Origin of the sequence: Xanthomonas campestris pv. badrii (genome assembly GCF_012848175.1) — a bacterium.
Classification (GTDB): domain Bacteria; phylum Pseudomonadota; class Gammaproteobacteria; order Xanthomonadales; family Xanthomonadaceae; genus Xanthomonas; species Xanthomonas campestris_C.
Genome location: NZ_CP051651.1, coordinates 4,347,501 through 4,578,186 on the forward strand (window position 1 = coordinate 4,347,501; position 230,686 = coordinate 4,578,186).

The following is a 230,686-nucleotide window of genomic DNA, read 5'->3' on the forward strand; positions in this document are numbered from 1 at the left end:
CCAGTGCGCGGTGACGCCGCTGGGGCTGGGCAAGGGTTCGAGATGGAACTGACGATACACCGGCGAGCCGTCATGGGTGCGCAGCGGCAAGGTGACGTAGGCGGCGCGCCCCAGCCGCAGCGCCTCGTCGAGCAGTTCGACCTTGGCCTTGGCGGCATCGTCGGCCAGCAGGGCGAGGATGTCGCAACCGATCAACTCGGCCACTTCTGTCTGGCTCAGATCGGCGAACGCCGGGTTGACGAACATCAGCCGGTGCGCAGCGGCGTTGGCGCCACGCTCGATGATGGCCACGCCGTCGCGTAGCCGCGACAGCGAGGCTTCGAGCAGGGTGAAGTCCTGCTGGAAGCGCTTGCGTTCCATCAGTTCGATCAGCACCCGCAGGCTGCGCGCCGATTCCAGATGCAGCGGCGACCAGCGCCGTGCGCGGCCGCGTACGGTCTGCTGCCACAGATCGAAACTCTTGCGTGGCGACAGCCGCGAGTTGGGGATGTCCTGCAGCTTGGCCAGCTGCGGGTTGCCGGCCCATTTGACCTGCTGCACCTGCTCGCGGCGCGTCCACAACAGGGCGCTGCGCGATTGCGGCATCAGCGGCACGAAGATGAAACCGGCTGCCAGCGGGGCGAGGTCGGCCAGCTCCGGGAACACCTCGCCGATGGCGTCCACATGCAGGGCGCCGACCGCATCCTCGCGCAGGGCGTCGTGGTGTTCGGATTCGATGTGGTCGCGGATGCGACGCAACGCCTCTGCATCCGGCACGCTGCCATGACGGCTGATGTCGTTGCCATGGAAGATCGCCACGCCATCGGCGTCGACCACGTCCATCAGGTCAGGGGCCATGTCGGCGAGCATGTCCACGGTCAGGTGCTCGGCGTCGTTGAAGTCGGTGATCAGTTTTTCGCGGATGGTGAGCAGCACCGACTCCAGCCGCGCCCGCCCCACCGCCTGCAGCGCGCCGATGCGCCCGGCCAGCGCGCGGGTCACCGCATCGGTGGCATCGCGCATGGCGTGGCTGGTGAAGTGCGGGCTGTAGTGGTGGCAGGAAATCAGCCCCCACAGCGCGTCGTTGACGACGATCGACGACACCAACGTGGCGCTGACGCCCATGTTGGCCAGGTATTCCAGATGCACCGGCGAGACGCTGCGCAGGCTGACATCGCTCAGGTCCACCGGGGTGCCCAGGCGCGGATGCAGGGTGGGCTGGATCGGCGAGGGCCGATACCGCACATCGGCGATCTGGCGTACGCGGTTGCGCAGGTACAGCGCGCGTGCCTGCGCGGGGATGTCGCTGGCCGGGTAATGCAGGCCCAGGTAGGCCTCCAGCTCGGGCTGGCGGGCTTCGGCGATGACATCGCCGTTCCACTCTTCGTCGAAGCGGTACACCATGACCCGGTCGAAGCCGATCATGCTGCGCAGGCCCTTGGCCGCGCGCACGGCGGCCTCGTCGATGCCCACATCGCGCTCGATGCTGCGCAACAGCGGCAAGGCTTCGCGCAGGGTGACATCCATCAGGCGCGCGTCGCGCGGCTCGATCTCGACCAGCCATTGCTCCGGATACAGATGCCAGGCGGCCACCCAGGGGTGATCGGGCGGGGTGGCACGCGCGGGAAAGCGCGCCTCGGCATGCAGCAGATGCTGGGCCTGCTCGTCCACCGCGAAGGGCTGCGTCTCGGGGATCTCCAGCACCTGGGTGTAGGGCATGCCCAGCAGCGACTCCTGCGGCACGCCGAGCAGATCGGCGGCGGTGCTGCTGGCCTGCACGATGCGGCCATCGTCCGGTTCGATCACCAGCAGCACACCATAGGGCTGGATCAGGCCGGGGATGTGGATCGGCTCGCGCGCGCACACATCCATGTCCAGGGGTTCGGTGGTCTGGGTCACGCGTGCGGCTCCGCTGCAAGACAGCTGTGGAAGTGGGCGAACATGGCCTGCGCGCCATCGATGGCGGCAGCGCGTGCGCGGGGAGTGTCCAGGCAGTGATCGAGCACGGCCTGGAAACGGCGCCAGCCGGCGGGGTCTTCGTCGGCCAGCTCGAAATACTGCAACGCGTCGGCCAATGCAGGTTGCTGGCGGCGCAGGCCACGGGCAATCACCCGCCCGCCCAGCTGCGCGCCTTCGATCACATACAACATGCCCCAGCGCGCGGCGGCGTCGGTGCCGGCCGGTGGGGCAAGCGGTGCATCCGGCAGTTGATCGAGCGTGCGCAGATCCGCGCGCAAGGCGGGAACCCGGCGACGGTAGTGCCAGCCGTTGCCGACCAGGGTGCCCAGCCAGTCGCCGAAGCGCTCTTCGAAACCGGCCAGCAAGGCATGGTGCCGGCGCAGGATCAGCGCATAGCCGGTGCGATCGACCTGCCCGTGCCCAAGCGCCTGCATCAGCGGGACCGCTTCGACCAGGCGATGCGTGTCCTGGGTGGCATGGCGCAGCGCGCGCGCGGCCGAGGTGGGAACGGCCAGGGTGTCGGAACGCATAGGAAGTCGAGGCGGCGCCGGGGCACGGAAGACACCAGCCTAGCAGTGCCGGCACGAATCAGAAAAAGCGGACGCGAGCGTCAGATGAATGCGTTGGCATCAGCCGCCGGTGGCAGTAGCCAGGCCACGGCTGCGCCCTGCCCTCGCCCACGCCATCAGCCAGCCGGCGGCGAGCAGCACGCCCGCCAGCAGCCACGGCGCGCCGGGCAGATGCAGCGGTGCGCCACGACCGATGAACCAGGCGAACACGTTGGCGAACAGCAGCGGACCGGCAATGCCGGCCAGGCTGACCAGGCTGGTCAGCGCGCCCTGCACGCGGCCCTGCGCATCGGCACCGACATCGCGGGTGATCAAGGCCTGCGCCGCCGGGCTGGCGATGGCCCAGAGCGCGCTGATCGGCACCCCGACCAGGAACATGCGGCCGCTGTCGGCAAGGCCGTAGATGACAAACCCGACCACCCCGCAGCCCAGCCCCAGCAGCAGGGCGCGGCGCTCGCCCAGCCAGCGCACCAGCCGGCCGACCAGCACGGCATTGACGATGATGCTGCAGACCCCCACCCCGGCCAGCACCCAGCTCACTTCGCGCGGGCCCCAGTGGTATTGGTAGCCGGCGAACAGCACGAAGATGCTGGGGTAGACGTAGTGCGCCAGGTTGGCCAGGAACACCACCGCGGCCAGGCCGAATACCTGCGGGTAGCGGCGCAGCAGCCTGAGCGCGCCGAGCGGGTTGGCGTGCGACCACTCCAGGCGCGTCGTGCGGCGTTGGGCAGGCAACGATTCGGGCAGCACGAACCAGCCGTACAGCACGTTCAACAGGGCCAATCCTGCGGCAAACCAGAACGGCCAGCGCAGGCCGATGCTGCCCAGCCAGCCACCGATCAGCGGGCCGGCGACAAAACCGATACCGAAGGCAGCACCCAGCATGCCGAACGCCCCGGCGCGCTTGTCGGCCGGGGTGACGTCGGCGATGTAGGCGTTGGCGGTGGAAAAGCTGGCCGAGCACATGCCGGAAATCACCCGCGCCAGCAGCAGCATCGGCAAGCTGTGGGCGATGGCCATCAGGATGAAGTCCAGCCCCAAGCCCAGGCACGACAGCAGGATCACCGGGCGGCGGCCGTAGCGGTCCGACAGCGCGCCCTGCAGCGGCGAGCAGACGAACTGGATGGCGGCGAACAGGAAGCCGAACCAGCCGATCCAGCCGGCGGCCTGCACGTAATCGCCGCCGGTGAAGTGGCGTATCAGGTCCGGCAGCACCGGAATGATCACGCCGAACGAGAGCACGTCGATCAGCACGGTGATGAAGATGAAGATCAGTGCGGCGCGGCGCTGGCCCGGGGCGGGAGCGGAATCGGGTGGGAGGGACATCGCGCGGCCCGGGGTGGTGAGGCCGGCAGTGTAGCGGCAGAGGGAGGGCAGAAACCGACGGTGCATCGATTGAGCTGCGTGGCCCCGCGCAGCCTGGCGTCTGATGCGCAGTGCCTGGGTTGACCGCCGGCCCTCATCCGCCCTTCGGGCACCTTCTCCCGCGGGCGGGAGAAGGGAGCGGCCGGTCGATCACGGCCGGCCGGCGTTGGCCGCCGCAGGCATTGGCACCTTCTCCCGCGGGCGGGCGAAGGGAGCGGCCTGTCGATCACGGCCGGCCGGTGTTGGCCGCTGCAGGCACTGGCACCTTCTCCCGCGGGCGGGAGAAGGCAGTGGCCTAGTGCCGGTGATCGGTTACTCGACGCTGATGGTCTGGCTCAGGGTATGGCTGGCGCCGGGGGCCAGTTCGATCACGTCCGGGCCGGCGTTGGCGGCTTCCAGGCAGACGTAGTCGCGCCAGCCCTCGCCCACGTCGGCCATCTTCGTGCCGGCCTCTTCGCCCGGATTCCAGGCCACCAGCGAGCGGCTGCCCTCGGTGGCGATGACGATGCGACGGCCGAGGACCGGGTCGGTGAGCGTGTAGCGGCCGGCGGCGTCGACGTAGATGCGGTCGCTGCGGCCGGGATCGCGCGGGTCGCGCAGGCTCCAGTCGCCTTGCTGGCGATGGGCGGTGGCGTAGTTCTCGTACTTGTCCAGGTAGTCCAGGCCGTCCAGGCCCTGCACGCTGACCTTCAGGGCATCGCCAACCCGGAAATAGTTGTGCAGTGCCTGGGTGAAGCGCACCGGGGCGGTGCTGGTGTTCTCGGTGATCAGGCGCTGCTCCAGGGTGCGACCGATCCGCAGCGTCATGCGCAGGCGCAACGCCAGGTCGTCGAAGGCCGGCGGGGTCAGGGTGAGCACCACGGTGCCATCGGCTTGGCGGTAGCTCTCGGTGAGCTGCCACGGCACGGTGCGCACGAAGCCGTGCGCGGGCACCTCGCCGGTCTGGTCCTGGCGGCCGAAGTACGGCCAGCACACCGGCGCGCCGCCGCGGATCGGGGTGGGCGGCTGCTTGGCGAGCGGCGACAGCCACAGTACGTCCTGCCCGCCCTTGGGCACGAACGAGAGCAACTGCCCGCCGAACAGGCTGATGGCAGCGGTGGAGAACGGGGTGTCGATCAGCAGCGAGGGGAAGCCATGGAAGTCGCCTGTGGTCAGGCCGGTGGTGTCGGACATGGGGGATGCCTTGTGGACGATGGGAGATTGGGCGAATGCGGGATAGGCGGCCGGCAGTTTGAAGGCGGTGCCGCGCACGGCGGCCATGCCGGTGAGCGGCGGCGCGGCGCGCAGGGCGGTGAGGATGCGCTGGCCCGGGCGGCCGTCGGCCGGCTGCAGGCCCAGGCGGGTCTGCTCGACCTGGATGGCGCGACGGGTGGCACTGCCGACCATGCCATCGGCCTCGCCGATCTGGTGACCACGGGCGAGCAGCAACTGTTGCAGGTCGCGCCGTTCCGGGCGGCCCAGGCCGGGATCGTCGGTGGGCCAGGCGGCCACCAGGCCGGGACCGCCACGCAGGCGGTCGGCCAGCAGCGCGATCGACAGCGCATAGCTTTCGGCGGCGTTGTAGGCGTAGATCGCGTCGTAGTTGCGGAATACCAGGAACGCCGGGCCGGTGGCGCCGGCTGGCAGCAGCAGCGCGGCCGGGGTGTCTGCAGGCAGACCGACCGGCGCCAGGGCGTTGTTGCCATCGGTGCCGAGCAGACCGGCGGCTTGCCAGGCCTGCAACGGCTGGCGGCGGGTACGGCCGGCCTTGCTGGCATCAAAGCCCGGCGGCAGGCGTACTTCCATGCCCCACGGGCGGGCGCGCTCCCAGCCGGCCTTGACCAGGTAGTTGGCGGTGGAGGCCAGCGCATCGGCAATGCTGGCCACCAGGTCGCGGTGGCCATCGCCATCCCCATCGACCGCGATCCGCGCATAGGTCGAGGGCATGAACTGGGTCTGCCCAAACGCACCGGCCCAGGAGCCGGTCAAGCCCTCCGGCGCCAGGTCGCCCTGCTGCAGCAGGCCGAGCAAGGCGAGAAATTCGCCACGAAAGAATGGCTGGCGGCGGCCTGCGCACGACAGCGTAGCCAGCGACACCAGCAGCGGGCGCTTGCCGGTGACCCGGCCATAGTCGCTCTCCACGCCCCAGACCGCGACGATGGTGGCCGGGTCCACGCCGGTCTGCTCGGACAACCGGGTCAACAGCTCGCGGTGGGTGACCAGCATGGCCTGGCCGTCGGCCACGCGCTGGCTGTCGACCAGGCTGGCGAGGTAGTCCCAGATGGGGGTGGTGAACTCCGGTTGCGCGTCCAGCAGCGGCAGCACGCTGGGATCGGGCGCCAGGCCGGCGGTGAAACGCTGGAAACTGGCGGCATCCACGCCCTTGGCGGCGGCCTGGGTCTGCAGGCCAGCCAGACAGCGGTCGAACGCCGGATCGGCGCAGGCAGCCAGCGACACCAGTCCAAGCAGGACTGGCAAGGCGCGCCGGAACGGCGTCATGGCGCGGTGGCCGGCATTGTGGGCGGCGGTCATGCGATGGAGCGCTCCTGCGGCAGATCGAGCCGCCGAGGATAGCCAACCTGGCTGGGTACGGGGTGCAGGTGGGCGATGCCTTGCCCAGGCCCGGCGGGTGCATTGGGCCTGGCCGCCGATGCGTGCGTGGCTGGCAGTGGCGTGGTTGGCAATACCGTGGTGGTGATGCGCAGGCTCAGCGGCGCGCGTGCTGCCCACTTGCACGCGTACTGCATGCGCGACGCCGGCTCAACTGCCGTCGCCGGTGATGCCGGTCAGCAACGACAGCGCGGGGGTGGACGGGCTGCCCTCGGCAGCGCGGCGGGAGCGCGCGCGTGGCGGGGCATCGTGGCGCGGCCCGAAGCGGACCATGGCGGTTGCCAGCACGGCCGGCAGCACGACCGCGAACACCACCACGGCCACGAGCGCCCATTGCCAGAAATTGAAGGTTGCCATGATCGCTATCCCACCCCGCGGCGAGCTCCGCCGGCGCGGCAAGCTTCCCGGATCGGCTGCGAACGCCGTGTCGACAAATGCCGCCGCGAGCTGCCGTTGGTCGGATGGATGGCAGGATGCGGCGCGAGGGATGTCTGGTCCTTGCCAGCCGCAGCGGCGGCGCTGACAGCGAAGCGTGTGGGTGCGTTTTGGGCCGGTGGGCCGAGGGTGTGCGGCGTTTGGAAGATCGGGCTGCTTCTGCCTCATCCGCGCGCTGGGCGGGTTTTTCCGCGGGGAGACCGGCACGCGCATGGAGCTGTGCGATTGTCGATCCGCGCTGCCGCTCAATGGCGGGAGCGGCAAGCTAGCGGGCGTCTAGGTAGTACCAGTGGCCGTGTTCGCGCACGAAGCGGCTGTGTTCGGTCATGCGCACCGCGCTGCCGCCGCCGATGCGGTAGCGGGCCAGGAACGCCACCTCGGCGGTGTCGGTACCGGTCTCGATGGCGCGTTGCACGGTCAGGCCGAGCCAGGTGGTGCGGCCGCCCTCGTCCAGCGACAGCTCGGGTGGGCGCGTGGACGGATGCCAGCTGGCGAGCAGGTACGCCACATCGCGGCGGACATAGGCGCTGTAGCGCGCACGCATCAGGGTTTCGGCATCGGGGGCGACAGCGCCGGCGTGGTACTGGCCGCAGCACTGGGCGTACTCGGCGGGACGACCGCAGGGGCAGGGGTCGGCGGGTGTGGAGGTCGGCATGCGGGGATTGTGCGGGATGGGAGTGGGGAGTGGGGAGTGCTGCGCGGCGGCTATGCTGTCGCCCCCGTCATGCGGAGCGTCGCCTTGCTGGAGCTGATTCCCACCGAGCTGCCCTGGCTGCTGTGCATTGCGTTCGTGGCCGGGTTGGTGGATGCGGCAGTGGGCGGCGGCGGATTGATCCAGCTGCCGGGCCTGTTCGCAACACTGCCGCAGCAGGTGCCATCGTTGATCCTGGGGACCAACAAGTTCAGCGCGATGTTCGGCACGGCGGCGTCGGCATGGCGCTACGCGCGCACGGTGCGCTTCCCGTGGCGGCCGGTGCTGTATGCCACCTCGGCGGCCTTCACGTTTTCGTGTCTGGGGGCGACCGCGGTCAGCCTGATGCCCAGGCAGGCGGTGCGGCCGGTGATCCTGGTGCTGTTGGTGGCGATGCTGGTCTACACGTTGGCCAAGAAGGATTTCGGTGCGCTGCATCGGCCGCGCAGCATCGGCCGCCGCGAGCTGCTCACTGCATTGGCGATGGGCGCGGCGATCGGGTTCTACGACGGCTTCTTCGGCCCGGGCACCGGCAGCTTTCTGATCTTCCTGTTCATCCGTTTCTTCGGGCTGGATTTCCTGCGCGCCTCGGCCGCGGCCAAGGTGGTGAACCTGGCCACCAACCTGGCGGCGCTGGCGTTCTTCCTGCCCAGCGGACAGGTGATGCTGGCGGTGGGCATCCCGATGGCGGCGGCGAACGTGGCCGGTGCGGTGGCCGGCACGCGGATGGCGCTACGCGGCGGCACGCCGCTGATCCGCCAGTTGTTCCTGGTGCTGGTGGTGGTGCTGATCGGCAAGATGGGGTGGGATTTGCTGCAGTGAGCGGCCGATGCTGCCGCACAGGCCGCCTGTGCATCGGGAGCTGGGACATCTGCCGTGCGGTCGCGGGCGACATCCATGGCCTGACCATTGCTGGCCACATGGTCAGCCGCGCGCACGCTGCCTGGATCCAGGCAACATCAGCCCCGGTATCGAGTGCGCACCGCCACCACTCCTTGCGCATGTGCGCTGCCGGTACCGCGCAGCGGTTAGCGCGCTGTCGCCCCAGCCAGCGCAGCCTGCACGCGCGGCCAGGCGTAGCTCCAGTCGATGCGTTCCTGCTCCAGCCGGGGTGCGGCGCCGAAGCGGCCATCGCGCAGGCTGCTGTAGAACACCTGCTCGTCGGCCGTCAGTGCTCCCAGGCGTTGCGCACGGTGCTGCCGCGGTTCGTGACCCCACAGCGCGCGCGGGGTGGCGCGCAGGGTGGCTTCGTCCATCAACACGGCCGTGGTCTGCGGGGCATGCGTGCGCAGCCGGTGCAGGATCGCCAGGCCATGGGTGTCGATGTCGCCCCAATAGAACAACGGCATGGCGCGCAGCCAGCCAACGCTGCGCACGTAATCGACCGCATAACCGCGCGCCATCAGCACCGCAGTCCCTGGCAGGGGTTCGCAGGCCAGGCCGGTATCGAGATTTTCGACGATCAGCACGCGCGCGATCGGCAAGCGCAGCGCGGCCAGTTGGTCGATCGGCACGGTCAGATCGCTCACGCCGCCCACCTGGGCGCTTAACGCCGGGTCGAGCAGGCGCAGGCGTACGCGGTCGGGCGCCTTGCGCAAGCCGGACAGGCTGTCGAAGCTGCGCGGCTCAGCCAATCCACGCAGTCCGGCCAGCCAGTCGGCGATGATGCCGCGATGGGCGTGCACCCATTTGCTGTCGATGCCGGCGATGGGCAGCTGACGCAGGAACAGGCCACTGTCGCGGTGATGGTGCAGCCAGTCGACCACATCGGCCATCCGCTCGATCTCGGCCGGTGCGCCATCGGCCAGCAGATCGAACTGGCGACGCAAGCGCGCGGCCAGGCCGATGGCCTCCGGCCAACGCCGCAACAAGCTGGCGCAACGCGCGCTGGCACGCTGCCAACGGTCGTGTTCCTGTAGCGCGGCCGCTGCCTCGGCGGGGGTATCGCATATCCAGGCCTGCGGCAGCTGTTGCGCGCCCAGCTGCGACCAGGCCACCTGCCGCGTTTCCACGCGCCCGGGCAAGCCGGCGCGCTGCCAGGCCCGTAACCATGCGCCGAAGGCATCGAACCGTGCACTGGCCTGGGCCTGGGTGGGTGGATGCAGTGCGATCGGCCGCGGTGCGGCAGCGCCGATCAACCAGTCGCCACGGTGGCGCTGCCATTGCCCCCGCAGCGCCTGCAGCGCGGCGGGCGGGAGCAGCATGCAGTGGGCACGGGCCATCGGCTCAGTCCTGCCCGGTCACCGCATCGGTGTCGGCTGCGCTGCGACGGGTGCGCTCGGGCAGCTTGAGCCGGCGCGATTGCTCGTCGTATTCGATCAGCAGCACGCCTGAATCGTGACGACCGCTGATCTCCACGAAACAGGCGCCGCCAATGAACGGCTCCAGCGTCATCACCGATTTCAACGGCGTGGCCACCACCATCTGGAAACCGAAATTCTCGAAGATGTTCATCGCCAACGCGGTGAATTCGTTATCGGCCTTGTCGAAGGCTTCGTCCAGCACCACGGCCGCGTAGCGCGGCAGTTCGCCGTCTTCGCCGCCGAGCTGGTAGCGCAGCGCCGCCGCCAGGCAGGTGGTGGCCAGTTTCTGGCGCTGACCGCCGGACTTGCCGGCGCCGCTGCGATAGATCTCCACCTGTTGCCGCGTGGCCGCGTCCAGTTCGACGCCGACGAATTCCACATGCAGGCGCACGTCCAGCACCAGCTCGCGCCAACGCTTGTCTTCGCCTTCCTGCGAGCCGAGTTTGCCCACCAGCTCGCGCAGCACGGAAAATTGCTGTTCGGCCACCTCGCGCTGTTCGGTCTGGTGGTGGCCGAGCACATCGCGCAGGCGTTGATGGAAGTCGATCACCTCCGGCAGGCGGCGGTCGCTCAATTCGATGGTCAGCAAGGTGCCGTGATTGAACGGCACCTGCTCCAGGCTGGCATTGACCTCGTCCAGGCGCTGGGCGATGGACTTGCGCGCCTCGGCGGTATGCCGTTGCAAGGCCAGCAGGTTGTTCTTGCTCTGGCTTTGCAGCAGATCGAAAAAGCGCGCCTCGTGCTGCGGCAGGCCATCGCGTTCCAGGCGCTGCAGGCGGGCGAGAAAATCCTCGGCGCTGCCGACGCTGACGGTGAAGTCGCCGCTGTCTTCGGGCCATTGCTGGCAGTAGCGGCGGAAGCAGCCGAGCAGCAGTTGCTCAAGGCGCATAAGGTCGTCCTTGCTGAGCGCAAGCTGCGCATCCAGGCCGCGTTCGAGATGACGGAAGCGCTCCTGCAGGGTGTCCAGGCTCAGCTCGCCCAAGCTGAGCAGGCGTTCGGCCAGGCCCTGCTGCTGCAGCGGGGTGACCACGCGGCTGTGTGCGTCGGCGCATTCGAGCTGCTGCTTTTCCAGCCGGCTGCGCTCGGCGCCCAGGGTGATGCGCTCCTTGCGTACGTCCTCATAGGTGCGCGTGGCCTGGGCGATGTCGGCGCGGGTGCGATCGATCGCCTCGCCCAGCGCGCGCAGGTTGGCATCGCCTTCGCGCAGTTGCTGCAGGGTGTCGGCGATCTGGCTCAACCGCTGCAGCGAGGCGGCGACATCGATTTCTTCCCAGCTCAGATTCACCAGCGTGTTGTGGGCCAGGCGGCGCGTCCCGTCGCGCTCGCGCTGCGCACGCAGGTCCGCCACCTCGGCGTCGCAGGCGGCGATGCGTTGCGCCAGCTCCTGACCTTCGCGTTCGAACAACGCCAGCTTGTCGCGGTTGTCGAAACCCAGCAGCCAGCGACGACGGTCGCCGACGGCATGACGGTCGTCCTTTTCGTAGCGCTCGCCCGGATGCTTGACCTGACCTTCGCGGGTGATGGCACGCTCGGCATGGCGCAAGGCCTTGGCGCTGTCCACGCAGTCGTAATCGAAGCGCTTGCCCAGCTCGCGGCGCAGCCAGCCGGCAAAGGCATGCTCGCGCAGTTGCAGCTTGTGCAGCAGCGAGGCGTCCCCGGGTTCGCGCCCGCTCAACGCCGGCTCGTTGCCACGCACGCGGTAATACACCAGCCGCGTGCCCAGATGGGTGCGGTTGACCCAGTCGGCGACCTCGGCGTAATGCCGCTCGTCCACCAACAACGATTGCGCAAACCCGTGCAGCACGCGTTCGATGGCGCCGCGCCAGGCCGATGCGTCCTCGCGCACCTGGATCAGTTCGCCAACGAACGGCAGCGCCGCCTCCGGTACGCCGGTGTCGGCGCTCAGGCGCGCGCGCAGGCTCTGCATCGGCGCGGGGATATTGGAAGGAGTGCGGGTCAGCGCCTCGATCTCGGCGCGCACCTCGGCAAAGCGCTTGCTGTCCTCGTGCTTGGCGGCCATGCGTGCGCTGATCGCCTCGTCCCGGTCGGCGGCCAGACGCTGGCCGTCTTCCAACGCCGCGCGGGCCTGCGCGGTCTGTTCGGCAAAGCCGTGCGCGCTGCCGGCCAGTGCCTGCTCCAGTGCGCGGCAGGCCTGCTCGGCCTGCGCACGCTTGGCGGCGCGGCGGTCACGCTCGGCCTGCAGCTGGGCCTGTTCGCGCTCCAGTGCATCGATGCGTTCGCCACCCTGGGCGCGGCGCTGTGCTTCCAGGTCGTCCAGATGGCGGGTGTGGTTGTCCAGGGCCGCGCGGCGCTGGCCTTCTTCGCCGGCCAGTCCACGGTCCTGCACGTCCAGTTCCTGCAGGCGTGCATCCAGCAGCGCAAGCCGGCGCTGTTCGCGATAGGCATCGATGCCGAGTTTGAGTTCTTCCAGTTCGCTGCGCTGGCGGCGCAGTTGCAGCAGCTCGGCGTGGTGCGCGCGCGCCGGCAGCAGGGTCTCCACCTGCCGCCGCGCGGTCACCACCGCATGGTGGGCGCCGTCGAGTTCGGCGAAGTCGCCGACCAGGCGTTCGGCCGCATCGAAGGTCTTGGGTTCTTCCAGCATGAAGCCGCGCAGGAAGGCATTGAGATCGCCCAGGTTCTTGGCCGACTGGGTCTTGTGCAGCAGCCGCAGCGCCATCTCGTTGCCGATGCCCAGCTGGTGGCGGAAGCGTTCGGCGTAGCCGGCGAAACTGTCGAAGTGGTGCACGTCCTGCAGGCGCTGCTTGAGCTTGCGCAGATCCAGGTCGAAGCCGGCCAGATCGCGGGCCACGTCGAAGGCGCGCTCGGCCACCATGTAGTGCTTGCGGACATCGCCGGTGGCCGCGCTGCTGCCGGCAATCCAGAACAGCCGCACCAGGCTGACCACGCGGTCTTCGCCGTTGCGGTATTCCAGCACCAGTGCGGTCCAGGTGGCGCCCTTGCGCAGGTATTGCGTGGCGATCTCGCCGGAGGCGCTGTCCTGCTGGTCGGCCCAGGCGCCGCGCACGTACGACACCAGGTTGCGATCGCGGCCACTGCGCTCGGCCTCGCGCGCGGCGGCGTTGAAGTCGACGATGCTGGGCGGGGTGAGCAGTGCCGACATCGCGTCCAGCAAGGTGGATTTGCCCGAGCCGGAGCGGCCGACGAACAGAAAGCCGCGTTCGGCGATCGGCACTTCGGTCAGGCCGGAAAACGTGCCCCAGTTGTAGACCTGCAACCGCCGCATGCGAAATTGCTGCAGGCGCGGGTCGGGCAGGTCGTTGCCGAACAGGCTGGAAGAGGCGGCGGAAGTCATCGGTTACGGTCCAGAATGTGCAGAAAAAAGCGCAGGCGGGTGCTGGCGCGACACGGCACCGGCAGCGCTAGGCGCGCGCGGTCGGTGCGTCGGTGTCGGTGTTGGCGGGGCCTTCGCGCAGTTGGCGATAGACCTGCCCCAGCGCTGCGACATCCTCAGCCGAGAACAACAGCTTGAGCGCGGGCGACACTTCATAGCGCGCGTCGTCGCCGCGCAGCCGGGTGAGCACGTGGTTGTCCTTCATTTTCTGCACCGCCGTGGCCACCCGGCGCAGGAAGCCGGCGCGGTCGGTGGACAGATTCTTTTCGTACACGGCCAATGCATCGCTCAGCTCCGCCTCTTCCACCACCGCCCGTACGCCGCGCGCGTCGGCATCGGCCAGTTGCTGGCGCAGATGCAGCAGCAGCACCGAGTCGATGAAGGTCAGCGGCGAGGAACGCAGCAGCACCGGCGTCTCCAGCTCGCCGGTGTCGGCCTGGCGAGTGAAGGCGATGCCGGCGTCGCGATCGAGCACCAGCTCCAGGAACAGCTCGGCCAGGGCGCTGCGGATTGCCGTCTCGCCACGCAGTAGCGCAGGCCACAGGCGGCCATGCCGCTGCGCATCCACGCTGGGCCCACTGAGCAACTGGCACAACACGCGCCGCGCGTCGACCGGCAGCTGCCCGGTGTCGCCGACAAACAGGCCGTTGCCCGGCGTCGGGCTGCTGTCGAGCTGCGCGGTCGTTTCGGTGTCGGACTCGGTCTCGGTCTCGGTTTGGTCCGGATCATGTGCGTGGTCGTGGTCGTGCTCAGGCCAGTTCATGGCGTTTCTCCCGGGTGAACCAGATCAACGGAATGCGTGCGCGACGCCATTGGCCATCGCTGCCGCGCCAGCGCGCCAGTTCGAACTGCTCGGCATCGACCACGCCGTGGCGCGTGCCAAGCGACAGATAGCCGATGACGCTGCCCAGCCCCTGGGCGGCGTGGCGCTGGTCCAGCGCTTGGGCGATGGAGACCTGCGGCTGGGTCTGGAGCAGCTCGAACAGGTCGCGGCGCAGGCTGCGGAAGTCGATCTCCGACTGCGCGACCAGATCGCCCACGCTGTCCAGCGAAATGGCCGCCGCCTCGTTACGCTGGATGTTGCCGTCGACCTGCTGCAGGCGCGGGTCGTGCAGGCGCCACTGCGCCAGCGAGCGCAGCCGGCTGGTCGTGAGCATCAGATCGCGGCCGATCAAGCGCTGCGCCGGCACGTGGTCGCGCAGGCTGAGCGCGTCGGCCTGCGCCTGCTTGAGCAGGCGGTTGAGCCGGCGCTGCTCCAGATAACCGCGGCTCTGCACGAAGCCACGCAGGCTGCGTGCGAAATGCTGCATCACATCGTGGACCTGCCCGCCGCGCTCGAGCATGGTGCCGGTGAGCCCGCGCAGAAAGCTGCGTTCGCGCCGGTCCAGCTTGCGCGCGAAGGCACGCCCCAGCACGGTCTCCAATGCCGCATCCAGCTGCGCGCTCTGTTCGGCGTCGTTGAGCAGCGCCCAGAACGCCTGGAAGCTGCGTCCGGCGTCACTGTCGCCGATCACGTCCACCCCTTCGAACAGCCGGGTCAGCACATCGCCGCGCTCGCCCTCGTCGTCGATGATGCGTTCGCGAAACTGCCGATTGAGCTGCTCGAAGTCGTCGCGCACGCGGCGGAAGTCCTCGGTCAGTTCATCGGCCAGCGCAATCACCTGGCGGGTGCGTTCCAGCGCGCGCTTGCCATCCAGCGAGGCGACCTTGCCGGCAGCCACCCGCGCGATCTCCGCATCGATGCGGTCGCGCTCGTCGCGCAGCGCCGACAGGCGTGCATCCGGGTTGGTCTCGGTCAAGGCGGCCAACTGCGCCAGCTGCTGCATCACCAACGCCAGCCGGCTCTCGGTTGCCGCGCCACGGCTGTGCTCCAGCCCATCGACGAAGCGGATCGCCTGCGCGGCCTGGGTGGACAGCTCGAACTGCTCCTGCTGCGCGCCCTCGGGCAGATGCCGCTCCAGCCAGCCCTGCGCCAGCCAGTGCGCCACATAGGCCTGGGCGGTGCGCGGCAGATCGCGTGCAAGCTGCTCGGCATTGAGTTCGTCGAGCATGCGCTGCAGGCGTTCGTGCAGGACCGCTGCCGGGAGCAGACGCTCACCGTCCAGCAACAGCGACTGCAGCAAGCCGATCACTTCCGGCGCGTGATCGGCAGCCAGCAGTTTCCACAACGGGCTCTCACGCAAGGTGCGATAGCGGGCGATCCGGGCGAGATGTTTCATGCCGGAGGCTGGTAACCGAGATCCAGCGCCATGTCTCGAACTCCATTGATGAAGGCATGAAAGTTTGGCGAACAATTACCCTCTTCGCGCAACCTTTCTGCCATGAGTCGTGCTCCACTGCGCTTTTGAAACTCCGGAATGAGTCTCTCCAGTTCTGCAGATGGCTTGTTCCAAGTATCCGGCTCGGCAAATCGCTTTCGCAGTGCCGGAGTATCGAGCTTATCGGCGGGGAACGCTTTTGCCAGCGCGCTCAGGTCAGCGATGTACCAGCTCTCCAGCTCTTGGCACACCAACCTTACCAATGTGTCTGATCGTCCCAGGTCTGCACATACCTGGACCAGGCGGGCTTTCAGCACCAGACAATCTGCGTTGTCGTTGTCACGAACCACGACAAATCGATCTCCAGGCACACGCCAGGCTCTCAGCTTTGTGCGCAAGCTACGTTCCAGATCGCTTTTGCCATCGTGGGGCACGCATTGAAAATCACGTCCCTCCTGCCATCCCGGGAACAGACGCGGCAACAATCCGTCCAGCAGGATTTTCATCGAGGGCTCTTCGAGCAGGAAGATCAGGCGCCCCTGCATCAGGCCACATCCCGGTTCAGACCCTCGAACAGACCTTGCTTCCACAGATACCCAGGCAAGTCGCCCGCGTCATAGAGTGCGCGAAGATTGTCCGAGTCGCTGGCACGCGTGATCGTGGCAAACCCCTTCTCCTTGCGCAGACAATAGATTTCATCCAACGTCAGTGCATTCAGGAAATCCGGTGAATGGGTGGAAATAAAGACCTGCCCGCCACGCCTGGCATAATCGCGGAATTCCTCCGCCAGCTCTGGCAACAATTCGGGATAGAGCTGATTCTCCGGCTCCTCGACTGCAAGCAATGGATACGGCTTGGGGTCGTTAAGAAGAACCAGATAGGCAAACATCTTGATCGTGCCATCGGACACGTACCTGGCGATGAACGGATCTTTGAAACTTCCATCCTGAAACCGCAGGATCAATCGCCCGTCCAGGGTCTGTTGCGGTTGCACCACGGAAACGCCAGGCACGCGACGATTCATCGCATGCAATACACGATCAAAACGCTCGCGATGGTTTTCGTAGAGAAAATTGGCAACCAGGGCCAGATTGTCGCCGCGCGTGGACAAATGCTCAGCAAAGCCTTCTTCCTGACTGGGTCTGGCTTCTGACACGTGGAAATCAGAGATGTGCCAGTTTTCGATCATCAGGCGAAAGGCGCTTGCCGCCTTGAAGCGCTCGAACTGGCCCAGGCCTTTGATTGCAAGAATATCCGGGGCATCGAGCTCCTGCTCCTCGCGCGTGAGCTCTTCGTCCTTCTTAAAAAAAAATTCTTCTTCGTTGGTAATTGCGTAGCCTTTGCCGTGCGCAAAATCCAGAAGGGAGTACGGCGCGCCATAATTGCCGCGCTTGCAGCGCAGCACTTCGCGCTCGATCCCCACACGCGTGCCGGTGCCCGGTGCGATCTTCAGCACATAGGTCACGAGTCGTTCTTTTCCGGTGATCTCCAGACGGAATTGCATGGTGAATTCGATCGGCTCGTGCGCAAACCCTCTGCTTGCAACCTCCTTGTAACCACCGCGTTTTGCGATCGCCTTGCCCACATTCATGGACAACGCATCCTTGAGGAAGGAGAACACATCGAACAGCGTGGACTTTCCGGTTCCGTTCGCTCCAACCAGTACACAGAGCCTGGGCACATGGGCCAGCTTGGCGTTACGGAACAGCCTGAAGTTCTTGATGTCGATCGATTCAATCTGCATGGGGTTCCCTGGGACGGTCGCCCGCCAGCGCGTAGGGGATCAATTTACCAGCCAGCGGGACCGATATGCCTCAACGCTTGCCGCCCACTTCGATGAACTGCAGGAATTCGGCGCGGGTGCGCGCGTCTTCGCGGAAGCTGCCCAGCATCTTGGAGGTCACCATGCTGACGCCGCGCTTGTGGATGCCGCGGGTGGTCATGCACTCGTGCGCGCCTTCCACCACCACGCCCACACCGCGCGGCTGCAGCACGTCCTGGATGCACTGGGCGATCTGGGCGGTCATCTTTTCCTGCACCTGGAAGCGGCGCGCGTAGCTTTCCACCACCCGGGCCAGCTTGCTGATGCCCACCACCTTGCCGCGCGGCAGGTAGCCCACGTGCACCTTGCCGATGATCGGCGCCATGTGGTGTTCGCAATGGCTTTCGTAGGAGATGTCGCGCAGCACGATCAACTCGTCGTAGCCGGCCACTTCCTCGAAGGTGCGCTCCAGGTATTCGCGCGGTTCCTCGCGGTAGCCGCTGAACCAGTCGCCATAGGCTTCGGCCACCCGGCGCGGGGTGTCCAGCAGGCCTTCGCGGCTGGGGTCTTCGCCGGCCCAGCGCAGCAGGGTGCGCACGGCGTCTTCGGCCTGGGCCTGGGTGACGGTGGAATCGGGCTGGTCGGACTGGCTCATGCGCAGGTGCACCCAAAGGGGGCGAGCATGGTACCCGAGGACGGGCCGGCGGCCCCAGTGGCGGTTGCGGCCGCTGCCATGGGTTCAGTGACTATTGATTCATTGTTGAATTGATAGCATCCTAACGATTATGACGAACACACTTCTTTCTTCCCGCGCCCAGCTCAGCTCCGGCCTGCTGGTGGCTGCCCGGCAATGGCAGCGGCTGGCCGACCAGGCCTTCGAGAGCTTCGGCCTGTCCAGCGCCTGCACCGGGCCCTTGCTGATGGTTGGCCGCTCCGGCGGCGGCATCCGCCAGGTGGCGCTGGCCCAGCAGCTGGGCATGGAAGGCCCGTCGCTGGTGCGGCTGCTGGACAAGCTGGCCGCGCAGGGCCTGGTCCGGCGCGAGGCCGACAGCAGTGACCGCCGCGCCAACCAGTTATGGCTCACCGACGAGGGCCGGGCGCTGGTGGTGCAGATCGAGGCCCGGCTGGATGCGCTGCGGACCGAGGTCTTCGGCACGCTCAGCGAGGCGCAGGTGCAGGTGGTGCTGACGCTGTGGGAGCAGATCGCGCAGGCGTATGCGCGGCTGGGCCAGCCCGAGCCGAGCGGCTGACGAAGCGGCGGGCGCGGCTGTCCGGCAGGCATGGACGGCACGGCGCACCCGCCGCATCTGACGCCTGCGCGCCGGCCCGGCGGCGACGCAGCAGGTCTGTGGCTCGGCATGCGCGGTGCGCGTGCCGGGCCACGCACCCAGGTGCTGCCGGGTAGTGGTGGTGTCTTTTGATATGCAGGAAATCCCGATGTACGGCGAGTTCAGTCTCTACGGTGTGTTCGTTCCCACCCTGCTGGCGTTGATGACGCTGGCCTATCTGCTCAACAGCGCGCTCGCTGCGCTGCTGACCCGCGCCGGCGCGTATCGCCACATCTGGCACCCGGCGCTGTTCAACCTGGCGCTGTACATCGCGCTGTTGGGTGGTTTGTTTTCTCTCATGCGTTGGATGCAATCGTGAAAAAGTGGATCAAGACCGCGGGGCCGGCGCTGCTGACCCTGGCAATGGTGGTGGTGGCCGCATTGGTGTTGCAGCACCTGTGGCGCTATTACATGGAAGCGCCGTGGACGCGCGATGCGCACGTGGGCGCCGATGTGGTGCAGGTGGCGCCGGACGTATCCGGGCTGGTGGAGGAAGTGGCGGTGGCCGACAACCAGGCGGTGCGGCGCGGGCAGTTGCTGTTCGTGGTGGACCGCGCACGCTATGCGATCGCGCTGGAACAGGCACGCGCCGCGCTGGCCGAGCGCCAGGCCACGCTGAGCCAGCTGCGCCGCGAGAGTGCGCGTGACCGCAGCCTGCAGGACCTGGTGGCCGCCGAAGATGCCGAGGTGCGCCGCTCGAATGTACAAAAGGCGCAGGCCGCCGTGGCCACCGCGCAGTCGGCGGTGGATCTGGCCCAGCTCAATCTTGACCGCACGCAGGTGCGCAGCCCGGCCGATGGCCATGTCAGCGACCGCACCGTGCGCGTGGGCGACTACGTCAGCACCGGGCGCCCGGTGGTGGCGGTGCTGGATACCGGCTCGTTCCGTGTCGATGGCTATTTCGAAGAAACCCGCCTGCACGGCGTGCATGCCGGCCAGCGCGTGGACGTGCACCTGATGGGCGAGCCGGTGACCTTGCACGGCCATGTGCAAAGTATCGCTGCCGGTATCGAAGACCGGTACCGCAGCGGCAATGCGGGCGCCTTGCCCAACGTCACGCCCGCGTTCGACTGGGTGCGGCTGGCGCAGCGCATCCCGGTGCGCATTGCGCTCGATGAGGTGCCCACGCACGTGCAGCTGATCGCCGGGCGCACCGCCACGGTGGCGATTCTGCCCGATGCGGCGTCTACCGGGCCGACGATGGCAGCGCCTGCCCCGGCGCAGGCCAAGGCGGCGCCATGAACGCCCTGCGCCTGCTCGGCCTGAGCGCCGTCATCGCCAGCGTGGCCGCATGCAGCACGGTGGGCCCCGACTATGCACTGCCACCTGATGCCGCCTACAACCGCCCGGCGGCCAGTGCGCCGTTCCTGGATACCGGCAATGCCCAGGTGCAGCCCGGCGCTGCGCTGCCGGCACGCTGGTGGGCGCTCTACCAGGACCCGATGCTCGATGGCCTGATCGAACACGCCCTGCGCGACAACGTCGAGCTGAAGGTGGCCGCCGCCAACCTGCGCCGCGCCGCGGCGGTGTACGAACAGGCCCTGGATGCCGGCGGATTCGATTACGAGGTGGAGGCAGGCGTCAGCCGCGCGCAGGTCTCGGCCGAAGCGTTCCTGCAGGAAGAAAAGCTGCCGGTGTTCAACCTGGCCGACGGCAAGCTCGGCGTGTCGTATCAGTTCGATCTGTTCGGCAAGCTGCAACGCGGCGCCGAGGCTGCGCAGGCCGACACCCAGGTGGCGCAGGCCGCCATCGATCTGGCGCGGGTGACGGTGGCGGCGCAGGTCGCCGGCAGCTACGTGGAGATCTGCCACGCCAACCACGCGCTGCACGTGGCCGAGCATTCGCTGCAGCTGCAGCGGCGCAGCCGCGACATTACCCAGCGCCTGATCGCCGCCGGCCGCGGCACACCGCCCGACCTGGCGCGCGCCACCGCACAGGTGGCGATGCTGGAGGCTGCGCTGCCGCCGCTGCGCGCGCGCCGCCAGGCCGCCGGTTACCAATTGGCGGCGCTGCTCGGCAAGACGCCCGGCGAGCTGCCGGCCGGCGTGGAGGGCTGCGACCACCCGCCCGCGTTGCAGCAGCCGATTCCCGTTGGCGACGGACGCGCATTGCTGGCGCGCCGGCCGGATGTGCGCCAGGCCGAACGCCGGCTGGCCGCGGCCACCGCGCGCATCGGCGTGGCCACCGCCGAGCTGTACCCGGACATCCGCCTTGGCGGTGCGATCGGCGCCACCGGGTTGCTGGCCGACGTCGGCGAGCCGGCCACGCACGCGTGGTCGTTCGGCCCGCTGATCTCCTGGACGCTGCCCTCGGCCGGTGCGCATGCCCGCGTGCGCGCCACCGAAGCCGGTGCCGACGCGGCGCTGGCGCAGTTCGACCACACCGTGCTGCAGGCCTTGCGCGAGGTGCAGACCGCATTGTCGCGCTATGCGCAGGATCTGGAGCGGCTGCACCTGCTCGAACAGGCGCAGCAGCAGGCCGATCTGGCGTCGGAGCAGAACCGCCGCCTGTACCAGGGTGGCCGCACGCCGTATCTGTCCAGCCTGGATGCCGAACGCACCCTGGCCACCGCCGACATGACCCTGGCCAATGCGCAGGCGCAGGTATCGCAGGATCAGCTGCAGGTGTTCCTGGCCCTGGGGGGCGGCTGGCAAAGCACTCCCGCCACGGCGGCGCGATGAACGCCCTGCTGCGCGATCGCCAGGCCTGGCTGTTTTCGGTCAAGACCTTCGCCGCCTCGATCGCGGCGCTGTACGTGGCGCTGGCCGGCAATCTGTCGCGGCCGTACTGGGCCATGGCCACGGTCTACATCGTCTCGCAACCACTGCTCGGCCCCACCCGCGCCAAGGGCGTGTACCGCGTGCTCGGCACGGTGCTGGCCGGCGCCGCCACCTTGGTGATGCTGCCGAACCTGGTGGAAACGCCGCTGCTGCTGAGCGCGGCGATGGCGCTATGGCTGTCGGTCTGCCTGTTCCTGGCACTGCTCGACCGCGGCCCGCGCGGCTATGCCTTCCTGCTGGCCGGCTACACCGCCGGCTTCATCGGCTTTCCGGCGGTGACCTCGCCCGAAGGCATCTTCGACACCGTGGTGGCCCGCAGCGAAGAGATCCTCCTGGGCACGGTGATGGCGGTGTTGTTCGCTGCGCTGGTGTTCCCGGCCTCGGTGCGGCCGATGCTCCATGCACGCATCGGCAACTGGATGCAGGATGCCGCGCAATGGTGCCGGCAGGTGCTGCAACGCGGCCCCGCACACGCCCCGCGCAATCGGCTGGCAGCCGACCTGGTGCAGTTCGATGCCTTGATCGCCTTCGTCCGTCACGACGACCCGCGCCATGCCGGTGCGGTGCCGGCCATGGAGCAGCTGCGCGCGCGCATGTTGCTGTTGTTGCCGGTGCTGTCGTCGATCACCGACCAGCTGCAGGCCTTGCAGCGCGATGGGGCTGCGCCGCCGCCCGCACTCAAGGCGCTGCTGGACGATGTTGCCGGCTGGGTGGATCAGCGCGAAGACGCGGGCAGCGATGCCGATGTCGACGCGCTGCGCGCCCGCATCGCCGCGCTGCGCCCGTTGGTCGATCAGGACATCGAACATCTGCTGCTGGCGAGCTTGCTGCTGCGTCTGGACGAAGTGCTCGACCTCTGGCAGGACTGCCGCGCGCTGGAGCAGGCCTTACTTCAGCGCACTGGGTCGCAGCCGCCACAGGCGTCGGTAAGACCGCCTGCAGCGGTCGAAGCTGCGCAGGACCATGCCGATGCGCGCTGGCGCAGGCAACCGTCGCTGGTGCGGCGCCTTGGCATGTCGCGGCCGCAGGCCGCAGATGCAGGCTTACCTGCCAGCGCGCGGCACATCGACTTCGGCATGGCCGCGTTCTCGGCGCTGAGCGCGGGCTTTGCGCTGCTGGCCTACTGCGTGCTGTGGATCGGTATCGGGTGGGAAGGCGGCGGCAATGGCGCGATGATGGCGGCGGTGACGGCGGCCTTTTTCGCGGCCCAGGACGACCCGGCGCCCAGCATGCTGTCGTTCCTCACCTGGGCCGTGGTCGCCAGCGTGGTCGCCGGCATCTACCTGTTCGGCATCTTCCCGGCCATCCACGATTTCCCGATGCTGGTGCTGGTCCTGGCGGCGGTGTTCCTGCCCCTGGGCGCGCTGCTGCATCGCCCCGGCACCATGCTGATCGCGCTGCCGCTGGTGGTGAACCTCACCGCGTTGCTGAGCCTGCAGAACACCTACAACGCCAACATCCAGAGTTTCGTCAACGCAGCGGTGGCGATGGTCCTGGGCATTGGATTTGCCGTGGTGCTGACGCGACTGTTTCGCTCGGTGAGTGCCGAATGGAGCGCGCGCCGGCTGGTGCGCCAGGGCTGGCGCACGCTGGCCGACGCCGCCGACGGCCGCGGCACGCAGGACCGGCAGCAGTTTGCCGCGCGCATGCTGGACCTGCTCGGCTTGCTCGCACCGCGGCTGGCACTGGCACCGGAAGGCAGCGAGCTGGCCTCGGTGGACATGCTCAACGAAGTGCGTGTGGGCTTGAACATCCTGCAACTGCGCAGCGCGCGGCATGGGTTGCCGCAGCCGAGCATGGATGCAGTAGACGCGATTCTGGCGGAGGTTGCGGCGCATTATCGGCAGCAGGCGGCGCACAAGCAGCCGTTGCCGGGGCCCAACTCTTTGCGTGATCGTCTGGATATATCGCTGACGCGTGTGGACAAGGTGCCAGCGGGCACGTATCGCGATGAAGCGCTATTGGGGTTGATCGGGCTGCGTCACAGCCTGTTTGCAGAGACAATACAGCGACGCGAAGACATCAAGCACGAGCCGTCTGCTTCAGCCCCTCTCCCCTCGGGAGAGGGGTTGGGGTGAGGGTACGGGGCAAAGCCTCCTGCGTATTCAATGTCACCAGGCTTCGCTCGTACCCTCATCCGCCCCTACGGGGCACCTTCTCCCGGCGGGAGAAGGGCGATGCCTCAGCGCTTGCGCTGATGCATCGCCGCTTCGTCGTCCAGCCAGTTGCTGCCCTTGTTGGTCAGGAAGAACATGTAGACCACCAGCGACACCGCGATCACCGCCGTGGCGTAGATCACGAATTCGCTCACATGGTTGGTCTTCAACGAAGCCTGGTACAGCAGCGGCGCGGTACCGCCGAACGCGGAGTTGGCCAATGCGTAGCCCAGGCCCACGCCCAGCGCACGCACATGGGTGGGAAACAGTTCTGCCTTCACCACCGCGTTGATCGAGGTGTAGCCGGTCAGGATCACAAAGCCCACGGTGAGGATCGCAAAGGCGGTCAGCCAGTCGGTCTGCTTGGGCAGTTCGGTGATCAGGAACCAGGTGTACAGCACGCCGCCGATGCCGAAGAACACCAGCAAGGTCTTGCGCCCGACGATATCCGACAACCAGCCACCCACCGGCTGCATCAACATCAGCACCGTCAACGCCACCAGATTGATGATGGTGCCTGCCATCACGTCGCCACCGGCGAACGCGGTCTGGATCATCTTCGGGCCGGTCACCGAGTAGGTGTAGAACGCGATGGTGCCGCCGGCGGTAATCAAGAAGCACAGCAGCAGCGGACGCCACTGATTGACGAACAGCTCGCGCATCGAGCCCGAGGCCCTGGCCTTGCCGGTGCGCGAATCGGCGATGGATTCGGAGCTCAGCGATTCGTCCATGGTCCGGCGCAGCCAGAACACCACCAGCGCGCCGATCCCACCCAGGCCAAACGCCACGCGCCAGCCCCATGCCGACACCTGCGAGGCGTCGAAGAAATGCAGCATCACCAGCAAGGCGGCCTGCGCCAGCACATGGCCGCCCACCAGGGTGACGTAGTGGAACGAGGACAGGAACCCGCGCCGTCCGGGGATCGCCGCTTCGGACATATAGGTTGCGCTGGTGCCGTACTCGCCACCGGTGGCAAAGCCCTGCAGCAAGCGCGCCAGCAACAGGATGATGGGCGCCGCGATACCGATCGTGGCCACGGTGGGCGTGATGGCAATGACGAACGAACACAGCGCCATCATCGATACCGAGATGGTCAGCGCCAGGCGCCGGCCATAGCGGTCGGCGAAGCGGCCGAAGTACCACGCGCCGATCGGGCGCATCAGGAAGGTCATCGCGAAGATCGCCCACACGAACATGGTGGCGTTCTTGTCTTCCTTGGAAAAGAACTGCGACTCGAAGTACGTGGCGAACACTGAGTAAACATAGACGTCGTACCACTCGACCAGATTACCGGCCGACCCCTTGAGCGTATTGGACACCGAGCGGCGAAGGCTGCCGGGCGCTGCCCCGGAACCGGCGGCAATCGGAGACGATGGGGGTGCGCTCATGCGGGCAGAACCTCTTCGGCGGGACAGCCCCGGAGTATAGGTGCGCGCTTGTGTGACGCATGTAAGCATTTCGGCGCATAGGCAGGCGCCGTGCAAGCCGCTAGTCCATGTGCAGCGTGCGGTTGGAAGCGGCCAAGGTGCGGCCTGCATCGCCGTCATTCCGCCGCGATCTCCAACAGCCCGCGCGCAACGCTTCAGCTCGCTTTTGGCGTCGGCGCAGCCAGCGATGTGATGTACATCCCGGAGCGATCGAAGCAGCACGCACGGCGCTTGCCGGACGCCGGCATGTCGCAGGCGATGGTGGCGCAAAGCGACAAGCAACGCCTCACGCTGTCCGACGACGGGCCACGCCATGGCACGCCAGTGGTGCTCGGCGTGCATAGCCTGCAGATGCATGGCGCCGGGTTCGGCTTTTCCAGGCTGACAAGACAACGGCGTCTGGCTGACGCCGCATTTGCCGCCCAGCTATCTGCACGTGCTGGAGCAATGGCGTCAGCCACATCGATTGCGCCTGGCATGCCGACGCCAGCCGGCAGGTGACATGCAACCGCGCAGCTCCAACGCTCGCTTCCCCTTCACGACCCCCATGCCGCCAGCCTTGCCAGAATGCCCGCCGTTTGTGCACGCAATGGCGGGATATCGGAGTGGGATGCATGATCTGGATCATCGTGGCCGCCGTGGTCGTCACCTTGCTGGTGGGGCTGCTGCTGCTCAACTTCGCCACGCCGGAGAAGAAGCTCCAGCACATCCCCAAGCACCTGTACGACGTGGCCGACCCGCAGTTCAAGCGCGAGATGTCGGTACTGCTGGGCCCGGCCATCCTGCCGGGCAACCGCATCGACGTACTCAACAATGGCCACGAGATCTTCCCGGCCATGCTGGCCGCGATCCGCAGCGCGCAGCGCACCATCACCTTCGAAACCTACATCTACTGGTCAGGCGAGATCGGCCGCGAGTTCAGTGACGCGTTGTCCGAGCGCGCACGCGCCGGCGTGGCGGTGCGGGTCACCATCGACTGGGGCGGCAGCCTGAAGATGGACCATGCGCTGGTGGACACCATGACCGAGGCCGGCGTGGAGGTGCACCGCTACCGCCCGCTGGCCTGGTACAACCTGCACCGCGTCAACAACCGCACGCACCGCAAGTTGCTGGTGATCGATGGCCGGATCGGCTTCACCGGCGGCGTGGGCGTGGCCGACCAGTGGATGGGCGATGCGCAGGACCCGGAGCATTGGCGCGACACCCATTACCGCATCGAAGGCCCGGTGGTGGCGCAGGTGCAGACCGCCTTCAACGACAACTGGATCAAGACCACCGGCCGCGTGGTCAACGGCGCGCAGTACTACCCGGCGCTGGAAGCGGCCGGCGACAGCGATGCGCAGTTGTTCGTGGCCTCGCCGGCCGGCGGCAGCGAGAGCATGCACCTGATGTACCTGGTCGCCATCGCCGCCGCCTGCAACACCATCGACCTGGCGGCGGCGTATTTCGTGCCCGATGCTTTGATCACCCGCTCGCTGCTGGAGGCGCGCAGCCGCGGGGTCTCCATCCGCGTGCTGCTGCCGGGCAAGCATATCGATGCGGTGTCGGTGCGGTTGGCCTCCAAGGCCAGCTGGGAGCCGCTGCTGCAGGCCGGCATCGAGATCCACGAATACCAACCCACCATGCTGCATACCAAGCTGTTGATCATCGACGGCCTGCTGGTGTCGGTGGGTTCGACCAACTTCGACATCCGCTCGTTCCGCCTCAACGACGAGGCCAGCTTGAACATCTACGACACCACGCTTGCTGCACGCATGACCGAGGTGTTCGAACGCGATCTGCAGCGCGCCGAGCAGTACACGCTGGAACGCTGGCGCGCACGGCCGCTGCGGCAGAAGCTGGGCGAGAAACTGGTGTTCCCGTTCCGTTCGCAGGTGTGAGCGCGCAAGGCCGGTGACGGCGGCTAGCGTGCCGCCCCCGCCCTGCCTGCCTGCAGGCGCAGCTGGCGCAGACGCCACCACAGCCCGCCCACGTGCACCAACGCATACAGCACCAGCGCGGCCGCAATCCCCAGGGTCAGCGGGCTGGCCTGCGATCCGGCAGCGGCCGCCCCCTGGCTGAACGCGCCCGAGGCCCAACGCCAGGCCAGCCGGCCCAGCAGCACCAGCATCAGCGCCGCACCGATCCAGGGGTTGGGCGTGTACCAGCCGCGGCCATCCACCCATTCGGCATGCGTGTAGCGCAGCGACAGCGCGCCCAGCCCGATGCCGGCCACCGCTCCCAGCGCGATCCCCAGCCGCACCTGCGGCAAGCCGTAGACCGCATACGCCAGCGCCGCCGCCGCGATGACCAGCACCACACTGCGCAACGCCGTGCTCGCCGGCTTCCACTGCTGGCGGCCGAAGCTGCGCCGGATGCGCCGGTAATAGAAGTAGCCAATGGCGGCCATCGAAAGATACGGCGTCAGCGGTGCGATGGCGGCGGGCATGGCGGTTCCTTTGCGGTTGGTTGAAGCGACCAACGCAGGATGAAACCAGCCACCGGCGCAAACAAGGTGCCAAGTGTCACTTTCTGCGGGCGGCAGCGTGGTGCGCGGTCGCGCCTGCACCCACCCATGCGGCCCCGGCGGTGCGCCACCGGGACCGCTGCATCGGATGTGCTCACCGCCCTGCCGGTGAACGCCGCGAACGCCCGCCAGCGATTGCCGCACGCGAACCGGAGCCGCGCGGGTAGACTTGCGCGCAGTGCTTCCCCCACCGCCGTGCCATGTCCGCCATCAAGCATCACGCCCGTACGCTGATCGACACGCTGCCCGACACCGCGGGGTGGCAGGACGTGCTGCATGCGGTGACCGAGGCCGGCTTCCAGGCGGCCGTGCTCGACGGCATCGCTGCCGCGGACCAGGGCGCCTTCGTCGCGCCGGCGCAGCTCACCGCACTGTTCGCCGGATGGGGCGTTGATGTTGCGGCGTGAGTGGACCGTCCCGGCCGCCAAGCAGCTTGCCCACGCCCAGGATCATTACCACGCCCTCAACCCGGGTGCGGCGGCGGCGATGGCGCGGCAGGTGCTGGAAGCCACCCGCACGCTGGCCGAACAACCCGGCCGTGGCCGCGCCGGCCGGGTGCCGGGCACCCGCGAATGGGTGGTCAAACAGACCCCGTACGTGCTGGTCTACCGTGTACGCCACGACACGCTGCAACTGCTGCATGTCCAGCTGGACCCCAGCGACTGGCTGCCGCGCACCGACCCACTGATCGAACGCCTCGAGCCATGGATCGCCGCGCTGGTCAGCGCGTTGCTGCATGTGCTGATGCTGCTGATCCTGCTGTCGGCCTCCACGCCCACGGTGACGCCGCCGCAGGGCTCGGCCAGCGGTGGCCGCACCAAGGTGGACTTCGTCGGCGACACCTACCAACCCCAGCAACCCACCCCGTCGCCAACGCCCACCCTGCCCTCGCCCACGCCAACGCCGGTACAGCCGCCACCGGCCGCATCGCCGGTGCAATCCACGCTGGTGCAGAACGCCAGGAACCCGGTGCCGCCGCAAGGCAGCACGCGCCGTGGCGCATCGACCGAACAGCGCCAGCCCCGGCCCGTGCAGCGCCCCACTCCGCCGCAACCACCGGCCGAACCGTCATCGCCGCCGCAGCGCCGCCCGGAAACCTGGACCGGCCGTCCACCGGGCATGCTCGACGAACCGGCCGACGCCGCCGAAGACGGCACCGCGTACACGCCCACCATCAGCCAGGGCCGCCGCAACGACCGCAACAACGCCCAGCCCAGCATGGATATCGGCGGCTACCAGGTGTATTACGACGTGCGCAGCGAAACCCAGCTGCGGGTGTGGAAGGAACAGGGCATGCAGGAGATCGCCATCATCCTGCCCGGCACCCAGCAACGCATGGTCTGCCCGCTGGAGGTCGCGCTCAAACGCGGCTCCAGCAAATGCCGCCTGCTGCCGCCGGACTCGCCCGAACTGAAGAACATCGGCGACGCCCGCGAGGTCATCAACATGATGGAGGTCTACCGCCAGGGCGAACCGGTCTGGCGCGGGCCGGGGCCGTATCGCTGAGGGCGCGGACGCAACTGCGTTCGCTCACGGTGCGGCATCGTTGGCGAGCGCCGGTGGGCCATGCATGCATGGGTCGGCAGCCAGCCTGAGTGCATCACTGGATCGGCACCCGTGCGCTCTGGCCAACTCTGAGCGGAGCAGGCCGTAGCGCGCAGTCGTCAGGTGGATGAACAGCGCGGTCAGAATCGGCAAGTACGAAGGAGCCGGGCATGGGCATCGACGGCGCCCGCCCGGCACTGCGCAGCAGGTGGATGAGCAGCACGTGACCTGGCAGTGCGGTCGCGCAGAAAAGGCCTCACCCCACCCGCCGCAATGCATCTTCCATCGGACCAAACACGATCTGCCGCAGCAGGCGCGCCTCACCGGGATCCACCGCATGCGTGGCGCCTTGCTCGTAGCTCTGCAATACGGCATGCGACTCTCGCCTGATCGCGGTCGCCAGTTCGTCCAGGTGCCGCAACGTCAGTTTTGCTGGTACGCCGATGGAGTTGCCGAACGCGGCGACATCATCGCGGCCAATGTCTGCAAAGCGGCGGATAGTGCCCATCGGGAAAACCAATTCGTCCAAGCCCCAGTCGGGGGCCTTGTAGACGCTGGTGCTGAGCAGGTCGTAATGCGGAGCGAGCTCCCATCCATTGGCGCCGCGCAGAAAGCTCAGATTCTTGAGGTGGGCGTCGCTGTTGCCTATAAAGAAGTTGAACACCTGCCAGCGCAGCAGCGCAATGCGGGTGGCCGCAGGCATGCGACTGATACGCTCCAGTGCCCGCAGGCTGTCGCTTGTGGCCTGCTGATATTTGTAGAGCCGGTCCAGCGACAGTAGCTGGCAGCCATCCAAGGCATAGCCACGCCTTGCCTGCAGCCCATCGCCTCGCCGGTCGAAGCGGCGAACGATGTAAACCGGCTCCGGCACGCGACGCACGACCACCTGCGGCACCGGCAATCGGCATGCAGCGGCCAGCTGCATGCAGAACCATTCGTTGATCGCGCTGTGGGGGTAGTCGTCCACCGCTTCGTGATCGGGCTTGAGGATGTGGGTGGAGGCGGCCCTGCCTACCGGCTCCCACAGCTGCCCCGCATCCAGCACCACCGCCAGCTTGTGCTGGGCGCCTGCCAACGACATGCGCTTGGGTGCGCCATGGATCAGCGGCTGCCGGGGCAAGGCGCGAATGCGCGCAGAGAGATCGGCATCGGTCAGCGGCTGCAGCGCCGGCGGCGGCAGTTGCTGGCCTGGCCGCAGCAAGGTCAACGCGCCGGCCGACTCCGGGCCGAACCGCTGCAACAGGCCGAAGGCATCGGCCGCGTCGATGCCGGCATCGCTGGCGATCAGCCGGCGTCCGCCCTCTTCGGGCAGCAGGTTGTCGAAGAACCACTGCACCGGGCGTTGGCTACCGCCATCGACAATCTCTTCCGCGCTGCGCGGTAGTGCAGGCGACAGATCGAAGCCTTCGCTGCGCCATACCGGGTCGTAGACGAGCGCCCAGAGATTACCTTGCTCCCGCAGCTCTCCAACACGGCGATCTTCCAGCCACAGCTCCAGGCTGCGCGGCGCCCCGGCAATGCTCATGCGGAAAGTTTGGTGACCGGTGCCGATAGCTCCACCGGCAAATCCAGTTGCACCTGTATCCCCAATTGGCGCAACAGTTCGAACACGCGGCCCAGTTGCACGGTGTCCTTGCCGCGCTCCACATTGCCCAGCACGACGTGGCTGGTACCGGCCAACGCAGCCAGGTCGTCCTGTCGCAGGCCTTGTGCCTTTCGCACCGCGCGGACGTATGCGCCTATGTCGGATGCCTGTTCGATTGTGATGCGCATGAAGAGTACCACCCATTGAAAATCTAAATTGGACTTTAGATTATCGCCATGTGCGCACGAGAGGCAATCGATTCTAATGTCTGCTTTAGATTCCTCCTTGGAAGCGCGTGTAGCAGATAAAAAAGAACGCCTGCGTTAGTTCTTTAAGTGTGGTTGGCGCGATCACACCGCTGCACAACGGGCCATGCATCCGACTGCCTCCAGGACTATGACCCACCGACTGCCGTTTTGGCAGCAAGACGGCCAAAGATCGGCCACGTCGACCGGATCTCGCACGTGACGCACTTGCCTGGCCGGAAACTCGCTACAGTTTGCAAAGATGGTCTTCTCCGCCGTCCCACCTACACCTCCAAGGATCCGCATGTCCCTGCATCGTCTTGCACCTCGTCTTGGCCTGGCCATTGGCCTGCTGTGCGCCTGCGCTGCGCACGCTGCCGAGCCGATAGCTGCCCATCGCCTGCTGCGCGTGACGCTGGGCGGGGCGACCGACCAGCCCACCTCCGGGCGGTTGCTGGTGTTCGCCACCCTGGCCAAGGATGCCCAGGCCGAGGCCAAGCAGGGCAGTAAGGACGGCAAGGTGGAAGCGGTGGATACCAACCCGTTCCGCCCCAGCGCCACCGCGGTGGCGGCGCAGGAGGTGACCGGGCTGGTGCCGGGCGGCAGCGTGCAGATCGACCTGGACAATATCGCCTTCCCCAGCGGGTTTTCCGCGCTGCCGGCCGGCGACTATCTGTTGCAGGCGGTGCTGGATCCGAACCACAGCTACGGCTACATGGGCCGCGATGGCGGCGACCTGCTGAGCGCCGTCACCCCGGTCACCCTGGGCGGCAAGACCGCAGCGCTGCCGACGCTGACGCTGAGCACCCAGCTGCCGGCCTCGGACGACCCGTGGCAGGTCTCGCCGCGCGCGCCGCAAGCCGTGCGCGATGCCGTGCCCGAGGCCAAGTTGCACAGCGCCGATGCCTCGATGGTGAGCCCGGCATTGAGCGCGTTCTGGGGCCGGCCGGTCTGGCTGCGCGCCCGCGTGCTGACGCCGCCCGGCTACGACGCCAAGGCCGCCACGCGCTATCCCACCGTCTACGTCACCCACGGCTTCGGCGGCAACTACAACCGCTTTGCCGGCAGCATCGCCAGCGCCTGGAGCGCGATGGCGGCCAAGCAGATGCCGCCGATGATCTGGGTCTTCCTGGACCAGTCCACGCCCACCGGCACCCATGAATTCGCCGATTCGGTCAACAACGGCCCCTGGGGCACGGCGCTGACCCAGGAGCTGATTCCCGCGCTGGAAAAGCAGTACAGGATGGATGGCAAGGCCAGCGGCCGCTTCCTCAACGGGCACTCCTCCGGCGGCTGGGCCACGCTGTGGCTGCAGACCCGCTACCCCAAGCTGTTCGGCGGCACCTGGTCCACATCGCCCGATTCCAGCAACTTCCATGACTTCACCGGGCCGGATCTGTACGCACCCAACGCCAACATGTACCGGCGCGCGGACGGCAGCCAGGTGCCGTTGATCCGCGACCATGGCAAGGTGGTGGCCGATCTGGAAACCTTCGCCAAGCTCGAACGCGTGCTGGGCCCGTACGGCGGCCAGTTCACCTCGTTCGACTGGGTATTCTCCCCGCGCGGGCCCGACGGCCGCCCGCTGCCGATGTTCGACCGCGACAGCGGCAAGGTGGACCCGGACGTGGTGGCCTACTGGCGCACGCACTACGACATTTCTGCCCGGGTCGCCGCGCAGTGGCCCACGCTCAAGCCCGACCTGGACGGCAAGATCCACCTGATCGTCGGCACCGCCGACACGTTCTACCTGGATGGCGCGGCGCGCAAATTCCAGGCGGTGCTGGACGGGCTGGGCGCCAGGAGCGACTTCCGCTACCTGGAAGGCCGCACCCACTTCGACCTGTACGCCGAAGGCGAGGACAACAACGCCTTGATGAAGAAGATCGCCTGGGAGATGTACGCAGTGGCGCGCCCGAAGCGGTGAGTGCGCCGCCGCGCGCACGTCGCCCTGACATCGACTGTTTCAGGCCTTGCTCGCCCTGCACCGGGTACAGGTGGTGCAGGGGATCGATGCCGATAGTGGTGGTGTAGCGGGCCGTGCCGGGCAGACGATGGTCCTGCCGGGCCCCCGCTTGCTCACGCCGAGCGCATCGGCAGTTCCCATTCCATCTGTTGCCTGAGCACCAGCAGCAGCACCTTGAGGCGGCCGGCGCGCACCATGGCGGCCGGCGTCTGGCCATCCAGCGCGCTTATCGGTTCGCGGAACCAGCGGATCAGGCTCTCGTTGTTGCCGCCGTGCAGTGCCCAGGCGTGGCACACGATTTCACCCAGCGCCTCGATCCCGTCACTGCCCAGCAGCTTGAGATGCTCCGGGGTGAACTTGAACATCGACAGCACCAGTTCCGCATCGGCGGCCTTGCCGTGTTCCACGCGCATCTGCTCGCTGTGCACGGTGCTGTAGCTGGACGGCTGCGCACGCAAGGCTTCGGCCCGGCGCATGCCGGTGAGCAGTGAGGCGATGAGGTCGGCGCGTTCCATGGGTGATCCGGCAGTGTCTTGCGCGCACGCTAGCGGTGGCGCTGCCGGCGCTCAATCGGGAGTCTCCCGACAGCCGATAGGCAGGTCAGCGGGCGTTGTCGTCGGATGACGGTGCCGATCCCCGCTTCAGACCGCGCCCGATCGCCTCGACGGGATTTAACGAAGCGCTTGCTAGCATCCGGGCGCGTCATCGGCAGCAGCCCTGCCCGGCCGGGCTGTCGTCATTGGAGTGCCATCTCATGAGGAGTTGTCAGATGCCCTGGAAATCCGCGCTTGCCTTGCTTGCCCTGTCCACCGCCGCACTGCCGGCGCTGGCCCAGTCCGACCGCCAGGTGGCCGAGGACATGATCACCCGCTCAGCCAATGTCTGCCCTGGCCACAGCACCGAGCGCACTTCGCCCACCGTCAAGGCCGTGCCCGTGGGCGCGTTGCGCGTGATGCTGGAACGTGGCCTGGTGATGTGCCCGGACCGCCGCCTGGACGCCGCTGCGCTGGCCGTGTTCTACGGTCGCCTTGGCGTGTTCGCCTGGAACCCTGAAGTGCCTGCCGCCAAGACCGTGATCGTCCAGCAGATCGGCGCGATGACCCGCAAGGACGACTACCCGGTCGAAACGCTGGTATGGGACGCCAAGGGCACTGCGCTCAAGCAGCAGACCGTGCCGATGTTCGAACCGCGCCCCGGCGCGGCGGTGTTGTACAAAGTGCGTTGAGTACAGGGGCGAGCGCGGTGAGGCATTCCCGCGCTCGTCCCATCGCCTGGCCGCTCATCGCCAAGGCAACGCCATCACATCTCGGCGCGCGCTACGCAGCGGTGGTTGCCGCGGCGCAGATGCCCGCCGCCAACTGTACGTCCAGTGCAGCCGTCAAAGCCCCAGGTCGGACAGGCTTGGGTGCGCATCGGGCCTGCGCCCGAGCGGCCAATGGAACTTGCGCTCGGATTCCTGGATGGGCAGGTCGTTGATCGAGGAGTGACGTGCGCGCATCAAGCCATCGGCATCGTATTCCCAGTTCTCGTTGCCGTAGGAGCGGAACCAGTTGCCGGAATCGTCGCGCCATTCGTAGGCATAGCGCACTGCGATGCGGTTTTCGGTGAAGGCCCACAGCTCCTTGATGAGCCGGTACTCCAGTTCCCTGGCCCACTTGCGTTCAAGAAACGCCTGCGCCTGGTCGCGGCCGGTGACGAACTCGGCGCGGTTGCGCCAGCGTGTGTCCACGCTATAGGCCTGCGCCACCTTGGCCGCATCGCGGCTGTTCCAGCCGTCTTCGGCCCAGCGCACTTTCAGCAAGGCGGTGTCGTGGGTGAATGGCGGCAGCGGTGGGCGGGACGATGCAGACGATGACATGGCAACACTCCTCAAGGAAGGTAAAAACACGCAGGGGCGCTACCCGAGCAACCGACGGGCAGCGTGTTGGGCGGTGGTTGCAGCGTCCGTCCCGCCAAAGACCAAAGCGACGGCGATGGCACCGTCGATCAACACCAATAATTGCTGCGCCAGCGCATCCGGGTCTGGTCGGCCGGTGGCCACCACCAGGCTGTGCAGATACGCGTAAAGGCGCTGCTTGTGCGCGCGTGCCGCCCTGCGGATCACATGAGTCGGATCGCCGGTCTCACCGGCCGCATTGAGAAACGCGCAGCCATGGAAGCGGCTGTCGGCAAACCACTCCTGCAGCGCGTCGAAGCACGACAGCAGGCGCGCCACCGGATCCTCGCTCTGCGAGGTGGCCGCCTCGAACCACGCCATCCAGCGCTCGTCGCGGCGCAGCAAGGCCGCTTCCACCAACGCGTCCTTGGTTGGATATAGGCGATAGAGCGTCTTGCGCGCCACCCCGGACGCCTTGACGATCGCCTCCATGCCGGTGGCATGGATACCGCCGGCATAGATCAGGCGCTCGGTAGCGTCGAGCAAGGCTGCATTGGGCTGGGCGTCGGGGAGCAAGGACATGGGGCGGCCAGAGAATGATCGTTCTCGGAAAGGTAGAACGATCATTCTCCGATGTCAACTGCGCGCGTGTCTCTGAAGCGACGATCGGCCGGCCGCCGTTCGCCTGCCTGGAGCCTGTCGATTGATTGGACGCAGGAAGCGTGGATCAGAGATAGTGGTCGCCTGCTGACAGGCACGCCCGCCTACGGCAGCGGGGGTGCATCGCCACCCTCCGATCGGATTTCTTGTTGTCCACCCAACCTTGCTCTAGCCGCTCAACCGTTGTTCGTGGATCTCATCGACAATGCGGCGCAGTGCCCGTGCGGCGGTAAAGATCTCCTCGCCCATGACTGGCACGCTGCCTGCGTCCAGCGCCGCGCGCCCGCACACCGCCACCATGTCGCTTTGCGCGGTAATCGTGCGCAGCAGTGTGTGGAAGCGGTCGATCTGCTCGATGGTGACGCCGAAGGCGAGTTGCTCTGGCCGCATCAGCGAGCTGCTCATCAACGATGTGCGTGGTCGCTTAGCGGTCTTCCGGGGTTTCGATATCGTCATGGCAGTGGCGCTCGACGTCTGCAGACGGGATGTCCGTGGGCTCACGCTAGCGCAGTATCTGAGATATCTGAAACTCAGATAATGCAAGCCAACATCGTCGGCTTGCGCGTGTGACTGCCGCCGTCTCACGCTGACTGCATTGGCCCAACCGTCGCGGTGAACTGTCTCGGTTCACCACTCATCGGATCCTCGAACCCCAGCGTGTGCGCAAACAGCTGCAACGGGCGATCAAGATCATCCGGCTGCTGCGCTTGCAGCTCCGGATAGAAGCGGTCGTGCAGGATCGGGGCGCCCAATGCGGCCATATGCACGCGCAGCTGATGCTTGCGGCCGGTGACTGGCTCCAGCCGATACGTCCAGGTGTCCGCACCGCGCGCCACGACCTCGATCCAGGTTTCGCTGTTGGCCTCGCCCACGCCCTCGCACATGCGGAAGAACGGCTCGCCCGGCTGCAGCCGGCTGCGATGCACATGGGGAAACGTCAGCCCTGGCAGCGGCGGTGCCACCGCCAGATAGTGCTTGCGAATACGCCGCTTGCGAAACAGCGCCTGGTAGACCCCGCGCGTGGCCGGGTTGGCCGAAAACAGCACCAGCCCGGCGGTGTCGCGGTCGATGCGGTGCAGCGGCACCAGCGACGGATTATCCAAGCGCAGTGCCAGCCGGGTCAGCAAGGTCTCGCGCACGTAGGCGCCTGCGGGAACCACCGGAAGGAAGTGCGGCTTGCAGGCCACGATCACCTGCGCATCGGCATGCACCACCGTTTCCGTTGCCGCAATGACCGGCTCATCGACGACTTCGCGGAAGTAAAACAATTCCGCGCCCAGTCGGTAGGGCGCATCGACATCGATTACCTGGTGCTGTGCATCCAGCACACGGCCACGCGCAAAGCGGGCGCGCCACGTGGCGACGTCCACGCCCGGGAAACTCGCGCACAGCGCCTGCAGCACGGTGCCCCAGGGACCGGCCGGAAGTTGGAAGCGGCTGGCAGGAATGCCATCGCGGAGTGGGCGGGCAGCAGACATGGCGAGGGCGAATACGCACTCAGACAGATGAGCAGGGATCGTACCTTGCCGATGCCCCTCGGTAACGCGCCACCTGCCCCACGCTGTTACAGGCTGGGGTGACGCGCGCAGCACAGCTGCGCTTTGCACAGCATTGTCATTGGCCGATGGCAGCGACAGTGCACCGCAACGCGCCCGCTTGGCGTCTTTAGGCAGACCGGCCACGCGTCGCGACGTCGCGCACGCTCGCAGTCATCCGCACGTGCGTGATGCCACGGGCTACGGCATTGACGGCAGCGCGCCAAGCCTCACGCGCGCCGTTCTCACAGCTTCATATTCACGCCAATAAACACCTGCCGCCCGGCCGATGGCGAGAACATGGGCTGCGCCTGTGCCTGGAAGAAACTGTCGTACCAGGCGTAGTCGTACAGGCGCCCGGTGACGTTGCGCAGCTGCAGGTCCACGCTCCACGCCGGGGTGACCTGATAGCGCGCGGTGAGGTCGAGCGTGGCCATGCTGCCGAACTTGCCGGCCACATTGCGCTCTTCCAGGTAGTAGTCGCTTTGCGCACGGCCCTGCAGGCCCAGCTTGAGCGCATCGCTCGCCTGGTAGTCCAGGCCGATGTTGCTGATGCGGCGCGGCGTTGCCATCACTTCGTTGCCCTGGATGGAGACGCTGGCATCGCGTGCATCGCGCGCGATCTTGGCCTCCTGGTAGGCATGCGATGCCCACACCGTCCATGCCTCGCCCAGCTGGGCGTTGATCTGCGCGTCCACGCCACGGCGTCGGGTCTTGCCCAGCACCACGTTGGTGCCGGTGGCGGGCATGTTGGAGATCTCGTTGGCCGCGTCCTGCTGCCAGATCGCCAGGCGTGCCTGGCTGCGCGGCAGCGGGCTGAACTTCATGCCCAGCTCCATGCCGGTGTTGGTGGACGGCCCGATGGCGGCCTGGCCCGGGGTCAGGTAGGCCGGCGGAGTGGAACCGGTGAGCACCTGGAAGGTGCGGCCCCAGTTCGCATAGACATTGGTGCGCTCGGTGAAGGCATACACCACGCTGAGCTTGGGCTGCTCGATGGTGCCGTAGCGCTGCAGCGGTGCGCGCACACCGCCCGGCAGCGTGGTGTCGCCATCGAAGCGGTCCACGCGGTAGGCCGGCACGATCTTCAACGCCGCGATCGGCTGGTAGATGGCCTGCACGTAGGCGCCCCAGTTGTCGAACGTGTACCGATCGTCGTTCTGGACACGCGCTGGCGGCGCGTTGAAGTTGGTCGGCTCGCTGTAACTGAAGCGCAGGCGCTGGTAGCGGTTGTCCTGATGCTCGTAGTTCAGGCCGGCTTCCAGCGTCAGCTGCTCGTCGGCGCGCCAGGTCAGCGTGTTGAGCATGCCGATCTGCGATTCGTCCCAGATGCGGCGCTGGCGTGGCGCATTGCCCACCGGCAGATCGCTGAAGGTCACCCGGCGGTCGTCTTCGTAGCTGTTGTAGTACAGCTTGGTGCCGAAGAACACCGCATCGCTGAGCTTCAGGTCCAGGTGCAGACCCAGCTGGCGCATGTCGCGGTCGCCGCCGTCGTTCGCGTTGTGGGGCTGGGTGACGCGGCGGGCGGTACGCAACTGCTCGGCGGTCAGGAAGCCCGGTTCGTCGGCGGCGTTGTGGTACGCGCGCGCGGTCAGGCCGATGCGCATGCCCTCGTCCAGATTGCCGAAATACCACTTGCCACCCAGCGAGTATTTGCTGGACGTGTCGTGCTGGCGGTAGCCGTCCGATGCCTGCCACCCCACGAAATAGTTCTGCGCGAAGCCCTCGTGCTCGCGCCCCACCGCCAGCTGCGCATCGCGGGTGTTGAAGCTGCCATAGGACAGGCGTGCGTCGGTGTAGTTGCTGCCCTGCCGCGTGCCGAAATTGACGTTGCCGCCGATGTTGTGCAGCCCGTAGCGGGGATCGTTGGTGCCGCGGACCACTTCGATGTAGCTGATGTCCAGCGGGAACAGCATGTCGATGAAGCGCTGGTTGCCGCTGTTGACGTTGCTGGGGATGCCGTCGATCAAGGTCTTGATGGCGTTGATGTAGCCCTCGCCGTTGAACGCGCGGAAGCTGACCTTGCCCGATTCATTGCCCTGCCGCGTCTCGGTGAGCTGGATGCCGGGCATCTGGCCCAGCAGCTCCCAGCTTTGCGACACGTTCTTGTCCTCGATCTCGTCGGCACCCAGCACGTCCACCGAGGTGAGCACCTGATGGGATGCCAGCTGGCCATCGGCGTGGTGGTGCACATCCACCTTGCCGAGCGTCAGCGCCGAATCGGACGACTGGGCACGCAGCTCCGGCGGAAACAGCATGGTGACGAACGAGGCAGCCAACACTTGGGTCAAGGACAAGGACGAACGGGTCACAGGCAGCCGCAATTTGTGGAGGTGAATGGAATATTATAACATTCGTGATTCACAGCCCAGCCTGCTGCCGCTTCGCGTCGTGCTGTCGGCTAACCGATGAGGCGACTGAAAGGAGAAGGGATGAGGGCTGCACCCACGCACACGCCGGCCGCGGTGCCGCTGCCCTCGGCTGCGGTCAGGCCGGGCGCCGGCCGCCTGCAAAGCATCGACGCGCTGCGCGGCTTCGTGATGGTGCTGATGCTGCTGGACCACCTGCGCGAAACCTGGTTCCTGCATGTGCCGGTGGCCGACCCCATCGATGCGACGACCGCGCTGCCGGGCCTGTATTATGCCCGCCTCGCCGCCAGCCTGTGCGCGCCGGTGTTCGTCGCGCTCACCGGTATTTCCGCCTATCTGTTCGGCACCAAGCACACCCTTGCTCATACCCGCCTGTTCCTGATCAAGCGCGGCCTGGTACTGATGGCGCTGGAAGTGCTGTTTCTCTCGGAGCTGTACTGGGGCGTGGCCAGCCCGACCTTCTGGCTGCAGGTGATCTGGTGCATCGGCGTGTGCATGATCGTGCTGGCCCTGTTGCTCGGCCTGCCGCGCAAGCTGCTGCTGGCCGGTGGCCTGGTCATCGTGTGCGGGCACAACCTGCTCGATGCCATCGATCTGCAACCGGGCCACCCGTTGTTCGCGCCGTGGGCGATGCTGCACCAGCGCGACGTGATTGCCCTGCCCTTCGGCTTGGCTGCCAAGACCACGTATCCGGTGCTGCCGTGGATCGGCGTGATCGTGCTGGGCTACGCCATCGGCCCGTGGTTCGGGCCGCGCGTGGAGGCCACCGCTCGCAGGCAGCGATTGCTCGGCTTGGGCGCTGCCATGCTGCTGGGCTTTGTCGTGCTGCGGCTATGCAATGGCTACGGCGATACCCCGTGGTTCGTGGTCGACAACCACCCGGCGCGCACGCTGATGAGCTTTCTGGCCCTGACCAAATATCCTCCATCGCTGCTGTTCCTGCTGCTCACCCTGGGCGTGGGCGCCTTGCTGCTGGCCGGCTTCGAACGCCTGGGCGAAGGGCGCATCGCCACCGCATTGGCGGTGTTCGGTGGCGCACCGATGTTCTTCTATCTGTTCCACCTGACCGTGCTGCGGCTGCTGTATCACGCCGCCGCTGCGATCTGGGGGCCAACGCAGGGCACGGTGTTCGGCGTGGACCATTACGGCTGGGTGCTGGCGTGGTACGTGGCGCTGATCGTTCCGCTCTACCTTCCCACCGCATGGTTCTCCCGGCTCAAGGCCGCCCGGCGCGATATCGCGTGGTTGAAGTATTTTTGAGACGCGGTGAGTGACTTTCCGGCGCTACGTGCCGCGCCGCATTAGGCGATGCTGTGACCGAGAGATGGAACTCGATGCGTCGCTCTACGCTCCGCGCAGCCACTGCCTGCCTTGCTGCATTGCTGGCGCCGCTGTGCGCCGCTGCCCAAATACCCTCACCGCAATTCACCGCGTGCGCGGACCCCGCGCCGCAAACACCCTTGGCCGGCAGCGAATGCCTGGTCACCCAGGTGCCGCTGCGCCATGCAGCCGCCGATGCCGGCACCATCGAGCTGTTCGTGCGCCGCGCGCCGGTGCCGGATCACACCAAGCGACGCGGAGAGGTCTGGCTGATCGCCGGCGGACCGGGCGAAGCCGGGGCCTCGCTGTCTCCGCTGATCAGGACCTACCAGCGCGCGTTTCCCGGCTACGACCTGATCATTCCCGACCACCGTGGCACCGGGCGTTCTACCCGTTTGTGTCCGGAGCAGGAAGCGCCGCAAAGCGCAGACGGCGTGGGGCTGGCTGGCGCCGAATGGGGCCCGTGCATTGGCGGGTCGTACGCGAACCTGCAGCGCACCCAGGCGTTTTCCATCACCGAAGCGGCGCAGGATCTAGCGGTGCTGATCCGTCAGCAACGGCGCCAGGGCGAGGTGCTGCTGTACGGCGTGTCGTATGGCACGCAGCTGGCGCTGCGCGCCCTGTAGGTGGCACCCATGCCGTTGGACGGGCTGGTGCTGGATGGACTGGTGCCGCCGGAAACCGCCGCGCAGTGGGACCTGAGCCACCGCACCACCGTGGCCGATACCGTGGGACGCGCGCTGCTGGACAAGGCACACCTGAGCACCTATCGCAGCGTGCTCGCCCGCATCGATACCGCCGCATGGCGCGACCAGGTTCCGGGCAAGGACCTCAAGCGCTTTCTCGGCACGCTGCTCAACTTCCCTGCGTTGCGCGACAGGATTCCCGCCATCATCGACGGCCTTGCCCGCGACGACGCCACCTTGCTCGCCGCATCCGCCGCCGACCTGCAGACCGCGGTGGCCGCACTGGGCCAGAGCGGCGACAACCGACCGGCACTGCCGCTGGTGATGCTGATCGCCGCATCCGAGAACAACGCACGGCCCGCCCTCACCCACGACATGGTCGCAGCCGAAGCCAGGGACGCCTTGTTCGTCAGCCCCATCCCCGGCCTGTTCGTAGATGCGACCCCAACACCCCGTATGCCGGCGCGCAGGCACATGCCGCATTGCTGCAAGCGGCAGGCCCGGTGACCTTCAGCACCGTCGAGCGTGGCGCGCATCTGCTGGCGTTTGCGGCGCCACAGTGCTTTGCGAGTGCGGTCTCTGCTTTTGTGGGTCAGCATACGGTTGCTGCGCATTGTCGTGAGCCTGATAGAGAATGAGGGGCAGATGGAGTGCAGAAATGACCGAACTCGCTGTCGGAGCCCCCAAACGACACTCGGGCGAGAAAGCTTCGGCTTTTCAGCACTGCTTTTTGCCGATGGCGTACCTAGAAATGTTTGCACCGTAACCGAATTGGAAACTGCTGTTTGCAGTAAAGTCGCCGTGTTCTACGCCCGACTCGCCGATAGCGCAGACCAAGGGAGCGCTCAATGACAGCTCAAAGAAAATTCAAAAGGAAAGAGATCCTTCGTTGCATGTCGCTCTTCGCAGTCGCGTGGAGTGCAGGATGCTCCAATGCTTCGCCACCGACTAGCGTTAGGGTCGACAGCTTCGCAAACAAGTGGGCGTATGCCACAGGCTGCGGATCTGGACATTTTCTGAGCATAGATCTCAAGCAGCAAGAGGCCCATGTCACGGGAGAGTGGAGCGAGGGTACCAACGCTCGTGGCGGTGGCGGAAAATTGGAAGGGGAAGTACGTAGCGGCAAACTCTACGTTCGCTACTGCAGCGATGATGGCGAGGCAGGCTATGCAGCATGTCCCAACTTCTCTGGTGAGGAGGACTACTTCGTTCTCGATAAAGGATCCTTGGTTCGCTACCAAAAATTCGGCGATGCGTATAAGCGAGATGTCGTCTTGCACAGGGATGTCGAGGGTAAGCAGATTCAATCCGAAACCTGCGCAGACACGGGGAGTGATTCATGAGCAGGCTGACAGACCAGGAGTTGCGCGCCACCCTGTACTTCGCTGTCGGTGTGACATCCGAAAGCGGATATGCCGCTTATCGGTTGGAAGTCGCTGGCGACAACCTCAGGACACCGTTGCTAGAGCCAGCGGACAACAGTGGCTACACGATCGGGACGATCCAAACTGACTTGGGTCAACACTATCAACCGAATGTGCCTAACGGAGAGAACGTCCCAAGGGACCTTGTGAATGCCTACCAACAATGGGCGCATGGACAGCAGCAAGATCTTGTTCTCAGTCAACAGCAGGTTGATGAAGCGATCGCTGATCTTGGCCGTAACGGCCGTGCTATCCGCGCCGATGCCGGTCGGCCTCTTGATGCGGAAGTGAAATCCAGGCTAGACGCCTTCCTTTCTTCCAATGAAGGCATCAGCTGGGTACACCAACGTGATGTGGCACAAATTGACAAGTTGATGGATCGCGCTATTGCGCCCCTGCAGCGAAGTGAGCTTTACCAGAATGCCTCTTTGGACGACCAGGTAAAGCTGGCAACAATGGTTGGAAAAGCCTACAACCAGAACGAAACGCGCACCGCATCGATGATCCGCAATATCGAGACAAATCAGTACCATTCACTCGCCGATGTGAGCGCCGCCATTGATGGTCTGAATCCAAAAGCAACTGGGCGTGGCGACTACCTTGAATCGGGGCGAGACAAGGCGTTGGAGGGTGCCGCCGTTGTGAATTCTTTGCGGAATGCAGATTTGCATAGCCCACTTGCAACAGCATGGACCAACGTAGTCGCCAACCCGCTTGTGGACCCGACGACACTCAACTCGCCCCGGGCAGGCCAAACCTTGTCGCACGAATATGCTGTAGTAAAGAACCTGTTTCTACATTACGACCGTGCAGAAGAATTCGTGGGCGCGCTAGATCGTGGTGCTACCTATCAAAATGCCTCGATAGACCGGACAGATCCAACGCGATTCAATGGTGCCGGCTTTTATGCGACTGGTAACGACCTGGTGAGCTGGGACAAGACTGGACAAGGTCACGCATTCTTGAATAGTGCATGGAGCGGTGTTGAGCGGCAGCACCTCACGCGAGTGCGTAACGATGACGGAACCACAGATCTGAACATCAGCGAGAATGGTCAGACACGTAGGTTGCTGCATGTTGATCCACATGCGAATCCGTTGCGCGGAGCAGAAGCACCAATGGTGCCGACGCCACATGATCAGCAGCCCGTTGAGCACAGGCATGGTTCACTACATCCACTAGAGGACCCGCTTCATCGCCAAGCCGAAGATGCTGTTCGCCGCCTCGAGCGGGCTCTCGGCCGGGAGTACGACGACAGCAGCGCCCGGCTGGCAGCAAGTAGTGCGTATTTGGCTAAAGAAAATGGGCTGGCGCGCATTGATCACGTCGTGCTAAGCGAGAACTCCACGTCCGTGCGGCAAGGTGAAAATGTATTCGTCGTGGAAGGGGCATTGAATGATCCTGCACACAAGAGAGCACACATGAAGACCAATGACGCTATCGCACAGCCAGTCGAGCAGTCTCTGGCGCAATTGCAGTCTTTGGGTGAGACACAGCGACAGCAACAGTCCCAGCAAGAGCAGCAAAGCCAACAATCGATCAATCCGCCACCTCGGATGGTATGAGAGAGCACAACGTACTGCTGACCCTGATGTTTTCAGATGGCATTGCTGCGCCCACGCAGTCCCTCTAATACCCATAACAAGCGGCCTCAACCGTTTTGGATAAATGAGGTCTCTTGCGTTCGAGCGGGTCACGCGGATGTTTGGCGAGACCTTGCTCGCAACTGCGCTGATGCACTGCTGACAAAACCTGTCACAGCGGCTATGGTCAGTGCTGGAACGGGGGTTCTGGCATGGGACGCAGAAAGAAACAGAGTGGATTCGAAGCGTTGGCCGCATTGCCGTGGCCGGTTGGCTTCGTCATGGGAATCGCTGCGTATCTGGTGGTGCGCTACGGCATCGGCTGGTGGCTTTCTCACCAGGGTGGAATGCTGTCGCAAGGCTTGGCCCAGCAATCAAGTGGAATGTTCGCGACATTGGCGTGGATGCTACTCGGCGTCTGCTGGCTTGCTGCGCTGTTCTCCTATCTGGGCACACGCAACCGGCGGCGCTTTTTGGAAACACGCACAAGCCTGGAGAGCCTGGTCGCCGGCGGCTGGCGCCAGTTCGAACAACTGGTGGGCGAAGCGTTTCGCCGCCAGGGCTACAGCGTAGAGGAAACCGGCCTGGGCGGCCCGGACGGCGGCATCGACCTGATCCTGCGCAAAGATGGCCGCCGCACGCTGGTGCAATGCAAACAATGGAAACGCCAGCAAGTTGGCGTCAGCGTCGTGCGCGAAATGTACGGCCTGCTTGCCCACCACCAGGCCCACTCGGTCAAGATCGCCTGTATCGGAACCTACACGAAAGATGCAGAGCGCTTCGCCGAAGGCAAGCCGATTGAGCTGATTGGCGGCGAGCAGTTGTTGGACATGATCAGAGCGGTGCAGCAGCACGCCGCAGCGCAATCACGGACGCCATCTGCACGCATCGAGCCCTTCTTTGCTTCACCCGATACCACTGCGTCCGTTGCCGTTGCCGTCCCAAGCTGCCCGCGTTGCGACAGCGCGCTTGTGCAGAGAAGGAACCGGCGCACTGGCGAGAACTTCCTGGGCTGCAGTCAGTTTCCGAGATGCAGAGGGACCGCATGAGTGGACCTAATCGCTTACTCAAGTCGCATTTAAATTATTATCTAAAATAATCTAATCTGAAATACCTCACTAAATGGAGTTTGTGTGGCTCGCAATAAAATCATATTTCATTACGACGGCCCGATTGCTACCGACCACAAGGTTACTCTCCGAACCTTGGGGAATACTTTAAATCACCTACAGTCCGCGATTGATCGTGCAACAATTGAGCTCAGGCATGGTCAAGTTAGAAAGCATGCACGTCTGAGGAATGATGACTACCCTTTCGCAGACTTCATTGTGGGTGAGCCTCAGGATGGCGGGTACATCCTAAATCTAATAAATTCAGGTCCGTTGAGAATTGTTGATCGGATCACGGCTGCAATGGATCGAGCTTTTAGAGAGGCCTCTAGCGAGTCGTTAAACTTCACTGAAAGTTTGGCAAGCCAAGCAGAGCGTCGCGAGATTGCGGTGCATGCAGGTGCCCAGCGGCCGATTGCTCTTTCGAATTCTGAAGTTGTCAACCAGAATCCAGAGACAAGGCAACTTCGCTACGTTGACCGGGCGATAAATCGAGAAATTGATCAGATTTTAGCCCAGCTTAGAATCGATAGATACGAAGGTTCAACACTAGAGTTCATTCTAGCTGGGACAAATACGTCACCTCCATATCTTTTTGACCGCGAGAAGGCGCAGCGTTTCCATCATGTGGTAGCGGAAAGAACGTTGGGCGATCCGTTGTTTATGGAAGTGCGACTTCGCGCGCTTGATAGCGGTTCAAAATCACGCTATCCAGTGGGCAAGGCAATTCACGTTGAGAGTGGCCTAACTTTCGGCCTCCATTTTAGATCTTCAGATAGTTTTAATTCGGTGGTTGGATATATGAGATCAGGTGATCCCCCAATCGTTTCAATTATCGCTTGCCCAATTATAGAATATGGGACCTTCGATTCTCAGGCCGGGGATATGTTTTTTATAGGCCTGGCAGAATGAGCGCGCTGGATAATCTCTCAAGTAAGTATCTCGACGAGGCTTCTTCGTTGATCCCAATGTCGTCAACTGGAGCCTTTTTGTTTGGAATTGCCTTTTTTGGCGCCACGGAGATTGACGGATCGCGATGGATTTGTCTTCTTTCAATGAAATACGAAAAAATCTGGTTCTTGCGCGACTTAATGTTTGCTCAGGATATCTGGCGAATTGCCATTATCATTTGTCTCTCTCTGATCGGTGCGGCGCTCTCACGAGCACTTTCTATTCGTGCCCTATCGAGGGGCATGCGCACCAATTCTTTGGAGATAATCAGGGTATTCAATAAGGCAAGAGATGTTAGTGAAAAGAACGGTAGCGAAGCTAGCTTCCAGGTGGAAGCTGCCAAATCGTGGCGTGCAAGACGTATGCGTGGAGTATCAAGCATCTTCAAGATGTCCTCTTTTCTTTTTTCTGTCGGGCTTGTGTCCATTGCGTCTCTCGATATTGTTGATGTTGGAATTGGAATTGCTATTCTGGTCGCGGCCTCTTTTCTCTCAGTATTATTCTCGATCAGATACCTGAATGCCTGTCTGCCAGAAAGAATTTTTCTGGACTCTGCAGTTGGGCTGCTTGGACCGAAACTTGTCGAAGAACTAAGTCAGTCTACTGAGTCCGATAAGTGACATATAAACGTCGGGGCAACTGAGTCAGTTTGACTACTTAGTCGTCCCTGAAAATCCCTACCATCCCAGTCACAGTAAGGCGTTACCGGCCGCGCAGGCGTGCCGGAACTACCAGTTTTCGCTACGCTGTGGGCTGATTTCTTGCAATTTCCGTCCATGCGTACACGCCGCCCTGCTGCCGAAGACACCCCCGCCGAGGAGTTGTTTCGTTCGCGCCTGGAGAACCAGATCGATCTGCGCCATCCGCTGGCGCAGTTGAGTCAACGGATGCCGTGGGCCGCGTTGGAGCAGGCGCTTTGCTCGCACTTGCCGGCCACGCCCGCCGGAGGTGGGCGTCCGGCCTTGCCGGTGCGCTTGATGACCGGTTTGCTGTACCTCAAGCACGCCTATGACCTGTCCGACGAAGCGGTGTGCGAGCGCTGGCTGGAGAATCCGTACTGGCAGTTCTTCACCGGTGAGGTGGTGTTCCAGACGCGTCTGCCATGCGATGCCAGTTCGCTGACGCGCTGGCGTCAGCGCCTGGGCGAAGCTGGGATGGAAGAGGTCCTGGCGCACACGATCAATGCGGCGCACGCGATGAGGGCGGTGGATGCACGCGAGCTGTCGCGGGTGATCGTGGATACCACGGTGCAGGAAAAGGCAATCGCCTATCCGACCGATAGCCGTCTGCTGGAGGTGGCACGCAAGAAGCTGGTGCTGCTGGCCAAGCGCCACGGTATTGCGCTGCGGCAAACCTACGCACGGCAAGGCCCTGCCTTGAGCCGCAAGGCGGGCCGCTATGCCCATGCGCGCCAGTTCAAGCGCATGCGAGCTGCGCTGCGGCGCCAACGCACAGTGTTGGGGCGCGTGGTGCGCGATATGCAGCGCAAGCTGGACGCAGTGGAGGACAGCGTGCGCGAGCGCATCGCTGTGTGGCTGGACCGTGCGCAACGCCTGTACACGCAACACCCCAAGGACAAGCACAAGCTGTATGCGTTGCATGCTCCGGAGGTGGAATGCATCGGCAAGGGCAAAGCGCGTCAACCGTACGAGTTTGGCGTGAAGGTCGGCATTGCGGTGACGGCCTGCAAGGGATTGGTCGTGGGTGCGCGCAGTTTCCCCGGCAATCCGTACGACGGCGATACCTTGGCCGAGCAACTGGAGCAGACACGCGGATTGCTGCAAGACGTGGCTGTCGCCCCGACGGTAGCGATCGTGGACCTGGGCTATCGCGGGCGCGAGGTCGATGGGGTACAGGTGCTGCACCGTGGGAAAGCCAAGACGCTGACGCGCCGGCAGTGGCACTGGATCAAGCGACGGCAAGCCGTGGAGCCGGTGATCGGCCATCTGAAAGACGACTGCCGGCTGCGCCGCTGCAGATTAAAGGGCACCCAAGGCGATGCACTGCATGTCCTGGGCTGCGCCGCCGGCTACAACCTGCGCTGGTTGATGCGCTGGATCGCGCTTTTGCGTGCCTGGATCCGTGCCATGTCGCAGTTATCCCTGGGCGCCATGGATCGGTCACAGCTCGCAATTGGCGTCTGAAAAGGATTTTTCAGAGACGACTACTTACTGGTCTTTTCAGCGCTTACGTTCGAAGGCTTTATCAAGTACACCTTGACCTCCCATACATCCCCCACCCGCCATCCTCGCCCCAGCCTCAACTGGAGAACGCACGATGATGAAGTGGATGGGCGCCGCGCTGGCCGCGGCATTGTTGGTAAGCGGTTGCGCCAAGGTGGAGGGCGAGAAGTTTGTTGGCCACTGGGTCAATGTGCAGACGCAGGACGAGACGATGGACATCGAGCGCAATGGCGAGACCTTCATGGTCCGCAGCACTACGCCGAAGTTCTTCAGCCGCAAGCCCAAGACCGAGAGTTACCCAGCGGTGTACAAGGACGGGGCGCTGCAGGTCACCAATGACGGGGAGACGGCTAACTTCGTCATCGACGAGAGCAACGGCCGCCTCAACACTGGCGGCGAGCAGTACCAGCGCGTACCGGCCAAGTAACGCTGCTGCCGTCACCGGATGCCACCAACGCCCGCGTGCGGACCCTGACGGTCCCGCGCGGGCGTTTTGGTCGTTGGCAGCGTGGTTTTGCCGGCCGCTTCGATGGGCTGCCGGCCCCTGCCCCGCCTTGCGAAGGCACGCCCTGCCGCTCCGTCCGCCGCTGGCCTGAATCTGCTGCCATCCAGCGCGCACAAGCCTTACAGTGCGCAAGCACGCCGGGTCATGGCGCTGCCAGCCCAATCAATCCAGCAACTACGAGGGTGTCATGAGCTAAGGGGATGGACCAGAAGAAGAACCAGAAGAAAGAGCCGACCAGGACGCTGAAAGAAAAGCGCGCGGCCAAGCAGGAGAAGAAGGGCAAGTAAGCCGCCTGGCCTTCCAGACGGCGAAAGAGGTCAGGTGAATCGCCTGACCTCGCGGTTTTTGGACGTTTTATTGATGTTCTACTACTGGCTGAGCGCTGGCGTCCTAAGTCGGCCTGTCGGGGTCTCCCCATCATCGCCGGCATGACCTGCGGTAGCACGCTCAACGCTGCTGTAGACCGATCAACGAGCCGGCCAACGCAGCTGTGCTAATGCGGGTTTGTGCGGACTTTGGAGTTTCTTATGAGCCGTTTGACCATCGACCTAAGCGATCAGCAGCATCAGAGCCTCAAGGCGCTGGCGGCCCTGCAGGGCAAGACCATCAAGCAATACGCACTCGAACGTCTCTTTGCGGGCGACGTAAATGCCGATCAAGCGTGGCAGGAGTTGAAAAACCTGCTTGGGGCACGTGTCGCCGAAGGCCTTGCCGGCAAGGTTTCTACCAAGACCATCAACACCATCCTGGATGAAGAATTGGCCGAGGGCCGTCGCGGTTGATGCACGGCTACGTCCTCACCGACGCAGCCGAAGCCGATATGCGCGGGATCATCCGCTATACCTCGGCACGCTGGGGCCAGGCGCAGGTTCGCCGGTACATCGCTGACCTGGAACAGGGCATCGCCCGTCTTGCAGCAGGGAATGCACTTTCAAGGATCTGAGCGCGCTGCACCCGCGTCGCGGATGTCGCATTGCATGCACCATTACATCTTCTGCCTGCCGCATGAGCACGCTACGTCGCTGATCGTGGCGATCCTGCATGAGCGCATGGATCTGATGGTGCGTTTGGTCGGCAGGCTATAGCCCACGATCCGCGTAGCGATGGGGCGGCTCCCAAACTCACGCCGCCAGGCGCTTGATCCGTGACGGAAGATCACCCAGCGCGCGATGGGCTTGTTCCAGTTCGTAATCGGCTTGCAGGCCCAGCCAGAAGCGCTCGCTGGTTCCCAGGGCTGCAGCCAGGCGCACGGCGGTGTCGGCAGTGATGCCGCGCTTGCCCAGTACGATTTCATTGATGCGGCGCGGCGGCACGCCAGTGGCCCGCGCCAGTGCGTTCTGGCTGATGCCCAGTGGCTCGAGAAACTCTTCGAGCAGGATTTCGCCGGGGTGGATGTTGGGTAGGACTGTCATGGACAGATGCCTTGTGCTCAGTGGTAATCGACAATCTCGACCTCGGCGACATCGCCCTCCATCCATCGGAAGCAGATGCGCCACTGATCGTTGATCCGGATGCTGTACTGCCCGCGCCGCTCGCCCTTCAACGCTTCCAGCCGGTTGGCGGGTGGAATGCGCAGATCGTCGAGATGCGCGGCAGCGTTGAGCATGCGCAACTTGCGGCGCGCGACCGACTGGATGTGGGCCGGCAACCGGCGGGAGCGCTCACCCAGCCAGATCTTTTCGGCTTCCTTGTCGATAAAGCTCCTGATCATGCAGCAACCATAACGCGACCCGTCATATGACGCAAGCCGTTATGGCTGGGTGGTCGGTCGGCTTCCGTCGGCAGCAGTCATCCGAAAATTTCGGATGACTGGCTCTTGCTGTAACTCAACTTTCGTTCAATACCCTTGATCAGAACAACGACCCCTGCACGGGCATGACAGTGGGTGGTTCTGTTGCTGGCTTGGCGGGTGCCACCTGCTGCTGCGCACCCAACCGCCACGCCAGCCCCGAGATCCGCGCGGCGTGCCTTGTGAGTGCGGCGCGGATGACCGCTTCGCTGCCAGCCAGGTGCAGGGCGCGGCGGGCGCGGGTGATGCCGGTGTAGAGCAGTTCGCGGCTGAGCACGCGGGCGTCGCGGGTGGGCAGCTGCAGCCACACGGTGTCGAATTCGCTGCCCTGGGCCTTGTGCACGGTCATGGCGAAGGCGCTTTCGTGGGCCGGCAAGGTGGCGGGGTGGAAGCCGCGCACCTGGCCGTCGCCGCCGCCTTCGAACCAGGCGATCAACGGGCCTTGTGCACGGCGGTCGGCGCCGGTGGCGTCGCGGTGCGGGCTGCCGCCAGGTTGGCCTGTCCGGGACGAGGGCGCTTGGTTGCCGCGCTGGGTCGCGGCGCCTGTGGCGCTGCGCTCAGCCGCTTCGCTGTGCCCGGAGAAGGGACTGGCTTCGCTTCGCAAGCAGATGCCGACGTCGCCGTTGAACAGGCCGTGGCGGTAGCTGTTTTCGGTGATCAGCAGCAGACGGCCCTGAAACCAGGGCGAGCCGGTGCCGAGGCGGCGGGTGCCGGCGCCGGTGTCAGCCAGCAGTTGTTCGATCCGTGCGTTGAGGCCGCGCGCGCCCTGCGGGCCGGCACGCACGGCGGTGAGCAGGCGCAGGCGCCCGGCGGCACGCAGGGCGGTAGCCGGGTCGGTGGCGTCGGCCAGCGCGCGCCAGTGGGCGAGCAGTGCGTCGCGGCCGTCGCTGAGCGGGTCGTCGCCGTCTTCGTGGAAGTGCACGCCGGCCAGCTCGCCGCTGCGCAGCAGCGCGAGCGTGGTGTCGGCGTCGCCGGCGCGGATGGCGTCGGCCAGCGGGGCGAGTGCGAACTCATCTGCCTGGCGGTAACCGCGCAGCAGGTGCACGCGGTGGCCGGTGAGCCCGCCGGTGTGGGCAGGCGCGGGCGTGGCGGCAGGCGGGCTGCCGAGCAGCGGTTGCAGGGCGCGGGCGTCATCGGGCTGCAGCGCATCGCCGGGGCCGGCCGCCTGCAGGATGGCGGCGAGCACGTCGCCGGCTTCCACCGAGGGCAGCTGGTCGGCGTCGCCGAGCAGGATGAGCTGGGTGCCGTTGGCGACGGCTTCGACCAGCTTGCACATCAGCGGCAGGTCGACCATGGAGGCTTCGTCGACCACGATCAGGTCGAACGGCAGCGGGTTGTCGGCGGTGTGGCGGAACTGCGGGGCGTCGGGGATGACGCCGAGCAGGCGATGCAGGGTGCTGGCGCCGGTGGGGAGGGCGGTGGTCCAGGAGGGGTCGGTGGGGGCGCTGCCCTCACCCGCCCTGCGGGCACCCTCTCCCGCAGGCGGGAGAGGGAAAGCGTCTGCGGGCGGTGCGGGAGGCGACAGAGGGGACGCGTCTGCGTGCGGTCCGGAAGGCGGCAGAGGGAAAGCTTCTGGGTGCAGTCCGGTAGGCGGGAGAGGGGACGTGTCCGGTGTCGGTGCGGTGGAGGGCGGCGGCAGGCCTTGCTCCATGGCGCGGGCCACGGCCAGGCGCAGGCTCTCGGCCATGCGCTCGGCGGCGCGGCCGGTGGGTGCGGCCAGGGCGATGCGGGGCGGCGCTGTGCCGGCGGCCTGGGCCTGGGCGATGCGCAGCAGCAGCATACGGGCGATGGTGGTGGTCTTGCCGGTACCGGGGCCGCCGGTGACCAGCAGCAGCGCGCGACGCAGGGCCAGCGCGGCGGCCTGGGCCTGGCGGTCGATGGATGGCTCGGGCAGGCCCGTGCCCTCACCCGCCCTTCGGGCACCCTCTCCCGGGGGGAGAGGGGATGAGGCGGCGGCGTTCGGGAACAGCTGCGCGAACAGCGGTGCCAGCGCGGCGGCGTCGAACGCGGGCATGGGTTGGGCGGCGATGCGGCGCAGGCCCAGGGCCAGGCGGCGTTCGTACTCGCGGTAACGGCGCAGGTAGAGCAGGCCGTGTTCGAGCACCAGCGGGCAGTCCGCGGCGGCAGGCTGGTCGGGCGCGGGTTGGTCGACCCAGCGCGAGGCGGCGAGTGCGCGCTGCCAGTCGGCGGGGTCCGGCAGCGTGGGCGGGGGGCCCTCGCGCGCGTCCAGCAGCATCGCGGCGCGGGCCGGGTCCAGACCGGCGTGGCCGCTGGTGACGGCCAGCGAGGCGAGCGCGGCGCCGGCCAGGACCAGCGGGTCGGTGTCCGGGGCCAGGCGCTGCAGGCTTTGTGCGAAGGCCAGATCCAGCGTGCGCAGGGTGCCGGCCTGGTTGAGGGCGGGGAGCAGGGGTGGGTGGCTCATGGGGTGGGGGTTCCCGGGGCGGACGTACCCTCACCCCAACCCCTCTCCCGGCGGGAGAGGGGCTTTTTGGCGTCGCTCTCCTGGGAGGAGGGAGACTTTGGGGCGTCGCTGTAATCGGGATCTAGAGGCTTGCCGGCGAACAGGGCATCCAGCGCCTGGACCAGCGCCGGGTCGAAGCGCCAGGCATGGATGCCGGGCGCGGACGCCTCGCCGCGTGTGGCGTCGGCCCCGGCGACCGGTACGTGCATGGGGTCGGGCACGGCTTCGTCCGTGTACTGGCGTGACGCATCCAGGCCGCGGCAGAACAGGTAGCGCACGCCGCCGAAGTCGCGGGCGTAGTCGTAGGCCTCGCCCAGGCGGAAGCGCAGCCAGCGGTGCAGCGCCACGGTGTAGATCAGTGCCTGCAGGGTGTACTCGCTATGCGCCATGGCGCGGGCCAGGGCGTCGGGGTCGTAGCTGGGCAGGCGGTTGGATTTGTAGTCCAGCACGTACCAGCGGCCGTCGACGGTGTAGGTGAGATCGATCAGGCCGGTCATCAGGCCTTCCAGGCGCTGGCGTGCGCCGAAGGCCTGGCGGTCGCCGACCACCTCGAAGCGGTGCAGCAGCGCCAGCAGCGCGTCCACGCGGGTGGGCTGCATGGCGAAGTGGAATTCCATTTCGTTGCGGCGCTGCGGCTCGGGCACGGCGGCCAGGGCGGTGCCTTCGGGCAGGGTCACGGTGAGGGTGTTGCCGATCAGCGCAGTGAGCATGCGCAGACCGTCATCGAGCTCGTCCTGCGCGTAGCCGCCGCGTTGCAGGGCGTCGATGATCGGGGTGGCCTGGCCGTCGGGCGCGGGGGCGCCGGGGCGCCAGTGCTGCCAGGCGGCGAAGTCGCAACGCTCGAACACGTCGTGCATCACCACGCCGAAGCGGTTGCCGGCAAAGCGCGGATCGAACGGCTCGGCCTCGGTCACCGCTGCCGCGGCGTCGCTGGCGGCCGGTTCGTCGCTACCGCCGCTGCCCACCACGGTGGCGCTGGCCATCGGGTCGGCGGCGGCGCCGGCATCGGCGTTGGCCAGCTGGGTGAAGCTGTAGACCCACCATTCCGGGGCGATCTGCCGCTGCGGGATGCGCGCAGGCGGCACCTGCGCCTCGGGCGGTGCGGGCAGGCGTGGCAGCGCGGCCGGCGGGGTGGCGGTGTCGACCACCACCACGCCCTCGCCGGCCGCACCCTGCAGCGCATCGAGCGCACGCAGCATGCCGGCCAGCGGCGTGCGTTCGTGCTGGTGGAAGCTGCCGCTGGCGATCCACAGTGCATGCTCGGCGCGGGTCAGGCCGACATACAGCAGGCGCGCGTCTTCGGCGCGTTGTTCCTGCTTCCAGGCCGCTTCGGCCGCGCTCCAGGTGGGGTCTTCCTTGTCGCGGCTCCACTTGGACACGTTCCAGTGCAGCTGGCGGCCGGTGTCCGGCGCATGCACCACGCAATGGCGGCCGGCGCCCTTGTCGCCGCGGCCGATGCCGATGTACGGCAGGAACACCAGCGGATATTCCAGGCCCTTGCTCTTGTGCAGGGTGACGATCTGCACGCGGCGTGCGTCCGATTCCAGCCGCAACTGCTGGGCTTCGTCGTTGTCGTCGGCATTGGCGATGCGGCGCGCCAGCCAGTCGACCAGGCCGTGCGGGCCGAGCGCGCGCGCGTCGGCCTCCTGCAGCAGTTCGGCCAGTTGCAGGTAGTTGGTGAGGCGACGTTCGCCATCGACCAAGGCCAGCAGGCGCTGCCCGTGCGCGGCGCCGAGTTCGCCGATCAGCGCCAGCGGGCCGCCGCGTTGCCAGCGTTCGCGCCAGTCCAGCGCCTGCTGCTGCCAGCGGCGATGCCGCTCGCCGTCGTGTTCCAGGGTGGCGATGGCGATGGCGTCCTGCCCGATCAGCACCGTGGCCAGTGCGGCGCGCAGGCGGCTGTCGTCGCCCGGGTCGAGCAAGGCCTGCAGCAGCGCCAGCAGTTCCAGCGCTTCGTCGGTGGCGAACAGGCTCTGCTTGCCGGCGGCCACGGCGGGAATACCCACCGCGCCCAGCGCCTGCTGGATGCGGGTGGCCTCGCCATGGCTGCGCACCAGCACCGCGATGTCGCCGGCCTGCACCGGACGTGCGTTGATGGTGGCGGTGCCATCGCGGCCAGCGGCCAGCCAGCCGCCGATTGCCGCCACGCAGGCGGCGGTGGCCAGCTCGCGGGCGCGGCCGGCGCTCCAGGGCTTGGGCTTGCCTGCGTGCTTGGTTTTTGCCGCTGTCGCGGCAGCGGGCGGCGGCGGCTCGGGCGCGCGCCACAGCGTCAGCGCCGGGGCGGTGGCACCGCCGCGTTGCAGGTCGGTGTCCAGGCGCTTGGTGCCCGGCTGCACCGGATGGAAGGCGATGCCGTCGGTGAGGAAGGCGTCGGTGTAGCCGGCCTGCGCGTACAGCGCGTCGATCGCCGCCAGTACGCCGGGGCGCGAGCGGAAATTGTGGCTCAACGGTGGGGCCAGTTCGGCGCTGACGGCCGCAGCCAGATAGGTGCGCACATCGCCGCCGCGGAAACCGTAGATGGCCTGCTTGGGGTCACCGATCAGGAACAGCGCCGGCTCCAGGCCGGCAGCGCGTGCGAGTGGGCCCTCGCCGAACACGTTGGAAAAGATCGACCACTGGCGGTCGTCGGTGTCCTGGAATTCGTCCACCAGCGCGATGGCGTACTGCGCGCGCAGGCGCCTGACCAGGGCCTCGGCCTGCGGGCCTTCCAGCGCGTGCGCCACGCCATCGACCAGATCGTCATAGGTCTGAACGCGGCGCTGGCGCTTGAGCAGCGCCAGCCGTGCGATGGCGTCCTCGCGCAGGGCGTGCAGCAGGCGGATGCGGCGGCGTGTCCGCCATTGTTCGACACGGGCCAGCGCGGCGAGATAACCATCGATGGCATGGCTCAGCGGCGAGGCCGGGGTGCGATCGATGAACTTCTTGTTGGTGCCCGATACCAGTTCGGCCGCGGTCAACTTGACCAGCTTGGGATGCGGTGTGCTGTCCTGCGACGGTGCCGCGGCGAAGGCGTCGAACCAGTGCCACAGCGCGGTGAGCCAGTCGGGTTTGTAGCTGACCTTGCTCAGCACGCCGCCGTCGATGGCAGCCATGAGGGTTTCGAAAAACGCCGTGCCATGGGCCTGGAAGGCAGCCGCCAGGGCGTGGCTGGCGGCATGCACGGCCTGCAGCAAGGCGGCGGCATCGTCGGTGTCGGCGCAGACCGCCGGCAGCAGCGTGGTGTGGCGCAGCAAGGCGCGCAGATCCGTGGCCAGCTCCGGCGGGCCACCGGACCACAGGGCGATCAGGTCTTCGGCCATCGCCGCATCGGCGGCGCGCTGGCGCCACAGGTCGGCGGCCACTTCGCCCAGCAGTTCGCGGTCGTTGGCGAGCAGTTGCGGGGCGGCGAAGGCCTGGCCGCTTTCCAGTGCGTGTTCGCGCAGCACGCGCGCACAGAAACCGTGGATGGTGAACACTGCGGCCAGATCGATTTCTTCGACCGCCTGCTGCAGGCGCCGGCGCAGGGCGGCCGGGGTTTCACCGCTGGACGCCAGGTGCGCGGCGAGGATGGCGCGGGTGAGCAGGACGTCGGGGGCGTCCTGTGCGTGCGGCGCTGGGTGCTGTTGGGCTTGCGACTGGGACTGCGACTGTGACGGCTCGCCGGCGAGGGCGGTCGCGGTCACGGCCGCTGCTTCGGAATGCGGTGCCGCATCGCGCAGCTGCGTTGGAGCCGGCTCGTTTGCGGCCGACGCCGGGCCTGCAGAAGACGGGGCTGCGTCGGTCGCCAGCGTTGCAGCCGGTTCGGTCGCGGCCACGGCCACGACAGGCGATGGCGCATCGGGGACCAGCGTGGCGGCCAGCACCAGACGCTCGCGGATGCGCCGGCGCAGTTCCTGGGTGGCGGCCTCGGTGAAGGTCACCGCCAGGATCTGGCCGATGCGCAGGCCGCGCTCGACCACCAGGCGGGTGAACAACGTGGCCAGGGTGAAGGTCTTGCCGGTGCCGGCGCTGGCTTCGATCAGGCGCACGCCGTCCAGCGGCAGCTGCAGATACGGGTCGGTCACGGTGGGCGCGCTCATTCGCCCTCGTCCTGTGCGCCATGCCAGTGCCGCCAGCTGTCGATCACGCGCTGCGGATCCAGCGTCGCGTCGGTGTTGGCGCGTTCCAGCAGGTCGTAGAGCCGATGGCTGGTGGTGGCGAAGGCGCTGAACCGCTGCGCATCGGCGAACGGGTCGCGGCCCCGGTGGACCAGGCGCAGCTCCGGGCTGTGCGATTCGCTCCAACCGAAGCTGGCCTGCCACTGCCCCGCCGCGTCCTTGATGGCCTTGTCCAGGTCGTCGCTGCGCGCGGCCTGGTGGTATTTCCAGCTGCTATAGGGTGCAAACGGCAGCGGTGCCTGCAGGCCTTGTCGATACAGCTGCAGCAATTCGCCCAGCGCGGCCTTCGCCTGTGCCGGCGCCAGCGGCTGCGCATCGATGGGATGCGGGCCCAGGCCATCGTCGTGTTCGAAGAAGCGCACATACGGCACCTGTTCGCCGGCGGCGCGCAGCAACAACCATTCCAGCCCGTGGCCAATCGCATTGCGCCCGGTGAGCGCGCCGACCTGCACGCGCCCCACGCCGTGCGCATACCAGCCGGGTACGCGGCCATGCAGCGCGACATCGCCGATCTGCACCTGCAGCCGCTGCGACTGCGCCTCGGCCTCGCCACGCCACTGCCGGAAGGCCTGCGCATACGGGCGCAATTGCGCCAGCCGCTCGTCGAGCTGGCGCCGCCCCAGCGGGCCGGACGGCAGCAACGCGCGCGCGCGCAGACGTTCGTACAGCCCGTCCACGTCATCGGCCACTGCGGCCTCGAACACCTGTTGCTGCAAGCCGTAGTGATCCAGCCCGCGCGTGGGGGCGAGCAGCGGTTCCAGATCGCTGTCTTCGCTGGCCGGATCGGGCAGGCGCATGCCTAAGCGATGGCGCAGGAACTGCCCGGCCGGGTCGCCGAACAGCCGGCGCAACTCGTCGATGGACACGCTGCCCGGCAATCCACCGGCGTCGGCCGGCAGCGCGCCAGCCACCCACGGCGCCAGCGGCTGGCGCTGGCCGGTGAGGCTGTCCACTGCCGGGCGCCATTGCCGGCGATAGCTGAAACGGCGCGGGTCCTTGCCCGCTTCGCTCTGCGCACCGAAGGCGGCCGCGGCGAACGGCTGCAGCGGGTGCTGCACCACCAGGGTACCGGCGGTATCGGCGGCGGCGTGGTAGTGCGCCGCGGTGGTCAGCAATTCGCTGACCAGCACCGAGGGCTCGCGCGGACTGCCATCGCGCGCATCGGCGCCGAGATAACTCAGGTAGAACACGTCCTGTGCGGAGGCGAACAATTGCAGGAACAGGAAGCGGTCGTCCCCGCGGGTGGAGCGGTCGCCGTGGCGGCGGCGCTCGGTGCCCAGTTCGGCGGTGAGGCGGTTGAGCCCGGCGGCCGGGTCGCGGCGCGGAAAATCGCCATCGTTCATGCCCAGCAGGCAGATCACCCGGAATGGCAGCAGGCGCATCGGCACCATGCGCCCGAAGCTGATGCCGCCGGTGAGCAGCGGGGCGCGCGTGTCCGATTCGCCCAGCACCGCGGCAAAGTGCGCGCGCACCACCTCGGCCGGCACGCTGCCGGGGTACTGCGCGCGCTGCGCATCGCGGGCGAACTGGTCGATGAGGCTGCGCAGCCGGTCCAGCGCGCGCTGCGCACGCGGGGCCGAGGGCGCGGTGGGAATCAGCGCATCCAGCAGCTCCAGCAGGCGCTCGCGCCAGGTGGCCGGCGGCAGCGCATCGGCCAGTGCCGCCTGGTGCCGCTCCAGCACGCGCAGCAGGTGCAGCAGCGTGTCCAGCGCAGCCAGTGCGCTGCCTTCCAGCTGCGGCCACGGCGCCACGCCGTCGATAGCGTCGTCGGCGCCGCTGGCATGACCGAGCAGCAGCCGATCCAGCGCGAAGCGCCAGGTGTAGGCATCGTCGCCCGGTGCCTGGTGCTGGCGCCGATGCGCCGCATCCAGGCCCCAGCGTGCGCCGGCGGCATGCAGCCAGCCGCGCAGGCGTTCCAGCCCGGCCTCGTCCAGCCCGGCGGCTTCGGCGATCGGCGCGCTGGCGATCAGGTCCAGGATTTCGTGCAGGCCGAAGCGTGCGATCGGCAATTTCAGCAGGGTGAGAAACACCTCGGCCAGCGGTTCGCTCGCCAGCGGGCTGGCGTCGGCCAGGGCATAAGGCAATGCGTCGTCGCTGCCATGGCTGCCGAACACGGCGTCCAGATACGGCACGTACGGGTCGATGTCCGGCGACAGCACCGCGATCTCGCGCGGCTGCAGCGGCGGTTCGAAGCGCGCATCGTCCAGCAATGCGCGTAGCTGGTCGTGCAGCACCTGCAGCTCGCGCAAGCGCGTGTGGCAGGCGTGCACCTGCAGACTGGGATCGTGCCGATTCACCGCCGGCAATGCGGCCGGCACCGCCGGGGCGCGGCGATGGAACAGGTCGCTCTGCATGCGCCGCAACAGGCTGTCGCCCAGGCCGCCGTCGGCGAGCAGGCGGCGGCCGGACTCCAGCGGATCGGCATAGGCGGCGATTTCGGCCAGCGGGTGCACCACTTCGTAATCGCCGATCAAGGCCATGAAATCGCGGCCGGCCGCGCCCCAGGCCTGCAGCAGCGGGTTCTCCTGCACCTGGTCGGCGAACAACGCCGCCGCCCCGCCCTCGCGGCGGCGTTGCCACAGGGTTTGCAGATCGCCCCAATACCCCTGCGTGGGCGTGGGCAGATAGAAATGCAGCGTGCCCACGCGCGCCTGCGTGGCCAGCACGCGCAACACGTCGGGCGAGATATTGAGGATGGCGAAGGCAAACAGCCGCGCCGGCAAGCCCTGCGGCAGCGGGCCATCACTGCGGGCATGGCGATCCAGGTACTGGCCGATGCGGCGTGCGCGGTACTGCCGGCCGGTGGCGATGCTGCGCCACAGCCGCGCCTGCGGGTCGTCCGGCTCGGCGCCGCCTTCCCAGCGCAGCAACCAGTCGCGGCGCCAGGCCTGGTATTTCTCGAACACGCTGCCCAACTCGCCGGCCAGCGCCCAGGGCTTGAGCGCATCGCCATCGGACAGATAGCCGGCCAGCGGCGCCAGTGCCGCATCGCTGCCCAGATCGGCCTGCAGCGCGGCGTACAGCCGCCACTGCGTGGTGACCATGTCCAGATCGTCGTCGGCCGGGCCGAGGTTGCGCTCCAGCGCGCGCGCCACGAATTCGCCGGGGGTGAGGAATTCCAGATTCGCCGCCACCCCATGCTCGGCTGCCAACGTGGACTGCAGCCAGCGCCGCATCGCCACCTGCGGGATCAGCACCACCTCCGGCTGCAACACCGGCTGCCCGGGCACCGGCCGGCGTAGCTCCTGCGCCAGCAGGGCAGCCAGGGTATCCAGCGCATTGGATGGATAAAGACGGAAATCGGGCGCGGACGTGGCGTGCATGCGTGCGTGCATTGTGCCGGATGCCGCAGGCGCGCGCGCTCGTCGGTGCAGCGCCGGGCATCAGCAGCGCTGCGCGGGGAACGCGCCACGGTCCGCGCCAGCGGCCTGAACGGCGCGGCCAGGGTGTTGGGGACGAAAGCATGCGCAGCTGCCCAAACGCACTGGGCCGAACATCACGTCCGGCCCAGTGCGCTGATCGACTGCATGAGGTGCAGCGCGATCAGTATTTCTTTTCCAGATTGATCATCCAGGTCTGGTCGTTACCGCTGTCGCCGTCGGTGATGCCGCGGTATTCCAGCCGCGTGGACAGGCCCTGCTCGGTCAACAACGCCGCGCCGATACCCACCATCAGGCGATTGCGATCGAACGCGGCCTGCCCGGTGCGGTAGAACGGACCGCCGCTGAGATCGGCATAGCTCAAGGTGGCATCGCCGCGCCCCTGGAAGTCGCGCTGATACTCCACGCGCAACTGCGGGGTCAGCCGGCCCCAGGCCACTTCGCGGCGCCATTCCAGGCGCAGGCCCAGGTTGCCGGTACTGGTGGCCACATCCATGTCGGCATAGCGCAGCGCGAACGGCGCCACGCCCTGTTCGGCATAGCCATCCAGCGTGGCACGTGCCACATCCACGCGCGCATACGGGGTGATCTGCAGATCGCCGCGTTGCAGGTCCGCGCCGGTGGACAGCGAGGCGATCCACTGCTTGCCGTCGCGGTTGCCCTCGGCCAGCGAGCTGTCGTCGGTGACGAAGCGGCGCAGGTCGTAGGACAACAGTTGGTAGCCCACCAGGGTGTCGAAGAAGAACGCCTTGCCCGGATGGAAGCTGGCATACAGCGCCATGGTGTAGGCGGTGCCCCTGATGCGGCTGCCGCGCGTGCCCACATCGCTGTCGTCGCGGCCCCAACCCAGGCCCGCGCCGATCGCCAGCGACGATGCCAGCCGGTAATCGGCACCCACGCTCAAGCCATCGGTCTGGAAATCCACGCCGTTGCTGTTGGCCTGCCGGTTGAGGCTGCCCGAGCGGATCGCACCGCCGATCCACAGACCCAGATCCCCCTGGCCCTGCGCACCGGTGCTGCTGCCTGCCACTGCCGCCGGCGCATCGCGGAAGTCGTTGTCGGCGTCCTGCGTGTCCGGGCTGCAGGGCTGGGCACTGATGCCCCGGTCGGCCTCACGGCAATGCGAGGTGGGCTGGAAGCTCACCGCATTGCTGACACCGCCGCCACCGCGGTGGGTCGCTTCCAGACGGCGCTGGAAGTTGTCGATCTGCGCCCGTGCAAACCGCCGGGTGGACTCGGACTGCGCATCGATCAGACCACGCACTTCCGCATCCTGGCTCGGGTCGCGGCGCGGTGCGATGTTGAACACCACCGTGGCCGGGACCGAGGTGGCAAACGCGTTGGACAGGGTGAACTGCACCGTGGCCTGGCCGACGAAGGCCGGGTTGGGGGTAAAGGTCAGCACGAAGCTGGGCGGCTCGGCCAGGGCGGTCGCCGCCGTCGTCGGTCCGGACGCACCCGCCGCCGAGGCGATGGCCGCACCGCCGACACGGGTGATGCTGGCCGTACCCGCCGAGGCCGGCAGCACCGCGACCACCGCAGCGGCCACGAACGGACCACCGGTCGCGTTGCGGGTGATATCCACCTGCTGGGCTTCGCCAGGCACCGCCTCTGCGGTGACCGACACCGCCACCGGCCGCGCGTTGACCGTGACGGTCAGCGTGGTCGCTGCCGAGGTACCGCCTGCACCGGTGGCGGTATAGCTGAGCACGTCGGTGCCGATGAAGCCGGGGTTCGGCGTGTAGATCAGTTCCAGGCCGTTGACCACCGCAGTGCCATTGGTCGGCGCGGTGGCAATCGCGATCGCCGTGATGTTGCCGGTGTCGTTGGCGGTCACCGCCGCGGTGACTGCGGTGCCGTCCATGGTCACGGCAGTGTCTGCCACGGCCACCGGCACGGCGCTGCCCACGGTGAACGTGTAGGCCTGCGAGGCGCTGGCGGCACTGGCGTCGGTCACGGTGATGGTGAATGTGCTGTTGCCTTCGGCGCTCGGCGTGCCCGACAGCGTCCCGTTCGGGGCCAGGGTCAATCCGGCCGGCAGGGTGCCACTGCTCACGGTGAAGGCGTAGGGCGCCACGCCGCCGCTGACGGTCAGCGTCTGCGCATAGGCAGTGCCGTTGACGGCCGGCGGCAGCGTGCCCTGTGCGATCACCAGCGTGGCCGTATTGACGGTGAGCACATAGCTGCGCGATGCCTGTGCGGCCGGGCTGGGCGTACTGTCCGAAACCGTCAGGGTGAAGTTGAACGTGCCTGCCACGGTCGGCGTACCGCTCAATCCACCGGTGGCCGGATCCAGCGTAATGCCTGCAGGCAAGGCGCCCGCGCTCAGCGCATAGCTGTACGGCGCAGTGCCGCCGGTGGCTGGCGTGATGGCGGCCGTGTAGGCCTGCCCCGCGGTGCCGGCCGGCAGGGTGGATGCCGGCAGGGCCAGGGTCGGGCCCGCCACCGTCAGCGCATAGGCCTGGGTGCCGGTGAAGCTGTTGGCATCGGTCGCTTCCACGGTGAAATTGAACGTGCCTTCCACCGTGGCCGTGCCCGACAGCGTGCCGTTGCCGGCCAGCGTCAGGCCGGCCGGCAGCGCGCCGGCGCTGATCGCGTAGGTGTACGGCGCGGTGCCGCCGCTGGCGCTCAGTGCCTGGCTATACGCCGTGCCGCGCGTGGCGCCAGGCACGCTGGTCGGTGCGACCACGACCTGCGGAGCCGCAATGCTCAGTGCGTAGCTGCGCGATGCCTGCGCGGCCGGGCTGGGCGTGCTGTCGGACACGGTCAGCGTGAAGTTGAAGCTGCCCGCCACGGTCGGGGTACCGCTCAGTCCGCCGGTGGCCGTGTCCAGCACAATGCCGGCCGGTAGCGTGCCTGCACTCAGCGCATAGCTGTAGGGCGCAGTGCCGCCGGTCGCCGGTGTGATGGCGGCCGTGTAGGCCTGCCCGGCGGTGCCGGCCGGCAAGGTGGATGCCGGCAGGACCAGGGTCGGGCCCGCCACCGTCAGCGCATAGGCCTGGGTGCCGGTGAAGCTGTTGGCATCGGTCGCTTCCACGGTGAAATTGAACGTGCCTTCCACCGTGGCCGTGCCCGACAGCGTGCCGTTGCTGGCCAAGGTCATCCCGGCCGGCAGCGCGCCGGCGCTGATCGCGTAGGTGTAAGGCGCGGTGCCGCCACTGGCGCTCAGTGCCTGGCTATACGCCGTGCCGCGCGTGGCGCCCGGCAAGGTCGTCGGCGCCACCGTGATCTGCGGGGCGGCGATGCTCAGGGTGTACCCCCGCGTGGCCTGCGAGGGAGTGCCGCTGGTGCTGTCGGTGGCCGTCACGCTGAAGTTGAAGGTGCCAACGCTGGTGGTGGTGCCGCTCAGCGCACCCGTGCTCGCGGCGAACGTGATCCCTGCAGGCAGGGCACCGGCGGTCACCGCGTAGGTGTACGGGGCAATGCCGCCGGTAGCCGGATTGATCGCGCTCGCATAGGCCTGGCCCGCGGTACCGGCCGGCAGGGCGGTCGCAGGCAGGGTCACGGTCGGCCCGGCAACCGTCAAGGTGTAGGCACGGCTACCGGAGGTCGGCGTGCCACTGTCGGTGGCAGTCACGGTGAAGTTGAAGGCGCCACTGGCCGTTGGCGTGCCCGACAGCACGCCTGTGCTGCTCAGGGTCAGTCCCGCCGGCAACGCGCCGGCGGTGATCGCGAAGCTGTATGGCGCGGTGCCGCCGCTGGCGCTCAGGTTCTGGCTGTAGGCCGTACCCGCCGTCGCCGCCGGCAACGAGGCCGGCGCCACCGTCACCACGGCATCGTCGTTGTTGATGGTGCCGGTGCCGGTGGCGCGGGCAATGGTGGCATTGCTGGCGCCCGACAGACCGACGCTGAAGGTCTCGTTGGGTTCGACCGCGGTATCGCCGTTGACGGTAACCGCCACGCCCTGCGCGGTGGTGCCTGGCGCAAACGTCAGCGTGCCGGAGCGCGCGACATAGTCGCTGCCGGCAGTGGCAGTCCCGTCGGAGGTCGCGTAATTGACCGTCACGGTCTGGCCGCTGGCCTGGCTCAGACTCACCGTGAAGGTGGCCGTGGTGGTGCCGCTGTTGCCTTCGTTGACGCTGACGTCGTCGATCGACAGCGACGGCAACGCATCGTCGTTGACGATGGTGCCCTGCCCTTGCGCATCGGTGATGGTCGCGCCGCTGACGTTGCTGACGTTGACGAAGAACGTTTCGTTGGGTTCGTTGAGCGTGTCGCCATTGATCAGCACGGTGAAGGTCGCGCTGCTGCTGCCGGCAGGAATGGTCTGCCCGGTCAGGCTGGAGGCCACGTAGTCCACGCCCGCGGTGGCGGTGCCGTCGGCGGTGGCGATATCGAAGCTGACGCCACCGGTCGGCGCTGGCTGGCTCAGCGAAACGGTGAAGGTCGCGTTGGTGGTGCCGGCGTTGCCCTCGTTCACCGAGACGTCGTTGATGCTCAACCCAGGCTGGTCGTCGTTGAGGATGGTGCCGGTGGCGCTGGACGGCGAGCCGACGGTATAGCCGGTGCCAGCGACGAGGACGATCAACACCGTCTCGTCGGACTCGACCGTGCTGTCGGCAGTGGGATTGATCGTGATCGTGCCGGTGGTCTGCCCGGCCGCAATCACCAGCGGGGAGCTGACGGCCGCGTAGTCGGTGCCCGAGGTCGCGGTGCCGCCCACGTTGAAGCCGACCGAGACAGCCGACACGGGCGCCTGGCTCAGGGTAACGGTGTAGACCAGGTTGGCGGCGCCATCTTCGCTGACGCTGGCCGGCGACACGCCGATGCTGGCGACCGGGAAGTCGTCGTTGACGATGGTGGCGGTGGCGCTGGACGGGCTGCCCGGTGAGTAGCCGGTGCCGGCAGCGACGGTAAAGGTCACCGTCTCGTCCGCCTCCACCGTCGCATCGGCGATCGGGGTGACACTGAAACTGGCAGAGGTGGCATTGGCCGGCACCACGACGCTGCTCACCGCACCGGAGTAGTCGGTGCCGCTGGTGGCGGACCCGCTGCGGGTCAGGTTCACCGTCGTGGGCGAGCTGTTGGTCTGGCTCAGCGTCACCGTATAGACGAACGGGGTGCCGCTGTTCTCGTTGGCGCTGGCGGGAGAGACCGCAATGCTGGCTTGACGCGTGGGGTTGATGGTGATGTTGAAGACGACCTGATTGCCGTCCTCATCGCCAAGGGTGAACGTGTCTGAAGTCGCACCATCCCCGTTGTTGGTGTAGGTCACCTGCTCGGTGCTGTCGGGATTCTGGCCAGGCAGGCTATAGCTGCCATGCGACGGAGAGACGTTACCGGTCTGCATGCCGAAGTTGGATGGCCCGTCGCAGTCGCCGACCTCGAAGGTCCACGAGCCGCCCGAGTTGATGGTCGCGCTCTTGGGAGACGGACAGTAGACGGCGAGCGCGACCTGAGAGGTCGCCAACAACACCAGCGCCGTCAGCCACTGCAAGGCCAGGCGCATGCCGCGTGCCGCGGTGCAATTCATAGACATTCGATGATCCCCTGGAAACACGCCACCCCGCTGGCGCTGGCAACAGTCCTGGTGCCTCAGATCAGCGCGTCATTCATGCCTTTGAAGGCATATCCGCGCCGCGGCGCCATTGAAACAGGAACTGACTGCCAGTTAAAGAACAAAAAATTAATACTTCATCCCAGTTTTGATGCATCGCGGCTTGCTGTGTGCCGGGCCGGCCGGTATGTGTAGGGCTACTCCTGGCATGAGGTCGGGGGTTATCTACTCGGGAGAGCTGGATGAGCGAGTTCTTCATCGGTCAAATCATGCTGACCGGCTTCACCTACGCGCCGAAGTATTTTGCGCAGTGCAACGGGCAGCTGCTGCCGATCAATCAGAACCAGGCCCTGTTCAGCCTGCTGAGCACCCGCTACGGCGGCGATGGCAAGACCACCTTCGGCCTGCCCGACATGCGCGGCCGCACGCCCATCGGCTACGGGCCGTCGGTGGATCCGGCATGGCAGCCGCCCGCCGCGCCGATCGGCCAGAGCGCCGGCGCGGAGAACGTGACGCTGGTGGGCGACAACCTGCCCCCGCACCTGCACCTCCTCGATTGCAGCAGCGGTAACGGCGACAACCGCGCTCCGACCGGGCGCCTGTTTGCCAACAATGTCGTCAGCCCGGGGCCGGGCACGCCGCACGCACTGTATGCCGCACCCGGCACGATGGTGCCGCTGGCACAGTCCACGATCGCCAGCAGCGGCGGCAATCAGGCGCACCCGAACCTGCAGCCGTACACCACGCTGAATTTCTGCATCGCGCTGTCCGGCATCTTCCCCTCGCGCAACTAGGCGTCTCCGCATTCGGGCGCAGGGCGCGGTGTCGGCGCGCGGCGCTTCATCGACAAGGAAGCATTCCATGAGCACTCCCTTCATCGGCGAGATCCGCATGTTCGGCTTCGGCCGTACGCCTCAGGGCTGGCAGGCATGCGACGGCACCCTGCTGCAGATCTCCGAATACGAGCCGTTGTACCTGCTACTCGGCACCACCTACGGCGGCAATGGCACCAGTACTTTTGGCGTGCCGGACCTGCGCGGCCGCCTGCCGATCCACCAGGGCCAGGGGCCCGGATTGAACAACTATGTCCTCGGCCAGCGCGCCGGTACCGAGACGGTCACATTGGTCGAGCTGCAGATGCCGGCGCATACGCATACCGCCCAGGCCACCCCCGCAGCAGCCACCGCGCCAGCGCCTGCCGGGCTGGTGCCGGGAGCAGTCGATGGCGGTCTGTTCTATGTCGCTAATCTGGCCGGCGCCACCCAGGTGACGATGTCCGGGCAGAGCACCTCGTACGCTGGCGGCAGCCAGCCGCACAACAACCTCATGCCGACGCTGACGGTGCAGTACTGCATTGCCACCACCGGCATCTTTCCGCAGCAGGCCTGATCCCTTGCACCGCGCCGACCCGGCTGCGGTATGCATCCCCACCATCGGAGGAACCCGCGCATGACCGAACCCTATATCGGCGAAATCCAGCTGTTCGGCTTCGACTACAACCCCTATGGCTGGGCATTTTGCAACGGCGCCGTGCTGCCGATCGCGCAGAACACCACGCTGTATTCGCTACTGAGTGTGGCCTACGGCGGCAACGGCACCAGCACCTTCCAGTTGCCGAACTTCTGCGCGCGCGCCGGTTGTGAGCAGGGCCAGGGGCCCGGCCTGAGCCCGCATTCGCTGGGCAGCAACTTCGGCTCCGCCGCGGTGAGCCTGCAGCAATCGCAGATCCCGATGCATCAGCACGGAGTGAACGCGTTTTCGCAAGCCGACCAGACCAAGCGGACCGGCACACCCGCCAGCGGCGTGGCCCTGTCGTCGCTGAACATCAACAACGAGCGGCCGTTCCTGGCGGTCGCGCCCGACAAGCAGTTCTCCCCGACCATGCTGCTGCCCACCGGCAATGGCCTGGCGCACGAGAACCGGCAACCCTACCTGGCGGTGAATTTCTGCATCGCGCTGCAGGGCGACTTCCCGGCCTTCAATTAAGCGATGCCATTGCCTGGACGCGGGACGCAGGCCAGCGCGCCAGCGCGTCTGTGCGCAAACGCTCCGGCTGCAGCGGAGCTTGAGCTGCGGCCGGAGCAGCCCGACGACAGCGCGTGGCTGGAAGATCTCTATGCCAGCACCCGCAGCGAGGAGCTGGCCCCCATCCCGTGGCCGGAGACGACCAAGCGCGCATTCCTGCAGCAGCAGTTCGCATTGCAGCGCGCGCATTACCGGCAGCATTTTGCCGGTGCCGATTTTTTGATCGCCCAGGTGCGGGACGAGCGCATCGGCCGCCTGTACCTGCACCGCACCGCCACGCAGCACACGCTGGTGGATATCAGCCTGTTGCCCGGGTGGCGTGGCCGAGGCGTGGGCTCGCAGCTGATCGCCCACGCGCAGGCGATGGCGCGCGAGGCAGGATGCGCGTTGTCACTGCACGTGCTGCACGCCAATCCCGCCGCCCAGCGTCTGTATGGGCGCCTGGGATTCGTTGCAGGCGACAGCACCCAGACGCATCTGCAGATGCATTGGCATCCCAGCGATCGCCCGCCTGCGTGAGAGAGCCAGGTTCGACCTGCCTGATCCGTAGCAGCCCGCAGAGCGTCTTGAACAGTGGGTGGGTGTGGACGGCGCGCCAAGCACCGCAACGTGGAGTGGTCCGAGCACCGACCGCATCCGCCTGACGGCTGCGTGGTCGCTGTGTCGGCCGTTCCAGGGCGCGCTCAGTTGAAGACGGCCTGATACAGGAACCCGTCGCGCTCGCGTGCCACCGGCACCAGAAAGATGCCGATCTCGCCCAGCCGCGCGTGGCGCATCTGATAGGTCTGCTGCGGAAACAGGAATGCCGAGCCATTGCGGAACAACAGCGAGAACGGCGCACGTTGCGAACTACGCGCGCTCTGCAAGGGCCGCGCTTCCACCAGGACGAACGGAACCTCGCCATCATTCAATGCAGCGGCGAAGGTCTCGTTGACGCTGCCGGCGAAATGTTCAAGCGTCAACAACTCCATGGAGGCTCCCAGGCGACGAGGTAGCGTAGATCCTGGCGTCTTGTCGCTTGTCCCACAAGATGTCGGAACCGGCAACGCGACACACTCGACAGATCGCCGCGAGCAGCGCTCAGGCCGCACAGGACGATCGCGGGCGCGTCGGGGTAGATATGCATCATCGCGGCGGGGCGTCGATCGCCTTCCTATTGATCCCTACGACGGCGTACGTTGTGCGCGCGGATCAGAGCCGATGCGCTGCGGGACACGCTGTTACGCAGATCGCGCCATCTGCGCCCACATCGCAAGCCCGGCGAATGCGACAATACTGCACGCGGCGGTTCGGTTAAGTTCAGCCGCGTGACGGTTACTCTATCGCGTTGGAATTCTGTTAAAGGCTGCAATGACGGCGTCCGCTCCCCCTGTCGTGCAATTGTCCGGTGTCCGTATCGATCGTGGCGGGCGCACGATCCTGCGCGATGTGTCGCTGGACGTGCCACGCGGCAGCATCACGGCCGTGCTCGGTCCCTCCGGCAGCGGCAAGTCCACGATGCTGGCCGCACTCACCGGCGAACTGCGCCCGGTGGCCGGGACTGTGACCTTGTTCGGCAATGCGATTCCCACCGGTAGCCGCGCGCTGCTGGAGATGCGCCGCAATGTCGGCGTGCTGCTGCAGGGCAATGGCTTGCTGACCGACCTGAGCGTGGCCGACAACGTCGCGCTGCCGCTGCGCACCCACACGCGCCTGCCGGCGCCGGTGCTGCAACGCCTGGTGCAGATGAAGTTGCACGCGGTGGGCCTGCTGGCCGCTGCCGATGCCTGGCCGCGCGAATTGTCCGGCGGCATGGCGCGGCGTGTGGCGCTGGCGCGCGCGCTGGCGCTGGATCCGCCCTTGATGATCTACGACGAACCGCTGACCGGGCTGGACCCGATCGCCTCGGGCGTGATCATGAGCCTGATCCAGCGCCTCAACGACAGCCTGGGCCTGACCAGCATCATCGTCAGCCACCACGTGCACGAGACGCTGCCGATCAGCGACCAGGCCGTGGTCATCGCCAATGGCGGCATCGTGTTCGCCGGCACCCCCCAACACCTGCAGGACAGCACCGATCCGCTGGTGCAGCAGTTCCTGCACGGCCAGCCGGACGGCCCGATCGCCTTCGATGCCGCACCACGCCGCGACCGGAGCGCTGCCTGATGGCCTTCGCCGATTCCATTCGCGCCTTCGGCCGCGCCGGGCTGTTTTCGTTGACCGTGCTGCGCGGCTCGCTGCCCACGCGCGATTTCATTGCCGAGCTGGTGCGCGAGATCTACAAGGTCGGCGCGCGTTCGCTGCCGATCATTGCGGTGGGCGGCGCCTTCGTCGGCCTGGTGCTGACCTTGCAGGGCTACCGCACGCTCACCACTTACGGTGCCTCGGATGCGCTGTCCACGCTGCTGGGGCTGTCGCTGTACCGCGAGCTGGCGCCGGTGCTGACTGCGCTGTTGTTCATCGGCCGGGCCGGCAGTTCGATCGCGGCCGAACTTGGCCTGATGCGTGCCACCGACCAGATCAAGGCGCTGGAGTTGATGGCCATCGACCCGGTGGCCAAGGCAGTGGCACCGCGCTTCTGGGCGGCGGTGCTGACGGTGCCGTTGCTGACCGGGGTGTTCTGCTCGCTGGCCATCACCGGCGGCTATTTCGAAGCGGTGCACGTGCTGGGTATCGACAACGGCACGTTCTGGTCGGGGCTGAGCAACAGCGTCGATTTCTGGGACGACTTCGGCGTGGCGATGCTCAAGTCGGCGATCTTCGGCGGCACCGCCGCGCTGGTGGCCGCCTATGTGGGCTTCCATGCCGAGCCGACCATCGAAGGCACCTCGATCGCCACCACCCGCGCGGTGGTGAACGCCTCGCTGCTGGTGCTGATGTTCAACTTCGTCCTTTCTGCAATGTTGTTTAGGTGAGATAGCCCATGGCCATGCGTGGACCACGACTCGAATTCGCCGTCGGCGCCTTTTTGCTGCTGACCCTGGCCTCGCTGCTGGTGCTGGCGGTGGCCTCGACCAACCAGCGCTGGGGCTTTGGCTCCAGCCAGTACACCCTGATCGCGCGCTTCAGCCAGATCGGCCAGCTGCGTGCGCAGGCACCGGTGAAGATCGGCGGCGTCACCATCGGCAAGGTCTCGGATATCAGCCTGGATCCGGTCAAGTTCGATTCGGTGGTCACGCTGTCGCTGGACACCAAGTACAAGGACCTGCCCGCCGACACCTCGGCCGGCATCTTCACCAGCGGCTTGCTGGGCGAGAGTTATATCGGGTTGCAGCCGGGTGGCGATCCGGAAACGCTCAAGCCGGGCGAAGAGATCGGTTTCACCCAGCCGGCGGTGGATCTGCTGCAGCTGGTCGGCAAGTACATGTTCAGTGGCGGCGGTGATAAATCCGCTGCAGACGGTCAGGCCGCACCGCCTGCCCAGCCCGCTTCTCCCTCTACGGAACCGCACCAATGAAGACCACCCTGCTCTCCGCCGTCCTGGCCTCGACCCTGCTGGTGTGCGCACCGGCCACCGTGCTGGCACAGCCGGCTGCCGCCAGCGCACCTGCGCAAGGCGCGGCCACCAAGACCGTCATCGACAGCAGCACCCGCATCCTGAGCACGCTGGAACAGCGCCGCGCCGAATTCCGCAGCAACCCGGCGGCACTGCGTCAGTACATCGACGGCGAATTGAACAAGGCCTTCGACCGCGACTACGCCGCACGCCTGGTGCTGGGCGTGCATGGCCGCGGCGCCTCCGATGCCGATATCAAGCTGTTTGCCGATGCCATGGCCGACAACCTGATGCAGCGCTACGGCACCGCCCTGCTCAACTTCGAAGGCAAGCCGACCTTCCGCGGCAAGTCCGAAAGCGCGCTGCCGGGCAACCGCGGCGTCAAGGTCTCCACCGACCTGCTGCGTGCCGGCAGCGACCCGACCCCGGTCGACTACCTGATGCGCAATGTCGGCGGCCAGTGGAAGATCTTCGACGTGATGATCGAAGGCATCTCCTACGTGCAGACCTTCAAGACCCAGTTCGATGGCCCGCTGCGCGAAAAGGGCATCGCCAAGGTCGCCGCGGACCTGCGCAGCGGCAGCATGCAGGTCGGCGCGGCACCGACCAATGGCAAGTAACAGCCAGGTACAGCGCAACGGCGACACGCTGGTGGTGACCGGCGTGCTCGACCGTGCGGCGGTCACTGCGGCCTGGCCGCAGGCGATCGCGCACCTGGATGGCGTGCGCACGCTGGACCTGTCGGGTGTACAACGTCTGGACAGCGCCGGTATTGCGATGCTGGCCGAACTGGCTGCACGCCTGCGCGGCACCGGTCCTGCGGCGGTGGTGGGCGGGGCGTCCGGCCTGGACGACCTGCGTGCCGCCTATCGCCTCTCCCCCACTCTCGATTTCCAGGCCTGAGCGCCACGCCATGAACCAGTTCCGCCCCCTCCCCCTGCTGGCCTGCCTGTTGCTCGGTGCCTGCGCCAGCCAGGCGCCGAAGTCCACGCCACCCCCGACAGCCAGCGACACCGCACCGAGCGCGCAGGCGCCGGTCCGCGACGATTCCGGTGTGACCGCGCAACCGGCCGCGGCCGGGTTCGCTGCTGCCGACGCGTTACCGGCCACAGCCGCAACCGCGGCACCGGCCGATCAGACGAGCGCCAGCGCCGATGCCGGTGCGGCGCCCGCTGGCGCCCCCACCGCCGCCGAGGACGACTTCGACGCGCTGTACGGCCCAACCCTCCCGCAGGCAGGCGCCAATGGCACGCCGGCGCAACCGGGTGCGGCACCGGCCTACGACCCCTGGGAGCGCTACAACCGCGGCATGCACCGCTTCAACCTGGCGGTGGACCGCGGCGTGGCACGTCCGTTGGCGACCGCCTACACCAAGGTGGTGCCGCGTCCGGCGCGCCTGGGCGTGACCAACTTCTTCGACAACCTCGGCACGCCGCTGACCATGGTCAACCAGCTGCTGCAGGGCCACCCGGTGTTTGCGGTGCAGTCGCTGGGCCGGTTCGTGATGAACTCCACGCTGGGCATTGCCGGGCTGTTCGACCCGGCCAGTGCAGCGGGCATCCCGCGCCGCAGCGAAGACTTCGGCCAGACCCTGGGCGCATGGGGCTGGCGGAATTCGCGCTATTTCGAGTTGCCGCTGTTCGGGCCGCGCACCGTGCGCGATACCTTCGGCCTGGCGGGCGATATTCCGCTGTCGTGGGTGCGTCAGGTGGACGACGGCGGTGCGCGCTTCGCACTGCAGGGCCTGCAACTGGTGGACACGCGTGCGCAGCTGATGTCGCTGGATTCGCTGCGCGACCAGGCGCCGGACGAGTACGCCCTGACCCGCGATGCCTGGATGCAGCGCCGCAATTACCAGATCGTGCGCGACCTGAGCAGCCACCGCGAACAGAACAACGAGCTGCCGGATTATCTGCGCGAAGACAAGGACAGCACGGTGCCGGTGGATGCGATGCCGATGCCGAACTGGGGGCGTTGACCTGCGCCTGCAGTGCGAACCGAACAACCCGGGAGCGATCCCGGGTTTTTTGTGCGTTGTCGTTGTAAGGCTTAGGTGATTCTTTTGCGTGGCTTGCCAAGCTCCACCATTGCATCTCGCGCGCGGCCGCGCTTGATGGGCATGCCTGGTGCAGGCAATTGCTCTCTTCGATCGAAAGACCAGCGACGCATCATTGCGGTGGTCAACCCGCTTTGCCGGGGCTTTGGATCTTGAGCGATAGCCACGAAAACAGCAGACAAAACGCAGAACCCGCCACCAGCACAACCGCAAGCATCGGCCATCCTGCGGTCCATTCAAGACGGTAAAAGCACGTTGCCGGCTCGCCATTGATTCGCGCGCCATCAGGACATGGCGTGGCCAGGCGGCTGTGATACCACAGCGCCAGACCCGTTCCGCACGCAAGCACGCTGGTCAAGACCAGCATCAGAACACCGGCTCGAATCAGCAGTTTGCGTGGCATTGAAAGACGACTGCCTGCTTCATGCAGCCGCGGCCAACGCCGCATCCACCGCCGCACGCAGGCGGGCATCGTCTGCCGGCACGTCCGGAGCGAAGCGGTCGATGACGGTGCCGTCGCGGCCGACCAGGAATTTTTCGAAGTTCCACAGCACGCCAGGGGCGGGGTTGGGGGTGATGCCGTAGCCGGCGAGCTTGTCGCGCATCGGGCCGTCGCCGGTGGCCTGCGGGCGGGCGCTGGTCAGTGCCTGGTACAGCGGATGGGTGTCGGCGCCGGTGACGGCGATCTTGGAAAACATCGGGAAGGTGACGTCGTAGGTGAGCTGGCAGAACTGGGCGATCTCCGCCTCGCTGCCGGGCTCCTGGCCGTTGAAGTCGTTGGCCGGAAACGCCAGCACTTCCAGGCCCGCGGCGCGTTTGTCGCGGTACAACGCCTCCAGGCCTTCGTATTGCGGCGTCAAGCCGCACTTGGAGGCCACGTTGACCACCAGCAGCACCTTGCCGCGGTAGTCGACCAGGGTGGCGTGTTCACCGTCGATGCGGGTCACGGGAATGTCGTATAGCGCCTGGCTCATCGGTGTGTCCTGCTCGGGAAAGCGCGCAGCATAAACCGCCAGCCACGGGCATGAGCTGCACTATGCCGCAGTAGATACTTGTATATGCAAGTTTCTGGACTACATTGTCGGCATGGCGACGCCCAGCAAACCGACCGGCTGTACCAACTTTTGCCTTCGCAGCGTGTCGCGGGTGGTGTCGCGGCATTACGACGCAGTGCTGGGCAGCAGCGGGCTGAAGACCACGCAGTATTCGCTGCTCTCGCACCTGGTCGGCCTCAGCCCGATCCGCCCAAGCGACCTGTCGCGCAGGATGGGTCTGGATGCCTCCACGCTCACGCGCAATCTCCGGCCGCTGATGCTTGCCGGCCTGGTCGCACAGGGCGACGGCGCCGACGCACGGAGCCGGCTGATCACGCTCACCGCCGCCGGCCGGCGCAGGCATGCCCAGGCCGAGACGCTGTGGCAGCAGGCGCAGTCCAGCCTTGAGACGGTGCTGGGGTCGGCGCAGGTGCTCGCCCTGCATGCATTGCTCGACGACACCTTGCTCAAGCTGCAACACGCCGGGCTGGACGATGGGCTCGACGACACTGCCGGCTCCAGCCCATGACATCGCTCGATGACCGCACCCGCCTGCTGCTGGAGGCGCCGATCGCGCCCACCCTGCTGCGGCTAGCCATTCCCAATGTGCTGGTGATGGTTGCGCAGGCCGCTGCCGGGCTGATCGAAACCTATTTTGTCGGCAAGCTCGGGACCGATGCGCTGGCCGGTATGGCGTTGGTGTTTCCGGTCCTGATGCTGATGCAGATGATGTCTTCCGGTGCGATCGGTGGCGGTATCGCTTCATCGATCGCGCGTGCGCTGGGCAGCGGACGCCGCGACGATGCCAATGCCGTGGTGCTGCACGCGCTGGTGATCGCGTTGATCTTCGGGGCGCTGTTTACGCTGGGCATGTGGCTGGGCGGCCGCTGGCTGTATCGGCAGATGGGCGGTTCGGGGGCCGCGCTGGAGGCGGCGCTGGTCTACTCGCACTGGATCTTCGCAGGCGCCGTTCTTGTGTGGCTGCTCAATTCGCTGGCCGCGGTGTTGCGCGGCTCCGGCAACATGGCCGTTCCGGCCAGGGTCACCGTATACGGCGTCATGGGCCTGATTCCGCTGTCGCCGCTGCTGATCTTCGGCTGGGGCCCGATCCCGGCGATGGGGATCGCCGGCGGCGCACTGGCGCTGTTGCTTTATTACAGCGTGGGCACCCTGGTGCTCGTCGCGTACCTGCGCTCGCCGCAAAGCCTGTTGCGGCTGTCGTTCACCGCGGCACGGCTGCGCACCGCGTTTTTCCGCGACATCCTGCGCATCGGCCTGATGTCGGCCATCGGCGTGATCTGCACCAATCTGGCGGTGGGCGTGGCCACCTCGCTGGCCGGGCACTTCGGGTCGGGCGCCATCGCCGGCTACGGCACCGCGGCACGGCTGGAATACGTGTTGATCCCGCTGGTGTTCGGGCTGGGCGCGCCGGTGCTGACGATGGTGGGCACCTGCATCGGTGCCGGCCGCCGCGAGCGCGCACTGCAGGCAACCTGGATCGGCGCGGCCATGGCATTCGTGCTGACCGAAGCCATCGGCGTTGCGGCGGCCCTGTTTCCGCACCAGTGGTTGTCGCTCTACGGCAGCGATCCGACGATGCTGCAGACCGGTACCCTCTACCTGCACTGCGTCGCTCCGTTCTACGGCTTCCTGGGCATGGGTCTGGCGATGTACTTCGCCTCACAGGGCGCAGGGCGGTTGCTGTGGCCGATTGCCGCCACCGTCGTGCGGCTGGCGATCGCTGCGATCATCGGCATCGCCGCGATCCGGATGGGAGGAACGTTGCAGCAGGTGTTCCTCGCCCAGGGCGCGGCGTTGTTCGTGTATGGCGTGGGGATTGCGCTGGCCATCGCCGGTGGGTCGATGTTCGGCCGCGTCGGCTGGCCGCGCCGCTCCGCGGTTATCGACGTTTAGCGCATGTTTGCCTGGCCTTGAGCACAACGCGGCCTGTGCCGCGCCCAGATGACGCGTGCACTGCGCAGGCGCGATTCACTAGGTCGCGCGTGCACGCGACACCGACGCGCAACAGGCAGCTTTGCTCACGCCGTACATCGCCTGCAGGCAACGGCGCACGCACCGGCGGTGCGTCCACAGTCAACGGCGCGATCGAGCAGGCGCTGTTTCAACCATGCAGGGCGAAGCCGGTGTGTGCGCCGCCGCCCTGTCGTGGTCCTGACGCTGTGTGGATGTCTTCGAGCCGACCGAAGCTCCCCACGGTACGGCGAGCGTGGCACTGGCGTGCGTGGCCGCCGCTGACCGCAAAGGGAGCGGTCTATGTCAGCTGCCCGAGCCTGTGAGCGGTGGGTCAATCGATGCAGAGCGCCGCCTGGCCCTTGCCGCCGACCACTTCCTGGCGGCAGCCGAAGCGATCGCTGTCGCGCTGGCAGGTGCCGGTGGTGGCGGTGCCGGTCGGCACGACGCTGGTGGCCAGGCAATCGCCATCGCAATCGGCATTGTCGCTGCAGGTCTTGCCGGCATCGGCGTACGGCACGATGCAACGCGGAATCTGCATGCGGCCCACCGGGCGTAGCTGGCCGCCTTTGGCAACGCAGGCGGCAGCGTCTGCAGATGCAGATGCAGATGCAGATGCAGATGCAGATGCAGATTGTGCGGGTGCGGGCGTCATGTCCTCCGCCTGCGACGGTTGCGTGGTGGGCGTATTGCTGCAAGCGGCCAGCAGCAGTGCGGACACTGCCGCGTGCATCCATCGGCTCCACATGTGGACCTTCTCTTTGAACAGGAGTGCGCCAAGCATCGCGGCCGGTGCGTCAGCGTGGCGTGCTCGGATTGGGTGGGCCGTCTTCCGGCATGCAGGAGCGTGCCTGGATGCGATGCCGGGTGATCGGGAAGGCCTCGTCGCGCCCCGGGGCGCTGCTACGGGACATCGGTGGATGCAGAAGCTTGCCGATCACACGCCCTGCGGCTGGCCATCGCCGCGGCGATCACCTGCAGCGCTGCGGCAGCGCAATGCCCTGCGCCGCGCAGGAGCGCACCCGGGCGCGACGAGGCATTACCGGCAGGGCTCCGTCGCGCCCGGGTGCGTTCCGACGCAATGCTGCCGAGACCAGCTGCGTCCAGGGCGCGTTTGCAGGCGCGAGTCGGGTGTGTTGGCGACATCGATGCAGGCACGATCCACGCAGGCGCGCTGCGTGCGGCCCTCATTCCTGCTCGTCGCCGGCCTCGTCATCGCTGCTGCCGGTGTCGTCGTTGCCGGCGATATCGAGCAGCCCTTGCGATTGTTCGCCGGCCAAGGTCTCCACGCCGCGCAGGCGGCGCTCGATGGTACGGGTCTTGCGACTGGCCTCGCCCAGGCTCTTGCCCACGGTGCCGATCTGCCGCTCGGCCTTCTCCAAAATGCCGGCGAACTTGCCGAATTCGCTCTTCACCGCGCCCAGCACCTGCCAGACCTCGCTGGAACGCTTCTCGATCGCCAAGGTGCGAAACCCCATCTGCAGGCTGTTGAGCAGGGCGGTGACCGTGGTCGGGCCGGCCAGCACCACGCGGTACTCGCGCTGAAGCAGATCGACCAGACCGGCGCGGCGGATCACCTCGGCGTACAGGCCCTCGGTGGGCAGGAACATCACCGCGAAATCGGTGGTCTGCGGTGGGCAGACATACTTGTCGCTGATGGATTTGGCCTGCACGCGGATGGCGCGTTCCAGCTGCGCGGTCGACTGCTTGATCGCGTCCAGGTCGCCCTTCTCCTGCGCGTCGATCAGGCGTTCGTAATCCTCGCGCGGGAACTTGGCATCGACCGGCAACCACACCACGGTGTCCTCGCCGCGCCCAGGCAGGCGGATCGCGAAATCCACCGCTTCGGCGCTGTCGGGCTTGAGCCGCACGCCGCGCGCGTACTGCTCCATCGTCAGCGTCTGCTCGAGGATGTTCTCCAGCTGCACTTCGCCCCAGCCGCCACGGTCCTTGACGTTGGTCAGCACGCGCTTGAGATCGCCCACGCCGGTGGCCAGCTGCTGCATTTCGCCCAGGCCGCGCTGTACCTGCTCCAGCCGCTCGGACACCAGCTTGAAGGAGGCATCCAGGCGCGTGTTCAGCGTGGTCTGCAATTTTTCGTCGACGGTGGCGCGCATCAGCTCCAGCTTGCTGGCGTTGTCGTTTTGCAGGTTGGCCAGCTGCTGTTCCAGCGTGGCGCGCATTTCGCCGATGCGCAGTTCGTTGCGCTGGGTGAGTTCGCTCAGGCGCTGGCCCAGCGCTTCGGTAAAGCGCTGCTGCGACTGGCCGGCTTCATCGCGGCCCTTGCGCGCATCCTCGGCCAGCGCTTGGCGCAGGGCGGCCATGTGGGTGTCGGTGCGTGCGATCAGTTCGGTCAGCTGCTGGCCGAACACGTGGATGCGGGTTTCCTGCTGCTGGCCGAAGCCATCGAGCTGGGTGCGCAGTTCGGTCAGCCGCGCGGTCAGCAGTTCGCCGGTGCGTTGCTGGGCCTGGCTGCTTTCTTCGCGCGCCTTGCGGGCATCTTCGCCCAGTGCTTCACGCAACTGGTCCAGGCGTTGATCGGTGCGGGTGGACAGTTCGGTGAGATGGCGCGCGAAGGTCTCCAGGCGGCCGTCCTGCTGCCGGGACAGGCCTTCGAGTTGCTCGCGCAATTCGCCGCGGCCGTCGCGCTGTTCGGCGCGCAGCGCCTGCTCCAGCCCGCTGGTGGAAGGACGCCGCAGCAGCAGGGCCAGCTGCAGCACCAGGACTGCGCAGAGCAGCCCGAGAAGGATCAGGGATTCGGATGACATGCGCCCAGTGTAGCGGTGCCGGTCGCAACCGCTGCGTCAGTGCGGTGCGAAGTGGATGGCGATCCTCGACGCGCAGCTGCAGCGCGGCGGTCCGTACGTCCTCGGTGCAGGCTTCACGTTGGCCGATATCGTGCTGGGTTTGTCGACGCAACGCTGGATGGCCAGCCCGATCGCGCATGCGGCATTGCCTGCGGTGGCGGCGTATTACGCGCGCTTGAAGACGCGCGCCGGGTTCCAGCGCCATGGCTGCACGGCGCCGTAATGCGGCACGTCGCAAGCCCGCGAAGCGAACCAGGCAACCCGGCGCGCGCATGCAGCACGCTCGCACCGCATTGACCTGGGCGTGACCTGCGCATGGGTAGGGTGAGCGTCTGCTTTTTGTGAGGTTTGCCAATGATCACTGCCACAAACCGAACCCGCCTGCTGGCGCTGGGCCTGTTTGTTTTTCTGGGCACCTTTGCGGTGATCGTCTGGTCTGTGATGTGGCCCTACGGCACGGTCTATTTCTTTCCGGTGCACTTTTTGATCGGTGCGGCGTTGCCCTTCCTGGTCTATGCGATCGGCGGAACCCGGCTGTGGTTCTGGATCGGCATGGGCTTCACCGCACTGGTGCTGCTGTGGTTCAACCTGTGGGGTCATGAGGTCAATGGCGCGGCGCCGCAGTTGCTCGACTGGAGCCACTTCGCTGCCGGTGTGGTCGGGATCGCCGGTGCCTGGGCGGTGCAGGTGATCTATCGCAATGCGCGCCCACCGCATCGTCCGTCGATTGGCTGAGCGGAATCGGGATTGGTGACTTGGGAGCCGCATCGGCCGTGGATGGCCGGTGGGCCTGGCGAAGCGGTTGCGCGACACGAGGCGCGCGGAGGACTGCCAGGGACATGTCTTGCCTACCCTGCCGCAGTCGCCGCAGCTGCCGCATGACCTTGGGCCGATAGCTTTGCTGCGCTGCGTTGGGCGACACTCGCCCCTCTTTTGATTCCCGCGAGGTCCGCATGTCGTCTTGGCTACGGCGCAAATCCATCGACCAGGTCACCGTGCACGAGGCCGGGCGGCAGCTGGTCCGCAGCCTGAGCTGGCCGCATCTGATCGCACTGGGCATCGGCGCCATCGTCGGCACCGGCATCTACACCTTGATCGGCGTCGGCGCCGACAAGGCCGGCCCGGCGGTGCTGCTGTCGTTCGTGGCCGCCGGCATCGTCTGTGCCTGCGCGGCGCTGGCGTATGCGGAGATGGCCACGATGATGCCGGCCGCCGGCAGCGCCTACACCTACAGCTACACCGCACTGGGCGAGAGCATCGCCTGGGTGGTGGGCTGGAGCCTGGTGCTGGAATATTCGCTGGTGGTCAGCACGGTGGCGGTGGGCTGGTCCGGCTACTTCGTCGGCTTCCTGCAATGGCTGGGGGTGGAACTGCCCCAGACGCTGATTGCCGGGCCACATGCCGGCGGCATCGTGAACCTGCCGGCGGTGGTGATCACCTTCCTGGTCGCCGGCATGCTGATGGCCGGCACCAAGGAAAGCGCCACGCTCAACGCAGTGCTGGTGGTGTTGAAGATCATCGCGCTGGGCGTGTTCGTGGCGATCGCCTTGCCGGCCTTCAACAGCGCGAATCTGCAGCCGTTCATGCCGTACGGTTTCTCCAAGGCGATGGGCCCGGATGGCGTGGAGCGCGGGGTGATGGCGGCGGCGGCGATCATCTTCTTTGCGTTCTACGGCTTCGATGCGATTTCCACTGCGGCCGAGGAGACCAGGAACCCGGGGCGCGATCTGTCGATCGGCATCGTCGGTTCGATGATCGGCTGCACGCTGATCTACGTGCTGGTGGCGCTGGCCGCGGTCGGCGCGATGAGCTTCACCGTGTTCGGCAAGAGCCCGGAACCGCTGGCGCTGATCCTGCGTGAGCTGGGCCAGGGCAAAGCGGCGCTGGTGATCGGCGCGGTGGCGATCATTGCGCTGCCAACCGTGTTGCTGGCGTTCCTGTACGGGCAGAGCCGGATCTTCTTCGTGATGTCGCGCGACGGGCTGTTGCCGCGCGGCTTGTCCAAGGTCAACGCGCGCACCGGCACACCGGTGGCGATCACGCTGTTCACCGCGGTGCTGGTGGCTGCATTGGCGGGCATTGCGCGGCTGGACGAGATCGCCGCGCTGGCCAATGCCGGCACATTGGCGGCGTTTACCGCGGTGGCCGCCTGCCTGTTGGTGTTGCGCGTGCGCGAGCCTGGCCGCGCGCGGGCGTTCCGCACGCCGCTGGCCTGGGTGGTGGGCCCAGTGGCGATCGGCGGCTGCCTGTATCTGTTCTGGAGCCTGCCGAGCAAGACGCAGGGGTGGTTCCTGCTGTGGAACGCGCTGGGCGTGGTGGTGTACCTGGCGTATGGGCGGCGCAATAGCCGGTTGAACCAGGCCGGGTGAGGCGTTGTTTGAGAGGACGCTTTCAGCTGGGTTGCGCGACGCCGACCAATCCCTTCTCCCCCTGCATGGGGGGAGAAGGTGGCCCGAAGGGCCGGATGAGGGTGCGGGCGGAGCCTCGTGTCATCCAATTCGTCAGTGGCTTCGCCCCGTACCCTCACCCCAACCCCTCTCCCGGAGGGAGAGGGGCCTTCAAGCGGCGCGTCGCTGGTCAGTGCTTGCGGCGTCGCGGCTTGCGGTGACCGGGGGCTGCAGCTGGTTGTTACTGCGCCGCTGCTGGCGTGGCACAAAACGAGGTCGGCAACGCATCTGCTTGCGTACCCCACCCTTGGGTCGGGGCGCGGCTGGTCAGCGCGAACGACAGTGTGCCGCCCTGCTGCAACTGCGCCCAGTCCAGGAACACCTGCGGCTGCGGTTTGCCGTTCAAGCGCACGCCTTCCACGTACTGCAGCGCGCGCCCGTCGGCACCGGGGGCGTCGATGCGCAGGCGCTTGCCATTGCCCAGGTCCAGCGTGGCGCGTTTGAAGCGCGGGGTGTGCAGCAGGAATTGGCCGCTGCCCGGCACCGCCGGATACAGGCCCAGGGCGCTGAACAGGTACCAGGCCGACATGGTGCCGAGGTCGTCGTTACCGGTGACGCCATTGGGCGCGTTGGTGAACAGCTGCTGCGCGGCGCGCACCACGGTGGCGGTCTTCCACGGCTGGCCGATCAGCGTGTACATCCACGGCGCGTGCAGGTCCGGTTCGTTGTTGGGGTTGTAGCGGTACTGGTTGTAGTAGCTGTACGGGCCGACCACCCAGTGCGTGCGTGCGCCATTGCGCGGGTCCTTGAGCAGGTCGTCGTAGGCGAAGAAAGTATCCAGGCGTCTGCCTGCCTGTTCGCTGCCGTGCATGGCCTGCAGCATGCCGGGGATGTCCTGTTGCACCAGCCACTGGTATTGCCAGGCGGTGCCTTCATGGAAGCCGTGCTGCGAGCGTGGGCTGTACTGGTCGTTGGACGGCGCGTACCAGCTGCCATCTTCCAGACGCGGACGCGGGAAGCCGGCAAATCCGGTCTCCGCGTCGCGCACGGTGGCGTCCCAGACGCGGTGCCAGTTGCCGCCGCGCGCGCGCAGCTGGGTGCTGTCGTCGGCATGGCCCAGGGCGTGGGCCATCTGTGCCAGCGCGCAATCGGCCAGCGCATATTCCAGCGTGGCCGAGCCGCCGTGGTGCGGGTCCACGTCCATGCCCTTGGACGGAAACGCGCGGTCGTATTGCACGAAGCCATTGGCGAGATAACTCGCATTGCCCGAGCGCCCGGAATGCCGCGAGTTGATCGGCGGTTGACCGAAGGCGTTCTGGCGTAGCGCGGCGTAGGCCTCGGCCTCGTTGCCCTGCAGTGCGCCGAAGCGCCACAGGTCGACCAGGAAGGGCGTCACCGGATCGCCGGTCATGATGTTGGTGTCGTAGTTGGCATAGCCCCAGCGCGGCAACCAACCGCCCTGCTGGTGGATGGCCAGCAGCGAGCGGCCGATGTCGCGCGCGCGCTGCGGGCGCAGCAAGGCCAGCAACTGGTTCTGCGAGCGATAGGTGTCCCACAGCGAAAAATACTCGTAATAGGTCCAGCCATCGGCGCGGTGGATGGCATCGTCGTAGCCGCGGTAGCGGCCATCGGCATCGCTGCCGGTGAGCGGTTGCAGCAGCGCGTGGTAGAGCGCGGTGTAGGCCACGCGGCGGTCATCGCTGCTGGCCCCATCCAGCTGCAGGCTGGCCAGCTCGCTGCGCCAGGCCTGCTGCGCGCGCTGGCGCATCTGCGCAAGGCTCAGCAACTTGCCGCCCTGCATGCCATCGGCGCGCAGATTGGCGCGGGCGCCTTCGGCATCCACATGCGAGATCGCGCTGACCACGGTCACCGCGCGCGCGTCCTTGCCGGTGCCCAACGGGAAACTGAGCCAGGCGCCATTGGGCTTGAGTTCGCCGCCCATGCCGTGACGCGCGCCGGGCACGCCGCCGTCCTCGCCCCAGACCCCAAACGCGGTGAACGGGCGGTCGAATTCCAGCCGGAACCAGGTGGTGTATTCGTGGCCGCCACAGAAACTCTGCGTGACCAGCTTGCCTTCCACCACGCGGTCGCCGACCAGCTGCACCTGGCTGCCGATCACCACGTGGCGGTCGTTGGCCTGGGCCACGTTGACCAGCACATGGCCGGTGTCGGCGCCCGGCGCGAAGGTATAGCGCTCGGCGGCGGCGCGGGTGAGCGCGCTGGCTTCGGCATCGATGCCGCCGTAATCGGTGAGCCGCACCTTGTAGTAGCCGGCCTGCCCCACTTCGCCCTCATGCGTGTAACGCGCGGCATAGCGCTTCTGGTCGAAGGCCTTGGCATCGCCGGTATCGAAGTCGCCGCCGGGGCCGATGCGGCCGGTCACCGGCAGGATCGACACCTGCCCGCCCTGCTCCCAGCAGCCGGCGCCGGACAGGAACGAATGCCCGAAGCCGCGGATGCTGGGGTCGTCGTAGCGCCAGCCGGCATAGTGCGCGCCGATCGGGCTGACCTGGATCAGGCCGAACGGTGCCGACGCACCGGGGAAGGTATTGCCGTCGTCCTTGCTGCCGATGAAGGTGTTGACCTGCGCCGGGTCCTGCGCAGCCAACGGGCCAGCGAGCGTCACGCCCAGCAGGCACAGGCCGGCAGCGGCGCGGCGCCACAGCGGCGTTGATGCAAGATGCGACCAGGCGCGACGAGCGGCAACAACAGGGAGCATGCAGGACACCTCGGGGAAGAGCGGCCGCGGCCGCAGGTGAGATCGCGCATACCGGTCGCACCAAGACGTGGCGACCGACGCAGGACGAGCGTGCGCGAAACCGACGCACGCCACAACCCTGGATGTCGTCAGCCGCAGCAATGACCTTGTCTGGACGCAGTGCTCCACGCCGCACTTACCCCGTACAGGACGCACGCCGATGGCAACGCAGCGTGCGATCGCCAATGTCCTGATTGCCCTCCAGTTGCGCCAATCAACCCAACGGTTGCCCAGGCGGCGCTGCATGATGTGCTCGAGGGCATCGGCCATGCTGCGTGCTTTTCTTCGACCGACTCCTGCCGGCGCCTCAGTCGCGCGTGGATGCAGCGGTTTGCTGATCCGACCGTTCGAACAGATCTGCGTAGTGCGCGCTGAAGCTTTCTCGATCGGTGAGGAAGGCTTCCAGGTCCGGCACATTTCCACGCGCGAATGGGGGCAGCTCGACCCCATGCGCGTTTGCCAACGCACGGATGGCCAATTCGGTCTTTGCGGCGCTTCCTCGCATGTCGGGCATCGCATGAGCCATCCACCAATGCAGGTTGCCAAGCGCCGGCATCAGCTCGGCGGGAGCGTGGGCTCGCGCAACCAGGTCGCCAAACAGGTTTTCGACATGGTTCATGATCGGCTGCACCAGTTCGAAAGAGGTGTGATGGATGGAGAATGGGAAAGCGATGGCAAAGGGTTCCGGGTGTCCTGTCCGCCCGTGTTCGGCGAGCGGATGCTGAAAGTCGTCCGGATTCACTGCCAGCCGTAGCTGGGTGAGCGGAACCTTCTCCCCATTCAATTCGCCCACCATTTCGAAGACGTCATGCGCCATGAACCCGTCGGGCATGGTCTGCCCAGCGTCCGCAGCAAGACCATTGGCTTGCCGAACCAACGGAAGCTGGCGCACTCGTGGCCCCAGATACGCATAGTGCTTTGTGAGGGGTGTGCTGACGTTCGTCTGCCGTGGGTAACCCGCCGCAAATGGCTGAGCATTGCCTTGTTTTGGCTTGCCAGGACCGCCTGTCTGCGCCGTTTGCTGGGTGGCCCAGCTATGACGCGCTGCGCCGACGAAATCCCACAGTTGCCGGAAGCTCTGGATCTGCCCGCTTGCGATGCGTGCGCCGCCTTCCCGGGCGGTGGAATGAAAGCGGCGACCATACTGTTGATTCTCTGGTGTCGACTCCTGGTTGAAGCGCGGGTCTGGCCAGCGTGCCACGCCTGTCAACGCAATCTGTGTGGGCGAGAGTTTGCTCTGCGCGACAGGTCCTGGCAGTGCGTGACGGATGGGTGGCGATACGGCGGTGAACATGTGGTCCAGCCCCTGCAGGCCAGGCGCCAGCGCCGCCGATGCCGCCGCCTTCAGCAACGGTTTGGATCCGTGCGTGGTGACCGATTGAGCTCCCGGCTCATGGAAGAGACTGCTCTCGATGTCCAGCCTGCGTGCGCCTTGCTCTTCGGCGTAACGCAGACGCACCTGCACATCCGAACTGATCCGTTGATCTTGGGTCAGCGCCTGCGAGGGACGCTGGCGCTGCAGGTCCACTGTCACTGTTTCGCCCGGTCTGGACAGTGCCATCTCGATACCTGCCAGGGCCGCATGTGCCGGCTGCATCGTCGGTGCCTGATGACTGGCAGCCTGGGAACCGTTCGTGGCTTCTTTCGCGCCGGAACACAGCATGCGGGGAAGCGCTTTTTTCACCTTTCGCTTGAGGCCGCCCAGGGGACCGGCTGCGCCGGCGCTCGTCGGCGCAGCCGGCGCATCTGCGCGTGCCGGTGACTGCGGTGTATCGCCCGGGGCAATGCCGCTATGCGATGGCGCTTGATTGATCTTCATGAGATCCGCTAGACGGTCGCTGTCCTGGTGAACGTAGCGCACGACCACTGGCATTGAGCCGATCGCTGGAAAAGTGGTGGCTCATCAAGCGAAGCGTTCGGCGTGTGCTCACCAGAATCGCAGCCGTTCCGGCGCTGTCCCCCGCAGCCGAAGCGCCGGGATGCGCTTGCACGCAACTGCACAGCTCACGGCGCAACGGCGCTTGCGGCTGAGACGAGGGTGTCCATTCCGATTCGAGGTGTCGGGCCGCCTTATGGCCACATGCGCCGGGCGATGGTCGGCTCAGAAATCGAACTCGTCCTTGCCGCGATCTCGCGCCCGATCGGGCTGAACAGGCGGCGGTTGTAGAGCTCGTCGTTCAGTTCGTATGGGTGCTTGTGGTTTGTCGAACGCGTCCCATGCAAAGCCCACCGTCCCACGCTCGAATCGGCTCGGATCGGATCGGCAGGCGCTAGCGCTGGTCGTTGACGCCTGTGCCGCGCCGCGCGCGCCGGGTTGCGTAGAGCGAATGGTCGGCCCGGTCGACCACCGCGCTCAGTGCCTCGCCCGGCTGGCGCAAGGCCGTGCCCAGGGTGAACAGGATCGGCGCCTCGTCGCTGGCCGCGAGGTAGCTGCGCACCAGCGCTTCCAGCTGCGCCTCGCTGGCCGCGTGCAGCAGCACCAGGAATTCATCGCCGCCCAGCCGCACCAGGTGGTCCTGGCGACGCAGCGGGTGATTGAGGAACCAGGCCATCTGTACCAGCACCTCATCGCCGCGCTGGTGGCCATAGGTGTCGTTGACCAGTTTGAACTTGTCCAGATCCACCACCACGCAGCCCCAGCGCACGCTGGCGTCGCGTTTGTCCAGGTCGTCCAGGAAGCGACGGTTGAAGCAATTGGTCAGCGGGTCGGTGAACGACCATTCCAGCAGCTGTTTTTCCTGCTGATACTGGTTGGTGATGTCCTGGGCGTGCGCCAGCACCATGGCGGCATCGGCCTCCACGTCGAGCACGTTGTGGTATTTCCAGTGGCGCAGGCTGCCATCGCGGGCCACCAGCTCGATCACCCCCGAATCCTGGCCATCGAGCACCATGCGCGAGAGATAGCCGCGCACGCTGTCATGCCGCTCCGGGCGGATCAGCTCCAACAGCGAGCAGCCCTCCATCTCCTCCACGCTGCGGCCCAGCGAACGTGCCGCCGCCGGGTTCACGCTGACCAGCCGGCCATCCATGTCGTGGGTGCAGATCAGGCCCAGGCTGTACTGGAACATCTTGCGGAACTTGCGTTCGCTGGCGGCCAGCGCATCCACCGCACGGTGGCGGTCGGTGACGTCCTGGATCGCACCGATCAGGCGCATGCGGCCGTCCACATGTTCCACCGCGCCGGTACTGTGCACCCACAGGTGGCGGCCGGTGCTGCTGATCAGCGGCAGCTCCAGGTCCCAGGGAATGCCCTGATTGACGCAGGTGTCCACCGCCTCGGTGATCACCGCGCGCGCTTCCAGTGGATAGAAGGCAATGGCTTCGGCGAGGGTGGGCCGGTAGCCCGGCGGCAGGTCGTGCATCCGGCAGGTCTCGTCCGACCAGGTCAGCGTGCCGGTGCCCACATCCACCTCCCAGCCGCCCACGCCGGCCACCCGCCCGGTGCGCTCCAGGAAGGCCTCGCTCTCGCGCAGCCGTTGCTGGAGCCGGGCATTGGTCTCGGCGCGCTCTAGCATCATCCGGCGCTGTTCCAGCCCTTGGGCGGCCACCCTGGCCAGTTGCTGCAGGGCCTGCAGCTGGGCCGGTTGCAGCTGGCGTGGGCGCTGGTCGATCACGCACACCGTGCCCATGCGCAGGCCGTCCGGCAGCACGATCGGTGCGCCGGCGTAGTAACGGATGCCGGGCGCGTCGGTGACCAGCGCGTTGTCATGGAAACGCGGGTCGGCCGGTGCGTCGGGTACTTCCATCACCGCATCGCCCTGGATGGCATGGGCGCAGAAGGCCAGTTCGCGCGGGGTTTCGGACACGCCCGGCAAGCCGATATTGGCCTTCCACCATTGCCGATGTTCGTCCACCAGGGACACCAGCGCGATGGGCGTGCCGGCGATGGCCTGCGCGGCGGCGGCCAGCGCGTCGAAAAACGGTTCGGACTCGGTATCGAGCACCTGCAACAACGCCAGGCGGGCCAGGCGCTCGGCTTCGCCAGGCGGGATGGACGGTACGGCGTCGCGCGGATTCAAATGAAGGATCGCTCGGCGAAAGTCATCGGCGCAGTCTAGCCGAGCCGGCCGGAGACGCCGCCGGTGCATTGCGTGCGCCAGCGCGCAGCTTGCACGGCCCGGCGGCCACATGCCGCCACGCGCGATAGGCGGCAGCGCTCACGCCGGCGCGCCGGGTACGCGCGGCGCATCGCACCTTTGCAGCGCCAGGGACAGCCGCACTCGGGACCGCCGGCACACGCGGGCCTGGCCTGTGTGGCTCACCTAGCGCACGTTGGCCGGCGCCGCCAGCGCGCGGCCCACCTGCAGCGCGGACGCCACGTTGCGCGCGGCGATGCGTACATTGCCGGCCGCCTCGGCCAACGCCTGCTCCTGCGTGCAGGCGCGGTGCACCACCGCGAACATCGCATCGATGCCCTGGCCATGCAGCAGCCCGGCGCCAGTGCCCAGGCAGCCGGCGATGGCGATCACCGGTGTGGCATGCCGCTGCGCCAGCTGCGCCACGCCCACCGGGGCCTTGCCGTGCAGGCTCTGGCTGTCCAGCCGGCCTTCGCCGGTGATCACCAGATCGGCCTGGGCGATGAGCGCCTCCAGGCCCAGCGCCTGCGCCACGATCTCCATCCCGGGCCGCAGCTGCGCGCCCAGGAAGGCCACCAGCCCCGCGCCCAGCCCACCGGCCGCGCCGCCGCCGGGCAGGTCATGCAGGCGCAGGCCGAGGTCGCGCTCGAGCAGGTCGGCGTAGTGCTGCAGGTTGGCATCGAGCTGGCGCACCATCTCCGCGGTGGCGCCCTTCTGCGGCCCGAACACCGCCGAGGCGCCGGTGGGGCCGATCAGCGGGTTGTCCACGTCGCAGGCCACGTCGATGTGGCAGTCCTGCAGGCGCGGGTCCAGGCCGTCGGTCTCGATCCGCGCCAGTGCCGCCAGCGCCGCGCCGCCTGCGGCAAGCGGCACGCCATGCGCATCCAGCAAGCGCGCGCCCAGCGCCTGCGCCATGCCGGCGCCGCCGTCGTTGGTGGCGCTGCCGCCGATGCCGATGATGAAACGCCGCGCACCGGCATCCAGCGCGGCCACGATCAGCTCGCCTACGCCGGCGCTGCTGGTGCGCAGCGGGTCGCGCGCGGCCGCCGGCACCAGGGCCAGGCCGCTGGCGGCGGCCATCTCGATCACCGCGGTGCGGCCATCGCCGGTCAAACCGTAGAACGCCGGTACCGGCGTGCCCAGCGGGCCGCTGACGGTACGCTCCACCACCCGCCCGCCGGTGGCCGTCACCAGCGCGTCGACGGTGCCTTCGCCGCCATCGGCAACCGGTACCTTGTGGTACTGCCAGTCGGGGAAGATTTCGCGAAAGCCCGCCTCGATCTGCGTGGCCACCTCCAGCGCAGACAGGCTTTCCTTGTAGGAATCGGGGGCGATGACGATCTTCATGGGCACACCGATGTCCCGCTGCCCCGAGCAGGGCTTGGGTGTAACGTACGGCGCCGTCCTTTCGGCAACTGGTCGGTGTTGCGCAAGATCCGCCTGATGCGGGACGCACTGACGTTCACGCGCCTGTTCGCCTTTGCGATGTCATGAGACCTCGTTCGCCTACGTATATGCGTGCAGTCGTACGAGCAATATTAGCTGAAGCACGCCGGCAGGATGACGCCTCCAGCAAGTAAAGAGCTTGGACATGCAATCGATGTAGCATGACGATCATTACCTATCGCCCAGCTCGATAAGCCATATCACCTGGATCCAACCAGAAAGGAATTGAGATGTCATCGACGTTTGAATGGGTAGATTTGCCAGCAGGTCGGGCACGCTTTTCGGGCGGCATACGCGGCCATGACGAGCTTGGCCATGAGACTTTTGCGATCGAAATTGATGGCAATGAGTATTTTGGAGAGTTAGAGAATGATTGGCTTCCAGACCAGACCCACTATGACGTAGCGGTTGTCTCTTTTGGATTTTCGGTAGAGCTTCAGGTTGGGATGCCAATTACCGCCTGGTCAGTTCGTCCATTTACCGACGACGAACTAGAGTCTATAAAGATTATTATCATCCAGTTAATAGATGCTGGAACCAAATTTACGAAAAAGCCGATCATCATTAGTGAAAGCGGAGGAGCGATATTCACAGGTAAGATAATTTTTAAAGAGAACTGGGCACTAACCAAGCGCGATGATCAGCCTGGTGATCAAGGATGAGCGACTACGCCGCCTCAATCTCTATGGTAGAGAAAGCAGAATCTCTGGACCAAATATCGCAAATCGCGAGGTCGTTTTCTGCAAAATCTAGTAGTCAGGGTGGAATTCTATATAGCCGTCGAGTTGGGGATGTGTCGTCTGAAGTCATGGCAGTTGAACTCTCCGGTAAGACGGGACTTCCCATCATCAACGACACCCCGCGCGCCAAGTTTCTTATGGAAGCTCGGACCGTTATCGAGGAGAAGGCGACCGATATTTTCAGGGCACAAGGATTGCCGGCGAAGATGGCTAGGGAGTCCGCCGCGTCGTTCCTGTTCGGCGACCCGCAGGCTCCAAGCCAGAATCCCACATCCTTGTCGAAATGCCTCTGGGGCGAAGCCTCCAACGAATTCGCAAGCTCGCTACGCGGCGATATCAAAGTGGTGGCTTCTGCTGCCAACCTCGAACGCGTCTTCGGCCAGGTCGAAGTACCTGCTGTGCTGAACAACCCAAACGTCACTTCGCTGGGTGGACAACCGATTCCGAAGTTGCAGGCGCTGTATGCACAGGGTGGCGCGGGCGCTGTGCTGCCGGAAGTGCAGACACACTTCATCCAGGCTGCACCAAAAGGCATCTTTGTGACGCCCGAGAGCATCGGTACAGAGATCAAGAATGTTACGTTCTCTCGGGAATTCGCAGAAAGCCTTGAGTTGAAGCAAACACCCTTCAAACCCTCCGCAGAACTCACTGCCTCGGGCATGGTCCGCGCGCCAACGGGGCTCGATGTGCCAGCCGCAACTATCGGGGAAACGGCGCTCAGCGCTGAGGCAGCGGCATCACGCAGGCTCGCGTCAGGCACGGTCCGTGGGCTGGGTGTCGCGGGCGCGGCGGCGGCGGTCTACGACCTGGGCGCGACGGCAAGAAATACCGCGCGGTTGGATGCGCAGGGCAACAGCACCGCTGCCGATGCAGAGGTCACGCGCTACGCCACGCGCACTGTGGGCGCTGTGGGCGGAGCTGTGCTCGGCACAAGCATGGGCGCGGCCCTGGGCGTGGAGTCTGGACCGGGCGTGTTGGTCACCGGGGCGATTGGCGGCGTTGTGGGTGCCGTGGGCGGCGACAAGCTCGCCGATGCCATCAACGACCACCGGATTTCGCATCAGCAAGACGCGCAAGGCAATACATGGCGCCTCGAAAATCATCCGTCCGGGACGCGGTGGGCGCGAGACGTCGGCACCGGCGAAGTCGATCCAGCTGCCATCGCCTTCGGCGAGGCTGGTGTGCCGCTGCAAAAGACGCGAACAGACGTTGCGACGCCCGACGTGTCGGACCTGTTGACGTTCAAGGCATCAGGTACGTCCATCGAATTGGCGTTGGGCTCGCCGCCACAAAACAAGGACCCCTATACCCAGCCCGCCAACGCGCACGACACCCGAAGCCTGCGCGACGCGCCCTGGATACACAACCCGGACACTCAGCAGTGGACGCGCCAGGTGACCGATGGGCTAGTCGATCGCAGCATGCGCACGCACACCGAAACGGCGAGTCCCCAACGTGCGGCGCAACTCGATGAGGCTTCGCAGCACGTCCTCAAGCAGAACGCGCTGCAGACACCTGCAGCGATGGCTGCGCACTACAAAAACACCTACGAGCAGCATGGCTGGGCGCGTCACGGCTACATGCCTGCCGCAGTCCATGACGCGCTGAAGCACCCCGGCCGCATCGTTGGCTCAGACGGCGACCTCTACGAACGTGGCAACGATGGTCAATGGACGCATGACGGCATGCTCTGGGACAGCCACGCCAAGGGAAATTTGAAGCAGGAGCTCGATGGAACCTATGCGGCCCAGACCTTGGGGACACAGCGAACGGCTGCACAGCCTGGGCCCCCGGCTGCTGCCGTACCGATCACGACGCTGGACACCATCCATGTCACTGCGCCCCGGATGCAAGGCCAAGACAGCACGGATGCCTCTTCGAAAAAAGCACAGGACGGCATAGAGACACGCGGCGATAGTGCAGGCCGGCCGCAAGCGGTGGGCCCGCATGATCCGCAACATCCCGATCACGCCATGTTGAAGCAGATCCGCGAAGGTGTGGCCAAGATCGATGAGAGCCTGGGCAAACCCTACGATGCCATGAGCGAGCGCGTCAGCCGCTGCCTGCTGGCGGCGTGCAAGGACAATCGTGAGGCAGATCCGCACGCAACAGGTGACACATTGAGCAGCGGTGCGCTGAACCGCGTGGATCATGTCGTGCTGGGCGATAACGGTAAACTATTTGCGGTGGAAGGGCGGCTGGACGACCCTGCGCACAGGAGGGTGCACATAGACACCGCTCGAGCGATCCATACGCCGCTCGAACAGTCCGACCAACAGCTCCTGGCCGCCAATCAGGCCATTGCCCAGGAAAGAGCGCAGGCGCAGCAGCAGGCATTGGCACGCGGACTAGATGATCTGCATCAGGGCGGGCCGGCAAGATAGCGTGAGCACTTCGCTGCTACGTCGTGATGCGTCGCCATGCCTGCGGTGCACAACAGCAGTCAATCCATGACTGCTGCCTCAAAGATTGCCTGCGGGTCGTTCCCAGACGACGCGTCGATAGCAACCGGATGCGGGCGGTGACACTGCTCCCGGTTGATCGAAAGTAACCAGCCTCGATCGCATGCAGATCGCACTGCGGATGCGATGGACGCCACACCGCCATCCACGCTGTCGGAGCCGACGACGCAGCATGGCGCTGGCTGGCATTATCGATTCCCACTTCCAGCCTCAGCGCTTGGCCCCATCGCCCAAGCCGGACGTGCGATTGCGCGCGGCATAGTCCTGCGCCTGGCCCATCACCCGCAACAGGTTGCCGCCCCAGATGCCGGCGATCTGCTGTTCGCTGTAGCCCTTGCGCAACAGCCATGCGGTGATACGCGGCAGGTCGGAGACGTCTTCCAGGCCCACCACGCCGCCACCGCCGTCCCAATCCATGCCGATGCCCACGTGCTCGGGTCCGACCACGGCCAAGATGTGCTCAAGATGCGCGAAGAAGTCTTCTTCGGTGGCGCGCTTGATCGGGTAGCGCGCATCCAGGTCCTTCAGCGCGGCACTGAGCTTGGTGCCGTCGGCGATCTTGACGTGCTCCCAGCCGCCGTACTGGTCGGTGAGCGCCTTCTCGGCCGCCTTGCGCTCGGGGCTGGCGCCGCTGTCCACCAGATAGTCGCCGTAGGAATTGACCTGGATCACCCCGCCATGCGCGGCCAGTACCTTCAGGCGTGCATCGTCGATGTTGCGCGGGTGGTTGTAGACCGCACGCGCGCCGCTGTGCGAGAGCACGATCGGCACCGGCGACAGCGCAATCAACTGGTCGAACACCGCATCGGAGGCATGCGATTGATCGATCACGATGCCCAACGCCTGCGCCTGTTGCACCAGCCGTTTGCCGGCCGGGCTCAGGCCGTTCCATTCGGCGCCCTTGGGGTCGGTGGCCGAATCGGCGAACTCGTTGTTGAGAAAGTGCACGGTGCTCATCAAGCGCAGCCCCTGCGCGTAATAGAAACGCAGCAAGCTGGGATCGGCCACCAGCGGGCTGGCGTTTTCCATGCTGATGTACACCACGCGCTTGCCGGCGGCCTTGATGCGCGCGGCATCGGCCGGCGTGGTGGCCAACGCAAAACGCTGCGGTTGCGCGGCCACCAATGTGTGGATCTTCAGCAGACGCTGCAGGCCGGCATCGCGATCGTCCAGGTGCGCGGCTGCACTGCGATTGCCCTGCCCGGTGTAGACCGCCCAGAACCCGCCATCCAGCGCGCCTTCCACCATCCGCGGGTAATCCACCTGCGCCAAGCGGTTGCCGGCATGCGCCTGCAAGACGTCGAAGTCGGCGCGCTCCAGATTGGCCGGCGTGTCCAGATGCGAATCCAGCGTGACCAGGCGTTTCTGCAGGGCAGTCGCGCGCGCCAGTTCGGCCTTGGAAAACTCAAGCGCATGGGCAGGCGGCGCAGCGGCCAGCAACAACGCGACAGACAGGCAAAGCGAGCGCAGGTGCATGCGATCTCTCAGGCAGTGGGGGTGAGCCGATCATAGCGGCTTGCCGCACGTGCGCTGCGGCGGTATCGAGCTACGCGTCGCAATGCGGGCAACGACAGCGCCCCCGTCGGTCGTCGTTGCGCAACGGTTGGATACATCCGTGAGCCCAGCGCGCATGGACCGCCACGCGCGTTGCAGCATCAGTCGTCCAGCTCGGCCAGCCGCGCGCGCAGGCTGTCCACGTCGATGTGGTCGCGCAGATACGGCCACTGGCGGGCAATCACCGACAGCAGCACGATCCAGGCGCCCAGCACGCCCAGGCATGTCGAGCCCAGCGCCAGGACCAACGGGTGCAGCGGCGAGTGCTGGCCGGTCTTGAACAGGTACATGAAGGCGCCGGCGAACAGTAGCCAGACGCAGAACACGGGCCAATTGCTGGCTAGCAGGCTGGGATTGGGACGCTCGATCTGGCGCAGCAGCCCGGTCAACACTTTGCGCTCGTCCTGGTGGTTCATCGCCAGACCTCCGCTTGCCTATGGGGACGATCGTTGAGGCCTGCGCCCGCCGCTTGCGCTCTGACACGCAGGCGCTGGCGGTCCCTTGCCTGAGGCGCGCTGGACCCAGGCAAGCACCGCATCGGCGTCAGTCGACCACCCGGCAGAACACCGCCTTCAAATAGCGCGATTCCTGCACGTGCGCCATGAACGGGTGGTCCGGGCCAGCACCGGCCACTTTCAGGATCTGGATGGTGCGGCCGGAGAAATACGAGGCGCGCCGCAGCATGTCCAGGAACTCCTGCTCGGCCACCAGACCGGTGCACGAGAAAGTGGCAAACAGGCCGCCGGGCTTGACCACGCCCAGCGCCAATTTATTCATGTCCAGGTACTTCTTGAGCGCGGGGATCACCTGGTCGCGGTCGCGGGTCATCTTGGCCGGGTCCAGGATCACCACATCGAACTGCTCGCCGCGATTGGCCGCATCGCGCAGCCACGGAAAGATGTCGGCCTGCACGAACTTGGGCCGCACGTTGTTGAGCTTGGCGTTGCCCTTGGCAATGGCAATCACGTCTTCGTCGATATCCACGCCCAGCACCTCGGCCGCCCCGCGCGCGGCCGCGTACACCGCAAACCCGCCGGTGTTGCAGCACAGGTCCAGCACGGTCTTGCCGTGGACCTGCTCGCTCAGCCACTGGCGGTTGTCGCGCTGGTCGGCGAAGAAGCCGGTCTTGTGCGCGCCGGCCGGGTCGGCGCGGAACCTGATGCCGTGCTCGGTGATCACCGCAGCTTCCGTGGTGGTGTTGCCGTGGAAGTCGAAGCTTTCCTGCTTTTGCACGTGTTCGTCGGCAAAGCTGTGGAAGCGGCAGCCCGGGAACTGCTCGCGTAGCGCGGCGTAGATCCATTCGCGGTGGCGGAACATGCCGGCGGCGAAGAACTCCACCACCACCAGGTCGCCGTAGCGGTCCACCACCAGGCCGGACAGGCCATCGCCTTCGCTATGCACCACGCGCCAGGCATCGGACACGCCATCGAGCTTGAGCCAGTCGCGGCGCAGGCTCACCGCCGCGGCGATCTTGCGCGAGAACCAGCCCGCATCCACCGGCACCGCCTGGTCGGTCTCCAGGATGCGCACGGCGATGCGCGAATGGCCGTTGTAGAAGCCCCGCCCGATCCACTCCCCGTCCACGCCGACCACATCGACGATGGTGCCGGGTTTGGGCTTGGCGGCAGGCTTTTCCACCAGCTTCTGGAAGATCCACGGGTGGCTGGAGCGCCACGCATTCTTGAGTCGGACGACGGGGACAGGAGTATTCATCCACCTATTGTATCCGCCTGGATTGACGTGCCTGCGCCGGGCACGCAGAATCGGGCGCAGAAAGGGAGTAGCTCCCAACGTTGTCGCCGTCATGACGAGCCCTGGCAGCAGGCGCTCCGGTGCAACGGCAACCGGCCCGGCCGGTTGCGAGCGAGACCTTCGCCGCGCAGGCGAAGGTCCGTCACCCGGAATCCACGATTCCCGTGTCACAAGGCCTCAGCCCAAGCGGCTGTCCAGGTCGTTTCACTTTTCGGGATTCTCTATGCAAACCATCGGCAATGTCTGGTTATGGGGCGGTTTCGGGGTCGTGGTGATCGCCGCGCTGCTGATCGATCTGGTGCTGATGCGCCACGGCGGCGCCCACAAGGTCACCTTCAAGGAAGCCGCCTGGTGGAGCATCGGCTGGGTACTGCTGGCGCTGGCCTTCAACGCCGGACTGTGGTGGTACCTGCAGGGCAGCGTGGGCAATGTGCAGGCCGACCAGATCGGGCTGCAGTTCCTCACCGGCTACCTGGTCGAAAAATCGCTGGCGGTCGACAACATCTTCGTGTTCCTGATGGTGATGACCTACTTCGGCGTGCCCGAGGAACAGCGCCAGCGCGTGCTGATCATCGGCGTGCTGGGCGCGATCGTGCTGCGCGCGATCATGATCTTCGCCGGCTCGATGCTGCTGGCCAAGTTCCATTGGCTGCTGTACGTGTTCGGCGCGTTCCTGCTGCTGACCGGCATCAAGATGTGGTTCTCCGCCGGCAAGGAGCCGGACCTGGAGGCCAACCCGGTGCTGCGCTGGATGCGCGGGCACCTGCGCCTGAGCCCGCAGTACCACGGCAACCTGCTCAGCGTGATCAAGGACGGCAAACGCTGGTTCACGCCGCTGTTCGTGGTGCTGATCCTGATCGCGGTGATCGACGTGATCTTTGCGGTGGACAGCATCCCGGCGATCTTCGCGATCACCACCGACCCGTTCATCGTGCTCACCTCCAACGTGTTCGCGGTGCTGGGCCTGCGCGCGATGTTCTTCCTGCTGGCCGGCATGGCCGACCGCTTCCACCTGCTGCCGTACGGCCTGGCGGTGATCCTGGTGTTCATCGGCATCAAGATGATGATCATCGATCTGTACAAGATCCCGGTGCTGGTGTCGCTGGGCGTGGTGGTGGCGATCCTGGTGGCCACCATCGTGCTGAGCCTGCTGCGCCCGCCCAAGCCGGCCGGGCACTGAGGGACCGGGATTGGGCAGTCGGGATTCGGGATTGGTGGCGCAGCCTGGGCTGCTGGCAACCATGCGCACCGACCATCTCGACTGGTCCTTGCCCGCACATCGTCCGTGATAACGCGCAGGCCGAGCTGCCACAGATCCGCGCCGGGGCTGGATTATCCCGTCGCCGGGTCTGCTTATCCCACGTTCGCCGGGCTTGTAAAAGACCTGCGCGCCGCCATCCGTGAATGCATGACAACGCATCCTCTCGCCCCCGATACCGCCACCCAGAGCCGCCTGGATCGTTCCAGGGTGCTGCGTGCCTTCAATGTCAGCCTGGCCGCCGTGCTGCTGCTGGTGGCGGTGTTCACCGCGCAGGGCATGTTCGACTGGCGCGCCTGGGCGGTGGCGCCGCTGCAGGCCGACGGGCTGATCGGCATCCTCACCGCGCCGCTGCTGCACGGCTCGCTGCCGCATCTGGGCGCCAATGCGGCCGCGCTGCTGATCCTGGGCACCCTGGCCGGCAGCGTGTACCCGCGGGCCACCGCCATGGCGCTGCCGTTGCTGTGGCTGGGCTCGGGGCTGGGTGCATGGCTGCTGGGCGAGCCCGGCAGTCGCCACCTCGGCGCCAGCGGCATCACCCACGGGCTGATGTTCCTGGTGTTCGTGCTGGGCCTGCTGCGCCGCGACCGCCCGGCGATCGCCACCAGCATGATCGCCTTCCTGTTCTATGGCGGCATGCTGATGACCATCCTGCCGCACGAAGCTGGCGTGTCCTGGCAATCGCATCTGGGCGGCGCGGTGGCCGGCCTGATTGCCGCCCTGCTGCTGCGCCTGCGCGACCCGCAGCAGGCCAGGCCGCGCTACAGCTGGGAAGACGAGGACGAAGACGCTGCCTGGGAGGTGAGCAACGCCGAACACGCGATGCTGGAACCGCCGCCACCGCGTCAGGTGCCGGTGCTGTGGCAACGCCAGGATGACGGCTCGGAAAACGTGGTGCTGCACTTCCCGCCGCGCGAGCGGCCCCCGGGGAGTTAATGGCTGCATCCTGAGATTGCCGCCTGCCCTTCCGTAGGGGCGTGCCTGCGCGCGACAGGGCATTACCGCTCATACCTCGGCACCCTGGATGTCCGGGATCGATGCGACAGGGATGCGGTGGCATCGCCATGTTCATCGTCGCATCGCATCTGGCTGGTTTGCGCCCGATGACGGTGAACGGTCTTGTCTGTCGCGCTCAGGCGCGCTCCTACGAAAGCGCTGCCTACTGCGGCGTTTTTCCGCGCAATGCTTGCCGCGCCAGCCCCGGATCATCGGCAAAGAAGGCATCGATGCCAGCGTCCAGATACGTCTTGAGTTCGGCCAACGCTCCTGCGTCGTTGCGCCCGGTCACTGCGCCATCGCTGCGGTTGTTGGCGGCCAGGAAGTAATTCTCCGGACGGAACGTATACGGCTGCACCTGCAGTCCGGCCGCGTGCGCATCACGCACCAGGGACGTCGGCGTGCCCAGGCGCTGCTGTGCGTCCAGCGGAATGATGGCGCGAATGTCCGGCCCGATCGCATCGGCGTAGCTGGCCACCTGCTTGAGCCCCGCAGGCGTCATCAGTTGCGCGTATGTGCCTGGCGCATCGTCCTTGCCCGCATCGGGGAGCGGCATCTGCGGCCCGCCCAGCAACTGCAGCAGGCGAATGGTGCTGGCGCGCCCGATCTTGCCGCGCAGGTAGCGCAGATTGCCGGTCTCGAACGACTGGATGATTACCGGTGCTGTCCGCGTATACGCGTGCGCCTGCAACGTCGCCAGTACCTTGTCTTCCATCGGCAGGCCGAGCGCAGTGAAGTAACTCGGATGCTTGATTTCCGGAATCAGCCCGATCGTGCGGCCGGTCGCGGCAGATTCGGCCGCGACGAAATCGATGATCTCGTCGAAGGTCACGATCTGGAAGTGGCCATCCCAGCGCGTGCCACGCAATTGCGGCAAGCGCTCGCGTGCGCGCAAGGTCTTCAATTCGGCCAGCGTGAAGTCCTCGGTGAACCAGCCGTCCATTGCCTGGCCATCGATGGTCTTGCGCGTCTTGCGCGCGGCAAACTCCGGATGCGTGGCCACATCGGTAGTGCCGCCGATCTCGTTCTCGTGACGCGCCACCAGCACACCATCCTTGGTGGACACCAGATCCGGCTCGACGAAATCCGCGCCATCGACAATGGCTTTGGCGTACGAGGCCAAGGTATGTTCCGGCCGCAACGCGCTGGCGCCACGGTGCGCAAAGATCTGCACCGTCTTGGCCAACGGTGCCTCGGCAACCGCCGGGCCGCTCATGCCAACCATCATCGCTCCCACCAGCCAGATACGACCGACCTGCATCATGCCCATCTCCAACGAAAAACAGCGACCGCATCGACGCAGGCCGCCAGGCGCACCTGGCCAATGAGCGACGCGGAAGGTACGACTGTACATCCCGCGCCCGCATCTGCCCGACAACCACTGGTGGCGTCTTATTGCCCACTCTACCCGGTCCGCGTCGACGGACCTCGGAAATCAGACGTCAGTGAGCAACAGCAAAACCCGCTCTTGCGATTCCCAAATCCCGATTCCCTAATCCCATCCTCAGAACTTCGCGTCCAAGGTCAAGAACACCTGACGCGGCGCACTGGCGTGGAAGGCCAACTGCCGCCCATTCGGATCGCTGTTGGCGAACGCGGTGAGGTTGGAGGCGTAGCGCTTGTCGGTGAGGTTGGTGACATTGAGCGAGAGCTTGAGCGCCTGCAGCACACCGACCTGGCCGAATGCATAGCCGGCGCCGGCGTCGAAGGCGGTGTAGCCGCCGAAGCCCTGGTCGTTGGTGTAGGTGTAGAAGCGCTCGCCGGTGTATTTGCCCCGCAGGTTGAGATTCCACGGACCATAGTTGAAGGCCAGCTCGCTGGCGAACATGCGCTTGGGCGTGTCGACGGTGTATTTGCCGGCAGTGGGAATCACTACGCCGTTCTGCACGTAGTTGTCGTCATAGGTGGAACGGTTGATCGAGGCCGAGTTGTACCACTGCAGGTAGCTGGTCGGCTTCCAGATCACCGTCAGCTCACCACCGCGGCTGCTCACCGAGCCCACGTTGAAGAAGCGCGTGGTGCAGGCCGGCGTGGTGCCCTGCTGGATGCTGGCGCAAGGGTTGAGCGAGAGCAGGCGGTTGTCGAAGGTCACGTCGTAGCCGACCAGCGAGGCCTCGAAGTGATCGCGCACGAAGCGGTAACCGGCTTCCAGCGTGCGCGACTTTTCCGGTTCCAGCGCGCCCACGCTGGCATCGAAAGACGCCTGCGTCACCAGCAACGGGCCACCGGCACCGCCGCCCTGGAACGCGGCGATATTCTCCGCGTACGAGGCAAACACTTCCTGGCCCTCGGCGAGGCGATAGCCCAGCCCGACCTGCGGCAACACCGATTCGCTGGCCTTGAGCGAGCCGGTCGCCACCGGTGCTTCCACCGCCACGCCCGGCGTCTCGCGCGCGGTCATTTCGGTGCTCGGGCTCTTGATGCCCAGGTCCAGGCTCAGACGCTCGTCCAGGAACTTGAAGTTGCCCTGCACGTAGAACTGCCGGGTGGTGATGATGTAGTTCTGCGAGAACAAGCGGCGATTGGGATTCTGCAGGAACGTGTCGTCGCTGACCGGACCATCGATCCAGTAGAAGTTGCGCTCCACATCGTGGTGGTTGCGCTCGTACCACAGGCCGGCTTCCAGATGATGCGGGCCCAGGTCCCAGCCCAGCGAGGCGATGCCGCCGGTGCGGTTGATCCAGTAGTTGGTGCTGCGGATGGAGATCGGCAGTGCCTGCGGCGTGCCCGGATTGGAGGCCTGGCCCGGCGACCACCAGTGGCCCTGGCCCTTGTTTTCGTGGTGATAGACCTGGGTGTGCAGGCTGATCGCCTCGTTGGGCTGGAAGTCGCCGGCCACGTAGAACAGGTCGTCGTCGCGCAGCGCGCGGCTCTGGTAGTACGCATCGTCGATGTTGTCCACGCCGCCACTGAAGCCGCAGCGCGCCGCATTGCGTGTGGCCGGCGCGCAGTACGCCGCTGCCAGGGCGCGGTTCCAGTCCGGCGCGTACAGGTTCCAGTCCCAGCCCAGGCCGCGCGCCATGCCGCTCTTGGACAGATAGGAATAATCCGCCTGCGAGGTGCGCGAGGTATCGGCAAAGGCGGTCAGCTTGCCGCCATCGAATTGATACACACCCTTGGCGTTGAACTGCCGCGTGGTGGTCGGCGATTCCGGGCGCGCCCACATGTCCGCTTCTGCATTGATGCCGGACAGGTACGCCGAAAAGCCGTTGTAATCGCCGGTGTCCACGCGCAGGAAGGTGCGGCGGTTGGCGTCCGAACCCACGGTCTGCGACACCTGTCCACCGAACACGCTGGACGGATCGGCCGAGTAATACTGGATGGTGCCACCCAGGTTGCTGGTGGACGCGGTGCCCAACGCACCGATGCCCGAGGCCAGCTCCACACCACCGAAATTTTCCGCAATCAATGCGCGGCTGATGTTGAGGCCGTTGTAGTTGCCATAGGCGTTGTCGCCCAGCGGCAAGCCGTCGAGCGTGTAACCCAGTCGCGTGCCGTTGAAGCCGCGCAGGCTGATCGTCTGCGACTCTTCGTTGGCGCCGAAGGCGTCGTTGGACTGCACGTTCACACCCGGCATGCGGTTGAGCAGCTTCTGGATGCTGGTGCCCGGCGGCAGCACCGGGATGTCCTGGGCGGTGATGCGCTGCACCTGGCGGGTTTCGCCCTGGCCGATCACCGACACCGCATCGAGCTGCTGCACGGTGTCCGCGGCGGCGGAGGCATCGGCCGCTACGTCGGCCGGTGTATCGGCCGCCTGCACGGCCGGCGACAACACGAGCGCGGCGAGCACGGCAGCACTGAGGAGATGGGTCTTGGGCATGGGAGGCGTGGGGGATGAGTCAAAAGATGGCGGCAAGCGTGCGACAGCTGTCTTGCGTCGATACGACGACCAGATGACAGTGCCGCGACAGTCGGTGCGCATGCCGCGCCGCAGCTGCGTCGTGCAGGCGTGCAGCTGTCATCTGCACGTCGTAATCTGCGCGCTCTTGCAGTCGTGCCATACCGAGGAGTTGCCCATGTCCCACCGCATTGCCCGCCACTGGCAACCGACGCTGGCAGGCGTCGCCATCGCCGCGCTACTGCTCGGCAGCGGCATGGCGGGTGCACGGCAACCGGCCGCGCCGGCAGGCTCGGTGATTGCCACCGACGCCCGCGGCTACCTGGACACGTCACAGCTGCCCGACAGCCTGCGCCTGGTGCCACCGCCACCGGCGGACGGTAGCGCTGCGCTCGCCAACGACGAAGCCGTCGCCAAGGCCATGCTGGCGTTGCGCGACACACCGCGTTGGGATCTGGCCGCACAGGATGCCGTGCTGAGCTTTCCTGCCGCCGCAAGCGCCTTCCGCTGCGCGCTCGGCGTGCAGGTCGACCAGGCCGGTACGCCGCACCTGCTGCGCCTGCTCGAACGCAGCATGCGCGATGCCAGCACCAGCACCAGCGCCGCCAAGGCGCACTATCACCGTCCGCGTCCGTTCATGCGCAACGCGCAACCGATGTGCACGCCTGACGACGACGCCAGCCTGCGCAAGAATGGCTCCTATCCGTCCGGCCACACCGCCGTCGGCTGGGCCTGGGGATTGATCCTGTCGGAAATCGCTCCGGCCCAACGCGATGCACTATTGGCACGCGGCCGTGCCTTCGGCGACAGCCGCCTGGTCTGCAACGTGCATTGGCAGAGCGATGTCCTGCAGGGCCGCATCATGGGCGCGGCCACCGTTGCCGCCTTGCATGGCGATCCAGCATTCGAGAAAGACCTGGCCGCTGCCCGTCGCGAGATCGAAAAAGCGCGCGCAACGCCGTTGCCTGCCGCTACTGCAACAGCCTGTGCCGCAGAGAACGCCGCATTGCAGACCGCATTACCGGGCGTGATGTAACGTACCCCAGCGTGGAGCTTCCACGCATTGCCCGTCGATAGATGCATGACGCCGATGCGCTCAACGCCCCCAGGCCACGCCGTCGTCAGACGACGTTCCAGGGACGCAAGGTGGTCCGGATGGCGAATTCAACATCGCCACGTCGTTTCACTTGCCGATGCAGAAGCTCGAAAAGATCTGGCCCAGCAGCTCGTCGGCGCTCATCTTGCCGGTGATCTCGCCCAGTGCTGCATGCGCCAGGCGCAGTTCTTCGGCGGCCAGTTCGAGTTGTTCGAAGCCCAGTTCCAGGTCGGCGGCATCGGCGTGGTGTTCGGCGCGGCGCAGCGCTTCCACATGGCGGGTGCGCGCGGAGAATTCGCCGTCCGCGCTGTCGCTTGCATCGCCAAGTGCCAGGTCGCGGAGCCGTGTGTGTAGTTGCTCCAGCCCGTGTCCGGTGATGGCCGACACCGCAATCGCATCGCTACCCAACGGCGTGCTGTCGGCCAGCAGGTCGCATTTGTTGTGGATCCACAGCTGGCGGGGCACGGCATCGATGGCATCGCCGATCGCCTCACGCGCAGCCTGCGGGTCGCGCGCATCCAGCACCACCAGTGCCAGGTCGGCACGTTCGAGCTCGGCGCGCGCGCGGCGCATGCCTTCGCGCTCGATCGCATCGCCGCCCTCGCGCAGGCCGGCGGTATCGACCAGGGTCAGTTCGAAGCCATCGAGCTGGATGGCTTCATGCAAGGTATCGCGGGTGGTGCCGGCGACATCGGTGACGATGGCGCGGTCGCTGCCGGCCAATGCATTGAGCAGCGAGCTCTTGCCGGCATTGGGTGGGCCGATCAGTACGGCGTGCAGGCCATCGCGCAGCTTGCGGCCGCGCTCGGCATCGCGCAGTAACTGGGCCAGCAAGGCGCGGGCCTGCTCCAACCCTGCGCGCACCTGCGCTCCACCCAGGGTATCGAGCGGCTCATCGGCGAAATCGATCGCCGCCTCCACATGCACGCGCAGTCGCGTCAGCCGCTCGCTCACCGCCTCGATGCGGCGCGAAAACACGCCATCCAGCGAACGCCGCGCGGCACGTGCGGCACGCACGTCGCCTGCAGCGATCAGGTCGGCGATCGCCTCGGCCTGGGCCAGGTCGAGCTTGCCGTTGAGGAAGGCACGCTCGCTGAACTCACCCGCACGCGCCTGGCGTGCGCCCAGCGCAACGCAGCGCGCGACCAACTGACGCAACAGCACGGGGCTGCCGTGGCCCTGCAGCTCCACCACGTCTTCACCGGTAAAACTGCGTGGCGCCTGGAACCACAGCGCGATGCCATCGTCGATCACCTCGCCCTGCGCATCGCAAAAGCGTGCGTAACGCGCGTGCCGCGGTTGCAGGCCGGCAACGCCCAGCGCTGCGGCGATCTGCACCGATTGCGGGCCTGACAATCGCACGATTCCGATGCCCCCGACCCCGGCCGCACTGGCGATGGCAACGATGGTGGATGTAGCAAAGGACATGGGCACTGGCTCCAACCTGGATTGCAAAGCATAAGCGCGGCTCTCAGAACAGCGCGGTAGTGGGCAACGATGCACTGCGGGCGCGTGCGTCACGCGTAACTGCACGCGCGTTCGACACCCGTGTTCCTTCTGGCACCTGTATGCCGCTCCTCAGCGTCGCCGGATCAAGTCGACTGCAGCGACACGCGCCTGCACAGCGCCGCCGTTTGCGGTTGCAGCTCCACAGACGTGAAGTAGGCCCTGCGAACCTGGCGCAATCGCCGGCTACAGCACAGGCAGCGCCAACAGTGCGATAGACCATCGCGCACGAGGGACCGGTTCTAAGGGTGTTTCCTGCCAACATGCCACTTCGGCATGTGGTTGCTGGCGGCAATCCACACAGCCGGATTGCGGCGCTGGCGCTGACAACTGCTGGCCCGCATGCAGAAAGCCCGCCTTGCGGCGGGCCCTCGTGACTTACTTGGCGTTGGCCTGGATGATCTTGCTCGGCTTCTCGCCGTGCTGGCGGATCATCCACCACTGGATCAACAGGCCCAGGCCGCCGTTGACCACCCAGTACAGCACCAGGCCGGCCGGCATGAAGGCCATCATGACGCCGAATACCAGCGGCATGAACTGCATCATCTTGGCCTGCATCGGGTCCATGCCCGGGGTCGGGGTCAGCTTCTGTGTCGCCCACATGATGGCGATGTTGAGCACCGGCAGGATGAAATACGGGTCGCGCGCGGTCAGGTCCTGGATCCAGCCCAGCCACGGCGCCTGACGCAATTCCACCGACTCCACCAGCACCCAGTACAGCGCGAAGAAGATCGGCATCTGGATCAGCAGCGGCAGGCAGCCGCCCATCGGGTTGATCTTTTCCTTCTTGAACAGCTCCATCGTCGCCTGTTGGTACTTGACGCGATCGTCGCCGTAGCGCTCCTTCAGCTGCGCCAGGCGCGGCTGGAAGCGACGCATCTTGGCACCGGACTTGTACTGCGCGGCAGACAGCGGATACAGCGCCAGACGCAGCAGCACCACCAGGCCGATGATGGCCCAGCCCCAGTTGTGCAGGAAGCTGTGCAGGTGGCTCAGCACCCAGAACAGGCCCTGTCCGATGATGGCCATGATCGAGAAGCGGCTGTAGTCGACTACGCGGTCCAGCCCCTTCACGTCTTCCTTGGCGATCAGGCTGACCAGCTTCGGGCCCACCCACAGGCGTGCCTCGGTGCTGGCGGTCTGGCCCGGCGCCACGGTGAATGCCGGTCCACGCAACTCGGCCACGTCGCGCGGGCCGTCCTGGGCCAGCACGTATAGCGAGGCCTGGTCCTTCTGCGGAATCCATGCGGTAAAGAAGTGGTGCTGCAACAGCGCCACCCAGCCGCCGGTGATCTGGCGGTTCAGGCCGCCGTCGTCCATGTAGTCCTTGAACGCGCGGCGCTCGTAGCCTTCCTGCGGGCTGTACCAGGTCGCTCCGTTGAAGCTGAAGGAGTCCGGGTTGGTCATGCCGCGGCTGAGGATGGTCGGCACCCGGCTCAGCTTGCGGAACACATAGCCGTTCCATGCCGCGCCGCTCTTGTTGATCACCTCGTCCTTGATCGAGATCGCATAGCGGCCGCGCTCCAGGGTGAAGGTGCGGCGGATCGACACGCCGTTGAGGCCATTCCAGATAAACGGCACCACCAGGGTGTTCTGGCCTTTCGCCAACTCGAAACTGGTGCCCGGCTGCTCGGCGCGGAAGCCGCCCACGCCCGGCACCGGCGAGTGCTCGCTGGCCCAGCCGCTGGTGGCGTTATAGGGGTGCGCCGCATCTTCGGTCAGCAGGCTGACCGGCGCAGTGCCGTCCTTGGTCTGCGGGAACTGCAGCAGCTCGGCATCCAGCACGCTGCGGCCATCCAGCTTCAGGCGCAGCACGTCCGAGGTCAGGGTCACCACCGGCGCGGCATCGGCGGCAGTCGGCGTGGCCGTCGCGGTGCTGGTGGACGGCACCGCGCCCGGAGCGCCTGCCTGCGGAATGGCCTGTGCACTGGGCACATTGGCGGGCGTGGCCGCCGCATCGGGATCGCGTGCCGCCGGCACCGTCTGGGTGGCCACCGCAGCGGGTGCATTCGCCGCTGCCTTGTCCTTGCCCCACTCCATCCACAGCAGCGCCGCGACCATCAGCCAGGCAAAAATCAGGAAAACACGGGTCTGGTTCATCGGGCAGCAACTCGCTCAGTCGGAACTACAGTTCCGGCTCTGTCGGGGAAAGGGAGGATGGGTGCATCGTCCTGGCGGGCGGCATTGTGCCGGGCGCGGCAGGCAGGGGCAATGCGCCGGCACGGCGCAGCAGACGCACAAAGGCGTCGCGAATCTGTGGATTGGTCGCCTTGGCGGCTGCCGAACGCGCCACAATCACGTAGTCGCCGCCGGCCAGCTCGGGCAGCAGGTGGCGCATCGCATCGCGCAGGACGCGCTTGATGCGGTTACGACCGACCGCACGGGTATCGACCTTGCGCGACACGGCCATGCCCAGGCGCGGCGGCGTATCGCCAGTGCGCCAATGCAGGCTGAGCAGCGGATCGGAGGTCCGACGCGCAGTGTCGAAGACAAGCGTATATTGCGCACGCGTACGAACCCGCGCAGAGCGAGGAAATCGCCTGCACGGGTTCGATACATTCACGGTAGGAACTGCCTCGGCCGCAGGGAGCGGCGCGGCAATCAAGCGCTCAGGCGCTTGCGGCCCTTGGCGCGGCGGCGAGCCAGGATCTTGCGGCCGTCGGCGGTTGCCATACGTGCGCGGAAACCATGGTCGCGTGCTCGCTTCAGGTTGCTGGGTTGGAAAGTACGCTTGGTGGCCATGGGGCCCTCTGCATGAATGGAAACGGTGAACCGGAAATTTTATAGGACCGCATCGGTCCGGGTCAACTCCCCTGGTGCTCTCACCATGACGAACAGACCTGCATCCTGTGGATGGACCTGTGAATAAGTCTGGGAAAAGCCGGCCTGCGGTGCTAGGCTGGTCCATCCTCTTTTCACTTCCGGGCTGCGTGCACGGCGCCTTGCTGCGCGCCGCAGCCAGCAACAGATGATCACACTTTGATGGATGCTTGGCCCCGCTGTCTGGAACGTCTCGAAGCCGAATTCCCGCCCGAAGATGTCCACACCTGGTTGAAACCCCTGCAAGCCGAAGATCGCGGCGACAGCATCGTGCTGTACGCCCCGAATGCCTTCATCGTCGACCAGGTCCGCGAACGCTACCTGCCACGCATCCGCGAGCTATTGGCCTATTTCGCCGGCAATGGCGAGGTGGCACTGGCGGTGGGGTCCCGACCGCGTGCGCCGGAACCGCTGCCCGCACCGACCGCCACGCCCAGCGCGCCGGTCGCCGCCGCGCCGATCGTGCCGTTCGCGGGCAACCTGGATTCGCACTACACCTTTGCCAATTTCGTCGAAGGCCGCAGCAACCAGCTCGGCCTGGCAGCAGCGATCCAGGCCGCGCAGAAGCCCGGCGACCGTGCGCACAACCCGCTGCTGCTGTACGGCAGCACCGGTCTGGGCAAGACCCACCTGATGTTTGCCGCCGGCAACGCGCTGCGCCAGGCCAACCCGGCCGCCAAGGTGATGTACCTGCGCTCGGAGCAGTTCTTCAGCGCGATGATCCGGGCGCTGCAGGACAAGGCGATGGACCAGTTCAAGCGCCAGTTCCAGCAGATCGATGCGCTGTTGATCGACGACATCCAGTTTTTCGCCGGCAAGGACCGCACGCAGGAGGAGTTCTTCCACACCTTCAACGCGCTGTTCGACGGCCGCCAGCAGATCATCCTGACCTGCGATCGCTACCCGCGCGAAGTCGAGGGCCTGGAGCCGCGACTGAAGTCGCGGCTGGCCTGGGGCCTGTCGGTGGCGATCGACCCGCCCGATTTCGAGACCCGCGCCGCCATCGTGCTGGCCAAGGCGCGCGAACGCGGTGCCGACATCCCCGACGACGTGGCGTTTTTGATCGCCAAGAAGATGCGCTCCAACGTGCGCGACCTGGAAGGCGCGCTCAATACCCTGGTGGCCCGCGCCAACTTCACCGGACGCGCCATCACGGTGGAATTCGCCCAGGAGACCCTGCGCGACCTGCTGCGCGCGCAGCAACAGGCGATCGGCATCCCCAACATCCAGAAGACCGTGGCCGACTACTACGGTCTGCAGATGAAGGATCTGCTGTCCAAGCGCCGCACCCGCTCGCTGGCGCGCCCGCGCCAGGTGGCGATGGCGCTGGCCAAGGAACTCACCGAACACAGCCTGCCCGAGATTGGCGACGCATTTGCCGGCCGCGATCACACCACCGTGCTGCATGCCTGCCGGCAGATCCGCACCTTGATGGAGGCCGACGGCAAGCTGCGCGAGGACTGGGAAAAGCTGATCCGCAAGCTCAGCGAGTGAGGGTTTGACGCCCTTTTCGCCATGCTTGGAAAAAAGCGTGGATGAGTTGGGGTCAAATGCGGGAGAATCTGTGGATAACGTTGCGCCGTGGTTCGTACGGAAAACTACCCACAGGTTTTACCTCAACACCAGGGGCAGTAGTCCAACGGCTTTCGGGCGCTGAAATTCCTTTAGGAACAAGGCGTTATGGTGGTTATCCGCTGAAAACGGCCCTACCATCACCACCAAGCTTTTGATTTATCCATTATTTTTAAAGCATAGGGGCACGGAACCAAATGCGTTTTACACTGCAGCGCGAAGCCTTCCTCAAACCGTTGGCCCAGGTGGTCAATGTGGTCGAACGCCGTCAAACCTTGCCGGTTCTGGCAAACCTGCTTGTGCAGGTGAAGGACGGGCAGGTGTCGTTGACCGGCACGGATCTGGAAGTGGAAATGATCTCGCGCACGATGGTGGAAGACGCGCAGGACGGTGAAACCACGATCCCGGCGCGCAAACTGTTCGACATCCTGCGCGCCCTGCCCGATGGCAGCCGCGTCACCATCTCGCAGACCGGCGACAAGGTCACGGTGCAGGCAGGACGCAGCCGGTTCACGCTGGCCACCCTGCCCGCCAACGACTTCCCGTCGGTCGACGAAGTCGAAGCGACCGAACGCGTTGCCGTGCCGGAAGCGGGCTTGAAGGAGCTGATCGAGCGCACTGCGTTCGCGATGGCGCAGCAGGACGTGCGCTACTACCTCAATGGCCTGCTGTTCGACCTGCGTGATGGCTTGCTGCGATGCGTAGCCACCGACGGCCACCGGTTGGCCCTGTGCGAAACCGAGCTGGAGAAATCCGGCGGCGCCAAGCGCCAGATCATCGTGCCGCGCAAGGGCGTGACCGAGTTGCTGCGCTTGCTGGAGGCGGCTGATCGCGAGGTGGAACTGGAAGTCGGTCGGAGCCATATCCGCGTCAAGCGCGGCGATGTCACCTTCACCTCCAAGCTGATCGACGGGCGCTTCCCGGATTACGAGGCAGTGATTCCGATCGGCGCCGACCGCGAGGTCAAGGTGGATCGCGAAGCCCTGCGTGCTTCGCTGCAGCGTGCGGCGATCCTGTCGAACGAGAAGTACCGCGGCGTGCGCGTGGAAGTGTCGCCGGGTCAGCTGAAGATCAGTGCCCACAACCCCGAGCAGGAAGAGGCGCAGGAAGAGATCGAGGCAGACACCAAGGTCGACGACCTGGCCATCGGTTTCAACGTGAACTACCTGCTGGATGCCTTGTCTGCGCTGCGCGATGAGCACGTGGTCGTCCAGCTGCGCGATGCAAATTCGTCTGCACTGGTGCGTGAGGCCAGCAGCGAGAAGTCGCGCCATGTGGTCATGCCGCTGCGTCTCTGATGCTGCGTTCCACGTGGAACACGGAAGCCCGGCGTGAGCCGGGCTTTTTTATGGGCGAGGCCCCAGGACATGACCCTCGCAGACAAAGCCGAGCTCGGATACGGGAAGACGTCTTCGGGTCGATTGTGTCTGCTGCCGTGCATCAAACCGGACCAGTGTCAGTCACTCGATGTGGGCGCATAGCCTAGATGCGTCCGTTGGCCGATGAGCGCTCCTGGCTCGCTGCTATGTCGACAGCCAGCACTGGCTGGTCTCGTAGTGGTTGTTGCAGGACGTCCTTGGCAGCAGTGCGATGTATTGCTGTCGCGAGATGCAATGACTGATGCGCTGGCCATGATGAAGACCAGGTTTCCCGGCGCAGGGACCGATATTGAATCCCTTGAACTAGTAGCGCTTCGTCAGTACCTGGTTCGATCGCGTCAGGCGCCGACCAACTCTACAGGCACAAATAGCGCCAAAGAGACCAAGTCTCAATGGTTGGTCTAGCGTGCTAGGTGCGTGCCAAACGACGGGCGAGAAGCGAATCGAGGCCAACTGAGTCTCACAAGCGAAAGAGACAGCATTACCGAAGTCGTGTCTGCTGTGCTCCGCCAGGCATCGGATTGAAGACCTACAGGCGGTCCCGACCGTCCCAAGAAGTTGCCAGTTTTGACTTATGCACATCTGCTTTTGCTTTTAAATCTGTAAATAACTTAAGAGCTTTGTGGTGATGGTAGGACCAGATTTCGCCCAAAAGTATGTCAAGTGGCTGTTTTAAAAAGACTTTTAAGCCTCGAAACCCTGTGTTTTAAGACCGGTTTTCGGTCTGATAGCTTGTGGATAAGTGCTATCAGGGGGTTTTGCTGCTTTTTTGTCCCCAAGTTATCCCCAGGCCATCCCCGGGTGAGTGCCGGCGCTGGCTGCACGTAAACTGTCCGATCACGTATCCTCCGCTGCGACCGGATGCGCCGGATCACAGCCCGGAGTACACCGATCGATGCACGTAGTGCGGTTGTCCATCCATCGACTTCGTCGATTCGAGACGGTCGAGCTCCACCCTGCCAGCTCGCTGAACCTGCTGACCGGCGACAACGGTGCAGGCAAGACCAGCGTGCTCGAGGCACTTCACCTGATGGCCTACGGCCGTAGCTTCCGTGGCCGGGTGCGCGATGGATTGATCCAGCAGGGCGCCAGCGATCTGGAGGTCTTCGTCGAATGGCGCGAGGGCAGCGGTACGGCACGGGACCGCACGCGGCGTGCAGGCCTTCGCCACAGTGGACAGGAATGGACCGGGCGGCTCGACGGGGAGGATGTGGCGCAGCTCGGCACCCTCTGCGCTGCGCTTGCGGTGGTGACGTTCGAGCCGGGGAGCCACGTCCTGATCAGCGGTGGCGGCGAACCGCGCAGGCGCTTCCTGGATTGGGGGTTGTTCCACGTGGAACCTGACTTCCTGGCGCTATGGCGCCGCTATGCGCGTGCGCTCAAGCAGCGCAACGCCCTGCTCAAACAGGGGGCGCAGCCTCGGATGCTGGACGCCTGGGACCATGAACTCGCCGAGTCGGGAGAAACACTCACCTCCTGGCGACTGCGCTACCTCGAACGACTGCAGGAGCGCCTGATTCCGGTCGTGACTGCCATTGCCCCGTCCCTCGGCCTGTCTGCGCTGAGCTTCTCGCCGGGGTGGAAACGTCACGAGGTGTCGCTGGCAGATGCCTTGCTGCTGGCACGCGAGCGCGATCGCCAGAACGGCTACACCTCGCAAGGGCCACACCGCGCCGACTGGGCGCCGCAATTCGATGCGCTCCCCGGCAAGGATGCACTGTCGCGAGGCCAGGCCAAGCTCACCGCCCTGGCCTGCCTGCTCGCTCAGGCCGAAGACTTTGCCCAGGAACGTGGCGAATGGCCGGTGATTGGATTGGACGACCTGGGCTCCGAGCTGGATCGACACCACCAGGCCAGCGTACTGCAGCGGCTGGCGCAGGCCCCGGCACAGGTCCTGATCACCGCGACCGAGACACCGCCAGGGTTGGCTGAAGCCGGCCGGTTATTGCACCGGTTCCACGTGGAACACGGCGCCCTCGTCCAGCAGGCCGCGCTGCAGTGAGCCAACGGCCCATGCGGGCCGACTGGTATAATTTCCGCGCTATCCCCCTTTTCCCACGGTGCGAAGCGGCTCCCGCCGTCTGCGCCCGTGTTGTGGAGCCAACGGCACGCGCATGACCGACGAACAGAACACCCCGACGACCCCCAACGGCACTTACGACTCCAGCAAGATCACCGTGCTGCGAGGCCTGGAAGCCGTCCGCAAGCGGCCCGGCATGTACATCGGCGATGTCCATGACGGCACCGGCCTGCACCACATGGTCTTCGAGGTGGTCGACAACTCGGTCGACGAAGCCCTGGCTGGCCACGCCGACGATATCGTGGTGAAGATCCTGGTCGATGGCTCGGTGTCGGTGTCCGACAACGGCCGCGGCGTGCCGGTCGATATCCACAAGGAAGAAGGCGTCTCCGCGGCCGAGGTGATCCTCACCGTGCTGCACGCCGGTGGCAAGTTCGACGACAACAGCTACAAGGTGTCTGGCGGCCTGCACGGCGTGGGCGTGTCGGTGGTCAATGCGCTGTCCGAGCACCTGTGGCTGGACATCTGGCGCGACGGCTTCCACTACCAGCAGGAATACGCGCTGGGCGAGCCGCAGTACCCGCTCAAGCAGCTGGAAGCCTCGACCAAGCGCGGTACCACGCTGCGCTTCAAGCCCGCGGTGGAGATCTTCAGCGACGTCGAGTTCCATTACGACATCCTGGCCCGCCGCCTGCGCGAACTGTCCTTCCTCAACTCCGGCGTCAAGATCACCCTGATCGATGAGCGTGGTGACGGCCGGCGCGACGACTTCCACTACGAAGGCGGTATCCGCAGCTTCGTGGAGCATCTGGCCCAGCTCAAAGCCCCGCTGCATCCGAATGTGATCTCTGTGACCGGCGAGCACAACGGCATCGTGGTCGACGTCGCCCTGCAATGGACCGACGCCTACCAGGAAACCATGTACTGCTTCACCAACAACATTCCGCAGAAGGACGGCGGCACCCACCTGGCCGGCTTCCGTGGTGCGCTGACCCGCGTGTTGAGCAACTACATCGAGCAGAACGGCATCGCCAAGCAGGCCAAGGTCTCGCTGACCGGCGACGACATGCGCGAAGGCATGATCGCGGTGCTGTCGGTGAAGGTGCCCGACCCCAGCTTCTCGTCGCAGACCAAGGAAAAGCTGGTCAGCTCGGATGTGCGCCCGGCGGTGGAAAACGCCTTTGGCGCGCGCCTGCAGGAGTTCCTGCAGGAGAACCCGAACGAAGCCAAGGCCATCACCGGCAAGATCGTCGACGCCGCGCGCGCGCGCGAAGCCGCCCGCAAGGCGCGCGACCTGACCCGCCGCAAGGGCGCGCTGGACATCGCCGGCCTGCCCGGCAAGCTGGCCGACTGCCAGGAAAAGGATCCGGCGCTGTCGGAACTGTTCATCGTCGAGGGTGACTCGGCAGGCGGCTCGGCCAAGCAGGGCCGCAACCGCAAGAACCAGGCGGTGCTGCCGTTGCGCGGCAAGATCCTCAACGTCGAACGCGCGCGTTTCGACCGCATGCTCTCCTCCGACCAGGTCGGCACGCTGATCACCGCGCTGGGCACCGGCATCGGCCGCGACGAGTACAACCCGGACAAGCTGCGCTACCACCGCATCATCCTGATGACCGACGCCGACGTGGACGGCTCGCACATCCGCACCCTGCTGCTGACCTTCTTCTACCGGCAGATGCCGGAGCTGATCGAGCGCGGCTACATCTACATCGGCCTGCCGCCGCTGTACAAGCTCAAGCAGGGCAAGAGCGAGCTGTACCTGAAGGACGATGCCGCGCTCAATGCCTACCTGGCGAGCAGTGCGGTCGAAGGCGCAGCGCTGATCCCGGCGGCCGACGAGCCGCCCATCACCGGCGAGGCGCTGGAAAAACTGCTGTTGCTGTTTGCCGGTGCCAACGATGCGATCGCCCGCAATGCGCATCGCTACGATCCGGCCCTGCTCACCGCGCTGATCGACCTGCCGCCGCTGGACGTGGCCCAGCTGCAGGCCGAAGGCGATGTGCACCCCACCCTGGATGCGCTGCAGGCCGTGCTCAACCGCGGCACCCTGGGCACCGCGCGCTACGCGTTGCAATTCCAGCCCGAGAGCGAGCAGCGCCCGGCGACGCTGGAAGTTACCCGCCGTCACATGGGCGAAGAACTTACCCGCTGGGTTCCGATGGCCGCCTTCGAGAGCGGCGAGCTGCGCCCCCTGCGCGACGTGGCACTGGCCCTCAACGGTCTGATCCGCGAAGGCGCCCAGATCGTGCGCGGCAACAAATCCCACCCGATCACCAGCTTCGGCCAGGCGCATGGCTGGTTGCTGGAAGAGGCCAAGAAGGGCCGCCAGGTGCAGCGCTTCAAGGGCCTGGGCGAAATGAACGCCGAGCAGTTGTGGGAAACTACGGTCAACCCCGACACGCGCCGGCTGTTGCAGGTGCGCATCGAGGATGCGGTGGCCGCCGACCAGATCTTCAGCACCCTGATGGGCGATGTGGTGGAACCACGCCGCGACTTCATCGAGGACAATGCGCTGAAGGTCTCCAACCTGGATATCTGAGCCGCCGTTGTCATACCGGCGCAGCGCCACGGTGCTGCGTCGGCGATGCGGCGTTCGCAGGACGACGATGCGCACAGATCTCCCCTCTTCCCCGGCGCCGTCCGGTGCCGCGGGCAAGCTGCCGCTGCTGCCCGTGTTGCTCGGGTTCGGCATCGATGCGCTGATTGCCATCGGCCTGTTGCTGAGCCTGAGCGTGGCCGGTTTCGCGTTATGGGGCGCGTTGCGCGGCATTGCCCATGTGCAGGCAGCCAAGGCGCAGGGCCTGACGCCCTCGCCGGCCGAGGTCATGGCGGCGATCGGCCAGCCCGGGGTGATGGTGCAATTGCTCACCGCACTGGTCAGCACGGCCACGCCGGCGGTGTTGCTGTATTACTGGCGCCGCCGCGCCAGCGCCAGCGAGCAGGCGGCCTCGCGCGCAGCGGCACGGCGGAGCTCTACCTGGGGCTGGACAGCATTGATCGCAGCGGCGGTCTTTTTGCTCAGCAACCTGGTCAGCGTGGCGGCCTCGGCGCTGGGCATCAAGCCGGTGCCGACCAACCTGCCGCTGATGGAAGAAGCCATCGAGCAATGGCCACTGGCGCTGACGGTCTTTGCGGTGCTGATCGCACCGGCGTACGAAGAACTGCTGTTCCGGCGGGTGCTGTTCGGCCGCCTGCTGGCCGCCGGCCGCCCCTGGCTGGGCGTGGTGCTCAGCGGCGTGCTGTTCGCGCTGGTGCATGAGGTGCCGGGTATCAGTGGCAACGGCCCGGCCGCCATTGCCCAGCTGTGGCTGGTCTACGGCAGCATGGGCGCGGCATTTGCGTGGTTGTACTGGCGCACCGGCACCTTGTGGGCACCCATCGCCGCCCACGGCATCAACAATGCCACCGCCCTGGCGGCGCTGTATTTCTTCGGCTTCGGCTGAGCGTGGCGAACCGAATGGCCGCGCCACCGGTCTGCGGGCGCGGCTGGGGTTCGGACGTCCTCAGGACGGGTCATCGCTCCGGATCCTGTGCGTGGTCCGCCCCATCCCGACAATCGCCCCCGACGATCTCGCCACCGCCGGTTGGCCCATCGCCTTAGCCGTTTTATCCGACCGTCCTGCGCTGGCGTTGGCCGGCACGGAAGCACGGCCTGCGTGCGCCGGTCTGGCGCGTCGGCGGTATGCGCTGGGCTCTCGTTGACTATGTTTTTACGGGCATTCCAGCTCGCTTGACGAAAAGTTAAGCCGAGCCTGCCAAAATGGCCTCCAGGGTTACAGGGGGATCGAATGAACGCCAAGCTGTTGATCGTTGTCGCCGTCCTCGCCTTGACGGCGTGTGCCACCACGACCTCGCCGACCGGCCGTCGCCAGGTAGTGGGAGGCGTGTCGCAGGAACAGCTTGACCAATTAGGCGCGCAGTCGTTTGCGCAGACCAAGGCCAAGGAGAAGGTCAGCACCGACGGCAGGCAGAACGCCTACGTCCAGTGCGTGGTCAATGCGCTGGTGGCGCAACTGCCGCCGCAGTGGCGTGAGACCAAATGGGAAACCGCGCTGTTCGTCGATGACGAAGCCAATGCATTCGCCCTGCCCGGCGGCAAGGTCGGGGTCAACACCGGCATCTTTACCGTGGCCAAGACGCAGGACCAACTGGCAGCCGTGCTCGGGCATGAAATCGGCCACGTCATTTCGCGGCATCACGAAGAACGCATCACCCGCCAGCTCGGCGCGCAGACCGGGCTGGGGATCATCGGTGCCCTGGCCGGTGCGGCCTACGGCGACGGTGCGGCCAGTGCGGTCAATCAGGTCGGAGGCATGACTGCGCAGACAGTGTTCCTATTACCCGGCTCGCGTACCCAGGAAAGCGAGGCTGACGTCGTCGGACAGCGGCTGATGGCGCAGGCCGGTTTCGATCCGGCCCAGGCGGTCAACCTGTGGCAGAACATGATGGCCGCCAGTGGCAATCGCCAGCCGCAGTGGCTGTCCACCCACCCCGATCCGGCCAACCGCATCCGCGAGCTGCAGGCCGACGTCAACCAGCTCGAGCCCGTCTACCAGCAGGCGCAGCAAGCGGGGCGCAAGCCGAAGTGCGGCTGATCGCGCGACCCGGGCGGCCGGCTCCGCAGCTCCCATGCAATACCGGCGGGCGCGAATCGCCCTCCGGGGGCCAGGTCACATCGCTGCAACCATGCGCTCACTGCCGATGACGTAGCGTTAGCCCTCCTAAGCAAGTGCCGTTCATCCTGTTTGCCGCACCACAGCATGGAAACCGTTTTCGGGAACTGGGACTTTCTGCTAAGTTTGCCGGCTCAGATTTTTCGTACAGCGTCCATTCCGCTTTTCGTACCGCCCGACGGCGGCTCGTCCGAGGTGAAACATGAAACTGCTCAACCGCAAGCAAGCCCTGTTGTCCCTGTTTATCGCAGCGTCCCTGGGCGGGGCTGTCATCACCGATGCGGTCGCGCAGTCGGACCGCTCGTCCGAGCGTGCCAGCCGCAAGTCCAAGAACAGCGGCAAGGCCGAAGAGCTGTACCCGCAGTCCACCCGCCAGGCGCCGACGATCAAGCCGTCGTCCAAGTTGAGCAGCAAGCTGCAGAAGTTGATCGAAACCTTCAACAAGGGCGAGGATTACGCCGCCGTGCGCGCCCAGGCCGATGAGATCCTGGCCAACAGCGCCGCCAACGACGCGGACAAGGCGCTGGCCGCACAGCTCGCCGCGCAGGCCGCCTACAACCTGGACGACACTGCGGGCGCCAAGAAGTATCTGCAGCAGGCCATCGGCCTGAATGCGCTGGACAACAACGGCCAGTTCCAGTCGATGCTGATGCTGGCCCAGCTGCAGATGCAGGACGACCAGCAGGCCGAGGGTCTGGCCACGCTGGACAAGTATCTGGAAGAGAGCAAGTCGCAGCGTCCGGAAGATTTGATCCTCAAGGGCCAGGCGCTGTACCAGGCCGAGCGCTACAAGGAAGCGATCCCGGTCCTGAAGCAGGCCATCGCCGCTTCGCCCGAGCCGAAGGACACCTGGAACCAGCTGCTGATGGCGTCCTACGCCGAAGCCGGCCAGACCGGTGAGGCGGTCGCCGCCGCCGAAGCACTGGCCGCCAAGACGCCGAACGACAAGAAGGCTCAGCTCAATCTGGCCAGCATGTACATGCAGGCCGACCAGATGGACAAGGCCGCCGGCGTGATGGACAAGCTGCGTGCTGCCGGGCAGTTGACCGAAGAAAAGGAATACAAGCAGTTGTATTCCATCTACGCCAACACCGAGAACAAGGAAAAGGACGTCATCGCGGTGATCAATGAGGGTATGCAAAAAGGCATCCTCAAGCCTGATTATCAGACATACCTCGCGCTGGCCCAGTCGTATTACTACAGCGAGGACGTGCCGAAGGCGATCGAGAACTGGCAGAAGGCCGCACCGCTTTCCAAGGACGGCGAGACCTATCTGAATCTGGCCAAGGTGCTGCATTCGGAAGGTCGCATCCCGGAGGCCAAGCAGGCCGCGCAGCAGGCGATCGCCAAGGGCGTCAAAAAACCCGAAGACGCCAAGAAGATCATCAACCTGAAGTAAAAAAGAAAATAAACCCCCGAAATCCCTGTGTTTTTAGTGGTTACAGGACTCGGGATTGGTATAAGCTTGGGAGTTCCTGCGGTGTCAAAGCCGTCCGAAAACCTGGGGATCATCACAGTGATCCGGGCCCCCACTGAAAGAGCCATTGGCGCATGACGGAACAACTCGTTATCCACAGGCATGACTATGATGCCGGGAACCAGGGTCTGAGCTGGGCCCGCATTATCGGTATTGCTTTTGTAATTGCCCTGCACCTCACTGCACTGATGATGTTGCTGATCCCTGCAGTGGCGCCGAAGGCTCCGGCAGAGAAGGAGCGCACCACCATGGTCACCCTGGTGGATGCACCGCCTCCTCCCCCGCCGCCGCCGCCGCCGCCGCCGCCGGAAGACAAGCCGCCACCGCCGGTCAAGAATCTGTCGCCGCCGAAGCCGTCACCGGTTCCGCCGCCGCCGGAAGCACCGGTCGTCGATGTTCCCGAACCGCGTCCGAGCGATATCGTCACGCCGCCGGCCCCGCCGGCTCCGCCGCAACCGCCGAGTGACATCGGCGCCAGTGTCGATATCTCGTCCAAGAACATGAACCCGCCGAAGTACCCGCCGGCTGCATTCCGTGCCGGCGTCCAGGGCGAGGTCATCCTGATCGTGGATGTGGATGCCAACGGCAACGTGACCAACGTGTCGGTCGAAAAGTCCAGCCGCAACCGCGACCTTGACCGTGCCGCGATGGACGCAGCACGCAAGTGGAAGTTCAACGCCTCCACCGTCAACGGGCAGAAAGCCGCCGGCCGCGTCCGCGTCCCGGTCAACTTTGCTCTGAACTGATCCCACGGGCCGGCTTCGGCTGGCCCAGGATCCTGTCTTCCTTTCGCTCCACCCTTCATCACCACACACAACAAAGGTAAGCGTCATGCTGCAGGAATTCTTTATCGCCGCCGCTGCAGGGGGCTCCAATCCGTCGGCCGCTCTGTCGCAGATGGGCTTCGAGCACTTGATCACCGAAATGACCTCCAGCCCCGGCGATTTCGCCGTGTCCTGGGTCGTGTTGATCACCCTGATCGCCATGTCCGCTGCCTCCTGGTACTGGACCGTCATCAACATCTTCCGCGCCACCCGCCTGAAGAGCGCGGCTGACCGCGTGACCACCGCGTTCTGGGATGCCCCGAATGCACAGGACGCCATCCGCGCCATGGAAGAACAGCCGGCTTCCGAGCCGTTCTCCAAGATTGCTCTGGACGCTGCCCAGGCAGCTGCGCACCACCAGCGCGCCGAAGGCAGCACCGGTGGCCTGGGCGAGAGCCTGAGCCGTTCGGAGTTCGTCGACCGCGCCCTGCGTCAGGCCGTGACCCGCGAAAGCACCAAGCTGCAGTCGGGCATGACCCTGCTGGCCACCGTCGGTGCGACCGCGCCGTTCGTCGGTCTGCTCGGTACGGTGTGGGGTATCTACGGCGCGCTGATCAAGATCGGTGCAACCGGTTCGGCCTCCATCGACGCCGTTGCCGGCCCGGTGGGTGAAGCGCTGATCATGACCGCGATCGGTCTGTTCGTCGCCATCCCGGCCGTGTTCGCCTTCAACTTCTTCTCGAAGGTCAACAGCTCGGTGATCGCCAAGTTCGACACCTTTGCCCACGACCTGCACGACTTCTTCGCCACCGGTTCGCGCGTTCGCTGATCCGGTCGTCAAGAACGCCTTCGCAACGATTTAGACGGAGCCCGTTATGGCCTTCAGTAGTGGAAACAGCGGTGGCCCGATGGCCGACATCAATGTGACGCCCCTGGTGGACGTCATGCTGGTGCTGCTGATCATCTTCATCATTACGGCACCGCTGATGTCCCACAAGGTCAAGGTGGAGCTGCCAGAGGCCAACTTGATCCAGAAGGAAGATGCGGAGAAACGCGCCGCGCCGATCACCCTGGCCGTCAAGGAAGACGGGTCGCTGTACTGGAACGACGAGCCGATCTCCAAGGAAGCCCTGGAGTCGCGCCTGTCCACCGCCGCGCAGCAGACCCCGCAGCCGCCGCTCAACCTGCGTGGCGACCGCACGACCAAGATGCGTACGATCAACGAGATCACCAAGATCGCGCAGGGTCAGGGCATGCTGGACGTCGGTTTCGTTGCAACCAAAGTGAAGGGGCAGTAAGCCATGGCATTTAGTACTGGTGGAAGCCGTGGGCCGATGGCCGACATCAACGTCACGCCCCTGGTGGACGTGATGCTGGTGCTGCTGATCATCTTCATCGTGACCGCGCCGATCATGACCTACCCGATCGCCGTGGATCTGCCGCAGCGGGTGCTCAACCCGCCCCCGCAGACGACCGAACCGCCGCCGCCGATCGAGCTGCGTATCGACGCCAGCAACCAGGTGTTCTGGAACAACAGCCCGACGCCGGTGGATCAGTTGCAGCAGAAGATGGAAGAAGTGGTGCAGGCCGATCCGACCAATCAGCCCGAACTGCGCATCGATGCGAATCAGGATGCGGAGTACGAAGTGATGGCCAAGGTGCTGGCCGCTGCGAAGAACGCGCAGATGAAGAAAATCGGCTTCATGCAGCAGTAAACGTAGTTGCAAGACCGCAACACAACAGTCATGACGCGACTGCAACGCCACCGGAAACGGTGGCGTTTTTTTATGCTGCGGGTTGGGGGCCAAACGTGCGCCAACCTTGGCTGGCGGCTTGCACCCTTCCCTATTCCGGCAGCAAGCGTATGCTCGATCGTGCAGCTTTATCCTCACCGCACCGATGGTGACGCGCACGATCACGCTGGACCTGCCGCAAGCCACCAACCAACCGCGCGTACCACTCGAGCCGCCTGCACCGATCGCATTGCGACTGGATGCCGAGGGCCAGGTGTTCTGGAACGCCAGTCCGGTCAGTCTGCAGGCGCTGCAGCCACGCCTGACCGATACGATGCGCGAGACGGCCGGCAACCAGCCCGAGCTGCGTATCGCCGCCAACCAGGATGCCGAGTACGCGGTCCTTGCCAAGGTGCTTGCCGCTGCCAAGAACGCACAGGTGCAACGCATCGCGTTTGTGCAATGAACTCGCACGGATGGCGCAGGCAGTTGCCGCGCTACCCGGGTCATTGACTGCTTACGCTGCGGCGGTGTCAGCCACCGCAAGCCAGGCGCTATGCCTGCGCGCTTGCACCGCGCAGCAGCTGCACATACGCGCGCACCGTGGCATCCAGTCCCTGGTACAGCGCTTCGCCGATCAAGGCGTGACCGATCGATACTTCCAGCACACCGGGCACGGTGGCGAGAAACGCGCCGAGGTTGGCTTGCGATAGATCGTGCCCGGCATTGATCCCCAGGCCATGCTCTGCGGCGCGACGTGCGGCGTCCGCGAACTCGGCCAACGCATCGGCTGGCTGTCCGTCGGCATGCGCTTGTGCATAGGGGCCGGTGTACAACTCGATGCGGTCCGCACCCAGCACCGCCGCCTGGCCGATCTGGGCATTGCCGGCATCGACGAACAGGCTGACGCGGCTGCCCAGGGCCTTGAACGCGGCGATCAATTCGCCCAGCCCGGTGGTGTCCTGTGCGAAATCGAAGCCATGGTCGGAGGTGAGCTGGCCGTCGCCGTCGGGCACCAACGTCACCTGCTCCGGACGCGTGGCACGGCACAGCTCCAGCAACCCCGGGTAGCCTGCGCGTGGCGGCGCGAACGGATTGCCTTCGATATTGAATTCGACCCCGTGCGTGCGGGTCAGCGCACCCAGCGCCAGCACGTCGTCGGCGCGGATATGCCGCTGGTCCGGACGCGGATGCACGGTGATGCCGTGCGCACCGGCAGCGATGCAGGCGCGTGCGGCCTCCACTACGTCCGGGTCGTGGCCACCGCGCGAGTTGCGCAGCACCGCAATCTTGTTGACGTTGACGCTGAGCCGGGTGGTCACAGGTGTGCTCAGGCCTGCGGCTCGCCGTCGCGCGCCGCGGCCAGCGCCGCCGCCTTGCGTGCTTCGGCCACTTCGCGCAGTCGGCGCAGCTCGGCCGGGTCGATCATGCTGCTGGTGTCGCGCTGGGTATCGCCCATGCGCGAGGCAAACCAGCCGCGTGTCCACAGCAGCAACAGCACCAGCGCCACCAGCAGCGAGACCACCAGCAACCACACGTGCGGCGTGCTGAAGGCCAGCACCAGCGCACCCAGTGCCATAAGCAGAAACAGCCAGTGCATGACGAGCTCCCCGTTGAGTGGCGGCAGTGTAGCGCTGCGCCCGGCCCGGTTCCACGTGGGCCGGCGTGGGTTCACAGCAGCGGCGACAATAGCCGTGCGAAGGCTTCGGGCAGGCGCGAGCGCCATAACGGGCGCAGGCGCACGAAGCGGACTTCCTGCGCCTGCTGCAGATCGGTGCCGATCATGCCGGCCAGCTCGGCGGCCACCGCCTGGTCGCGGAACAGCATCGATAACTCGAAATTGAGGCGGAAACTGCGGCTATCGAAATTGGCGCTGCCGACGATGCAGACCTCGTCGTCGGCCAGCAGCGCCTTGGTGTGCAGCATGCGCGGGCCGTATTCGTAGATGCGCACGCCGGCTTCCAGCAGCTCGTCGAAATACGAGCGTGCCGCGTAGGTGACCAGGCGCGAATCGCTGACCCGCGGCACCAGCAAGCGTACGTCCAGCCCGCCCAGCGCGGCCGAGGTCAGCGCCATCCGGGCCGCCTCGCCGGGCACGAAGTACGGGGTGACCAGCCAGACGCGGTGCTTGGCCTCATGGATGGCCGCCACCATCAGCCGGTGGATCGCCTCCCACGACGAATCCGGCCCGGACACCAGTACCTGCGCATCGACCGTGCCCTGCGCGCGGGTTGGCACATCCTCCGGCCACAGCTGCTGGCCGTGGAAGGCGGCGCGGCCCTGGCCGGTGGCATATAGCCAGTCTTCCAGGAACACCAACTGCAGGCTGCGCACCACGTGGCCGTGCAGGCGCACATGCAGGTCGCGGTAGGCATCGGTGCGCACCTGCTCGTTCTCTTCGTCGGTGACATTGATGCCGCCGGTGAAGCCGACCCGGCCGTCGACCACCACCAGCTTGCGGTGGGTGCGCAAGTTGAGCCAGGGCCGCTTGAACGGCTTGAGGAACTGCGAGGGGTGGAACCAGGCGGTTTCCACGCCGGCCTCGCGCAGTGTGCGCAGGGCGCGCCGGGTCATCGCCGAGGAGCCGATCGCATCCATCAGCAGCCGCACCTTGACCCCGGCGCGGGCGCGTTCCATCAGCGCCTCGCAGATCGCGGTGCCGCTGTGGTCGGGCTGGAAGATGTAGTACTCCAGATGGATGTGGTCGCGCGCGCCGGCAATGGCCTCGATGATGGCGGCGTAGGTGGCCGCACCATCCACCAGCCACTGCACTTCGGTGGCGGTGCTGGGTGCCAGGCCGGTGGTGGACTGGCCGATCTTGGCCAGCTCGGTGCAATCGGCATCCGGCGGGCACACGCTGCTGTAGCTCTCCATGCCCGAGCGCGAGCGGCCGCGGCGCAGGCGCTGCCGTTTCACCTTCTGCGGGCCCAGCCAGTAATAGATCAGCAGGCCCAGGTACGGCAGTGCCGCCAGCGACAATACCCAGCTCAGCGTGGCCACCGGTTCGCGTTTCTGCAGCACGATCCAGCTGGCGATCCACAGCAGGTAGAGCACGTAGGCGGCCAGAAGGAGCGCTTCGAGGTGGGGAAGGTTGGCCAGCCAATCCCACGCGCCCTGTGCGATTGCGGGCATGCGCGGATTCTACGGGGCGCACGCGGTGGTGGGATGCCCATTGGCGCCGATCTTGCGCTGCTGCAGTGCGAGCCAGGCTGCTGGCCTGTGCGCTGATGGGCGTCCTTCCAAACCGACGATGTCGCCCGCGAAGGAGGCGATTGCGGCATCGTGCTTCAGCGGCTCGATGGCATCAGCCCGTCACGTGACCCGGGTCACTGCGGAGTTCTTGCAGGTCATGACGTAGCACCCGCCGCCAACGAGAGGCGCCGCACAGGCGATGCGGAGCCGAGGCCGGCACTGCAGCACGGCACGTGCAAGCGCACATCGAGCCGGATCAAAACAACGCCAACTGCGGTGTCTGCGGCCTGGGCGCACGGAACTGGCTGGTATCGAGCCTCGGCAGTCGCGCGAATCCAAGCCGTCGATACGCGATGGAAAAGCGTTGCGCGATCAGCTCCGCAAACGGGCCTTCGCCGACCATGCGCTTGCCGAAGCGGCTGTCGTAGTCCTTGCCGCCACGCATTTGCTGGATCAGGCTCATGACGTGCCTGGCGCGATCCGGATAATGCAGCTCCAGCCATTCGCGCCACAGCTGGGTGAGCTCGTGCGGCAGGCGCAACACCACGTAGCCGGCCGAGCGTGCGCCGTGCGCGCTGGCCGCTTCCAGGATGCGCTCCAGTTCGGTGTCGTTGATCATCGGGATCACTGGAGCCACCAGCACGCCCACCGGCACGCCGGCGGCGTGCAACGCGCGCATCGCGCGCAGCCGTGCATGCGGCGCCGCGGCGCGCGGCTCCATCTTCGCCGCGAGCCGATTGTCGAGCGTGGTCACCGAGAAATACACCGACACCAGGTTGTGCTGGGCCATCTCGGCAAGCACATCGATGTCGCGTTCGATCAAGGCCGCCTTGGTCACGAAGCTCACCGGATGCCGGGCCTCGGCCAGGACCTCCAGGCATTGCCGGGAAATGCCATGGCGCCGTTCGGCAGGTTGGTAGGCGTCGGTATTGATGCCCAACGCAATCGGCGAGCACCGGTAGGACGGGCGGGCGATCTCCGCACGCAGCAGCGCTGCAGCGTTGGGCTTGGCAAAGATCCGCGTCTCGAAATCCAGCCCGGGCGACAGATCCAGATAGGCGTGCGATGGCCTGGCAAAGCAGTAGACGCAGCCGTGCTCACAGCCGCGATACGGGTTCACCGACTGCGAAAACCCGATGTCGGGCGAAGCGTTGCGGCTGATGATGCTGCGCGCGACTTCCTCGGTCACCACCGTCCTGGGACGCACGACAGCCTCGGCCTCCGGTTCGACCGTGCCCCAGCCATCATCGATCTCGACGGCGGTGGTGACCGAAAAGCGTCCCGGCACGTAGGACGTGGTGCCGCGCCCCTTGATCACCGTCCGCGAACTGCGCACATCCCGGTCGGCCCCGTCGCTCGCGCCCGCTTGAACAGTCTTGGTAGGCATGTCGTTAGTATTAATGCTAACAACCCACACAGCAAGCGGAGCAACGGAAATGCTCACACAGAAGCGCGCGAACAAGCCCCCGCCGCTGGAAACCTGCCTGCAAAACACAGCCAGCGCGCACCGCCCACCTGCGCCTCAAGATCAGACACCACGTCAGAACCCACAGAGCGCCGATCAACCCGCTCCTAACCATTCCCCTTTCCCCATTCCCCATTCACGGCTCAGCTCCATACAACACCTGCGCCGACTGAAACAGGATCCAGCTGGTGGCGATGAACTTGTCGCCGCCGACCGGGCGGTTGCCGCGGTGGGTGTGGGTGAAGGCGGTGGGGGCGATCAGCAGGCTGCCGGTGCGCGGGCGCGCCTTGCGTTGCTGGAACAGGAATTCGGTTTCGCCCTGTTCGAACGTGTCGTTGAGGTACAGCGTCCATAACAGATGCCGGTGCAGCGTGTCGGCACTGGCATCGCGCGGGTACAACTCGCAATGCCAGTACGGGTAGCCGCCTTGATCGGCGGCGTACCACTGCAGGTTGATCGCGCCCGGGCGCAGGCAGGTGCGGGCCAGATCGCCCAGCGCCTGGTCGCTCATCTGCACGATGTCCTCGGCCACCAGCCGGTGCGGCGTGCCGTCGGCGGTGGTGACCTGCAGCATCAACGGAGAAATCAGCGCCTGTGGATAGGTCCGCAGATAGGTCAGCACGCCGTCGAACACAGCCTGCTGCAGGCGGCCTTCCACCGCGGCCCAGGCCTCCACGCCGCTGATGCGCAAATCGCGGCTGTGTTTGAGCTCGGGAAACACGCCACCGCCGATGCGGCCCGGATGCAGCTGCTGGCTCTCGCGCATGCGTTGCACGATGGCCGCGCAGTCGCTGGCCGGGATGGCGTTGTCGGTGATCTGGATGAAGTCGGGTTGGCTCATGCGCTCGACCATAGCAATCCGGGCAACACCTGCACAGCTCGCCTGGCCCACGTGCGCTGCCGTTGAGCGTATCGCCTTGTTCCAAGGACGGTGATACCACTGCATGGCAGTACACCACGCGTTGCCCGGGCGCATCGGGCCAAAGAAAAACCCCGCCGAAGCGGGGTTCTGCCTGACGCTGCGTGCTGCGATGATCAGAACTTGTAGTTGATCGACGCGGCCAGGATGTTGCCCTGCACGTCGTAGCTGCCCGCCAGGCGGTCGCCGGTGGCGCTGCGGGTGTCGCTGGTCGGGTCGCTGACGAACAGGTGGGTGTAGCCGAAGTTGTATTCGGCCTGCTGCGACGGACGCCAGCTCAGACCCAGCGAGACCCACTTGCGGCTCGCATCGGGCACGCGCACGTCGCGGTGCTCGGCGGTGGTCGGGGTCTGGTCGTAGGCCAGGCCGCCACGCAGGGTCAGCGTATCGCTCATGCGGTAGTCGGCACCGATCGAGGCGAAGGTGGTGTCGCGGTAGGAGAAGTCCAGCACGCTGTCGGGCTGGTTGGAGGCGAAGTCCACCGTCACCTGGTCGAACTTGCTCCAGGCGGTGCGGGTGACGTCGGCCATGATCGACCACTGTTCGTTCACGTTATGCGTGAAGCTGGCGGTGGCGCTGGCCGGCAGCTTGACGGTGGCGCGGCCCTTGGTGTCGACGAAGGTACCCGGTGCGGCGACGCCCAGCACGGCAGCGGCGTTCGGCGGGGTGGTGAAGTCGGCAGTGCCGTCGGTGATCTTGTGCTCCACTTGCGAGCGGTAGCTGAAGCCGATGTGGGTGTTCTCGTCGATGCTGAACAAGCCACCCAGGGTGAAGCCCACTTCGGTGCTGTCGCCCTTGATGCGCGAGTAGCCGTCGGCGCTGCCCGGTGCGAAGCCCGGCACGCGGCGCGCGGCCAGGATGCTGCCGAAGTCCACCGCGTTGGCCAGGTCGATGTCCAGACGCTCGGCGAACACCGAGGCACCGAAGGACACGTACGGGTTCACGTCGTAGGAGAACGCGACATTGAAGTCGATCGCCTGCAGCTCGGTCTTGGTGCCGTGGTAGCGGCCGGCCCAGTCGCGGTCGTAGTCGGTCTTGAAGCCGAACGGCACGGTCAGCGAGGTGCCCAGGTGCATGTTGTCGTTCTCGCCGAACGGCACATGGAAATACATGGCCGGGACCGGCGCGATCATGCCCGCGTCGCCGCCATTGCCGCCGGAGACCGGCGCGCCGTTGGCGTAGTTGGCGACCTCGGGATCGAACTTGGCCGAGAAGTGGATGGCGCTGACGTCGGCCTGAAACAGGCGGCCGTCCAGCTGGCGCATGCCGGCCGGGTTGTTGACGATGATGGAGGCATCGTCCGGGGCGCTGCCCGAACCTGCGAACGCGCGGCCAAGGCCCTTGGCGCTGTTTTCCTTCAGCTGGAATGCGGCGCCGTGCGCCTGGCCAACGGCCAATACACCGGCAATACCAACGGCCAGCAGGGTGGCGCGGCTGAGAGTGGAAGCGGTAGACATGAGTTGTAGCTCTCCGGATAAAGACTGCAATGGTCGGTTCAGCGCCCGCGCCCAGCACCAATCCAGTGCCTGGAGCGCGCCGGAGACCCCCCCCCGACATACGACGCCGTACGCAGTATACCCACCACGATTAACCCAACAATAACGACTTTAGTCCTGAACGCGCGGCTGGGTTGGGGCTGGGTTCAGGCCTGAGGACCCGCTATTGTGCCGGTCCGATGTTCGTCTCCCTCCCCTCCCGCAAGAAACCCACCCGGCGCTGGGCAGTGCCATTGCTGTTCGCCGCGGTGTGGCTGGCGTATCTGTGGTCGATCAGCCGGCCGGGCGAGGCGCGCAATACGCTGTGGCTGGACTGGGGGGCCCTGTCCAGCGGCGTGTCCAACCTGGGCGACTGGTGGGCGACGCTGCGCGACGGCAGCGTGCTGCGGCTGTTCACCGCGTTGTTCCTGCACGCCGACTGGTCGCACCTGCTGGGCAACCTGGTGTTCCTGCTGATCTTCGGGCTGCCGGCCGAACGCATCCTGGGGCCCTGGCGACTGTTGCTGCTGTTTCTGGTGGGCGGGGCGGCATCCAACCTGGCGGCGATCTTCGCCATCGGCACGCCGGACCGGGTGATCATCGGCGCTTCGGGCGCAGTGTCGGCCTTGATCGGCACCTACCTGGCGCTGTTTCCCGGTGCCAAGCTCGGGGTGGTGCTGCCGCTGGGGCTGTTCCTGGAATTCATCCGGGTGCCGGCGCCGCTGCTGATCGGCGCCTGGGCGCTGCTGCAGGTGGTGTTCGCCTATATCGGCCCGGCCTTCGGCATGGTGGCGTGGTCGGCGCATATCGCCGGCTTCGTGTTCGGCATCGTCTATGGGCTGTACGTGCGCGCCGCCATCGCCCGGCGCCTGCGCAAGCGGCATGGGTTCTAGCGCGGCGCGACTGCATGTGCGTGCCGGAGTCGTAAGCGCATGGCGGGTCGACGCGCGCGCTGCGTCCACTGCACTGGCGCGCCTATAATCGGCGCATGGCCAAGCCTTTGTACAAAGTCACCTTCCTCAATCACGGCAAGGTGTATGAGCTCTACGCACGCGAAGTGACCGGCAGCCATCTGTGGGGCTTCAACCAGATCGGCGAGCTGGTGTTCGACGTGCACGACGGGCTGGTGGTGGACCCCACCGAAGAACGCCTGCGCGAGGAGTTCGGCAATACCCGAACCCTGCACCTGCCGATGCAGAGCATCGTGCGCATCGAAGAGGTGGAAAAGAAGGGCCAGTCGGTGATCCGCGATGCGGTCACCGGCGACAAGGTGGTCACCCCCTTCCCGCTGCCGGGCAAGCCGCGCTGATGCGCATCGTGGTGCCCGACGATTACCAGGGCGCCGTGCGTCACCTCCCCTGCCTGCAGCGCTTGCAGGGGCATGACGTGCAGGTCCTCGGCGCGCTGGCCACCGATCCCAACGCATGGGCCGAGCATCTGGTCCAAGCCGATGCGCTGGTGCTGATCCGCGAGCGCACGCGCGTGGACGCCACGCTGCTGCTGCGGCTGCCACGGTTGAAGTTGATCAGCCAGACCGGGCGTGTCGGCGCGCATGTGGACGTGGCCGCCTGCACGCAGTAACGCAGCGATGTGCTGTCGCTGCATCGCAGGCTGACCGCGCAGACCCGCCACCAGGTCACCGCGCAGGATCTGGCGCGCATGCGCGCCGATGCCTTGCTGGTCAACACCAGCCGCGCCGAACTGATCGCCCCCGGTGCCTTGCTGGCCGCGCTCGATGCCGGCAGGCCGGCGCAGGCAGCGGTGGATGTGTTCGAACGCGAACCGGTGCTGGATGCGCGCGATCGGTTGTTGCAGCATCCGCGTGTGCTGGCCACGCCACACCTGGGCTATGTGGAGCGCGACAGCTACGCGCAGTATTTCGAGGCCGCATTCGACAACGTGCTGGCGTTTGCCGCCGGTACGCCGCGCAATCTGGTCAATCCCGAGGCGTTGGCGATTGCGCGCTGACGTGTCTTTGACGTGCTGATCGCGTGTTCGGTAAGGCCTGTCGCGACCAGGCTCGCTCCTACAACAGCCTTTGCGCTCTCCAGTGCCTGCGCTGTGGCAGCGCCCATGGTCGACGTCGAACCCCGCCAGCGCCGTGGCCAATGGAGTATCGAGGAAGGCGTGCGGATGTGTTGCAGTGCCGGCGCACATCGATCGCGCCGAGCGCGCAGCGGGTGATGTACCCGCTGCGCGGTGGCCGGATTACTTGACCGGTTCGGGCTTGTCCGCAGGCGCAGCCGGTTCGGCCGTTTCGCTCGGCTTGTCGGCAGGCCTGGGCTTGTCGGTTGCAGCCGGACGCGCTGCCGCCGGCTTCGCCTCGGTTGCAGGCTTGGCGGCGGCCTTTGCTTTCTGTGCCGCCTGGGCCTTGGCCTTGCGCGCGGCTTGCGCCTTGGCGGCCGAGCCGGGCTGCTTGAGTTCGGACAGGGCCGCGGCGATTGGACCATCGCCCGGCAACACATCGCCGGCGCTGTAGCCTTCTTCGCCCTCGTCGTCGCCACGCAAATGGCCGGGCAAGGTGGCTTCGCTGTAGTCGGCCAGGCTGGCCGGCACATCCGCATCGCCCGGCTGCGGTTCGGGCATCAGCTGCACTTCCGGCACGATGCCGCTGGCCTGGATCGACTTGCCGCTGGGCGTGTAATAGCGCGCGGTGGTGAGCTTGACCGAATCGCCGTTGTCCAGCGGCAGCACGGTCTGCACCGAGCCCTTGCCGAAGGTGCGGCTGCCGACGATGCGCGCGCGCTGGTTGTCGCGCAGCGCACCGGCCAGCACTTCCGAGGCACTGGCCGAGCCGGCGTCCACCAGCACCACCACCGGTGCGCCGCCGAGCAGATCGCCCGGGGTGGCATCGAACTTGGCATCGCTGATGGAGATGCGCCCGCGGGTACTGACGATGTTGCCCTTGTCGAGCAGGTCGTCGGCCACCTGCACCGCCGAGGTCAGCAGACCACCGGGGTTGCTGCGCAGATCCAGCACCAGGCCGCGCAACTTGCCGCCGGCCTGCAACTGCTTGAGGTTCTTCTGGAAGTCGGCACCGGTGTCGGCCTGGAAGGTGCTGATGCGGATGTAGCCGTAGCCCGGCTCCAGCAGCTTGCTGCGCACGCTGGCCACGCGGATGGTCTGGCGCTGCAGGGTCACGTCGAACGGCTTGGGCGTCTTGTCGCGCACGATGGTCAAGGTGACCTTGCTGCCGGATTCGCCGCGCAGCGGTTCCATCGCCTTGCTGGCATCGATCGGCTTGCCGTCGATGGCCACGATCACGTCGCCGGCGCGGATGCCGGCCCGCGCGGCCGGGGTGTCGTCGATCGGCGCGATCACCTTGAGCGTGTTGTCCTGCTGCTGTAGCAACTCCACGCCGATGCCGTCGTAGGCACCGCTGGCCTGTTCGTCGAAGGCCTCGGCGTCTTCCTTGTCGAAATAGGTGCTGTGCGGGTCCAGGTCCGAGAGCAGGCCGCGCACCGCCGCATGCATCAGCTTCTTGTCTTCGACCGGGTCGACGTAGGCCTGCTTGACCGCGTTGTACACCGCCACGAAGCGGCGGATTTCGTCCAGCGGTACCTTGGAGACGGCGGCTTCATCGGCTTCCGGGTCGTCCGCGGTGGCCTGGGCGGCAGCGGCGGCGGGACGGGCGGTCTGCGCCCAACCAGGCGACGCGAACAAGGCCAGCGACAGGGCAACGGACAGTACGGCTACGCGCATGAAGCACTCCGACAAAGAGATAAGACGCCCCGCAACGCGGGGCTGACCGGATTATGCGCGAAGCAGCGGTAAATCCGCGTTGAATTGCGCAGGCAGCGCGCAGGCGTTTGCAGGGCAGCCAGCGGGAAGGCCGGTAGCGGACGGGGCGCCCTGTGTCGTGGTGTGGCTTTGGCGCGGCGCACTGCATCTGGCAGGCAAGGCGCCCGGCGGTCACACCGCCGGCAGCATCGACACAGGTGCCCTGCTGGAGGGCTGCAAGCGCCTCCCGCCATCACCGCCATCGCGCGCAGCGACTAACGCCGCTGCAACCAGCTCGAGGGGTCGACCGGCTGGCCGTTGCGGCGCAGTTCGAAATACAGCGCCGGCACGCCCTGCCCGCCCGAGTTGCCGACCTTGGCCACCGCGTCGCCGCGCTTGATCGCCGCGCCGGCATCGCGCAGCAAGGTGTCGTTGTGCGCATACAGGCTCATGTAGCCGTTGCCGTGGTCCACGATCAGGATCATGCCGTAGCCGGTCATCCAGTCGGAAAACACCACCGTGCCATCGGCCACGGCGGTGACGGTGGTGCCCTTGGGCGCACCGATCAACACGCCCTTGCTGGTGTGGCCATCGGGCAAGGTGGCATTGAAGCGGGCCAGCAGGTTGCCCGACACCGGCCAGCTGAGCCCTCCCACCTTGGGCGCTGGCGCGCTGGCCACGACCTTGGGCGGCGTCTTGCCGGCACGCTCGGGGCGCTCGGACTGGCCGCGTCTGGCCTGCGCGGCGGCTTCGGCGGCAGCGCGTTTAGCCGCGGCGCGTCGTTCGGCTTCGGCCTTGGCGGCAGCGGCACGCAGATTGGCGAGCAGCTGTTCCAGCGCCTTGGCATCCTGGCCCAGGGCCTTTTCGCGTTCGGCGCGCTGTTTGTAGCGGTCGTCCAGCTGCGCGACGGTGGCGGCCTGTCGCGCGCGATCCTTCTGCAGCGCCGCTGCCTGCGCCTTCTGCTGTGCGCGTGCGGCCTCCAGCGCCTGGCGCCGGCTGGCGATGTCCTGTTCCACCTTGGCCAATGCGTCCAGCTGGGTGGTCAGTGCCTGGATCTGCTGCGCGCGTGCGTTCTGCACATAGCGGTGGTCGGCCAGCATGCGCGTGGCATCGCCCACGGTGTCCTGCGACAGCAAGACCTTCAGTGGCGCGTTGCGACCCACCTGGTCGGCAGCGCGCAGCAACGCGGCCAGCTGCGCGCGCTGGCCCTGCAGGCCACGCTGCAGGCGCGCGCGGTCTTGCTGCAGCGTGGACAGGTGCTGCTGCTGCGTCTGCATCGCCGCTTCGGTCTCGCTGAGCGCGCGCGCGGTTTTGGCGACCTTTTCGTCGGCCTGGCGCAGCTGTTGGGCGGCGGTGCCGCGCTTGCCTTCCAGGTCGCGCCGATCGGCGCTGATGGTCTTGAGTTCATCGCGCAGCTGCTGCAGTTTGCGCTCGGTCTCGCGCTGGCTCTGCGCCGCCACGCCGGCGCTGCCCAGCAGCGAGCACGCCAACGCGGCAGCGGCCAGCCACGCGCGGCCACGCCCCGTGGCAAAGGCGAATGGCGGGCGCGGCAGCAGTGCGGGCGAAGAGGCCAACGAACGGTCCAGTGACTTCAGGCAGGTGCGCGATTGTAGCCACCCATGGTGTGATCGCCGCCACGTCCCAGACTGCCGCCACCGCGCGAGGTTCAGCATGAAGCCCAACGTTCTTCTTCTGACATTGTCCCTGGCCTGCGCGAGCGCCTGGGCCGACGACGACATCAGCAAGGTCAATGGCCGCATCAGTGCCGAAGCCGGCCAGGTGTATGGCGGCCTGGAAACGGTCAACGGGTCCATCGAGGTCGGCGCCGGCGCGCAGACCAAGAACGTGGAAACCGTCAACGGCGGGATCCAGATCGGCAACGGCGCACGCACCGGCAGCGTGTCCACGGTCAACGGCGCGATCTCCCTGGGCCAGAAGGTCACCGTGTCCGGCGGGCTGGAAACCGTCAACGGCAGCGTGCTGGTGGAGCGCGGCAGTCAGGTCAGTGGCGGCGTGGAAACCGTCAACGGCAGTGTCGGCCTGGTGGAAACCGAGCTCGGCAAAGGCATCGAGACGGTCAATGGCGACATCACCGTCGGGGTGGGCTCGCACGTGCATGGCGGCATCACGGTGACCAAGCCGAATTTCGGTTTTTCGTTCAAGCCGGCGCGCAAGCCGCGTGTGGTGATCGGCCCCAAGGCGGTGGTCGACGGGCCGCTGCATTTCGAGCGTGAGGTGGACCTGTACGTGCACCGCAGCGCCAAGATCGGTGCGGTCAGCGGCGCCACCGCCCGCAGCTTCGACAGCGACGTGGCGCCCAAGGACTGACGCGCTCACCACACGGACGCTCTAAGATCGGAACTCCGTTGCACGAGGAGTTCCGATGCCCCGCAAGATCCTGTTGTGCCTGGCTGCGACCCTGGCCGTGGCCGGTTGCAAGCGCGAATCGGCCGAGGCGCCGGCCACCCCGGTGACGCAGACGCCAGCCGATGCCGCGCCCAGCGCTCCGGCCAGCCGGCACGCGTTCTCGCCGGAGCTGACCAGCGGCGACTTCGCCGAGCTGGTCAAGACGCTGGCCTCCGATGCGTTCGAAGGGCGCGGCCCGGGCACGCCCGGCGAGGAAAAGACCGTCACCTACATCCGTGACCAGATGCAGCGTATCGGCTTGCAGCCGGGCAATGGCGACAGCTGGTTCCAGGACGTGCCGATGGTGGAAACCACCGCCGATGCCGCTACCGCGCCCAGCCTGCGCAGCGGCGAGCAGACCCGCACCCTCGCCTTCGGCACCGACATCGTGCTGGGCACGCGCACCGGCCAGCCGGAGGTCAAGCTGGACAACAGCGAGCTGGTGTTCGTCGGCTATGGCGTGGATGCGCCCGAGCAGCAGTGGAACGATTACGCCGGCCAGGACTGGAAGGGCAAGACGGTGGTGATGTTCGTCAACGACCCCGGCTTCCACAGCAACGACCCCAAGCTGTTCGACGGCAAGCGCATGACCTACTACGGGCGCTGGACCTACAAGTTCGAGGAAGCCGCGCGCAAGGGTGCAGCGGCGGCGTTGATCGTGCACGACACCCCTGGCGCCAGCTATGGGTGGGATGTGGTCAAGAATTCCTGGTCCGGCCCGCAATACGATCTGCCGGCCAAGGACGACCCGGATCCGCGCGTGCCGGTGCAGGGCTGGATCAGCGCCGACACCGCCAAGCAGCTGTTTGCCAATGCCGGGCTGGACCTGGCGCAGGCGTACAAGGATGCCGGCAAGCGCGGCTTCAAGCCGGTGCCATTGAAGGCCAGCTGGTCGGTGGACCTGAAGAGCAGCATCGCCGAAAAGACCTCGCGCAACGTGGTCGGCGTGCTGCCGGGCACCAGTCATGCCGACGAGGCGGTGCTGTACATGGCGCACTGGGATCACCTGGGCAAGCACCCGGGCGAGAGCGGCGACAACATCTACAACGGCGCCGTGGACAACGCCACCGGCGTGGCCGGCATCCTGGAAATCGCCGATGCGTTCGCGCATCAGGACCCCAAGCCGGAGCGGTCGGTGGTGTTCGTGGCGGTGACCCTGGAAGAATCCGGCCTGCTCGGCTCCAAGTATTACGTCGCCAACCCGAGCTTCCCGCTGGACAAGATCGCCGCGGTGATCAACATCGATGCGATGTCGGTGGCCGGACGCGCGCGCGACATGACCGTGGTGGGCATGGGCAGTTCGGAGCTGGAGGACATCCTCAAGCCGCTCGCCGCGATGCAGGGCCGCAGCCTGCATGCCGAAGCCACGCCGGAAAGCGGCTCGTATTTCCGCTCGGATCACTTCAACTTCGCCAAGGCCGGCGTGCCGGCGCTGTATGCCGATGGCGGCGAAGACCTGCGCGAGGGCGGCACCGCGGCCGGGCGTGCGGCGGCCGAGGACTACGGCCGCCATCGCTACCATGCACCCGGCGACCAATACGATGCGGCCACCTGGAAACTGGACGGCACCATCGAAGACCTGCAGGCGATGTATGGCGTGGGCAAGGAAGTGGCGGTGGGTGGACGCTGGCCCAACTGGTATGCCGGCAACCCGTTCAAGGCCGCGCGCGACCGCATGATGGCCGGCAAACCCGCCGCCACTGCGACCACGGGGCAGCCGGCCGTCGGCGAGTCGGGTGCAACCAACGGCAAGGCCAGGGAAACGAAGAAGGCCTCATCCGCGCGCTGACGCTTGCGGCTGCGCCGTCGCCGCTGTGGCGGCGCAGCGCCGAAAAGAGTTCGCGCGGCGGGTGGTGAAATGGTGATGCGTCACGCAAAGGGGCCTCCGATTGGAGGCCCCTTTGCGTTGCTGGAATGGTGTGACGCATTGGCCAGTCGCCATGCGATGCGGCAGTACGCCGCGCTGCCGCGCTGGATACGTGGCTGCTTCGACAGCCACACCTGCATCCATCGCCTAGTGGCGGGTCAATCGCAGCACCTGAGCGTTAGCGGTCCTGCCTCACGCACTCAGCGTCCGGGTACGATCCCGTCGCACTCAATCGCCGTCGACGCTGACCACGTGGCCATCGTCCGGATCGACATGCAGCTCCACCTCCTGTCCATTGCGCTTGGCATCGGCCTTCCACAACCCGTCCTCGAACTTGAGGTCGTGCACGTCGCTATAGCCGCCGGTGGACAGCGCTGCGCGCACATCGGCCTCGCTCAAGCGCGAGGTGGTCTGATCGCCGTACACGCGGCCGGTCACCGGATCGATGTGCACGTCCACATCCTTGCCGTCGCCACTGCGCGCATCGGCGGTCCACACGCCATGCTCGAACTTGACGTCGTGCACCTTGGTGTAGCCCTTGGCGGTCAGCATGCTGGTGACTTCGGTGGAGGTCAGCGCCTTGGCCGGCTTGGCCGCGTCCTGTGCGAACGCGCCGTGCGAAGCCAGCGTCAATGCGCCGATCAATGCGGTGGTCATCATGCGATGTGTCATGGGAGGCTCCTGCTGTCGAAGTGGAGCCATGCTGGCCGCGCCAGTATCGTGAAAGGGTGAAGGAATCGCCAAGGCGGCACTCAAAGTTCAGCTAACTGAAGGTGCCGTGCATCCAGCGGCCACTGTCCATCGGGGATTCACCCTGTATCGCGGCGCGTTGTCACTTCAGTGGACACCAGACGCAAACAAGCCGCCTTGCGGCGGCTTGTTTCATGCACTCGGCAGCATGCACTCAGCGGGTTTTCGCAGCGGCAGGCGCGCGTGCTGCAGCAGCGGCAGGTGCCCGCGTCGCGCGCGTGGCCAGCGGTGACAGGATGGTCATCTGTGGCTTGTCGGTGCCGTCCTTGTTCGGATGCACGTTGTAGGCATACGACAGGTTCCACCATGAACCCGCCGCCCACCATGTCCAGCCCATCCATACATCGGCATTGCTTTCCATGTAGGTGAGCATGCCTTGCAGCGCGGTATTGCAGACCGCGTTGTACGCGGTGCCGAACTCACCGAGAAAGCCACGCTTGCGATTGGTGCGCAGCCATTCGGTGAAGTTGCGCAGACGCTCCGCGCCGATGGTGGCGCTGACGCAGACGCTGCTGGTCCCGCTGGAATCGGCATCCAGATACTGATGCGCCTCGAACGCGTAACGGTTGAGCGGGTCGTAGATCGATGCCAGCGCGGTGGCGTTGGACTGACCGTCGCTGGTGGGCGAATACCAACTGTGCGCACCGGTCCACAGCGCGCCCGGCACCAGGATCAGATTGTTGGCACCGGTCCTGCGGATCGCATCGATGGCGGCCTGCGCCGTTGCGGCCCATTCGCCGGAGGAGATGTTGTTGGGCTCATTCATCAGCCCGAAAATCACTGCGTTGTCGCTATTGAATGCCAGCGCCAGGCGACGCCACAGATCGGTAAACGTGGCGACCGGGACTTCCGGCCCGCCGATCCTGTAGCCGTAGTATTTGGCATAGTTATGGATATCGATCACCAGATACATGCCGGAGGCCTTGGCGCGCGCCACCGCCTGTTGCAGCAATGCCAGCTGCGCAGGATCCAGCTCGCCAAGCGCACTGGGTTGCAGACGCTCCCAGAGGATGGGCAGGCGGATGGTATTCATGCCAACGCCGGCGAAATAGGCGTAATCGCTCGCCGAGGCGTACATGTAATCCTTGTTGAGCACGCCGGGTTTTTTCGAGGATGCGAACTCGGCACCGGAGAGATTGACGCCGGCGTAGGTGAGCGCGCGCGTCTGTGCGTGGGCGGGCGACTGCCCGGCAAGCAACAGGACACACAAGGCGCATGCGGCGAGATGGCGCAGTGAGAAAGAGACACGTGACATGAAGCAACTCCTGGACAGGGAAGATGCATCGCCGCCCCGTTGGCGTGCGATCGGCGCAAGCTGCGCTGCATCTGCCTGTTGCAATGCATCACATGTGCCAAAGCGCACCACGGCAATGCACTGCGCCAGAAGTGCAATTCGCCGCACACTTATGGCGGTCGAGCACGTTCATCTGGGCCTATCACGTCTGTCTCAAAGGCCGCGTGATTCCAACGACAGCCGAATGCGCCGACATGCTGGCGTCGTGCCAGTTGCGTGGCGCCATTCCGGTGGCGCATCGGTCGCGCACTCTCATAAAGAGCGATGCCGTCGCAGGACGGCATCGCTGGGACATCTGGAGTTGTGTGGATCAGCGCGTGATACGGCGCGCGTGCGCACTCAGGATGGACAGCTGCGGTTTGTCGCGTCCGTTTGCATCGGGCTGTAGCGTGAATGGGTAATCCGCACGCCACCACGCACCGGCCGCCCACACGCTGGAGCCTACCCAGACATCGCGATTGGCTTCCAGGTAGCGCAGCATGTCGTCCAGTGCACGCATGCATGTCGGGTTGCGGGAGGCGCCGAACTCACCGAGAAATCCACGCTTGCGCTGGCTACGCAGCCAGCCGGTGAAACTGCGAAGACGTTCCGAGCCGATGGTGGCGCTGACGCATCCGGCGCTGGTGCCGCTTGAGTCGGCATCCAGGTACTGGTGCACTTCGATGGCGTAGCGGTTGAGCGGATCTCGAATGGTGGCCAGCGCAACGGCGTTGGATTGACCGGCAATGGTGGAGTACCAACTATGTGCACCGGACCAGAGCGCGCCGGGCACGAGGATGACGTTGTTGGCACCGGTGGCGCGGATGCTGTCGATCGACGCTTGCGCGGCGGCGGCCCAGTTTTGCGGAGCGATGTCGTAGGGCTCGTTCATCAGCCCGAACATCACTGCGTTATCGCTCTTGAAGGCCGCGGCCAGGCGCCGCCAGAGATCGGTGAAGGTCTTGATCGGCACGCGCGCGGTGCCGATCTTCTGGCCGTAATACTTCGCGTAGTTATGGATGTCCAGGATCAACACCATGTCGGCGGCCTTGGCATTGGCCACTGCCTGCCGAATCAGTGCCAGCTGTGCGGGATCGAGTGCGCCCTGGGCCTTGGGTTGCAGGCGTTCCCAGGCGATGGGCAAACGTACGACGTTCATGCCGGTATCGGCGAAGTGCTGGTACTCGCTGGCAGCGGGATAGCGATAGTCGACATTGATGATGCCAGGACGTTTGGCCGAGGCGATTTCTGCGCCGGAAAGATTGATGCCTGCATAGCGCAGTGCACCGCTTTGGGCCTGCGCCTGCGCAAGCGCGGCCACCAACAACAGCAATAGCGCACAGCACAGCAGCTGGCGCGGCCAGGTAGGGGAGAGGAACATGGGGAACTCCTGAGGCATCTGCGGGGGAGATGCGTTGCAGCTGCTTTTGCTCGACACCACAACGCATGGCCACCAGCGTATGCGCACCCGTGGCGCGCAACTACGGATGCGAGGTATCACTGAATCAAGCTGTGCCCGACTTCGCAGTCCGCAGTGGCCGTGGTCGATGCAATGCGCTCATCGCAAACGACGGAGACCTCGACGTTGCGCGCTGTCACTATCGCAAAATGCACACGGCGGGCGATCGCTGGCGTCGGTGAGTGCCAGGCGGTGGGCAGTGGCAAAGGCGATGGAGACGCGCTCACGTCACGCCGCATGCTTGTCTACAAGCTGCACGGCGCGTCACGGTGCAGGCTTTTTCCGGCGTAATGCCTGCACCGTGTTTGCCAGCCGATGAGAGTCAGTGCTTGCCGGCGCGCCGCGCGTACTTGCTCAGGATGCGCATCTGCGGCTTGTCGCTGCCATCCTTGCCCGGCTGCACGGTGAAGAAGTAGTCCGGCTTCCACCATGCGCCAGCCGCCCACCAGGTCCAGCCCAGCCAGACGTCGCTATTCTTTTCCATGTACGTCAGCATGCCTTCCAGGGCCTTGTCGCAGACCGGATTGTTGGCGGTACCGAATTCGCCCAGGAAGCCCTTCTGCTTGTTCTCGCGCAGCCAGTCGGTGAACCCGCGCAGTTTTTCTTCGCCAACGCTGTCGCTGGTGCACTGTGGCTTGGTGCCGCTGTAGTCGTTGTCCAGGTACTGGTGCGCTTCGAATGCCAGGTTGTTGCCGGGATCCTTGAGGATGGCCAGTGCCTTGGCGTTGGAGACGCCATAGCTGCTGCTGCGCCAACTGTGCGCGCCGGTGTACGCGGTGCCCGGTACCAGGATGAGATTCTTCGCGCCGGTCTTGCGGATCGCATTGATCGCACCTTGCGCCGCGGTTGCCCAATCCGGCGCGGAGATGCCATTGGGCTCGTTCATCAGCCCGAAGATCACCGATTTGTCGTCCTTGAACTCCAGCGCCAGCCGGCGCCACAGGTCGGCCAGGGCGGCGGCGGGAACCTCGTCGGTACCGATACGCTTGCCGTTGTACTTGGCGTAGTTGTGCAGATCCAGGATCAGGAACTGCTTGTTGGCCTTGGCCGCTGCCAGCGACTTCTTGATCAGGCCGAGCTGGGTCGCATCCAGATCGCCATTGAGCTGGGGCTGCAGGCGCTCCCACAGAAACGGCAGCCGCATCGTATTCATGCCCTTGCCGGCGAAATAGCTGAAGTCCGAGGCGGCAGGGTAGGTGTAGTCCTTGAATAATACGCCGGGTTTCTTGCGCGAGTTGAATTCCGCGCCGGACAGATTGACGCCGACGTATTTCAGGCCGGCAGAGGCCTTGTGCGGGCCGCCTGGCTCCTTGGCGTAGGCCAGCGGCACCGCTGCAAGCAGGGAAAGCGCCAGCCCAGCAGTACGCAGGCGGGCAAGCTGTGGGGGAGCGCGGAACATGGAAGCCTCCTTCGGCATCGACGTGGTGACCGCGGGGGGAGGGCACGGCCGGTTGAGATGGTGCAGGGCGACAGGTGACCCGACGAGACTAGAAGCTCGCGCGTTAGCGCGCCATTCACGCGTGCAACACCGATTTGATCGCGCAAAAACACCTGCACGGCGCATGCTGTGCCAACGGTAGCGTTCGCAAGAGGACAGGCAAGACGCACTGTCGCACGAGCGCGACGCGTCGCTGTCTTAAGCTATCAGGCCTGTTTTCCCGTCGTTCGCACCTCGTGCGCACGGCCCATACCCCGGAGTCTCCCATGAGCCAAGCCCACGCCTTTGCCGCCCAAGCCGCCGACCAGCCGCTTGCCCCGTTCGTGTTCGAACGGCGCGCACCCGGCCCCAACGATGTGCAGATCGATATCGCCTACTGCGGTGTCTGTCACTCCGACCTGCACACCGCGCGCAACGAATGGCACAACACGCTGTATCCGTCGGTCCCAGGCCACGAGATCGTCGGCCGCGTGACCGCCGTCGGCAATGCGGTGACCGGCTTCAAGGTCGGCGACCTCGCCGGCGTCGGCTGCATGGTCGACAGCTGCCGCAGCTGCGCCTCCTGCCAGGAAGGCGAAGAGCAATACTGCGAAGCCGGCTTCACCGGCACCTACAACGGCCCGATGTTCGGTGGCGGCGAGAACACCTACGGCGGCTACTCCGACCATATCGTGGTCGACCAGAAGTACGTGCTGCGCATCTCCCATTCCGACAACCTGGCCGCGGTGGCGCCGTTGCTGTGCGCCGGCATCACCACCTACTCGCCGCTGGCGCACTGGAAGGTGGGTCCGGGCCACAAGGTGGGCGTGGTCGGCCTGGGTGGCCTGGGGCACATGGCGGTGAAGATCGCCAAGGCGATGGGCGCCACCGTGGTGCTGTTCACCACCTCCGAGGGCAAGCGCGCCGATGCGCTGCGCCTGGGCGCCAGCGAAGTGGTGATTTCCAAGGACGAGGCGCAGATGGCCGCGCAGTACAACACCCTGGACTTCATCCTCAACACCGTGGCCGCGCCGCACAACCTGGACCCGTTCCTCAATGCGCTCAAGCGCGACGGCGCGATGGTGCTGGTGGGCGTGCCCGAGCAGTCGCATCCCTCACCGAGCGTGTTCAACCTGGTGATGAAGCGCCGCACCCTGGCCGGCTCGCTGATCGGCGGCATCCGCCAGACCCAGGAAATGCTGGATTTCTGCGCCAAGCACAACATCGTCTCGGACATCGAAACCATTCGCGCCGACGAAATCAACACCGCCTACGAGCGCATGCTCAAGGGCGATGTGAAGTATCGCTTCGTGATCGACATGGCCACGCTGGATAAGGCGGCCTGATCGTCGGTTGCATGACGCTTGATCGGCAGCCTGCGGTCAGGCGTGCTGCAGCCAACCGATGCGCAATGACGTCAGGTGCGTAGAGTCGGTAGGAGCCGGCATGTAAGTGTGTTACATGCCGGTCCCGAGCATCGACCGCGCCTGCCTGGCATTTGTTGAACGAGCGGATCGCCTTGAGCTGTGATCTGCAGGTGACCGCACTACCAGACCAGCGTGGCGGCACCTGTGTGTGCCGCCCAGAAAACTAACCGCAGATGCTCACGCCGCAGCCGGCTCCTTGACCTGCGCTTTCACACCCAGCATCTGGACGATGCTGCCCGCCGCATCGCGGCCTTCGGCGACGGCAGTGACCACCAGATCCGCACCGCGTACGCAGTCGCCGCCGGCGAACAGGCGGGGGTTGCTGGTCTGGTAGGGCAGGCGGCCATGGTCGTTGGCCGGGGCGATGATGCGGCCGTTGCTGCCGGCTTCCACCCCTTGCGAGGCCAACCAGTCGGGCAGGGTGGGCGAGAAGCCGAAGGCGATGATCACCACGTCCGCTTCCAGCAGCGATTCGCTGCCTTCCACCGGCACCGCGTTGCGGCGGCCGCTGGCGTCGGGTTCGCCGAGTTTGGTTTCCACCACGGTGACGCCGATGGCTTCGTCGTCGGCGCCGGATTCGATCGAGAGCGGCTGGCGGTTGAACAGGAAGCGCACGCCTTCTTCGCGGGCGTTGGCCACCTCGCGCGCCGAGCCGGGCATGCTGGCCTCGTCGCGGCGATACGCGCAGGTGACCTTGGCCGCGCCCAGGCGAATGGCGCTGCGCACGCAGTCCATGCCGGTGTCGCCGCCGCCCAGCACCACCACGCGCTTGCCGGTGAGGTCGGGCAGGGCAAGCTGGTCTTCCCAGCCGGCGATCGGCCGGCCGTGCGGGTCGTTGCCGCTGACGATGCGGCTGTTCTGCACCAGGAACGGCAGGGCCGGCAGCACGTTCTTCAGGTCCTGCCCGGGCAGGCCGCCGTCGGTGTAGCGATAGGCACCCGTGCCCAGGAACACCGCGTCGTATTCGCCCAGCAACTGCGCGATGCTGATGTCGCGGCCGATCTCCACCCCCAGGCGGAACTGCACGCCCATGCCTTCGAGGATCTCGCGGCGCTTGCCGATCACCGACTTGTCCAGCTTGAAGCTGGGGATGCCGAACTGCAGCAGCCCGCCGATCTGCTCGTAGCGGTCGTAGACCACCGCTTCGACGCCGGCACGCGCCAGGCGATCGGCGCAGGCCAGACCTGCAGGGCCGGCGCCGATCACCGCCACGCGGTGGCCGCTGGGCTGCACGTTGCCCAGGTCCGGGCGCCAGCCCATCTTGAAGGCGGTATCGACGATGTATTTTTCCACCGCACCGATGGTGACCGCGCCGAATTCTTCCAACGTGCAGCTGCCTTCGCACAGGCGGTCCTGTGGGCACACGCGCCCGCACACTTCCGGCAGCGGGTTGGTGGAATGGCACAGCGCAGCGGCTTCTTCGATGCGGTTTTCCTGCACCAGCTGCAGCCACTGCGGGATGGCGTTGTGCACCGGGCATTTCCAGCTGCAGTACGGGTTGCCGCAATCCAGGCAGCGGCCGGACTGGTACTGCGCATCGGCCTTGTCGAACTTGCCGTACAACTCGCCCCAGTCGCCGGAGGTACGCAGTTCCACCGGAATGCGCGTGGGCATGGTTCGCGGCAGGTCGAGGAATTGGAAGGCTTGCTTGCGGCTCATAAGAAAATCCGTGGCTGATTCCCTTCTCCCGCGTGCGGGAGAAGGTGCCCCGAAGGGGCGGATGAGGGGCGCGGGGTACTGCCCCTCACCCCCGACCCCTCTCCCGCAGGCGGGAGAGGGGAGCACTGCGGCGACTCTGACGATGTGCTGCCAGCATTGCCACTGCAGTCCTTCTCCCGCGTGCGGGAGAAGGTGCCCCGAAAGGGGCGGATGAGGGGCACTGCCCTCACCCCGACCCCTCTCCCGCAGGCGGGAGAGGGGAGCACTGCGACGACTCTGACGATGTGCTGCCAGCATTGCCACTGCAGTCCTTCTCCTGCGTGCGGGAGAAGGTGCCCCGAAGGGGCGGATGAGGGTTGGCGGGCACACGCCCTCACCCCCGACCTCTCTCCCGCTAGCGGGAGAGGGGAGCACTGCGGCGACTCTGACGATGTGCTGCCAGCATTGCCACTGCAGTCCTTCTCCCGCGTGCGGGAGAAGGTGCCCCGAAGGGGCGGATGGGGCGATAGCGGGCCACTGCCCTCACCCCCAGCCCCTCTCCCGCTTGCGGGAGAGGGGGGCAAAAACTCAAGCGGCCCGCCGCAGCGACTCCGTCAGCGACTCGATGCTCGCGGCCTTGGGTTTGACCAGCCAGAACTTGCCGATGTAGTCGCGGAACTCGTCCAGGATCTGCTGCGCCCAGATGCTGCCGGTCAGCTCGCGGTGGCGGCTGATCAAGGTGTGCAGGTGCTGGCGATGGTTCTCGAAGCCTTCGGCCGAAACGCGGTGGATGTCGATCAGCTCGTGGTTGTAGCGGTCCACGAAGTCGCGCTCGATATCCAGCACGTAGGCCAGGCCGCCGGTGAAGCCGGCGCCGAAGTTCAGGCCGACCTTGCCCAGCACCAGCACCACGCCGTCGGTCATGTATTCGCAGCAGTGGTCGCCGGCGCCTTCCACCACCGCCAGTGCGCCGGAGTTGCGCACCGCAAAGCGTTCGCCCGCGCGGCCAGCGGCGAACAGCTCGCCGCCGGTGGCCCCGTACAGGCAGGTGTTGCCCACGATCGGCGTGCTGCGCGCCTCGAAGCGCGCACCGCGCGGCGGACGCACCACCAGCCTGCCGCCGGCCATGCCCTTGCCGACGTAGTCGTTGGCTTCGCCTTCCAGCTCCAGTTGCAGGCCGCCGGCATTGAATGCGCCGAAGCTCTGCCCGGCGGTGCCGCGGAAGCGCAGGTTCAACGGCGCATCGCTCATGCCGTGGTTGCCGTGCGCGCGTGCGATGGCGCCGGACAGGCGCGCACCGATCGAGCGGTCGGTGTTGTGGATCAGGAAGCGATGGTCGCCGCCGCGCTTGTTGGCGATCGCATCGGCCAGCAGGCCGTCCATCTGCGTGGCCAGGCTGTCGGGCGATTCGTACAGGCGCTGGGCGGCGCAATGGCTGCCGTCGTACTGCGCGTGCGTGAGCAGGCGCGAGAGGTCGACCTTGACGCCCGGACGCGGCGAGACGTCCAGCTGCTCCAGCAGGTCGGTGCGGCCGACGATGTCGTCCAGCGAGCGCACGCCCAGGTACGACAACCACTGCCGCACTTCTTCGGCCAGCAGGCGGAAGAAGTGCTCCACCCGTTCCGGTAAGCCGGTGAAGTAGCCGGCACGCAGGCGTTCGTCCTGGGTGGCCACGCCGGTGGCGCAGTTGTTGAGGTGGCAGATGCGCAGGTACTTGCAGCCCAGCACGATCATCGGCGCGGTGCCGAAGCCGAAGCTGTCGGCGCCCAGCAATGCGGCCTTGACCACGTCCAGGCCGGTCTTCAGGCCGCCGTCGGTCTGCAGGATGGTGCGTTCGCGCAGGTCGTTGGCCACCAGCGCCTGGTGCGACTCGGCAACGCCCAGTTCCCAAGGCACGCCGGCATAGCGGATCGAGCTGACCGGGCTGGCACCGGTGCCACCGTCATGGCCGGACACGGTGATCAGGTCGGCGCCGGCCTTGACCACGCCAGCGGCAATCGTGCCCACGCCGGCATGCGCCACCAGCTTTACCGACACCAGTGCGGTCGGGTTGACCTGCTTGAGGTCGTAGATCAGCTGGGCCAGGTCTTCGATCGAATAGATGTCGTGGTGCGGCGGCGGTGAGATCAGGCCGATGCCGGGCTTGGCGTAGCGCAGCCGGGCGATCAGCTCGTTGACCTTGTGGCCGGGCAGCTGGCCGCCTTCGCCGGGCTTGGCGCCCTGGGCGACCTTGATCTGCAGCACTTCGGCGTTGACCAGGTATTCCGGGGTGACGCCGAAGCGGCCGGAGGCCACCTGCTTGATCTTGGAGCGCTTCTCGGTGCCGTAGCGGGCCGGGTCTTCGCCGCCTTCGCCGGAATTGCTGCGCCCGCCCAGCCGGTTCATCGCAATCGCCAGCGCCTCATGTGCCTCGGGCGACAACGCACCCAGGCTGATCGCGGCGCTGTCGAAGCGGCGCAGCACATCCGATGCGGGGGCGACTTCGTCCAGCGGGGTCGGGGTGTCGGCACGCTTGAGCTGCACCAGGTCGCGCAGCGTGGAAGCCGGGCGCGCATGCACCGCATCCACGTACTTCTGCCAGTCGCCCGCATCGCCGGTGCGGGTAGCGCGCTGCAGCGTCATGACCACGTCCGGGTTGTACATGTGGTACTCGCCGCCGTGCACGTACTTGAGCAGGCCGCCCACTTCCGGCTTGAGCTGGTCGTTCCAGGCGCGTGCGGTGAGCTCGCGCGCCTCGGTATCCAGCCGCGACAGACCGACGCCGCCAATGCGCGCAGGCGTGTCGGCAAAGCACAGTTCCACCACGTCCGGGTCCAGCCCGACGATTTCGAACAACTGCGCGCCGCGATAACTGGCGATGGTGCAGATGCCCATCTTGGAGATGATCTTGGACAGGCCCTTGTAGATGCCCTTGCGGTAGCGGCGGCCGATCTGAGACTGCTCGCCGCCCTTGCTCAGCTGCAGGATGCCGCGCCGGCCCAGGTCGAACAGCGTCTGGTAGGCCAGGTACGGATACACCGCGGTGGCGCCGACGCCGAGCAGGCAGGCCATGTGGTGCGCATCGCGCGCGGTGCCGGTCTCGATGATCAGGTTGACGTCGCAGCGCAGGCCCACCTTGCACAGGTGGTGATGCACCGCGCCGGTGGCCAGCAGCGCATGCGCCATCGGCCGGTCCGGCACCGGGTAGCGGTCGGACAGCAGCAGCATCACCGCACCATCGCGCGCGGCCGCTTCCACTTCCTGGCAGATGCGTTCCAGGCCGGCCTTGAGGCCTTCTTCCACGCTGTAGGACAGGTCGATCAGGCGGTTGCGCTCGACGTACTGCTCCATCTTGAGCAGCTGGCGCAACTTGCGCTGGCTGAGCACCGGTGAGTTGAGGATGACGTGGTTCACCGTCTCCGCGCCGGCGTGGAAGATGTTGGTCTCCTTGCCGAGCTGGGTGGTGAGCGACATCGCGATGCCTTCGCGCAGCGGGTCGATCGGCGGGTTGGTGACCTGCGCGAAGGCCTGGCGGAAGTAGTCGTACAGCGGCCGGGTCTGGCGGCTGAGCACCGCCATCGGGGTGTCGTCGCCCATCGAGCCGGTGGCTTCCTGCTCGGTCTCGGCCAGCGGGCGCAGGATCTGCTCCACTTCCTCGGTGCTGAGCTGGAACAGCTTGTGGTAGCTGCGCAGGGTCTGCTCGCTGAAGGGTTCTTCCACCAGCGAGGGGTCGATCAGCTCGGTCTGCAGGTAGGTCACGCCCTGCTGCAGCCATTGCTTGTACGGCGCACGCGCACGGTTGATACGGTCGATGGCGTCCGAGTCCAGCAGGTCGCCGCGCTTGAGGTCGATGGCCATCATCTCGCCCGGCCCCAGCTTGCCCTTGCGGGTGATGCGCTCGGCCGGCAATTCCCACACGCCGGCCTCGGAGGCCACCAGGAAATGGCGGTCGGAGGTCAGCATCCAGCGCGCCGGGCGCAGGCCGTTGCGGTCGAGCATGCAGGCCGCGTAGCGGCTGTCGCAGGCCACGATGCCGGCCGGGCCGTCCCACGGCTCGGTGTTCAGGCCGTAGAACTCATAGAACGCGGCCAGGTCGGCGTCCTTGAACTCCAGCGACTGGGTGGCCGGCGGCACCAGGATACGCAACGCCTGCAGCAGATCCATGCCACCGGCGATCAGCAGCTCCAGCATGTTGTCCAGGCTCTGCGAATCGGAGCCGTGCATGGAGATCACCGGATCGAACTGCGCGATATCGAAGCGCGGGGTCTGCCACACCTTGCTGCGCGCCTGCGCCCAGCGGCGGTTGCCCTCGATGGTGTTGATCTCGCCGTTATGGGCGAGCAGCCGGAACGGATGCGCCAGCGGCCAGCGCGGCAGCGTGTTGGTGGAAAAGCGCTGGTGGAACACGATCGCGCTGGAGGACAGGTCGCTGCGCTGCAGGTCCGGGTAGAAGGTGCTCAGCTTGTCCGGCAGCACCATGCCCTTGTAGCTGATGCCATTGGGCGAGAGCGTGGTGACATAGAAGTCCTGCACGCCCTGCAGCTGCTGCTCGGCGCGGCGGCGCGCCAGGAACAGCGCCAAGGTGAAGGCGTCTTCGGTCTGCTCGGCGCCGGCATCGACGAACACCTGCTCGATGCGGGGCAGCGTATCGCGCGCCAGCTGGCCGCACACGCTGTCGTCGGTGGGCACCACGCGCCAGCCACGCAGCTGCACGCCGGCGCCGAGCAACTGGCTTTCCAGTTCGGCGCGACAGCGTGCGGCCTCGGCCTCGTCCAGCGGCAGGAACACCACCCCAGCTGCGTAGCGCGTGCCCAGGGTGATGCCGGCATCGCGTGCCAGCCCACGCAGGAACGCATCGGGTTTACGGATCAGCAGGCCGCAGCCATCGCCGGTGAGCCCGTCGGCGGCCACGCCACCACGGTGGGTCATGCGCGACAGCGCCGCAATCGCGGTGTCTACCAGTGAGCGGGAAGGTTGGTCGTCCAGCTGGGCGACCATGCCAAACCCACAGGCGTCGCGTTCGTCGCGCACGCTGTTGTAGAGACCGTCGTCGTTGAGCCCTTGGCGAGTGCGGGGGGCCATGTGTGCCTCGTTGCGATCTTGGGAGAGCGGCGACGACGTTGCAGCGCTCGATCCGTGGAGCGTTTCGAAGAGGTCACCGGATGATCGACTAGACCACAGTTGATGCGGTGCCGCAATACACCGTTACAGCTGCAACGAGCACCGCGCAAATCCCTTGCGGCAGCTGGCTTGGCGCCGCTCCGGCGAGCGGCGCCAAGCGCTGCTCAGCCGCAGCGCACCGAGGTGACGACGTTCTTGGCATCCACTTCCAGATTGAGCCGTTCGCCGTTGAATTCCATGGTCACCATCTGGCCAGGCTTGAGGACGCGCACCGACTTGGCGCCGGCATCGCTGCGGGCCTGTTCGCTCACTGCATCGGTCACCGGCTGGCCCACCAGCGACTGCACCTGGGTGGCATCGCAGCTGCCGATCGGCGGCGCTTCGGGGGCCGCGTCGGGTGCAGGCGCGGAGGCCTGTTCGGCCGCGTGCTGGGCCTTGGCAGCGACGGCTTCCTGCTCGTCGGGTTGTGGCTTGTTGCAGGCACTCAATGCAGCCAGCACGACCAGGGTGCAAGTCAGACGGGCAATAGGCAGGACAGCGCGCATCGATGACTCCAGCAAAGGGGATGCCCCAAGCATAAGCACAATTCGCACAACCGGCATGGCTTGCGCACACGCCGTTGTCATTGCGTTGACGTGGCCTAGTCCTGCCCGGCCCAACAATCGGCCGACCACCTTCGATGTGCATGCAATGAAAGCCAAACGCATCCTTCGCAATGCCGCCGTCGCGGCCAGTACCACCGGCAAGCTCGCGGCTGCTGCCACCGGTGCAGCGGTGGCCACGGCGGCGGTTGCCACCGCTGCGGCCGTCGCACAGGCCAAGGCCACCGCGCGCGCGGCGGGGCTGACCTATGTCAACGACCAGCAACCGGGCATCAGCCGGCGCAGGGCCGGCAAGAGCTTCAGCTACCGCAGTGCGGACGGGCAGCGCATTGCCGATGCCGATACCTTGCAGCGCATCCGCGCGCTGGCCATTCCACCGGCCTATACCGAGGTGTGGATCTGCGCCAAGCCCAACGGGCATCTGCAGGCCACCGGGCGCGATGCGCGGCGGCGCAAGCAATATCGCTATCACCCCGACTGGGCGCAGGTGCGCGGCGAGGGCAAGTTCGAGCGCGTGATCGCCTTCGGCACCGCGTTGCCCAAGCTGCGGCGGCGCCTGCGACGCGATCTGGCGCTGCCAGGCTTCCCGCGCGAAAAGGTGCTGGCCATCGTGGTGGCGCTGTTGGCCGATACGCTGGTGCGCGTGGGCAATGCCGAATATGCGCGCAGCAATCGCTCGTATGGACTCACCACGCTGCGCAACCGGCACATGGAATTTCTCAAGGGCGGCCGCGCCCGGCTGAAATTCCGCGGCAAGAGCGGGCAGGAGCACGACATCGAGGTGGACGACACGCAGCTGGTCAAGCTGATTCGGCAGTGCCAGCAACTGCCGGGGCAATCGTTGTTCCAGTACCGCGACGACGATGGCCAGCTGCAGCCGGTGGATTCGGGGCAGGTCAACGATTACCTGCGCGAGGCGATGGGCGAGGACTTCACTGCCAAGGATTTCCGTACCTGGGGCGGCACGTTGGCCGCATTGCAACGCCTGGCCCGGCTACCGTTACCCGAGCGCAGCAGCGAACGTGCGCTCAAGCAGGTGCAGAACGATGTCATCCGCGAGGTGGCCGATGCCCTGGGCAATACGCCCTCGGTCTGCCGCAAGGCCTATATCGACCCCTGCGTATTCGAGGGCTGGCGTGCCGGCGAACTGCAGGCCATGGCCACCGGCGTGCGCGGCGAGCGGCAGTGGGAAGCAGCCACGCTGAAGTTTCTCACCGCCTCGCGTGCCAAGCTGAAGACAACGACAAAGAGCACTTCGAAACGCAAATGAATGGGCCGGATCGGGAACCAAAAAGCCGCGATGCTTTTCGAATCCCGAATCCCGAATCCCGATTCCTCAGCCGCAATACACCGCGGTGATGTTGTTGTTCGGCCCGGTCTCGATGGTGAGGTGTTCGCCGCCGCTGGCACTGGCGCCTTGCGCCGGATCGGCCAGCCCGCTGGCGGTGGTGCCGCCGGTGGCGCGCTCGCCCGGACGCACGCTCACCTGCAGGCTGTCGCTGTCCACCCGCGCGCGCTCCACGGTCTGCCTGGCCGCGGCCAGGCCCACGATGCCGCGCACGCTGTCGATATGGCACTGGCCGGAGATCACCCCATCGATCGGCTGCACCTGTGCCACCTGGTTGGAGGCGCAGGCCGACAGCAGCAGGACGGCGGTCAGCGGGACAAGGACACGGATCATGGGGGCAACTCCAGGCGAAGGACGTGGCCGTCAGCGTGAATGGGCCGCTGTCGCGGTGGCATGAAGGCATCCGCCGTGCCCGCGAGGCGAGGGAAGCGAGCGTGGCCAGCAAAACCGCAGCGAGCAGTCGTCAGCATAGTCGTTGCCGGGTAACTGTCGCCGATGGCGCGTGGTGCGAAGCAGCCACGGCACGCCGCGGCTCCGCTACGCATGTGCAGGATCAAATTCGCCCGACGTCGCGTGCACCACCGGGCGGCCGGGCAGACTCGGCGGCCTGCCTTGGAGCGATGCCAGATGACCACACCACAGCGGCGCGCAACATCCCGACATCGAAACGCAGCGCATGCCAAGCGATCACCCACCGAGCGGTCGATCGAATGAGCCGCGCTGCTCACCCACGCAATGGCGCGCCCGCATCCGGGCCAGGGCTGATCTGCTGCCTGGCAGTGGCGTTGGTAGGCTGCATGCTGCTCATGCTCGCGCCCTGGAAACAGCGTGAGATGTCGGCACTGATCGGCTTGCATGCGCAACCGCACGCGCCCGGCTGCGCTGCGCGCGCAAGCGAGGCCACTGCCACGGCCGCAGCGGTCACGGTCGGGAAAAACGATGCCGCCGACGAAAGCAGCCTGCCGAACTGGCGCCAGCTCACGCGTGCGCTGCAGGCCTGGTTGCACGCCGACTGCCATTGATGCGATCGGTACGCTTGCCCTCATTCAGCAGCGTATCTGGGTGGCGCCTCAGCGATAGCGCGACAGATCCGGTGCCTTGATCGTTGGCGTCATCAGTTTCGCGCCCAGCGTCTGCACGCCGGGTTGGCTGGCCAGTTTCAGTGCGCCATGCAGCAACTGGATGCCGAGCCGGCTGTGGGGATTCATCAGGCGTGCGCCGATCTTGGGCACGCCCTGCGCCTGCTCCACCATCGGGCGCATGGCCGCTTCATAGCGTGCAAATGCCTGCTGCAGATCGTCGTGCAGGGCCAGTTCGCCAGCCAGCACATAGGCGCCGGTCACCGCCAGGGTGGTGCCGATTCCGGCCAGTGGCGTGGCGCACCAGGCCGCATCGCCGGTGAGCACCACGCGGCCGCTCTGCTGTGCCTCGTCGGCAGAAAACCCCTGCAATGCCTGCGCATTGAGCTCGATCAGCACCTTGCCGCCCAGGGTGGCGATCTTGCGTCCCCGTGCGGTCAGCGCCACCAGCGCCGCACGCCGGTCTTGCGGGGTGGGCGTCCGTTTGACCAGGCCGAGTCTCTCCAGCTTGTCCAGCAGCGCCACCATGGCCGGCTGTTTGATCGCCGAGGCGATGACCATATCCCGCTGCAGCATTGGCCCCTTCCAGGACAGCAGCATGATCGGCCCGATCAGCGCCAGCGACACGCCGTGCGGCCGCAACTGCGCATCCACCAGGCGGTTGAACACGCGTGCCGCGTGGTTGGCCAGATACCCCGGCGCCACCGCGGCCTGGGGATGAATCAACGGGTCTTGCTCGTGCATCTGCATCAACAACCGTCAAGTGGTGCCACATGGCCGTGTGCAGATGGTATCGGGCATGCGGGCCAGGCGTGGCGGTGTGACGTAGCCGGTGGTGGCACGCGGCCCGGTCTGCCGGCAATCGGTGACGGTCGGATGCAAAAGCCGGCGGCTATACGGCGACAGGCCATGCAGCACCCTGCCATCCGACCTATTGACGACAGCTGTAGTCAGGCCTAGGGTAGCGACAACTGTAGTCAGGAGGCCGCCATGCGCGGCAAGACCATCGGGGACCAGGAGCTGGCCCTGTTGCAATACGTCCAAGAACAGCGGCACGCCAGCGTGGGCGAAGTGGCGGCGGCGTTTGGTGAGCCGCGTGGGCTGGCGCGCTCGACCGTGCTGACCATGATGGAGCGGCTGCGCACCAAGGGGTTTTTGCGACGCAAGCAGGTCGAGGGGGTGTATCGCTACAGCGCTACCGCCGGGCAGGACGATGTGGTGCGCTCGGCGGTGGGGCAGTTCGTGGAAAAGACGCTGCAGGGTTCGGTGTCGCCCTTCGTGGCGTGGATGTCGCAGCGTGCCGAGGTCAGCGATACCGAGCTGGCCGAACTGGAAGCGTTGGTCGCCAAGCTGCAGTCGCAGCGCAAGGAGGATTGAGCCATGTCGCCGCTGATCGAATCGATGCTGTGGAAACTCGGTGCCACCAGTGTGCAGACCGCCGTGCTGGTGGTGGTGGTGTGGGGGCTGTGCCGCGGCCTGCGGCGTCTGCCGGCCGCCACCCAGACCTGGCTGTGGTGGCTGGTGGGGGTGCAGGCGGTGGTTGGTTTGCTGTGGAGCACTCCGGTGCGCTTGCCGGTGCTGCCGGCGCAAGCGTCTGCCGCTGCGCTGGATTCGGCCGCCAGCCTGGCGCCGATCGCGACCACAGCCACCGCCGTGCAGGCCGGTGCCTCCGCCATTGGCGCGGCGGCCGGTCCGTCATGGATGCTGGCGGTGTTGGCGCTATGGGCCGCCGGAGTGCTGCTGCTGGCCGCCGGCACAGTACGCGCCTATCTGCGTAGCCGCGCGTTGGTGCGCGCGGCGGCACCCTGCACCGATCGCGCGCTGGTCCAGGCCCTGCAGATGGCGGCCGAAGCGCATGGCCTGTCGCGCCCGCCTGCGTTGCGGCTGTCTGCGCAGATCGATTCGCCGCAATTGATCGGCCCGTGGCGGCCGGTGCTGCTGTTGCCTGCCGCGCGCCTGCCGCAGATGGCCGACGACGATCTGGACATGGCGCTGACCCACGAGCTGATCCACCTGCGTCGTGGCGACCTGTGGTGGGGACTGCTGCCGGCGCTGGCCCAGCACCTGTTCTTCTTCCATCCGCTGGTGCATCTGGCCGTGCGTGAGTACGCCATTGCCCGCGAGGCGGCCTGCGACGCGGCAGTGGTCGCCGGGCATCGCCATTGCCGTCACGACTACGGGCGGCTGCTGCTGCAACTGGGCGTGGCGCCGCGTCCGCACGGTGGCGTGGCAAGCGCCTCACCCTCGTTCCTCAGCCTGAAGCGCCGCCTGTCGATGTTGCAGGACACCCGCACGTATCCGCAGCTGGCCGCTGCGACGATCCTGGCACTGGTCGCTGTGTGCGGTGTGCTGCCGCTGCGCCTGGTCGCCATGCCGGTGCCGGTGGCCTCGCCCAGCCTGCAGCCGATCGTGGTGAGCGCGCCGGCCATCGCGGCGCGCCCGGCACACGACGCGGCGGCGGCCGAACCGATGCGCGCGTTGCCGGCACCGGCGCAGCCGGCCATGCCTGCGGCCGCAGCGGCACCTGCCATGCAGGGCGTCATTGCCAAGGTGCTCGACATGGCGTTGCCCTCCGACAGCGCGGCGGGCGTTTCATCCGCGGACTGGGATGCCTATGTGGAGCGGGTCACCCACGAGGCATTGGCCGCCGCCATACCGCAGGCGCGTGCCGCGCTGCAGGACGCATTGGCCACCGGCAACCGCGATGTCGAACTGCAGCAGGAGCACCTGCAGGAGGCGCAGGACGCGTTGCAGGAAGCCCGCGACCAACTGGCTGCACTCGGCCCTGAGCTGGCGCAGGCCAGGCAGGACGCGCAGCAGCAGGCGCGCGAAGCCGAGCAACAGATCCACGAGGCGGCGCAGCAGCAGCGCAACGCGCAATACGCCTATGCCGCAGCGGTACGTCATGCCGCCGAGCAGGCCCACGATCAGGCTGAGATAGGCAAACAGGCCGCTCGTCAGGCCAGCGTCGAAGCCGCGCGCGGGCTTCGGGAAGCGGCGCAAGCGCAGCGCGAGGCGGAGCGTGCGCAGGCGCAAGCCGAACAGGCGCAGGCAGAGGCAGAACAGGCGCAGAACAACTAGGAGCCATCAACGACGCGACGGCGCTCAGCGTCTGGCGGGAGCGGCCGGTGCCCGGAGCCGGTATGGACCACGTGCACGCTCCGCTTCTGGGCGGGGGCCTCGCCTGAGCGCACGCTCCGCACCGGTTGACGGCGGCCGCACCGTGGTGCAGATCGCCGCAGGTACCGAACAGATGCTACGACCCAACATCGAGAGCCAGCCGCCGCGGGTGCGCTGCCGACCACACGCCAGGCCGGCAGTGGTCTCTGGCGCACGCACAGCGGCACTGTGCGCAATGCAGCTTCACTCCATTTTCGGCGGCGTACGGCCGGTAGACACACGACCGCAATAGGCACGTCCTGACCCACGCACCTGCAGGCGCACTGCGCTGATTGCGTCAGGGACAGGCAGCACCTGCATCACCACGGGCCCGCCACAGCCCGGTACTCCAGCGTGACGACGCCTGCAGCGTCGGCAACGCCGTGGCCGCGTCATCGCTGTCCCCCCGCCTGTGTGTCCTGCACAGGCGGTATCCCTTGCCCTATGCCCTTTGTGGAGATCTCCCATGATCCAGACCACGTGTCTTTCGTCGTGCCTGCGTCAGGCGCTGTTGCTGGCGCTTGCTGCTGTCGCCGCCCCATCGTCGATCATCAGTGCCTGCGCGTCGGCGCAGTTGGCACCGATGGTTGCCGCCGTATCGCCGGTGGCCCCGACGCAGCCGGCGGCAGTTGCCTTACCGATCGCACCGGCAGCGCCTGCGGCGCCCCGCGCACCTGATCTGCCTGGTGCACCGGTCGCACCCATCGCGCCCGTCAGACCCATCGCACCTGTGCCACCGATGGCTCCGGCCGCACTGACGCGCACACGCTCCGTGGCCTTGGCCGGGGCGGGCCGGCACTGCGGCAAGGCGGCTGTGCCCGACACCGCCGCACCTGCAACCGAGGGCGATGCCTATGTACTGGTCCAGGGCGACCGCCAGGCAATGCACGGTTCGCTGCGCGACCTGCAGACCGCGCGTGCCCATGTGCGCAAGGGCGAGCAGCTGCTGTGGTTCCGTGCCGACGGGGTGGACTACGTGGTACGCGACCCCACGCTGCTGCATCGCATGGCGGTGGCGCATGCGCCACTGCGGCAGCTGGGCCAGGCGCAAACCGCATTGGCCGCGCGCCAGCAGGCCCTGAGCGAGCAGCACGCCGCCCTGGCCGCGCAGCTGTCTGCGCAAGCCCGGCCGCGCGTGCTGCAGGCATCCACCGGCACACCGGCTGCACCCGGATCTGCGGACGGTTCATCGGGCGTGGCGCCGGCGGCGCTGCAGGCGCTGGCCGGCCAGCAACGCGCATTGGCCAACCGGCAGGCCACCCTGGCCCGCAAGCAAACCGCCGCGCAGGCGCGCGCTACACGCCAGGCGCTGCAGGTGCTGCGCGATGCGCTGAAAAGCGGGCTGGCCACGCAGGTCGCCGGCGCGTTGCACTGAGCCCAGCTCAGCGCTGCATGGCGCCAATGCCACCGTGCTCGCCGATACTGTGCAGCAGGCAGACGGCGAGCAGGCGATGACGTACCGGGTGGTGGTGTTGGGGGGCTTCGGGCATTTCGGTGCGCGCATCGTGCGGGCGCTGGCGGCCACGCCGCAGATACACGTGATCGCCGCTGGCCGGCATCCCGGCGAGGTCGCCGTGCACTGGCCGGACGCCGCAGCGGGCCGTATTTCGACGTGCCGGCTGGATATCGATGCCGCCGATTTCACGACGCAGCTGGCGGCCACCGGCGCCGATGCGGTGGTGCACACGGCAGGGCCATTCCAGGGGCAGGCCTATGCGGTGGCCCGCAGCTGCCTGCAGGCCGGCATGCATTACATCGATCTGGCCGACGGCCGCGCCTTCGTACGCGACTTTGCCGCCGCACTGGACGCGCCTGCGCGGCAGGCGCAGCGCGTTGTCGTCAGCGGTGCCAGCACCTTGCCGGCGCTCTCCAGCGCGGTGATCGACGCGCTGTTGCCGCGCTTTTCTGCCTTGCACGAGATCCGCATGGTGATCGCGCCTGCGCAGGGCACGCCGCTGGGGCTGGCCACCGTGCGTGCGGTGCTCTCGTATTGCGGCACGCCGTTCACGTGGTGGAGCCAGGGCCGTTGGCAGAGTGTGGTGGGATGGGCAGTGCCGCAGCGCGTGCAGTTCGCACAGTTGGCACCGCGGCTGGCATCGCCCTGCGATGTGCCCGACCACGACCTGCTGCCGCAGCGCTATCCCGGCGTGCGGACGGTGCAGTTTCGCGCTGCGCTGGAAGTGCCGTTCCTGCAGCGTTGCCTGGCGGCCATCGCCTGGTTGCGCCAGCACGGCGTGCCGCTGCCGATGGCGCGCCTGGCCACTGTCCTTGCGCGCGCCGGGCGTTGGTTCGACCGCTTCGGCACCGACCTGGGCGGCATGCGCGTGGAGCTGGCCGGCGAGCGCGATGGTCAGCCGCTCACCGTGCGCTGGGATCTCACTGCGGCGATGCTGCACGGACCGGAGATCCCCTGTTTCGCCGCGATCCTGCTGGTGCGCAAACTTGCCGCAGGGCAGGCGCTGCCGAGCGGCGCGCACGCCTGCATGGGGCTGCTGACCCTGGCCGAGTTCGAACAGGAATTTGCGGCCTGGCAGATGCAGACAGACGTGGTGGAAACGCGCCCGTGAGCGCTGCTGCGATTTCACAGCACACCGTGCACCGCAGCGCCGGTACCCGGATCTGACCCGATCTGACGCGCCTTCACTACAACCCGCGCTCGCGCCGAGCGTGCTGCAGCGACTCCATCAACGGAATCACGTCTCTGTCCTGCGCCTCCACCGCCACCAGCCGTTGCATCAGCAGCGACAACGTCACCACGTCCTGGTGGTTGTGGTCGGCCACGCGGCGCAGGTTGCGCGCGCTGCCGCCGCGCAGATAGCTCAGCCACGCCGCCGGCGCTTCGGAGCCGGGCAGGTCGTCTTCGCGCACCACGCGCAGCAGCTGCCGCTCGATGGTGGACAGCTTGCAGTTCTCCCAGGTGCCGCGGTACCGGCGGCGGGTGGGGAACAGCAGGTCCACATGGTCCAGTGCGGAAATCGGGTCGCCGCGGCGCGCCAGCCGGTAGCGCGTCTTGAGCAGCGGCGCGTCGTAGCAGCGGCCGTTGTAGCTGGACAGCACCGTGCGCGGCGACAGCCAGCTGCGGAACAGATCCAGCATGGCGCTCTCGGCGGCCATGGTGGACATCATCAACTGGCGCACGCGCAGGCCGCTGCCTTGCACGGCATCGGCGCCCCACTGCGCCACCCCGATCATGAAGGCGCGTGTGCCGGTGCCGCCGGCAAGGCCGGTGGTTTCGGTATCGAAGAACAACAGGTCCAGCGGGTCGACCGCGTCCTGGCGTTTGGCGAATGCCAGCGAGAGCGCCTCGCCGGGGATCGGCTGCGGCAGGAAGGCTTCGATCAGATGCAGGCCCGGTGCGATCTCGTTGCCGGGCAGCTGCCGATCGGTGGACGGCGCACGCAGCGGCGTGTGCGGCGAGATTGCCCGTTCGCGCAGGCCGATCATCTTGCGCAGGCCGGCGATATCGGTGCGTCGCTGCGGTGGTGGCATCGCCGACATCGGTGGTGCCGGTGGTGCGGTCGCGTTGCGTGCTGCTGGCGAGCGGCCTGCGCGATCTGCATCCACGGTATCGCTTGCATCGGCATCGGCAGCCGATGGCAACGCCGGTTTGTGGCGCACATCGTGCTCCACCCAGGCAAACACCGATGCCTCGCGCGCAGGCGATGCCGTCGCCGGTGACGGCAAGGCGCGGCGCGTGAGTGCCGGTGCGGTGCGCACATCGTGCGGTCGAGCTGCCGGGGCGGCATGACGTGCAGCGGCGGCATCGTGCGATGACAAGCGTGCAGCCGGTGCCCCGGTGCCGCAGACCGCTGCCCGCTGCGCACGTGTCGGCGTCACCGCCTCGTCCTTGCGCGATGCAGGTGTCAGCCCGCCGACCTGACGGCGCAGCAGGCGCAACCGTTCCGCGCTGACACCCGAGGCGCTGCCAGGTGCAGGCGTTGCTCGGTCCTGCGCTGGCGGCGTGGCAATGTCGGCCGCCATGTGCGCACCGCTTGCATGCGTGCCGCCTGAGATCGCGCCAGCCGCCGCTGCCTCAACGGCTGCTCGCCTGAGCAATGCCGGCTGCGTCGGTGGCGCAGATGGCTTGGTCGCGCGCGCGCTCGCCCATGCCGGCGCCACAGCGTTCGCGTCGCTCTGTGTGAGCGTCGGCGTGGCAACGCGCAAGGCGTCAACACGGTGCGCTGCATCCGCCAGCCGTGGCTCATCGGACAACCGCAAGGCCGGCGCATACGCGGGCACATCGGCCGCAGCAGACGTTGCGGCCGATGGCGCCACTGGCGCAGACGATGTGCCCGGCCTGGCTGCATCGACAGCTGTCTGCGGCATCTCACCCACAAGCGCGGCATCGTTCGCACGCGCCGCTGCTGCCCCTTGCTGTGCATCGCTGTCAGCAACCACCGCAGGCGCACGCACATCCGCGTGCCCAGCCTGCCGACGCAGCAAGCGCAGGCGCTCTGCACTCACGCTCATGCAAGCACGTCCAGCGCCAAGTCGTCGTCCACCTGGGTGGCATGGCGTAGCGGCGCATCGGCATCGAACAACAGCGCCAGCACCGTCAACGCCAGCGACTTGGGCGATTCGCCCTTGCCTTCCTCGTGCGCGGCCAGCACCGGGCCCACGCAGGCCGGGCACCCGGCGCTGCAATCGCAACGCCGTACCAGCTCGTCCGCGCGCTGCAGCAGCTCGGCCTGACGCAGCCACAGCGGCTCGCTCAAGCCCACCCCGCCGGGGAAGTTGTCGTACAGATACACCGTGGGCACGAAGGCCTGCTGCAGTTCCACCGCGCCCTGCTCGCCTTCTTCCACTCCGCGCAGTTGCCCGCGCCCGGTCTGGTCGGCCACCGCAAACCACGCGCCATCGCCATTGCCCACGGCCTTTTGCAGGTCGCGCGCATCGGCCATCACTGCCACCGTGGCCACCACGTGCAGCGCGTAGGCGGCGCCCAGGAAGCCATCCAGCGCATCCTGCTTGGACGCGAACGCCTTGCCCAGGGTGGCCTGCGGCAGCTGCCACCATACCGCCGTGGTGTGCAGCTCCTGGTCGGGCAGATTCACCGGCCCGTAGCCGATGTTTTCATGCGTGTAATAGCGGATCTTCTTGTAGCCGGACACGCGCCGCACCACATGCACCTCGCCATGGTGGCAATCGCCACGGCCGGCCACACCGCCATCGAAGCGGTCCAGCACCTTCAACTTGGTGTAGTCGATGCTGTCGGTGTAGTAGTCCACATGGGTGCGTGTCACGTACGCCTTGCGGCCTTCCCAATCCAGCCGCTCCACTTGATACGGCGTGCTCTGCACCATGTGGATGGCGCCTTCGTACAAGGTCAGCGCCGCGGCCGAATAATCCACCTCGGCAATGATCTGCTGCTTGCCGTCGCTCTTGTCCACCACCACGAAGTTGCCATCGGCCACCAAGCGCAGGCTCACCGCATTGGCCGGATAGCTGTCGGCAATCCATTCCCAGCGGTCGCCTTCCTGGTGGATCACTTCGCTTTCGGCCAAGGCTTCCAGGAACACCAATGGGTCGATCGGCCCGAACGGTTCGCTGGCGATGAACGGCAATTCGAACGCCGCGCAACGGATGTGGTCGAACAGGATCAGCGGCTGATCCGGCGCAATGCGCGCATGTTCGGGCGAGGCGTCGGCGAAGAAATCCGGGTGCCGCACCACGTATTGATCCAGCGGTTGCGAGCTGGCCACCAGCACGCCCAGCGCCGGCTGCTGGCGCCGCCCGGCGCGGCCGAAGCGCTGCCAGGTGGCCGCCACGCTGCCGGGGTAGCCATTGAGGACCACCACATCCAGCGCGCCGATATCCACGCCCAGCTCCAGCGCAGAAGTCGAAATGATGCCGTCGATGCTGCCGGCACGCATCGCCCGCTCCACTTCGCGTCGCTCGGTGGGCAGGTAGCCGCCGCGGTAGGCACGAATCCGCGCCGGCTTGCGCGGGTCGTGGTCGAAGATGTCCTTGAGGTACTTGGTCAGCACCTCCACCATCAGGCGCGTCTGCGCAAACACCAGCGTCTTCAGCCCGCTCTTGATGGCGATGCGTGCGATGCGGTTGCTCTGCGAACGCGCCGAGGCGCGCAGGCCCAGGTCGGCATTGACCACCGGCGGGTTCCACAACAGCACATGCTTGTCGCCGGTGGGCGCGCCGGACTCGGTGATCGCATGCACCTGTTCTTCGATCAAGGCCTGCGCGTGCGCATGCGGGTTGCCGATGGTGGCCGAGCACAGGATGAACTGCGGGGTGGCGCCATAGAACGCGCAGATGCGCTTGAGCCGGCGCAGCACGTTGGTGACGTGGCTGCCGAACACGCCGCGGTAGGTGTGGATCTCGTCGATCACCACATAGCGCAGGTTTTCGAAGAACTGCGCCCACTTGGTGTGATGCGGCAGGATCGCCTGGTGCAGCATGTCCGGGTTGCTCACCACGATGTCGCCATGCAGGCGGATCGCCTGGCGCGCATCGCCGGGGGTATCGCCGTCGAAGGTGAAGGCCTTCACCCCCAGCGCGCCGGCGCGGTTCAATTCCAGCAGTTCGGCCACCTGGTCCTGCGCCAGCGCCTTGGTCGGGAACAGGTACAGCGCCTTGGCCCCTGCGGTCATCGCCGCGCTCACCACCGGCAGCGTGTAGCACAGCGACTTGCCCGAGGCGGTGGGCGTCACGATCGCCACATGCTCGCCACGCTGGGTGGCCGCCCAGGCGGCGGCCTGATGGCTGTAGAGCTGGTCGATGCCGCGCGCGCGCAGTGCATCGGCCAATGCGGCCGGCACATCCTCCGGGATCGGCGCATAACTGCCCTCGCGCCCGGGGATGGTGAAGCTGCCGGTGATGCGGTCCTGGTAGCGCCGTTCCAGGCGCTGCGTGAGCAGTGCGCCATCGCGGCTGGGCCGGCCATCGGTGGTGGCCAGGGCGCGTTCGGCGGTTTCGGTGCGGGGAGCGAGGGTAAACGGAGGCATACGGCGGCTCCCAAAGAGGGGCATGAGACAGGGGAGGTGTCTCAGGGTATGAGACCGGCGCCCGCGCGCCCAGCCTGACTCACTGAGCGGATTCAGCAAGCGGGGTATCCTGTTGCCCCCCACTGCGTCATGGCTGCCTTGCACGCTGGGGGATCCCCCACATCGAAGAACCGCCGTGCCCGTGTCTGCCAACGTCACTGCTCCGCACTACAAGTCTGTTTCTGCCCGCCGCGCCGATGTGATCGTGCATGCCGCCGGCCTGTTCCTGGCCATCGTCGGTGGCGGCTGGATGGTGTGGCGGGCGCATACCAACCAGACCATGCTGTTTGCCACCTGCGTCTATGCGCTGGGCTTGCTGACCATGTTCGCCTGCTCGGCCGCCTACAACTTCGCCCCACCGCTGCGCCAGCCGATGCTGCGCAAGTTCGACCATGCCGGCATCTTCGTGATGATCGCCGGCTCGTACACGCCATTCTTCCTGGTTGCGCTCGATGGCCCCTGGCGCTGGGCCATGATCTTGAGCGTCTGGTGCGTGGCCTTGTTCGGCGTGTTCGCCAAGCTGTGCCTGCCGGGCATCGCCAAGGGCTTCTGGGTGGCGATCTACCTGTTGCTGGGCTGGGCCGGTATCGTGGTCATCAACCAGATGATCGCCGGGCTGGACAGCGCGGTGCTGTGGCTCATCGTTGCCGGCGGTGCGTTCTACACCGTGGGCGTGGCCTTCTACGTGCGCAAATCGCTGGTCTACAACCGCGCGATCTGGCACGCCCACGTGCTGGGCGGTGCACTGTCGCATTGGTATGCCATCTGGCTGTGCCTGCGGCCGGTGGCGGTGGTGTAGGGCTAGCAGAGTCTGGTTGGCGCGCAGGAAGTCACTGCGCCAATGACATGCCCTGCGCGGGCGGCCACGGCATCCAGCACTGCGCGCATGTCCTGGATACGGCAGTGCGTCCTCAGCAGGTGCCGCGCGATGCTCGGCACGGCAACGACGCTGCGTGACGCAGCAGCCGCTACCACATGAACTTCATCTCGCAGCCAAGGTAACGGCTATTGTGGCCACCGGCCGCGCGCACGCTCTGGCCGGCCTGGTACTGCACCACTTCCAGCGCGGTCTGCAGGTGCGCGTTGAGCTTCCAGTCGCCGCGCAGCTGCAGGTAGCGGCCGGTCCATCGCTTGCCGGTGCCGGCGGTTCCGGCCAGTGGAATGTCCGGTTGCACGTACACCGCGTCGGCGGTGCGCTGCCGCCATAACAGACCCATGGCGGCCGTGACGCTCAGCGTCGCGCTCGGTTGCACGGTGAGCGCCGGTTTGACCAGCAGCAGGTTGGCGTAGCCGGTGTAGCCGGCCAGGTTGATGTACGCCCCATTGGGAAACAGCGGGTTGAAGGTCTCCACACGGCCGTCGCCGGGGCGATGGTCGCCGGACGCGGTGTCCACCTGCAGGCCCAGGCGCGGCGTCAATGGGGTGGTCTTCCAGGTGTAGCCGGCCTTCAGGCCCACCGCCCAGGCGCGTGCACGGCTGCTGCCCACCCGTCCGCGCTGCCCCATCGCTTCCACGTCCCAATCGATGCGTTGATGCGCGCCGGCAAAGCGCGCGTCCAGGATGTGGCGACGTTCATTGCCGGAAGCATCCAGAAAACCGGCATCGTCCTGCCGGTAACGCGCGTAATACAGCGACAACTCATTGGTACCCAACACATGGCGCTCGATGCGCACGCTATCGAAGCGAAGATGGCCGTTGGACACATCGTCGAAACTGCGTTCGTCGGCGTACTGCACCGGCTGGCTGACGAAGGCGATCACGCGCCAGGGGCCGGTTTCGTAATTGACCCACGCCGCATCGAACGACTGCCGCACATTGGGCCCATCGCGCAGCGAGACAAAGCGCTGCAGGTCGAACGCAAACTCCTGCCGGCCCACCCGCCACTTCAACCTGCCGTTGCCCACTGGCGCGTTATAGGCGACGAACGCCATGCGCAAGTCGGCGCGATTGGCATCGGCCGGCCCGTGCTGGCGCTTGTCGAAGGCACGCGCATCTTCCAGTTGAGTGAACAGTTGCCAATGCGCGCCAACGCGCAGATCCACATGAGCCTGCAGGCGCTGCAGCACATCGCTGTCGCGCTGGCGGCCGATGCCCAGTGCCGGCGCATCGTTGCTCTCGAAGCGCTCGCGCAGGTTGAGTCCGAACGATGCGTACGCCGCATCGCCCAGCGGCACAAACTTCAAACGATCCAACGGCTGCGTGCGCAGCGCAGGATCGGCCAGCGGCGACCAGTCTTCCTGCCAGCGATTGGATGCGATCTTGGGGCGTGCGGCGCCAGCATCGCCAGCCGGCAGTGGCGTTTGCGCGCATGCCGCAGGGTGCGCGCACAGCAGCGCAATCAGCGGCAAGGCCAGGCGTACGGTCATGTCGATCAGCGCGGGGTGTCGGCATGCAGTTCGGCGATGTAACCGCCGGGAAACGCCAGCATCGCCGAGCGGCGCTGCGCAGCGGCCACTGCCGGTACCAGCACCTTCGCTCCCGATGCGGTGGCCCGCGCAAGCGTCGCTTCCAGGTCCTGGACCGCATAGCCGGTGAGCTCGCGGCCGTACGGGTAAGGCAGGTGGCCATCGGTCACCAGCACCTGCAGATCGCCGAAGCCGGAGCGGATCAGGATGCTGCGATAGGTCTCGCCCGGCCGGCCGATCAGCGCGGCGTCGGCCTTGCGGTCGTCGCGTACCACCTTGCCGTGCGAGAACGTCCGCCAGGCCGCGGCGAAGGCATCGGCACGGTCGCGCGAGACATACACGCGATTTTCCGGAATGGTGGCCAGCGGCGCGTAGTGCGGCGGGGTGTCGTGCCAATACAGCTGCATGGTGACGCCGCCCGGCCAGGCGATCACCGCATCGCGGCCGATCGGATCCTTGAACGGTTCCACCAGCACCTCGGCGCCGGCAGCGCGCGCTGCGGTGATGGCCTGCTCCATGTCGGTTACCAGATACCCGGTGCGTTCGGAGCCGAACGGGTAAGGGATCGGTGTGCGGAAGCCGAACAACGACACCGTGCCGGCCTTGGTCTGCACCAGTTGCGAGCTGGTGCTGCTCGGTGTCGGCGTCACGGTGGCAATCACCTGACGGGTGCTCTGCCCTTCGAAGGTGGCCGCAAAGCTGCGCACGAAGGCATCGACATCGGCCGGCGCGACATACACGTGGGTGGTGTCGTACTGCGGGCCAACCGACACCGGCGGCGCCGCCCGCACGCAGGCCGGCAGCAACAAGGCAGCAGACAGGCCCAGCGAGAGCATCAGGCGCATGGAAGATTCCTCGAAGAGTGAAGTGCGTGGGGCCAACGCGCGGGCGGAGCGGTTCTGGAGCGATGCGGTCTGCCCGCCCACGTCCTCCCGGCGGCGAGGGCGTGGGCAGCCTGTGCGCGGAAAGCACACCGTGCGGTTGCCGCAAGACCGCGTAACGCGCAGCGCGATGTCGATGCCGCTGCGTGCCACCCCATCAGCCCTCGGGTGGCGGGTCCTGGGGTGGTGGCGTGCCTTCTGCCTGCGTCGGTGGGCGCTGTGCCTTGGGCAGATGCCCGAACATATGCGGCTGGACCTGCTGCTGCAGCCATGAGGTTTCGGTCTGGCTGCGTGCCAGCAGGTGACGCGCCAGCGGTGGCAGCTGTTCGCCGATCAGGATGCCGAGCAAACCGATCAGCGCAATGATCGGCGGTGCCGGTGAGCGCACATTGAGCAGGCTGTAGATCACCCCGACCAGCAGGCCGGCGGCGAGCGAGAGCAGATAGGGCTTCATGCCGGGCTCCTGTGGTGACGGCACGCCATAACGGTGCGCGCAGCCGTCATCGCGCCCGGATGCAGTGGCGCGGTAGCATGCGGCACCGGACCGGCAGCGGCGGTGGGCCGGGCTGCCTCACGCAGCCGCCGTGCAGGCCGCCGTGCACGGCCGCTCGGCCAGGAACGGACATCGTGCGGCTGCAGTGCGGGGCGCTGAGTGGAGCAGTCGGACCCTGTCATCGACGCGATCTCTCGAAATGCGGGAGGCACCTGGCCATGGCGTGCTGCGATGGCTGCGGTAGCCGTCATGCTGAACGCAGTGCGGCCGATCCAGAACACCGGGACGGGTCACCCCCCGATGACCCGAACGGGGGACCGGCAGGCTGGCGGGCGAGGCATCCGTCACCACGAAAGCGTGCATCGCCTGCCGCAGCAGCGGTGTGCTCACTCGCGCCAGCCTGGCTTTGTCGCGCACAGGGTCAGCAACGCGCACGCTCAGCTGCGCAAGCTCGCGCCAGCGCCCAGACGATCCCGCGCGTATTCCCCGCAACCGGTCTCGTATCCGGCAAGGCCGTCAGCCTTGGCGATCGGTGTGCACGGGCCACCACGCAGGTGTCGCCCTTGCCCTTGCGCGCACGCCGCGCGGTGTGACGCGCCGCCGCCAATCGCCGCCCTTATCGCACCGCCACCCGCAGCCCGATGCTGTGCGCTGGCAGGCGCGCTTCCACCGGCGCGCGCCGTTGCACCCACATATCGCCCATCCTCCGGTCCAGCCCCCGCTCCAGGCCGGTAACCATGCCCGCGCCCGGGGTGAAGGTGAGTTCGCCGAAGTACGCCTTCCCCTGCTGGATATACCAATCCACCCGCACGTAATCTCGGCAAGGCCGAGCCATTCGCTGGCGCATGGAGGCGCAGGCCCGCGCAGCAGCGGGCTGTTGGAGCGGCGCCCGCACGTTGCTGGAGTACGCTAGGTCAAGCCCGACGACAGAGACGCCTCAGCCATGACGATCACCATCACCGCCTTCGAACGCTCGCCCGATGGTGGCAAAGGCTTGGTGCGTGATACCCGCCTGCGCTGGGCGCTGGAAGAAGTGGGCCAACCCTACGAGGTGCGGCTGCTGCCGTTCCGCGCGCTCAATCAACCGGCGCACCTAGCCATCCAGCCGTTCGGTCAGATCCCCACCTTCGAACAAGGGGAGCTGGCGCTGTTCGAAACCGGTGCCATCGTGCTCCACATCGCGCAGCAGTATCCCGGCCTGCTACCGCACGACGACAACGCCCGCGCCCGCGCCATTGCCTGGATGTTTGCGGCACTCAATACCGTCGAGCCGCCCATGATGGAGCTGGGCAACGCCCTGCTGCTGGAAGCGGACAAACCCTGGACGGCGCAGCGCTTGCCGCTGCTGCAAAAACGCATCAACCGCCGGCTGCAGCATCTGAGTGCCCATCTGGGCGACAACACCTGGCTGGAAGGCGATTTCAGCGCCGGCGACCTGCTGATGATCTCGGTATTGATCCGCATCCGGCTCACCGGCCTGCTGGATGCGTTCCCGTCACTGCAGGCCTACGTCGCGCGCGGCGAAGCCCGCCCGGCCTATCAGCGCGCCTTCGCAGCACAGTGGGCGATCAACGGCGATAGGGTGTTGGATCGCTAGCCCGGCAGGCACGCCTGAAAACTCAAACCGCTGGGGCCGTCTTGGCTGCATGGCCGTGCAAGCACCAGGCGCTCCACATCCATCGCGCCGCAGGTCGGCCTTGGGCACGATTCGGCCCAACAGCACCACGCCATGCCGCACCGCGCGCTGCGGCATGGCCGTGCATGGCGCTACCAGACCTGCGCGCGCTCCTGGTCGGAGCGGACCATCGCCTCGCCCGCCTTGCAGGCAAACGCCTTGGCGTACTGGGGCATGTTGGAAGGGCCGGCATTGACGCGCACGACACTGGGCGGATGCGGGTCGGAGTTGAGCGATAGCACTTGCACCTCTTCCCGGAAGGCGTTGCGAAACAGTCGCGCCCAGTTGATGAAGAAGCGCTGCTCTGGCGTATAGCCGTCGATGGTCTTGCGGCGGTCGGGATGCTTCTTCAACTCCAGCATGAGCGCATCGTAGGCAATCGTGACGCCGGTGTAGTCGGCAATGCTTTCGCCAAGCACCAGCTCGCCGTTGACATGCAGGTCCGGCCTGTCCTTGAGCGGGACGTAACGGCTGACCTGTTGCTTGATCGTGTCGGCCCGGGCTTGGAACGCGGCACGATCGGCCGGCTGCCACCAGTTCCGGTTGTTTCCGATCGCATCGAACTGGCGGCCCTGATCGTCGAAGCCATGGCTGATTTCGTGACCGATGAAGCCACCGATGCCGCCATAGTTGAGAGCAGCGTCGGCAGTTTTGTCGAACAATGGCCGCTGCAGGATCACGGCCGGGAAGTAGATGCTGTTATCGGTCGGGTCGTAGTACGCATTGACCGTTTGCGGAAAGACCTCGCCCCAACGCTTGCGATCCGTCGGCTTGCCGATCTTCGCCATCTCTGCGCGGTGATTGAAGGCGTGGGCGCGCTCGATGTTGCGCAGGTAGCCGTCGCTCTCCAGCTGCAGGCCAGACCAATCCCGCCAGGTATCGGGGTAACCGATCTTCGGCAGCATGGTGGCCAGCTTTTCCAGGGCCGTGGCGCGGGTGGTGGGGCGCATCCAGTCAGCACCCTCGATGCGCCGCTTCATCGCGGCCCGCACGTTTTCCACCAGCGCGAGCGCATCCTGCTTGGACGCGGGGGAAAACTCCCTGGCCACGTAGAGCTGGCCCATCGCTTCTGCGATGGTGGTGTTCAGCGCATTGATCACCTGCTTCCAACGCGGCGGCGCCACCTTCTGCCCCTGCAGCGTCCTGGAGTGGAAGTCGAAGTAGTTGTCGGCAAAGGGCCTGCTCAATGCCGGCGCCGCATCGTCGATGGCCCGGAAGCGCAGATACGCTCTCCACTGCGACATCGGCGCGCTAGCCAACAGCCCATCCAGTGCCTTGAAGAATGCCGGCTGCGACACTGCAAGGCCTGGTTCTGCAGCGACCCCCTGCGCGGCCATGAAGCGGTCCCAGGCAAAGTGGGGGGTCAGCGCGTTGGCCTGCGCGGTGGTGAACCAGTGGTACATCTTGTGTGGATCGCGCTGCTCGGCAGGCGTCAGCAGCGCCGCGGCCAGGCGGCTTTCCAATTGCAGCACCTGTCTTGCCTGCACGGCCGCCTGCTCGGCAGGGGTTCCGGCCAGCACGAACGACTGCTTCACATAGGCAAGATAGGCGTTGCGGATGGCGGCGTACTGCGGGTCGACGTAGTAGTTCTTGGCCGGCAGCGTCATGCGTTCGACAGAGGCATACGCCACCATCTTCGAGACATCCTGCAATTGCGGCCGCGCCATGAACTGGAACAGCACGCCAGCGCCCTGGGCGTGGCGTTGGGTGATGAAGCGGGCGACGTCGTCTGCATTCTTCAGCGTGTCGATCGCATCGAGACGTTGCTGGATCGGGGTGATGCCCAACCGCTGGATGGTCGCCTCGTCCATCCCGGAGGCATAGAACGTTCTGACCAGCTGCTCGATGGAGCCATCAGCCGGCCGGCTTTTCAGCAGCGCCTCGGCAATGGCGTGCTGGTCCCGATAGCTGGCGTTGTAGATGTCGAACGAGGTTCCGATGCCAACCTCGTCCTGGGGGATGCCCTTGGCAAGCGTCTTGCCGTTCGCGAACGCATTGAGGTCCTGGCAGGCGTCGGCATGTGGATCCAGTTCGCCGATGTCCAGGGCCGGCGTTGCCGGCGCGGCAGCAGCAGAAGCAGGCGCAGTTGCCGGCGTTGCACCATGGGATTGATCGCCACCCTGCTGGCAGCCCGTCAAGGACAGCAAGATCGCCAGCGCAAGAGGTGCTTTGTTCGACATGGTCATCGGTGGCCGTGAAGTTGCGAGAGATGTCCGGGCAGCGTAGTTGCCGCCCTCGCGCAAGCAGGCCGGAAAAGAGAAAAGGTGACCATGGTCGCGAAAGACAACCGGCCGTGTGCCCGCTGGACGGCCATGCAGCCGCCGCCGCGCCCCACGGCCATCTTGCCCGGGGGCGGTCAGCTGTTGAGCTGCGGAATCTTCGCAAATGCCTCGGCGATGAAATCCATGAACACGCTCGCGCGCTTGGGGATCAGGCGGTTGGCGGCGTAGACGATCTGCAGCGGTGCCGGCGGCGGCGCGTAGTCGTCCAGTACCGTCTGCAGTTGGCCCGAGACCAGCCCCTGTTCGTACAGCCACGCCGGGCCGAGCCCGATGCCGAGCCCCGCGCTGACCGCCTCACGGGCGGCCTCGGGTGAGTTGACCCTGATCCGCCCGGACACCGGCACGTCGGTGTCCCTGAAACGCCAGCTCGCTCCGGTTGCCAGCAAGGTGTACAGCACGCAATCGTGATGGCGCAGGTCTCCAGGCGTGGCCGGAACGCCGCGGCGTTCCAGATACGCACGGCTGGCCACGGTGACGCGCCGGAACGCGCCGACCCGGCGCGCGCGCAGCGCACTGCTTTCCAGATGGCCGATGCGGATGGCCAGCTCCGCGCCCTCGTCGAGCAGATTGATATAGCGATCGTTGATCTGCAGATCCAGCTCCAGGGCCGGAAACTGCCGCAGAAATTCCGGCACCAGCGGCATCACGAAGGTGTGCGACAACGCCGTGGGGCACCCCACCCGCAACAGCCCGGACGGTTGCACGTCTTCGCGCAGCGCCATTTCCGATTCGGCCACCGCATCCAGGATGCGGCGCACCTCGGCGTAATAGCGCTCACCCTCCGGCGTCAGCACCAGCTTGCGGGTGGAGCGGTTGAGCAGCCGGGCCTGCAGCTGCTCCTCCAATGCCGCCACATGGCGGCTCACGTTCGGCTGCCCCAACCCCAGATCGCGGCCGGCGGCAGAAAAGCTGCCTGTCTCCACGGCGCGGGCGAAGCAATTCATCAACAGGAAACGGTCCATGCTCTCGATTCATGCGCAGCTGGCATGAACGTTATGCGTTCGCAGGCTCTTATTGCGGATCGACCAAGAAGCCATGATGCGCCTACCGAAGGCCCGCCACTGTGGTTGGCCTCACTTCAGGAGCAACGCATGTCCCGTCTCGCAGGCAAACGCACCCTCATCACCGGCGGCACCAGTGGCATCGGGCTGGAAACGGCCAAGCAGTTCCTCGCCGAAGGCGCACGCGTCATCGTCACCGGCGTGAACCCCGACTCCATCGCCAAGGCCAAGGACATCCTCGGTTCCGAGGTCCCCGTGCTGCGCGCCGATTCGGCCAGCGTCGCCGCCCAGCAGGAACTGGCCCGCGCGGTCGCCGACCACTACGGCCAGCTGGACGTGGCCTTCCTCAATGCCGGCGTCTCGGTCTGGATTCCGATCGAGAACTGGACCGAGCAGGCCTTCGACGCTTCCTTCGCCACCAACGTCAAGGGACCGTACTTCCTGCTGCAGTCGCTGCTGCCAGTGCTGGCCAACCCGGCGTCGGTGGTGCTCAATACGTCCATCAGCGCCCACATCGGTGCGGCCAGCTCCTCGGTGTACAGCGCCACCAAGGCCGCCTTGTTGAACATGAGCAAGACCTTGTCGAGCGAGCTGCTTGACCGCGGCATCCGCATCAACGCGGTCAGCCCTGGCCCGGTGGAAACCCCGTTGTACGACAAGGCCGGCATTCCCGATGCCTATCGCGCACAGGTCAACGAGCAGATCATCGCCGGCATTCCGATGGGTCGCTTCGGCACCGCGGAAGAAATCGCCAAGGCCGTGCTGTACCTGGCCTCGGACGAGTCCCGCTGGACGGTGGGCGCGGAAATCGTGGTCGACGGCGGCCGCCTGCTCAATCGCTGACCATGGCTGCCGTCCTTGCGGAACCGGCAGTGAGGGCGCGCAGCGCCACCACTGCCGGCAATGCCAGCGTTGACCGCCTGCCTGCGCCACCGACCGGTGCGCAGGTGCAGGCTGGGCGAGGCGCCCTGCGCGCCGGCACGCACGCAAGGCCCGGCATTCATCCCGCTGCATGCACGGCGGTCTGCGCCCGCTGCGTGGCCCTGCGCGTCCTTCTGCCATGGATGACGTGCGAGTCCATCGCCCTGCGCACGGCCGCCCCCACATCACCCTTCTCATTGCGACCCGGATAACCCATGTCTCCCTCCCTGACCCTGATCAGCCACCCCTTGTGTCCGTTCGTGCAACGCGCGGCGATCGTGCTGCTGGAAAACGCTGCACCGTTCGAGCGCATCGACGTCGACCTGTCGGCCAAGCCGGACTGGTTCCTGGCGTTGTCGCCCACCGGCAAGGTGCCGCTGCTGCGCATCGGCCAGCCGGACGGTAGCGTGGCCACCGTGTTCGAAAGCGTGGTGATCTGCGACTACCTCAACGACACCAGCGGCAAGCCCAGCCTGTATCCCATCGACCCCTTGCAACGCGCGCAACAGCGCGCCTGGATCGAGTTCGCCACACCCACCTTCGCCGATGGCTGGCAGTTCCTCAATGCCAGCGACCAAACCGCCGCCGACGCTGCACGCACCGCCTTCCGCGGCAAGCTGCAAAAGATCGAAGACGTGCTGGGCGAAGGCCCTTACTTCGCCGGCCCGGAATTTGGCATGGTCGATGTGGTGTTCGCACCGCTGCTGCGCTACTTCGACCTGCTGCAGGCGGACGTTTCCGCGCCGATCTTCGACGACCTGCCGCGCGTGCGCGCATGGCGTGCGGCCCTGGCTGCACGGCAGAGCGTGATTTCCGCGGTGGGGCCGGACTACGCCAGCCGCTTCCAGCAGCACTTGCAGCGGTACGGTGCCCTTTTGGCGCAGTCGGTGCCTGTGCCGGCATCGTCACCGGCACACGCCAGCGCGCAGGGCTGAGCGCATCGTCTGCGTGCGCCATACGGCGCGTAGTGCGATGGAGCGCGCGCGGCAAGCACTGGCTTGGCCGCGTCGCGCTGCACCCGCCCAGCCCGTGTGCATCGGCAATGCCCGGCTCCAGCGCGGATCGACGATGCGGCGCCATGCGGCTGAGCCAATACTGCGCAGGTCTTCTTTCTGACCAGCGCCATGCGCGTCCTATTCTTCTATGCTGCGGCGCCCGCGATCCTGCCGACGGCGTTGGCAACCGCCCACGCAGCACCGCCCACGGAGTTGTGCAAGGTCGTGCGCGCCATCGTCGACACAGCACCGCCGGGGCAGACGCACCACGCCGTCGCAACTGCCCCAGTGCGCAGCAACGCTGTACCGCCGCTGATGGTGCCTGCAGTTCGATCCCTGTCGCCTCATCTGCGCACCACGTCAACGTGCAAGATGCCTAGCAGGCCATGTTGCGGTACGTCTGCGTGGAGTTGCCTTGAGCTGACTCCAAGGCCTTGTTGCCGTAAGAGATCCAGCAACCGCTCTGCAAGCGGCATCACAAGGTGCATGCCCCAGCAGCGCTCCGATGAACCCCCGAACGGGAAATACCCGGGGTGGCTGTCGGGGTCGAGCCGGTCCCAGCGGGCCGCGCAAAAGGAATCCGGCTCCTCCCAGATGCCGGGATGGCGATGACTCAGAAACGGAAATACAAGTACATCGTCGTGAAGGCCAATACGGGCATCAATTGCACAATATTCTGGCGAAGCACTGCGACGGATACTCCACGAGGGAGGCAGCAAGCGCATGGTCTCGTATAGAATGCTTCGATTCGAAAGTTCTGGATCAAACGGCGAAGCGAGCCAAATCGCGTTAGTGACCAATGTCGAAATGGCGATGCAGATCGGTCCCGCTGCACGGCGGTACAGGCCAAGTGCAAACCGACGTTGCTCATAGGTGGACGCTGCTGCAGTTAGTGTTGCAAGCTCTGACGCATGAGGCCCCAAGCGGAAGGGAAAAAGCGCGCTCGCACTGATCGCTGCCCACGTGAGTGGCGGGGCAAGCACCAACAACCGGTCGACCACCATGCGCATCTGTAATGGGTCATCTCCGAACACCCACTCGCAAAGATACTGATGACCAACGTGTGGCCAGGAACCAGTGAGGTCTTTACCGCTGGGCCAAGGCTTTGCCAATGCATGACGCACGTCGCGACCAAGGGCCTGCATCACCTTTGAGGTGTGCGCTTTCGGAATTGAACGCCCACGAAGTGGCTTGAAGGTGGGGCGCTCCGACTCGAGGGCCGGCCTTGCCTCCAGAACTTTTTCGATCAATGCCGCGCCGGAAATACCCACCGTCGTCTTATCGAGACGGAACAGGTCATCGCCAACATGCTCATCCAGCAGGTTTTGCATCTTCGGCGCAAAGCGGGTGGCACGTTTGGCGGGCTGGGAGTGAAGTGCAAGCATCATTGCTCCGGTAGGCTCACACTCAAGGCATCAGCCTTGAGTGTGAGCCGCGCTTTGCATTTATCTGCTGAGCATTTATCTATTGAGATATACGTTTACCAGCAGTACCAGCCCCAAGCGCTGTTCTTGAGACTTCCCTTTGCGAGCAATGACTTCTTAATAGAAAAAAGAATTTTCATGGAAAGCTCCTGATGATGAAAGTTAGAGAAGGAACTGCAGGTTTGGCACTCACTCGTCGTGCCAACGGCACCCTATCCGCTGATAATACCCAAGTCAATGTTTTGCAAAGTTAGTTTCTTCGACTATCTGGAAGATAATTAAGTGTCGTTTAATTATTTCGTTCTTCAAGAAAAAATTTCGCCAAGCAGTACAATGGTGGCGATGCGTTCTACGGCATTCCGCCTGTACGCACTGGTCCTATCCCCGGCATGATACACGCGGGTGGATCGGGTCCTTCGGTGATCGCTGCACGCCTGGCGGCTCACATAGCGCCCTGTTTGCATCCAGGGAAGCGCACTACCCAGCAGTGCCCAAGTCGCCCAGCACGTCCTCCACTTGCTCAGCCAACTGCTGCAAGCAATGCGCCCACTGCTGTAGTGGAATGGCCGGCATGCCCATGGCGCCTTCGTCGCGCGAACGCGGTGTGGCCAAGGTAGCGAGCAGGCGCAGCTGGTCGCGTACGCGTAGAAGATGGTATTGCGTGCCTTCGGACATCCAGTAGCCGGGTTCGTCGTGCATGCCGCTCTCCTTACCGTGAGGCAGCTCCCGCTGCACAGCGCAGCGGGATGCCGGGAGGCTAGAAACCGCACGAAGCCGGCGGGCTTATTCCCCTTGCGGGTGTTGTATTCGCCGCCCTCCCGGCGCAGGAACGCCGAGCCGTGCCAAGCCTCTCGGCCGGACACAAAAAACCCACCAAGTTATCGGAGGTGGGTGCCGCTTCGTGAGGAGCTTCTAGGCTCCGAGCAGGAGTGTGCGGCGACCTGTTAGCCGGGTCAAGCAGCTTGTCGAACGCACGACGAACGCCTGTCGTGTACTGATAACGGATGGCGGCAAGCACGCTAGCGCCGATTCCGCGTAGGCATGACCGTGCCGCTGCCCAGCGTGGTTGCGAGCGCGCTAGCGGAAGGGCACGCCTTGGCTCGGTTCGCTCACTCCGCGCGCGAGTTCTTGCTGCTGCACAAGCTCTCTTTCCTGCGCGATAGTGAACCGCCCCGCTTTTCCCGGAGACTCCTTGGTTTGAGTCACGCCGACATGGCGGACTCGTTGGGTTGCTTGTGTTTGGAATAATAGTTGGCTTCGGCCTCGGCCGGTGGGATGTTGCCGATCGGCTCAAGCAAGCGGCGATTGTTGAACCAATCGACCCAGGCGAGCGTGGCCCACTCGACCTGCTCGCGCGTGCGCCAGGACGACGTGCGGTGGATCACCTCGGCCTTGTACAGGCCGTTGATGGTCTCAGCCAGTGCGTTGTCGTACGAGTCGCCCACACTGCCCACCGAGGGCTCCAGGCCGGCCTCGGCGAGCCGCTCGGTGTAGCGGATCGAGACGTACTGCACGCCCCGGTCGCTGTGGTGGATCAAACGATCCGGTCCGACCGGCTTCCTCGCATGCAGCGCCTGCTCGAGCGCATCGAGCACCAGGTCGGTCTGCATCGACGGCGACGCCTTCCAGCCCACGATCCGGCGTGCGAACACGTCGATGACGAAGGCCACGTAGATCCAGCCTTGCCACGTCGACACATAGGTGAAGTCCGAGACCCACAACGCGTTTGGCCGATCCGAGGTGAACTGCCTGTTGATCTGATCGAGCGGGCACGGCGCCTTCGCATCGCTCACCGTCGTGCGCACCGCCTTGCCGCGGATGACCCCGCGCAGGCCCAAACGCTTCATCAGACGCTGCACGGTGCAGCGCGCAACAGCGAACTTCTCCCGCCGCATCTGCCGCCAGAGCTTACGTACGCCATAGACCTGGAAGTTCTCGTCCCACACACGCCTGATTTCAGGCATCAACGCCTCGTCCGTCTTGGCCCTTGCCGAGCGCAATTCAGGATCGGACTTTCGGGCTGCGTGCGCGTAATACGTCGACGGGGCGATCGGCAACACCTTGCAGATCGGCTCGACCCCGTGAACGTCGCGATGGTCGTCGATGAAGCGCTTCACCTCTTGAAGGGGCGGTCGAGCTCCGCCTGGGCAAAATACGCCGACGCCTTGCGCAGGATCTCGTTGGCCTGGCGCAGTTCGCGCACCTCGCGCTCAAGCAACCTGATGCGCTCGTTCTCGGCTGTCGTCACGCCCTCGCGCTTGCCGGCATCACGCTCGTACTGCCGGATCCAGCCGCGCAACGTCTCGGCCGTACAGCCCACCTTGGCCGACACCGACACAATCGCCGACCACTGCGACGCGTACTCGCCCTGGTGCTCCAGCACCATCTTCACCGATCGCTCCCGGACCTCTGGGGAAAACTTGCTTGCTCTGCTCATGGCTCCATCTTCTCAAGTAATGGAGCATCCGGGGTTCCCGGGGAGGTTCAATAGCCTGATTAGCTGCCAATAATTTCTGGTCAGACTGCTCAACAGGCGTGCGAATCGCCTCATCAATATGCACATGCACCCGCTGATGTGCAGGATCATCCAGCCGACCCTCGACCGCGAAGACATTGCCTGTCTTACCCATCACGACATGGTCCACACGGCTAAGTGCGCTGCCTGACAGGGAGCGGTCATTGGAATCCGGATAGGCATCTCGGTTGTCCTTGCACACAGCAAGCAGGCTGCGGCTAACCCGTTCGCTCATGTCGTCGTAGGGTTTGCCCACGCTCTCGTCGATCTTGCGTACACCGCTACGGATCTGCTCAAGCATGGCGTGGTCTGGATGCGCAGGGTCGTCCGGACCGCGCAGGCCAGCTGCGGGCGCACTAGGAACAACCGGAACATAGCGATGGTCATGTGCCGGGTTCACGCTGCCGTCCTGGGTATGGTCAAAATGGTGGAGCGTTGGCGGGGCAGTACTGCTGTCGTGGTAAGGAAACGGTGCCTTGTTCGGCCCGCGGTCCAGGCCTTCGTTCTCGATCAGGTGCTCCTTCAACCCCAGCCCTGCCATGTCAATCACCAGCTGTGGGCGGACACCTTTATGCAGCACGTTTGCCCGATCTTCCGCCTGCAGGATCTGCTCGATGGCCCAGGTGCCGTAGTAGTTGGTGTAGTCCGCGGTGGGCTGCAGCTGGCCTGCTTGATTGCGATGCTCGCCTATACTTACTGGGCGCTGACCTGGTTGTGCGTAGAGAGGAGATGGGCGATCAAAGTAGTGTTGGCCCATTGCCGCAACGTTGCTGGCTGTCTGGGAGAGGCTCCCGTCCTGATTGAACTTAAGGTTAGGCTTGGCAACCGCCGCGGCAGGATTGGAAGGATCTCTTGATATGAAGTCCAGCTGCCTGGTGGTCCGGGTGGCAAGCATCACGTCGAGGCCATTTGCATTAGGATTGAGCTGTTTCTCGCGGCTCAGCAAAGCATTCCAACCGGCAATTTCCGCTTTTGCCTCGTCTTCCCGCCCCGACTGTATGTAAGCCCTGAGCTCATCGGTATAGTCATGCACCGGACCCTTGATCTTAGCTTGCTTTTCGATATCAGCTAGAAATTGCACGGTTGCTTGCGTCTTGGCCGCATGGTTGAAACTGTGTTGTATTTCATGTCCCAAGACAAACGTCATGTCTTGTGCATTGAAGCTGCCGCCCGGTGTGGACTGCGATGCCGATTGCAGACCGATCGGAGGCAGATTCATTATTTTTCGGTTGCCATCGTATGTGCCACCCGCAGAAACGCCGGGCCCAACAAATCCAAAGCCTTCCAGCTGAGCCCGCTGTGGTCTGGTAGTATCAGACGTATCGACGGTCGTTGCAGCCTTTTTTATCTCATCAGCTAGATATGGTGACTTATTGATGCTGGATTGCAGATTATCGACCATGTCTTGCGTGACAGGGTGCTGATTTCTCGCAGCGTCTTGGTAGGTGCTGTGAGCGAATGCCACAGACATCTGTTGAATCTGTAGTGAAGCTCTCAGATCGTTGGTCGCAGCTGTGCCTGAGGGTTGTAGATTCGCTGTAGGGAGCGTGATGACGCCATTTTGCTTGTCGTAAGTTCCTGTCAAATTCGGATGAGTGCTGTTCGAATTCCGTATCGTGAATTACTTGAGCTGCCCCGATTGAGCCTGCTGTTCAAACTGAGCCAGCAACCCAGCATCACTGGTGATTGCATTACGCAGCTGGGCAACTTGGTCATTGTTCACGCCCTGGGTAGCAGAAAAGCGCGAGAGTGCGGCTTCAAGCTGTGGGCTTGGACTAGCCATGTACTTTCTCCCGAGGCTCAGCGCCCGTTTAATGTTCCGATTGATTTAACGCAGAGTCGCGTTTCCTCACGGGGAGCTAGGTTCTGAGGAATCACAGAGATCACGATATTTCCTGTAGCACCGCTTTCTGCCAACTTTGTATAGCGCCAGTCTTCTAACTGGCCAATTGGGCCATAGGTAGGGGACGCCTTGAATCCCAGTGCCTTGAGCTTACGATCATAGTATTCAAAATCTCGCTTGCATATGCTGGACATACTTGCCAATTCGTCCACGCTATTTTGAAACGTCAAGTCGACGCCCTTCAAAAGAGAGGGCGATTCTGGCGTATACGTGAATGCATAGCGCCATCCATCGGCAAGGTCGACACTCCAGTAGCCAACTGACAGCTTGCCCTGCTCGGGCACTTTGAGCGGGATTCCCATGGTCTCCCGAATACGTTCAGGGCTCAAGTCATCTCGAGAATCAAGGCTTTCGATTAGCTTCAAAAAACGGTCGCCGATCTCTTCCGCGCTAAGGGTAATCTTGTCGGCCGTTACGGCCTCCGGCAAAGTCATGTCAGCGTGCTCCTTCGGAAGTGGCTTCAGGGGTTGGGCTGCTGTATGAGCACAAGCACTTATTGCAGTCCCACAGAATGCGATTAGGAATAACAGGGCGGTTCGGGGGAAGCGCATGGCAGATCCCAAAGACGGGTTGAGGAAAAAAGCTTGGCGAGCATGCTCTGAGCAACTGTGCAATTTCATCCTTAGTAACACCAAGCCCGGAAAGCCCAAGCTAACTCTACTTCAATTTTTGATTGGAGGTCGTCATTAGCTTCTATGATTTGCTAATTCAATGTACCAATTGATTTGACGCAGAGCCTACCAGGAGAGCCAGGTGTCTCGTTCTGTATAACTATCGACATAACAATATCGGTATCACTTCCGTCTTTCGCAAACTTAGAAAGCCGCCAGCTTTGCAGTTGACCTATTTCCCCGTATACAGGCGAATCGGCGAACCCAGAATTCACAAGCGAATCCTTGTATTTCTCAAAATTGACGCAGTTGCATTCCAGGCTGGAATACTCAGCCTTTTCGTTGATGAAAGACAAGCTTATCCCCTGCTTCAGCGAGCGAGATTCGGGGATGAGCTCCAGTGAGTAGCTCCAACCATTGCCAAGGTCTTGGCCATGGATATATGACTCGATACTTTCAGAGGGGAAGGAGACTTTCTTCAGGGAAATCCCGGTAACATCACGTACACGCTCAACTGTCAAATCCCTTGTAGATTCCAATCCTTAAAGCAGCCTCAAAAAACTGTCGCCAATTTCAACCGCGCTGAGCGTGGGATTGATCGTCGATGTCTCAGGCGTCGTCATTGCGCGTGGCTCTTTTAGGAGTGGCGAGGTTGGGTCGGCTGGCGTATGCGCACACGCACAAAGCATGCTTTGGCAGAGGACGAGAAGTGAGAGTGAAGTGGATGTTATGTGTCTCATCAGCAATCCGTCTATGCGGGCTAGTCATCTTACTTTAGCAAGTTGGAAGCGACGCCAGCCATCTTGCTCGTGCAGCCAGCTACTCATGCAAATTTTGTTCAAAGCAGGTCGATTTATCGGGATCTGTGCTTAGCTGTATGCACCATGCGGTTTCGAGGTCTGGGCTGTGACTGGCCATGAGAAGCTGTTCCGTAGCGTCTTACCGACCATTCAATGTAGTGATTGATTTAACGCATACCTGACTTGAGGAGCCGGCAGCGGAATTTTGCGGGATTACAGACAAGACGATATTTCCGCGCTCCGCAAACTTTGCATAGCGCCAGTTCTCAAGCTGGCCAATTGGTCCTTATGTGGGAGAAGCAACAAATCCGGCGCTTTTCAATGTGCTGTCGTAGCGCTGAAAATCCAGGCTGCAAATCGCTTTCATGTCAGAGAAGCGACCAGCTGTATTCTCGAACGAAAGACCTATGCCTGGTAATAGCGATGGAGATGCAGGAACGTAGTCGAATGCGTACCGCCAACCGCCACCCAAATCTTCACTCCAGATCACCGCGCCAAGCGCACCGGGAGCAACGGAGATCCGGAAGCCCATGACATCTTGAATGCGCTCTGGAGTTATGTCTTCACGCGAATCTAGGCTAGTAATAAGCTTCAAGAAACGGAGGCCCATCTCTTCTGCGCTAAGCGCAATTTTTTCGATCATGACGGCTTCCGGCAAAGTCATGTCGGCGTGCTCCTTCGATAGCGGCTTGATGGATTGGGCTGGCGTGTGAGCGCAAGCGCTCAGGGCAGGCCCGCAAAGTGTGGTTATAACGAGAAGGGCGACTCGAGGGAAACGCATCAGCGGATCCTGAAAGGCTGGCAAAGAAGCATGCGCCGCATCCGTGCACCGTGTGGGCCGTAGACATAAATAGCTGGCACCCCATCGCTAGACCACTCTTTGCAAAATGCCGGGGTCGGCACGCAGGCGGCTCCAGGTACGGATCACCCGGGATCCTACACGCGGCGTTGGACGCCCGTACATCTGGACTTCGTTGTCGACGACCTTGAGCAGGCGGTCTCTCAGTCACTCGCCGCCGGAGTAACACAGGAGCGGGCGATCCGTGACACTGCGTGGGGCCGCGTCGCGGTGATGGCCGATCCGTTTGGGCATGGCTATTGCCTGATTGAGTTCACCGCTGCCCAGCGGCTATAGGCGGATTACCTCAGCTTGCGTAACAGCACCGATAGAGCAGTTGCCTACCCTCCCTGACACCGCTGCCATCCACCCGCAGCGGCCGACACCTGTTCCCATCCATTGCGCAGCCGCTTCATCGCCTGCCCGCCCACGCATGCGTAGCCCAGTTGCTTGGCCTCTGCCGTGCCCAGGCCCGGTAGCGCGATGATGGAATCCGATGCAGCGGGACGCCCCTGGCTGCGTGCCTCGTTGCGCAGCATCATGTTCTCGACGCTCTGGCAGTAACGCACCATGCCCGGATGCGGATGCGCGCGGTATTGCTCGCAATTGAACGGCGTGGTGTCGCGCGCCATCGCGTTGTACGGCTGCCGCGTTGGCGGGATGGACTTGCTGTTCGCCTTGCCGGTGGCTGAGCGCATGCTTTGTGCGTAGACGCCTGGTCCGCACGCAAGCATGCACAGCGTTGTCAGTGCCAGCGCGACACGGCGCGCGGTGGTCATCCTGTCCATGGTGTTCCCCTCTGTCCGCACCAATCCTAGACCACGCGTCGCATGCGCGGGTGGTTCAGTCCGCTTGGTGATCGGGGTCTGTCCCTGGCGCTGCCGCCACTACGACGCCCGCGACGACAGATAGGCCACCTCAACCGTGTGCCCGGCATCTAGCGCCACGCTTGTGCCGACTGCAATGTCACTTGTCGGGTAGGGCACTGCGCAAACTCGCGTGGTGCTCGCTGCCCGCCTCACATCACGCCGATGCTGTGGGTCGCCTGCGCCACAACGGCATCAGCGCGACCAACCCAAGCACTGGGCCAGGCAGCAGCACCCACGCGATATGCAGCCCCAGCGCGTCCACATACCGCGTGCTCACGCCGATCGCCACCACGGTGATCGCAAAGCCAATGGCGTTCTGCATCGACAGCGCACTGCCCACGATGGCAGGCGGGCACGCACGTGCGGCCAACGCGGAAAACTGCGGGGAGTCCGCCACCACACTGGCGCCCCACACCAGCATCAACACCAGCGCCGCATAGCCCGATTGCGCACCCAGCCAAGGAAACACCGCACAACACAGCGCCGACAGCAGCAACGCCACTGCGGCCACGTGCGCGCTACCGATGCGCGCACTCACCTGCCCGCCCAGTACGCAGCCCACGGCCCCTGCGGCGATTACTGCAAACGCCAATGTGGCCGTGCTCACCCCAAGCGATTGCGCCAGGCCGGCGCGCGTGATCAGCAGCGGCGTCAGCGTCCACAGTGCATACAGCTCCCACATGTGGCCGAAGTAGCCAAACGTGGCCGCGCGAAAGTCCTTCAACGAAAACGCCTGCAATACCGCTCCGAACGCCAGCTTGCCGCCCGCCCGTGCCGGCACAGCCGCGCCTTGTCCCAGGCGCAGGATCATCGCCGCGGCAATCACGGCCAGCAACGATGCCGCCACCATCGGCGTCTGCCACGGCAAGGCGCCACCCACCGCCTTGATGCCCTGCGGCAACGCCGTGCCCAGCGTCAGCATGCCGACCAGCCACGCCAGCGCCTTGCCCGCATGCTGGGGCGCCCACTGCACCACCAGCTTCATCCCGATCGGGTAGATGCCTGACAGGCACAGCCCCACCGCAAAGCGCCACACCACCCCCGTCGCGACATCGCTGGCAAACACCGCGAACCCCAGATTGCACGCCGCCCCGGCGACCGCGCAGCCGGCAAAGATGCGGCTGGCCGCAAACCGGTCGGCCAACCCGCTCAGCGCAAAACTCAACGTGCCCAGGATGAAACCTGCCTGCGTGGCCATGGTCAGCCACCCAATGGCCGCTGTACCCACGCCCCATTGCCGCATCACATCGTCGGCCGCGCTATTGGCCGAAAACCACAACGAGGTGCCCAGCAACTGCGCCACGATGATGACCACGAGTGCGGTACTGGATCGCATGGATGTCTCACCCGCCAGCTGCATCGGGTGAGTTTAATGGATAGCGGTAGGCATCCATGCTCGCCGGGACGGAGCAGCCTGACATCGGAGCTACGCGGCGCCGCGCAGCGGTGTCAGCTTGGACCCAGTGTCAGGTAACGCGTACGACGACATGGAGGAAGGGGGGCGCCGGTGCACAAGGCTTCGCCCGTCCCCTCATCCGGCCCTGCGGGCCACCTTCTCCCGGGGGAGAAGGCAGACGCGATGCAGGGTCTTGGCTGGATCGTCGGGTGCGATATGCCAGGTATGCGAGGCCGCGCACGTACGAAATCGGACTCGGAAACGTCCGTGCCAACGGCCGAAAACAACAATGCCCCGACGTGATCGGGGCGTTGTTGTGTATTTGGTGCGGTATGGCACGTGTCACTTGGCACAGGCTGTTGATGACAGCGTCGCACCGCCAATCAGTTGCGCTGCCAGGCATCGAACCGGATTGGGGCGACCTGCGCGGCCAGCTGGACACGCTGCTGCGCTGCGCCAGACCGGCAAGGCCGAACTCGACCCCGAGCGCCTGAAGGCCCAGGCCGAGGACGTGCGCGATGACGGCAGGGAGTGGACCTGAGCAAAGCACCGGGGTTAACCCTTCGCGGCGACGGATGCCGCGGCTCGCTCGACACCGCGCCATCCAGGGGGGCGGTGTTTTTCGTCCACGGCGCGGCCGCCACGCCTGTGCGCCGTCGACAGCACGGCGCAGGCGCCGGCCGCCATGCGGTGCACCACGCCAGCGGCCGGCTGCGGCGTGCCTAAACACGTTGGCCGCAGCGCGTGCCGCTCGCCGCTGCGGCACGCGTCCTGCCCGGCCTGCGTGCCACAATGCCGCCACTTCCTACCAGGCACGGCCGCCACGTGAGTACAGCCCACCCCGTCGTTGCGCCGAGCGGTCTGGAGTTTCTGTCTGGCGGCGGGGTCATGGGCGCGACCATCCGCGCGTACGACTGGGCCGCCACGCCGCTGGGCGACCCGCACACCTGGCCGCAGTCGCTGCGCTCGGCATTGTCGATCATGCTCAATGCGCGGTTGCTGGGCGCGGTGCTGTGGGGGCCACAGCTGCGCATGTTTTACAACGACGTCTATCTGCAGTCGTTGGGCGACCGCCACCCGCATGCGCTGGGCCAACCGGTGGCAGCGGTGTGGGGCGAGACCTATGCACCGATCGCCGAGGATTTCGCACGGGTGATGCGCACCGGCGAGGGTTACGGCCAGGGCGTGGTCGCCCTGCCGATGCTGCGCAATGGCGTGCACGAAACCACCTACTGGAATGCGACCGCGTCCCCCATCCGCGGCGAGGACGGCAGCATCGTGGGGCTGCTCAACATCGCCATCGAAACCACCGCGCAGGTCGCGGCCGAGCGGCATCGCGACATCCAGAACGCGATGCTGAGCAACGAGAACACGCATCTGGTGCACGAGGTGGTCAACCGCACCACCGAACGCGATCGGGCGCTGGAAGCGGAAACCGCCGCGCGCCGCAATGCCGAGCGCGTGCAGCTGGCGCTGGCGGCCGGGGCCATCATCGGCACCTGGATCTGGGACCTGCCCGACGATGCGTTTTCGGTGGACGAGGCGTTTGCCGAGAACTTCGGCTTCGACCCATCCAGCAGCCGCACCGGCTTGCCGCTGGAAAGGGTGATTGCCAACGTGCATCCGGACGACCGCGACGGCCTGCGCGCAGCGATCAACGAAGCACTGGCACGCGGCGGTGCGTATGCGCACCAGTACCGGGTCAGGCGCCGCGACGGCAAGTACTACTGGCTGGAAGCCAACGGCCGGGTGGAACATGCGCCGGACGGCACGCCGCTGCGGTTTCCCGGCGTGTTGCTGGATATCGATGCGCGCCATGCCTTGTCCGAAGAACGCGACCGCGCCCTGGCCGCGTTGCGCGAACTGAGCCAGACGCTGGAACAGCGTGTCACCGCACGGACCGGCGAGCTGATGGTGGTGGAAGAGGCGCTGCGACAATCGCAGAAAATGGAAGCGGTGGGCCAGCTCACCGGCGGCCTGGCGCACGACTTCAACAACCTGCTGGCCGGTATTTCCGGCGCGCTGGAACTGATGACCTTGCGCATGGAACAGCAGCGTTTTGCGGAGTTGCCGCGTTACCTCGGCATCGCGCAAAGCGCCACCACGCGCGCGGCATCGCTGACGCACCGGCTGCTGGCGTTCGCGCGGCGGCAGACGCTGCTGCCCAAGCCGACCGATGTCGGCCAGCTGATCGCCGACATCCTGGAGCTGGTGCAGCGCACCGTGGGGCCGGGCATCCGGGTGGAGAGCGTGCCCAACCCGGTGCTGTGGCCGGCACTGGTGGATGCCTCGCAGCTGGAAAACGCGCTGCTCAACCTGTGCATCAACGCACGCGATGCCATGCCCGATGGCGGGCAGCTACGCATCGACACCAGCAACCACTGGATCGACCACGACCTGGCGCGGCAACTGGGCATGCGCCAGGGCCCGTACCTGTCGCTGTGCGTCAGCGATACCGGCACCGGCATGCCGCCGGACGTGGTGGCGCGCGCGTTCGACCCGTTCTTCACCACCAAGCCGTTGGGCGAGGGCACCGGGCTGGGGCTGTCGATGATCTACGGCTTCGCCAAGCAGTCCGGTGGCCAGGTGCGCATCCAGTCGGACGTGGGCAAGGGCTCGCGGGTGTGCATCTATCTGCCGCGGCATCTGGGCGATGCGGCGCAAACCGATGCACACGAACAGCCGCTGCAACTCACCCCCACCGATGCCGGCGAGACGGTGCTGATCGTCGACGACGAACCGTCCATCCGCTTACTGCTGGGCGAAATCCTGCAGGAGCTCGGCTACACCGTGATCGAAGCCGGCGACAGCGTGGCCGGCCTGGGCATCCTGCAGTCGGAGGTGCGTATCGATCTGTTGATCAGCGACGTCGGCCTGCCCGGTGGCATGAACGGCCGCCAGATGGCCGACGCCAGCCGCGCACATCGCCCCGATCTGAAAGTGCTGTTCATCACCGGCTTTGCCGAGAACGCGCTACTGGACGATCACCACCTGGAACCGCGCATGGCAGTGCTGACCAAACCCTTCAGCGTGAGCGTGCTGACGGCGCGGGTGAAGGAGTTGATTGCGACCGAGGGCTGAGTGCAGGTGACAACGCTGCATGCAGCGGAAAGCACAGCTGTCGGTGCTGTTGCCACCCAGCTGCAGGGCACGGCCTTGCAGGCAAGATGTGCGCTGCAAGCTGGGTAGATGCAGTGCACCTGGCGGTTCGAGATCGGCAGACGGTGGCATTGGCCGCAGCAACGTCGCAGACGGGCCGTGTGCGTGCCTGGCACTGCACAGAGGCCCTATCCGGGATGTCAGTAGGCATGCACCCCTGCAGTGCGGCGCCGACACGGGTGGCGACAGATGCGACGACCGCAGGCGATTACGCTGTAGTCGCGTTGCATGCTCGAAGGTATCGACGGGCCCGTGCATGACCGGCGCAGCCGCGGATTGGCGGCTGCAGACCGCCTGCGGGCAACGTGGCGGCATCGGTGCCGCCATGGGATGTCAACGGCGTTCCGCTGCCGCGTCACGCAGCCATCGTCAGTTACAGGCTCACTCCACGCTCGCCGCTACCAGCCGTTGCCACAGCGCCGCATTGGCGGCGTCGTCCGGCTCCAGCGTGGCGAGCACGCTCAGGGCGTGGTCCTCCTGCTCGGCGCCATGGCGGGCGAGCAGCGCCAGGGCGGCGGCCAGGCGGCCGTAGCGCAATGCGCGGCCCAGGGTGGTGGCCAGCAGGGTGGCATCGTGCTCGGGGCGCTGTTCGTCCAGCGCGGTGCCCAGCACCGGCGGCAGGTCCCAGGTGATGGCGATCGTCTTGGCCACCGCCGCGGTATGGCGTTCGACCAGCGCGGCGGCCACCTCCAGGCTGTAGGGCAGGCCGGGGCGTTCGGCGTAGGCATCGCGCAGCACCCGCAGGATCACCACTGCGCCCAGGCCCTGCAGCAGGCCGGCCAGCTGCGCCGACAAGGTGTCGCCGCCGCGTTCGCGCATGTAGGCCGCCGCCGCCGTGGCGGTGCGCAGGGCGTAGTCCCACACTGCGGCCGGCAGGCGCGAATACAGGCCGCCATCCAGGCTCAGCACCGGCTGCATGACTGCTGCGGCAACGATCTGGCGCACGCCCTCGGTGCCGATATGCACCACCGCCCGTTCCAGGCTTTCCAGCGGGGCCCCTTGCGGGCGATACAGCGCACTGTTGGCGATGCGCAGCAGGTTGGCGGCCAGCGCCGGGTCCTGCGCGATGATCGCGGCGATGCCGCGCCCGGAGGCATCCGGGTCGTTGACCGCACGCATCAGCTGCGGCAACAGGTGCGGGCGGCGCGGCAACAGCTGCGGACGCAGGTCCACATGCGCCAGGGCACGGCCCACTGCCTCCAGCACCGCCAGCTGAGCCGGGTCGGTGGGCTGGATGTCATCGGCCAGCGACGGGGTGTCCATCACCACCGCGTACATGCGCCGCAGCAACGGGCGCATCGGCGGTGGCGCGTCCTGCACGGGGGTGGCCACTGGCTGGGACGAGGGTGGTTGCGGTTCGACCTGCTGTTCTTGGACTGCGACCGGCTCCGCTGCGGGCGCCGGTGCGACGGGCGGCGTGCTGCCGGTCACCGCCGGCATGGCAGGCTCCTGCGTGCGCTGGCGCATCCGCATCCAGACGATGGCGCCGACGATCATCGCGGCAGCGAGAAGGCCGGCAGCAAGCAGCAACACAGTGGCGAGGATCATGGGCAGTTGTCTGACTCAGTGCCGCGACTATCGGCGATGGCGGGCGCGGCGGCAACGTACAGTGCGTGCATTGAAGGGGCGCCGCCGGGTCGCAAACGCTTGGCCGGTGCCACGGCTGCGCGACCCGGCACAGCGCCTGTCCGCGGCGTATCCGGTGTGGCGGTGTGTCTTGCGCCAAGACTTGCGGACCTCACGCTGGCAACCGCGTGCCCTGCCGCGCCACCCCCGCAGGGCGGTAAAGCGAGATCGCAAGTGTGCACCCGCCACACGCTGCAACGCAGCAATGAGCGGCGTGTCTTCAAGCTGACCACTGCGCTGCACGTCACGCTAACGCACCGGCCGTCACTATGCGTTACCAGCTGTGCAGTTCTAGAGCATCTAGGCAGCTTAAAGGGTGCAGGCATCCGCAGTTGGACCACGTTCCACGGATATCACGCCAGGCGTGATGTCCGTTTTGTCATGCGTGCCGACAGGCGCTGCCACAGTTCGCAGGCGGTGCGCGGCGTGAACGTCGACAGTCGCCCGTGCACACGGCCCGATGCGTTCAACTTCGGTGTGGCCTGCTGACACTGCAGGCATCCGCATGCCGCGCGAGAGCATCCGCCGCTACAGCGTGCCCTGTTTCCATAGCCGCACGATTTCGGCCGGCGCGTGTTCTTCGGGGATGCGCAATGGTTCGCTGGCGCCCTCCCAGGCGATGCTGAAATAGCGGCGGTCGCCACCGCCGCCCTGCGGCGGCGGCAAGGCGTGCGCCAGGCACTGGTCCAGCAGGCTGCGTAGCTGCAGGCGCTGCGCGTCGTCCAGGTCGTCCATCACCAGCTGGCGTTCGCGGCGCATGGCCGGGAACGCGGCCACGCCGCCCTCGCGGGCCAGGCGCAGTGTCACGCCTGCCTCCACGGGCGGCCGCTGCGCGCTCATACGCGCACACCCACGTCGCGCCAGGCCTGCTGGACGGCGCGTGCCTGCGCGCTGTCGGCACCGTAGTCGGTGCTGGCCACGCTGACGGTGAGCGCTGCAAAGGTGGCGAAGTCTGCCTTGGCGGTCAGCGCGCCGCCGGTGAGGGTGCGATACCAGATGCGGCCGGCCGTCTCCCAGGCCGCGCCGCCGAGCGCCACCGCCGCGCGATAGAACGCGTGGTTGGGGATGCCGGAGTTGTAGTGCACCCCGCCATCGTCTTCCTGCGTGTCGACATAGCCGGCCATGGTGGCCGGTTGCGGGTCCTTGCCCAGGGCCGGATCATCGTAGGCGGTGCCGGGTGCGCGCATCGAGCGCAGCCCCGCGCCCTGGATGCCCGGCATCAACAAGCCCGCGCCGATGATCCAGTCCGCTTCCTGCGCGCTCTGGCGCAAGCTGTACTGCTTGATCAGGATGCCGAACACGTCCGACACCGACTCGTTCAACGCGCCGGACTGGCCCTGGTAGATCAGGTTGGCGGTGCGTTCGATGACGCCATGCGTGAGTTCGTGGCCGATCACATCCAGCGCAATGGTGAAGCGGTTGAAGACCTCGCCGTCGCCATCGCCGAACACCATCTGCTCGCCATTCCAGAATGCGTTGTCGTAATCGCGTTCGTAATGCACGGTGGCGATCAGCGGCATGCCGGCATCGTCGATGGAATGGCGCCCGTACACCGTCTGGTAGAAATCGTGGGTGGCGCCCAGGTAGTCATAGGCTTCTGTGACGGCGACATCGTCGGTGGCGGCGGCACCCTCGTCGCGCACCAGCGTGCCGGGCAGGGTGGTGCCTTGTTTGGCGTCGTAGATCCTGCGCTGCACCGCGTGCGCGGCCTGTGCGGCTGGCGCGGACGCGTCATCGGCCCGTGCCAGCAGGCCCAGCGCACGGCGCTGACGCAATTGCGCAGTGACCTGGCGCGACAACAGCGCGCAGCGGCGGGCATGTTCAGGGGCTGCCTGGGCGACATGGTCCAGCAGGTAGGGCGGCAGGATCCCGGCACGGCGTGGCGAAATGAACGCAGACATCAAGCGACCTCCACAAGAGCGGCATTGGCGACTATGCCGCCGCCGGCTTTAGGAAATCGTTAGACCACAGCGCCACTGCGCACCGGATACCGCCTGCCGTTCAGTCCAGCTGGGCGAGCGCCTGCTGGATCGGGGTCTGCCCATCGATGAAGCCAATGGTCTTGCCGATGCTGGCCGGCGTCGCCAGCGCGGCGGCAATCACCTGGGCCACGTTGGCGCGCGAGACGCTGCCGTCGGTGTCGCTGCCGGGGTCGCGGGTGATGCGGCCGGTGGGCGCATCCAGGGTCAGGCGGCCGGGGCCGAGCACGGTCCAGTCCAGCGCGGTGCTGCGCAGATGCGCGTCGGCGGCGCCCTTGGCCTGGGCATAGGCGAAGAAGGGATCGTCCGGCCCGATGCCGTGCTCCAGCCCGGCGCCGAGATAGGACACCATCACGTAGCGGCGTGTGCGCGCCTGTTCGGCGGCCTGCATCGAACGGATCGCCGCATCGCGGTCCACGGCGTAGGTGCGCGCGGCATCGCCGCCGCCGGCACCGGCCGACCACACCACCGCATCGTGGCCGGCCAGCTGTGCGGCGATGGCATCGGTATCGGCGTGCTCGATGTCGAACACCTACGGCGTGGCGCCATCGGCAATCACATCGCCTTCGTGCTCGGGATTGCGGAACAGCGCCGTCACCTGGTGCCCGGCGCGCACCAGCAATGGGGTGAGCAGACGTGCAACCTTGCCATGGCCACCGATCACCAAAATACGAGACATACCACCTCCAGCAATGCGCGCGCGTGGCGCGGAACCGAGGCATGCTCGCCGGTGCCGCGCTAAAGCAGCGTCAGCGCCAGGTCGCGGCCTGTGCGGTGCCGGATCACACGCGCAGCCTGGATCGGCGACTGCCGGCGGCGTGGCCTCTGATGCGGCACGCGCGTGCATCGCCTGGCCGCGATGCGTAACCCGTGTGCCCCACATCTGGGACACTGGCGTGCCCGTTTCTGCGAGATTCCCGATGTCCCTGTCCTCCGAGTTGCATGCGCGCGTTGGCTGCGGTGCCGTCATCCAGCGCCGCGATGGCCGCTTGCTGCTGGTGTTGCGCGGACGTGCGCCCGAGCAGGGGCATTGGGGCCTGCCCGGCGGCAAGGTGGACTGGATGGAAACGGTGGAGGCCACCGTGGTGCGCGAGGTGCTGGAAGAAACCGGCCTGCAGGTGCAACCGCAGCGCGTGCTGTGCGTGGTCAGCCACTTCGAACCGGACATGGACCCGCCGCAGCACTGGGTGGCGCCGGTGTATGTGGCCCGCATCGAAGGCAGTGAGCAGGCGCAGCTGCGCGAACCGCACGTCTTGCACGACATCGGCTGGTTCGCACTGGACGCCTTGCCCACGCCGCTGACCCGCTCGGCGTTGCAGGCGGTGCAACAGCTGCAGGCCGAGCGCGACGCGGCCGACTGACAGGCCAGCGGTGGCGTCAGGCGCGATCACCGTATCGGGTCGGTACCGATTGCACCTTGCGCGCCCGATCTCGACCCGCCACCACGCGCGCCGCTGCCGGTCGCCGGCATCGGCACCCTGCGGCAGCATATGGATTTTGCCGCGCCGCTCGGCTAACGTCGCACTGCTGCGGCCAGGGGAGCTGGCCTGCATACGTCGAACCACACGTGTCGAATCACCCGGCCGGGACGCCGATGACGGCTGAGCGCCCGGTCACGCATCAAGGAACGAAGAATGGAATCGCTCTATCCGCAAGGGCCGGCCGTGGTGCCGGAACGGCTGACCGCGCCCAGCAGCAAGTATCGCCGGCATGCGTGGCTGGCCATGCTGGGGCTGGGCGGTTTCATCGCGGTGTATCTGGGCCTGCTGGGCTGGTTCGGCTGGACTGCGTACCGGCTGGCGTCCGGGCTGGTGCAGGGCTCGGGCGGCGAGCAGGCGGTGTGGCTCTGGCTGGTGGCGATCGGCGCGGCGTTCCTGGCGGTGTTCATGACCAAGGCGCTGATCTTCAACAAGCGCGCCGAACGCGACACCCGCGCGCTGGAGCTCAGCCCGGCCGAGCAACCGGAGTTGTTCGCCTTCCTGCATCGGCTGGCCGACGAGGCCGGCGCACCGCGTCCGCACAAGGTCTACCTGTCGGCGCAGGTCAATGCCGGGGTGTTCTACGACCTGTCGCTGCTCAATCTGTTGCTGCCCTCGCGCAAGAACCTGGATATCGGCCTGGGCCTGGTCAATGTGCTCAACCTGGGCGAATTGAAGGCCGTGCTGGCGCACGAGTTCGGCCATTGCGCTCGATGCCAAGGCCGGGCTGGACATGTTCACTGCGCCCACTGCCTGGGCGCTGGCGGCCCGCCAGGGCTGGCCGGTGGAGCCGCTGCGCGAGGCCACCGTGCGCGCCAACGGCGAGGATGCCGCCGGCATCGCGCGTTTCTTCGCGGCCGTGCAGGCCGGTGCCGACCAGCAGCACGCCGATGCGGCCCTGACCGGCGTCAGCCTGGTCGGGCGCGGACTGGCGTATGCGATGGCGGCGGTATGGCTGGGCGAGCGTTGCCCGCAGGCTTGGCGCGAGGGCGCCAAGCAGTTGCTGTTCAGTAGCGAGCGGCCGTATCTGGGCTGAGGCGCGTGCTGTTGGACCAGCGGCGCCGACCCTGCGCAGGTGCGGGCACATGGCCTTCTCGTCGTCCTCGCTAGGCTGTCGGCCGTTTTTTGGTGTGAGCCGCACATGCCCTCTTCCGAGCTTCGTGCCTTTGTCGTCCGTGTGATCGTGGTGCTGACCCTGGTGGGCTGCGCATGGCTGCTGTGGACCCTCTCGGACCTGCTGCTGATGGTGTTCGGCGCGATCGTGGTGGCGGTCCTGCTGCGCGCGCTGACCAGTTGGGTGACACGCCACACGCGCCTGTCCGACGGCTGGGCGCTGGCGGTGGTGGTCATCGTGCTCGCGCTGGGATTGATCGCCTTGCTATGGCTGTTCGGCGCGCAGCTGGCCTCGGAAGTGGGCGCGTTGCAGCGCACCTTGCCGCAGGCATGGACGCGGCTGCACGACTGGATCGCGGCCGGGCCGCTGGGACCGACGCTGGACGAATTGACCCGGCAGGCGCCGGCACGCGTGTCCAACCTGGCGCCACGCGCCGGTGCGTTTGCGCTGGGTCTCACCGGCAGCGTGGCCAACCTGTTCCTGGTGCTGGCCGGCGCGGTGTACCTGGCCGCGCAGCCGCAGCTGTACCGGCGCGGGGTGCTGCTGTTGCTGCCGGCGCATGTGCGGGCAACCACCGACGACGCCTTGCAGGCCAGCGGCACCGCCCTGCGGCTGTGGTTGCGCGGCCAGCTGCTGGCCATGGCGTTGGTGGGCGTGCTCACCGGCCTGGGCCTGTGGGCGTTGGGGATCCCCGGAGCGCTGGCACTGGGCATCATCGCCGGGTTGCTGGACTTCGTGCCGATCGTCGGCCCGATCATGGCGGCGATTCCTGCGATCCTGCTGGGCTTCACCGTCAGTCCACAGATGGCGTTGGCCACGGCGGCCCTGTTCGTGGTGGTGCAGCAGATCGAAGGCAATGTGCTGATCCCGCTGATCCAGCAACGCACCGTGGACCTGCCGCCGGTGCTGATGCTGTTCTCGCTGTTCGGCATCGGCATCCTGCTCGGCCCGGCCGGCGTGTTGCTGGCTGCGCCGCTGACGGTGGTGGGATTTGTGCTGATCAAACGGCTGTACGTGCAGGAAGCGCCGGGCACGCCCACCTCGATCCCGGGGCAAAGACAGCCGTAGGGGCTGCGCGCGGGTGCAGCGTGCGCGCAGCGGATCGGCCCGCACTCGTCGCATCGCCCGAAGCTCACCAGGCATTGCGCGTGATCATGCGCTTTTCAGCCTACATCTGGGATTGCCCATGCCTGCCTCGGCCACCGCGCGCTAACGCCACGCTGACGCCGGCTAGGCGCAACGCTTACATCTGCTCGCCTAGCGTGGAAGTCGACGCGGTGCAGCACGTGCCGTGCCGACAGAGATCAGGAGAACATCGGATGAGTCTGCAAATCCCTCAGGGTGCCTTGGTAGTGGTCGCCGACGGCGGCGAAGCACGCTGGTTCACCAACACCGGCGACGAAGCCAGGCTGGTCCTGCGCCAGCACGCGCGTACCGACGTGCAAAACGTCGACGACGAAGGCCCGGCCGGCAAGGCACCGCGCGATCTCACCGAGACTGACCTGGACGAGATGACCTTTGCCAAGCAACTGTCGCAAGCCCTGAACGATGGCGCCCTGAAGCACGAATACGCCCACCTGGTGTTGGTCGCCGACCCGACCACCCTGGGCCGTGTGCGCCCGTTGCTGCACAAGGAAGCCCAGCAGCGCCTGGTGGGCGACCTGGCCAAGGACCTGACCAACCTGCCGTTGGAAGATATCCAGCGCGCGCTGTCCTGAGGGCAACGCCCTCTCGGGTTGCATGTAAGGCGTGCGCGGCTGCAGTTTGGACGGGCCAACGCTTGGATCACTTTTTGGTCTCTCCGCTCTTACCGCGCCTGCCTGATGACCGTGCCTTGGGCGATGTAAGCCACGCTATGCTAGAGATGCGTGGCGCAGTGAACCAAAGCAAAAACGTATCAGATGCCTTGCCAATGCCAGCCGCCGTTGGACTGCGCATCGGAGGTGTCGAGGATCAGTGCCTGAGTACATGCCAGGCACGCAAGGGTGGCAGGCTGTCAGTATCAATCACGCTCAGTCACGGAGGCAGCGCCAATGGGGTTTGTTCGCCAGTACGCCACGCAGGCACCGGAGCGTAGCGCCGTCGATGCGCAGCCCGGCGTGCAGATCCTGGAATTCGGCACCGATTGGTGCGGGCACTGCATTGCCGCGCAGCCGCTGCTGCAGAAACTGCTGGGCGGTTACGACGCAGTGGATTACCGCAAGATCGAAGACGGTAAGGGGCGGCCGTTGGGGCGGTCGTTCCACGTCAAGTTGTGGCCAACCGTGATCCTGATGCGCGATGGAGAAGAAGTTGCACGCTCCGTGCGCCCGCAGACACGCGAAGATCTGCATCAGCTGCTATCGGCTCTGGATGCGCAGTGACATCGCGTTGCGTGTGGGCCTGCGTTGGACGGGTCCTATGTCCAAGTGATGAGTTTTGACGTGTCGTATGGCATGCAACGCGCGGTGCACGTCGCTACACGCTACTTAGCTCAGCTGACAAACCGACTGCATAGCCGCCAGGCGGATGCATCCGGTGTTTGGCAGCGATGCCCGCATACATTGCGCCTCTGGGCGCGTTGTCCTCACCTACCTGCACACTGCTCGCTACGTGCTGTCATCCGCTCAACGCGGACGTAAGAGCATGCGCTACGTGCGAAATCCCCGCAAATTGAGCACGTTGCGCGGTCGCGCCTGCAGCGATCGGCACGCTGGTGTAACATGGCGCGCTGATCAAGCCCTTGGGTGTACGCCCATCCCTTTGGTCATCTGTCCCGCAGCGCCGCTGAGTTGACGCGGCCGTCCGGGAATGCCTCCGGCTGTTGCAATGCATGTGCTGATGCCGTGCGTGTGATGGGCCGTGTCCTGTGCGTTGCCGGGACGAGCAGGTAGCGGTGGCCGTTTCTGGAGACTGCACATGCACGACACGCGCGCGATTGCCTCGCACTTTGGCTGGTTCAAACGCCGCCGCCAGCTGCAACTGGACGAGGTCACCGTGGTGGACCGCGGCATGCTGCGCCGCGCCGTTGGCGCGGCAGCGCTGGGCAATGCGATGGAATGGTTCGATTTCGGCGTTTACGGCTATCTGGCGGTGACGCTGGGCCAGGTGTTCTTTCCGGCCAGCAACCCCACCGCGCAGTTGATCGCCACCTTCGCCACCTTCACCGTGGCGTTCCTGGTGCGGCCGATCGGCGGCATGGTGTTCGGCCCGCTGGGCGACCGCTACGGGCGTCAGAAGGTGTTGGCGGCCACGATGATCCTGATGGCATTGGGCACCTTCAGCATCGGGCTGATTCCGTCCTACGACAGGATCGGCCTGTGGGCACCGGCCTTGCTGTTGCTGGCGCGCTTGTTGCAAGGCTTTTCCACCGGCGGCGAATACGGTGGCGCGGCCACCTTCATCGCCGAATACGCCACCGACCGCAATCGCGGCCTGATGGGTAGCTGGCTGGAGTTCGGCACGTTGGGCGGCTACATCGCCGGCGCCGCCACCGTGACGGCATTGCACATGAGCCTGACCCCGGCGCAGATGCTGGACTGGGGCTGGCGCGTGCCGTTCCTGATCGCCGGCCCGCTCGGCCTGCTGGGCCTGTACATGCGCATGAAGCTGGAAGAAACCCCGGCATTTCGCGCCTATACCGAGCAGTCGGAGCAGCGCGAACGTGAGACCGCCGGCCAGGGCCTGATGACGCTGCTGCGCCTGCACTGGCCGCAGCTGCTCAAGTGCGTGGGCCTGGTGCTGGTGTTCAACGTCACCGACTACATGCTGCTGACCTACATGCCCAGCTACCTCAGCGTCACCATGGGCTATGCCGAGAGCAAGGGCTTGCTGCTGATCATCCTGGTGATGCTGGTGATGATGCCGCTCAACATCGTCGGCGGCCTGTTCAGCGACAGGCTGGGCCGCCGCCCGATGATCATCGGTGCCTGCGTTGCGCTGTTTGCGCTGGCGGTCCCGTGCCTGCTGCTGATCGGCAGCGGACACGATGGCTTGATCTTCGCAGGGCTGATGCTGCTTGGTCTGGCCTTGGTGTGCTTCACCAGTTCGATGCCGTCCACGCTGCCGGCGCTGTTCTACACCCCGGTGCGCTACAGCGCGCTGTCGATCGCCTTCAACGTGTCGGTGTCGTTGTTCGGCGGCACCACGCCGCTGGTCACCGCCTGGCTGGTGGAACGCACCGGCGACCCGCTGGTACCGGCGTATTACCTGATGGGTGCGGCGGCGATCGGCCTGGTGACAATGCTGTTCGTGCGCGAGACCGCCGGCCTGCCGCTGCGCGGCTCGCCGCCGGCCGTGGCCAGCGACGCCGAGGCGCGTGCGTTGTTGCAGGCCGACAGCCCGGTCACGGTGGATGCGCAACTGCCGCTGACCAACCCGCTATCGGTGGGCCAGCCGCGCACCGCGTGAGAGCAGCCAACACACCAACCGCGCTCGCCGCCAGGCGGGCGCGGCCGGTGCGCGGCGCGGCATGTGCCACGCGTCCACTGCGGTTCCTGCGCACCGACCTGACGCCCGTTCGCTACGTGGTGGTCGCCGCTCTCAGCCTGGTGCCGGCGCTCAGCGCAGCGCCGGATCGCGGGTATCGGGCATGTCCGGATACGGCATGCCCTGCCCGGTTTCGACGTAGCGCTTGAGGCTGCTGCCAAGGAAGAACTTCCAGCCTTGGCGGCAGACCTCCAGGCACGGCGAGTCGCGGTAGCCGGACTGCACGAAGTCCACGCGCGTGCCTTCGCCGGTGGAGACCAGATCGAAGCGCATCACCGTGCCTTCCCACGCGCTGGTGTCGAGCATGTTGGAGCGCTCGCAGCGCCAGCACACCAGCCGGTGGTCGGCGCCGGCATCGATGCGCAGCTCCACGCGCCAGCCATGGCCGCTCCAGTCCAGGCAGACGCGGCCGTCGACCTGGCGCACCTCACGCGTCCACCAGCGCGCCAGTTGCGCCGGCTCGGAGAGCGCGGCGGAGACCACCTCCGGTGCGGCGGCGATCACGACGCTCTGGCGGATCTCGTGCTTCATGTCGAGGGCATTGGCTGCATAGATGCCGATGATGGCGCATTTTGCCCGCCAATTGCAGCCTTGCACGGTGTGCGCGCGCCGCTCGTGCAGCGCTCACATGGCGCTGGGTACCATCGGCACGGTCCTTCCGTGAGCAGAGCAGGCATGACGACGCTTCCGATACCGGTGATGGACGCTGCCGCGCAGCGCGACCTGACCACCGCCCATGCGTTACTGGAAAACCCCGGTGTGGCAGCCCAGCTGGCCAACGCGCTGGGCGCGCCGATCGAGAGCCTGATCAGCAAGCGGCTGCCCAAGCTGGTGACCCGCAGCATCGATGCCGCCACCCGCCGCGCCTTGCAGGTGGCGATGAAGTCGGCCCTGCTGAGCCTGCGCGGCAAGACCGACGCGCCACAGCCGCCATCCACCACCCGCCATACGCTGGCAGTTGCGGTGGCCGGTGGCGCTGGCGGCTTCTTTGGCCTGCCCGGATTGATGGTGGAGCTGCCGCTGACCACCACGGTGATGCTGCGCTCGATCGCCGATATCGCCCGTGCCGAGGGCGAATCGCTGCAGGACCCGGACACCGCGCTGGCCTGCCTGGAAGTGCTGGCGCACGGCGGCCGCAGCGCGGTCGACGATGGCACCGAATCGGGCTACTTCGCGGTGCGCGCGGCCATGGCACAGCAGCTCAGTGCGGCCGCCCGTCATGTCGCCGCGCACGGCTTTGCCAGCAAGGGCGCACCGGCGCTGGTCTCGCTGGTGTCGCGCATCGCCGCCAAGTTCTCGGTCAACGTGGGCGAGAAGCTCGCCGTGCAGGCGGTGCCGCTGGTGGGCGCGGTGAGCGGTGCCACGCTCAACACGGTCTTCATTCGCCACTTCCAGGCGATGGCGCGCGGCCACTTCATCGTGCGCCGGCTGGAGCGCCAGTTCGGCGAAGATGCAGTGCGGCGCGCGTATGACGCATTGCCACCGCCGCGCTGATGCGGACCACGCCATGCGATGCTGACAATGCGTGCATCTCTACAGTGCAAGACGTGTTGCCGGTGCGGTCGACGTGGGAAACCTGCGGCGCAGGGCAACTGCATCCAGTCGTGCAGCATCATGCTGCTGAGCGGTTGTCGCTGAACATCTACGCTACGCGCTAATTGTCTTCACCACGACAGATCCTGATCATGACCAAGCCCTTTTCGCCGGCCTCTGCGCGTAACCGCGAGCCGATCCTGGAGGTGTTGCGTAGGCACTTGGCCGACCGGCAGCACGTGCTGGAAATCGGCGCAGGCACCGGACAGCACGCGGTACATTTCGCCGCGGCGATGCCGTGGTTGCAGTGGCAGGCCAGCGACCACGCCGATCATTTGCCGGGCATGCAGCAATGGCTGGATGAAGCCGCGCTGCCCAACACGCCGCAGCCGATCGTCCTGCAGGCGGTGCTGACACCGACGGATGGTTTGGCGCCACTGCCAGCCTTGCCCGTGCTGCGCGATGGCCAGCGTGGTTTCGATGCGATCTACAGCGCCAACACCTTGCACATCATGGGCTGGCTGCAGGTACAGGCCTTGTTTGCAGGCTTACCCGCAGTGATGGCGCCGCAGGCAGTGCTGGCGGTGTATGGGCCGTTCAATCGCAATGGTCAATTCACCAGCGACAGCAACCGCGCCTTCGATGCGATGCTGCGCGAACGCGACCCTGCATCGGGCATCCGTGATGCCGAAGCGGTGGATGCGCTGGCGGCATCGGTTGGCTTGCAGCTGATCGACGACGTGGCGTTGCCGGCGAACAATCATTGCCGGGTGTGGCGGCGGACGACGGTTGAGAATGGAATCGCCGGCTCGCCGAGCGCAGCCGATTGAGAAGCGTTTATCGATGCTAAGCGCGGATGGTGTCATTGGCAGCGCTGTCTGATCTGGAACAGCGGGCGATGTACGCGCATGCGTGGCGTTGGTTGCCGCAGCGGGTTATCTCGCCCGGGGAAATGCCATCTGCAACGTCGGCTTGCGTAGAACGTTCAAGCGCCTGCCACCGCAACCGGTGGCCAAGGTCGCCGCCGCTCCACCCACCACAGCGCTGCCGCCACACTGAGCCAGGCGAGCAGCCACGGCCAGCGCGCGCCGGGTTGGGAGACGGCAGTGGCGATGGGTGCAGAGGCGGTGGCCGCCGCCAGGGCGATGGTGGCGGCGCGCAGTTGCTGCGTGTACATGGCCGCGGCGTCTTTGGGCGCGCGGATGTAGAGCCAGCGTGGCGTGGCGCCGCTGTGCAGGCGCTGCCAGCCAGGGGTTGCGGGCCAGTAGCCGGCGCAGGGCGGCGCGTTGCCGTTGCGCTCGGGCAGCAGCGGCTGGCGGGTGTGGTTGGACTCGGTCACGAACGCGTCGGCGCCGAGGTCGCACAGGGTGAGGCGTTGCTGCGACCAGCCTTGCTGCACCGGGGTGGGGGCGCCGCCGCCGGGGCGGGCGACGGCGCCGGACAACTGCGCCCAGAGCGCGGCATGCAGATCGCTGCGGCCGGCCAGCACCAGCGCGAAGCTGTCTTCGATCAGGCCGATACCGATGCGCCCGCGGCCTCGGGCGCGCCACCAGCCCAGGGCGCTGCCGTCGTCGGCACGTGCGGCGATCAGGGCGTCGGCGGCCTGCGGTTGCAGGTCGCGACGTTGCAGCGGCGCCAGCGTCGGGGTATCGCCGGGGGTGGAGGCTGGATCGGTGGGCAGGGCCGGCGAAGCCAGCCGCTGCGGTGCGGGCACCGGGCTGCTGGTGCTGCCGCCGCTGACCGCAAGGCCGAGCTCGGCCAGGGCGGCGCGGGTGCCGGCGTCCAGTGGCCCGTCGGTGCGCACCAGCACGCCCAGGCCGCGCTGGATCGCTGCGTGCACGGTTTGACGCTGCGCGTTGCCCAGTGCGACCAGGCGGCGTGGGTCGACCACCAGCAGGTCGAGCCGGTCCAGGCTGGCCGCATCCAGGGTGGCGCCCTCGCCGAGCTGGATGCCGGGGCCGATCGCAATCTGGCTGCGCACCTCCAGCCCGGCATCGCTGGCCCAGCGGCGCAGGTATTTCAGTTCCGGCTGCGGTGCGCCGGCCAGCAGCAGCACGCGCGCCGGCGCTACGGCGGCGACCAGCACCGGCACCTCCACGCGGCTGCGTTCGACGCCATCGGCATCGCGCGCGCGCACGGCGAACAGCACCTGCCCGGGCGCGCGGGCCAAGCCACGCAGGCGCACGCGCCCGGCGCGATCGGGCACGGCGCTGTCCACCCGCTGGGCGGCCGGGTCGAGCAGGTCCACGCGCGCCCCCGGCCAACCCTGGAGCTGCGCATCGACTGTGATTAGGTCGCCTGGCGCCACCGGCGGTGGTGTCGATACGGCGACCAACCCGTGCGGCGGCGGGTTGAGCGCCAGCCGCAGCGGGATGCGCAGGCCTTCGCGGTCGCGCGCGGGCAGGCCATCGCCATGCACGATGAGCGCGGTGGTGCCGGGTGCGCGCCGCAGCGCAGTGGCCAGATCCGGAACCCGCGCCACGCCAGGTAGCGCGGGCGCCTCGGGCAAGGCGACCCAGCGCGCAGCATCGCCGGTAGGGATGTGCGCGGCGGCGGTGCCGGCGGTGGCGACATGCAGTTCCCCACCGCTGGCGGCGCGCGGCGGGGGCAACAGCACCGGATAGAGCAATGCGGCGAGCAGCAGTTGGGCAGTGAGCAACAGCCAGAGCCGGGTGCGCGAACGCGGTTGCCGGGCGTGTGCACGCAGCAGGCGCACGCAGCCGATGCAGGCGACCAGCAGCAACGCCGCGCCGACCAGCCAGGGCAATGCGGGCGTCATGGTTGCGGCTCCCGGCGCAGTGCATCCAGGTAGCGCTGGCCGCGGGCGTCGGGTGCGGCGCGGCGATGCGGTGCTGTGGGTGGGGCGAGCAGGGTGCGCCAGACCTGGGCGCGCAGCTGGGCGCGGCAGCTGGCGCAGCCGGGGTCTGCGCGCAGGGTTTCCACGGCGGCGGCCAGGCTCAGCGGGTCGTGCAACTGGTCCTGCCGGGTTTGCAGCCATTGCGCGTAGCGGGCCAGGGTGGCGTCGGGCACCGTGGCTGGCTCGCCCAGCGCCTCCCACAGCTGCAACGCGGACGGGTCCGGGTCCGGGCGGCTGTCCAGCCCGGCGGCGCGGTTGCCCAACCCATCGCGCTTGCCGCTCAGGCGTCGGCTGGGGTCGATCGGCGGCAGCTGCGTGCCTACCCGCGGCAGGTAGATGCGCTCGGCCTGCTGCACCTGCTTGATGAAGCCCAGCGCCTTGTTGGCATAGGGCAGAGCGCGCTCTGGGTGGCCCTGACGCAGCGCGCCTTCGGACTGCCACATCTGGTCCAGTGCGGCGCGCAGCAGGGCGCGGGTCTTGGGATCGAGCAGGGTGGCGGCTTCGGCATGGTCGTGGGTATGGCCGAAGTCGGCCAGCACGTCCTGCGCCTGGCCGAAGCCGCTGCGCTCGGGCCGGCCATGGCCGCCGCTGTGGTCGTGATCGTGATCGTCCAGCGCGGCGGTGCCTGGTTCGGCAGTGTTGGCCTGGTCGTGATCGTCGTGGTCATGCCCGGCGTGCGCGTGGCTGCCTGCAGGAGCGGCGGGCGTGCTTGGCGCATCGGCGGTGGGCATGTCGGCAGTCGGCAGGTCGTCGGCCGGGGCGTCGCTGGTGGGTGGCGCGTCGGCGGTCGGCGGACCTTGCGGCGCCCCTTCGCTCTCTTCGCCCAGGAACTGGCCGTAGCGCAGCCGCAGCAGGCGCTGGTCCACGCCGATGGCGTCGGAGCGCTTGAGGAACGCGGCGGCGTCCAGGCGCGGTTGTTCCTTCAGCAGCGCCTGCGCGTCGATGATGATCTGGCGCTGGCTGCGGAAATAGGCCGGCAAGGTTTGCTTGACGCTGGCCTCCAGACCGGCGGCCATGGTCACCTCGGGCGGCGGCCAGCGCAGGATCACGCTGGCGCTGCGGCCTTCCTGCGGGCCGGGCTGGCGGGTGTCGTGGACGATGAGCTGGGCAATCAGGTCGTCGCCGGCGGCCATGCCCAGGGCTTGCGGCTGCAGGGTGGTGGCGAAGCTGCGTTGCCGGGCCGGGCCGCTGCCGGTGAGCGTGCGGCGTTGGGTGGTGAAGGTGATGTTCTCGCCGCTGCCCTGGGCCAGGGTCAGCCGCAGTTCGGCGCTGGTGGCTACCGCGTAGTCGTCGCTGGCTTCGAAGCGCAACGCCCAGCTGCCATTGGCCGGCGACCACAGCACCAGGCTCTGCTCGGGCGCCAGCACGCGCACCTGCGGCGGGCGGTCGGGCAGCACGTCCAGCCGGTGCAACTGGCGGTCGGCCAGGCCGCCGTCGATGAGGACGCGGTACAGGCTGGCGCGCTCGGCGATCCAGTGGCCTTGCCACGTATCGCTGCCGCCTTGCCGGGCCAGTGCGACGGTGCGGCCGTCGGTGAGCCGCAGCGCCACGCTGCGCGGCGCCGGGTTGACCTGCAGTTGCCAGTCCAGCCGCGTGCCGGCCGGCACCTTCGCGTCCAGGCCGGGCAAGCGCGTGGCAGGCAGGCCGGTGTAGGCGGGCGGGCTGCTGCGTAGCTGCGCGTGCCGCAGCGCGGGCGCGCCACTGCTGGCGCGCGCGGCGGCAATGCGGTCGGCTGGCGGCGTGCGTTGGGTGGCCGGGGGCGGCCACAGCAGCAGCGCCGCGCAGGCGAGCACGCCCAGCAGGCTCCACGGCCACAAGCGCCGCCACGGCCAGGCCGGGCGCAGGTCGCGTGGGCGGCTGCGCAGGCGCTGTTCCAGGCGTTGCCGTTGCAGGGCCTGCAGCGGACCGAGCTGGGTGAGCGGGGCGAACAGCAAATCGCTGCTGTCCTCCAGATCGGGATCGCGGTCCAGCCGGCGGATCAGCCAGGTCTGGTCCAGCCGCCGCGCCGCCAGCGCTGCCACGCCGAGCACTGCCAGCAGGCCCAGGAGCAGCAGCGGAATCACCGCTGCCGGCGCACCGGCCCGCCACGCCAGCGCCGCCGGCACCGCCGCCAGCGGCAGCCCGAACAGCAGCACGCCTGCGGCCTGGCGCCGCCGCGCCGCCTGCCACGCCTGCTGCAGCGCCGGCGTGCTCATGCGGCGGTGGCCCGGCGCGGGGAGGTGGCCAGCCAGCGTTCGAGCGCGAACAGCAGCAGCACCAGGCCGATCAACCATGGCGCCAGCGGCCAGGGGGCGGCGCTCAGGCGAGTGGCGGCGCCGCGCTGCGGTTGCTGGGTCTGCGCCAGCGCGCGCTGTGGTGTGGGCAGCGGCTGCAGGGCGTCATGCAGGCGGGTGGGGAAATCGGCATCCAGCAACGCCGGCAGTTGCCGCGGCTGTAGCGGTGCGGCCCAGCGCAGCACGCGTCCGCGGCCGAGCGCTGCGGCATCGAGCAATGGCGCGCCAGCGGCAGCCTGTTGCACGGGCTGCAGGGTCGCGGCGAGGCTGGGTGGAACGGGTGTCTGCGCATCCAGCAGCAGCTGCCCACCGGCTGCGACCCAGGCCATCACGGACTTCGGCGGGGCGCTGGGCGACAGCCAGGCCACCACGGTGCCGGCTGCCCAGCGCGCAGGCTGCGCATCGGCCGGCGCACCCACCGGCAGGCTGCCCGGCAGCGCCCAGGCGGCATGCACGGCGCGCAGATAGCGCAAGGCCGGTGCGGCACGATCGTCGGCAATCGCCTGCAGGCGCAGCGGCGCGGCAGCGGCGGGCGCAGCAATTGGCGATTGGCCGGGCAGAACCTGCCAGCGCACCTGGCGCGACACCTGCAGGCGTTGCGCATCCAGCGGGCCCCACTGGGCCGGCACGATGACGCTGAGCGCCGCGCCCGGCGGCAGGCTGGCATCGAGTTCGCGCAACAGGCTGGAGACCGGTGGTGCCGCGCCCGCAGGCGTGACGGGTGTCTTCGGTACATCGGCATTCGCATCTGCATCGACCGGCGGGAAGCCCGGCGCCAGCCACACCCACTGCGCGTTCGCGGCGTGGCCGAGCTGGCGTGCGGCGGCCACTGCGACCCCCGGGCTCAGCGCAACGCGCCGGCGTGCATCTTGAAGCTCGCGAATGGCCGGCTCGGCCAGCAGCAGCGCCACGGCGGCGAGCAACAGCAAGCGCACCAGCAGCAGCGGCCATTCATCGAAACGCACGCGGTGGCGCGGGCGCGGCATCGCACGCAACCAGCGCAACGCAGCGAAGTCGGTCGGCCGGTGTTCGCTGCGCCGGGCCAGATGGATCAGCAGCGGCAGCAGCAGCGCGGCCAGCGCGGCCAGGCCGGCGGGGAGCAGCAGCATCAGGTTCACTGCGGCACCCGCCTGGCGGTGTGGTGGCGGCTCCGCTGCGCGCTCATCGCGGTACACCTTGCCCGAACAACTGGCGCAATGCCGCCTCGGGTGCGGCGTCCAGATAATGCAGTGCGTGCGCAATGCCGGCGGCCTGCCAGCGCGCCTGTTGCGCGCGCTGTGCAGCGCCGAAGCGTTGCAGATAGGCGGCGCGCATCGCTGCGCCATCGCCCAGCAGTTCTTCGCCGGTTTCCGGGTCGCGGAAGCGGTGGCCGCCGCTGAAGCTGAAATCGCGTTCGTCGCAGGTCAGCACCTGCAGTTGCATCACTTCGCGGCGCGCGGCGGCGAGTTTTTCCAGTGCAGCGTTCAGTGCTTCGTCGAAGCCATCGCCGATGGACAGCACCAGCGCATGCGTGGCGATGCGTTCCCACAGCGGGCGTACCGCGTCCATGCCCGGCCACTGCCCGCCGGCACGCAGTCCGTGCAGGGCCAGCCATAACCGGTCGCGCTGTCGTGGCCCGGTACCGGCCGGCACTGCCACCAGCCCGCCGCCGTGCACCGCGAACAGGCCGATCTGGTCGCCCTGGTGCAGCGCGATCTCCGCAGCGCAGGCGGCCAGGGTCGCCATCGCCTGCAGGCGCGTGTAGCCGGGGCGCGCGTGGTCGGCCTGGCCGGCAGAGGCAGTGGCGTCGAGCAACAGCCACAGCGTCAGCGGGCTTTCGCGCTCGGCTTCGCGCACGAAGAAGCGGTCCGAGCGTGCGTAGAGCTTCCAGTCGATCTGGCGCAGCGCATCGCCCGGTTCGTAGGCGCGGTATTGCGCGAATTCCAGCCCGGCGCCGCGGCTGCGGCTGGCATGTTGGCCGATGCCGTGCGCACCCTGCGCGTGGCGCGCACGCAGCTGCAGACCACGCAGGCGGCTGCGCACGTCGCTGGGAATCAATGCCGGCAGGTCTGCATTCACGCCGCGCGATGTCTCACGTCGGGAACGGCACGGCACGCAGCAATGCGGCGACCACGTCGTCGGCCGTGCGTTGTTCGGCTTCGGCGGCGAACGAGAGCAACAGGCGATGGCGCATCACCGGCGCCGCAAGCGCCACCACGTCTTCGCGGGTGGCTGCAAAGCGGCCGTGCAGCAGTGCGCGCGCCTTGGACGCCAGCACCAGCGACTGCCCCGCACGTGGGCCGGCGCCCCATTTGATCCACTGGCGCACCTCGTCGCTGGCCTGCGGGCCGGGACGGCTGGCACGCACCAGGCGGTTGATCCAGGTCAGCAACTCCGCGCCCACATGCACTTGCCGCACGTGCTGCTGCAGCGCCTGCACGCTGGCCGCGTCCATCACCTTGGGCACCTGCGCGCTGGCGCTGCCGGTGGTCTGGCTGAGGATGTCGCGCTCTTCCTGTTCGCTGGGGTAGCCCACCCGCACATGCAGCAAGAAGCGATCCAGCTGCGCTTCCGGCAACGGGTAGGTGCCGGCCTGTTCGATCGGGTTCTGCGTGGCCAGCACGAAGAACGGCGCCGGCAACGCATAGGTGGTGCCGGCATAACTGACGGTGCGCTCGCTCATCGCCTCCAGCAGCGCCGCCTGGGTCTTGGGCGGGGTGCGATTGAGCTCGTCGGCCAGCAGCAGGTTGGTGAAGATCGGCCCCTGCTGGAAACGGAAATGCCGGTGCCCGGTGCCGTGGTCTTCTTCCAGCAACTCGGTGCCCAGGATGTCGCTGGGCATCAGGTCGGGGGTGAACTGCACGCGGCGGAACTGCAGCTCCAGCGCCTGTCCCAGCGAGCGCACCAGCAGCGTCTTGCCCAGGCCGGGCGCGCCTTCCAGCAGGCAGTGGCCGCCGGCCAGCAGGCCGATCAGCAGCTGCTGCACCACCGCGTCCTGGCCCACCACCGCCTGGGCCAGGGCCGCGCGCAACGTGCCCAGCTGGGACAGCTGCGCGGCGAGGATGTCGTGGTTGGGGGCATTCATATGGGAGATCTCGTTGGATGGCTGCTGATGTAGGAGCGCGCCTGCACGCGATGCTTCACAAGTGCATTTTCATCGCGTGCAAGCGCGCTCCAATATGTCGATCAAAAAGCATGGCGATCGACATGCGGCGATCAATTGGTCAATGCATACATCACGATGTTCACGGCGAACTTGGTGTTGTCTTCGGCCAGGAAGCGTTTGTTGCGCCAGTCGTAATCCCATTCGCAGCCGTAATCCTTGTTGCTGTAGAGCACCCCCAGGCGGCCATCGATGTGGATGCCCTTGAGATAATCGTGCACCAGGTCGTCGCCCCAGCCGTTGAGCTCGAAGCTGGTCGCCGGCGGGCCATCGGGGAAGGTGAAGAAGGCGCTGTAGAGCCGATGGTTCTTGGGCAGTTTCTGCAGCGCGCGCTTGCCGAAGATCGAGGTCATCTGCGCTTCGAACGAGGTGGCGAACAAACCATCGATATCGTGGTTGCAATCGTCCACGAACACGAAGCCGCCGTTGCGTACATAGCGCTCGAAATTGCGCCGCTCGGCCGGGTTGAACTCCACCAGCTTGTGCCCGGACAGATAGCAGAACGGCGCCTGCAACATGCGTGGGTCGGCCAGATCCAGCACATGTTCCTGCGGATCCACGCGCAGCTGGGTGTAGTCGATCAACGAGGTGATCAGATTGGACGGCATGCGCGCATCCACATCCCAATCCCCGGAGTCGTAGCGCAACCGGGTAAACCAGAAATCGTAATTGCCGGCCGCCCACGCGCGCCGCGGCAGCGCCAACGCAGCGGCGCTACCGAACAACAGGCCAAGGACATGGCGACGCGTCGCGGACGCCGCAGAGGCCGGCAGGCCGGTAATGGGAGGTGTGGGAAAAGCATCGGGCTGCGGAGAGCTCGCTTGGCTCTCCGAATCCCCAATCCCCAATCCCCAAGCCCGGCCCTCAGTCACACCGCATCCGACAACGAGGTAAACGTGAAATCACGCAGCCGCATCGGCGGAATCATCATCACGAAGTTGGATTCGTCGCCGGCCACGCGCACCGGCTTGCCCAGCTCGTCGATGTTGTTGAGCATGATCACTGGCGATTCGTTGAAGCGGAAGTTCTTCACCGGGTACTTGATCTGGCCGTTCTCGATGTAGAAGGTGCCGTCGCGGGTGAGCCCGGTCAGCAGCACGGTCTGCGGGTCGACCATGCGGATGTACCAGGTCCGCGTGACCAGGATGCCTTTCTCGGTACCACGCACCAGCTCGGCGATGCTCTTCTCGCCGCCGGCCATCAGCAGATTGCCCGGTTCGCCGACCGCGCGCTTGCCGTTCTTCTGCGCCCAGAAGCGCGAATACTGCAGGTTGGCGATCTTGCCGTTTTCCACGATGGCCATCTTCTCGCGCGGCAGGCCTTCTTCGTCCCACGGCAGCACCGCCGCACGCGGGTCCCACGGATCGGCGGTGATGTTCACGCGCGGGTCGTAGACCTGCTCGCCGAGCTTGTTGCCGCCGCCCTTCTTGGACAGGAAGCTGCGCCCCTCATCGGCGCGGCGTGCGTCGAAGAAATTCATCATGAAGGAGATCAGCCCCGCTGCCGCGGCCGGCTCCAGGATCACGGTGTACTTGCCCGGCTCCAGCGCCTTGGCCTCGGCCGAATCGCTGGCCTTGCGCATGGCGATGCGGATGTCCTGCTCGGCCTTGAAGTCGGCGGCGTCTTTCAGATTGCGGCCCACCCAGCCCGAGCCACGGCCGTCTTCGGTGCGCACGGTGCAGGTGTAGTCGAAGCGCGCACCGCGCTGATAGCCGAAGTTGCCCTTGCTGTTGGCGAACGCGGTGAAGCTCTGGCCATCTTCCAGGAAGCCTGCGGCGATCAGGCCCTTGCCCTTGCATGGGGCGATCGAATCGGCCGCCACCTGCGCGCGGAACGCCGGATCGACCGCTGCGGTGGATTCGCTGAAGGTGGGGCTGGGCCTGTAGGTCTGCTTGTCAACCGCCGGCATGAACTCCGGGTTCTCCGGCGCCAGCCGCGCCAGGTCTTCGGCGCGACGCACCACCCGTTCCAGCGAGGCGTCGTCGAACTCGTTGATCGTGGCCACGCCCACGCGCTTGCCGAACGCCACCTGCACCTGCAGGTCGGTGTTGTCGACGATGCCGCTGGTGGAGACGTTGTTGAGCGCGAAACGGATATTGCCGTCGATCGAGCCGCTAAGGGTGGCGGTGCACTCGTCGGCCTTGGACAGCTTGATGACCTTGTCCAGAATGACCTTGGCCTGCGCTTCGGTAAGGATGCTCATGTGGGTTTCTCCTGTCAGCCGAGCGAGCGGGCGGTGCTGATGACGTTGATGCCATCGAAGCGGGCGGTGGACGAACCATGCGAGACCGCCGAGACCTGGCTCGGCTGGCCCTTGCCGTCGAAGAACGAACCGCCCAGGCGGTAGTCGCGCTGGTCGGCCACGGCGCTGCAGGCGTTCCAGAATTCCGGCGTGCGGATCTGGTAGGCCACGTCTTCGAGCATGCGGGTGATGGCGCCGTTCTTGATCTCGTAGAACAGCTGGCCACCGAACTGCGCGTTGTAGCGCTGCTGGTCGATGGAGAACGAACCGTCACCGATGATGTAGATGCCGTTTTCCACGTTCTTGATCAGATCGCTCACGCTCAGCGGCGTCTTGCCGGCGGCCAGCGACACATTGGCCATGCGCTGGAACTGCACGCTGGACCACGAATCGGCATAGCAGCAACCATCGGAGGCGGTCTTGCCCAGGATATGCGCCTGGTCGCGGATGGCCTGGTAGTCCACCAGCTTGCCGTCGCGGATCAGGTCCCACTGCTTGGTCTTGACGCCTTCATCGTCGTAGCCCACCGCGCCCAGGCTGCCTGCTTGCGTCTTGTCGGCGAGGATATGCACCTTGTCGCTGCCGTACTGGAAGCCGGCCTTGAGCTTGTCCAGCGTGGCAAAGCTGGTGCCGGCATAGTTGGCTTCGTAGCCGAGCACACGGTCCAGCTCCAGCGGATGGCCCACCGACTCGTGGATGGTCAGCCAGGTATGCGAGGGGTCCAGCACCAGGTCGTACTTGCCCGGCTTCACCGACGGTGCCTTGAGCTTTTCCTGCGCCTGCCTGGCCGCCGCGATCGCATCTTCCTTCATGTCGTAGGACATGCCGTAATTCACTACGCCATTGGGCGAGACGAACTTGCCCGAGGCGGCGCCATCCAGGTATTCGTAGCCCAGGCCCATCGGCGCGGACAGGCCATCGCGGGTGCGGAACTTGCCGCTGGCCTTGTCGATGGCGGTCACGCTCATCGGCGCCCAGATGCGGTGCACGTCCTGGTCGATGTAGGAGCCGTCGGTGCTGGCGAAATACTTCTGTTCGTTGACCACGAACAGCATCGAGTTGACGAAGTTGGCACCGGCCGCGGTGGCTGCGGCGTTGACGCCGAGCAGCAGGTCCACCTTGTCCTTGATCGGCACTTCCATCGCGTTCTTCTTGATCGGCGTCTTCCAGCTGACTTCACCCACACCCGGCGTCGGCGCCAGTTGCACCGGCGTGCCCTGCACCTTGGCATTGGCCTTGGCGATCGCCGCGGCCTGCGCGGCCGCCTTGGCCACGCCCTGTTCGGTCAGCTCGTTGGTGGCCGCAAAGCCCCAGGCCCCGCCCACGATCACGCGGATGCCGGCACCGATGGACTCGGTGTTGACCACGTTCTGCACCTTGTCCTCGCGGGTGATCACGAACTGGCGCAGATAGCGGCCAATGCGCACGTCGCAATAGCTCGCTCCGGCCTGACGCGCAGCGTTCAAGCCGGCATCGGCCAGGCGCTTCTTGCGGCCCACATCGAAGGGTGTCAACAACTGCTCGGCGGCAATCGCCTTACCGAAATAGGCAGGCACGATCAACCCGCCCATGGTCAGCCCGGTGAGGGCCAGGAAATCACGTCGCTGCACGGCAACTCCCCAATAGTCCCGCGCGGCGCGCAGGTAGTGTGGTGACGCGCAGACGGCGCTGCACGCGGTGTCCCCGATTCTTGCCGGGCGATGATTGCTGCGTCAAATGACTTTCGGCAGGGGTGCAGCGGCAATCGCTGTGCTCGTCTGAATCGATTGGCACAGAGACCTGCATGGAAGTCTGGCGAGCGAGGCTGGTTGCGTGCACTGGATGCTTCGCGCGGGAACATGTGGTGGATGTCATGCATGCTCGCCCTATTCACGATGATGCGATGCCGTCGTGCCATCACGCTCAATCGCTGCTGCCCGGGTTCAGAGCGGCTGACAAACTGTGTGGGCGATCTGCGCTCTGGCTGCAGAGCCCTTGCCCGCCCACAATCGCGGGACACGCCGCAAGTACGTCCATGTAGGCTCTTACGCGGCATCCATACCGCGTAAGGTCCCGCGACGGTGGGCGTGCAAGGACCAGTCGAGAGTGTCGGTACGCATAGTGAGAGCAAAGCATGACGTGCGCCGTTTGAAGAGCGCCGCGGATCACCTTCGCAGCGCAAGGCGATCAACCTGAGGATTCAAAAAAAAAAGCAACCGACTCACTCTCTGGTGCGGTGTCCTCGCCGATTGCGGGACCGTGTGGCGGCATGGATGCCGCCACCGAGCCTACAGGGACGTACTTGCGGCGTGTCCCGCGAGCGGCGAGGGCACCGCGCACTCGACTGACCAAGCTTTTGATCGCACCCAACAACGCTAAGAATCGACATCATAATGAGCTGCTCTCAGCCCAACGACCGCGCGGTATTGATCACGTTGATGCCATCGAAGCGCGCGGTGGACGAGCCATGCGAGACCGCCGACACCTGGCTGGGCTGGCCCTTGCCGTCGAAGAACGAGCCACCCAGGCGGAAGTCGCGCTCATCGCAAACCGCGCTGCAGGCGTTCCAGAATTCCGGCGTGCGGATCTGGTAGGCACCGTCTTCCACCAGGCGCGTGACTTGGCCGTTCTCGATCTCGTAGAACAATTGCCCGCCGAACTGCGCGTTGTAGCGCTGTTGATCGATCGAATACGACCCGCGCCCGTGGATGTACAGCCCGCGCTCGACGTTCTTGATCATCTCGGCCACCGCCAGCGGTGTCTTGCCCGGCGCCAGCGACACATTGGGCATGCGCTGGAACTGCACGTTGGACCACGAATCGGCGTAGCTGCAGCCATCCGAAGCCGTCTTGCCGAGCAGATGGGCCTGGTCGCGCGTGCATTGGTAGTCGACCAGGATGCCGTCCTTCACCAGCTCCCACTGCTTGGTCTTGACCCCTTCATCGTCGTAGCCCACCGCGCCCAGGCTGCCCGGCTGCGTCTTGTCGGCAACAAAGGTCACCGCATCGCTGCCCCACCGGAACTTCGCATCGCGCTTGTCCAGCGTGGCGAAACTGGTGCCGGCGTAGTTGGCCTCGTAGCCGAGCACGCGATCGAGCTCGAGCGGGTGGCCCACCGACTCGTGGATGGTGAGAAACAGATTGCTCGGGTCGATCACCAGGTCGTACTTGCCCGCCTTCACCGATGGCGCGGTGAGCTTGGCGCGTGCCTGCCTGGCGGCGGCGATGGCGTCTTCGCGGGCATCGTAGCTTTTCCCATAGCCGACAAGCCCGCCGGGCAGTGCGTGCTTCTCGCGCGCGTCGCCATCCAGGTATTCGTAGCCCATGCCCATCGGCGAAGACAGCCCGTCGCGGGTGCGGAACTTGCCGCTGGCCTTGTCCACCGCGGTCACGGTGAACGGTAGCCACAGCCGGTGCACGTCCTGGTCGATATAGGACCCGTCGCTGCTGGCGAAATACTTCTGCTCGTTGATGGCGAACATGCGCGAGGCCACGAAGGTGGCGCCAGCATTCAACGCGGCCGCATTGACATCCATCAGCAGGGCCACCTTGTCCTGCAGCGGCACCTCCATCGCGTTCTTCCTGATCGGCGTGCGCCAGCGCACTTCACCGGCCGGCGTCACCGGTGCCAGCTGCACTGGCGTGCCGCCCAGCCGTGCATTGGCCTTGGCAATCGCCACCGCTTGCCGCGTGGCGGTCGCCACGCCATCAGTGGTGAGCGCATTGGTGGCGGCAAAGCCCCACGCACCATCGGCCAGCACGCGCACGCCCACGCCGCTGGATTCGGCGTTGACCACGTTCTCCACCTGCGCCTCGCGGGTGATCACGAACTGGCGCAGGTAGCGGCCCACCCGCACATCGCAATAGCTGGCGCCTGCGGCCTTGGCAGTAGTGAGCGCGGTATCGGACAAGCGCCGGTTGCGTGCTGCATCGGCTGGCGCAAGCAGCTGCTCGGCCGCGATCAGCCGCGTATGGGGCAGCAGCAGCCCGGCGGCGCCGATGCCGGATAAAGCGAGAAAGGTACGACGGTCCACGTGGCGTTCTCCGCTGAGGCGACGCACGCAGTGCTGCACACGTGCCAAACCCAGAGGGTGGCGCACAGGCCTGAAATTGGTCAAGTGACAAGTGCCCCGCGCGCCGCGCAGACGACCAGCCCGGCTGGCACCGCCTGCGCGGCGTGTGCTGCGCGACAGTGTTGTCACCGCCTTTCGGGTTCCGCAGCAGACGGGTGAAGCTGCGCACTCCATCACTTCTTGAAGTCGGTGGGCCGCTCCAGCTGGTAGATCGCCTCACCCAAATCTTCCAGCTTGCCGGCAAGGATGGCTTGCGCATCATAGACACCGCGGTTGTAGAAGTACGCACCGACTTCTTCGGCAAAGAAATCGAGCAGGAACTCGGCATCGAAACGCCCGATCTGCTGTTTGGTTCTTCGGTGAAATACAGCTGGATCTTGCGGGTGATCGCCGCCCGTTCGCTTTCGGTGAATTTGATGTTCATTGGCATTGTGTGATTGGGCAGCGAGACGGCCGACCTGCCTGTAAAGCGTCAAGGTACCCAGACCCGCCGATGCCCGGGTTGACCCAAAGGGCAGGATCGGCGGCGGGTAAGGCAACTGCAACCGCTGAACCCGCTGGCCAAGTAACCATCACCGATCACCCGGGGCTCAATCGAAATGGATGATCCGCAACGCGCGTAACGAGGCCGCTGCCTGCGCAGGCGGTAACGCAAGCGCTTCTCGAAAGAGTTGCGCGGACACCTTGCAGCGCTGCGGTTGCGACCAAGTGGCCCACTCGACCGGGCCCGGCTGTGATGCGAGCGCGTTCCAGAACAGGGTGTTATAGCGCAAGCGCACGGCCTGCTCTTGTGCGTCGGATACCGTATGTTGCGGTGCCTGCACTGCGGTACGGGCGATCAAATCCGCTAGCAGGTCGCGCACGCGTGCACGGGTCTCCTCGTCCTGCGGGCGCTCACCGTTATCCAGCAAGGTGTTGCATTGCGCCTTGTCCTGGGTGCGCACGGCGTCATCCCAGAGCGCCGCGATGCCTCGGCCCCAGCGGGCCATGTCGGCATCGCTCGAGCGTCCAAAGGCGAATGCCGTCATTTCGGCGTAGAGCCTGCGCAACCAGGCAGTTGCAATGTCCTTGTCCTTGGCAAGCAACGCCTGGCGAATCGACGGTGCGCGCTGCAGGACCTGGTCCGGCTGCTTGGCCGCATACGCCAGGTAAGCGCGCCAGGAGGCGTCGCTGGCGCCCATCTGGTGCAAGGCGCCGGCCATGGCAATGGCAGCACGCGTCGCGGGCTTGCCATGCGCATCCAGGATACGCACGCCGACACCGCCTTCGACCAATTCGGTGGCATCGATCCAAGCCATCGAGCTGGGCGGCGTATGGCTGCGTTTGGACAGCAAGTCAGGCCCGAACCCAGCACGCAGCAGGATGGCGCGCGATTGCGCATCCCCTTGCGCCAGCGCAGATTCGCGCCATTCCTTGGGCGCGTTACCCAGCATCCTGTTCTGGTGCAACCCGATGGAGCCTCGCAGGCCGAGCTCGCGCTCGGGCGATGCGGCCCACAGCAAACTGCAGGCGCTGGCGCAATAGTCATCCACACGCACCACCACGTCGCGGGCACGGACGATCTTGGCCACTTCAAGTGCGTCGCCGACCAACCCGCCGCCGCTGCGGATATCGATCCGCTGCAGATGCGGCGCACGCGCCATAGCGGCCTTGAAGTCATCGATGAAATTCGCCGCGATACTACCGTCGATGCTTAGCACCCGCTTGTCCGCACTCAGCACCATGCGCGCGTCTGGATCCTGGTGACGTGCACGATCGTTACTCACTACCTGATAGAGCAATGCAGCAATCAATGGCAGTGCCAAGATCAGCAACCACACCGACGTCCACGCGCGCGAGGGACCGTAGCCGGGGTCGCGTTTGATCGCGATACCCAGCACCGTTGCAGTCGATAGCAGCGATGCAGCAAACAGACTCAGATGCCAGGCCAGCGGCAATGGCGGGCGCCCGGGAATGTGGAAACCCCATAACGGCAGCGCAACCCCAAGGACCAGACAGCCGAACAGTGCGAGTGCCCCCAAGACGGGCAGCCACGGTGTCATGCGCGGGCTCCAGCGGCGTCCGAGCGAGGTCCACGCGGTTTCGCCAGGGCGCCAGGACATGGTGTCGGCACGATAGCGGCCACGTCCGAATTCGGCGTGCACCTGGGCCATCTCCCACACACCGAGATAGCCCCGCCTGTCGCGTAAATGCAGGTGTTGCATGCTCATCGCATCCAGCGCACCAGCGCCACCAATGCCATCGCCGAGATGCCGGCCACCACATACAGAATGATCTGCCAGCGGCCTGTCGGCCGGTGCGTGACCACCCAGCCCGCCCTCAAGTCCCAGGAGGTCTTGCCTGCGTTGATCAGTTTCACGAGCGCAAACAACTGCGTCATCATGCTGATCAACGGCACGCACAGGCCCATGCCGAATACGAACACCCGTCCCTCGCGGCGGAGCGCATCAGCAAAGCCCAGCGCATATCCATCCGCACGCAGAACGCGGATGCCGAACAGCCACTTGCCGGGCGTCGTGCCGCATAGGCCGATCCAGATGGCAAGCACTGGCATCAGCAACACGCTTGTCAGGATGCCGGAGAGCAATGCCTTGCTGGAGACCGGCGCCACCAGCGCCGAATACAGCGGCGGGCTGATCGTACCCACGACACTACCGATGGAAAACCATAGCAGCAGGCCGAGCGTGAAGGTGTCGAAGCTGCGCGCAAAACAGCGACGCCATGGATGCGCACGGATGTCTTGCCAGCCATCGGCATACACGTGCAGCACTGGCGCGTCGGCCGGAAGCGCAAGCTGTGGCCGGCTGATCGTCGCCAGGAAGTCGGTGGCGTCGAAGTTGCGTGCAGCCGCTGTGCTGCCATCGGCTTGCCCGGCATGCAGCGCCACCAAGCTCACTGCGCTATCAGGGATCGGTGGCGGAGTGGCTTGCGACAGCGAGCAGCGCGCGTAGGGCTCCCAGCCCGCCATGCCTGCCGTCCACATCAGCGTGTCCGCGTGGATACGCCCTTCGGCAAACCACGCCTGTGCCTGCATCCGGGTCGCCCCGATGGATGCTCCATTTTCCTGGGCATACCAATACTGCTCCATGTGCAGGGCACTCATTGCGTCGACGCGGTTGATGCAAGCGATAGCGGCAGGACAGCAGGCAACTTGAGGCTCAGTGCGCGTCTGCGGTGATCGAAAGCCGGGTCGCGGCGGGCAGCCAACGGTGATCTGCCCGCAATGCTCCACACTCATCTGCCTCTTTTATCAAGCATTCGCGCTGCGCAATGGTCCGATTGGCGTAAACAGGTATCCCGCCGCGCGGATCTTCGTCAAGGCCTGTACTGCCAGTACCGCGAAACACACATATTTAAGCAGCGGGATGATTGCGCACAGCACCATCGCGCCGGTAACGAATGACGACCAACCCAGTGCGGTCGCAGTGAGGTAACCGCCATACGCGCCGCAGCCGACTGCCAGCACGCTCAGTGCCATGCAAACGATGGTGGTAACGGTCCCCACGCCTGCCGTGGCGGTCATCGCGACCGCAGTGCCAAAGCTCAACCCGGCCGCCAGGCATGCCAACAGGATCCAGCGCAGCCCACTGACGGCATCTCTGGCATCGGCCTGCTGCTTGTGGGATTTATTGAAAGACAGATTGCTGACGTCCATGATCTTTTCTCTTGAAGGTGCCTTGCTGCCCCGAGCGGTGACAGCATTCAGTACGGCGTGGAGATGAGGCGGATGCTGCGCAAGACACCTGATGCTGAGTGCGCGCACCACTGTGCATGTGGGAGGTGCTGCTCCCGCAGGCTTTATCGCATTTTTGTCAAGCGCTCGACGATTTCTTCAGCATGCGTTTCGATCAGGCCTTCCGAGGTACCCCACGCCGATGTATTGGTCGATTCCACATCGAATGCGGCCACCGTCTTGCCGGCATCCTTGACTTCGATGGAGGTCTTGACCTTGTCACGTCCGGCCATGATGCCGGCCCAGAACCGTGCACCGTTGCTGCGCATGTAGTAGTGGGTAACGCGGATGTCCAGTTCACGCGCTCCCGGCGCACCTTGCACGCCGCGCAGTTTGGCCTCGCCGAGCTTGGCATCGAGCTGACGTCGAAACATCGCCATACTCGCAGCATCGGTATCCTCGTTTCCCTTGATCTCGTACCAATACGTGGTAGCAGCGTCGGCCTTGTAGCTCTGGCGGACCACGCTGTTGGTAGAGCAGGCGCACAGCAATGCAGCGCTCGTCATCGCGAGCGCCCAACCAATCTTCTTCATTTATATCCCCGGTGGAATCCATTCGAGCCAGCCACTTGCCGGCTGGCAACCAAGCGTAGCAAAGCAGACGGCTGTCGCATGTCGGGGGAATTCTGACGGCTATCCGCGGACGTTTGAATCCTTGACGATGGCGTCGCGCCCGGGGATTGAACGTCGTATCGTTGCCTGTGTCCCCTTGGCGCCCCAGGGCGTCCTGTGATTGATGCGTCTTCTATCGCGCTTGCGCCTCGAATCGTCCTTCGCGTGTTGCAATCACGCGGTAGCCGTCAGTTCTTTGGTGCGCTGATAGATGCAACTTGCGATTCCTGCCCAAAGCGATGGGCAAGCGACAAATGCGGCCAAGGAAGCCAATGAGTCGAATGGCCCTGAAGAAGCATGCATCAAGCGCAGGAGTAGACAAAGGCTTGCCACAATTGCTGCTCCAGCGATTCCCGCAACATAAGGATGTGCATGCTTCAGACCAGGAACAAAGTGCAGCGTTGGGGTGCCCAAAAGAACAAAGAAAGGTGAGCCAATGCCGAATGCGAAAAAACAGTAGTACAGAAAAAATGTAGGCGCCGCTCCACCGCTGCCCGACATTGCCAGAATAAGAGCAATGAGGAAGCCGCTCAGAATCGTCGCAGCGACGCATGACAACAGCACCGAACCCAAAAAAACCAAGCTCCCTTTTATTGCGTGTGCGGTTGCGAGCAAGGCGTCTCTCACGCAGGTTACCTCAAAGAAAGATGATGAGCTCGCTCAGCAAGTTGGTTCCGCGATGAGGAGGCAATCGGCAGGAGACAGGTGGAAGCTCAGGTCTTGCTTGATGCACAGCTTCTCGTTGGAATGCGCGAACCGGAGATCGCCACGTATCGCTCCACCGTGTGCACGCGTGCATCAGATACCTGAGATCTTTGGCCGCTTCAACCGGCATCCATGCCAATGCGGTGTTCGGCGCCGGGTAAACAGACACCCGCAGGACGCGGGTGTCTATGGGTAACACATGACTGCTGGTTTCTACGGCAAAGGCGTAGGCTTATGCCTTGTCCGCCTCCAGGTGATAGCGCGTGGCCTCGGCCACTTCGTTCTTCGAGCCCAGGAACACCGGTACGCGCTGGTGCAGCTGGGTCGGCTGGATGTCCAGGATGCGCTCGCGCCCGGTGGTGGCGGCGCCGCCAGCCTGTTCCACCAGCATGCCCATCGGGTTGGCTTCGTACATCAGGCGCAGCTTGCCGGGCTTGCTCGGGTCCTTCTTGTCCCAGGGGTAGATGAAGATGCCGCCGCGGGTGAGGATGCGATGCACGTCGGCCACCATGCTGGCGATCCAGCGCATGTTGAAGTCCTTGCCGCGTGCGCCGTCCTTGCCGGCCAGCAGGTCGCCCACATAGGCCTGCATCGCCGGCTCCCAGTGGCGCTGGTTGGACATGTTGATGGCGTATTCGGCGGTGTCCTCGGGCACGCGCATGTCGCGCTGGGTCAGCAGGAAGCTGCCTTCCTCGCGCTCCAGGGTGAAGGCGTGGGTGCCGTGGCCGAGGGTGAGTACCAGCATGGTGCTGGGGCCGTAGATGCAGTAGCCGGCGGCCACCTGCTGGGTGCCTGGCTGCAGGAAGTGTTCATCGCCGGGCTTTTCGGTGCCCTTGGGCGCACGCAGCACCGAGAAGATGGTGCCCACCGAGACATTGACGTCGATGTTGGAGCTGCCGTCCAGCGGGTCGAACAGCAGCAGGAAATCGCCGCTGGGGTATTGGTCGGGCACCGGCTGACTGTGATCCATTTCTTCGGAGGCGCATGCGGCCAGATGGCCGCCCCAGGCATTGGCTTCGAGCAGGATGTCGTTGCTCAGCACATCGAGCTTTTTCTGTGCCTCGCCCTGCACGTTGCCGGTACCGGCATCGCCGAGCACGCCGCCCAGGGCGCCCTTGCTCACGGCAATGGAGATGCGCTTGCAGGCGCGCGAGACGATGGTGATCAGCTGGCGCAGTTCCGCATCGATACGGCCGGCGTGTTGTTCTTCGATCAGGAAGCGGGTCAGCGAGGGACGCGACATGGAGCGGGCAGCCTGTTGTAGGAAGTGGGCCGCCATTGTCGCCATTGCGCCGTTAGATTTCGATCACTTGCTGCGCGGTTTGTAGCGTGGCTGATCGAATTTGTGCGAATGGGCGGTGGGAGCGGAACGCTTCATGGCGCTGAGGTGCCCCCATCCGCCCTTCGGGCACCTTCCCCCGCGGGCGGGGGAAGGGAGCGGCGGCTGCGGGCACAAAAAACCGGGAGGCTTGCGCGCTCCCGGTCTGCCGTACGTCGATGCCGCCGCACGCAGCGGCGGGGCCGCTTACATGCGGCTGACGGTCGCCACGGCCTGGGCCACGTAGTCCAGGTTGCGCTGGCTCAGTGCGGCCACGCAGATGCGGCCGGTGCCCACCGCGTAGATCGCGAACTCCTCGCGCAGGCGGTCCACCTGGGTCTTGGTCAGTCCCGAGTACGAGAACATGCCGGCCTGGCGCTGGATGAAGTCGAACTCCGGCGCGCCCAGCGTGGCGAGTTTGTCCACCAGCCCTGCGCGCAGGGCGTGGATGCGTTCACGCATTTCGGTGAGTTCCTGCTCCCACAGATCGCGCAGTTCCGGGCTGGTCAGCACGCCGGCCACCAGCGCGGCGCCGTGCGTGGACGGGCTGGAATAGATGGTGCGGATGATGCGCTTGACCTGCGACTGCACCGCCTTGGCTTCGGCGGCGGTGGCCGAGACCACCGACAGCGCGCCCACGCGCTCGCCATACAGCGAGAACGACTTGGAATACGAGCTGGCGACCACGTAGCTGTCGATGCCTTCGGCGGCCAGCAGACGTACCGCATACGCATCGGCCTCGATGCCCTTGTCGAAGCCCTGGTAGGCAATGTCGACGAACGGGAACAGGTTGCGTTCCTTCAGCAGCCCGGCCACCTGCTTCCACTGCTCGCGGGTCAGGTCGGCGCCGGTGGGGTTGTGGCAGCAGGCGTGCAGCAGCACCACCGTGCCCGGCTCCAACTTGGCCAGGTCGGCGAGCATGCCGTCGAAGTTCAGGCCATGGCTGGCGGCATCGAAATAGGTGTAGTCCACCACCTCGAAGCCGGCCGCGCCGAACACCGCGCGGTGGTTTTCCCAGCTGGGGTTGCTGATGGCGATGGTAGCGGTGGGCAGCAGCTTCTTGAGCAGATCTGCGCCAACGCGCAATGCGCCGCTGCCGCCGACGGTCTGCGAGGTCGCCACGCGCCCGGACGCCACCAGCGCCGACTCGGCGCCGAACAGCAGTTCCTGGGTGGCCTTGTCGTAGGCGGCCAGGCCGTCGATGGGCAGGTAGCCACGCGGTTTGGCCTCCTGCGCAAGCTGCTGCTCGATCTTGTGCACGGCGCGCAACAGCGGGATGCGCCCGTTTTCGTCGTAATAGATGCCCACGCCCAGGTTGACCTTGGTGGGGCGGCTGTCGGCGTTGTAGGCCTCGGTCAGGCCCAGGATGGGGTCGCCTGGAACCTGTTCCACGTTTGCAAAGAAGGACACGGCATGACTCGCTGAAGGACGAAAGAGTGGGGTACTTCCGGGGTGCTCGGCCGCGGCTGGGCCAAACCACTTCATCGTAGCAGCCCATGGCGGGCGTAGCATGCTTCGTTCCGTACGCAACGATGCGGCCACAGTACGGATACGAGACACTATCCCCATGCCCAGACTCACCCTGTTGGCCGCCGCCTGCGGCCTGTTCGCCACGAGCGCCGCGCCGCTCGTCCTGGCCGCCGATGCGGCGCCTTTGCAGGTCCTCCCCACCGTGCAGGTGGACGCCGCCCGTGTGCACGGGGTGGACGACTTCGACCTGCCGGCCTCGTTCACCGTGGTGGCGGCCGACGACGACAACCGCCGCGGCGCGCAGGTCTCCGAGTTGCTGGACGGCATCCCCGGGCTGGTGGCGCGCGACCGCCAGAATTACGCGCAGGACACCCAGTTGTCGATCCGCGGCTTCGGCGCGCGCTCCACCTTCGGCGTGCGCGGCGTGCGGCTGCTGGTGGACGGCATCCCGGCCAGCATGCCCGATGGCCAGGGCCAGCTGTCGCACTTCAACGTACTGGGCGCTGAGCGGGTGGAAGTGCTGCGCGGGCCGTTTTCGGCGCTGTACGGCAATTCCTCCGGCGGCGTGCTGCAGCTGTGGAGCGCCGACGGCAAGCCGGACGACCCCTGGCGGCTGCGCGCCACCTACGGCAGCAATGCCACCGTCAACGTGGGTGCGCAGTTGCTCGGCCAGCAGGGCGCGGTGCATTACAACCTGGCCGCCAACCATTTCGAGACCGACGGTTTCCGCGACCATAGCCGCGCCAGGCGCGAGTCGGTCAACGCCAAGCTGGGTTTCGATCTGGCGCCCGGCCGCCGGCTGGATCTGGTGCTCAACTATCTGGATGCGCCCGATGCGCAGGACCCGCTGGGCCTGAGCCGCGACCAGTTCAACGCCGACCCGCGCCAGGCCACCGCGGTGGCTACCCAGTTCAACACCCGCAAGTCGGTACGCCAGAGCCAGGCCGGGGCCATCTTTACCCAGCAGTTCGACAGCCAGACGCTGCGGCTGATGGCCTATGGCGGCCAGCGCAGCGTGGAGCAGTTCCTCTCGGTGCCGGTGGCGGTGCAGCGCAACCCGCTGCATGCCGGCGGGGTGATCGATCTGGACAGCAATTACGAAGGTGCCGACGCGCGCTGGGCCTGGCAGGGGCAGGCGCTGGGCCGGCCGCTGCAGCTCACCGTGGGCGCCAACGTCGACCGCCAGCGCCAGCACCGCACCGGCTACGAGAACTTCGTCGGCGATGCGTTGGGTGTGCAGGGTGCGCTACGCCGCAATCAGCGCGACCGGGTCGAAAACGTGGACCAGTTTGCGCAAGCGTGGTGGCAGTGGAGCGAGCGCTGGTCGGCATTGCTGGGTGTGCGCCATAGCCAAGTGCGCTTTGCGTCGGACGACCATTACATCGTGGGCCGCAATCCCGACGACAGCGGCCGGCGCGAGTATTCGGCCACCACGCCGGTGGCCGGCATCGTGTTCCGCGCCACCGACGATCTGCGCTTTTACGCCTCCGCCGGACGCGGCTTCGAAACGCCTACCTTCAACGAGCTGGGCTATCGCAACGATGGCGCGGCCGGGTTGGCGCTGGACCTGGGCGCGGCCACCAGCCGCAATTATGAGATCGGCAGCAAGTGGCGCGCGCAAAGCGGCGCGGCATTGCAGGTGGCGCTGTTTCGCGCCGACACCGACAACGAACTGGCGGTGGCCAGCAACACCAACGGCCGCAGCACCTTCCGCAACATCGGCGCCACCCGCCGCCAGGGCGCGGAGCTGAGCTGGCAGCAACCGCTGGGCACCACCCAGCAGCTGCAGCTGGCCTATACCTTTGTCGACGCCACCGTGCGCGATGGCTACCTCACCTGTGCCAGCAGCGGCTGCGCGGTGCCCACCGCGCCGGTGGCCAGCGGGTCGCGCCTACCCGGCGTGCCGCGTCAGCAGCTGTTTGCGCGCTGGCAATGGCAGCCGATGCAGTGGCAGTTCGCCGCCGAAACGGTGGCCTCCGCTGCCACCGTGGTCAACGACCTGGCCAGTGAGCGTGCGCCCGGCTATGCGTTGGTCAACCTGGAAGCCTCGCGCCGCTGGACCACCGCGCACGGGGCGCTACGCACGTTTGCGCGCCTCGACAACGCGTTGGACCGCCAGTGCGTGGGCTCGGTGATCGTCAACGACGGCAACGGACGCTATTACGAACCCGGCCCGGACCGCACTTACACGGTGGGGCTGCAGTGGGATTTTGGTGGGTGAGCCTGTGGCGGCGGTGCGCGTTCTCCACCGCGCGTGCCGCTTCACCGCGTCTGTTTCATCGCGTACCAGGCAAGCACACTGGTAGCTCAATCGGATCGCTGATCCGGATGCAGGCACCTCGAGCAACGGAAACGCCGCAGCAGATCCGCGCCGGTGTGAGTGAGTCTGGCGGATAAGTCGAGCGTCGTGTGGCCATGCTGGTTTCGGGCATCAGCGGCGCTTGCCTGCTGGTGGTCGCGGTGGTGTCTGGGGCGCCGCCGTTGAAGCCTCGACACCGCCTGCGGGTGCGGGCGCATCGTCTTCTCCTGGATTGACCGGAACCACGCGCTTGTGCGGTCTTGCAGCATGATCCTGGCGCTGCCGGTAATGATGCGATGCAACCGAATATGAGGCCCGATGCAGTGTTGATGGCGCTTCGATGATGACGCAGCGCAACAGCATTGGTGCTGACGTTGCGCTCGCCTCGTGGCGGGTATACACGTTGGGCCGTCATTTCAGCCGGAGACCCTGATGAACGCGCAGCCTTCCACCAAGCCGCTCAGCACCGACCCGCAATCGATCTTCAAGCCGCGTTACGACAACTTCATCGGTGGCAGGTGGGTGGCGCCGAGCAGCGGACAGTATTTCGACAACACCACGCCGATCAGCGGCAAGGTCTTTACTTCGATTGCCCGCTCCAACGCGCAGGACATCGAAGCCGCACTGGATGCCGCGCATGCGGCCAAGGACGCGTGGGGCAAGACCTCGACCACCGAGCGGTCCAACGTACTGCTCAAGATCGCCGACCGCATCGAACAGAACCTTGAATTGCTCGCCTACGCCGAGACCTGGGATAACGGCAAGCCGGTGCGCGAAACGCTCAATGCCGACGTGCCGCTGTGCGTGGACCACTTCCGGTATTTTGCCGGGGCCATCCGCGCGCAGGAAGGCGGCATTTCCGAGATCGACAGCGACACCATTGCCTACCATTTCCACGAGCCCTTGGGCGTGGTGGGGCAGATCATTCCGTGGAACTTCCCCTTGTTGATGGCGTGCTGGAAGCTGGCGCCGGCCCTGGCGGCCGGCAACTGCGTGGTGATGAAGCCTGCAGAGCAGACGCCGGCGTCGATCCTGGTGTTGATGGAAGTCATCGGCGATCTGTTGCCAGCCGGCGTGCTCAACGTGGTCAACGGCTTCGGTCTGGAAGCGGGCAAGCCGCTGGCCAGCAATCCGCGCATCGCCAAGATCGCCTTCACCGGCGAAACCACCACCGGCCGGCTGATCATGCAGTACGCCAGCCAGAACCTGATTCCGGTCACGCTGGAGCTGGGCGGTAAATCGCCGAACATCTTCTTTGCCGACGTCATGGCCGAAGACGACGATTTTCTCGACAAGGCGGTGGAAGGCTTCGTGCTGTTCGCCTTCAATCAAGGCGAGGTGTGCACTTGCCCCTCGCGTGCGCTGATCCAGGAATCCATCTACGACAGGTTCATGGAAAAGGCGCTCAAGCGCGTGGCGGCGATCAAGCAGGGCAACCCGCTGGATCCCAACACCATGGTCGGTGCGCAGGCATCGGGCGAGCAGCTGGAAAAGATCCTCTCCTATATCGACATCGGCAAGCAGGAAGGTGCGCAAGTGTTGATCGGTGGCGAACGCAATACGCTCGATGGCGAGCTGGCCGAGGGCTTCTACGTCAAGCCCACGGTATTCAAGGGGCACAACACGATGCGCGTGTTCCAGGAAGAGATCTTCGGCCCGGTGGTGTCGGTGACCACGTTCAAGGACGAGGCCGAAGCGCTGGCGATTGCCAACGACACCTTGTACGGGCTGGGCGCCGGCGTCTGGAGCCGCGATGCGGCGCGGCTGTACCGCATGGGCCGCGCGATCCAGGCCGGGCGCGTGTGGACCAACTGCTATCACGCCTATCCGGCGCATGCCGCATTCGGCGGCTACAAGCAGTCGGGCATCGGGCGCGAAAACCACAAGATGATGCTCGACCACTACCAGCAGACCAAGAACCTGCTGGTGAGCTATTCGCCGAAAGCGCTGGGGTTGTTCTGACGTGCTGCCGGTGCCGCCCAGCTGCGTCGCTGCAGATTGATCTCGATCAACGCGTCGCTGCCGCGCCTGACGCATCCTGGCCCGGCCAGACACGATGCGGGGACACCATGGACACGACGATGAAAGCCGCAGTGGTGCGCCAATTCGGCGCACCACTGGTGATCGAGGAAGTGCAGGTGCCGCGGCCCCAGGCCGGCGACCTGCTGGTCAGGATCCAGGCCTGCGGGGTCTGCCACACCGATCTGCACGCCGCGCAGGGCGACTGGCCGGTCAAGCCGAATCCTCCGTTCATTCCCGGCCATGAAGGCGTGGGCTATGTGGTGGCGGTGGGTGCCGGCGTGCGTCACGTCAAGGAAGGCGACCGGGTCGGCATTCCCTGGCTGTACTCGGCCTGCGGGCATTGCGAGCACTGCCTGGGTGGCTGGGAAACCCTGTGCGAGGCGCAGCAGAACAGCGGCTATTCGGTCAATGGCGGCTTTGCGCAGTACGCGCTGGCCAATGCCGATTACGTTGGGCATCTGCCCGCCACCCTGGGGTTTGTCGAGGTCGCGCCGATCCTGTGCGCAGGCGTCACCGTCTACAAGGGATTGAAGGTCACCGACACCACGCCCGGCCAATGGGTGGTGGTTTCCGGCATCGGCGGGCTCGGCCATCTGGCGGTGCAGTACGCCAGGGCGATGGGCCTGAACGTTGCGGCGGTGGACGTGGACGACGCCAAGCTGGCGCTGGCCAGGCGCTTGGGCGCCACGGTGACGGTCAACGCCTTGACCACTGATCCTGTGGCCTACCTGAAGAAGGAAATCGGCGGCGCGCATGGTGCCCTGGTCACCGCAGTATCGCCCAGGGCCTTCGAGCAGGCGATCGGCATGGTGCGCCGCGGTGGCACGGTATCGCTCAACGGCCTGCCGCCGGGCCAGTTCCCGCTGGACATCTTCGGCATGGTGCTCAATGGCGTGACCGTACGCGGCTCGATCGTCGGCACCCGGCTGGACCTGCAGGAGTCGCTGGCCTTCGCCGAGCAGGGCAAGGTCGCGGCAACCGTGACCACCGACGCCCTGGACAACATCAACGACGTGTTCGCGCGCATGCACGCCGGAACGATCGAGGGGCGTATCGTGCTCGACATGGCGGCCTGACCGCGCCGCAGGAGGCAGACCATGCAGGGCACCGCCACGCTGACAGACCCGCCGTTGCAGGTAACGGCAACGCTTGCCGCGCAGCAGCTGATCGACACGCTGCGTGCGCGGCATGGCGATCTGCTGTTCCATCAATCCGGCGGTTGCTGCGATGGCTCTTCGCCAATGTGCTTTGCGGTGGGCGATTTCATCGTGGGCGACCGCGATGTGCTGCTGGGCGAGATCGCCGGTGCGCCGTTCTACATCAGTCCATCGCAATTTGCGTACTGGAAGCACACCCAGTTGATCATCGACGTGGTGCCCGGGCGCGGCGGCATGTTTTCGCTGGAGAACGGCGAGGGCGTGCGATTCCTGGTGCGCTCGCGCCTGTTCAGCGACGAGGAGATGGCGCAACTGTCGGCGGCCGGGCGGGTGTGAGGCGTTGAGCCAATAGGCGTCGCCGCGGGATCAAGCGAACACGACAACGATCACGGTGCGCTGCCTGGCTTCTTGGCCGGGGTGTCGTCATCGGCGGGAACCAGGGTATCTGGCGCGTCGCCGGCACCCCGGTCCTCGTAGTGTTCGGCATCGCGTTTGCCATGCTGCTCGCCCGGTTGGGCGGGTTGCTCGCGTAGGGGGTCACGGGTCATGGCTGGTCTCCTGCACTTCGATGGATGCCTGAGTTCACCGCGCGCACGGTGAAAGCCGCGCAAATCGCAAGATGTATGCGCATTTCTCACGCATGGATCACGGCGGGGGCGGTACTGATGACAGCCCCATGCCGCACCGTGGAGCAGACCCATGCGCCCCCTGGACCGCCGTCCCGATCGTCGCCTGTTCAGCGTCCACCTTGACCCGGCATCGCCCAGGCGCGCGCACCACAGAGTGCTTGTTGCCGATCCGGTGGGTGTGGCCCAGGACTTCCACTATTACAGCCTGGCCGATTACCAGCGCCGCCGTCGGCGCGGCGGGCCGACCTGGCGCGATCTTTCGCCGGTCTACGCGTTTGCGCGCGTCACGCATGCGGCCGACTGGCCGCGCGGCGCCGATGCACAGTGCGAACAGGCATTGGCCGCGCAATGGGAAAGCATGCGTGGCAGCTCGCGTCTGGATTGGCCGCATGCACGCCACATCGTCGAGGATGCCTGGCTGGCGCTGGACCACATTCCCAACGCTGCCGTACACGGAGTAGCGCACTGATGGCGCGACCGATCTGGACCGGCACGCTGTCCTTTGGCTTGCTCAATGTACCGGTGTCGCTGATGTCCGGTGAGCGCAAGGTGGATCTGCACTTTCGCATGCTGGATTCGCGCGACAAGAAGCCGATCCGGTTCGAACGCGTCAACGCCGACACCGGCGATGAGGTGCCGTGGAAGGAGATCGTCAAGGCGTTCGAGTACGACAAGGGCAGCTATGTCATCGTCGAGGAACAAGACATCCGTTCGGCCGCGCCGGAGAGCCACGAGACCGTGGAAGTGGAAACCTTCGTCGATGCGGCCGACATCGACCCGCGCTATTTCGAGAAGCCCTACATCCTGGTACCCGGCAAGAAGGCCGAGAAAGGCTATGTGCTGCTGCGCGAAACCCTGCGCGATACCGGCAAGGTCGGCATCGCCAAGGTGGTGATCCGCACCCGTGAATACCTGGCCGCCGTGATGCCGCAGGGCGATGCGTTGATCCTGCTGCTGCTGCGCTACCAGCAGGAAGTGGTGGACCCGCAGGACTACAAGCTGCCGGCGGGCGCGGTGGGCGACTACCGCATCACCGCCAAGGAGCAGCAGATGGCCAGGCAATTGATCGAGTCGATGTCCGGTACCTGGCAGCCGGAGGATTACCACGACGAGTTCCGCGGCAAGCTGGAAAAGATCCTGCGCAAGCGCATCCAGGCCAAGGGCGGCACCACCAGGGTGGAGGCCGAGCCGCCGCAGCACGAAGACGCCACCACCAACGTGGTGGATTTCATGTCGCTGCTGCAGAAGAGCCTGCAGGCCAACACGCGCACGCCAGCCAAGAAGACCGGCGCTGCCGCTACCTCGGCGCCAGCGAGCAAGAAAGCCACCAAGAAAGCTGCGAAGAAGGCGACGAAGAAGACCGCCAGCAAAGCGACCAAGAAGAGCGCAACCGCCGCGCCGCGCCGCAAGGCGGGCTAGCCCATGGCCGCGCGCAACGGCAGGACCAAGGGTCGCACCAACCCAGGCCCGGCGCAGCAGGATCCCGGCAGTTCGGACCAACGCGCCACACCAGCCTCGCAAGCCGGCAAGGAACGGAGCACCCGGCGCAAGCCGAACGACAGCCAGTGGCGCACCCGCGCACTGGCACTGGATGGTGCGCGCGACACGCTCTGTCCCACCGGCCTGCGCGCGCAGCTGGCCCTACTACGCGCGCAGGCACCGGATGGCGATGCCTGGTTGCACGAAATCAAATGGGATGGCTACCGCCTGCTGGCCGATCTGGTCGACGGCAGCGCGCAGCTGCGCTCGCGCAACGACCAGGCCTGGACAGCCAACTTTCCCGAGCTTGCCCGCGCCATCCAGGCACTGCCGGTACGCGATGCGCGGCTGGATGGCGAGCTGGTGGTGCTGGATGCGCAGGGGCGCAGCGATTTCACGGCCTTGCAGCAGGCGCTCGATGGCAGCGCGCGGCAACCCCTGCGCTACCTGGTGTTCGACCTGCTTGGCGTGGCCGGAGTGGACCTGCGCAACACACCGCTGGTGCAGCGTAAACAGCTGCTGCGCGCGCTGCTCGGCAACACGCCAAGCACGCTGGCCTACAGCGACCACGTGATCGGGCGTGGCCCCGAGGTCTTCGCAGCCAGTGCCGACAAGGGCTGGGAAGGCATTGTCAGCAAGCGTGCGGAAGCCGTCTATCGCGGCGGCCGCAGTGCCGACTGGGTCAAGACCAAGCACGAAGACAGCGACGAGTTCGTGGTGGTGGGATATACCGACCCGAAGGGTGCGCGTAGCGGGTTCGGTGCGCTGCTGCTGGCGCAACCCGAGGGTAAAACGCTGCGTTATGTGGGGCGTGTGGGCACCGGCTTCGATGCCGCGCTGCTTGGCGAGATCACCGCGCAGCTACGCGCGCTACGCAGCGATACCGCCACGCTGACATTGCCCGCGCATCTGCCTGGTCGCCCACGCGATGTGCATTGGGTACGGCCGGAGTTGATCGCCGAGATCGCTTTCCGCGGCTGGGCGCGGCAGGGTTTGCTGCGGCAAGCCGCATTCAAGCGTTTACGACCAGACAAGCCGGTGAGTGACCTGGGTGGCGACCGAGGCAGCCCCGGCACTGCAACGCGCACCACCACACGCAAGCA

The 230,686-nt window shown here is 66.2% G+C and carries 182 protein-coding genes, 1 other RNA gene, 15 pseudogenes and 1 other annotated feature (2 of these 199 only partly in view); of the genes and pseudogenes, 92 read left to right on the forward strand and 106 right to left on the reverse strand.

What is annotated here, in order from left to right:
* The 6 genes from bphP to HG421_RS18485 form a co-directional block, all read right to left on the reverse strand.
* A protein-coding gene (bphP, locus tag HG421_RS18460) for a bacteriophytochrome BphP (RefSeq protein WP_169707620.1) crosses the window boundary here: on the reverse strand, window positions 1-1,878 show its 5' portion. Its footprint begins 27 nt before the window's first position; the window shows 1,878 of its 1,905 coding nt (coding positions 1-1,878); its start codon is at window positions 1,876-1,878; its stop codon lies off the left edge, out of view.
* A complete protein-coding gene (locus tag HG421_RS18465) occupies window positions 1,875-2,468 on the reverse strand; it encodes a biliverdin-producing heme oxygenase (RefSeq protein WP_169707621.1) in 594 nt (197 codons plus the stop codon). Before HG421_RS18465 ends, bphP begins: the two co-directional genes overlap by 4 nt.
* 99 nt (window positions 2,469-2,567) lie before the next feature.
* Window positions 2,568-3,833 carry a TCR/Tet family MFS transporter gene (locus HG421_RS18470; protein ID WP_169707622.1) on the reverse strand — a complete coding sequence of 422 codons (1,266 nt, stop codon included), beginning with the start codon at window positions 3,831-3,833 and terminating at the stop codon, window positions 2,568-2,570.
* Window positions 3,834-4,184: 351 nt separating this feature from the next.
* Window positions 4,185-6,350: a lytic murein transglycosylase gene (locus HG421_RS18475; protein ID WP_169708256.1), complete on the reverse strand. Its 2,166-nt coding sequence runs from the start codon at window positions 6,348-6,350 to the stop codon at window positions 4,185-4,187.
* Window positions 6,351-6,611: 261 nt separating this feature from the next.
* On the reverse strand, window positions 6,612-6,818 hold the full coding sequence (locus HG421_RS18480; RefSeq protein WP_169707623.1) for a hypothetical protein: 207 nt from the start codon (window positions 6,816-6,818) through the stop codon (window positions 6,612-6,614).
* Window positions 6,819-7,161: 343 nt separating this feature from the next.
* Window positions 7,162-7,551, reverse strand: a complete 390-nt coding sequence (locus HG421_RS18485; RefSeq protein WP_169707624.1) for a YchJ family protein — start codon at window positions 7,549-7,551, stop codon at window positions 7,162-7,164.
* 69 nt (window positions 7,552-7,620) lie between these two features.
* Between HG421_RS18485 and HG421_RS18490 the strand changes: the two genes are divergently transcribed.
* A complete protein-coding gene (locus tag HG421_RS18490) occupies window positions 7,621-8,409 on the forward strand; it encodes a sulfite exporter TauE/SafE family protein (RefSeq protein ID WP_169707625.1) in 789 nt (262 codons plus the stop codon).
* A gap of 206 nt (window positions 8,410-8,615) precedes the next feature.
* On the opposite strand, the gene HG421_RS18495 is transcribed toward HG421_RS18490, so the two are convergent.
* From HG421_RS18495 to folE, 7 genes are all read right to left on the reverse strand, one after another.
* On the reverse strand, window positions 8,616-9,809 hold the full coding sequence (locus HG421_RS18495) for a Wadjet anti-phage system protein JetD domain-containing protein (protein WP_248279411.1): 1,194 nt from the start codon (window positions 9,807-9,809) through the stop codon (window positions 8,616-8,618).
* Between the two features lie 4 nt (window positions 9,810-9,813).
* Complete coding sequence (locus HG421_RS18500; RefSeq protein ID WP_169707626.1) at window positions 9,814-13,203, reverse strand: ATP-binding protein; 3,390 nt, start codon at window positions 13,201-13,203, stop codon at window positions 9,814-9,816.
* A gap of 67 nt (window positions 13,204-13,270) precedes the next feature.
* Window positions 13,271-14,005: a DUF4194 domain-containing protein gene (locus HG421_RS18505; protein ID WP_169707627.1), complete on the reverse strand. Its 735-nt coding sequence runs from the start codon at window positions 14,003-14,005 to the stop codon at window positions 13,271-13,273.
* On the reverse strand, window positions 13,992-15,461 hold the full coding sequence (locus HG421_RS18510; protein WP_169707628.1) for a DUF3375 domain-containing protein: 1,470 nt from the start codon (window positions 15,459-15,461) through the stop codon (window positions 13,992-13,994). The genes HG421_RS18505 and HG421_RS18510 overlap by 14 nt, the downstream gene beginning before the upstream one ends.
* Window positions 15,458-16,006, reverse strand: a complete 549-nt coding sequence (locus HG421_RS18515) for a DUF4276 family protein (protein WP_248279412.1) — start codon at window positions 16,004-16,006, stop codon at window positions 15,458-15,460. Before HG421_RS18515 ends, HG421_RS18510 begins: the two co-directional genes overlap by 4 nt.
* Window positions 16,007-16,044: 38 nt before the next feature.
* Window positions 16,045-17,244, reverse strand: a complete 1,200-nt coding sequence (locus HG421_RS18520) for an AAA family ATPase (protein ID WP_169707630.1) — start codon at window positions 17,242-17,244, stop codon at window positions 16,045-16,047.
* Between the two features lie 70 nt (window positions 17,245-17,314).
* The gene (gene folE, locus HG421_RS18525; protein WP_039425851.1) at window positions 17,315-17,917 is read right to left on the reverse strand and encodes a GTP cyclohydrolase I FolE; all 603 of its coding nucleotides are present in this window, start codon (window positions 17,915-17,917) and stop codon (window positions 17,315-17,317) included.
* Window positions 17,918-18,047: 130 nt separating this feature from the next.
* Here folE and HG421_RS18530 point away from each other — a divergent pair, with 130 nt between their 5' ends.
* The 5 genes from HG421_RS18530 (at window position 18,048) to HG421_RS18550 (ending at window position 23,448) form a co-directional block, all read left to right on the forward strand.
* Window positions 18,048-18,512 carry a MarR family winged helix-turn-helix transcriptional regulator gene (locus tag HG421_RS18530; RefSeq protein WP_169707631.1) on the forward strand — a complete coding sequence of 155 codons (465 nt, stop codon included), beginning with the start codon at window positions 18,048-18,050 and terminating at the stop codon, window positions 18,510-18,512.
* 187 nt (window positions 18,513-18,699) lie between these two features.
* Window positions 18,700-18,909: a DUF1656 domain-containing protein gene (locus HG421_RS18535; protein ID WP_169708258.1), complete on the forward strand. Its 210-nt coding sequence runs from the start codon at window positions 18,700-18,702 to the stop codon at window positions 18,907-18,909.
* Window positions 18,906-19,832, forward strand: coding sequence for an efflux RND transporter periplasmic adaptor subunit (locus HG421_RS18540; protein WP_169707632.1), 927 nt, complete (start codon window positions 18,906-18,908; stop codon window positions 19,830-19,832). Before HG421_RS18535 ends, HG421_RS18540 begins: the two co-directional genes overlap by 4 nt.
* The gene (locus tag HG421_RS18545; protein WP_169707633.1) at window positions 19,829-21,271 is read left to right on the forward strand and encodes an efflux transporter outer membrane subunit; all 1,443 of its coding nucleotides are present in this window, start codon (window positions 19,829-19,831) and stop codon (window positions 21,269-21,271) included. Before HG421_RS18540 ends, HG421_RS18545 begins: the two co-directional genes overlap by 4 nt.
* Window positions 21,268-23,448, forward strand: a complete 2,181-nt coding sequence (locus HG421_RS18550; protein ID WP_169707634.1) for an FUSC family protein — start codon at window positions 21,268-21,270, stop codon at window positions 23,446-23,448. Before HG421_RS18545 ends, HG421_RS18550 begins: the two co-directional genes overlap by 4 nt.
* A 104-nt stretch (window positions 23,449-23,552) precedes the next feature.
* Here HG421_RS18550 and HG421_RS18555 read toward each other — a convergent pair whose 3' ends face one another.
* Entirely contained in the window at window positions 23,553-24,914 is a 1,362-nt protein-coding gene (locus HG421_RS18555) for an MFS transporter (RefSeq protein WP_169707635.1), read from the reverse strand.
* 194 nt (window positions 24,915-25,108) lie between these two features.
* A pseudogene (locus HG421_RS21645) lies at window positions 25,109-25,210 on the reverse strand (YdeI/OmpD-associated family protein); the annotation flags it as partial.
* Between the two features lie 31 nt (window positions 25,211-25,241).
* Between HG421_RS21645 and HG421_RS21355 the strand changes: the two are divergent.
* A pseudogene (locus HG421_RS21355) lies at window positions 25,242-25,398 on the forward strand (RNA 2'-phosphotransferase); the annotation flags it as partial.
* 169 nt (window positions 25,399-25,567) lie between these two features.
* Complete coding sequence (locus HG421_RS18560) at window positions 25,568-26,833, forward strand: phospholipase D-like domain-containing protein (RefSeq protein ID WP_169707636.1); 1,266 nt, start codon at window positions 25,568-25,570, stop codon at window positions 26,831-26,833.
* 23 nt (window positions 26,834-26,856) lie between these two features.
* On the opposite strand, the gene HG421_RS18565 is transcribed toward HG421_RS18560, so the two are convergent.
* Entirely contained in the window at window positions 26,857-27,381 is a 525-nt protein-coding gene (locus HG421_RS18565; protein ID WP_169707637.1) for a hypothetical protein, read from the reverse strand.
* Window positions 27,382-27,659: 278 nt separating this feature from the next.
* Here HG421_RS18565 and HG421_RS18570 point away from each other — a divergent pair, with 278 nt between their 5' ends.
* Together HG421_RS18570 and HG421_RS18575 are read left to right on the forward strand one after the other, a co-directional pair.
* Window positions 27,660-27,866 carry a hypothetical protein gene (locus HG421_RS18570; RefSeq protein ID WP_169707638.1) on the forward strand — a complete coding sequence of 69 codons (207 nt, stop codon included), beginning with the start codon at window positions 27,660-27,662 and terminating at the stop codon, window positions 27,864-27,866.
* Window positions 27,853-28,965: a type II toxin-antitoxin system RelE/ParE family toxin gene (locus HG421_RS18575; protein WP_169707639.1), complete on the forward strand. Its 1,113-nt coding sequence runs from the start codon at window positions 27,853-27,855 to the stop codon at window positions 28,963-28,965. The genes HG421_RS18570 and HG421_RS18575 overlap by 14 nt, the downstream gene beginning before the upstream one ends.
* Before the next feature lie 295 nt (window positions 28,966-29,260).
* Here the strand turns inward: HG421_RS18575 and HG421_RS18580 are convergent, their stop codons facing one another.
* Together HG421_RS18580 and HG421_RS18585 are read right to left on the reverse strand one after the other, a co-directional pair.
* Window positions 29,261-30,529, reverse strand: coding sequence for a HipA domain-containing protein (locus tag HG421_RS18580; RefSeq protein ID WP_169707640.1), 1,269 nt, complete (start codon window positions 30,527-30,529; stop codon window positions 29,261-29,263).
* Window positions 30,526-30,777: a helix-turn-helix domain-containing protein gene (locus tag HG421_RS18585; protein ID WP_169707641.1), complete on the reverse strand. Its 252-nt coding sequence runs from the start codon at window positions 30,775-30,777 to the stop codon at window positions 30,526-30,528. Before HG421_RS18585 ends, HG421_RS18580 begins: the two co-directional genes overlap by 4 nt.
* A 361-nt stretch (window positions 30,778-31,138) precedes the next feature.
* Here HG421_RS18585 and HG421_RS18590 point away from each other — a divergent pair, with 361 nt between their 5' ends.
* On the forward strand, window positions 31,139-32,761 hold the full coding sequence (locus tag HG421_RS18590) for an alpha/beta hydrolase (protein WP_169707642.1): 1,623 nt from the start codon (window positions 31,139-31,141) through the stop codon (window positions 32,759-32,761).
* Window positions 32,762-32,913: 152 nt separating this feature from the next.
* On the opposite strand, the gene HG421_RS18595 is transcribed toward HG421_RS18590, so the two are convergent.
* Window positions 32,914-33,315, reverse strand: a complete 402-nt coding sequence (locus HG421_RS18595; RefSeq protein WP_169707643.1) for an antitoxin Xre/MbcA/ParS toxin-binding domain-containing protein — start codon at window positions 33,313-33,315, stop codon at window positions 32,914-32,916.
* Between the two features lie 254 nt (window positions 33,316-33,569).
* Between HG421_RS18595 and HG421_RS18600 the strand changes: the two genes are divergently transcribed.
* A complete protein-coding gene (locus HG421_RS18600; RefSeq protein WP_169707644.1) occupies window positions 33,570-34,025 on the forward strand; it encodes a hypothetical protein in 456 nt (151 codons plus the stop codon).
* A gap of 153 nt (window positions 34,026-34,178) precedes the next feature.
* Here HG421_RS18600 and HG421_RS18605 read toward each other — a convergent pair whose 3' ends face one another.
* The 5 genes from HG421_RS18605 to HG421_RS18625 all read right to left on the reverse strand — a co-directional run bounded on the left by HG421_RS18605 (window position 34,179) and on the right by HG421_RS18625 (window position 39,126).
* Complete coding sequence (locus tag HG421_RS18605) at window positions 34,179-34,658, reverse strand: DUF1348 family protein (protein WP_169707645.1); 480 nt, start codon at window positions 34,656-34,658, stop codon at window positions 34,179-34,181.
* Window positions 34,659-34,697: 39 nt separating this feature from the next.
* Window positions 34,698-35,258 carry a TetR/AcrR family transcriptional regulator gene (locus HG421_RS18610; RefSeq protein WP_169707646.1) on the reverse strand — a complete coding sequence of 187 codons (561 nt, stop codon included), beginning with the start codon at window positions 35,256-35,258 and terminating at the stop codon, window positions 34,698-34,700.
* Window positions 35,259-35,504: 246 nt separating this feature from the next.
* Complete coding sequence (locus HG421_RS18615) at window positions 35,505-35,792, reverse strand: hypothetical protein (RefSeq protein WP_169708259.1); 288 nt, start codon at window positions 35,790-35,792, stop codon at window positions 35,505-35,507.
* A gap of 125 nt (window positions 35,793-35,917) precedes the next feature.
* Window positions 35,918-36,814: a pseudouridine synthase gene (locus HG421_RS18620; RefSeq protein ID WP_169707647.1), complete on the reverse strand. Its 897-nt coding sequence runs from the start codon at window positions 36,812-36,814 to the stop codon at window positions 35,918-35,920.
* A gap of 302 nt (window positions 36,815-37,116) precedes the next feature.
* Window positions 37,117-39,126: a TonB-dependent receptor gene (locus HG421_RS18625; protein WP_169708260.1), complete on the reverse strand. Its 2,010-nt coding sequence runs from the start codon at window positions 39,124-39,126 to the stop codon at window positions 37,117-37,119.
* 174 nt (window positions 39,127-39,300) lie between these two features.
* On the opposite strand from HG421_RS18625, the gene HG421_RS18630 reads away from it, so the two are divergent.
* The 12 genes from HG421_RS18630 (at window position 39,301) to HG421_RS21370 (ending at window position 49,941) form a co-directional block, all read left to right on the forward strand.
* Window positions 39,301-40,497, forward strand: coding sequence for a DUF1624 domain-containing protein (locus tag HG421_RS18630; protein ID WP_169707648.1), 1,197 nt, complete (start codon window positions 39,301-39,303; stop codon window positions 40,495-40,497).
* Between the two features lie 200 nt (window positions 40,498-40,697).
* Complete coding sequence (locus HG421_RS21360; RefSeq protein WP_248279413.1) at window positions 40,698-41,183, forward strand: alpha/beta fold hydrolase; 486 nt, start codon at window positions 40,698-40,700, stop codon at window positions 41,181-41,183.
* A 9-nt stretch (window positions 41,184-41,192) separates the two neighbouring features.
* Window positions 41,193-41,750 carry a hypothetical protein gene (locus HG421_RS21365; RefSeq protein ID WP_248279414.1) on the forward strand — a complete coding sequence of 186 codons (558 nt, stop codon included), beginning with the start codon at window positions 41,193-41,195 and terminating at the stop codon, window positions 41,748-41,750.
* A gap of 341 nt (window positions 41,751-42,091) precedes the next feature.
* A complete protein-coding gene (locus HG421_RS18640) occupies window positions 42,092-42,586 on the forward strand; it encodes a hypothetical protein (RefSeq protein WP_169707649.1) in 495 nt (164 codons plus the stop codon).
* Window positions 42,583-44,232, forward strand: coding sequence for an XVIPCD domain-containing protein (locus tag HG421_RS18645; RefSeq protein WP_169707650.1), 1,650 nt, complete (start codon window positions 42,583-42,585; stop codon window positions 44,230-44,232). Before HG421_RS18640 ends, HG421_RS18645 begins: the two co-directional genes overlap by 4 nt.
* A 230-nt stretch (window positions 44,233-44,462) precedes the next feature.
* A complete protein-coding gene (locus HG421_RS18650; RefSeq protein ID WP_169707651.1) occupies window positions 44,463-45,299 on the forward strand; it encodes a restriction endonuclease in 837 nt (278 codons plus the stop codon).
* An 84-nt stretch (window positions 45,300-45,383) separates the two neighbouring features.
* Window positions 45,384-46,271, forward strand: a complete 888-nt coding sequence (locus tag HG421_RS18655) for a hypothetical protein (RefSeq protein ID WP_169707652.1) — start codon at window positions 45,384-45,386, stop codon at window positions 46,269-46,271.
* Window positions 46,268-46,930, forward strand: coding sequence for a hypothetical protein (locus HG421_RS18660; protein ID WP_169707653.1), 663 nt, complete (start codon window positions 46,268-46,270; stop codon window positions 46,928-46,930). Before HG421_RS18655 ends, HG421_RS18660 begins: the two co-directional genes overlap by 4 nt.
* Before the next feature lie 156 nt (window positions 46,931-47,086).
* A complete protein-coding gene (locus HG421_RS18665) occupies window positions 47,087-48,454 on the forward strand; it encodes an IS5 family transposase (RefSeq protein WP_168968245.1) in 1,368 nt (455 codons plus the stop codon).
* A 133-nt stretch (window positions 48,455-48,587) separates the two neighbouring features.
* The gene (locus tag HG421_RS18670) at window positions 48,588-48,920 is read left to right on the forward strand and encodes a hypothetical protein (RefSeq protein ID WP_169707654.1); all 333 of its coding nucleotides are present in this window, start codon (window positions 48,588-48,590) and stop codon (window positions 48,918-48,920) included.
* Window positions 48,921-49,525: 605 nt separating this feature from the next.
* On the forward strand, window positions 49,526-49,780 hold the full coding sequence (locus HG421_RS18675) for an antitoxin (RefSeq protein ID WP_169707655.1): 255 nt from the start codon (window positions 49,526-49,528) through the stop codon (window positions 49,778-49,780).
* On the forward strand, window positions 49,780-49,941 hold the full coding sequence (locus HG421_RS21370; RefSeq protein WP_248279415.1) for a type II toxin-antitoxin system RelE/ParE family toxin: 162 nt from the start codon (window positions 49,780-49,782) through the stop codon (window positions 49,939-49,941). The genes HG421_RS18675 and HG421_RS21370 overlap by 1 nt, the downstream gene beginning before the upstream one ends.
* Window positions 49,942-50,119: 178 nt before the next feature.
* Here HG421_RS21370 and HG421_RS18685 read toward each other — a convergent pair whose 3' ends face one another.
* The 7 genes and pseudogenes from HG421_RS18685 to HG421_RS18710 form a co-directional block, all read right to left on the reverse strand.
* The gene (locus HG421_RS18685; protein WP_169707656.1) at window positions 50,120-50,410 is read right to left on the reverse strand and encodes a HigA family addiction module antitoxin; all 291 of its coding nucleotides are present in this window, start codon (window positions 50,408-50,410) and stop codon (window positions 50,120-50,122) included.
* A 17-nt stretch (window positions 50,411-50,427) separates the two neighbouring features.
* Window positions 50,428-50,709 carry a type II toxin-antitoxin system RelE/ParE family toxin gene (locus HG421_RS18690; protein ID WP_169707657.1) on the reverse strand — a complete coding sequence of 94 codons (282 nt, stop codon included), beginning with the start codon at window positions 50,707-50,709 and terminating at the stop codon, window positions 50,428-50,430.
* 139 nt (window positions 50,710-50,848) lie between these two features.
* On the reverse strand, window positions 50,849-53,209 hold the full coding sequence (locus tag HG421_RS18695; RefSeq protein WP_169707658.1) for an AAA family ATPase: 2,361 nt from the start codon (window positions 53,207-53,209) through the stop codon (window positions 50,849-50,851).
* Window positions 53,206-56,943 carry a UvrD-helicase domain-containing protein gene (locus HG421_RS18700; RefSeq protein ID WP_429001926.1) on the reverse strand — a complete coding sequence of 1,246 codons (3,738 nt, stop codon included), beginning with the start codon at window positions 56,941-56,943 and terminating at the stop codon, window positions 53,206-53,208. Before HG421_RS18700 ends, HG421_RS18695 begins: the two co-directional genes overlap by 4 nt.
* Window positions 56,944-57,042: 99 nt before the next feature.
* A pseudogene (locus HG421_RS21650) lies at window positions 57,043-57,303 on the reverse strand (UvrD-helicase domain-containing protein); the annotation flags it as partial.
* A complete protein-coding gene (gene recC / locus HG421_RS18705) occupies window positions 57,300-60,704 on the reverse strand; it encodes an exodeoxyribonuclease V subunit gamma (protein WP_169707660.1) in 3,405 nt (1,134 codons plus the stop codon). The gene recC and the pseudogene HG421_RS21650, both read right to left, overlap by 4 nt.
* A 220-nt stretch (window positions 60,705-60,924) precedes the next feature.
* Window positions 60,925-65,985 (reverse strand): annotated as a pseudogene (locus HG421_RS18710) (putative Ig domain-containing protein); the annotation flags it as partial.
* A gap of 515 nt (window positions 65,986-66,500) precedes the next feature.
* Between HG421_RS18710 and HG421_RS18715 the strand changes: the two are divergent.
* From HG421_RS18715 to HG421_RS18730, 4 genes are all read left to right on the forward strand, one after another.
* Complete coding sequence (locus HG421_RS18715; protein WP_169707661.1) at window positions 66,501-67,052, forward strand: phage tail protein; 552 nt, start codon at window positions 66,501-66,503, stop codon at window positions 67,050-67,052.
* Between the two features lie 67 nt (window positions 67,053-67,119).
* Complete coding sequence (locus tag HG421_RS18720) at window positions 67,120-67,647, forward strand: phage tail protein (protein WP_169707662.1); 528 nt, start codon at window positions 67,120-67,122, stop codon at window positions 67,645-67,647.
* A gap of 60 nt (window positions 67,648-67,707) precedes the next feature.
* Complete coding sequence (locus tag HG421_RS18725) at window positions 67,708-68,244, forward strand: phage tail protein (protein WP_169707663.1); 537 nt, start codon at window positions 67,708-67,710, stop codon at window positions 68,242-68,244.
* Window positions 68,245-68,253: 9 nt separating this feature from the next.
* On the forward strand, window positions 68,254-68,802 hold the full coding sequence (locus HG421_RS18730; protein WP_211161869.1) for a GNAT family N-acetyltransferase: 549 nt from the start codon (window positions 68,254-68,256) through the stop codon (window positions 68,800-68,802).
* Between the two features lie 164 nt (window positions 68,803-68,966).
* Here the strand turns inward: HG421_RS18730 and HG421_RS18735 are convergent, their stop codons facing one another.
* Complete coding sequence (locus HG421_RS18735; protein WP_169707665.1) at window positions 68,967-69,254, reverse strand: DUF6916 family protein; 288 nt, start codon at window positions 69,252-69,254, stop codon at window positions 68,967-68,969.
* A 379-nt stretch (window positions 69,255-69,633) separates the two neighbouring features.
* Between HG421_RS18735 and HG421_RS18740 the strand changes: the two genes are divergently transcribed.
* The 6 genes from HG421_RS18740 to HG421_RS18765 are packed head-to-tail and all read left to right on the forward strand — an operon-like array spanning window position 69,634 to window position 73,736.
* Entirely contained in the window at window positions 69,634-70,428 is a 795-nt protein-coding gene (locus HG421_RS18740) for an ABC transporter ATP-binding protein (RefSeq protein ID WP_169707666.1), read from the forward strand.
* A complete protein-coding gene (locus HG421_RS18745; protein ID WP_039441429.1) occupies window positions 70,428-71,177 on the forward strand; it encodes an MlaE family lipid ABC transporter permease subunit in 750 nt (249 codons plus the stop codon). The genes HG421_RS18740 and HG421_RS18745 overlap by 1 nt, the downstream gene beginning before the upstream one ends.
* 8 nt (window positions 71,178-71,185) lie before the next feature.
* Complete coding sequence (mlaD, locus tag HG421_RS18750; RefSeq protein WP_169707667.1) at window positions 71,186-71,719, forward strand: outer membrane lipid asymmetry maintenance protein MlaD; 534 nt, start codon at window positions 71,186-71,188, stop codon at window positions 71,717-71,719.
* Window positions 71,716-72,378, forward strand: coding sequence for an MlaC/ttg2D family ABC transporter substrate-binding protein (locus HG421_RS18755; RefSeq protein ID WP_169707668.1), 663 nt, complete (start codon window positions 71,716-71,718; stop codon window positions 72,376-72,378). Before mlaD ends, HG421_RS18755 begins: the two co-directional genes overlap by 4 nt.
* Entirely contained in the window at window positions 72,368-72,661 is a 294-nt protein-coding gene (locus HG421_RS18760; protein ID WP_169707669.1) for an STAS domain-containing protein, read from the forward strand. Before HG421_RS18755 ends, HG421_RS18760 begins: the two co-directional genes overlap by 11 nt.
* A gap of 10 nt (window positions 72,662-72,671) precedes the next feature.
* Window positions 72,672-73,736 carry an MlaA family lipoprotein gene (locus tag HG421_RS18765; RefSeq protein WP_169707670.1) on the forward strand — a complete coding sequence of 355 codons (1,065 nt, stop codon included), beginning with the start codon at window positions 72,672-72,674 and terminating at the stop codon, window positions 73,734-73,736.
* Window positions 73,737-73,938: 202 nt separating this feature from the next.
* Here HG421_RS18765 and HG421_RS18770 read toward each other — a convergent pair whose 3' ends face one another.
* Complete coding sequence (locus HG421_RS18770) at window positions 73,939-74,217, reverse strand: hypothetical protein (RefSeq protein WP_169707671.1); 279 nt, start codon at window positions 74,215-74,217, stop codon at window positions 73,939-73,941.
* 19 nt (window positions 74,218-74,236) lie between these two features.
* Window positions 74,237-74,788 (reverse strand): glutathione peroxidase, encoded by a 552-nt coding sequence (locus HG421_RS18775; RefSeq protein ID WP_169707672.1) that lies wholly within the window; start codon window positions 74,786-74,788, stop codon window positions 74,237-74,239.
* Window positions 74,789-74,900: 112 nt separating this feature from the next.
* Here HG421_RS18775 and HG421_RS18780 point away from each other — a divergent pair, with 112 nt between their 5' ends.
* A complete protein-coding gene (locus HG421_RS18780; RefSeq protein WP_169707673.1) occupies window positions 74,901-75,377 on the forward strand; it encodes a MarR family winged helix-turn-helix transcriptional regulator in 477 nt (158 codons plus the stop codon).
* On the forward strand, window positions 75,374-76,762 hold the full coding sequence (locus tag HG421_RS18785) for an MATE family efflux transporter (protein WP_169707674.1): 1,389 nt from the start codon (window positions 75,374-75,376) through the stop codon (window positions 76,760-76,762). Before HG421_RS18780 ends, HG421_RS18785 begins: the two co-directional genes overlap by 4 nt.
* Window positions 76,763-77,153: 391 nt before the next feature.
* Here HG421_RS18785 and HG421_RS18790 read toward each other — a convergent pair whose 3' ends face one another.
* Together HG421_RS18790 and rmuC are read right to left on the reverse strand one after the other, a co-directional pair.
* Window positions 77,154-77,567 (reverse strand): hypothetical protein, encoded by a 414-nt coding sequence (locus tag HG421_RS18790; protein WP_169707675.1) that lies wholly within the window; start codon window positions 77,565-77,567, stop codon window positions 77,154-77,156.
* A gap of 439 nt (window positions 77,568-78,006) precedes the next feature.
* Complete coding sequence (gene rmuC / locus HG421_RS18795; RefSeq protein ID WP_211161870.1) at window positions 78,007-79,539, reverse strand: DNA recombination protein RmuC; 1,533 nt, start codon at window positions 79,537-79,539, stop codon at window positions 78,007-78,009.
* 103 nt (window positions 79,540-79,642) lie between these two features.
* Between rmuC and HG421_RS18800 the strand changes: the two are divergent.
* The 3 genes and pseudogenes from HG421_RS18800 to HG421_RS18810 form a co-directional block, all read left to right on the forward strand.
* Window positions 79,643-79,849 (forward strand): annotated as a pseudogene (locus HG421_RS18800) (glutathione S-transferase C-terminal domain-containing protein); the annotation flags it as partial.
* A gap of 131 nt (window positions 79,850-79,980) precedes the next feature.
* Complete coding sequence (locus HG421_RS18805) at window positions 79,981-80,361, forward strand: hypothetical protein (RefSeq protein ID WP_169707677.1); 381 nt, start codon at window positions 79,981-79,983, stop codon at window positions 80,359-80,361.
* Between the two features lie 218 nt (window positions 80,362-80,579).
* Window positions 80,580-81,995 (forward strand): amino acid permease, encoded by a 1,416-nt coding sequence (locus HG421_RS18810; RefSeq protein ID WP_169707678.1) that lies wholly within the window; start codon window positions 80,580-80,582, stop codon window positions 81,993-81,995.
* 259 nt (window positions 81,996-82,254) lie between these two features.
* Here the strand turns inward: HG421_RS18810 and HG421_RS18815 are convergent, their stop codons facing one another.
* The 4 genes from HG421_RS18815 to HG421_RS18830 form a co-directional block, all read right to left on the reverse strand.
* Complete coding sequence (locus HG421_RS18815; RefSeq protein WP_169707679.1) at window positions 82,255-84,732, reverse strand: GH92 family glycosyl hydrolase; 2,478 nt, start codon at window positions 84,730-84,732, stop codon at window positions 82,255-82,257.
* Between the two features lie 346 nt (window positions 84,733-85,078).
* Window positions 85,079-86,590 carry a XopAH/AvrB family type III secretion system effector gene (xopAH, locus tag HG421_RS18820; RefSeq protein WP_169707680.1) on the reverse strand — a complete coding sequence of 504 codons (1,512 nt, stop codon included), beginning with the start codon at window positions 86,588-86,590 and terminating at the stop codon, window positions 85,079-85,081.
* Between the two features lie 451 nt (window positions 86,591-87,041).
* The gene (locus HG421_RS18825) at window positions 87,042-88,790 is read right to left on the reverse strand and encodes a sensor domain-containing diguanylate cyclase (RefSeq protein WP_169707681.1); all 1,749 of its coding nucleotides are present in this window, start codon (window positions 88,788-88,790) and stop codon (window positions 87,042-87,044) included.
* 243 nt (window positions 88,791-89,033) lie between these two features.
* The gene (locus HG421_RS18830; RefSeq protein ID WP_169707682.1) at window positions 89,034-90,194 is read right to left on the reverse strand and encodes a glycerate kinase; all 1,161 of its coding nucleotides are present in this window, start codon (window positions 90,192-90,194) and stop codon (window positions 89,034-89,036) included.
* A gap of 329 nt (window positions 90,195-90,523) precedes the next feature.
* On the opposite strand from HG421_RS18830, the gene HG421_RS18835 reads away from it, so the two are divergent.
* Window positions 90,524-90,955 (forward strand): hypothetical protein, encoded by a 432-nt coding sequence (locus HG421_RS18835; protein ID WP_169707683.1) that lies wholly within the window; start codon window positions 90,524-90,526, stop codon window positions 90,953-90,955.
* A complete protein-coding gene (locus HG421_RS18840) occupies window positions 90,952-93,417 on the forward strand; it encodes an XVIPCD domain-containing protein (RefSeq protein WP_169707684.1) in 2,466 nt (821 codons plus the stop codon). The genes HG421_RS18835 and HG421_RS18840 overlap by 4 nt, the downstream gene beginning before the upstream one ends.
* Before the next feature lie 288 nt (window positions 93,418-93,705).
* Here HG421_RS18840 and HG421_RS18845 read toward each other — a convergent pair whose 3' ends face one another.
* The 3 genes from HG421_RS18845 to HG421_RS18855 form a co-directional block, all read right to left on the reverse strand.
* Window positions 93,706-94,971: a dipeptidase gene (locus tag HG421_RS18845; protein WP_169707685.1), complete on the reverse strand. Its 1,266-nt coding sequence runs from the start codon at window positions 94,969-94,971 to the stop codon at window positions 93,706-93,708.
* 179 nt (window positions 94,972-95,150) lie between these two features.
* On the reverse strand, window positions 95,151-95,465 hold the full coding sequence (locus tag HG421_RS18850) for a hypothetical protein (RefSeq protein ID WP_425533333.1): 315 nt from the start codon (window positions 95,463-95,465) through the stop codon (window positions 95,151-95,153).
* Between the two features lie 127 nt (window positions 95,466-95,592).
* The gene (locus tag HG421_RS18855) at window positions 95,593-96,762 is read right to left on the reverse strand and encodes a class I SAM-dependent rRNA methyltransferase (protein WP_169707686.1); all 1,170 of its coding nucleotides are present in this window, start codon (window positions 96,760-96,762) and stop codon (window positions 95,593-95,595) included.
* Between the two features lie 262 nt (window positions 96,763-97,024).
* Here HG421_RS18855 and HG421_RS18860 point away from each other — a divergent pair, with 262 nt between their 5' ends.
* Together HG421_RS18860 and HG421_RS18865 are read left to right on the forward strand one after the other, a co-directional pair.
* Window positions 97,025-97,981, forward strand: coding sequence for a TerC family protein (locus HG421_RS18860; RefSeq protein ID WP_169707687.1), 957 nt, complete (start codon window positions 97,025-97,027; stop codon window positions 97,979-97,981).
* A gap of 228 nt (window positions 97,982-98,209) precedes the next feature.
* A complete protein-coding gene (locus tag HG421_RS18865) occupies window positions 98,210-98,995 on the forward strand; it encodes a rhomboid family intramembrane serine protease (RefSeq protein ID WP_169707688.1) in 786 nt (261 codons plus the stop codon).
* 223 nt (window positions 98,996-99,218) lie between these two features.
* Here HG421_RS18865 and HG421_RS18870 read toward each other — a convergent pair whose 3' ends face one another.
* Entirely contained in the window at window positions 99,219-100,319 is a 1,101-nt protein-coding gene (locus HG421_RS18870) for a glycerophosphodiester phosphodiesterase (RefSeq protein WP_169707689.1), read from the reverse strand.
* A gap of 240 nt (window positions 100,320-100,559) precedes the next feature.
* Complete coding sequence (locus HG421_RS18875; protein ID WP_169707690.1) at window positions 100,560-102,875, reverse strand: TonB-dependent receptor; 2,316 nt, start codon at window positions 102,873-102,875, stop codon at window positions 100,560-100,562.
* Window positions 102,876-103,071: 196 nt separating this feature from the next.
* Here HG421_RS18875 and HG421_RS18880 point away from each other — a divergent pair, with 196 nt between their 5' ends.
* Window positions 103,072-103,929: an acid phosphatase gene (locus HG421_RS18880; protein ID WP_169707691.1), complete on the forward strand. Its 858-nt coding sequence runs from the start codon at window positions 103,072-103,074 to the stop codon at window positions 103,927-103,929.
* Between the two features lie 147 nt (window positions 103,930-104,076).
* Here HG421_RS18880 and mnmE read toward each other — a convergent pair whose 3' ends face one another.
* The 4 genes from mnmE to rpmH form a co-directional block, all read right to left on the reverse strand.
* Window positions 104,077-105,417 (reverse strand): tRNA uridine-5-carboxymethylaminomethyl(34) synthesis GTPase MnmE, encoded by a 1,341-nt coding sequence (gene mnmE, locus HG421_RS18885; RefSeq protein WP_169707692.1) that lies wholly within the window; start codon window positions 105,415-105,417, stop codon window positions 104,077-104,079.
* Between the two features lie 456 nt (window positions 105,418-105,873).
* Window positions 105,874-107,595 carry a membrane protein insertase YidC gene (yidC, locus tag HG421_RS18890; RefSeq protein WP_169707693.1) on the reverse strand — a complete coding sequence of 574 codons (1,722 nt, stop codon included), beginning with the start codon at window positions 107,593-107,595 and terminating at the stop codon, window positions 105,874-105,876.
* 25 nt (window positions 107,596-107,620) lie between these two features.
* Complete coding sequence (gene rnpA / locus HG421_RS18895) at window positions 107,621-108,058, reverse strand: ribonuclease P protein component (protein WP_169708263.1); 438 nt, start codon at window positions 108,056-108,058, stop codon at window positions 107,621-107,623.
* A 38-nt stretch (window positions 108,059-108,096) separates the two neighbouring features.
* Complete coding sequence (gene rpmH, locus HG421_RS18900; protein WP_002805908.1) at window positions 108,097-108,237, reverse strand: 50S ribosomal protein L34; 141 nt, start codon at window positions 108,235-108,237, stop codon at window positions 108,097-108,099.
* A 240-nt stretch (window positions 108,238-108,477) separates the two neighbouring features.
* Here rpmH and dnaA point away from each other — a divergent pair, with 240 nt between their 5' ends.
* From dnaA to HG421_RS18960, 12 genes are all read left to right on the forward strand, one after another.
* A complete protein-coding gene (gene dnaA, locus HG421_RS18905; RefSeq protein WP_169707694.1) occupies window positions 108,478-109,809 on the forward strand; it encodes a chromosomal replication initiator protein DnaA in 1,332 nt (443 codons plus the stop codon).
* 275 nt (window positions 109,810-110,084) lie between these two features.
* Entirely contained in the window at window positions 110,085-111,185 is a 1,101-nt protein-coding gene (gene dnaN / locus HG421_RS18910) for a DNA polymerase III subunit beta (RefSeq protein ID WP_169707695.1), read from the forward strand.
* A 976-nt stretch (window positions 111,186-112,161) separates the two neighbouring features.
* Window positions 112,162-113,268, forward strand: a complete 1,107-nt coding sequence (recF, locus tag HG421_RS18915) for a DNA replication/repair protein RecF (RefSeq protein WP_169708264.1) — start codon at window positions 112,162-112,164, stop codon at window positions 113,266-113,268.
* Between the two features lie 112 nt (window positions 113,269-113,380).
* Window positions 113,381-115,825: a DNA topoisomerase (ATP-hydrolyzing) subunit B gene (gene gyrB / locus HG421_RS18920; RefSeq protein WP_169707696.1), complete on the forward strand. Its 2,445-nt coding sequence runs from the start codon at window positions 113,381-113,383 to the stop codon at window positions 115,823-115,825.
* 67 nt (window positions 115,826-115,892) lie between these two features.
* Window positions 115,893-116,729 carry a CPBP family intramembrane glutamic endopeptidase gene (locus HG421_RS18925; RefSeq protein ID WP_169707697.1) on the forward strand — a complete coding sequence of 279 codons (837 nt, stop codon included), beginning with the start codon at window positions 115,893-115,895 and terminating at the stop codon, window positions 116,727-116,729.
* A gap of 345 nt (window positions 116,730-117,074) precedes the next feature.
* Window positions 117,075-117,881, forward strand: coding sequence for a M48 family metallopeptidase (locus tag HG421_RS18930; protein ID WP_169707698.1), 807 nt, complete (start codon window positions 117,075-117,077; stop codon window positions 117,879-117,881).
* A 280-nt stretch (window positions 117,882-118,161) separates the two neighbouring features.
* Window positions 118,162-119,358, forward strand: a complete 1,197-nt coding sequence (locus HG421_RS18935; protein WP_169707699.1) for a tetratricopeptide repeat protein — start codon at window positions 118,162-118,164, stop codon at window positions 119,356-119,358.
* 152 nt (window positions 119,359-119,510) lie between these two features.
* The gene (locus HG421_RS18940) at window positions 119,511-120,182 is read left to right on the forward strand and encodes an energy transducer TonB (RefSeq protein WP_169707700.1); all 672 of its coding nucleotides are present in this window, start codon (window positions 119,511-119,513) and stop codon (window positions 120,180-120,182) included.
* A gap of 85 nt (window positions 120,183-120,267) precedes the next feature.
* On the forward strand, window positions 120,268-121,029 hold the full coding sequence (gene exbB / locus HG421_RS18945; RefSeq protein WP_005912445.1) for a TonB-system energizer ExbB: 762 nt from the start codon (window positions 120,268-120,270) through the stop codon (window positions 121,027-121,029).
* Window positions 121,030-121,075: 46 nt separating this feature from the next.
* Complete coding sequence (locus HG421_RS18950; protein ID WP_005912447.1) at window positions 121,076-121,498, forward strand: ExbD/TolR family protein; 423 nt, start codon at window positions 121,076-121,078, stop codon at window positions 121,496-121,498.
* Between the two features lie 3 nt (window positions 121,499-121,501).
* Window positions 121,502-121,915 carry an ExbD/TolR family protein gene (locus tag HG421_RS18955; protein ID WP_169707701.1) on the forward strand — a complete coding sequence of 138 codons (414 nt, stop codon included), beginning with the start codon at window positions 121,502-121,504 and terminating at the stop codon, window positions 121,913-121,915.
* Window positions 121,916-122,099: 184 nt separating this feature from the next.
* The gene (locus HG421_RS18960) at window positions 122,100-122,399 is read left to right on the forward strand and encodes an ExbD/TolR family protein (RefSeq protein WP_169707702.1); all 300 of its coding nucleotides are present in this window, start codon (window positions 122,100-122,102) and stop codon (window positions 122,397-122,399) included.
* Window positions 122,400-122,487: 88 nt separating this feature from the next.
* Here the strand turns inward: HG421_RS18960 and HG421_RS18965 are convergent, their stop codons facing one another.
* The 6 genes from HG421_RS18965 to HG421_RS18990 form a co-directional block, all read right to left on the reverse strand.
* Window positions 122,488-123,255, reverse strand: coding sequence for a pyridoxine 5'-phosphate synthase (locus HG421_RS18965; protein WP_169707703.1), 768 nt, complete (start codon window positions 123,253-123,255; stop codon window positions 122,488-122,490).
* Between the two features lie 8 nt (window positions 123,256-123,263).
* Entirely contained in the window at window positions 123,264-123,533 is a 270-nt protein-coding gene (locus HG421_RS18970; protein WP_029218131.1) for a hypothetical protein, read from the reverse strand.
* Window positions 123,534-123,604: 71 nt separating this feature from the next.
* Complete coding sequence (gene cls / locus HG421_RS18975) at window positions 123,605-125,065, reverse strand: cardiolipin synthase (RefSeq protein WP_169707704.1); 1,461 nt, start codon at window positions 125,063-125,065, stop codon at window positions 123,605-123,607.
* 316 nt (window positions 125,066-125,381) lie between these two features.
* Entirely contained in the window at window positions 125,382-126,512 is a 1,131-nt protein-coding gene (locus HG421_RS18980; protein WP_169708265.1) for a PA0069 family radical SAM protein, read from the reverse strand.
* Window positions 126,513-126,726: 214 nt separating this feature from the next.
* The gene (locus tag HG421_RS18985; RefSeq protein ID WP_169707705.1) at window positions 126,727-127,431 is read right to left on the reverse strand and encodes a 2OG-Fe(II) oxygenase; all 705 of its coding nucleotides are present in this window, start codon (window positions 127,429-127,431) and stop codon (window positions 126,727-126,729) included.
* A 194-nt stretch (window positions 127,432-127,625) separates the two neighbouring features.
* Window positions 127,626-128,966: an outer membrane protein transport protein gene (locus HG421_RS18990; protein WP_169707706.1), complete on the reverse strand. Its 1,341-nt coding sequence runs from the start codon at window positions 128,964-128,966 to the stop codon at window positions 127,626-127,628.
* Window positions 128,967-129,184: 218 nt separating this feature from the next.
* Between HG421_RS18990 and HG421_RS18995 the strand changes: the two genes are divergently transcribed.
* From HG421_RS18995 to HG421_RS19005, 3 genes and pseudogenes are all read left to right on the forward strand, one after another.
* On the forward strand, window positions 129,185-129,877 hold the full coding sequence (locus HG421_RS18995) for a rhomboid family intramembrane serine protease (protein WP_169707707.1): 693 nt from the start codon (window positions 129,185-129,187) through the stop codon (window positions 129,875-129,877).
* A 95-nt stretch (window positions 129,878-129,972) separates the two neighbouring features.
* Entirely contained in the window at window positions 129,973-130,293 is a 321-nt protein-coding gene (locus HG421_RS19000) for a DUF1820 family protein (protein ID WP_169707708.1), read from the forward strand.
* Window positions 130,293-130,952 (forward strand): annotated as a pseudogene (locus HG421_RS19005) (NAD(P)-dependent oxidoreductase). The gene HG421_RS19000 and the pseudogene HG421_RS19005 overlap by 1 nt, the downstream one beginning before the upstream one ends.
* A gap of 240 nt (window positions 130,953-131,192) precedes the next feature.
* On the opposite strand, the gene HG421_RS19010 reads toward HG421_RS19005, so the two are convergent.
* Together HG421_RS19010 and HG421_RS19015 are read right to left on the reverse strand one after the other, a co-directional pair.
* Window positions 131,193-132,686, reverse strand: coding sequence for a S41 family peptidase (locus HG421_RS19010; RefSeq protein WP_169707709.1), 1,494 nt, complete (start codon window positions 132,684-132,686; stop codon window positions 131,193-131,195).
* Between the two features lie 293 nt (window positions 132,687-132,979).
* A complete protein-coding gene (locus HG421_RS19015) occupies window positions 132,980-134,278 on the reverse strand; it encodes a murein hydrolase activator EnvC family protein (protein WP_211161748.1) in 1,299 nt (432 codons plus the stop codon).
* Window positions 134,279-134,375: 97 nt separating this feature from the next.
* Between HG421_RS19015 and HG421_RS19020 the strand changes: the two genes are divergently transcribed.
* On the forward strand, window positions 134,376-135,032 hold the full coding sequence (locus HG421_RS19020) for a hypothetical protein (protein ID WP_169707710.1): 657 nt from the start codon (window positions 134,376-134,378) through the stop codon (window positions 135,030-135,032).
* 55 nt (window positions 135,033-135,087) lie between these two features.
* On the forward strand, window positions 135,088-136,899 hold the full coding sequence (locus HG421_RS19025; RefSeq protein ID WP_169707711.1) for a M28 family metallopeptidase: 1,812 nt from the start codon (window positions 135,088-135,090) through the stop codon (window positions 136,897-136,899).
* A gap of 306 nt (window positions 136,900-137,205) precedes the next feature.
* Here the strand turns inward: HG421_RS19025 and HG421_RS19030 are convergent, their stop codons facing one another.
* The 4 genes from HG421_RS19030 to HG421_RS19045 form a co-directional block, all read right to left on the reverse strand.
* Window positions 137,206-137,649, reverse strand: a complete 444-nt coding sequence (locus tag HG421_RS19030; protein ID WP_169707712.1) for a PepSY domain-containing protein — start codon at window positions 137,647-137,649, stop codon at window positions 137,206-137,208.
* A gap of 232 nt (window positions 137,650-137,881) precedes the next feature.
* Entirely contained in the window at window positions 137,882-138,982 is a 1,101-nt protein-coding gene (locus tag HG421_RS19035) for a glycoside hydrolase family 5 protein (protein ID WP_169707713.1), read from the reverse strand.
* 349 nt (window positions 138,983-139,331) lie between these two features.
* Window positions 139,332-140,381 (reverse strand): glycoside hydrolase family 5 protein, encoded by a 1,050-nt coding sequence (locus tag HG421_RS19040; RefSeq protein ID WP_169707714.1) that lies wholly within the window; start codon window positions 140,379-140,381, stop codon window positions 139,332-139,334.
* A gap of 400 nt (window positions 140,382-140,781) precedes the next feature.
* A complete protein-coding gene (locus HG421_RS19045) occupies window positions 140,782-141,858 on the reverse strand; it encodes a glycoside hydrolase family 5 protein (protein ID WP_169707715.1) in 1,077 nt (358 codons plus the stop codon).
* A gap of 305 nt (window positions 141,859-142,163) precedes the next feature.
* On the opposite strand from HG421_RS19045, the gene HG421_RS19050 reads away from it, so the two are divergent.
* Window positions 142,164-143,222: an NAD(P)-dependent alcohol dehydrogenase gene (locus tag HG421_RS19050; protein ID WP_169707716.1), complete on the forward strand. Its 1,059-nt coding sequence runs from the start codon at window positions 142,164-142,166 to the stop codon at window positions 143,220-143,222.
* Between the two features lie 258 nt (window positions 143,223-143,480).
* On the opposite strand, the gene HG421_RS19055 is transcribed toward HG421_RS19050, so the two are convergent.
* From HG421_RS19055 to HG421_RS19065, 3 genes are all read right to left on the reverse strand, one after another.
* Entirely contained in the window at window positions 143,481-144,962 is a 1,482-nt protein-coding gene (locus HG421_RS19055; protein ID WP_169707717.1) for an FAD-dependent oxidoreductase, read from the reverse strand.
* Between the two features lie 567 nt (window positions 144,963-145,529).
* Window positions 145,530-150,002, reverse strand: coding sequence for a glutamate synthase large subunit (gene gltB / locus HG421_RS19060; RefSeq protein WP_169707718.1), 4,473 nt, complete (start codon window positions 150,000-150,002; stop codon window positions 145,530-145,532).
* Between the two features lie 203 nt (window positions 150,003-150,205).
* The gene (locus HG421_RS19065; protein ID WP_169707719.1) at window positions 150,206-150,586 is read right to left on the reverse strand and encodes an I78 family peptidase inhibitor; all 381 of its coding nucleotides are present in this window, start codon (window positions 150,584-150,586) and stop codon (window positions 150,206-150,208) included.
* 55 nt (window positions 150,587-150,641) lie between these two features.
* Between HG421_RS19065 and HG421_RS19070 the strand changes: the two genes are divergently transcribed.
* Complete coding sequence (locus HG421_RS19070; protein WP_211161749.1) at window positions 150,642-151,913, forward strand: DNA topoisomerase IB; 1,272 nt, start codon at window positions 150,642-150,644, stop codon at window positions 151,911-151,913.
* Window positions 151,914-151,979: 66 nt separating this feature from the next.
* Here the strand turns inward: HG421_RS19070 and HG421_RS19075 are convergent, their stop codons facing one another.
* Window positions 151,980-152,324 carry a hypothetical protein gene (locus HG421_RS19075; RefSeq protein ID WP_169707721.1) on the reverse strand — a complete coding sequence of 115 codons (345 nt, stop codon included), beginning with the start codon at window positions 152,322-152,324 and terminating at the stop codon, window positions 151,980-151,982.
* Between the two features lie 23 nt (window positions 152,325-152,347).
* On the opposite strand from HG421_RS19075, the gene HG421_RS19080 reads away from it, so the two are divergent.
* Window positions 152,348-153,013 carry a hypothetical protein gene (locus HG421_RS19080; RefSeq protein ID WP_169707722.1) on the forward strand — a complete coding sequence of 222 codons (666 nt, stop codon included), beginning with the start codon at window positions 152,348-152,350 and terminating at the stop codon, window positions 153,011-153,013.
* 48 nt (window positions 153,014-153,061) lie between these two features.
* Here the strand turns inward: HG421_RS19080 and HG421_RS21560 are convergent, their stop codons facing one another.
* Together HG421_RS21560 and HG421_RS21565 are read right to left on the reverse strand one after the other, a co-directional pair.
* Window positions 153,062-153,517 carry an FAD-dependent monooxygenase gene (locus HG421_RS21560; protein ID WP_343204238.1) on the reverse strand — a complete coding sequence of 152 codons (456 nt, stop codon included), beginning with the start codon at window positions 153,515-153,517 and terminating at the stop codon, window positions 153,062-153,064.
* Window positions 153,509-153,820 (reverse strand): annotated as a pseudogene (locus tag HG421_RS21565) (MarR family winged helix-turn-helix transcriptional regulator); the annotation flags it as partial. The gene HG421_RS21560 and the pseudogene HG421_RS21565, both read right to left, overlap by 9 nt.
* Window positions 153,821-154,060: 240 nt before the next feature.
* Here HG421_RS21565 and HG421_RS19090 point away from each other — a divergent pair.
* From HG421_RS19090 to HG421_RS19110, 5 genes and pseudogenes are all read left to right on the forward strand, one after another.
* Entirely contained in the window at window positions 154,061-154,447 is a 387-nt protein-coding gene (locus tag HG421_RS19090; protein WP_169707724.1) for a BlaI/MecI/CopY family transcriptional regulator, read from the forward strand.
* Window positions 154,448-154,450: 3 nt separating this feature from the next.
* A pseudogene (locus tag HG421_RS19095) lies at window positions 154,451-155,627 on the forward strand (M56 family metallopeptidase); the annotation flags it as partial.
* A gap of 104 nt (window positions 155,628-155,731) precedes the next feature.
* Window positions 155,732-156,151: pseudogene (locus HG421_RS21655) on the forward strand (M56 family metallopeptidase); the annotation flags it as partial.
* 817 nt (window positions 156,152-156,968) lie between these two features.
* Complete coding sequence (locus HG421_RS19105) at window positions 156,969-157,604, forward strand: hypothetical protein (RefSeq protein ID WP_429001900.1); 636 nt, start codon at window positions 156,969-156,971, stop codon at window positions 157,602-157,604.
* 76 nt (window positions 157,605-157,680) lie between these two features.
* Window positions 157,681-158,796, forward strand: coding sequence for a saccharopine dehydrogenase family protein (locus HG421_RS19110; protein ID WP_169708267.1), 1,116 nt, complete (start codon window positions 157,681-157,683; stop codon window positions 158,794-158,796).
* Between the two features lie 76 nt (window positions 158,797-158,872).
* On the opposite strand, the gene HG421_RS19115 is transcribed toward HG421_RS19110, so the two are convergent.
* On the reverse strand, window positions 158,873-160,348 hold the full coding sequence (locus HG421_RS19115) for a ribonuclease H-like domain-containing protein (protein ID WP_343204239.1): 1,476 nt from the start codon (window positions 160,346-160,348) through the stop codon (window positions 158,873-158,875).
* A 347-nt stretch (window positions 160,349-160,695) separates the two neighbouring features.
* On the reverse strand, window positions 160,696-163,191 hold the full coding sequence (locus HG421_RS19120) for a DEAD/DEAH box helicase (protein WP_169707728.1): 2,496 nt from the start codon (window positions 163,189-163,191) through the stop codon (window positions 160,696-160,698).
* A 175-nt stretch (window positions 163,192-163,366) separates the two neighbouring features.
* On the opposite strand from HG421_RS19120, the gene trhA reads away from it, so the two are divergent.
* Entirely contained in the window at window positions 163,367-164,029 is a 663-nt protein-coding gene (gene trhA / locus HG421_RS19125; protein ID WP_169707729.1) for a PAQR family membrane homeostasis protein TrhA, read from the forward strand.
* Window positions 164,030-164,198: 169 nt separating this feature from the next.
* Here trhA and HG421_RS19130 read toward each other — a convergent pair whose 3' ends face one another.
* The 4 genes and pseudogenes from HG421_RS19130 to HG421_RS19145 form a co-directional block, all read right to left on the reverse strand.
* Window positions 164,199-165,596, reverse strand: a complete 1,398-nt coding sequence (locus tag HG421_RS19130; protein ID WP_169707730.1) for an alginate export family protein — start codon at window positions 165,594-165,596, stop codon at window positions 164,199-164,201.
* A gap of 5 nt (window positions 165,597-165,601) precedes the next feature.
* Window positions 165,602-166,480, reverse strand: a complete 879-nt coding sequence (locus HG421_RS19135) for a glyoxalase (protein ID WP_169707731.1) — start codon at window positions 166,478-166,480, stop codon at window positions 165,602-165,604.
* Between the two features lie 193 nt (window positions 166,481-166,673).
* Window positions 166,674-166,970: a DUF1427 family protein gene (locus HG421_RS19140; protein WP_169707732.1), complete on the reverse strand. Its 297-nt coding sequence runs from the start codon at window positions 166,968-166,970 to the stop codon at window positions 166,674-166,676.
* A 655-nt stretch (window positions 166,971-167,625) separates the two neighbouring features.
* A pseudogene (locus tag HG421_RS19145) lies at window positions 167,626-167,826 on the reverse strand (ATP-grasp fold amidoligase family protein); the annotation flags it as partial.
* Window positions 167,827-167,952: 126 nt separating this feature from the next.
* On the opposite strand from HG421_RS19145, the gene HG421_RS19150 reads away from it, so the two are divergent.
* Window positions 167,953-168,606 (forward strand): glutathione S-transferase family protein, encoded by a 654-nt coding sequence (locus tag HG421_RS19150; protein ID WP_169707733.1) that lies wholly within the window; start codon window positions 167,953-167,955, stop codon window positions 168,604-168,606.
* Between the two features lie 170 nt (window positions 168,607-168,776).
* Here HG421_RS19150 and HG421_RS19155 read toward each other — a convergent pair whose 3' ends face one another.
* On the reverse strand, window positions 168,777-170,870 hold the full coding sequence (locus HG421_RS19155; protein ID WP_169708269.1) for a M13 family metallopeptidase: 2,094 nt from the start codon (window positions 170,868-170,870) through the stop codon (window positions 168,777-168,779).
* Between the two features lie 170 nt (window positions 170,871-171,040).
* A complete protein-coding gene (locus HG421_RS19160) occupies window positions 171,041-171,928 on the reverse strand; it encodes a LysR family transcriptional regulator (protein ID WP_169707734.1) in 888 nt (295 codons plus the stop codon).
* A 129-nt stretch (window positions 171,929-172,057) separates the two neighbouring features.
* Between HG421_RS19160 and HG421_RS19165 the strand changes: the two genes are divergently transcribed.
* Together HG421_RS19165 and HG421_RS19170 are read left to right on the forward strand one after the other, a co-directional pair.
* On the forward strand, window positions 172,058-172,810 hold the full coding sequence (locus HG421_RS19165; RefSeq protein WP_169707735.1) for an SDR family oxidoreductase: 753 nt from the start codon (window positions 172,058-172,060) through the stop codon (window positions 172,808-172,810).
* 293 nt (window positions 172,811-173,103) lie between these two features.
* Complete coding sequence (locus HG421_RS19170) at window positions 173,104-173,823, forward strand: glutathione S-transferase family protein (protein ID WP_169707736.1); 720 nt, start codon at window positions 173,104-173,106, stop codon at window positions 173,821-173,823.
* Between the two features lie 599 nt (window positions 173,824-174,422).
* On the opposite strand, the pseudogene HG421_RS19175 reads toward HG421_RS19170, so the two are convergent.
* The 6 genes and pseudogenes from HG421_RS19175 to HG421_RS21570 all read right to left on the reverse strand — a co-directional run.
* Window positions 174,423-175,271, reverse strand: a pseudogene (locus tag HG421_RS19175) (cytochrome P450); the annotation flags it as partial.
* A gap of 513 nt (window positions 175,272-175,784) precedes the next feature.
* Window positions 175,785-176,006 carry an XAC0095 family protein gene (locus HG421_RS19180; RefSeq protein WP_169707738.1) on the reverse strand — a complete coding sequence of 74 codons (222 nt, stop codon included), beginning with the start codon at window positions 176,004-176,006 and terminating at the stop codon, window positions 175,785-175,787.
* 503 nt (window positions 176,007-176,509) lie between these two features.
* Window positions 176,510-177,744 (reverse strand): IS3 family transposase gene (locus tag HG421_RS19185; protein WP_169707739.1). Its coding sequence is split into 2 segments (ribosomal slippage): window positions 176,510-177,459 and window positions 177,459-177,744, totalling 1,236 coding nucleotides; the frame shifts between segments, so codons are not numbered across the junction.
* Window positions 177,350-177,466: a sequence feature (AL1L pseudoknot), on the reverse strand. (Overlaps the previous gene by 117 nt.)
* 34 nt (window positions 177,745-177,778) lie before the next feature.
* Window positions 177,779-179,545, reverse strand: a pseudogene (locus HG421_RS19190) (XVIPCD domain-containing protein); the annotation flags it as partial.
* 77 nt (window positions 179,546-179,622) lie between these two features.
* On the reverse strand, window positions 179,623-180,276 hold the full coding sequence (locus tag HG421_RS19195; protein ID WP_169708270.1) for a hypothetical protein: 654 nt from the start codon (window positions 180,274-180,276) through the stop codon (window positions 179,623-179,625).
* Window positions 180,277-181,275: 999 nt separating this feature from the next.
* Window positions 181,276-181,917, reverse strand: a pseudogene (locus tag HG421_RS21570) (hypothetical protein).
* A gap of 99 nt (window positions 181,918-182,016) precedes the next feature.
* Here HG421_RS21570 and HG421_RS19205 point away from each other — a divergent pair.
* On the forward strand, window positions 182,017-182,271 hold the full coding sequence (locus HG421_RS19205) for a VOC family protein (RefSeq protein WP_248279418.1): 255 nt from the start codon (window positions 182,017-182,019) through the stop codon (window positions 182,269-182,271).
* A 44-nt stretch (window positions 182,272-182,315) separates the two neighbouring features.
* Here the strand turns inward: HG421_RS19205 and HG421_RS19210 are convergent, their stop codons facing one another.
* Together HG421_RS19210 and HG421_RS19215 are read right to left on the reverse strand one after the other, a co-directional pair.
* Window positions 182,316-182,762: a hypothetical protein gene (locus HG421_RS19210; RefSeq protein ID WP_169707740.1), complete on the reverse strand. Its 447-nt coding sequence runs from the start codon at window positions 182,760-182,762 to the stop codon at window positions 182,316-182,318.
* Between the two features lie 235 nt (window positions 182,763-182,997).
* Window positions 182,998-184,179, reverse strand: coding sequence for an MFS transporter (locus HG421_RS19215; protein ID WP_169707741.1), 1,182 nt, complete (start codon window positions 184,177-184,179; stop codon window positions 182,998-183,000).
* A 472-nt stretch (window positions 184,180-184,651) separates the two neighbouring features.
* Here HG421_RS19215 and HG421_RS21455 point away from each other — a divergent pair, with 472 nt between their 5' ends.
* Window positions 184,652-184,780 (forward strand): hypothetical protein, encoded by a 129-nt coding sequence (locus HG421_RS21455; RefSeq protein WP_282434625.1) that lies wholly within the window; start codon window positions 184,652-184,654, stop codon window positions 184,778-184,780.
* A gap of 347 nt (window positions 184,781-185,127) precedes the next feature.
* Window positions 185,128-187,320, forward strand: coding sequence for a PAS domain-containing protein (locus HG421_RS19220; protein ID WP_248279419.1), 2,193 nt, complete (start codon window positions 185,128-185,130; stop codon window positions 187,318-187,320).
* A gap of 459 nt (window positions 187,321-187,779) precedes the next feature.
* On the opposite strand, the gene HG421_RS19225 is transcribed toward HG421_RS19220, so the two are convergent.
* The 4 genes and pseudogenes from HG421_RS19225 to HG421_RS19240 all read right to left on the reverse strand — a co-directional run bounded on the left by HG421_RS19225 (window position 187,780) and on the right by HG421_RS19240 (window position 191,682).
* Window positions 187,780-188,946, reverse strand: coding sequence for an HDOD domain-containing protein (locus HG421_RS19225; protein WP_169707743.1), 1,167 nt, complete (start codon window positions 188,944-188,946; stop codon window positions 187,780-187,782).
* Window positions 188,947-189,552: 606 nt separating this feature from the next.
* Window positions 189,553-189,864, reverse strand: coding sequence for a protealysin inhibitor emfourin (locus HG421_RS19230; RefSeq protein WP_169707744.1), 312 nt, complete (start codon window positions 189,862-189,864; stop codon window positions 189,553-189,555).
* The gene (locus tag HG421_RS19235; RefSeq protein WP_169707745.1) at window positions 189,861-190,925 is read right to left on the reverse strand and encodes a M4 family metallopeptidase; all 1,065 of its coding nucleotides are present in this window, start codon (window positions 190,923-190,925) and stop codon (window positions 189,861-189,863) included. The genes HG421_RS19230 and HG421_RS19235 overlap by 4 nt, the downstream gene beginning before the upstream one ends.
* A gap of 100 nt (window positions 190,926-191,025) precedes the next feature.
* Window positions 191,026-191,682: pseudogene (locus tag HG421_RS19240) on the reverse strand (SDR family oxidoreductase).
* A 241-nt stretch (window positions 191,683-191,923) separates the two neighbouring features.
* Here HG421_RS19240 and HG421_RS19245 point away from each other — a divergent pair.
* The 7 genes and pseudogenes from HG421_RS19245 (at window position 191,924) to HG421_RS19275 (ending at window position 198,112) form a co-directional block, all read left to right on the forward strand.
* Entirely contained in the window at window positions 191,924-192,364 is a 441-nt protein-coding gene (locus HG421_RS19245) for an NUDIX hydrolase (RefSeq protein WP_169707746.1), read from the forward strand.
* A 363-nt stretch (window positions 192,365-192,727) separates the two neighbouring features.
* Window positions 192,728-193,195: pseudogene (locus HG421_RS19250) on the forward strand (M48 family metallopeptidase); the annotation flags it as partial.
* Window positions 193,196-193,622: 427 nt separating this feature from the next.
* Entirely contained in the window at window positions 193,623-194,663 is a 1,041-nt protein-coding gene (locus HG421_RS19255) for an AI-2E family transporter (RefSeq protein ID WP_169707747.1), read from the forward strand.
* Between the two features lie 251 nt (window positions 194,664-194,914).
* Window positions 194,915-195,313 carry a host attachment family protein gene (locus HG421_RS19260; protein WP_169707748.1) on the forward strand — a complete coding sequence of 133 codons (399 nt, stop codon included), beginning with the start codon at window positions 194,915-194,917 and terminating at the stop codon, window positions 195,311-195,313.
* Between the two features lie 315 nt (window positions 195,314-195,628).
* Window positions 195,629-195,958 (forward strand): thioredoxin family protein, encoded by a 330-nt coding sequence (locus HG421_RS19265; protein ID WP_169707749.1) that lies wholly within the window; start codon window positions 195,629-195,631, stop codon window positions 195,956-195,958.
* Window positions 195,959-196,493: 535 nt separating this feature from the next.
* Window positions 196,494-197,984 (forward strand): glycine betaine/L-proline transporter ProP, encoded by a 1,491-nt coding sequence (gene proP / locus HG421_RS19270; protein WP_169707750.1) that lies wholly within the window; start codon window positions 196,494-196,496, stop codon window positions 197,982-197,984.
* 61 nt (window positions 197,985-198,045) lie between these two features.
* Window positions 198,046-198,112: non-coding RNA, sX9 sRNA (locus tag HG421_RS19275), on the forward strand.
* 22 nt (window positions 198,113-198,134) lie between these two features.
* Here the strand turns inward: HG421_RS19275 and HG421_RS19280 are convergent.
* Window positions 198,135-198,593: an SRPBCC family protein gene (locus HG421_RS19280; RefSeq protein WP_169707751.1), complete on the reverse strand. Its 459-nt coding sequence runs from the start codon at window positions 198,591-198,593 to the stop codon at window positions 198,135-198,137.
* Window positions 198,594-198,761: 168 nt separating this feature from the next.
* Between HG421_RS19280 and HG421_RS19285 the strand changes: the two genes are divergently transcribed.
* Both HG421_RS19285 and HG421_RS19290 read left to right on the forward strand, forming a co-directional pair.
* A complete protein-coding gene (locus HG421_RS19285; protein ID WP_169708272.1) occupies window positions 198,762-199,556 on the forward strand; it encodes an EcsC family protein in 795 nt (264 codons plus the stop codon).
* A gap of 164 nt (window positions 199,557-199,720) precedes the next feature.
* Complete coding sequence (locus tag HG421_RS19290; RefSeq protein ID WP_169707752.1) at window positions 199,721-200,425, forward strand: DUF938 domain-containing protein; 705 nt, start codon at window positions 199,721-199,723, stop codon at window positions 200,423-200,425.
* Between the two features lie 155 nt (window positions 200,426-200,580).
* On the opposite strand, the gene HG421_RS19295 is transcribed toward HG421_RS19290, so the two are convergent.
* The 17 genes from HG421_RS19295 to HG421_RS19375 form a co-directional block, all read right to left on the reverse strand.
* Window positions 200,581-202,374, reverse strand: a complete 1,794-nt coding sequence (locus HG421_RS19295; RefSeq protein ID WP_169707753.1) for a carboxypeptidase regulatory-like domain-containing protein — start codon at window positions 202,372-202,374, stop codon at window positions 200,581-200,583.
* On the reverse strand, window positions 202,371-204,647 hold the full coding sequence (locus HG421_RS19300; RefSeq protein WP_169707754.1) for a hypothetical protein: 2,277 nt from the start codon (window positions 204,645-204,647) through the stop codon (window positions 202,371-202,373). Before HG421_RS19300 ends, HG421_RS19295 begins: the two co-directional genes overlap by 4 nt.
* Entirely contained in the window at window positions 204,644-205,843 is a 1,200-nt protein-coding gene (locus HG421_RS19305) for a BatA domain-containing protein (RefSeq protein ID WP_169707755.1), read from the reverse strand. Before HG421_RS19305 ends, HG421_RS19300 begins: the two co-directional genes overlap by 4 nt.
* 43 nt (window positions 205,844-205,886) lie before the next feature.
* Complete coding sequence (locus HG421_RS19310) at window positions 205,887-206,783, reverse strand: DUF58 domain-containing protein (protein ID WP_169707756.1); 897 nt, start codon at window positions 206,781-206,783, stop codon at window positions 205,887-205,889.
* Between the two features lie 13 nt (window positions 206,784-206,796).
* On the reverse strand, window positions 206,797-207,789 hold the full coding sequence (locus HG421_RS19315; RefSeq protein ID WP_169707757.1) for an AAA family ATPase: 993 nt from the start codon (window positions 207,787-207,789) through the stop codon (window positions 206,797-206,799).
* A 131-nt stretch (window positions 207,790-207,920) separates the two neighbouring features.
* Complete coding sequence (locus HG421_RS19320; protein ID WP_169707758.1) at window positions 207,921-208,739, reverse strand: DUF4159 domain-containing protein; 819 nt, start codon at window positions 208,737-208,739, stop codon at window positions 207,921-207,923.
* On the reverse strand, window positions 208,736-210,070 hold the full coding sequence (locus HG421_RS19325; protein ID WP_169707759.1) for a TldD/PmbA family protein: 1,335 nt from the start codon (window positions 210,068-210,070) through the stop codon (window positions 208,736-208,738). Before HG421_RS19325 ends, HG421_RS19320 begins: the two co-directional genes overlap by 4 nt.
* 14 nt (window positions 210,071-210,084) lie before the next feature.
* The gene (locus HG421_RS19330) at window positions 210,085-211,719 is read right to left on the reverse strand and encodes a TldD/PmbA family protein (protein WP_169707760.1); all 1,635 of its coding nucleotides are present in this window, start codon (window positions 211,717-211,719) and stop codon (window positions 210,085-210,087) included.
* Window positions 211,720-212,492: 773 nt separating this feature from the next.
* Complete coding sequence (locus HG421_RS19335) at window positions 212,493-214,121, reverse strand: TldD/PmbA family protein (protein ID WP_169707761.1); 1,629 nt, start codon at window positions 214,119-214,121, stop codon at window positions 212,493-212,495.
* Window positions 214,122-214,333: 212 nt separating this feature from the next.
* The gene (locus HG421_RS19340; protein WP_343204220.1) at window positions 214,334-214,705 is read right to left on the reverse strand and encodes a DUF2164 domain-containing protein; all 372 of its coding nucleotides are present in this window, start codon (window positions 214,703-214,705) and stop codon (window positions 214,334-214,336) included.
* A 45-nt stretch (window positions 214,706-214,750) separates the two neighbouring features.
* Window positions 214,751-216,364 carry a hypothetical protein gene (locus tag HG421_RS19345; protein ID WP_248279420.1) on the reverse strand — a complete coding sequence of 538 codons (1,614 nt, stop codon included), beginning with the start codon at window positions 216,362-216,364 and terminating at the stop codon, window positions 214,751-214,753.
* A 2-nt stretch (window positions 216,365-216,366) separates the two neighbouring features.
* Window positions 216,367-217,398 carry an RDD family protein gene (locus HG421_RS19350; protein ID WP_169707763.1) on the reverse strand — a complete coding sequence of 344 codons (1,032 nt, stop codon included), beginning with the start codon at window positions 217,396-217,398 and terminating at the stop codon, window positions 216,367-216,369.
* Window positions 217,399-217,410: 12 nt separating this feature from the next.
* Window positions 217,411-217,815, reverse strand: a complete 405-nt coding sequence (locus HG421_RS19355) for a hypothetical protein (RefSeq protein WP_169707764.1) — start codon at window positions 217,813-217,815, stop codon at window positions 217,411-217,413.
* A gap of 143 nt (window positions 217,816-217,958) precedes the next feature.
* Window positions 217,959-218,426: a DUF4410 domain-containing protein gene (locus tag HG421_RS19360; RefSeq protein ID WP_169707765.1), complete on the reverse strand. Its 468-nt coding sequence runs from the start codon at window positions 218,424-218,426 to the stop codon at window positions 217,959-217,961.
* Between the two features lie 252 nt (window positions 218,427-218,678).
* Window positions 218,679-219,131: a hypothetical protein gene (locus tag HG421_RS19365; RefSeq protein ID WP_169707766.1), complete on the reverse strand. Its 453-nt coding sequence runs from the start codon at window positions 219,129-219,131 to the stop codon at window positions 218,679-218,681.
* Between the two features lie 310 nt (window positions 219,132-219,441).
* A complete protein-coding gene (locus tag HG421_RS19370) occupies window positions 219,442-220,452 on the reverse strand; it encodes a class 1 fructose-bisphosphatase (RefSeq protein WP_169707767.1) in 1,011 nt (336 codons plus the stop codon).
* Window positions 220,453-220,734: 282 nt separating this feature from the next.
* On the reverse strand, window positions 220,735-221,937 hold the full coding sequence (locus HG421_RS19375) for an aromatic amino acid transaminase (protein ID WP_169707768.1): 1,203 nt from the start codon (window positions 221,935-221,937) through the stop codon (window positions 220,735-220,737).
* A gap of 157 nt (window positions 221,938-222,094) precedes the next feature.
* Between HG421_RS19375 and HG421_RS19380 the strand changes: the two genes are divergently transcribed.
* From HG421_RS19380 to HG421_RS19395, 4 genes are all read left to right on the forward strand, one after another.
* Entirely contained in the window at window positions 222,095-224,218 is a 2,124-nt protein-coding gene (locus tag HG421_RS19380; protein WP_169707769.1) for a TonB-dependent receptor family protein, read from the forward strand.
* Window positions 224,219-224,728: 510 nt separating this feature from the next.
* Window positions 224,729-226,258: an aldehyde dehydrogenase gene (adh, locus tag HG421_RS19385; protein WP_169707770.1), complete on the forward strand. Its 1,530-nt coding sequence runs from the start codon at window positions 224,729-224,731 to the stop codon at window positions 226,256-226,258.
* Window positions 226,259-226,365: 107 nt separating this feature from the next.
* The gene (adhP, locus tag HG421_RS19390; protein WP_169707771.1) at window positions 226,366-227,394 is read left to right on the forward strand and encodes an alcohol dehydrogenase AdhP; all 1,029 of its coding nucleotides are present in this window, start codon (window positions 226,366-226,368) and stop codon (window positions 227,392-227,394) included.
* Window positions 227,395-227,415: 21 nt separating this feature from the next.
* A complete protein-coding gene (locus HG421_RS19395; RefSeq protein ID WP_169707772.1) occupies window positions 227,416-227,811 on the forward strand; it encodes a DUF779 domain-containing protein in 396 nt (131 codons plus the stop codon).
* A gap of 50 nt (window positions 227,812-227,861) precedes the next feature.
* On the opposite strand, the gene HG421_RS19400 is transcribed toward HG421_RS19395, so the two are convergent.
* Window positions 227,862-228,023, reverse strand: a complete 162-nt coding sequence (locus tag HG421_RS19400) for a hypothetical protein (protein ID WP_169707773.1) — start codon at window positions 228,021-228,023, stop codon at window positions 227,862-227,864.
* Between the two features lie 235 nt (window positions 228,024-228,258).
* Between HG421_RS19400 and HG421_RS19405 the strand changes: the two genes are divergently transcribed.
* The 3 genes in view from HG421_RS19405 to ligD are tightly spaced (at most 3 nt apart) and all read left to right on the forward strand, a layout consistent with a single transcriptional unit that may run on beyond the window.
* Window positions 228,259-228,573, forward strand: a complete 315-nt coding sequence (locus HG421_RS19405) for a hypothetical protein (protein ID WP_211161751.1) — start codon at window positions 228,259-228,261, stop codon at window positions 228,571-228,573.
* Window positions 228,573-229,523 carry a Ku protein gene (locus HG421_RS19410; RefSeq protein ID WP_169707775.1) on the forward strand — a complete coding sequence of 317 codons (951 nt, stop codon included), beginning with the start codon at window positions 228,573-228,575 and terminating at the stop codon, window positions 229,521-229,523. Before HG421_RS19405 ends, HG421_RS19410 begins: the two co-directional genes overlap by 1 nt.
* Before the next feature lie 3 nt (window positions 229,524-229,526).
* Window positions 229,527-230,686, forward strand: the 5' portion of a protein-coding gene (gene ligD, locus HG421_RS19415; protein ID WP_169707776.1) for a DNA ligase D. The gene runs 1,039 nt beyond the window's last position; the window shows 1,160 of its 2,199 coding nt (coding positions 1-1,160); the start codon lies at window positions 229,527-229,529; the stop codon falls past the right edge of the window.

Coding starts and splice junctions, on each gene's coding strand:
- HG421_RS18745 (WP_039441429.1), top strand. CDS start 70,428: ATGGCCTTCGCCGATTCCATTCGCGCCTTCGGCCGCGCCGGGCTGTTT.
- HG421_RS19215 (WP_169707741.1), bottom strand. CDS start 184,179: ATGCGATCCAGTACCGCACTCGTGGTCATCATCGTGGCGCAGTTGCTG.
- HG421_RS19210 (WP_169707740.1), bottom strand. CDS start 182,762: ATGGACAGGATGACCACCGCGCGCCGTGTCGCGCTGGCACTGACAACG.
- HG421_RS18690 (WP_169707657.1), bottom strand. CDS start 50,709: ATGATCAGGAGCTTTATCGACAAGGAAGCCGAAAAGATCTGGCTGGGT.
- HG421_RS19160 (WP_169707734.1), bottom strand. CDS start 171,928: ATGGACCGTTTCCTGTTGATGAATTGCTTCGCCCGCGCCGTGGAGACA.
- HG421_RS19140 (WP_169707732.1), bottom strand. CDS start 166,970: ATGAAGCCCTATCTGCTCTCGCTCGCCGCCGGCCTGCTGGTCGGGGTG.
- HG421_RS19020 (WP_169707710.1), top strand. CDS start 134,376: ATGAAGCCCAACGTTCTTCTTCTGACATTGTCCCTGGCCTGCGCGAGC.
- HG421_RS18560 (WP_169707636.1), top strand. CDS start 25,568: ATGATCTGGATCATCGTGGCCGCCGTGGTCGTCACCTTGCTGGTGGGG.
- HG421_RS18610 (WP_169707646.1), bottom strand. CDS start 35,258: ATGTCCTTGCTCCCCGACGCCCAGCCCAATGCAGCCTTGCTCGACGCT.
- HG421_RS18785 (WP_169707674.1), top strand. CDS start 75,374: ATGACATCGCTCGATGACCGCACCCGCCTGCTGCTGGAGGCGCCGATC.
- HG421_RS18830 (WP_169707682.1), bottom strand. CDS start 90,194: ATGAAGATCGTCATCGCCCCCGATTCCTACAAGGAAAGCCTGTCTGCG.
- HG421_RS19220 (WP_248279419.1), top strand. CDS start 185,128: ATGGGCGCGACCATCCGCGCGTACGACTGGGCCGCCACGCCGCTGGGC.
- HG421_RS18990 (WP_169707706.1), bottom strand. CDS start 128,966: ATGTCTACCGCTTCCACTCTCAGCCGCGCCACCCTGCTGGCCGTTGGT.
- HG421_RS18640 (WP_169707649.1), top strand. CDS start 42,092: ATGACAGCTCAAAGAAAATTCAAAAGGAAAGAGATCCTTCGTTGCATG.
- HG421_RS19000 (WP_169707708.1), top strand. CDS start 129,973: ATGGCCAAGCCTTTGTACAAAGTCACCTTCCTCAATCACGGCAAGGTG.
- HG421_RS18550 (WP_169707634.1), top strand. CDS start 21,268: ATGAACGCCCTGCTGCGCGATCGCCAGGCCTGGCTGTTTTCGGTCAAG.
- HG421_RS19245 (WP_169707746.1), top strand. CDS start 191,924: ATGTCCCTGTCCTCCGAGTTGCATGCGCGCGTTGGCTGCGGTGCCGTC.
- HG421_RS19225 (WP_169707743.1), bottom strand. CDS start 188,946: ATGATCCTCGCCACTGTGTTGCTGCTTGCTGCCGGCCTTCTCGCTGCC.
- HG421_RS18715 (WP_169707661.1), top strand. CDS start 66,501: ATGAGCGAGTTCTTCATCGGTCAAATCATGCTGACCGGCTTCACCTAC.
- HG421_RS18505 (WP_169707627.1), bottom strand. CDS start 14,005: ATGAACTGGCCTGAGCACGACCACGACCACGCACATGATCCGGACCAA.
- HG421_RS18865 (WP_169707688.1), top strand. CDS start 98,210: ATGACAACGCATCCTCTCGCCCCCGATACCGCCACCCAGAGCCGCCTG.
- dnaN (WP_169707695.1), top strand. CDS start 110,085: ATGCGTTTTACACTGCAGCGCGAAGCCTTCCTCAAACCGTTGGCCCAG.
- HG421_RS19075 (WP_169707721.1), bottom strand. CDS start 152,324: ATGATCCGTGTCCTTGTCCCGCTGACCGCCGTCCTGCTGCTGTCGGCC.
- HG421_RS18735 (WP_169707665.1), bottom strand. CDS start 69,254: ATGGAGTTGTTGACGCTTGAACATTTCGCCGGCAGCGTCAACGAGACC.
- HG421_RS18755 (WP_169707668.1), top strand. CDS start 71,716: ATGAAGACCACCCTGCTCTCCGCCGTCCTGGCCTCGACCCTGCTGGTG.
- HG421_RS18575 (WP_169707639.1), top strand. CDS start 27,853: ATGTTGCGGCGTGAGTGGACCGTCCCGGCCGCCAAGCAGCTTGCCCAC.
- HG421_RS18960 (WP_169707702.1), top strand. CDS start 122,100: ATGGTGACGCGCACGATCACGCTGGACCTGCCGCAAGCCACCAACCAA.
- HG421_RS18665 (WP_168968245.1), top strand. CDS start 47,087: ATGCGTACACGCCGCCCTGCTGCCGAAGACACCCCCGCCGAGGAGTTG.
- dnaA (WP_169707694.1), top strand. CDS start 108,478: ATGGATGCTTGGCCCCGCTGTCTGGAACGTCTCGAAGCCGAATTCCCG.
- HG421_RS19045 (WP_169707715.1), bottom strand. CDS start 141,858: ATGTTCCGCGCTCCCCCACAGCTTGCCCGCCTGCGTACTGCTGGGCTG.
- HG421_RS19295 (WP_169707753.1), bottom strand. CDS start 202,374: ATGACGCCCGCATTGCCCTGGCTGGTCGGCGCGGCGTTGCTGCTGGTC.
- HG421_RS18580 (WP_169707640.1), bottom strand. CDS start 30,529: ATGAGCATTGCCGGGGCGCCGCGCAGCCTGGAGCTGTGGCTGGAAGAT.
- HG421_RS18465 (WP_169707621.1), bottom strand. CDS start 2,468: ATGCGTTCCGACACCCTGGCCGTTCCCACCTCGGCCGCGCGCGCGCTG.
- HG421_RS21365 (WP_248279414.1), top strand. CDS start 41,193: ATGCCGTTGGACGGGCTGGTGCTGGATGGACTGGTGCCGCCGGAAACC.
- recF (WP_169708264.1), top strand. CDS start 112,162: ATGCACGTAGTGCGGTTGTCCATCCATCGACTTCGTCGATTCGAGACG.
- HG421_RS18780 (WP_169707673.1), top strand. CDS start 74,901: ATGGCGACGCCCAGCAAACCGACCGGCTGTACCAACTTTTGCCTTCGC.
- HG421_RS18940 (WP_169707700.1), top strand. CDS start 119,511: ATGACGGAACAACTCGTTATCCACAGGCATGACTATGATGCCGGGAAC.
- HG421_RS19350 (WP_169707763.1), bottom strand. CDS start 217,398: ATGAGTGTGGAGCATTGCGGGCAGATCACCGTTGGCTGCCCGCCGCGA.
- HG421_RS18860 (WP_169707687.1), top strand. CDS start 97,025: ATGCAAACCATCGGCAATGTCTGGTTATGGGGCGGTTTCGGGGTCGTG.
- HG421_RS18605 (WP_169707645.1), bottom strand. CDS start 34,658: ATGTCATCGTCTGCATCGTCCCGCCCACCGCTGCCGCCATTCACCCAC.
- mlaD (WP_169707667.1), top strand. CDS start 71,186: ATGGCCATGCGTGGACCACGACTCGAATTCGCCGTCGGCGCCTTTTTG.
- exbB (WP_005912445.1), top strand. CDS start 120,268: ATGCTGCAGGAATTCTTTATCGCCGCCGCTGCAGGGGGCTCCAATCCG.
- xopAH (WP_169707680.1), bottom strand. CDS start 86,590: ATGAAGATCAATCAAGCGCCATCGCATAGCGGCATTGCCCCGGGCGAT.
- HG421_RS19395 (WP_169707772.1), top strand. CDS start 227,416: ATGCAGGGCACCGCCACGCTGACAGACCCGCCGTTGCAGGTAACGGCA.
- HG421_RS18490 (WP_169707625.1), top strand. CDS start 7,621: ATGCGGAGCGTCGCCTTGCTGGAGCTGATTCCCACCGAGCTGCCCTGG.
- HG421_RS18615 (WP_169708259.1), bottom strand. CDS start 35,792: ATGACGATATCGAAACCCCGGAAGACCGCTAAGCGACCACGCACATCG.
- HG421_RS18765 (WP_169707670.1), top strand. CDS start 72,672: ATGAACCAGTTCCGCCCCCTCCCCCTGCTGGCCTGCCTGTTGCTCGGT.
- HG421_RS18535 (WP_169708258.1), top strand. CDS start 18,700: ATGTACGGCGAGTTCAGTCTCTACGGTGTGTTCGTTCCCACCCTGCTG.
- HG421_RS19235 (WP_169707745.1), bottom strand. CDS start 190,925: ATGTCTGCGTTCATTTCGCCACGCCGTGCCGGGATCCTGCCGCCCTAC.
- HG421_RS18555 (WP_169707635.1), bottom strand. CDS start 24,914: ATGAGCGCACCCCCATCGTCTCCGATTGCCGCCGGTTCCGGGGCAGCG.
- HG421_RS18810 (WP_169707678.1), top strand. CDS start 80,580: ATGTCGTCTTGGCTACGGCGCAAATCCATCGACCAGGTCACCGTGCAC.
- HG421_RS18485 (WP_169707624.1), bottom strand. CDS start 7,551: ATGCCGACCTCCACACCCGCCGACCCCTGCCCCTGCGGTCGTCCCGCC.
- HG421_RS19065 (WP_169707719.1), bottom strand. CDS start 150,586: ATGCGCGCTGTCCTGCCTATTGCCCGTCTGACTTGCACCCTGGTCGTG.
- proP (WP_169707750.1), top strand. CDS start 196,494: ATGCACGACACGCGCGCGATTGCCTCGCACTTTGGCTGGTTCAAACGC.
- HG421_RS18870 (WP_169707689.1), bottom strand. CDS start 100,319: ATGATGCAGGTCGGTCGTATCTGGCTGGTGGGAGCGATGATGGTTGGC.
- HG421_RS18935 (WP_169707699.1), top strand. CDS start 118,162: ATGAAACTGCTCAACCGCAAGCAAGCCCTGTTGTCCCTGTTTATCGCA.
- HG421_RS18670 (WP_169707654.1), top strand. CDS start 48,588: ATGATGAAGTGGATGGGCGCCGCGCTGGCCGCGGCATTGTTGGTAAGC.
- HG421_RS19360 (WP_169707765.1), bottom strand. CDS start 218,426: ATGAAGAAGATTGGTTGGGCGCTCGCGATGACGAGCGCTGCATTGCTG.
- HG421_RS19410 (WP_169707775.1), top strand. CDS start 228,573: ATGGCGCGACCGATCTGGACCGGCACGCTGTCCTTTGGCTTGCTCAAT.
- HG421_RS19130 (WP_169707730.1), bottom strand. CDS start 165,596: ATGACCGTACGCCTGGCCTTGCCGCTGATTGCGCTGCTGTGCGCGCAC.
- HG421_RS18570 (WP_169707638.1), top strand. CDS start 27,660: ATGTCCGCCATCAAGCATCACGCCCGTACGCTGATCGACACGCTGCCC.
- cls (WP_169707704.1), bottom strand. CDS start 125,065: ATGCCCGCAATCGCACAGGGCGCGTGGGATTGGCTGGCCAACCTTCCC.
- HG421_RS18955 (WP_169707701.1), top strand. CDS start 121,502: ATGGCATTTAGTACTGGTGGAAGCCGTGGGCCGATGGCCGACATCAAC.
- HG421_RS19050 (WP_169707716.1), top strand. CDS start 142,164: ATGAGCCAAGCCCACGCCTTTGCCGCCCAAGCCGCCGACCAGCCGCTT.
- HG421_RS21370 (WP_248279415.1), top strand. CDS start 49,780: ATGCACGGCTACGTCCTCACCGACGCAGCCGAAGCCGATATGCGCGGG.
- HG421_RS19265 (WP_169707749.1), top strand. CDS start 195,629: ATGGGGTTTGTTCGCCAGTACGCCACGCAGGCACCGGAGCGTAGCGCC.
- HG421_RS18500 (WP_169707626.1), bottom strand. CDS start 13,203: ATGACTTCCGCCGCCTCTTCCAGCCTGTTCGGCAACGACCTGCCCGAC.
- HG421_RS19300 (WP_169707754.1), bottom strand. CDS start 204,647: ATGAGCACGCCGGCGCTGCAGCAGGCGTGGCAGGCGGCGCGGCGGCGC.
- HG421_RS18620 (WP_169707647.1), bottom strand. CDS start 36,814: ATGTCTGCTGCCCGCCCACTCCGCGATGGCATTCCTGCCAGCCGCTTC.
- HG421_RS18600 (WP_169707644.1), top strand. CDS start 33,570: ATGCCCTGGAAATCCGCGCTTGCCTTGCTTGCCCTGTCCACCGCCGCA.
- HG421_RS18855 (WP_169707686.1), bottom strand. CDS start 96,762: ATGAATACTCCTGTCCCCGTCGTCCGACTCAAGAATGCGTGGCGCTCC.
- HG421_RS18725 (WP_169707663.1), top strand. CDS start 67,708: ATGACCGAACCCTATATCGGCGAAATCCAGCTGTTCGGCTTCGACTAC.
- HG421_RS18520 (WP_169707630.1), bottom strand. CDS start 17,244: ATGCAGATTGAATCGATCGACATCAAGAACTTCAGGCTGTTCCGTAAC.
- HG421_RS19345 (WP_248279420.1), bottom strand. CDS start 216,364: ATGCAACACCTGCATTTACGCGACAGGCGGGGCTATCTCGGTGTGTGG.
- rpmH (WP_002805908.1), bottom strand. CDS start 108,237: ATGGCCACCAAGCGTACTTTCCAACCCAGCAACCTGAAGCGAGCACGC.
- HG421_RS18775 (WP_169707672.1), bottom strand. CDS start 74,788: ATGAGCCAGGCGCTATACGACATTCCCGTGACCCGCATCGACGGTGAA.
- HG421_RS19180 (WP_169707738.1), bottom strand. CDS start 176,006: ATGCACGACGAACCCGGCTACTGGATGTCCGAAGGCACGCAATACCAT.
- adhP (WP_169707771.1), top strand. CDS start 226,366: ATGGACACGACGATGAAAGCCGCAGTGGTGCGCCAATTCGGCGCACCA.
- HG421_RS18630 (WP_169707648.1), top strand. CDS start 39,301: ATGAGGGCTGCACCCACGCACACGCCGGCCGCGGTGCCGCTGCCCTCG.
- HG421_RS19055 (WP_169707717.1), bottom strand. CDS start 144,962: ATGAGCCGCAAGCAAGCCTTCCAATTCCTCGACCTGCCGCGAACCATG.
- HG421_RS19315 (WP_169707757.1), bottom strand. CDS start 207,789: ATGAATGCCCCCAACCACGACATCCTCGCCGCGCAGCTGTCCCAGCTG.
- HG421_RS19325 (WP_169707759.1), bottom strand. CDS start 210,070: ATGAGCATCCTTACCGAAGCGCAGGCCAAGGTCATTCTGGACAAGGTC.
- HG421_RS18850 (WP_425533333.1), bottom strand. CDS start 95,465: ATGAACCACCAGGACGAGCGCAAAGTGTTGACCGGGCTGCTGCGCCAG.
- mnmE (WP_169707692.1), bottom strand. CDS start 105,417: ATGTCCTTTGCTACATCCACCATCGTTGCCATCGCCAGTGCGGCCGGG.
- yidC (WP_169707693.1), bottom strand. CDS start 107,595: ATGAACCAGACCCGTGTTTTCCTGATTTTTGCCTGGCTGATGGTCGCG.
- HG421_RS19070 (WP_211161749.1), top strand. CDS start 150,642: ATGGCTTGCGCACACGCCGTTGTCATTGCGTTGACGTGGCCTAGTCCT.
- HG421_RS18530 (WP_169707631.1), top strand. CDS start 18,048: ATGACGAACACACTTCTTTCTTCCCGCGCCCAGCTCAGCTCCGGCCTG.
- HG421_RS18720 (WP_169707662.1), top strand. CDS start 67,120: ATGAGCACTCCCTTCATCGGCGAGATCCGCATGTTCGGCTTCGGCCGT.
- HG421_RS19150 (WP_169707733.1), top strand. CDS start 167,953: ATGACGATCACCATCACCGCCTTCGAACGCTCGCCCGATGGTGGCAAA.
- HG421_RS18695 (WP_169707658.1), bottom strand. CDS start 53,209: ATGAGCCACCCACCCCTGCTCCCCGCCCTCAACCAGGCCGGCACCCTG.
- HG421_RS19120 (WP_169707728.1), bottom strand. CDS start 163,191: ATGCCTCCGTTTACCCTCGCTCCCCGCACCGAAACCGCCGAACGCGCC.
- HG421_RS18970 (WP_029218131.1), bottom strand. CDS start 123,533: ATGCACTGGCTGTTTCTGCTTATGGCACTGGGTGCGCTGGTGCTGGCC.
- HG421_RS19035 (WP_169707713.1), bottom strand. CDS start 138,982: ATGTCACGTGTCTCTTTCTCACTGCGCCATCTCGCCGCATGCGCCTTG.
- HG421_RS19355 (WP_169707764.1), bottom strand. CDS start 217,815: ATGGACGTCAGCAATCTGTCTTTCAATAAATCCCACAAGCAGCAGGCC.
- HG421_RS18590 (WP_169707642.1), top strand. CDS start 31,139: ATGTCCCTGCATCGTCTTGCACCTCGTCTTGGCCTGGCCATTGGCCTG.
- gyrB (WP_169707696.1), top strand. CDS start 113,381: ATGACCGACGAACAGAACACCCCGACGACCCCCAACGGCACTTACGAC.
- HG421_RS18565 (WP_169707637.1), bottom strand. CDS start 27,381: ATGCCCGCCGCCATCGCACCGCTGACGCCGTATCTTTCGATGGCCGCC.
- HG421_RS18845 (WP_169707685.1), bottom strand. CDS start 94,971: ATGCACCTGCGCTCGCTTTGCCTGTCTGTCGCGTTGTTGCTGGCCGCT.
- HG421_RS18480 (WP_169707623.1), bottom strand. CDS start 6,818: ATGGCAACCTTCAATTTCTGGCAATGGGCGCTCGTGGCCGTGGTGGTG.
- HG421_RS18685 (WP_169707656.1), bottom strand. CDS start 50,410: ATGACAGTCCTACCCAACATCCACCCCGGCGAAATCCTGCTCGAAGAG.
- HG421_RS19135 (WP_169707731.1), bottom strand. CDS start 166,480: ATGCGCCTGATGCTCTCGCTGGGCCTGTCTGCTGCCTTGTTGCTGCCG.
- HG421_RS19010 (WP_169707709.1), bottom strand. CDS start 132,686: ATGCGCGTAGCCGTACTGTCCGTTGCCCTGTCGCTGGCCTTGTTCGCG.
- HG421_RS18995 (WP_169707707.1), top strand. CDS start 129,185: ATGTTCGTCTCCCTCCCCTCCCGCAAGAAACCCACCCGGCGCTGGGCA.
- HG421_RS18625 (WP_169708260.1), bottom strand. CDS start 39,126: ATGCTGTTTCCGCCGGAGCTGCGTGCCCAGTCGTCCGATTCGGCGCTG.
- HG421_RS19090 (WP_169707724.1), top strand. CDS start 154,061: ATGCGCGGCAAGACCATCGGGGACCAGGAGCTGGCCCTGTTGCAATAC.
- HG421_RS19165 (WP_169707735.1), top strand. CDS start 172,058: ATGTCCCGTCTCGCAGGCAAACGCACCCTCATCACCGGCGGCACCAGT.
- HG421_RS18925 (WP_169707697.1), top strand. CDS start 115,893: ATGCGCACAGATCTCCCCTCTTCCCCGGCGCCGTCCGGTGCCGCGGGC.
- HG421_RS18980 (WP_169708265.1), bottom strand. CDS start 126,512: ATGCCTACCAAGACTGTTCAAGCGGGCGCGAGCGACGGGGCCGACCGG.
- HG421_RS18840 (WP_169707684.1), top strand. CDS start 90,952: ATGAGCGACTACGCCGCCTCAATCTCTATGGTAGAGAAAGCAGAATCT.
- HG421_RS19155 (WP_169708269.1), bottom strand. CDS start 170,870: ATGACCATGTCGAACAAAGCACCTCTTGCGCTGGCGATCTTGCTGTCC.
- HG421_RS18930 (WP_169707698.1), top strand. CDS start 117,075: ATGAACGCCAAGCTGTTGATCGTTGTCGCCGTCCTCGCCTTGACGGCG.
- folE (WP_039425851.1), bottom strand. CDS start 17,917: ATGAGCCAGTCCGACCAGCCCGATTCCACCGTCACCCAGGCCCAGGCC.
- HG421_RS19380 (WP_169707769.1), top strand. CDS start 222,095: ATGCCCAGACTCACCCTGTTGGCCGCCGCCTGCGGCCTGTTCGCCACG.
- HG421_RS19400 (WP_169707773.1), bottom strand. CDS start 228,023: ATGACCCGTGACCCCCTACGCGAGCAACCCGCCCAACCGGGCGAGCAG.
- HG421_RS18495 (WP_248279411.1), bottom strand. CDS start 9,809: ATGGCCCGTGCCCACTGCATGCTGCTCCCGCCCGCCGCGCTGCAGGCG.
- HG421_RS18815 (WP_169707679.1), bottom strand. CDS start 84,732: ATGCTCCCTGTTGTTGCCGCTCGTCGCGCCTGGTCGCATCTTGCATCA.
- HG421_RS18875 (WP_169707690.1), bottom strand. CDS start 102,875: ATGCCCAAGACCCATCTCCTCAGTGCTGCCGTGCTCGCCGCGCTCGTG.
- HG421_RS18985 (WP_169707705.1), bottom strand. CDS start 127,431: ATGAGCCAACCCGACTTCATCCAGATCACCGACAACGCCATCCCGGCC.
- HG421_RS18740 (WP_169707666.1), top strand. CDS start 69,634: ATGACGGCGTCCGCTCCCCCTGTCGTGCAATTGTCCGGTGTCCGTATC.
- HG421_RS18660 (WP_169707653.1), top strand. CDS start 46,268: ATGAGCGCGCTGGATAATCTCTCAAGTAAGTATCTCGACGAGGCTTCT.
- gltB (WP_169707718.1), bottom strand. CDS start 150,002: ATGGCCCCCCGCACTCGCCAAGGGCTCAACGACGACGGTCTCTACAAC.
- HG421_RS19370 (WP_169707767.1), bottom strand. CDS start 220,452: ATGTCGCGTCCCTCGCTGACCCGCTTCCTGATCGAAGAACAACACGCC.
- HG421_RS18790 (WP_169707675.1), bottom strand. CDS start 77,567: ATGTGGAGCCGATGGATGCACGCGGCAGTGTCCGCACTGCTGCTGGCC.
- recC (WP_169707660.1), bottom strand. CDS start 60,704: ATGCACGCCACGTCCGCGCCCGATTTCCGTCTTTATCCATCCAATGCG.
- HG421_RS18585 (WP_169707641.1), bottom strand. CDS start 30,777: ATGCGCATCACAATCGAACAGGCATCCGACATAGGCGCATACGTCCGC.
- HG421_RS18880 (WP_169707691.1), top strand. CDS start 103,072: ATGTCCCACCGCATTGCCCGCCACTGGCAACCGACGCTGGCAGGCGTC.
- HG421_RS18510 (WP_169707628.1), bottom strand. CDS start 15,461: ATGAAACATCTCGCCCGGATCGCCCGCTATCGCACCTTGCGTGAGAGC.
- HG421_RS19285 (WP_169708272.1), top strand. CDS start 198,762: ATGGACGCTGCCGCGCAGCGCGACCTGACCACCGCCCATGCGTTACTG.
- HG421_RS18770 (WP_169707671.1), bottom strand. CDS start 74,217: ATGCCACGCAAACTGCTGATTCGAGCCGGTGTTCTGATGCTGGTCTTG.
- HG421_RS18950 (WP_005912447.1), top strand. CDS start 121,076: ATGGCCTTCAGTAGTGGAAACAGCGGTGGCCCGATGGCCGACATCAAT.
- adh (WP_169707770.1), top strand. CDS start 224,729: ATGAACGCGCAGCCTTCCACCAAGCCGCTCAGCACCGACCCGCAATCG.
- HG421_RS18650 (WP_169707651.1), top strand. CDS start 44,463: ATGGGACGCAGAAAGAAACAGAGTGGATTCGAAGCGTTGGCCGCATTG.
- HG421_RS18515 (WP_248279412.1), bottom strand. CDS start 16,006: ATGAAAATCCTGCTGGACGGATTGTTGCCGCGTCTGTTCCCGGGATGG.
- HG421_RS19255 (WP_169707747.1), top strand. CDS start 193,623: ATGCCCTCTTCCGAGCTTCGTGCCTTTGTCGTCCGTGTGATCGTGGTG.
- HG421_RS19170 (WP_169707736.1), top strand. CDS start 173,104: ATGTCTCCCTCCCTGACCCTGATCAGCCACCCCTTGTGTCCGTTCGTG.
- HG421_RS19280 (WP_169707751.1), bottom strand. CDS start 198,593: ATGAAGCACGAGATCCGCCAGAGCGTCGTGATCGCCGCCGCACCGGAG.
- HG421_RS19110 (WP_169708267.1), top strand. CDS start 157,681: ATGACGTACCGGGTGGTGGTGTTGGGGGGCTTCGGGCATTTCGGTGCG.
- HG421_RS19025 (WP_169707711.1), top strand. CDS start 135,088: ATGCCCCGCAAGATCCTGTTGTGCCTGGCTGCGACCCTGGCCGTGGCC.
- HG421_RS19105 (WP_429001900.1), top strand. CDS start 156,969: ATGGCTCCGGCCGCACTGACGCGCACACGCTCCGTGGCCTTGGCCGGG.
- HG421_RS18645 (WP_169707650.1), top strand. CDS start 42,583: ATGAGCAGGCTGACAGACCAGGAGTTGCGCGCCACCCTGTACTTCGCT.
- HG421_RS19030 (WP_169707712.1), bottom strand. CDS start 137,649: ATGACACATCGCATGATGACCACCGCATTGATCGGCGCATTGACGCTG.
- HG421_RS19260 (WP_169707748.1), top strand. CDS start 194,915: ATGAGTCTGCAAATCCCTCAGGGTGCCTTGGTAGTGGTCGCCGACGGC.
- HG421_RS18805 (WP_169707677.1), top strand. CDS start 79,981: ATGATCACTGCCACAAACCGAACCCGCCTGCTGGCGCTGGGCCTGTTT.
- HG421_RS18470 (WP_169707622.1), bottom strand. CDS start 3,833: ATGTCCCTCCCACCCGATTCCGCTCCCGCCCCGGGCCAGCGCCGCGCC.
- HG421_RS19195 (WP_169708270.1), bottom strand. CDS start 180,276: ATGCGCTTCCCCCGAACCGCCCTGTTATTCCTAATCGCATTCTGTGGG.
- HG421_RS18675 (WP_169707655.1), top strand. CDS start 49,526: ATGAGCCGTTTGACCATCGACCTAAGCGATCAGCAGCATCAGAGCCTC.
- HG421_RS18475 (WP_169708256.1), bottom strand. CDS start 6,350: ATGACGCCGTTCCGGCGCGCCTTGCCAGTCCTGCTTGGACTGGTGTCG.
- HG421_RS18545 (WP_169707633.1), top strand. CDS start 19,829: ATGAACGCCCTGCGCCTGCTCGGCCTGAGCGCCGTCATCGCCAGCGTG.
- HG421_RS18835 (WP_169707683.1), top strand. CDS start 90,524: ATGTCATCGACGTTTGAATGGGTAGATTTGCCAGCAGGTCGGGCACGC.
- HG421_RS18595 (WP_169707643.1), bottom strand. CDS start 33,315: ATGGAACGCGCCGACCTCATCGCCTCACTGCTCACCGGCATGCGCCGG.
- HG421_RS19230 (WP_169707744.1), bottom strand. CDS start 189,864: ATGAGCGCGCAGCGGCCGCCCGTGGAGGCAGGCGTGACACTGCGCCTG.
- HG421_RS18760 (WP_169707669.1), top strand. CDS start 72,368: ATGGCAAGTAACAGCCAGGTACAGCGCAACGGCGACACGCTGGTGGTG.
- HG421_RS19040 (WP_169707714.1), bottom strand. CDS start 140,381: ATGTTCCTCTCCCCTACCTGGCCGCGCCAGCTGCTGTGCTGTGCGCTA.